The sequence below is a fragment of the Geovibrio sp. ADMFC3 genome (assembly GCF_054687035.1).
Genome location: NZ_BAAFZG010000002.1, coordinates 1036791 through 1267476 on the forward strand (window position 1 = coordinate 1036791; position 230686 = coordinate 1267476).

207 protein-coding genes, 2 pseudogenes and 3 riboswitches (2 of these 212 only partly in view) are annotated in these 230686 nt (G+C 44.7%); of the genes and pseudogenes, 103 read left to right on the forward strand and 106 right to left on the reverse strand.

Annotation, left to right across the window (positions count from 1 at the left end):
• The 3 genes from ACYRYY_RS05225 to ACYRYY_RS05235 form a co-directional block, all read left to right on the forward strand.
• A protein-coding gene (locus tag ACYRYY_RS05225) for an anaerobic C4-dicarboxylate transporter (RefSeq protein ID WP_460214501.1) crosses the window boundary here: on the forward strand, positions 1-1144 show its 3' portion. The gene continues 182 nt to the left of window position 1, outside the view; 1144 of the gene's 1326 nt are visible here — the last part of the coding sequence; its start codon lies beyond the left edge, outside the window; the stop codon is at positions 1142-1144.
• A gap of 108 nt (positions 1145-1252) precedes the next feature.
• The gene (locus ACYRYY_RS05230) at positions 1253-2869 is read left to right on the forward strand and encodes an ATP-binding protein (protein ID WP_460214502.1); all 1617 of its coding nucleotides are present in this window, start codon (positions 1253-1255) and stop codon (positions 2867-2869) included.
• A complete protein-coding gene (locus tag ACYRYY_RS05235; RefSeq protein ID WP_460214503.1) occupies positions 2841-3527 on the forward strand; it encodes a response regulator in 687 nt (228 codons plus the stop codon). Before ACYRYY_RS05230 ends, ACYRYY_RS05235 begins: the two co-directional genes overlap by 29 nt.
• 52 nt (positions 3528-3579) lie before the next feature.
• On the opposite strand, the gene ACYRYY_RS05240 is transcribed toward ACYRYY_RS05235, so the two are convergent.
• The 4 genes from ACYRYY_RS05240 to ACYRYY_RS05255 are packed head-to-tail and all read right to left on the reverse strand — an operon-like array spanning position 3580 to position 9888.
• Positions 3580-4992, reverse strand: coding sequence for an efflux transporter outer membrane subunit (locus ACYRYY_RS05240; protein WP_460214504.1), 1413 nt, complete (start codon positions 4990-4992; stop codon positions 3580-3582).
• Positions 4982-8119 (reverse strand): efflux RND transporter permease subunit, encoded by a 3138-nt coding sequence (locus tag ACYRYY_RS05245; RefSeq protein WP_460214506.1) that lies wholly within the window; start codon positions 8117-8119, stop codon positions 4982-4984. The genes ACYRYY_RS05240 and ACYRYY_RS05245 overlap by 11 nt, the downstream gene beginning before the upstream one ends.
• A gap of 25 nt (positions 8120-8144) precedes the next feature.
• Positions 8145-9293: an efflux RND transporter periplasmic adaptor subunit gene (locus ACYRYY_RS05250; protein WP_460214507.1), complete on the reverse strand. Its 1149-nt coding sequence runs from the start codon at positions 9291-9293 to the stop codon at positions 8145-8147.
• A gap of 13 nt (positions 9294-9306) precedes the next feature.
• The gene (locus ACYRYY_RS05255) at positions 9307-9888 is read right to left on the reverse strand and encodes a TetR/AcrR family transcriptional regulator (protein WP_460214509.1); all 582 of its coding nucleotides are present in this window, start codon (positions 9886-9888) and stop codon (positions 9307-9309) included.
• A gap of 258 nt (positions 9889-10146) precedes the next feature.
• Here ACYRYY_RS05255 and ACYRYY_RS05260 point away from each other — a divergent pair, with 258 nt between their 5' ends.
• A complete protein-coding gene (locus tag ACYRYY_RS05260; protein ID WP_460214510.1) occupies positions 10147-13062 on the forward strand; it encodes a transporter substrate-binding domain-containing diguanylate cyclase in 2916 nt (971 codons plus the stop codon).
• Between the two features lie 335 nt (positions 13063-13397).
• A complete protein-coding gene (locus tag ACYRYY_RS05265; RefSeq protein WP_460214511.1) occupies positions 13398-15623 on the forward strand; it encodes an NADP-dependent isocitrate dehydrogenase in 2226 nt (741 codons plus the stop codon).
• Between the two features lie 69 nt (positions 15624-15692).
• Here ACYRYY_RS05265 and ACYRYY_RS05270 read toward each other — a convergent pair whose 3' ends face one another.
• Positions 15693-16100: a winged helix-turn-helix transcriptional regulator gene (locus ACYRYY_RS05270; RefSeq protein WP_460214512.1), complete on the reverse strand. Its 408-nt coding sequence runs from the start codon at positions 16098-16100 to the stop codon at positions 15693-15695.
• A 161-nt stretch (positions 16101-16261) separates the two neighbouring features.
• On the opposite strand from ACYRYY_RS05270, the gene ACYRYY_RS05275 reads away from it, so the two are divergent.
• The 14 genes from ACYRYY_RS05275 (at position 16262) to ACYRYY_RS05340 (ending at position 28423) form a co-directional block, all read left to right on the forward strand.
• The gene (locus tag ACYRYY_RS05275; RefSeq protein ID WP_460214513.1) at positions 16262-16564 is read left to right on the forward strand and encodes a putative quinol monooxygenase; all 303 of its coding nucleotides are present in this window, start codon (positions 16262-16264) and stop codon (positions 16562-16564) included.
• Positions 16565-16578: 14 nt separating this feature from the next.
• A complete protein-coding gene (locus ACYRYY_RS05280) occupies positions 16579-17193 on the forward strand; it encodes a flavodoxin family protein (protein WP_460214514.1) in 615 nt (204 codons plus the stop codon).
• Positions 17194-17327: 134 nt separating this feature from the next.
• Positions 17328-18980 (forward strand): PAS domain S-box protein, encoded by a 1653-nt coding sequence (locus ACYRYY_RS05285; RefSeq protein ID WP_460214515.1) that lies wholly within the window; start codon positions 17328-17330, stop codon positions 18978-18980.
• A 104-nt stretch (positions 18981-19084) separates the two neighbouring features.
• Entirely contained in the window at positions 19085-19636 is a 552-nt protein-coding gene (locus ACYRYY_RS05290; RefSeq protein ID WP_460214516.1) for a TorD/DmsD family molecular chaperone, read from the forward strand.
• Complete coding sequence (locus ACYRYY_RS05295; RefSeq protein ID WP_460214517.1) at positions 19633-21900, forward strand: molybdopterin-dependent oxidoreductase; 2268 nt, start codon at positions 19633-19635, stop codon at positions 21898-21900. The genes ACYRYY_RS05290 and ACYRYY_RS05295 overlap by 4 nt, the downstream gene beginning before the upstream one ends.
• Before the next feature lie 11 nt (positions 21901-21911).
• Entirely contained in the window at positions 21912-22487 is a 576-nt protein-coding gene (locus tag ACYRYY_RS05300; protein WP_460214518.1) for a 4Fe-4S dicluster domain-containing protein, read from the forward strand.
• A gap of 55 nt (positions 22488-22542) precedes the next feature.
• A complete protein-coding gene (locus ACYRYY_RS05305) occupies positions 22543-22866 on the forward strand; it encodes a hypothetical protein (RefSeq protein WP_460214519.1) in 324 nt (107 codons plus the stop codon).
• Between the two features lie 112 nt (positions 22867-22978).
• Entirely contained in the window at positions 22979-23992 is a 1014-nt protein-coding gene (gene citC, locus ACYRYY_RS05310) for a [citrate (pro-3S)-lyase] ligase (protein WP_460214521.1), read from the forward strand.
• Positions 23993-24004: 12 nt separating this feature from the next.
• Positions 24005-24274 carry a citrate lyase acyl carrier protein gene (gene citD, locus ACYRYY_RS05315; protein WP_460214522.1) on the forward strand — a complete coding sequence of 90 codons (270 nt, stop codon included), beginning with the start codon at positions 24005-24007 and terminating at the stop codon, positions 24272-24274.
• The gene (locus tag ACYRYY_RS05320) at positions 24271-24747 is read left to right on the forward strand and encodes a PPC domain-containing DNA-binding protein (RefSeq protein ID WP_460214523.1); all 477 of its coding nucleotides are present in this window, start codon (positions 24271-24273) and stop codon (positions 24745-24747) included. Before citD ends, ACYRYY_RS05320 begins: the two co-directional genes overlap by 4 nt.
• Positions 24740-25663 (forward strand): HpcH/HpaI aldolase/citrate lyase family protein, encoded by a 924-nt coding sequence (locus ACYRYY_RS05325; RefSeq protein ID WP_460214525.1) that lies wholly within the window; start codon positions 24740-24742, stop codon positions 25661-25663. The genes ACYRYY_RS05320 and ACYRYY_RS05325 overlap by 8 nt, the downstream gene beginning before the upstream one ends.
• Positions 25650-27188 (forward strand): citrate lyase subunit alpha, encoded by a 1539-nt coding sequence (citF, locus tag ACYRYY_RS05330; protein ID WP_460214526.1) that lies wholly within the window; start codon positions 25650-25652, stop codon positions 27186-27188. Before ACYRYY_RS05325 ends, citF begins: the two co-directional genes overlap by 14 nt.
• On the forward strand, positions 27160-27657 hold the full coding sequence (locus ACYRYY_RS05335; protein WP_460214527.1) for a citrate lyase holo-[acyl-carrier protein] synthase: 498 nt from the start codon (positions 27160-27162) through the stop codon (positions 27655-27657). The genes citF and ACYRYY_RS05335 overlap by 29 nt, the downstream gene beginning before the upstream one ends.
• Positions 27599-28423: a triphosphoribosyl-dephospho-CoA synthase gene (locus ACYRYY_RS05340; RefSeq protein WP_460214528.1), complete on the forward strand. Its 825-nt coding sequence runs from the start codon at positions 27599-27601 to the stop codon at positions 28421-28423. Before ACYRYY_RS05335 ends, ACYRYY_RS05340 begins: the two co-directional genes overlap by 59 nt.
• Here ACYRYY_RS05340 and ACYRYY_RS05345 read toward each other — a convergent pair.
• The gene (locus ACYRYY_RS05345; protein ID WP_460214530.1) at positions 28404-28862 is read right to left on the reverse strand and encodes a hypothetical protein; all 459 of its coding nucleotides are present in this window, start codon (positions 28860-28862) and stop codon (positions 28404-28406) included. The two genes, ACYRYY_RS05340 and ACYRYY_RS05345, sit on opposite strands and share 20 nt — an antisense overlap.
• A 174-nt stretch (positions 28863-29036) precedes the next feature.
• Here ACYRYY_RS05345 and ACYRYY_RS05350 point away from each other — a divergent pair, with 174 nt between their 5' ends.
• The 7 genes from ACYRYY_RS05350 (at position 29037) to ACYRYY_RS05380 (ending at position 34935) form a co-directional block, all read left to right on the forward strand.
• A complete protein-coding gene (locus ACYRYY_RS05350) occupies positions 29037-29339 on the forward strand; it encodes a c-type cytochrome (RefSeq protein WP_460214532.1) in 303 nt (100 codons plus the stop codon).
• A gap of 8 nt (positions 29340-29347) precedes the next feature.
• Positions 29348-30172 (forward strand): SCO family protein, encoded by an 825-nt coding sequence (locus tag ACYRYY_RS05355; RefSeq protein ID WP_460214533.1) that lies wholly within the window; start codon positions 29348-29350, stop codon positions 30170-30172.
• A gap of 177 nt (positions 30173-30349) precedes the next feature.
• Positions 30350-31975, forward strand: coding sequence for a cytochrome c oxidase subunit I (ctaD, locus tag ACYRYY_RS05360; RefSeq protein WP_460214535.1), 1626 nt, complete (start codon positions 30350-30352; stop codon positions 31973-31975).
• On the forward strand, positions 31968-32570 hold the full coding sequence (locus ACYRYY_RS05365) for a cytochrome c oxidase subunit 3 family protein (protein WP_460214536.1): 603 nt from the start codon (positions 31968-31970) through the stop codon (positions 32568-32570). The genes ctaD and ACYRYY_RS05365 overlap by 8 nt, the downstream gene beginning before the upstream one ends.
• Before the next feature lie 15 nt (positions 32571-32585).
• Entirely contained in the window at positions 32586-32870 is a 285-nt protein-coding gene (locus tag ACYRYY_RS05370) for a cytochrome C oxidase subunit IV family protein (RefSeq protein WP_460214538.1), read from the forward strand.
• A gap of 11 nt (positions 32871-32881) precedes the next feature.
• Positions 32882-34093 carry a cytochrome c oxidase subunit II gene (gene coxB / locus ACYRYY_RS05375; RefSeq protein ID WP_460214539.1) on the forward strand — a complete coding sequence of 404 codons (1212 nt, stop codon included), beginning with the start codon at positions 32882-32884 and terminating at the stop codon, positions 34091-34093.
• Positions 34093-34935 carry a UbiA family prenyltransferase gene (locus ACYRYY_RS05380; protein ID WP_460214540.1) on the forward strand — a complete coding sequence of 281 codons (843 nt, stop codon included), beginning with the start codon at positions 34093-34095 and terminating at the stop codon, positions 34933-34935. Before coxB ends, ACYRYY_RS05380 begins: the two co-directional genes overlap by 1 nt.
• Here the strand turns inward: ACYRYY_RS05380 and ACYRYY_RS05385 are convergent.
• Genes ACYRYY_RS05385 through ACYRYY_RS05395 form a run of 3 tightly spaced genes read right to left on the reverse strand, consistent with a single transcriptional unit; the run spans position 34928 to position 38284 of the window.
• Positions 34928-36271 carry a sigma-54-dependent transcriptional regulator gene (locus ACYRYY_RS05385; RefSeq protein ID WP_460214541.1) on the reverse strand — a complete coding sequence of 448 codons (1344 nt, stop codon included), beginning with the start codon at positions 36269-36271 and terminating at the stop codon, positions 34928-34930. The two genes, ACYRYY_RS05380 and ACYRYY_RS05385, sit on opposite strands and share 8 nt — an antisense overlap.
• On the reverse strand, positions 36264-36890 hold the full coding sequence (locus tag ACYRYY_RS05390) for a hypothetical protein (RefSeq protein ID WP_460216511.1): 627 nt from the start codon (positions 36888-36890) through the stop codon (positions 36264-36266). The genes ACYRYY_RS05385 and ACYRYY_RS05390 overlap by 8 nt, the downstream gene beginning before the upstream one ends.
• Entirely contained in the window at positions 36827-38284 is a 1458-nt protein-coding gene (locus tag ACYRYY_RS05395; protein WP_460214542.1) for a HAMP domain-containing sensor histidine kinase, read from the reverse strand. Before ACYRYY_RS05395 ends, ACYRYY_RS05390 begins: the two co-directional genes overlap by 64 nt.
• A 289-nt stretch (positions 38285-38573) precedes the next feature.
• On the opposite strand from ACYRYY_RS05395, the gene ACYRYY_RS05400 reads away from it, so the two are divergent.
• Entirely contained in the window at positions 38574-38699 is a 126-nt protein-coding gene (locus tag ACYRYY_RS05400; RefSeq protein ID WP_460214543.1) for a hypothetical protein, read from the forward strand.
• Positions 38700-38948: 249 nt separating this feature from the next.
• On the opposite strand, the gene ACYRYY_RS05405 is transcribed toward ACYRYY_RS05400, so the two are convergent.
• The 8 genes and pseudogenes from ACYRYY_RS05405 to ACYRYY_RS05440 all read right to left on the reverse strand — a co-directional run bounded on the left by ACYRYY_RS05405 (position 38949) and on the right by ACYRYY_RS05440 (position 48137).
• Entirely contained in the window at positions 38949-39629 is a 681-nt protein-coding gene (locus tag ACYRYY_RS05405; RefSeq protein WP_460214545.1) for a TorD/DmsD family molecular chaperone, read from the reverse strand.
• A gap of 81 nt (positions 39630-39710) precedes the next feature.
• A complete protein-coding gene (locus tag ACYRYY_RS05410; RefSeq protein ID WP_460214546.1) occupies positions 39711-40319 on the reverse strand; it encodes a 4Fe-4S dicluster domain-containing protein in 609 nt (202 codons plus the stop codon).
• Positions 40320-40333: 14 nt separating this feature from the next.
• Positions 40334-42964 (reverse strand): DMSO/selenate family reductase complex A subunit, encoded by a 2631-nt coding sequence (locus ACYRYY_RS05415; protein ID WP_460214547.1) that lies wholly within the window; start codon positions 42962-42964, stop codon positions 40334-40336.
• A gap of 155 nt (positions 42965-43119) precedes the next feature.
• The gene (locus ACYRYY_RS05420; protein ID WP_460214549.1) at positions 43120-43653 is read right to left on the reverse strand and encodes a hypothetical protein; all 534 of its coding nucleotides are present in this window, start codon (positions 43651-43653) and stop codon (positions 43120-43122) included.
• Positions 43654-43668: 15 nt separating this feature from the next.
• A complete protein-coding gene (locus ACYRYY_RS05425) occupies positions 43669-46134 on the reverse strand; it encodes a molybdopterin-dependent oxidoreductase (protein ID WP_460214550.1) in 2466 nt (821 codons plus the stop codon).
• Positions 46094-47452 (reverse strand): sensor histidine kinase, encoded by a 1359-nt coding sequence (locus ACYRYY_RS05430; RefSeq protein WP_460214551.1) that lies wholly within the window; start codon positions 47450-47452, stop codon positions 46094-46096. The genes ACYRYY_RS05425 and ACYRYY_RS05430 overlap by 41 nt, the downstream gene beginning before the upstream one ends.
• Positions 47442-47579 (reverse strand): annotated as a pseudogene (locus ACYRYY_RS05435) (helix-turn-helix domain-containing protein); the annotation flags it as partial. The gene ACYRYY_RS05430 and the pseudogene ACYRYY_RS05435, both read right to left, overlap by 11 nt.
• An 18-nt stretch (positions 47580-47597) precedes the next feature.
• A complete protein-coding gene (locus ACYRYY_RS05440) occupies positions 47598-48137 on the reverse strand; it encodes a response regulator transcription factor (protein ID WP_460214552.1) in 540 nt (179 codons plus the stop codon).
• A gap of 326 nt (positions 48138-48463) precedes the next feature.
• Between ACYRYY_RS05440 and ACYRYY_RS05445 the strand changes: the two genes are divergently transcribed.
• The 13 genes from ACYRYY_RS05445 (at position 48464) to ACYRYY_RS05505 (ending at position 64191) form a co-directional block, all read left to right on the forward strand.
• Positions 48464-49312: a class I SAM-dependent methyltransferase gene (locus ACYRYY_RS05445; RefSeq protein WP_460214553.1), complete on the forward strand. Its 849-nt coding sequence runs from the start codon at positions 48464-48466 to the stop codon at positions 49310-49312.
• Between the two features lie 4 nt (positions 49313-49316).
• Positions 49317-49997, forward strand: coding sequence for an RluA family pseudouridine synthase (locus ACYRYY_RS05450; protein ID WP_460214554.1), 681 nt, complete (start codon positions 49317-49319; stop codon positions 49995-49997).
• Between the two features lie 393 nt (positions 49998-50390).
• On the forward strand, positions 50391-51443 hold the full coding sequence (locus ACYRYY_RS05455; protein ID WP_460214556.1) for a cytochrome C: 1053 nt from the start codon (positions 50391-50393) through the stop codon (positions 51441-51443).
• An 18-nt stretch (positions 51444-51461) separates the two neighbouring features.
• Positions 51462-52379 carry a formate dehydrogenase subunit gamma gene (locus ACYRYY_RS05460; protein ID WP_460214557.1) on the forward strand — a complete coding sequence of 306 codons (918 nt, stop codon included), beginning with the start codon at positions 51462-51464 and terminating at the stop codon, positions 52377-52379.
• Positions 52372-53217, forward strand: a complete 846-nt coding sequence (locus ACYRYY_RS05465; RefSeq protein WP_460214558.1) for a cytochrome C — start codon at positions 52372-52374, stop codon at positions 53215-53217. The genes ACYRYY_RS05460 and ACYRYY_RS05465 overlap by 8 nt, the downstream gene beginning before the upstream one ends.
• On the forward strand, positions 53218-54084 hold the full coding sequence (locus tag ACYRYY_RS05470; RefSeq protein WP_460214560.1) for an NHL repeat-containing protein: 867 nt from the start codon (positions 53218-53220) through the stop codon (positions 54082-54084).
• Entirely contained in the window at positions 54081-57191 is a 3111-nt protein-coding gene (locus tag ACYRYY_RS05475) for a cytochrome c3 family protein (protein WP_460214561.1), read from the forward strand. The genes ACYRYY_RS05470 and ACYRYY_RS05475 overlap by 4 nt, the downstream gene beginning before the upstream one ends.
• A 19-nt stretch (positions 57192-57210) precedes the next feature.
• Positions 57211-58128: a tetratricopeptide repeat protein gene (locus ACYRYY_RS05480; RefSeq protein ID WP_460214562.1), complete on the forward strand. Its 918-nt coding sequence runs from the start codon at positions 57211-57213 to the stop codon at positions 58126-58128.
• On the forward strand, positions 58079-59071 hold the full coding sequence (locus ACYRYY_RS05485) for a cytochrome c3 family protein (RefSeq protein WP_460214563.1): 993 nt from the start codon (positions 58079-58081) through the stop codon (positions 59069-59071). Before ACYRYY_RS05480 ends, ACYRYY_RS05485 begins: the two co-directional genes overlap by 50 nt.
• Before the next feature lie 20 nt (positions 59072-59091).
• Positions 59092-61257, forward strand: a complete 2166-nt coding sequence (locus ACYRYY_RS05490) for a hypothetical protein (RefSeq protein WP_460214564.1) — start codon at positions 59092-59094, stop codon at positions 61255-61257.
• A 15-nt stretch (positions 61258-61272) separates the two neighbouring features.
• Positions 61273-62538, forward strand: a complete 1266-nt coding sequence (locus ACYRYY_RS05495; protein WP_460214565.1) for a hypothetical protein — start codon at positions 61273-61275, stop codon at positions 62536-62538.
• Positions 62539-62569: 31 nt separating this feature from the next.
• A complete protein-coding gene (locus ACYRYY_RS05500) occupies positions 62570-63145 on the forward strand; it encodes a cytochrome c3 family protein (protein ID WP_460214566.1) in 576 nt (191 codons plus the stop codon).
• Positions 63142-64191 carry a hypothetical protein gene (locus ACYRYY_RS05505; protein WP_460214568.1) on the forward strand — a complete coding sequence of 350 codons (1050 nt, stop codon included), beginning with the start codon at positions 63142-63144 and terminating at the stop codon, positions 64189-64191. Before ACYRYY_RS05500 ends, ACYRYY_RS05505 begins: the two co-directional genes overlap by 4 nt.
• A gap of 270 nt (positions 64192-64461) precedes the next feature.
• Here the strand turns inward: ACYRYY_RS05505 and ACYRYY_RS05510 are convergent, their stop codons facing one another.
• Together ACYRYY_RS05510 and ACYRYY_RS05515 are read right to left on the reverse strand one after the other, a co-directional pair.
• A complete protein-coding gene (locus ACYRYY_RS05510) occupies positions 64462-65382 on the reverse strand; it encodes a tetratricopeptide repeat protein (protein ID WP_460214569.1) in 921 nt (306 codons plus the stop codon).
• Between the two features lie 9 nt (positions 65383-65391).
• Complete coding sequence (locus ACYRYY_RS05515) at positions 65392-66696, reverse strand: cytochrome c3 family protein (RefSeq protein ID WP_460214570.1); 1305 nt, start codon at positions 66694-66696, stop codon at positions 65392-65394.
• A 340-nt stretch (positions 66697-67036) separates the two neighbouring features.
• On the opposite strand from ACYRYY_RS05515, the gene ACYRYY_RS05520 reads away from it, so the two are divergent.
• The 3 genes from ACYRYY_RS05520 (at position 67037) to rbr (ending at position 70652) form a co-directional block, all read left to right on the forward strand.
• Positions 67037-68317, forward strand: a complete 1281-nt coding sequence (locus ACYRYY_RS05520; RefSeq protein ID WP_460214571.1) for a 4Fe-4S dicluster domain-containing protein — start codon at positions 67037-67039, stop codon at positions 68315-68317.
• Between the two features lie 88 nt (positions 68318-68405).
• A riboswitch (ZMP/ZTP riboswitch) is annotated at positions 68406-68495 on the forward strand.
• Positions 68496-68542: 47 nt separating this feature from the next.
• Positions 68543-69784, forward strand: a complete 1242-nt coding sequence (locus ACYRYY_RS05525) for a serine hydroxymethyltransferase (RefSeq protein ID WP_460214572.1) — start codon at positions 68543-68545, stop codon at positions 69782-69784.
• A gap of 271 nt (positions 69785-70055) precedes the next feature.
• Positions 70056-70652 carry a rubrerythrin gene (rbr, locus tag ACYRYY_RS05530; RefSeq protein ID WP_460214573.1) on the forward strand — a complete coding sequence of 199 codons (597 nt, stop codon included), beginning with the start codon at positions 70056-70058 and terminating at the stop codon, positions 70650-70652.
• Positions 70653-70855: 203 nt separating this feature from the next.
• Here rbr and ACYRYY_RS05535 read toward each other — a convergent pair whose 3' ends face one another.
• The 3 genes from ACYRYY_RS05535 to trhA all read right to left on the reverse strand — a co-directional run bounded on the left by ACYRYY_RS05535 (position 70856) and on the right by trhA (position 73940).
• Complete coding sequence (locus tag ACYRYY_RS05535; RefSeq protein WP_460214574.1) at positions 70856-72748, reverse strand: hypothetical protein; 1893 nt, start codon at positions 72746-72748, stop codon at positions 70856-70858.
• A gap of 150 nt (positions 72749-72898) precedes the next feature.
• On the reverse strand, positions 72899-73099 hold the full coding sequence (locus tag ACYRYY_RS05540; protein WP_128465850.1) for a cold-shock protein: 201 nt from the start codon (positions 73097-73099) through the stop codon (positions 72899-72901).
• Positions 73100-73295: 196 nt separating this feature from the next.
• A complete protein-coding gene (trhA, locus tag ACYRYY_RS05545; protein ID WP_460214576.1) occupies positions 73296-73940 on the reverse strand; it encodes a PAQR family membrane homeostasis protein TrhA in 645 nt (214 codons plus the stop codon).
• Positions 73941-74280: 340 nt separating this feature from the next.
• Here trhA and ACYRYY_RS05550 point away from each other — a divergent pair, with 340 nt between their 5' ends.
• The 6 genes from ACYRYY_RS05550 to ACYRYY_RS05575 all read left to right on the forward strand — a co-directional run bounded on the left by ACYRYY_RS05550 (position 74281) and on the right by ACYRYY_RS05575 (position 80949).
• Positions 74281-75528 (forward strand): EAL and HDOD domain-containing protein, encoded by a 1248-nt coding sequence (locus ACYRYY_RS05550; protein WP_460214577.1) that lies wholly within the window; start codon positions 74281-74283, stop codon positions 75526-75528.
• Positions 75529-75751: 223 nt separating this feature from the next.
• Entirely contained in the window at positions 75752-77674 is a 1923-nt protein-coding gene (locus ACYRYY_RS05555; RefSeq protein WP_460214578.1) for a methyl-accepting chemotaxis protein, read from the forward strand.
• A gap of 3 nt (positions 77675-77677) precedes the next feature.
• On the forward strand, positions 77678-79348 hold the full coding sequence (locus ACYRYY_RS05560) for a response regulator (protein WP_460214579.1): 1671 nt from the start codon (positions 77678-77680) through the stop codon (positions 79346-79348).
• Entirely contained in the window at positions 79339-79635 is a 297-nt protein-coding gene (locus tag ACYRYY_RS05565) for a hypothetical protein (protein WP_460214580.1), read from the forward strand. Before ACYRYY_RS05560 ends, ACYRYY_RS05565 begins: the two co-directional genes overlap by 10 nt.
• A 180-nt stretch (positions 79636-79815) precedes the next feature.
• Complete coding sequence (locus ACYRYY_RS05570; protein WP_460214581.1) at positions 79816-80514, forward strand: glutamine amidotransferase; 699 nt, start codon at positions 79816-79818, stop codon at positions 80512-80514.
• A 3-nt stretch (positions 80515-80517) separates the two neighbouring features.
• Positions 80518-80949 (forward strand): macro domain-containing protein, encoded by a 432-nt coding sequence (locus ACYRYY_RS05575; RefSeq protein WP_460214582.1) that lies wholly within the window; start codon positions 80518-80520, stop codon positions 80947-80949.
• Here ACYRYY_RS05575 and ACYRYY_RS05580 read toward each other — a convergent pair.
• The gene (locus ACYRYY_RS05580) at positions 80946-81554 is read right to left on the reverse strand and encodes a cyclase family protein (protein WP_460214583.1); all 609 of its coding nucleotides are present in this window, start codon (positions 81552-81554) and stop codon (positions 80946-80948) included. The two genes, ACYRYY_RS05575 and ACYRYY_RS05580, sit on opposite strands and share 4 nt — an antisense overlap.
• 101 nt (positions 81555-81655) lie before the next feature.
• On the opposite strand from ACYRYY_RS05580, the gene ACYRYY_RS05585 reads away from it, so the two are divergent.
• Entirely contained in the window at positions 81656-82456 is an 801-nt protein-coding gene (locus ACYRYY_RS05585) for a mechanosensitive ion channel domain-containing protein (RefSeq protein ID WP_460214585.1), read from the forward strand.
• On the opposite strand, the gene corA is transcribed toward ACYRYY_RS05585, so the two are convergent.
• Together corA and ACYRYY_RS05595 are read right to left on the reverse strand one after the other, a co-directional pair.
• Positions 82453-83514, reverse strand: a complete 1062-nt coding sequence (gene corA, locus ACYRYY_RS05590; protein ID WP_460214586.1) for a magnesium/cobalt transporter CorA — start codon at positions 83512-83514, stop codon at positions 82453-82455. The two genes, ACYRYY_RS05585 and corA, sit on opposite strands and share 4 nt — an antisense overlap.
• Before the next feature lie 17 nt (positions 83515-83531).
• On the reverse strand, positions 83532-84896 hold the full coding sequence (locus ACYRYY_RS05595; protein WP_460214587.1) for an MFS transporter: 1365 nt from the start codon (positions 84894-84896) through the stop codon (positions 83532-83534).
• 123 nt (positions 84897-85019) lie between these two features.
• Between ACYRYY_RS05595 and ACYRYY_RS05600 the strand changes: the two genes are divergently transcribed.
• On the forward strand, positions 85020-86375 hold the full coding sequence (locus ACYRYY_RS05600; RefSeq protein WP_460214588.1) for a TIGR04013 family B12-binding domain/radical SAM domain-containing protein: 1356 nt from the start codon (positions 85020-85022) through the stop codon (positions 86373-86375).
• A gap of 4 nt (positions 86376-86379) precedes the next feature.
• Here ACYRYY_RS05600 and ACYRYY_RS05605 read toward each other — a convergent pair whose 3' ends face one another.
• Both ACYRYY_RS05605 and ACYRYY_RS05610 read right to left on the reverse strand, forming a co-directional pair.
• Positions 86380-86937, reverse strand: a complete 558-nt coding sequence (locus tag ACYRYY_RS05605) for an HD domain-containing protein (protein ID WP_460214590.1) — start codon at positions 86935-86937, stop codon at positions 86380-86382.
• Positions 86938-87283: 346 nt separating this feature from the next.
• Positions 87284-87895 (reverse strand): class I SAM-dependent methyltransferase, encoded by a 612-nt coding sequence (locus ACYRYY_RS05610; protein ID WP_460214591.1) that lies wholly within the window; start codon positions 87893-87895, stop codon positions 87284-87286.
• Between the two features lie 188 nt (positions 87896-88083).
• On the opposite strand from ACYRYY_RS05610, the gene ACYRYY_RS05615 reads away from it, so the two are divergent.
• Positions 88084-88446 carry a hypothetical protein gene (locus ACYRYY_RS05615; protein ID WP_460214593.1) on the forward strand — a complete coding sequence of 121 codons (363 nt, stop codon included), beginning with the start codon at positions 88084-88086 and terminating at the stop codon, positions 88444-88446.
• Between the two features lie 81 nt (positions 88447-88527).
• Here ACYRYY_RS05615 and ACYRYY_RS05620 read toward each other — a convergent pair whose 3' ends face one another.
• From ACYRYY_RS05620 to hflX, 5 genes are all read right to left on the reverse strand, one after another.
• Positions 88528-88986 carry a hypothetical protein gene (locus ACYRYY_RS05620; RefSeq protein WP_460214595.1) on the reverse strand — a complete coding sequence of 153 codons (459 nt, stop codon included), beginning with the start codon at positions 88984-88986 and terminating at the stop codon, positions 88528-88530.
• A 73-nt stretch (positions 88987-89059) separates the two neighbouring features.
• Complete coding sequence (locus ACYRYY_RS05625; protein ID WP_460214596.1) at positions 89060-90406, reverse strand: HD-GYP domain-containing protein; 1347 nt, start codon at positions 90404-90406, stop codon at positions 89060-89062.
• Positions 90407-90437: 31 nt separating this feature from the next.
• The gene (locus ACYRYY_RS05630; RefSeq protein WP_460214597.1) at positions 90438-91292 is read right to left on the reverse strand and encodes an NAD(P)-dependent oxidoreductase; all 855 of its coding nucleotides are present in this window, start codon (positions 91290-91292) and stop codon (positions 90438-90440) included.
• Between the two features lie 45 nt (positions 91293-91337).
• Positions 91338-91679, reverse strand: coding sequence for a hypothetical protein (locus tag ACYRYY_RS05635; protein WP_460214598.1), 342 nt, complete (start codon positions 91677-91679; stop codon positions 91338-91340).
• Positions 91654-93306 carry a GTPase HflX gene (hflX, locus tag ACYRYY_RS05640; RefSeq protein WP_460214600.1) on the reverse strand — a complete coding sequence of 551 codons (1653 nt, stop codon included), beginning with the start codon at positions 93304-93306 and terminating at the stop codon, positions 91654-91656. Before hflX ends, ACYRYY_RS05635 begins: the two co-directional genes overlap by 26 nt.
• Before the next feature lie 248 nt (positions 93307-93554).
• Between hflX and ACYRYY_RS05645 the strand changes: the two genes are divergently transcribed.
• Entirely contained in the window at positions 93555-94031 is a 477-nt protein-coding gene (locus ACYRYY_RS05645; RefSeq protein WP_460214601.1) for a MarR family winged helix-turn-helix transcriptional regulator, read from the forward strand.
• Here ACYRYY_RS05645 and ACYRYY_RS05650 read toward each other — a convergent pair.
• Positions 94007-96001: a PAS domain S-box protein gene (locus ACYRYY_RS05650; protein ID WP_460214602.1), complete on the reverse strand. Its 1995-nt coding sequence runs from the start codon at positions 95999-96001 to the stop codon at positions 94007-94009. The two genes, ACYRYY_RS05645 and ACYRYY_RS05650, sit on opposite strands and share 25 nt — an antisense overlap.
• A gap of 203 nt (positions 96002-96204) precedes the next feature.
• Here ACYRYY_RS05650 and ACYRYY_RS05655 point away from each other — a divergent pair, with 203 nt between their 5' ends.
• On the forward strand, positions 96205-97230 hold the full coding sequence (locus ACYRYY_RS05655; RefSeq protein WP_460214603.1) for a threonine aldolase family protein: 1026 nt from the start codon (positions 96205-96207) through the stop codon (positions 97228-97230).
• 72 nt (positions 97231-97302) lie between these two features.
• Here ACYRYY_RS05655 and def read toward each other — a convergent pair whose 3' ends face one another.
• Together def and ACYRYY_RS05665 are read right to left on the reverse strand one after the other, a co-directional pair.
• A complete protein-coding gene (def, locus tag ACYRYY_RS05660) occupies positions 97303-97806 on the reverse strand; it encodes a peptide deformylase (protein ID WP_460214604.1) in 504 nt (167 codons plus the stop codon).
• Positions 97807-97809: 3 nt separating this feature from the next.
• Positions 97810-98352 carry a glycine cleavage system transcriptional repressor gene (locus ACYRYY_RS05665; RefSeq protein ID WP_460214605.1) on the reverse strand — a complete coding sequence of 181 codons (543 nt, stop codon included), beginning with the start codon at positions 98350-98352 and terminating at the stop codon, positions 97810-97812.
• A 164-nt stretch (positions 98353-98516) separates the two neighbouring features.
• On the opposite strand from ACYRYY_RS05665, the gene ACYRYY_RS05670 reads away from it, so the two are divergent.
• The 5 genes from ACYRYY_RS05670 to ACYRYY_RS05690 all read left to right on the forward strand — a co-directional run bounded on the left by ACYRYY_RS05670 (position 98517) and on the right by ACYRYY_RS05690 (position 104925).
• Positions 98517-100925, forward strand: a complete 2409-nt coding sequence (locus tag ACYRYY_RS05670; protein ID WP_460214606.1) for an ATP-dependent Clp protease ATP-binding subunit — start codon at positions 98517-98519, stop codon at positions 100923-100925.
• Entirely contained in the window at positions 100903-102228 is a 1326-nt protein-coding gene (locus ACYRYY_RS05675; RefSeq protein ID WP_460214608.1) for a 2-dehydropantoate 2-reductase, read from the forward strand. The genes ACYRYY_RS05670 and ACYRYY_RS05675 overlap by 23 nt, the downstream gene beginning before the upstream one ends.
• 10 nt (positions 102229-102238) lie before the next feature.
• On the forward strand, positions 102239-102925 hold the full coding sequence (locus tag ACYRYY_RS05680) for a response regulator transcription factor (RefSeq protein ID WP_460214610.1): 687 nt from the start codon (positions 102239-102241) through the stop codon (positions 102923-102925).
• 130 nt (positions 102926-103055) lie between these two features.
• Positions 103056-103637 carry a helix-turn-helix transcriptional regulator gene (locus ACYRYY_RS05685; protein ID WP_460214611.1) on the forward strand — a complete coding sequence of 194 codons (582 nt, stop codon included), beginning with the start codon at positions 103056-103058 and terminating at the stop codon, positions 103635-103637.
• 37 nt (positions 103638-103674) lie between these two features.
• Positions 103675-104925: an HD-GYP domain-containing protein gene (locus ACYRYY_RS05690; protein ID WP_460214613.1), complete on the forward strand. Its 1251-nt coding sequence runs from the start codon at positions 103675-103677 to the stop codon at positions 104923-104925.
• 172 nt (positions 104926-105097) lie between these two features.
• On the opposite strand, the gene ACYRYY_RS05695 is transcribed toward ACYRYY_RS05690, so the two are convergent.
• Both ACYRYY_RS05695 and ACYRYY_RS05700 read right to left on the reverse strand, forming a co-directional pair.
• Positions 105098-105508, reverse strand: coding sequence for a Fur family transcriptional regulator (locus ACYRYY_RS05695; protein WP_460214615.1), 411 nt, complete (start codon positions 105506-105508; stop codon positions 105098-105100).
• Positions 105509-105894: 386 nt separating this feature from the next.
• Entirely contained in the window at positions 105895-106407 is a 513-nt protein-coding gene (locus ACYRYY_RS05700) for a peptidylprolyl isomerase (RefSeq protein ID WP_460216460.1), read from the reverse strand.
• A 206-nt stretch (positions 106408-106613) separates the two neighbouring features.
• Between ACYRYY_RS05700 and ACYRYY_RS05705 the strand changes: the two genes are divergently transcribed.
• Positions 106614-107561, forward strand: coding sequence for a M23 family metallopeptidase (locus ACYRYY_RS05705; protein WP_460214616.1), 948 nt, complete (start codon positions 106614-106616; stop codon positions 107559-107561).
• 42 nt (positions 107562-107603) lie between these two features.
• Positions 107604-108026, forward strand: coding sequence for a bacteriohemerythrin (locus ACYRYY_RS05710; RefSeq protein WP_460214618.1), 423 nt, complete (start codon positions 107604-107606; stop codon positions 108024-108026).
• A 294-nt stretch (positions 108027-108320) separates the two neighbouring features.
• On the opposite strand, the gene ACYRYY_RS05715 is transcribed toward ACYRYY_RS05710, so the two are convergent.
• The 3 genes from ACYRYY_RS05715 to ACYRYY_RS05725 all read right to left on the reverse strand — a co-directional run bounded on the left by ACYRYY_RS05715 (position 108321) and on the right by ACYRYY_RS05725 (position 113489).
• Positions 108321-110417: a hypothetical protein gene (locus ACYRYY_RS05715; protein WP_460214619.1), complete on the reverse strand. Its 2097-nt coding sequence runs from the start codon at positions 110415-110417 to the stop codon at positions 108321-108323.
• A gap of 731 nt (positions 110418-111148) precedes the next feature.
• Entirely contained in the window at positions 111149-112057 is a 909-nt protein-coding gene (locus ACYRYY_RS05720) for a response regulator (protein WP_460214621.1), read from the reverse strand.
• A gap of 64 nt (positions 112058-112121) precedes the next feature.
• A complete protein-coding gene (locus tag ACYRYY_RS05725) occupies positions 112122-113489 on the reverse strand; it encodes an MATE family efflux transporter (RefSeq protein WP_460214622.1) in 1368 nt (455 codons plus the stop codon).
• A 132-nt stretch (positions 113490-113621) separates the two neighbouring features.
• Between ACYRYY_RS05725 and ACYRYY_RS05730 the strand changes: the two genes are divergently transcribed.
• Positions 113622-114725 (forward strand): GGDEF domain-containing protein, encoded by a 1104-nt coding sequence (locus ACYRYY_RS05730; protein WP_460214623.1) that lies wholly within the window; start codon positions 113622-113624, stop codon positions 114723-114725.
• Here ACYRYY_RS05730 and ACYRYY_RS05735 read toward each other — a convergent pair.
• Together ACYRYY_RS05735 and ACYRYY_RS05740 are read right to left on the reverse strand one after the other, a co-directional pair.
• Entirely contained in the window at positions 114722-115441 is a 720-nt protein-coding gene (locus ACYRYY_RS05735) for a M48 family metallopeptidase (protein ID WP_460214625.1), read from the reverse strand. The genes ACYRYY_RS05730 and ACYRYY_RS05735 overlap by 4 nt on opposite strands.
• 36 nt (positions 115442-115477) lie before the next feature.
• A complete protein-coding gene (locus ACYRYY_RS05740) occupies positions 115478-115876 on the reverse strand; it encodes a tautomerase family protein (protein ID WP_460214627.1) in 399 nt (132 codons plus the stop codon).
• Positions 115877-115949: 73 nt separating this feature from the next.
• On the opposite strand from ACYRYY_RS05740, the gene ACYRYY_RS05745 reads away from it, so the two are divergent.
• Entirely contained in the window at positions 115950-116393 is a 444-nt protein-coding gene (locus tag ACYRYY_RS05745) for a GNAT family N-acetyltransferase (RefSeq protein ID WP_460214628.1), read from the forward strand.
• Here ACYRYY_RS05745 and msrA read toward each other — a convergent pair whose 3' ends face one another.
• The 5 genes from msrA to ACYRYY_RS05770 form a co-directional block, all read right to left on the reverse strand.
• A complete protein-coding gene (gene msrA / locus ACYRYY_RS05750; RefSeq protein ID WP_460214630.1) occupies positions 116394-117452 on the reverse strand; it encodes a peptide-methionine (S)-S-oxide reductase MsrA in 1059 nt (352 codons plus the stop codon). It lies immediately after the preceding gene.
• A gap of 138 nt (positions 117453-117590) precedes the next feature.
• The gene (ccsB, locus tag ACYRYY_RS05755; RefSeq protein WP_460214632.1) at positions 117591-118667 is read right to left on the reverse strand and encodes a c-type cytochrome biogenesis protein CcsB; all 1077 of its coding nucleotides are present in this window, start codon (positions 118665-118667) and stop codon (positions 117591-117593) included.
• Positions 118667-120052: a cytochrome c biogenesis protein ResB gene (locus ACYRYY_RS05760; protein ID WP_460214634.1), complete on the reverse strand. Its 1386-nt coding sequence runs from the start codon at positions 120050-120052 to the stop codon at positions 118667-118669. Before ACYRYY_RS05760 ends, ccsB begins: the two co-directional genes overlap by 1 nt.
• 173 nt (positions 120053-120225) lie before the next feature.
• Positions 120226-121884: an ammonia-forming cytochrome c nitrite reductase subunit c552 gene (locus tag ACYRYY_RS05765; RefSeq protein ID WP_460214635.1), complete on the reverse strand. Its 1659-nt coding sequence runs from the start codon at positions 121882-121884 to the stop codon at positions 120226-120228.
• Between the two features lie 127 nt (positions 121885-122011).
• The gene (locus ACYRYY_RS05770; protein WP_460214636.1) at positions 122012-122902 is read right to left on the reverse strand and encodes a DMT family transporter; all 891 of its coding nucleotides are present in this window, start codon (positions 122900-122902) and stop codon (positions 122012-122014) included.
• An 80-nt stretch (positions 122903-122982) separates the two neighbouring features.
• Here ACYRYY_RS05770 and ACYRYY_RS05775 point away from each other — a divergent pair, with 80 nt between their 5' ends.
• On the forward strand, positions 122983-123561 hold the full coding sequence (locus ACYRYY_RS05775; RefSeq protein WP_460214638.1) for a TetR/AcrR family transcriptional regulator: 579 nt from the start codon (positions 122983-122985) through the stop codon (positions 123559-123561).
• Here ACYRYY_RS05775 and ACYRYY_RS05780 read toward each other — a convergent pair.
• The 3 genes from ACYRYY_RS05780 to ACYRYY_RS05790 are packed head-to-tail and all read right to left on the reverse strand — an operon-like array spanning position 123545 to position 126954.
• Positions 123545-124789 carry a BaiN/RdsA family NAD(P)/FAD-dependent oxidoreductase gene (locus ACYRYY_RS05780; RefSeq protein ID WP_460214640.1) on the reverse strand — a complete coding sequence of 415 codons (1245 nt, stop codon included), beginning with the start codon at positions 124787-124789 and terminating at the stop codon, positions 123545-123547. The two genes, ACYRYY_RS05775 and ACYRYY_RS05780, sit on opposite strands and share 17 nt — an antisense overlap.
• Positions 124786-126120 carry a coproporphyrinogen III oxidase family protein gene (locus ACYRYY_RS05785; RefSeq protein ID WP_460214641.1) on the reverse strand — a complete coding sequence of 445 codons (1335 nt, stop codon included), beginning with the start codon at positions 126118-126120 and terminating at the stop codon, positions 124786-124788. Before ACYRYY_RS05785 ends, ACYRYY_RS05780 begins: the two co-directional genes overlap by 4 nt.
• A gap of 60 nt (positions 126121-126180) precedes the next feature.
• Positions 126181-126954 (reverse strand): RMD1 family protein, encoded by a 774-nt coding sequence (locus ACYRYY_RS05790; protein ID WP_460214643.1) that lies wholly within the window; start codon positions 126952-126954, stop codon positions 126181-126183.
• Positions 126955-127079: 125 nt separating this feature from the next.
• On the opposite strand from ACYRYY_RS05790, the gene ACYRYY_RS05795 reads away from it, so the two are divergent.
• The 8 genes from ACYRYY_RS05795 to ACYRYY_RS05830 all read left to right on the forward strand — a co-directional run bounded on the left by ACYRYY_RS05795 (position 127080) and on the right by ACYRYY_RS05830 (position 136387).
• Complete coding sequence (locus tag ACYRYY_RS05795; protein WP_460214645.1) at positions 127080-127934, forward strand: formate/nitrite transporter family protein; 855 nt, start codon at positions 127080-127082, stop codon at positions 127932-127934.
• An 80-nt stretch (positions 127935-128014) separates the two neighbouring features.
• Positions 128015-128362: a DMT family protein gene (locus ACYRYY_RS05800; protein ID WP_460214647.1), complete on the forward strand. Its 348-nt coding sequence runs from the start codon at positions 128015-128017 to the stop codon at positions 128360-128362.
• A gap of 64 nt (positions 128363-128426) precedes the next feature.
• Positions 128427-129152 carry a C39 family peptidase gene (locus ACYRYY_RS05805; protein WP_460214648.1) on the forward strand — a complete coding sequence of 242 codons (726 nt, stop codon included), beginning with the start codon at positions 128427-128429 and terminating at the stop codon, positions 129150-129152.
• Entirely contained in the window at positions 129149-130606 is a 1458-nt protein-coding gene (locus ACYRYY_RS05810; protein WP_460214649.1) for a RimK family protein, read from the forward strand. Before ACYRYY_RS05805 ends, ACYRYY_RS05810 begins: the two co-directional genes overlap by 4 nt.
• A gap of 2 nt (positions 130607-130608) precedes the next feature.
• Entirely contained in the window at positions 130609-131820 is a 1212-nt protein-coding gene (locus ACYRYY_RS05815) for a carboxylate-amine ligase (protein WP_460214651.1), read from the forward strand.
• On the forward strand, positions 131817-132479 hold the full coding sequence (locus ACYRYY_RS05820) for an N-formylglutamate amidohydrolase (RefSeq protein WP_460214652.1): 663 nt from the start codon (positions 131817-131819) through the stop codon (positions 132477-132479). The genes ACYRYY_RS05815 and ACYRYY_RS05820 overlap by 4 nt, the downstream gene beginning before the upstream one ends.
• Positions 132480-132561: 82 nt before the next feature.
• Positions 132562-133080, forward strand: a complete 519-nt coding sequence (locus tag ACYRYY_RS05825; RefSeq protein ID WP_460214654.1) for a hypothetical protein — start codon at positions 132562-132564, stop codon at positions 133078-133080.
• Positions 133067-136387: an HD domain-containing protein gene (locus ACYRYY_RS05830; RefSeq protein WP_460214656.1), complete on the forward strand. Its 3321-nt coding sequence runs from the start codon at positions 133067-133069 to the stop codon at positions 136385-136387. Before ACYRYY_RS05825 ends, ACYRYY_RS05830 begins: the two co-directional genes overlap by 14 nt.
• Positions 136388-136584: 197 nt before the next feature.
• Here ACYRYY_RS05830 and ACYRYY_RS05835 read toward each other — a convergent pair.
• A protein-coding gene (locus ACYRYY_RS05835) for an IS3 family transposase (protein WP_460214066.1) occupies positions 136585-137765 on the reverse strand; the annotation gives its coding sequence in 2 pieces (ribosomal slippage) (positions 136585-137484 and positions 137487-137765; 1179 coding nt in all).
• Between the two features lie 68 nt (positions 137766-137833).
• Between ACYRYY_RS05835 and ACYRYY_RS05840 the strand changes: the two genes are divergently transcribed.
• Positions 137834-138616, forward strand: a complete 783-nt coding sequence (locus ACYRYY_RS05840) for a DMT family transporter (protein ID WP_460214658.1) — start codon at positions 137834-137836, stop codon at positions 138614-138616.
• Here ACYRYY_RS05840 and ACYRYY_RS05845 read toward each other — a convergent pair.
• The 3 genes from ACYRYY_RS05845 to ACYRYY_RS05855 all read right to left on the reverse strand — a co-directional run bounded on the left by ACYRYY_RS05845 (position 138613) and on the right by ACYRYY_RS05855 (position 142311).
• The gene (locus ACYRYY_RS05845; RefSeq protein ID WP_460214660.1) at positions 138613-140046 is read right to left on the reverse strand and encodes a sensor domain-containing diguanylate cyclase; all 1434 of its coding nucleotides are present in this window, start codon (positions 140044-140046) and stop codon (positions 138613-138615) included. The genes ACYRYY_RS05840 and ACYRYY_RS05845 overlap by 4 nt on opposite strands.
• Before the next feature lie 113 nt (positions 140047-140159).
• Complete coding sequence (locus tag ACYRYY_RS05850; RefSeq protein ID WP_460214661.1) at positions 140160-142028, reverse strand: heavy metal translocating P-type ATPase; 1869 nt, start codon at positions 142026-142028, stop codon at positions 140160-140162.
• A 7-nt stretch (positions 142029-142035) separates the two neighbouring features.
• Positions 142036-142311, reverse strand: coding sequence for a metal-sensing transcriptional repressor (locus ACYRYY_RS05855; protein ID WP_460214662.1), 276 nt, complete (start codon positions 142309-142311; stop codon positions 142036-142038).
• A gap of 179 nt (positions 142312-142490) precedes the next feature.
• Here ACYRYY_RS05855 and ACYRYY_RS05860 point away from each other — a divergent pair, with 179 nt between their 5' ends.
• Positions 142491-142898, forward strand: a complete 408-nt coding sequence (locus tag ACYRYY_RS05860) for a MarR family winged helix-turn-helix transcriptional regulator (RefSeq protein WP_460214663.1) — start codon at positions 142491-142493, stop codon at positions 142896-142898.
• On the opposite strand, the gene ACYRYY_RS05865 is transcribed toward ACYRYY_RS05860, so the two are convergent.
• Genes ACYRYY_RS05865 through ACYRYY_RS05875 form a run of 3 tightly spaced genes read right to left on the reverse strand, consistent with a single transcriptional unit; the run spans position 142895 to position 145582 of the window.
• Positions 142895-143359, reverse strand: coding sequence for an EVE domain-containing protein (locus tag ACYRYY_RS05865; RefSeq protein WP_460214665.1), 465 nt, complete (start codon positions 143357-143359; stop codon positions 142895-142897). The genes ACYRYY_RS05860 and ACYRYY_RS05865 overlap by 4 nt on opposite strands.
• Entirely contained in the window at positions 143356-143877 is a 522-nt protein-coding gene (locus tag ACYRYY_RS05870) for a nitroreductase family protein (RefSeq protein WP_460214666.1), read from the reverse strand. Before ACYRYY_RS05870 ends, ACYRYY_RS05865 begins: the two co-directional genes overlap by 4 nt.
• Before the next feature lie 19 nt (positions 143878-143896).
• Entirely contained in the window at positions 143897-145582 is a 1686-nt protein-coding gene (locus tag ACYRYY_RS05875; RefSeq protein ID WP_460214667.1) for a glutamine--tRNA ligase/YqeY domain fusion protein, read from the reverse strand.
• Positions 145583-145751: 169 nt separating this feature from the next.
• Here ACYRYY_RS05875 and ACYRYY_RS05880 point away from each other — a divergent pair, with 169 nt between their 5' ends.
• Positions 145752-147404 (forward strand): acyl-CoA synthetase, encoded by a 1653-nt coding sequence (locus tag ACYRYY_RS05880; protein WP_460214668.1) that lies wholly within the window; start codon positions 145752-145754, stop codon positions 147402-147404.
• Positions 147405-147636: 232 nt separating this feature from the next.
• Here the strand turns inward: ACYRYY_RS05880 and ACYRYY_RS05885 are convergent, their stop codons facing one another.
• The gene (locus ACYRYY_RS05885) at positions 147637-148911 is read right to left on the reverse strand and encodes an O-acetylhomoserine aminocarboxypropyltransferase/cysteine synthase family protein (protein WP_460214669.1); all 1275 of its coding nucleotides are present in this window, start codon (positions 148909-148911) and stop codon (positions 147637-147639) included.
• A gap of 203 nt (positions 148912-149114) precedes the next feature.
• Between ACYRYY_RS05885 and ACYRYY_RS05890 the strand changes: the two genes are divergently transcribed.
• On the forward strand, positions 149115-151850 hold the full coding sequence (locus tag ACYRYY_RS05890) for a cache domain-containing protein (RefSeq protein ID WP_460214670.1): 2736 nt from the start codon (positions 149115-149117) through the stop codon (positions 151848-151850).
• Here ACYRYY_RS05890 and ACYRYY_RS05895 read toward each other — a convergent pair.
• Complete coding sequence (locus tag ACYRYY_RS05895; protein WP_460214671.1) at positions 151847-152569, reverse strand: SDR family oxidoreductase; 723 nt, start codon at positions 152567-152569, stop codon at positions 151847-151849. The two genes, ACYRYY_RS05890 and ACYRYY_RS05895, sit on opposite strands and share 4 nt — an antisense overlap.
• A 136-nt stretch (positions 152570-152705) precedes the next feature.
• On the opposite strand from ACYRYY_RS05895, the gene ACYRYY_RS05900 reads away from it, so the two are divergent.
• The 3 genes from ACYRYY_RS05900 (at position 152706) to ACYRYY_RS05910 (ending at position 156059) form a co-directional block, all read left to right on the forward strand.
• Positions 152706-153569 carry a hypothetical protein gene (locus ACYRYY_RS05900; protein ID WP_460214672.1) on the forward strand — a complete coding sequence of 288 codons (864 nt, stop codon included), beginning with the start codon at positions 152706-152708 and terminating at the stop codon, positions 153567-153569.
• Between the two features lie 8 nt (positions 153570-153577).
• On the forward strand, positions 153578-154261 hold the full coding sequence (locus ACYRYY_RS05905; RefSeq protein ID WP_460214673.1) for a class I SAM-dependent methyltransferase: 684 nt from the start codon (positions 153578-153580) through the stop codon (positions 154259-154261).
• Between the two features lie 130 nt (positions 154262-154391).
• Entirely contained in the window at positions 154392-156059 is a 1668-nt protein-coding gene (locus ACYRYY_RS05910) for a Na/Pi cotransporter family protein (RefSeq protein ID WP_460214675.1), read from the forward strand.
• A gap of 110 nt (positions 156060-156169) precedes the next feature.
• Here ACYRYY_RS05910 and ACYRYY_RS05915 read toward each other — a convergent pair whose 3' ends face one another.
• The 5 genes from ACYRYY_RS05915 to ACYRYY_RS05935 all read right to left on the reverse strand — a co-directional run bounded on the left by ACYRYY_RS05915 (position 156170) and on the right by ACYRYY_RS05935 (position 162242).
• Positions 156170-157876 (reverse strand): sensor histidine kinase, encoded by a 1707-nt coding sequence (locus ACYRYY_RS05915; protein WP_460214676.1) that lies wholly within the window; start codon positions 157874-157876, stop codon positions 156170-156172.
• Positions 157877-157959: 83 nt separating this feature from the next.
• Positions 157960-159711 carry a histidine kinase dimerization/phosphoacceptor domain -containing protein gene (locus tag ACYRYY_RS05920; RefSeq protein ID WP_460214677.1) on the reverse strand — a complete coding sequence of 584 codons (1752 nt, stop codon included), beginning with the start codon at positions 159709-159711 and terminating at the stop codon, positions 157960-157962.
• 146 nt (positions 159712-159857) lie between these two features.
• Entirely contained in the window at positions 159858-160541 is a 684-nt protein-coding gene (locus tag ACYRYY_RS05925) for an ABC transporter ATP-binding protein (protein ID WP_460214678.1), read from the reverse strand.
• A 10-nt stretch (positions 160542-160551) separates the two neighbouring features.
• Entirely contained in the window at positions 160552-161793 is a 1242-nt protein-coding gene (locus tag ACYRYY_RS05930) for an ABC transporter permease (RefSeq protein ID WP_460214679.1), read from the reverse strand.
• An 8-nt stretch (positions 161794-161801) separates the two neighbouring features.
• Positions 161802-162242, reverse strand: coding sequence for a Fe-S-containing protein (locus ACYRYY_RS05935; RefSeq protein WP_460214680.1), 441 nt, complete (start codon positions 162240-162242; stop codon positions 161802-161804).
• 404 nt (positions 162243-162646) lie between these two features.
• Between ACYRYY_RS05935 and ACYRYY_RS05940 the strand changes: the two genes are divergently transcribed.
• Together ACYRYY_RS05940 and ACYRYY_RS05945 are read left to right on the forward strand one after the other, a co-directional pair.
• Positions 162647-163093 (forward strand): hypothetical protein, encoded by a 447-nt coding sequence (locus tag ACYRYY_RS05940; RefSeq protein WP_460214682.1) that lies wholly within the window; start codon positions 162647-162649, stop codon positions 163091-163093.
• 3 nt (positions 163094-163096) lie between these two features.
• Entirely contained in the window at positions 163097-163756 is a 660-nt protein-coding gene (locus ACYRYY_RS05945) for a sulfite exporter TauE/SafE family protein (protein ID WP_460214683.1), read from the forward strand.
• Here the strand turns inward: ACYRYY_RS05945 and ACYRYY_RS05950 are convergent.
• From ACYRYY_RS05950 to ACYRYY_RS06065, 24 genes are all read right to left on the reverse strand, one after another.
• Positions 163753-166194 (reverse strand): heavy metal translocating P-type ATPase, encoded by a 2442-nt coding sequence (locus tag ACYRYY_RS05950; protein ID WP_460214684.1) that lies wholly within the window; start codon positions 166192-166194, stop codon positions 163753-163755. The two genes, ACYRYY_RS05945 and ACYRYY_RS05950, sit on opposite strands and share 4 nt — an antisense overlap.
• Positions 166172-166321 (reverse strand): cbb3-type cytochrome oxidase assembly protein CcoS, encoded by a 150-nt coding sequence (gene ccoS, locus ACYRYY_RS05955; protein ID WP_460214685.1) that lies wholly within the window; start codon positions 166319-166321, stop codon positions 166172-166174. Before ccoS ends, ACYRYY_RS05950 begins: the two co-directional genes overlap by 23 nt.
• Positions 166322-166429: 108 nt before the next feature.
• On the reverse strand, positions 166430-166852 hold the full coding sequence (locus tag ACYRYY_RS05960; protein WP_460214686.1) for a FixH family protein: 423 nt from the start codon (positions 166850-166852) through the stop codon (positions 166430-166432).
• On the reverse strand, positions 166849-168057 hold the full coding sequence (locus ACYRYY_RS05965; protein ID WP_460214687.1) for a 4Fe-4S dicluster domain-containing protein: 1209 nt from the start codon (positions 168055-168057) through the stop codon (positions 166849-166851). The genes ACYRYY_RS05960 and ACYRYY_RS05965 overlap by 4 nt, the downstream gene beginning before the upstream one ends.
• Entirely contained in the window at positions 168054-168224 is a 171-nt protein-coding gene (locus ACYRYY_RS05970; RefSeq protein ID WP_460214688.1) for a CcoQ/FixQ family Cbb3-type cytochrome c oxidase assembly chaperone, read from the reverse strand. Before ACYRYY_RS05970 ends, ACYRYY_RS05965 begins: the two co-directional genes overlap by 4 nt.
• Positions 168225-168306: 82 nt before the next feature.
• Positions 168307-168492, reverse strand: a complete 186-nt coding sequence (locus ACYRYY_RS05975; RefSeq protein WP_460214689.1) for a cbb3-type cytochrome c oxidase N-terminal domain-containing protein — start codon at positions 168490-168492, stop codon at positions 168307-168309.
• An 11-nt stretch (positions 168493-168503) separates the two neighbouring features.
• A complete protein-coding gene (locus ACYRYY_RS05980; RefSeq protein ID WP_460214690.1) occupies positions 168504-169388 on the reverse strand; it encodes a cbb3-type cytochrome c oxidase subunit II in 885 nt (294 codons plus the stop codon).
• A gap of 12 nt (positions 169389-169400) precedes the next feature.
• The gene (locus ACYRYY_RS05985) at positions 169401-170810 is read right to left on the reverse strand and encodes a cbb3-type cytochrome c oxidase subunit I (RefSeq protein ID WP_460214691.1); all 1410 of its coding nucleotides are present in this window, start codon (positions 170808-170810) and stop codon (positions 169401-169403) included.
• 48 nt (positions 170811-170858) lie between these two features.
• Positions 170859-171257: an RrF2 family transcriptional regulator gene (locus ACYRYY_RS05990; RefSeq protein WP_460214692.1), complete on the reverse strand. Its 399-nt coding sequence runs from the start codon at positions 171255-171257 to the stop codon at positions 170859-170861.
• A 105-nt stretch (positions 171258-171362) separates the two neighbouring features.
• Positions 171363-172754 carry a sigma-54-dependent transcriptional regulator gene (locus ACYRYY_RS05995; RefSeq protein ID WP_460214693.1) on the reverse strand — a complete coding sequence of 464 codons (1392 nt, stop codon included), beginning with the start codon at positions 172752-172754 and terminating at the stop codon, positions 171363-171365.
• 14 nt (positions 172755-172768) lie between these two features.
• Positions 172769-174658 (reverse strand): ATP-binding protein, encoded by a 1890-nt coding sequence (locus tag ACYRYY_RS06000; protein ID WP_460214695.1) that lies wholly within the window; start codon positions 174656-174658, stop codon positions 172769-172771.
• 41 nt (positions 174659-174699) lie between these two features.
• Positions 174700-177054, reverse strand: coding sequence for a histidine kinase dimerization/phosphoacceptor domain -containing protein (locus ACYRYY_RS06005; RefSeq protein ID WP_460214696.1), 2355 nt, complete (start codon positions 177052-177054; stop codon positions 174700-174702).
• Positions 177055-177073: 19 nt separating this feature from the next.
• The gene (locus ACYRYY_RS06010) at positions 177074-178141 is read right to left on the reverse strand and encodes a protein-glutamate methylesterase/protein-glutamine glutaminase (RefSeq protein WP_460216461.1); all 1068 of its coding nucleotides are present in this window, start codon (positions 178139-178141) and stop codon (positions 177074-177076) included.
• Between the two features lies 1 nt (position 178142).
• Positions 178143-178637, reverse strand: coding sequence for a chemotaxis protein CheD (locus ACYRYY_RS06015; RefSeq protein WP_460214697.1), 495 nt, complete (start codon positions 178635-178637; stop codon positions 178143-178145).
• 16 nt (positions 178638-178653) lie between these two features.
• Positions 178654-179502, reverse strand: a complete 849-nt coding sequence (locus ACYRYY_RS06020; protein ID WP_460214698.1) for a CheR family methyltransferase — start codon at positions 179500-179502, stop codon at positions 178654-178656.
• A 59-nt stretch (positions 179503-179561) separates the two neighbouring features.
• The gene (locus tag ACYRYY_RS06025; RefSeq protein ID WP_460214699.1) at positions 179562-181637 is read right to left on the reverse strand and encodes a HAMP domain-containing methyl-accepting chemotaxis protein; all 2076 of its coding nucleotides are present in this window, start codon (positions 181635-181637) and stop codon (positions 179562-179564) included.
• A gap of 143 nt (positions 181638-181780) precedes the next feature.
• Positions 181781-182278 (reverse strand): chemotaxis protein CheW, encoded by a 498-nt coding sequence (locus ACYRYY_RS06030; RefSeq protein WP_460214700.1) that lies wholly within the window; start codon positions 182276-182278, stop codon positions 181781-181783.
• 16 nt (positions 182279-182294) lie between these two features.
• Positions 182295-184292: a HAMP domain-containing methyl-accepting chemotaxis protein gene (locus ACYRYY_RS06035; protein WP_460214701.1), complete on the reverse strand. Its 1998-nt coding sequence runs from the start codon at positions 184290-184292 to the stop codon at positions 182295-182297.
• A 46-nt stretch (positions 184293-184338) separates the two neighbouring features.
• Entirely contained in the window at positions 184339-186423 is a 2085-nt protein-coding gene (locus ACYRYY_RS06040; protein ID WP_460214702.1) for a chemotaxis protein CheA, read from the reverse strand.
• A 4-nt stretch (positions 186424-186427) separates the two neighbouring features.
• Positions 186428-186793 (reverse strand): response regulator, encoded by a 366-nt coding sequence (locus tag ACYRYY_RS06045; RefSeq protein WP_460214703.1) that lies wholly within the window; start codon positions 186791-186793, stop codon positions 186428-186430.
• Positions 186793-187143 carry an STAS domain-containing protein gene (locus tag ACYRYY_RS06050; protein WP_460214704.1) on the reverse strand — a complete coding sequence of 117 codons (351 nt, stop codon included), beginning with the start codon at positions 187141-187143 and terminating at the stop codon, positions 186793-186795. Before ACYRYY_RS06050 ends, ACYRYY_RS06045 begins: the two co-directional genes overlap by 1 nt.
• Before the next feature lie 10 nt (positions 187144-187153).
• Complete coding sequence (locus ACYRYY_RS06055; RefSeq protein ID WP_460214705.1) at positions 187154-188392, reverse strand: methyl-accepting chemotaxis protein; 1239 nt, start codon at positions 188390-188392, stop codon at positions 187154-187156.
• The gene (locus ACYRYY_RS06060; RefSeq protein ID WP_460214706.1) at positions 188376-188567 is read right to left on the reverse strand and encodes a hypothetical protein; all 192 of its coding nucleotides are present in this window, start codon (positions 188565-188567) and stop codon (positions 188376-188378) included. Before ACYRYY_RS06060 ends, ACYRYY_RS06055 begins: the two co-directional genes overlap by 17 nt.
• Positions 188564-188965 carry a response regulator gene (locus ACYRYY_RS06065; RefSeq protein ID WP_460214707.1) on the reverse strand — a complete coding sequence of 134 codons (402 nt, stop codon included), beginning with the start codon at positions 188963-188965 and terminating at the stop codon, positions 188564-188566. Before ACYRYY_RS06065 ends, ACYRYY_RS06060 begins: the two co-directional genes overlap by 4 nt.
• A gap of 294 nt (positions 188966-189259) precedes the next feature.
• Positions 189260-189407, forward strand: a riboswitch (FMN riboswitch).
• A gap of 73 nt (positions 189408-189480) precedes the next feature.
• Between ACYRYY_RS06065 and ribB the strand changes: the two genes are divergently transcribed.
• The gene (ribB, locus tag ACYRYY_RS06070) at positions 189481-190146 is read left to right on the forward strand and encodes a 3,4-dihydroxy-2-butanone-4-phosphate synthase (protein WP_460214708.1); all 666 of its coding nucleotides are present in this window, start codon (positions 189481-189483) and stop codon (positions 190144-190146) included.
• A 343-nt stretch (positions 190147-190489) separates the two neighbouring features.
• On the opposite strand, the gene ACYRYY_RS06075 is transcribed toward ribB, so the two are convergent.
• The 5 genes from ACYRYY_RS06075 to typA form a co-directional block, all read right to left on the reverse strand.
• Complete coding sequence (locus ACYRYY_RS06075) at positions 190490-190864, reverse strand: VOC family protein (RefSeq protein WP_460214709.1); 375 nt, start codon at positions 190862-190864, stop codon at positions 190490-190492.
• 102 nt (positions 190865-190966) lie between these two features.
• Complete coding sequence (locus tag ACYRYY_RS06080) at positions 190967-192178, reverse strand: DUF438 domain-containing protein (protein ID WP_460214710.1); 1212 nt, start codon at positions 192176-192178, stop codon at positions 190967-190969.
• A gap of 135 nt (positions 192179-192313) precedes the next feature.
• A complete protein-coding gene (locus ACYRYY_RS06085; protein ID WP_460214712.1) occupies positions 192314-194050 on the reverse strand; it encodes a DEAD/DEAH box helicase in 1737 nt (578 codons plus the stop codon).
• A gap of 216 nt (positions 194051-194266) precedes the next feature.
• Positions 194267-196069: a sensor histidine kinase gene (locus ACYRYY_RS06090; RefSeq protein ID WP_460214713.1), complete on the reverse strand. Its 1803-nt coding sequence runs from the start codon at positions 196067-196069 to the stop codon at positions 194267-194269.
• Positions 196070-196229: 160 nt separating this feature from the next.
• Entirely contained in the window at positions 196230-198062 is a 1833-nt protein-coding gene (gene typA / locus ACYRYY_RS06095; RefSeq protein WP_460214715.1) for a translational GTPase TypA, read from the reverse strand.
• Positions 198063-198376: 314 nt separating this feature from the next.
• Between typA and ACYRYY_RS06100 the strand changes: the two genes are divergently transcribed.
• Both ACYRYY_RS06100 and ACYRYY_RS06105 read left to right on the forward strand, forming a co-directional pair.
• The gene (locus ACYRYY_RS06100) at positions 198377-199582 is read left to right on the forward strand and encodes a TrkH family potassium uptake protein (RefSeq protein ID WP_460214716.1); all 1206 of its coding nucleotides are present in this window, start codon (positions 198377-198379) and stop codon (positions 199580-199582) included.
• 5 nt (positions 199583-199587) lie between these two features.
• Complete coding sequence (locus ACYRYY_RS06105; RefSeq protein WP_460214717.1) at positions 199588-200241, forward strand: potassium channel family protein; 654 nt, start codon at positions 199588-199590, stop codon at positions 200239-200241.
• An 8-nt stretch (positions 200242-200249) separates the two neighbouring features.
• On the opposite strand, the gene ACYRYY_RS06110 is transcribed toward ACYRYY_RS06105, so the two are convergent.
• Both ACYRYY_RS06110 and ACYRYY_RS06115 read right to left on the reverse strand, forming a co-directional pair.
• On the reverse strand, positions 200250-201470 hold the full coding sequence (locus ACYRYY_RS06110) for a class I SAM-dependent rRNA methyltransferase (protein WP_460214718.1): 1221 nt from the start codon (positions 201468-201470) through the stop codon (positions 200250-200252).
• A gap of 68 nt (positions 201471-201538) precedes the next feature.
• A complete protein-coding gene (locus ACYRYY_RS06115; protein WP_460214719.1) occupies positions 201539-202573 on the reverse strand; it encodes a hypothetical protein in 1035 nt (344 codons plus the stop codon).
• Between the two features lie 112 nt (positions 202574-202685).
• Here ACYRYY_RS06115 and ACYRYY_RS06120 point away from each other — a divergent pair, with 112 nt between their 5' ends.
• Positions 202686-202943 (forward strand): type II toxin-antitoxin system HicB family antitoxin, encoded by a 258-nt coding sequence (locus ACYRYY_RS06120; protein WP_460214720.1) that lies wholly within the window; start codon positions 202686-202688, stop codon positions 202941-202943.
• Here the strand turns inward: ACYRYY_RS06120 and pyk are convergent.
• Positions 202931-204343: a pyruvate kinase gene (gene pyk, locus ACYRYY_RS06125; protein WP_460214722.1), complete on the reverse strand. Its 1413-nt coding sequence runs from the start codon at positions 204341-204343 to the stop codon at positions 202931-202933. The genes ACYRYY_RS06120 and pyk overlap by 13 nt on opposite strands.
• A gap of 65 nt (positions 204344-204408) precedes the next feature.
• Complete coding sequence (locus ACYRYY_RS06130; RefSeq protein ID WP_460214723.1) at positions 204409-204870, reverse strand: RrF2 family transcriptional regulator; 462 nt, start codon at positions 204868-204870, stop codon at positions 204409-204411.
• A 168-nt stretch (positions 204871-205038) separates the two neighbouring features.
• On the opposite strand from ACYRYY_RS06130, the gene ACYRYY_RS06135 reads away from it, so the two are divergent.
• From ACYRYY_RS06135 to ACYRYY_RS06180, 10 genes are all read left to right on the forward strand, one after another.
• The gene (locus ACYRYY_RS06135) at positions 205039-206148 is read left to right on the forward strand and encodes a cysteine desulfurase family protein (protein ID WP_460214725.1); all 1110 of its coding nucleotides are present in this window, start codon (positions 205039-205041) and stop codon (positions 206146-206148) included.
• The gene (mnmA, locus tag ACYRYY_RS06140) at positions 206142-207218 is read left to right on the forward strand and encodes a tRNA 2-thiouridine(34) synthase MnmA (protein ID WP_460214726.1); all 1077 of its coding nucleotides are present in this window, start codon (positions 206142-206144) and stop codon (positions 207216-207218) included. Before ACYRYY_RS06135 ends, mnmA begins: the two co-directional genes overlap by 7 nt.
• 301 nt (positions 207219-207519) lie before the next feature.
• Entirely contained in the window at positions 207520-208242 is a 723-nt protein-coding gene (locus ACYRYY_RS06145; RefSeq protein ID WP_460214727.1) for a hypothetical protein, read from the forward strand.
• Positions 208243-208253: 11 nt separating this feature from the next.
• A complete protein-coding gene (locus tag ACYRYY_RS06150) occupies positions 208254-209135 on the forward strand; it encodes a hypothetical protein (RefSeq protein ID WP_460214729.1) in 882 nt (293 codons plus the stop codon).
• A gap of 99 nt (positions 209136-209234) precedes the next feature.
• On the forward strand, positions 209235-210773 hold the full coding sequence (locus ACYRYY_RS06155) for a hypothetical protein (RefSeq protein WP_460214731.1): 1539 nt from the start codon (positions 209235-209237) through the stop codon (positions 210771-210773).
• Positions 210774-210937: 164 nt separating this feature from the next.
• On the forward strand, positions 210938-211879 hold the full coding sequence (gene cysK / locus ACYRYY_RS06160) for a cysteine synthase A (RefSeq protein ID WP_460214732.1): 942 nt from the start codon (positions 210938-210940) through the stop codon (positions 211877-211879).
• A gap of 66 nt (positions 211880-211945) precedes the next feature.
• Complete coding sequence (locus tag ACYRYY_RS06165; protein ID WP_460214734.1) at positions 211946-212155, forward strand: DUF1847 domain-containing protein; 210 nt, start codon at positions 211946-211948, stop codon at positions 212153-212155.
• 32 nt (positions 212156-212187) lie between these two features.
• Positions 212188-213333 (forward strand): trans-sulfuration enzyme family protein, encoded by a 1146-nt coding sequence (locus ACYRYY_RS06170; RefSeq protein ID WP_460214735.1) that lies wholly within the window; start codon positions 212188-212190, stop codon positions 213331-213333.
• A gap of 1 nt (position 213334) precedes the next feature.
• Positions 213335-214486, forward strand: a complete 1152-nt coding sequence (locus ACYRYY_RS06175) for a trans-sulfuration enzyme family protein (protein ID WP_460214736.1) — start codon at positions 213335-213337, stop codon at positions 214484-214486.
• Between the two features lie 264 nt (positions 214487-214750).
• Positions 214751-215113 carry a helix-turn-helix domain-containing protein gene (locus tag ACYRYY_RS06180; protein WP_460214737.1) on the forward strand — a complete coding sequence of 121 codons (363 nt, stop codon included), beginning with the start codon at positions 214751-214753 and terminating at the stop codon, positions 215111-215113.
• Positions 215114-215134: 21 nt separating this feature from the next.
• On the opposite strand, the gene ACYRYY_RS06185 is transcribed toward ACYRYY_RS06180, so the two are convergent.
• Entirely contained in the window at positions 215135-215758 is a 624-nt protein-coding gene (locus ACYRYY_RS06185; RefSeq protein ID WP_460214738.1) for a flagellar hook-basal body complex protein, read from the reverse strand.
• A 69-nt stretch (positions 215759-215827) separates the two neighbouring features.
• On the opposite strand from ACYRYY_RS06185, the gene ACYRYY_RS06190 reads away from it, so the two are divergent.
• Together ACYRYY_RS06190 and cowN are read left to right on the forward strand one after the other, a co-directional pair.
• On the forward strand, positions 215828-216244 hold the full coding sequence (locus tag ACYRYY_RS06190) for a CoA-binding protein (protein WP_460214739.1): 417 nt from the start codon (positions 215828-215830) through the stop codon (positions 216242-216244).
• 182 nt (positions 216245-216426) lie between these two features.
• On the forward strand, positions 216427-216747 hold the full coding sequence (gene cowN / locus ACYRYY_RS06195) for a N(2)-fixation sustaining protein CowN (RefSeq protein WP_460214740.1): 321 nt from the start codon (positions 216427-216429) through the stop codon (positions 216745-216747).
• Here the strand turns inward: cowN and ACYRYY_RS06200 are convergent.
• From ACYRYY_RS06200 to ACYRYY_RS06215, 4 genes are read right to left on the reverse strand one after another with little or no spacing between them, the layout of a single operon-like run.
• Entirely contained in the window at positions 216744-217544 is an 801-nt protein-coding gene (locus ACYRYY_RS06200; RefSeq protein ID WP_460214741.1) for a DNA alkylation repair protein, read from the reverse strand. The genes cowN and ACYRYY_RS06200 overlap by 4 nt on opposite strands.
• Positions 217545-218006, reverse strand: coding sequence for a VOC family protein (locus tag ACYRYY_RS06205; protein ID WP_460214742.1), 462 nt, complete (start codon positions 218004-218006; stop codon positions 217545-217547).
• 34 nt (positions 218007-218040) lie between these two features.
• Positions 218041-218802 carry a helix-turn-helix domain-containing protein gene (locus ACYRYY_RS06210; protein ID WP_460214743.1) on the reverse strand — a complete coding sequence of 254 codons (762 nt, stop codon included), beginning with the start codon at positions 218800-218802 and terminating at the stop codon, positions 218041-218043.
• A gap of 4 nt (positions 218803-218806) precedes the next feature.
• Positions 218807-219550 (reverse strand): GNAT family N-acetyltransferase, encoded by a 744-nt coding sequence (locus tag ACYRYY_RS06215; RefSeq protein WP_460214744.1) that lies wholly within the window; start codon positions 219548-219550, stop codon positions 218807-218809.
• 241 nt (positions 219551-219791) lie between these two features.
• On the opposite strand from ACYRYY_RS06215, the gene ACYRYY_RS06220 reads away from it, so the two are divergent.
• Positions 219792-220232 (forward strand): Lrp/AsnC family transcriptional regulator, encoded by a 441-nt coding sequence (locus ACYRYY_RS06220; protein WP_460214745.1) that lies wholly within the window; start codon positions 219792-219794, stop codon positions 220230-220232.
• On the forward strand, positions 220225-220860 hold the full coding sequence (locus ACYRYY_RS06225; RefSeq protein WP_460214746.1) for a LysE family translocator: 636 nt from the start codon (positions 220225-220227) through the stop codon (positions 220858-220860). The genes ACYRYY_RS06220 and ACYRYY_RS06225 overlap by 8 nt, the downstream gene beginning before the upstream one ends.
• 39 nt (positions 220861-220899) lie before the next feature.
• Here the strand turns inward: ACYRYY_RS06225 and ACYRYY_RS06230 are convergent, their stop codons facing one another.
• From ACYRYY_RS06230 to ACYRYY_RS06240, 3 genes are read right to left on the reverse strand one after another with little or no spacing between them, the layout of a single operon-like run.
• Complete coding sequence (locus ACYRYY_RS06230) at positions 220900-223623, reverse strand: glutamate synthase-related protein (RefSeq protein WP_460214747.1); 2724 nt, start codon at positions 223621-223623, stop codon at positions 220900-220902.
• Positions 223616-224809, reverse strand: coding sequence for a class II glutamine amidotransferase domain-containing protein (locus ACYRYY_RS06235; protein WP_460214748.1), 1194 nt, complete (start codon positions 224807-224809; stop codon positions 223616-223618). The genes ACYRYY_RS06230 and ACYRYY_RS06235 overlap by 8 nt, the downstream gene beginning before the upstream one ends.
• Before the next feature lies 1 nt (position 224810).
• Positions 224811-226517 (reverse strand): FAD-dependent oxidoreductase, encoded by a 1707-nt coding sequence (locus ACYRYY_RS06240; RefSeq protein ID WP_460214749.1) that lies wholly within the window; start codon positions 226515-226517, stop codon positions 224811-224813.
• A gap of 239 nt (positions 226518-226756) precedes the next feature.
• Here ACYRYY_RS06240 and ACYRYY_RS06245 point away from each other — a divergent pair, with 239 nt between their 5' ends.
• Positions 226757-226999 (forward strand): hypothetical protein, encoded by a 243-nt coding sequence (locus ACYRYY_RS06245; protein ID WP_460214750.1) that lies wholly within the window; start codon positions 226757-226759, stop codon positions 226997-226999.
• Between the two features lie 48 nt (positions 227000-227047).
• Here ACYRYY_RS06245 and ACYRYY_RS06250 read toward each other — a convergent pair whose 3' ends face one another.
• Positions 227048-227410, reverse strand: coding sequence for a helix-turn-helix domain-containing protein (locus ACYRYY_RS06250; RefSeq protein ID WP_460214751.1), 363 nt, complete (start codon positions 227408-227410; stop codon positions 227048-227050).
• 193 nt (positions 227411-227603) lie between these two features.
• Positions 227604-227813: riboswitch (cobalamin riboswitch) on the forward strand.
• 113 nt (positions 227814-227926) lie between these two features.
• On the opposite strand from ACYRYY_RS06250, the gene ACYRYY_RS06255 reads away from it, so the two are divergent.
• From ACYRYY_RS06255 to ACYRYY_RS06265, 3 genes and pseudogenes are all read left to right on the forward strand, one after another.
• The gene (locus tag ACYRYY_RS06255; protein ID WP_460214752.1) at positions 227927-229957 is read left to right on the forward strand and encodes a ribonucleoside triphosphate reductase; all 2031 of its coding nucleotides are present in this window, start codon (positions 227927-227929) and stop codon (positions 229955-229957) included.
• Between the two features lie 101 nt (positions 229958-230058).
• Positions 230059-230166: pseudogene (nrdD, locus tag ACYRYY_RS06260) on the forward strand (anaerobic ribonucleoside-triphosphate reductase); the annotation flags it as partial.
• Positions 230163-230686 carry the 5' portion of an anaerobic ribonucleoside-triphosphate reductase activating protein gene (locus tag ACYRYY_RS06265; protein ID WP_460214753.1) on the forward strand. It continues 166 nt past the right edge of the window, so 524 of the gene's 690 nt are visible here — the first part of the coding sequence; the start codon lies at positions 230163-230165; the stop codon falls past the right edge of the window. The pseudogene nrdD and the gene ACYRYY_RS06265, both read left to right, overlap by 4 nt.

The window sequence follows — 230686 nt, forward strand, 5'->3', positions numbered from 1 at the left end:
ATCTATTCTGGAGGCTGCGGGCGGTTTGAAATATATGCTTCAGATAGCGGAGAAGATACTCCGATCCAACCCTAAGAAAATAACTTTTCTTGGGCCCATAGTAACATATACAATGACATTAATGCTCGGCACAGGGCATGCAGTCTATACTATCATGCCTATCATCGGCGATATTGCACTCAAAAACGGCATACGCCCCGAACGCCCGATGGCTGCAGCTTCTGTGGCTTCCCAGCTCGGAATAACCGCAAGCCCGATTTCAGCAGCGGTTGTTTACTATCTCTCCGCTCTTTCAGGCATAGCAGAAGGGCTCACTCTGCTTTCCATAGTCGGCGTAACCATCCCCGCCACCTTCATCGGAACCATAGCAATGTCAGTTTACAGCCTCCGCAGAGGTAAAGAGCTGAAAGATGACCCTGAATATCAGAAACGCATGGAAGACCCGGTATGGCGTGAGAGAATACTCAACACCACCGCAACAACGCTTAATGAAAAACTGCCCGCATCCGCCAGAAACGCAGTCTATATATTCCTTGCATCTCTGGCAGTAATAGTAATATTCGGCATGTTCCCCTCTCTCAGAACCATAGAAGGCATGCCCAAACCTGTTGATATGGCAACACTTATTCAGATGATGATGCTCGCCTTCGGCGGTCTGATACTCATAGTAACCAAGACAAAACCCTCACTCGTTCCTGAAGGTGTTGTGTTTAAGTCGGGTATGGTTGCCTGCATCGCTATATTCGGTATAGCGTGGATGAGTGACACTTATTTCCAATATGCCATGCCTGCTTTTAAAACCTCAATAACCGAAATGGTCAACGCATATCCGTGGACATTTGCACTGGCAATGTTCATAGTATCAGTGGTTATCAACTCTCAGGCGGCAACATGCAAAATGATGCTTCCGGTGGGTCTCGGTCTCGGTCTGCCTCCTGCCCTGCTCATAGGTATAATGCCTTCAAGCTACGGATATTTCTTTATACCGAACTATCCGTCAGATATTGCAACATGCACATTTGACATCACAGGAACAACAAAAATAGGCAAATTTTACTTTAACCACAGCTTTATGGCACCAGGGCTGATCGGGGTTATAACAGCCTGCTGCGTCGGTTATGCCTTAGCACTTTTCATAATCTGACAAAGTAAACATACACTCCTGAAAAGGACACGGGCATATTCCGTGTCCTTTTTTTATTTCACCGGACGACCTATGGTAATATTACTTAAAAAAACGAAACAGGTAGCTATGAAGCGTATTTTTTCCGAACGCCCAGTAAGAACACAGATGCTGATGATGATTTTTGCTGTGCTTATGCTCCAGCTTTTGATAAGCGGGCTAATTTTTGCCGGCATGGTGGCTGATTTCCTTCGCTTTCAGATAGGAGAAAAGGCTCTTAACATAGCCCAGACCATGACAACAATGCCGCTGGTTCAGACATCCCTTGAAGCACGCAGTGATGAAGACGGCAGGCTTCAGGCTTTGGCAGAGGAAGTGCGGCTCAAAACAGGAGCAGCTTATGTTGTGGTTGCAGATAACTTCGGAATACGCCTCACACACCCAAACACTGCGAACATCGGCAAAAAGTTTCAGGGAGATGATACAGACAGGGCAACAATACACGGGGAAGCCTATGTATCTGAAGCCGTGGGAACTCTCGGTCCTTCTGTGAGGGGGATAGCCCCTGTTTATTACAACGAGCGTATAGTGGGCTTTGTCGCTGTCGGCTATCTTAAGGAACGCATCCGGGCCACTATTATTGAGCATCAGAAAAAGCCGCTGATGTTCGTATTAATGATGCTTGCAACGGGACTGGGCGCCGCTGTTCTCATCGCCAACCACCAGAAGAGGATAACTCTTGGGCTTGAGCCGGCAGAGATCGCAGATCTGTTTCTTGAGCGTAATGCAATAATAGATACAATCCGTGCCGGGATAATCGCAGTTAACACAGAAAATGAGATCCGGCTGATCAACAAGAACGCCATGAGGGTTCTCTCCCTTGAAAAAGATTATATAGGGCATCACCTCAGCGAAATTTTTCCCCCGGAATATTCGGCAGAGGTAATCAGAAGCAAAGAAAATATGGAAGACACGTCTATGATAGTCAGGGATGTGGATCTGCTTGTGAACGTTATGGCGGTAATGCACATGGGCAAGGTTCACGGTGCTGTTATAACCTTCAGAAGAAAAAATGAAATAACTCTCTTGGCACAGGAGCTTAACCGTATCAGGAAATACTCTGACATGCTCAGGGTTCAGTCCCACGAATACTCAAACAAGCTGCATACAGTGGCAGGGCTTATTCAGATAGAAGCCTATCAGGAGGCGCTGGAGCTTATTCTCTCTGAAACAAAAATATATCAGGAGATGATAAGCTTTGTTAATGCCAATGTGCCCGACCCCATTGTTTCAGCGCTGATAATAGGGAAACACAGCAGGGCAAGGGAACTTAAAATAGACTTCACCATAGCTGAAAACAGCCGCATGACTGACCTCCCTGATCATGTAGACAGGGAAAAGATTGTGACAATTCTGGGCAACATACTGGACAACGCCTTTGATGCGGTAATAGACTCACCAGTGAAGCAGGTTCTCCTCACAATGAAGGATTCGGGCAAAAGTCTGCTGTTTCAGGTTGAGGATTCAGGGAAAGGACTTGAACCGGAAATTATCGAAAATATCTTTGAAAAAGGGGTAAGCACCAAGGGCGATAACAGAGGCATAGGGCTTTATCTGGCTAACAATGCCCTTATGGAGATGCGTGGTTCCATAAGCATGGCTAAAAGCAGGCTCGGCGGTGTATCATTCAGGGTATCAATCCCCAAGGAAATGTTTCATGAAGAGAATAAGAACGGTAATAGTTGAAGACGACCTTAAGATATCAGAACTTCATAAACGCTTCACCGAAAAAGTAGAAGGCTTTGAGGTGGTGGGCATAGCAAACTCTCTGGCAGACGGTGAGGAGATGGTGGATCTCCTTGAACCTGAGCTTGTGCTTCTTGATCTGTTTTTTCCCGAAGGAAACGGAATGCAGCTTCTTAGGAATATGCGGGCAAAGGGAAAATCTGTTGACGTGATACTTATAACAGCAGCAAAAGAGGTAAGCTCACTTCAGGAAGCCCTCCGTGGAGGAGCGTTTGATTATCTTGTTAAGCCTGTGATTTTTGACAGGTTCAAAGCATCTTTGGAAAAATTCCGCACATACAGCACGGAGCTGACACGCAATGCAGTGCTTGAACAGCAGATGATAGACAAACTTATACATCCGGCCTCTGAAACACAGGATGAAGGCGGACTCCCGAAAGGCATAGACCCCATAACTCTGCGGAAGATATGCGCAGTGTTTGATGAGAGCGGAGCAGACGGATTTTCTGCCGAAGAGGTCGGCAAAAAAATAAATGCAAGCCGCAACACCGCAAGACGTTATCTGGAATACCTGCTGGCATCCGGTTTTCTGTATGCAGATATAGACTACGGGACAGTGGGAAGACCGGAGAGAATTTTCAGGAAAATGAGTATTTAAAAGAAAAAAGCCCCATGCGGCACACAGGTCCGCACGGGGTTTGGTGAGAGATTTATATTTGTCCGCCGCCCAAAACTTTGTACAGCGTTACAAGGTTGTTCAAATACTGCTGTCTTACCGAGATTACCCCCTGTTCTGCTGCAAAAAGCGAACGGTGGGCATCCAGTACATCAAGATAGTTTGATATCCCGTGTTTATAGCGTTCACTCGCCAGTTCATAAACTGTGCGTGTGGACTCCGCAAGTGACTTCTGCGCCGCAAGCTGGTCAGTAAATGTACCTTTAGCCGCAAGCTGATCTGCAACCTCACGGAAAGCAGTCTGAATGGCTTTTTCGTATTCCGCCGCTGCTATCTTCTGGTTAACTTTGGCAACTTCCAGAGTGGCCTTGTTACGCCCGGCGTTGAATATGGGTATATTTATCTGCGGAGCAAAAGACCATGCAAGTCCTGAGCCTGAGCTGAACAGGTCATCAAGTCCGTTGCTGGCAAGCCCTGCCGAACCGGTAAGCGTAATAGACGGGAAGAAAGCCGCCCTTGCTGCACCTATATCAGCATTAGCAGCCTTGAGCGAATGTTCCGCACGTTTTATGTCCGGTCTGTTCAGCAGTGTTTCCGAAGGAACACCAGCAGGCAGAGGCTTGAGCGCTGTTATCTCATCCGGCAGTGAAGCCTGAAGAGCGGCAGCGTCAATATCAGTACCAGCAAGCAGGGTAAGACTGTTAAGATCCTGCGCTGTAAGCCTTGTGTACTGAACTTTGCTTATCTTTGCGTTTTCAACCGCAGTGGCAGCTTGTTCAAGTTCAAGCCTTGTTGCGCTGCCCAGCTCATATTTCTTTTTCACAAGTTCATATGCTTCCTGCTGGTTTTTGAGGGTTTCCTCTGCCAGTTTCAGCATTTCCCTGTCGCCCAGATAAGTGATGTATGCGTTTGCCACCTCTGCTACAAGGGTGATCTGCGCCGCATTTCTTGCCTCTTCCGTAGCGAAATAGCTTTCAAGGGCTTTTTCACTGAGGCTTCTCACTCTGCCGAAAAAATCAAGCTCATAAGCAGCTATTCCGATACCCACACTATAACTGGATGCAGTATAGGAACTGCCTGTGGCACTTGCATTTTCAGGCACACGCTGACGTGTGAATGAGCCTGTCGCATTTACATCCGGCAGAAGGTCGGAGCGTTGAATTCGGTAAGCAGCCCTTGCGGACTCTATATTAAGAGCCGCAACACGGAGATCTCTGTTATTTTCGAGGGCTTTCTCAATGAGAGCCCTGAGTTCCGGAGCAAGGAAGAAGTCTTTCCATGCCATTTCAGCAACATTAACAGACATGTTGTCTGCCTGCCCATATGCCGAACCTTTGGGAAAAGATGCAGCAACGGGGGAGGCAGGTCTTTCATAAGCGGGAATCATAGAGCATCCCGCCATTATCACAGACACGGCAGCCGCCGCAATTATGTTTTTACTTACCATTAGTTGTCTCCTTAACGTCAGCCGGTGTGCGCTTGCCGAACTGTTTCATTATAACAATATAAAACATCGGCACAAAAAGTATGGCAAGGAATGTAGCGGAGGTCATACCGCCGATAACACCTATACCAATGGCGTTCTGGCTGGCTGAACCTGCACCGTTGGATATGGCAAGGGGAGTAACACCGAGAATAAACGCCATTGACGTCATAAGAATCGGTCTTAACCTCTGTTCCGATGCTATCATAGCAGACCGCAGCAATCCGTATCCGCTGTCGTGCAGGTCTTTTGCAAATTCAACGATAAGAATGGCGTTTTTCGACGCAAGACCAATCGTGGTAAGCATACCCACCTGAAAGTAAACGTCATTGGCAAGGCTTGCTGCAAGGGTCGCAGCTACTGTACCCACAATACCAAGAGGAACAATAAGCATTACCGCAAACGGAACAGACCAGCTTTCATAAAGAGCAGCAAGAGACAGGAACACGATAAGCAGAGACAGCCCATAGAGCAGACCTGTCTGCGCTCCTGCTGCACGCTCTTCATATGAAATACCTGTCCACTCAAGGCTTATACCCTGCGGAAGCTGTTTAGCGTACTCTTCCATAATCTGCATTGCCTCACCGGAGCTTACCCCGGGAGCCGGAGCGCCCAGAATTTCCTGAGAAGATGTACCGTTGTAACGCTCAAGTTTTGGTGAGCCGTATTCCCATTCAGCAGTGGAGAAAGCAGAAAATGGAACCATCTCGCCTTTGTCATTCCTAACATACCATTTATAAATATCTTCAGGCAGCATTCTGTACTCTGAATCACCCTGAATATACACTTTTTTGATACGCTGATTATGGAGGAAGTCGTTAACATAACTTGAGCCCCAAGCTGTTTTCAGCGTGTTGTTTATACTTGCGATGGAAACGCCCAGAGCGCTTGCTTTTTCATGATCAACATGGATCCTGAACTGAGGAACATCATCAAAACCGTTGGGACGAACCCCAACAAGCCTTGCATCCTGCGCAGCCATCCCCAGAAGCTGATTTCTGGCATTCATAAGAGTCTCATGCCCGAGACCGGCTCTGTCGAGGAGCTGAAGGTCAAAACCTGTGGCGTTACCAAGGGCAATTATTGGAGGCGGATAGAAAGCAAACACAAATGCGTCTTTAATTGTTGAAAGATTCATCATAGCTCTCTGAGCTATGGCAAAAACTTTCTGGTGCTGCTCTGTTCTTTCTTCCCAGTCTTTGAGACGTACAAACCCCATCGCAGTGTTTGAGCCTCGTCCGGCGAAACTGAAGCCTGTAACTGTAAATATACTGATTACAGACTCTTTTTCCTGTTCCATGAAATACTGTTCAACTTTCTTCACGCTTTCAAGAGTCCTCTCCTGAGTGGCTCCCGGAGGTGTTGATATCTGTACAAGCATAATACCCTGATCCTCATCAGGAAGGAACGATGTGGGTATCTTTGTGAACATAAAGCCGAGTCCGGCAATTATCACTGCATATACTATGAAGAACCTGAAAGCTCTGGCTGCAACGTATCCCACACTTGTTCTGTAGGCGCTTCTGCTGCGGTTAAACATGCGGTTAAACCATCCGAAGAAGCCTTTCATATGCTCCTTATGCCCTTTTTCAACAGGTTTGAGCATTGAAGCGCAAAGTGAAGGAGTAAGAACAAGAGCCACCACAACGGAAAGTACCATCGCAGAAACTATTGTAATTGAGAACTGGCGATAGATAGCACCTGTGGAACCTTTGAAGAAAGCCATAGGAACGAAAACCGCAGAAAGAACAAGGGCGATACCCACAAGGGCGCCTGTAATCTGGTTCATTGATTTTCTTGTAGCTTCCTTCGGAGGCAGACCTTCTTCACTCATAACCCTTTCAACGTTTTCAACAACGACAATGGCATCGTCCACCAGAAGCCCGATTGCGAGAATCATGGCGAACATCGTAAGAACGTTGATAGTAAACCCGAAAGCAGAAAGTATTCCGAATGTACCCAGAAGAACAACAGGGACTGCAATAGTCGGGATAAGTGTCGCCCTGAAGTTCTGCAAAAACAGGTACATAATGAGGAAAACAAGAACAACTGCTTCTAAAAGGGTCTTAACAACCTCTTTTATTGATATTTTAACAAAAGGGGTCGTATCGTAAGGGTAAACAACTTCAAGCCCTTCCGGCATAAACTGTTCAAGCTCTGCAACTTTTGCTTTAACATTGTTAGCAGTTTCAAGAGCGTTTGCCCCTGTGGCAAGACTCACCGCCATACCTGCGGCGGGCTTGCCCATATATCTGGTTACAAAATCATAGTTCTGAACACCGAGTTCAACCCTGGCAACATCCTTCATACGTACCTGAGAACCGTCGGTATTAACTTTGAGAAAAATATTCTCAAAATCTTCAACAGTTTTCAGCCTTGTCTGAGCAGTGATTGTTGCGTTAATCTGCTGACCGTCAACAGCGGGGTTTCCACCAAGCTGACCGGCAGAAATATCTGCGTTCTGTGCGCTTATGGCGCTTATGACATCATCCGAAGTAAGCTTATAGTTATTAAGCTGATCAGGGTTAAGCCATATACGCATGGAGAAAGGCTGACCGAAAACCTGAAGCGAACCGACACCCAGAACCCTGCTGAGAGGATCGGACATGTTGGAGCTTATGTAGTCGCCAATCTCATTCTGAGTCATTGACCCGTCAGCAGAGTAAAGCCCTATAACCATAAGGAAACTGCTGTTCGACTTTTCAACGGTTACACCGAGCTGCTGAACCTCCTGAGGCAATGACGACAAAGCAGACTGAATCTTGTTCTGTGTCTGAACCTGAGCAATATCAGGATTTGCTTCCGGTTCAAATGTAAGAGTAATCTCAACATTACCGGTTCCGTCACTGGTTGATGAGAAATAACGCAGATAGTCAATACCCACAAGTTTCTGTTCGATAACCTGCGTAACACTGTTTTCCAATGTTTCAGCAGATGCTCCGGGGTAGCTGGCACTTATGGAAACGGTGGGCGGTGCGATCTGCGGGTACTGCTCAACAGGCAGTGTCTTTATGGCAAGAACACCTGCGAGCATTATAATAATTGCAATCACCCATGCAAAGATGGGACGATCTATAAAGAAATTTGACATATTATATCATCCTGCTGTTTTACGCCTATTCGGCTTTTGTTTCAACCGGGTTTACCTTTGCGCCGGGACGTATCTTCTGGAGTCCCTCAAGAACAATTCTGTCACCGGGCTGAAGACCGGACATCACTGCCCATTTATTTCCCACAGCATCAGATACGCTAACAGGACGTGGATTCACAGTGTTTTCAGAGTCTACCGCCCAAACAATTACACTGCCGTCAGCATTTCTTACCGCTGTCTGCTGGGGAATAAGTATAGCAGCGTCGTCCCTGGCCTGCGGAATCCTTGCTTTTACAAAAAGACCGGGCAGAAGCTCCCTTTCAGGATTCGGGAAAAGAGCGCGAAGCTGAACCATTCCGGTTGTTTCATCCACCGTAACATCAGAGAACTGCATTACACCTTTATGAGCATAAGGTTTTCCACCGATGAGAAGCTCAACTTCAGCCGAATTTCCAAGGGTTCCGTCATCCGTTATCATGCGGCGAAGCTTCATAACTTCTTCCGCAGACTGGCTTACATCCACATATACACTGTCAAGCTGCTGAACCTTGGCAAGAGCAGATGCCTGATTAGCAGTTACAAGAGCCCCTTCCGTCACGGAGGACTTGCCGATATGCCCGGAAATGGGAGAAAAAACCTTTGTATAATCGAGATTTATTTTTGCTGCTGCCACAGCCGCCTTTCCGGCAGCCACGGCCGCCTTAGCCTGAGCAAGCGCAGTTGCAGTATCTTCATACTCCTGTGTGCTGACACCGCCGACTTTAAGCAGTTCAGCGTATCTTGCCTCTTTCGGCGCAGCAGACTGCAAATCAGCCTCGGCTTTCATAAGTTCAGCTTTGGCACTGTCATATGATGCCTGAAAAGGTGCAGGATCTATCTGGTAAAGCTGCTGACCGGCGCTTACACTGCCCCCTTCCTTAAAGAGCCTTTTCTGAATAATCCCTGAAACCTGAGGACGTATTTCAGCAACTCTCACCGCCGATGTACGCCCCGGCAAATCTTTTGTAAATGTTACTGCTTCTGCTTTAACAGTATAAACAGTAACTTCTGCAGCCGGTCGTTCTCCTCCGCCCTGCGGCTGGGAAGCGGTGGCTGAACCGCCGCTTTTGAAAATAACCAGTCCGATAATAACTGCCGCAGCCAAGCCTGCGAAACCTAATAACTTTGACTTCATACAATATCCCTTCCTATGTGATTATCAGCCTTTTTACCAGCTTCAACATTTCCTCTTTGGCATTTTTAAGTCCGTCATCAGTTATGTTTCTATAACCGTACGAACCAAATGTGCCTATAACCATCCCGGTAAAAGTGTTTGCCAGAATATATGGATCAACATTCACAAATTCTCCCGCCTTGATCCCTGCTTCAAAGATTTCGGACAGAGGCTCAAGCAGTAAATAATGTGTATCCTTTGCATCCTCCTCCACTGTACGGTGTGAATCCAGAAAACGGAAATAGAGGCATACTTCTTCATTAACATCGAAGATATCCTCAAATACCGCCATAAGTTTTTCAGATGGTCTCATACTGCTTTCGCGTATTTCACGGAATCTTTTTTCCAAAGGTTCTACCATCTCAGCATGGACATACTCCATAAGGCTTTCCTTATTATCAAAATAGTTATAAAGAGAACCCTTGGAGACACCCGATTTTTTGGCCGCCTCTTCCATGGTTATGCATCCGTTCTCCCTAATCAGTTCTATAACTGTCTTGACAATTCTTTCCTTAAAAAGGTTGTCCAAAACTTCTTTTCTTTTCTTTAAGTTCATCCGTTTCCCTTTATTGACTTCCCAGTCATAATATGACTAAGCAGTCAAACTACGACCGAGGGGTCATGATGTCAAGATTTTTATGGACATTAATTGTAAATAAACGTTAAGAAAATGTAACTTTATCCGAAAAACGGACATTTTTGAGCCGGGTAATCAAAATTCTTTGCTTTAATAATCTATAAGTATTAAAATAACATAAATCATCTGTCTGTTACGACCGTTTATACACAAAGAATATCCGGAGAAACTGAATTAATGAACCGAACCATAAACAGCTTCGCTGTCCTTATCCTGCTGGTCTTTTTTTATTCTTTAAACGCATCGGCCGAAAGTAATATTTTCACGCCGGAAGAGCAGGCATACATAAAGGATAAAAAAACAATCACAGTCGGGGTTGTTGACAGCAACGAACCCTATACTTATTTCAGAAACGGAAACATAAAAGGCTACTCCATCGACTTCATGAGCATGATTCAGGAAATCAGCGGACTCAGAATTGAATATAAAATGGGGAACTGGACAAATATTTACAACTCTTTCCTCAACGGTGAGCTGGATGCAATAAACGAAATATCATACACACCGGAAAGGGAAAAATACATTTTATTCAGTGTTCCCTACCACATAAGAAGAACTGTCGTGTTTGTCCGCAATGACTCCGGAATAAAACCCGGCGACAATCTAATTGCTCTGATGGGGCTTAAAACCGGTTATATCAAAGATATCTTCTACTCAGAGATACTTAAGAAACAACGCCTGAACCTTCTGGAATATAATAATAATGTGGACATGATAAAGTCTCTCGCTTTTGGCTGGGTTGATGCGGTGTTTGTCAGCGAACTCGGCGGGCGGTTCATAGCAAGGGAAAACACATTTTCTAACATAGTCTCCGTAGGGACTTTAAATTTTGAAGGGCTGAAAGATGAGGATCTCCGTATCGGAGTTCTGAAGACAAATCCTGTTCTTGCGGGAATAATCAACAAATCTATAAAAGCACTGCCGGAAACAAGAAAAGACAAGCTTGAGAGGCTCTGGTCAATATATAACGGACAGGTTTTCAGCGCAGCGGAAAGCATAGAACTCACACCGGAAGAGGAATCATTCATCCGTTCACGCCCATCGGTTTCTGTGGGCATGCTGCCCGACTTTTATCCGTTCAGTTTCGCATCAAATGAACAGATCATGGGCTACACAGATGCTCTTCTGAAAATAATCAGCCGCCGCACAGGAATAGACTTCGCATACAATATAAAACCCTGGTCAGCTATACTGAATGATTTCAGAGACGGCAAAACGGACATGATTGCAGACATATCCATGACAGAAGAGAGGAAAGCGTTCACTCTCTTCACAGATGAATACGCCCGCATCCCCAGTTATGTTTTTATCAGGGACGATTTTGGAAAATACACTGACACTTCATCTCTGGATGGCAAAAAAGTAGGCATAACAAAAGGGATTTTCTTCAAGGATCTTATAAATAAAGATAAACTCAGAGAATTAAAGGAATATATATCAAGGGATGAGATGTTCAAAGATCTCTCCTTCGGTAAAATTGACGCTATTATAACTTCACTTAATTCCGGCAGCAGCATGATAAAGAAATATGCTCTTCTCAATGTAACCATTGGCGGCGAATTCAACTCCGACGAGAGAACGGTTGAAGACCTCCGCTTCGGGGTCAACCCTAAGCTTTCTGAGCTACACAGTATTATAACAAAAGCTCTCGCAAGCATAAGCCAGGAAGATAAAATATTGCTGGAAAATCAGTGGCTTGTGCCGCAGCTAAATGAGATCAAACGTCCGGCTCTGGCATTTACTGATCAGGAAAAGGAATACCTTGAAAGAAAAAAGATAGTACGGATGTGTGTTGACCCTGACTGGATGCCCTTTGAAAAACTTGAAGGCGGCAAGCGTCATACGGGCATAGCAGCAGATTTTATCAAACTTATGCAGAGCAACTCCGGCATACAGATTCACATAGTTCCCACTGAAACATGGGCAGAAACCCTTATAAAAGGGCAGAATAGAGAATGCGATATAATTTCACTGGCAATGCGTACACCGGAAAGGATGAAATATTTCAACTTCACTTCTCCATATCTTGTTATTCCTACAGTGATTGCAACATCCATAAATGACCCTTTCATCGACAAAATAGATGATGTTCTGGATAAAAGCTTCGCCACCGTAAAAGGCTACGCCATTACAGAAATGCTTAAAAAGAAATACCCGCATCTCAAGCTTATTGAAGTGGAAAACGATGCGGAAAGCATAGCTCTCCTGCAAAAAGGGGAGGTTTACGGAGCAATCGGAACCATGGCGGGCATAGGCTATCAGATTAAGCAGCAGAAGATTGTTGATATAAAAATATCCGGAAGGCTTGAACAGGACTGGGAGCTAGGCATAGCTGCCAGAAACGATGAACCTGAGCTTGCAAGAATCTTTCAGAAGCTTGTGGATTCCATAAGCGAAGAGGACAGAAACGCTATTACCGGAAAATGGATGAGTATCCGCTATGACCAAGGATTTGACCACAGACTTTTCTGGCGCATAATGGGCATATTCGCAGTCATAGCCGCCGTTATTGCTTATTGGTCGGGCAAGCTCAGGAAGCTGAACAAAGAACTTCAAGCAGCAAACATAAGGCTTCAGGAACTCAGCGACAAGGACAGCCTCACGGGGCTTTACAACAGGCGTTTCTTTTCAGTAAGCAGCCAGCAGGCTTTTAATATATGCCAGAGAAACGGAATACGCTTTTCTGTGGCTATAATTGATATTGACCACTTTAAAAAGGTTAATGACACCTTCGGGCACCTTTTCGGAGATAGAAGCCTTCAGGAAATGGGCAAAACACTTCTGCGCCATTTCCAGAGGCAGACTGACGCCTGCTCACGCTTCGGAGGAGAAGAATTTGCGGTTTTTATAACCAACACAGGGGAAGACACCCTCGCCAACCGCATAGAAAATATCCGTATTGAAATTGAAAAGAAAATTATAGAAATGGAAAACATGCGCACCACTCTGACAATCAGCGCAGGAATATATTCATCCGTACCAACGCAGGAAGACACTCTGGACGATGCCCTTAAAAAAGCTGATGACGCTCTCTACAAAGCAAAAAATGAAGGCAGAAACCGTGTAATAATATGGAAGGAAGAAAGCGAGTAAACAAAATCATACTCCCTGATGTACCTGCGAACACACCTAAAGCCATAACTGCCCCTTATCTCAAAAAAAGAGCGTACGCTCATTTTTAATACACCTCACTGCGGAAGGTCTCACGCTCTTTCAACGCTTTCTTTCTCCGGCTTGATAACACTGGCATTTTCAAAAATAAATAATGTTATAACATTGCAGAAGCTAATATTGATTGACAATCGGCAAGCTTTATTATAACTGTATACTGTATACAGTTGAAAATAAAAAATACTGTTATAATAATTGAACCGCTTATATAAAAAGCGGTCATTGAGATAGCAAAATATTACCATCAAGGAGAGATTATGTCTAACAAAACGATTATCTGGACCGAGATTGATGAAGCACCCGCACTGGCGACTTATTCGCTGCTCCCCGTAGTTCAGGCTTTCACAAAAGGCACAGGCATTTCTGTTGAAACAAGAGATATTTCACTTTCAGGACGCATCATTGCCAACTTTCCCGACTACCTCACGGAAGAGCAGAAAATCCCCGATTTCCTCTCTCAGCTCGGCGAACTCTCCCTTAAACCCGAAGCAAATATAATAAAACTCCCCAACATCAGCGCATCCATCCCCCAGCTTCAGGAAGCGATAGCAGAGCTTCAGGAGAAAGGCTACAAAGTGCCCGATTTCCCTGAAGAGCCTAAAACTGACGCTGAAAAAGAGATAAAAGCAAGATATGCAAAAGTTCTCGGCAGTGCCGTTAACCCTGTTCTCCGTGAAGGCAACTCCGACAGAAGAGCAGCAGCAGCCGTTAAAGAACATGCAAAAAAACACCCCCACAGAATGATGAAACAGTGGCCGAAACCTTCTAAAACCCGTGTTGCATTCATGTCCGGCGGCGACTTCTACGGCAGCGAAAAATCAGTTACAGTTCCCGCAGCCACAAACGTAAAAATAGAATACGTTGCTAAAGACGGCAGCGCAAAAGTTCTTAAAGAAAAAACAGCTCTCCTTGCAGGCGAAGTTATAGATTCATCCGTAATGAACGTTGCATCTCTCCGTAAGTTCTACGCAGAGCAGATAGAAGCAGCCAAAAAAGAAGGCGTTCTTCTTTCTCTTCACCTTAAAGCAACAATGATGAAAGTTTCCGACCCCGTTATGTTCGGACACGCTGTTCAGGTTTACTACAAAGACGTGTTTGCAAAACACGCAGCAACCTTCAAAGAAATCGGCGTTAACACAAGCAACGGTCTCGGCGATGTTTATGCAAAAATCAACAAGCTTCCCGCTGACAAAAAAGCAGAAATCGAAGCTGACATCATGGCTGTTTATAAAACAAACCCCGAACTTGCTATGGTTGACTCAGACAACGGCATAACAAACCTTCATGTTCCCAATGATGTTATTGTCGATGCGTCCATGCCTGTCGTAGTACGTGACGGCGGTCAGATGTGGGGACCCGACAACAAACTCCACGACACTATAGCTATGGTTCCCGACAGATGCTACGCAACAATGTATCAGGCAATCATCGAGGACTGCCAGAAAAACGGTCAGTTTGACCCCGCAACAATGGGCAGTGTCTCCAACGTTGGTCTTATGGCTCAGAAAGCGGAAGAGTACGGCTCACACGACAAAACCTTCATATCAGAAGGCGAAGGCGTTGTCCGTGTTGTTGATGCAGACGGCAAGGTTCTTATGGAGCAGAAAGTTGAAACTGGTGACATCTTCAGAATGTGCCAGGCAAAAGACGCTCCCATTCAGGACTGGGTTAAACTCGCTGTTACAAGAGCAAAAGCATCAGGCGCTCCCGCTGTTTTCTGGCTTGACCCCGCAAGAGGACACGATGCGCAGATCATCGAAAAAGTTAAAAAATATCTCAATGACCACGACACAACAGGGCTTGATATCCGCATCATGACTCCCGTTGATGCTATAAACTTCTCAGTTGAAAGAATAAGAAAAGGGCTTGATACAATCTCCGTAACCGGTAACGTTCTCAGAGACTACCTCACTGACCTTTTCCCCATACTTGAACTGGGCACATCAGCAAAAATGCTTTCCATCGTTCCCCTTATGAACGGCGGCGGTCTTTTCGAGACAGGAGCAGGCGGTTCAGCACCCAAACACGTTGAACAGTTCCTTAAGGAAGGTCACCTCAGATGGGATTCACTGGGCGAGTTCTGCGCTCTTGTAGCTTCACTGGAGCATATGTCAGCAGTATTCAAAGATGACGTAGCGGCTCTGCTTGCTGAAACTCTTGATCAGGCTGTGGGTAAAGTGCTTGAAAACGGCAAATCACCCTCACGTAAGGTTAAAGAACTTGATAACAGAGGCAGCCACTTCTACCTTGCTCTCTACTGGGCACAGGCGCTTGCCGCTCAGACAAAATGCAAGGAAACAGCAGCTAAGTTTGCTCCCGTTGCAAAAGCACTTGCTGAAAACGAAGCTAAGATTAATGAAGAACTCAACGCTGCTCAGGGCAGACCCTCTGACATAGGCGGATACTACAGACCTGTTTTTGAAAAAGCAGTTAAAGAAATGCGCCCCAGCGCAACATTCAACTCAATTATTGACGCTATGTAGTTAACTCTGCAAGCATAGAAATATCTTAAAAGGCGGCATCTTTAACGGTGCCGCTTTTTTTATAATCTGTTATTCGGCTATGGCTTTCTGTTCAGGCTGTTCATACTCAGAAGAACAGAATAACCCTCTGCCACCGAGATGTTCCTCGTATTCCGCACCCCACTCCTTCATCATCATAAGAATAGGGATCAGTTTGGAACCTATTTCCGTAAGTCTGTATTCTACCTTCGGCGGAATCTGATTATAAACCTCACGGCTTATAAGACCATCCCCTTCGAGTTCCCTTAACTGCTTGCTCAACATTCTCTCAGTTATCTCCGGCATGCTCTTACGAAGCTCTCCGAAGCGGAGAACAGGATCAACCGCAAGCCTGTAGAGGATCAGTGCTTTCCATTTTCCGGACAAAACCTGCACCGTAAGCTCGAAATAACATCTGTATAATTTTCCGTCCAATTCCTTGACTTTACAAAAACCCATAATACACCTGCTATACTAAATGTAAGTACATGAAAAAAAATACCGTACTTGTAAAAACAATATTACTACTATATTTTCTTTCATCAAGACTAAAAATTATCTCCTGCGCACCTGATGCAGAAGATGCAGACATTGAATTATTAAAGGAAGGAGGGTACGAAATGTTTGTACTTCATGTGGAAATGAAACTTAAAGAGGGGAAGGCGGATGAACTATATAAAATCTATTCCGAAATATACCCCCTTGTAAAAGAAGAAAAAGGATGCACTGCCTACAAGCTGACATTTACAGGCGACAAAACACAGGCCGCCATGTTTGAAATATGGGAATCTGAAGAGGATCTTGCCCTCCACGGAGAACAGCCGCACATCAAAAAACTTTTTTCCGTCTTCCCTGATGTACTTGTGGGAAAGCCCGAAGCAACAAAATATGAAATAAGCGGAATAAAAAGAAACGCAATCTAGGAGGAACAAACCGGATGTATGCACTTGCGATATGCGGAAGCCCCCGCAAAAACGGAAACACCAGCATAATACTCAACACTGTTCTGGAGACCCTGAAAGCCAAAGGCTGGGAAACAGAAATGGAGACAGTCGGCGGACAGAACATCAGAGGCTGCACTGCCTGCGGAGCCTGTTTTAAGAAAGCGGACGGCACATGTATAATTGATGACGATCTTAACCCTGTTATCGCTAAAATGTTTAAGGCAGATGCAATAATCATAGGTTCGCCCACTTATTTTGCAGATGTAACAGCAGAAATAAAAGCCCTCATAGATCGTGCTGGTTTTGTGGCGATGGCAAACGGCAACGCACTGAAAGGTAAAATAGGCGCAGGTGTCTCCGCTGTGAGAAGGGGCGGTTCAATTCACACAGTTGACACCATCAACCATCTTTTTATGATCTCAAGGATGATAATTCCCGGTTCAACATACTGGAACATGGTTTACGGACTCCACAAAGGGGATGTTGAAAAGGATAAAGAGGGTCTGGCAAACATGAGGCACATAGGGGAAACCATTGACTGGCTGGGCAGAGCAATAAAGCCTCACATGGAATCATACCCGGATATAACCACAGAAAAAGAAGGATAAAGACAAAACACCGCCCCGCCGATGGGGCGGTCTCTCGTTATACTCCAAGAAGCAGAACGTTACCGTGCTAATTTCCGGTTGATTTATTGTGATTATTAAATCATTCTTAATTAAGATACGGGGGGTCGTTTGATTTGAAAAATCTCCTTGAGCATATAATCGCAGAGACGGAAGCTTTTCTGATAAACTGGACAGAGCGCATGAAGAGCGCCGGTTATCTTGAGCATACAACGGCAAAACGGGAAGACTGCATACTCAGCCTGCACGGTGTCATTTTACCTGTCAGAGAGTATATCAATCAGGGGCTCAAACCGGATTTTCCGGAGCTTTTGAAAAACGGACGAAATGTTGCCGAATTTCTGCTGAAATCAGCACACAGGCACTATGAGCGGGGGATCGGAGAAGAATATTTTTTCGGGTGCTTCAAAACACTCCTCCACGCTGTTGAAGATATAATCCTGAAATATGACGCTGAACCGGCGGAAAAACTACAAAACTACATTGAACTGCGCCGCATAATTGACTCGATGGAAACACTTGCCGTCGGGGAATGGCATTCAAGAAATGCCGCAGAAACCGCAACCATCCTCCAGAATAAAAACAGAGAGCTAACTCTTCTTAAAAATAAATATGAAAACATTCTTGAATCTGCCTCCGATCTGTTCATCACCGTTTCGGAAAACGGGCAGATACTGGAAATGAACGCCTCTGCAAGGAACAGATTCGGTGCCACAGCCATAGGAAGCAATGTAATGGAGAGCCTCAAACCGGAAATGAGCTTTCACAAATTTCTTTCTGTTTTCCTCTCCGGCGAAACCCATGAAATCCGCATGCCGGACGGCAAATCAATATACTCGCTCGTAATCATTCCACTCAAAAAAGTATCTTTAGCATCAGAAGGTTACGTTATTGTTCTCAATGACATAACATACATTGCAGACCAGCGCATGAAGCTTGAGCAGGAAGTAAGTCAGAGAACACAGGAGCTGGCAGAATCAGAGAAACTGTTCCGCTCTCTCTTCACTTCTGCCGGTGAAGGAATAATCCTCACCGACATCAGCCTGAGAATCTTACAGGCAAACAGTAAAGCTGCCGAAATATTCGGTCTGCCAGAAAAAGACATGGAAGGAAAAAGCTGTGTGCGCTTCATCCATCCTGACAGCATAGATGCAATGAGATCCGCTGTGATAATAGCCCAGGACGAAATATGGAACGGCGAATTCAACGGAGTAACGGCAAAAGGCGAAACCTTTCCCGCCAGCATAACTCTGAACAGGTTTCAGATGGGCAGCGGAGACTTTATCCACATCATAGTGCGCAATATCACCCGCCAGAAGGCTATGGAAGAACACCTGAAAGAAGAGAAGGTCAAGGCGGAGGAGATGAACGTAACCCTCCGCAATGTGCTGAAAACCATAGACAGAGAGAAAGAGGAGATGATGCTTACTATCTCCCAGAAGATAGTTACAAATATAATCCCCTCTGTTCAGAAGCTGACGGCAGAGGATAATCCTGAGATCAGAACAATATACTCAGGCATAATTAAAGACCTGCTCGCAGGGCTCACAGAGGAGACAGGAAGCCTGAACTCTGTGAATATGGCGAAGCTTACCAAAGCAGAAATACAGATATGCCAGCTCATTCAGTCCGGTTCTGACAGCAAAGAGATAGCGGAAAGCATGAATATTTCATTTGATACAGTGCAAACTCACAGAAAAAACATCCGCAAGAAGCTGGGTCTAAGCGGCAGAGACATTAGCCTTTTTACCTATCTCAACAACAGATAAACACCTCATCGGGTATAAACGCATACCCGATAAATACCCTTTTCCCCACATTTAATACCCATCAAACAGGCATTATCATACCTTCAAACATACGAGGTATGGCTATGGATTCAATTAAACGGATTGAAGCCTTCCGGAATTTTTTTCATTACGGCACAAAAGAAAAAATGCAGGAAGCATATGCCCGCATAACAGACACAGAATGCGGTCTGACAAAAAACATTGACTGGGAAGCCGAGGAATTTCTGTTCAACAGACTTTTCGTAGGTCCCGCATCCCCCGAAGCCCCTATGACAGCATCAGTTTATCTTGATCCTGAGAGACACACCAACGGCAGAATCACTGAAAAAGTAAGAGAAATATACACAGCTGCAGGTCTGAGTCTGTCAAACAGAGGCTCAATCCCCGAAGACCTTCTCCCTGTGGAACTGGACGCATGCTGCATATTAAAGCGGCTTGCGGAGGTTGATGAAAACTTTATTGAGTTGTACGAACAGCTCACCGCAATGCACATGTACATGTGGATACCTCTGTTTACCGAAAGAGCAGGTTCTCATGCAGATGAATCCTCGGCGGTTATGCATGTTCTGTGCATGCTTGATGAGTGGATCAAAAACGAGGTGACATCGCTGGTGATGTCAAAGGAGAAAATATGAAAAAGGATTTATTGAAAACAGGGGGAGTTTGTCCCCTGAGCAGACGCTCATTCCTTAAAAGTGCGGCAGCAGCAGGCATACTTTCCTCTCTCCCTGCGGGCATTCTTCAGGCGGCAGAATGGGAAAGAACCCATTATGAAGGAGACTACGAAACTTTCCGTAATGCCTGTCCGAGAAACTGCTACGACACATGCAGCATCAAAAGCTACGTAAAGGACGGGGTTCTCCGGTTTGTTGAAGGGGCAAAGGAATCAACATTCACCGGCGGAGCGCTCTGTGTGAAAGGATTCAGCTATCCCAGAAGAGTATACAGCCCGGACAGGATCAAATACCCTATGAAACAGATAGGCAGGGGAACAGGAAACTGGAAACGAATAAGCTGGGACGAGGCTTTGACAGAAATCTCCAACAAAATACTCGAAATAAAAAAGAAAGACGGCTCGCTCCTCGGCATGGCGCTGGATAAATATTCCGGCAACTTCGGCATAACACACTACGGCGTGGAGGGCATGATGAGTTCCCTAGGATACACCACAAGGTTTGTGGGCACACCCTGCTGGCCTGCGGGTATCGATGCACAGAACTTTGACATGGGCAATATGTGGTGCAATGACCCCGAAGACATAGTCAAGGCGAAATATATAATAATCTGGGGGGGCAACCCTGCTTGGAACTCTGTACACTCCATGAAGTTTGTTTATGAAGCTCAGGAAAGAGGAGCAAAGGTTGTTGTTATCGACCCCATAATGACTCAGACAGCGGCAAAAGCCGACCTTTACATAAGAGTCAAAACATCCGAAGACGGCTCACTCGCCCTCGGCATGGCAAGGCATATACTTGATAAAAAGCTTTACAACAAAGAATTTACAAGCAAACACAGCAAAGGTTTTGATGAGTTTGCCGCATACCTGAAAAAGAATGTGACAGTTGAATGGGCGGCGGAAAAATCCGGCGTTCCGGCAAATGTTATCAGACAGATTGCGGAGGAATTCGCATCGGCAAGCCCTGCGACAATCTGGGCGGGCTACGGTCTTCAGCGGCATGCAAACGGCGGTGTTAATGTACGTGCCATTGACGCTGTAGTCGCAATGACAGGCAACATCGGCATCGAAGGCGGCGGAGCCAGATACGGACACCTGCACACATGGGGCTTCAACTACAACGCCATGGTTCAGAAACAGCCTGAAGGTTCTGTGGGTTATCTCGGAAAAGACAAGATCAAGAGCGAATTTCACGGACCGGAGGGCGAAGCACAGGCGGCATACTCCGACAGAACCATAAACATCAACAAGATAGCCGAATCCATACTCACAACAAACGAACCGCCCATAAGGCTTCTCTGGGTTGCGTGTAAAAACCCCTTCGGTCAGGACTTTGACCGCAATAAGCTTAAAAAGGCATTCGACAAGCTTGAGATGGTAGTCACCGTTGACCAGTTCTTCAATGAAACTGTGCAGAACTCCGATATAGTCCTCCCCTGCACCACACTTTTTGAGGAATACACTGTCAACGTATCTTACTGGCACTACTGGATAGGCTTAAACGAAAAGGCTATCCCCGAACAGTATGAAGCAAAATCCGACCTTCAGATAGCCGCTATGCTCTCAAAGAAAATGAATGAACTTGAAGCAGGCTCATGCACATTCCCCCAGATCACAGACACTAAAGTCTGGATGGAAAAAGAGTTTAACGACGGCATACACAAGCTTTTCGGTATTGAGAGCTGGGAGGATCTTAAAAACGGACCACGCAAGGCACAGCTCCCATCCAGCGCATCATGGAATGAAATGAAGTTCGGAACACCTTCCGGCAAATACGAATTCAGCTCCGACCTCGCAGCCGAATACGGACATACCAAACTGCCGGAATACAAAGCTCCGAGAAAAGCTTACGATAAATTTCGTGTTCTCACTCCCCACACTCAGTTTGCCCTGCATTCGCAGTTCAACAATATTGACATAATGCGTGACTTTAACCCAGAGCCCTTTGTTTACATCAATCCCGCTGCGGCGGCGGCAAAGGGCATTAAAGACGGCGAACCGGTTAAGGTTGTCAACAAAACAGGAAGCGTAACCCTCAAGGCAAGGGTAACCGACATAGTGGCTGAAGATGTTCTTGTGCTGTATGAGGCATGGTTCGGCGGAAAAACGGATTTCAATGTTCAGGAACTTGTGGATGATGAGTCCTCAGACATGGGAACATTTAAAACAGGCGCTCCGGGTGTTGCTCTGCATGACCAGTTTGCCGGCATAGAGAAAGCGTGAGGAGATTACAGATGAAAAAACAGCTTGCATTCCTTGTAAATTCTAAAAAGTGTATCGGCTGCTACTCCTGTGCCATGGCTTGTAAAAACCAGTACCATCAGGAAAAAGGAGTTGTGTGGAGAAAGCTGAAACCCCTTGAGGAAAATGACTATCCGCACAGAGACAGAGCTTTTTATTCCCTTGCCTGCAACCACTGCGCAACTCCTATATGTGTTGAGGTGTGCCCCGTCGGTGCCCACGTAAAACGTGAGAAGGACGGTGTAGTGGTTCACTCATCAGATAAATGTATCTACTGCCGTCAGTGCATAGAAGCCTGCCCATACGGCGCACCCGCTGACAACGTTGAATTGCAGCGTGCGGAAAAATGCAGCATGTGCGTTGAACGCATTGATGCGGGTCTTCTTCCCGCCTGTGTTCAGGGATGTCCGGCGAAAGCGATCACTCTGATTGAGCTTACAGAAGAAAAACTGCCCGATTATGTTAAACAGTATCCGGTAGGATTTGATAAATTTGAGGAATTAAACCCCTCCACGAGATTTGTGGAAGCGGTTAAGCCAAAACTTGTTCTGAACAAAAAAGATTTATGATACATCTGACAGCCGGGCATGAGAGCCCGGTGTGTCTTTTTTTCGAGGTTTTTGTATGAAGATGTTCCTTCTTTTTATCCTGCTGCTTCCATTGTCAACAGCCATAGCGGAGGACTATACAGCAAAGTCAGGAACAACGCTGAAAACGGATATAGAAATACCCGAAGCAAAAATCGGCGGCGGAGAGTTTTACACTCTGACAGCGATCCCCGAAGAAGGAGTAAGGCTTATAAACGATAACGGCACACTTTCAATGATATTTCATAATGCCGGTTCATATAACCTTATGATTAAGATAAACCGCATAGTAAAATCAAGCTGCGGAGGGGTAGAAGTAACTGAAATAAAAGCAGAAAACATAAGTACTAAAATATATTAATCCATTATTCTGATACACCGGATAAGAAAAATCTATAATTATTCTATTGACCCGTTGCCCTTAAAACAAAACAGTGCTATATACTTGTCTTGAAAATGCCATAAGGTAGGACATGCACAGCTATATCACAAGCGAAGCACAGATCCGTGAAGCCGTAAGTCTTCTGAAAGATGCGGGACTTGATTACGACCCCGCCCATGAAGTATTTCTGGGCATATACGAAGACGGAAGGCTCATCGCCTCAGGAGCCAGAGACCATAACATTCTCAAGATGGTCGCCGTGGATGAGGAATACCAGAATACAGGGGCATTCTCCGAAATTATCAACGCTCTTATCACTGACGCTTTTCAGGCAGGTCACGACCATCTCTTTGTATTCACAAAACCCATGTACACCTTCCATTTTGAGAGTCTCAACTTCACCCCTTTATGCACCACGGATAAGGTTGCGGTACTGGAATTCGGCAAAAACATCAAAAGCTATCTGGAAAACCTGCGTAATCTTTCACGAAGGGGCAGAAACTCAGGGTTGGTAATGAACTGCAACCCTTTCACAAAGGGGCACAGATTCCTTATTCAGACCGCTGCCAAAGAATCTGACTTTGTTTATGTCTTCGTTGTGCAGGAGGATAAGTCAATCGTCCCTTATCATGACAGGCTTGACCTTGTGCGCAGGGGCACTGCCGAGCTTAAAAATGTTTATGTTATCCCCTCCGGTGAGTATGCAGTAAGCCGCATCACTTTCCCCTCATACTTCCTCAAAAACAAAGAACAGGTCACAAAACAGCAGATAGAAACAGATTTACGCATATTCGGACAGCATATTGCTCCGGCATTTAATATAATAAAAAGATATGTGGGCGAAGAGCCTGTATGCGAATTTACTTCGCTTTATAACGAGGCAATGAAACGCCTTATGCCCGAATACGGCATCAAGCTTGTGGAGATAGAGCGCAAAACAGCGGGCGAAACCCTGATCAGCGCATCAACAGTGCGCAGGCTTCTCTTTGACGGTAAACACGAAGAAATGAAAACCCTTGTTCCCGAAGCTACCTATGAATACCTTTTAAAAAATAAGGATATGCTCAGGGCAAGATTTGATAAATTTTCCAAAAGCTCAAAATAAAGGACGGCAAAAATGAAAATCGCAAGAAGAGCGCAGGCGGGAACCATGCAGTCAAGCGACATTATGGTCTTCGCCGAACCGGGGGATGAACTCATCATCGAGATAGATTCCACCGTGGCAAAACAGTATGAACACCTCATAAGGGCTAAAATCACCGAAGTGATTGAGCGAATGAATGTCACATCCGGGATTTTCCGCATTAAGGACAGAGGAGCGCTTGACTACGCCATATCTGCGAGGGTTGAGGCTGTCATAAGCCGTGCGCAGGAGCAGGAAGCATGAAAGCTGTATGGTATAAGGAAGCAAAGCTTCTCCGCACCTTTATCATCAAGATTCAGCAGGGTGAGGAGCTTGTGGAAAAGCTCACCGATACTATCCGTGAGATAGGTCTGGATCACGCAGTAATAGTATCTGCCGTGGGTTCAGTAACAGATGTCAAATTCCGTGGTATTAAGGCGGGAGCAAAGCTTCCCATCACTGTTCCCAGAATGGCGGTTCACAATGTTGAAGGACCCCTTGAGCTTCTGGGGCTTAACGGAAACTTCTTCCCTGACGCCGAAGGAAATCCCGACTGCCACCTGCATATACAGATGTCCAAATCATCCGGCGAGGTCATAGGCGGACACCTCTTCACAGCAAAGGTTTTCGCATCCTGCGAGATAATGGTATCCGAACTCCGTGCCGAAGGCATAGAACGCCACTACTCAAAAACAGGCGGAACCGCCACAATCTTTATTGAGGAAGAATATGAGTGACGCAGCAGCATTAAGAAGAACACTGCTTTATGTTCCGGGCAACATGCCGTCTATGCTTCAGAACATCCCTATTTTCAACTGCGACTGCGTGTTTATAGACCTTGAAGACGCAGTGCCTCTCAATGAAAAGGATGCGGCGAGGCTTCTTGTCCGCAGTTTTCTTGAAGGCTATAAAGAAAGAAATAAAGAGATTTTCTACCGCATAAACCCTCTGGATACAGAGTGGGGATTTGATGACTTAAGAACAGTTCTCCCCGCCCTGCCGGACGGAGTGCGCCTGCCCAAAGCAGACACTCCGGAGATTGTTGAAAGGCTTGACACCTTCCTCACAGAGTGCGAGGAAAACTTAGGAATAGAGATAGGCAAGTTTAAAATTATTCCGTCTATTGAAAGCGCCCTCGGCGTAATCAACTGCATTAAGATAGCAAGATGTTCCTCAAGGGTAATTGCCCTCGCCTTCGGAGCAGAAGACTACACAGCCAGCATGGGAATAGAAAGAAGCAAGACAGGCGAGGAACTGTTCCACGCCAGAACCCGTGTTGTGTGGGCTGCCAAAGCGGCAGGAATTCAGGCTATAGACACTATCTTCCCCGATGTTAATGATGAGGAAAGCTTCGAGAAAGAGGTGCGCCTCAGCAAGAGACTCGGCTTCACAGGCAAATCGCTCATCAACCCCAGACAGATAGATGTAGTCCATAAGGTTTTTGCTCCAACCAAGGAGGAGATAGACTTTGCACTTGAAGTGATAGACGCTATCCTCAAAGCAAGGGAAATGGGAACAGGCGTTATCTCCCTCAGAGGCAAAATGATTGACGCCCCCATTGTAAAACGTTCATCAAACGTACTCAAAACCGCCGCATCTCTTGGACTTGTGGACTATGAAATATCTGACGAGGTGATCTATGGCACTAAATAGTCTGGGCAGATATGTGCCTGAAACCTTTAACGGAATAAAACGCACTCCCTATAACTCCGAAGCCCTGCTCACCCCGCAGGGAGCAGAATATGCCCGTCCGGTTAAGATTGTGCGCCCCGGCGAGCAAAAGCTCCTTAGCGGACTCCGTGAGGCTATAATAGCTTCAGGTCTTAAGGACGGAATGACAATAGCAACCCACCACCACCTGAGAAACGGGGATTTCCTTCTTAATCAGGTAGTAAAAGAGATAGATGCACTGGGTATAAGAAACATAACCATAGCCTCAAGCTCTGTTCACCCTGTCCATGCGGAGATCATCCCCTACATCAAGAAGGGCGTGATCACAAGCCTTGAATGTGGAGTAAACGGACCTGTCGGCGAAGCCGCCTCCAAAGGCGAGATCGACTGCCCGATTATAGTCCGCAGCCACGGCGGAAGGGCAAGATCCATGATGACAGGCGAAGTGGTTGTGGATGTGGCGTTTGTTGCTGCTCCCTGCTGTGACGAATACGGTAATATGAACGGATACTTTGGTCCGTCCGCATGCGGCAGCCTCGGTTATTCCCACGTTGATGCCCGTTATGCAAAAACAGTTGTTGCCGTTACGGACAACCTCGTTCCCTACCCCGTATGCCCCGTCGTCATACCGCAGACCTGCATTGACTATGTGGTTCAGGTGGAGAGCCTGGGCGATCCGAAAAAGATCGTTTCCACAACAACAAGAGTCACCAAAGACCCTATCGGGCTTATGATAGCAAAATACGCCGCCGAAGTTATCAGGGCTTCCGGTCTGCTTAAAAACGGATTCTCCTTTCAGACCGGAGCAGGCGGAACTTCCCTCGCCGTTGCGGACAATGTCCGCCGTATGATGCTTGAGGAGAAGATAAAAGGCTCCTTCGGCTCCGGTGGTATCACAGGCTATTTTGTTGATATGCTTGAGGAAGGTCTTTTCCAGACCCTCCTTGATGTTCAGTGCTTCGATCTCAGAGCAGTGGAATCCATCAGCAAAAATATGTGCCATCAGGAAATCAGCGCAGATACATACGCCAACCCGTTTAACTGCGGAGCCGTGGTGAACATGCTCGATGCGGTAATCCTCGGAGCAACAGAGGTGGACGTTGATTTCAATGTAAACGTGAATACCGAATCAAACGGATACCTGCTCCACAACACAGGCGGACATACCGACACAGCCGCCGGGGCAAAGCTTGCGATCATAGTCGCACCCTCCATAAGAGGACGCCTGCCGATCATCCTCGATCAGGTAACTACTGTAACCACTCCAGGTGAAAACATTGATGTAATCGTTACGGAAAGAGGTATAGCAGTCAACAGCAAGCACGAAGACCTGAAAAAAGAACTGATAAAAGCTAAAATGCCCGTCAAAGATATACATGACCTCCGTAAAGAGATCACCCAGATAACAGGCGTGCCCAGACCAGTGGAATTTACAGATGATGTAATTGCCCTTGTGGAATACAGGGACGGAAGCATAATTGACTCAGTCAGAAGAGTTAAGGAATAAGCTTCTTCAGGCAAGAGACGCCAGATGGCAGCTCGTAACTGAGCTCGATGGCGGTGACGGATGCCTTGTGATGATCTCCTCCAACATGCCGGGGGAACATAAGCACAGGGCGGACGGCATAGTATCGTGGGCTGAGTCTGAGCTAAAGAAAATGATTCAGATAAAAACACTTAAGGTAATTGAAGATACGGCGGGCAGAGCGGTTTTTATGAAAACTGCCCTGCACCCGGCCGAAACAAAAAAGGCAGGGGTAGGCTTGGAAGAGCTTTACCCTTTCTGCCGCCTGCTGGACATTGATATTTACTGCGGCGGCAAAGCATTCGGGAGGACGGAAGCGGGCATAGGCAGGAGACAATGCCTGATATGCAGGCAAATTGCCGCAGACTGCATCCGGACGGGGAGACACACCTATGAAGAATCAGTCAGAGCTGCTGAAAAACTTATCAGCGGATTTAACTCATATATCTGACTGCCTCACGGCAGGAGCAAAAGCAGAGCTTGATCTCACCCCGAAACCGGGACTTGTGGATGCCTTTGACAGCGGATCACATGATGATCTCTCCTATGCGGGCATGCTTCTCTCAGTGTCCCTTCTTCCCCAATATTATCAAGAACTTGCCCAAGAAGCCATAAACGGTGCAGACGTCGCCGGACTGCGCAGAACAGGACTTGAGGCGGAAAAGCGCATGATTGATATATGCGGAAGCAACGCTCACAAGGGCTATATATTTTTAAGCGGTCTTGTTCTCATTGCCTGCCTGAGCGGCGGAAACCTTGAAGACGAAATAGCTAAAACAGCACGGAAATTTTTCGCTGAAAACCTGCCCGAATCCAACGGAGAAACCGCACGGAAAACCTATAGCACAGGCGGAATAATCACCGAATGCCTTAACGGAATGCCGTCAGTTTTTAAGCATGCTCTCCCGGCAATGGAGGACGAATATAAAAAAAACGGATGCACCAAACGAACCAGATTCGCAGGGCTGGCTGAAATAATGCAGACCGCAGAAGACACCACCGCCCTGCACAGGTGCGGAGCAAAGGGACTTAAAATAATAAAAGAAGACGGAAAAGAGCTTGCCGAACGTCTCATTTCAGATACCCATGTTGAATGGCTTCAGAAAAGAAACAGATTCTACAAGGAAATAAGGCTAACAATGGGCGGCGCAGCCGACCTTCTTGCGATCGGCTGTTCCGTAATGCTTCTTAATGATTCTATCGAAGAGTTTTCGTAAGCTTCTTTAATATCAAAACAGTATCCTTCCCGGTTGCAGCAAGCCAGTAATTACCTTTGCCATCAAGAAAATAATAGTTATCCATCCCCATCCCGGTTACATACGCCACATCAAGCCCGTCTGTTTTCATTCTCATCAGGCTTCTGAAAACCTTGCTTGAGGGCATTTTATCATCCATCTGTTTAAACAGTTCCTCAGCTTCATCCTTTGTTTTGGAAAAAGACGCCCATATCACAGCCTGTTCTCCTCCGCATTTATATTCGGCTACATAAGAGCTTTGAAACTCAATCTCTTTCCCGTGAAGGCGGGCTATGTCCTTCGCCGAGTCCTTTCCTGTTTTGACAGAAACAACCTCGCACCCTTCCAGCGCCGGCACTCCGGCAAATACGTTTACAGCCGCCATTATCATAAACACCGTAAAAATGACTTTTAACTTCATAACAAACCCTCCTGTTTAAGCTTAGTACCGACTCCGGCAGAAAAGTTCACAACTATGGTTATTAGCCTGTTCTCATATCCTATTAAACTTGTAAAATTATGAAAATCCCATTTGATCTAATACCTTTTCAGTGTAAAATTAATTCAGTACTTTCTTTTCAAAAGAGGTGAAAAAATGAAAAAAACACTTTTAGCAACCGCATTTATCGTAACAACTTTCGTCTTCGCATTTGCAGCGTCTGACGGCGCAGCCCTTTACAATAAGTGTAAGGCATGTCACGGAGCAGACGGCACAAAAGTCCCTGCGGGAGCAAAAGAGGCCCTGAAAGGACACAGTGCTGCAGACATTGAAAAAATGCTTACAGGCTATAAGGACGGCTCATTCGGCGGAGAGAAAAAAGCCACCATGCAGAGAATGGTCGCCAACCTCTCACCCGAAGATATAAAGGCTCTTGCTGATTATATCTCCAAGTTCTGACAAACGACATGAAAAAGCTTTTAATTGCTTTTGCTGTTTTTGCGCTCTGTCTCCCTATCTGGGGAGCAGAGCATGATCACGGCAAGGACGGGGATAAGACAGAGGAACACGTACATAAAGAGGCTTCTCCGGAAACTCAGAGTGATGTCGGCGTTACGGAAAAACTGGGTGAAATAATCGCCCTTGATATTCCGTTTACTGATTCAGACGGCAGAACAGTCACAATGAGAGACCTGATCGACAAGCCTACTATTATTGCGCCTGTTTATTTCAACTGCCCGAATGTCTGCAATTTTTTACAGTCCAACCTTTCATCAATTATTCCTCAGATAAAGATGGAGCCTGGCAAAACTTATCAGGTAATATCATTCAGCTTTGACGACATGGACACGCCGGAGATAGCCGCAGATAAAAAAAGAAACTATCTGAAAGCGGCAGACGGCAAAATAAACCCTGAAGGCTGGATATTTCTCACAGGAACACATGATAATATAAAAGCTTTCCTTGATTCGGCAGGCTACAGGTTTAAAAGAGTCGACAGAGACTTCGCCCACCCTGTTGCCGTGTTTGCTGTTTCGCCCACAGGAAAAATAATACGCTATCTGTACGGAACAAAGATTCTCCCCTTCGAGCTTACAATGGCTGTGGTGGAAGCTGAAAACGAAAAACCCGGTCTTTCTGTGAAGAAGATTGTCTCTTTCTGCTTCAGCTACGATCCGGAAGGGAAAAAATATGTCTTTGATATTATGAAGGTTTCAGGCGTGGTTATTCTCGTCACCCTCGCCGCTTTCGCCGCATTTCTCGTTTTCGGCGGCAAAAAGAAAAAGAAGTAAGGAAACTCGGGAGGACCAAAAAATGAATAATAATACAACCGCATTACCGAGTTTTAGCGGTACATGGATGTACCGCCGCCGTGCGAAGCGAAGCCTTGTTCACCAAGGCGTGAGCGAAAAAGACAAGCCGCAGGATGCGGACTTGGCAATTAACTAAAAACTCGGGAGGATCAAGAAATGAATAATAATACAAGCACGTTACCGAGTTTTTTTAAAGACTCGGGCAGTGACCGTAAAGGGATACTGAGCTGGCTTCTGACAACGGATCATAAGCGAATCGGGCTTATGTATCTCTACATGGTGCTGGGAATGTTTATTGTGGGCGTCTGCCTCGGTCTTCTCATAAGGCTTGAGCTTATAGCCCCCGGCAAAGACATAATGGAAGCCCAGACATACAACGCTGTTTTCACCCTGCACGGGGTGATCATGATATTTATAGTGGTGATACCAAGCATTCCCGCCGCAATAGGCAACCTTGTGCTGCCAATTCAGCTCGGTGCGGAGGATGTTGCCTTCCCACGGCTTAACCTGTTTTCATGGTGGCTTTACCTCATCGGAACAGTGCTTGCCCTCTTCTCTCTCTTCACAGGCGGAGGAGCACCGGACACAGGATGGACCTTTTACGTGCCTTTCAGCGAGTTCACAACAACCAATGTAAACGTTGCGGTGCTTGCGGTTTTTATACTCGGCTTCTCATCTATCCTCACCGGTATAAACTTCATCACCACTATCCACCGCCTCCGTGCGCCCGGGATGACGTGGACCAAGATGCCCCTCTTTGCGTGGTCGCTCTACGCAACAGGCTGGATTCAGGTTCTTGCAACTCCTGTTCTGGGGATCACAGTTCTTCTTATATTCGTTGAAAGGGTTCTGGGAGTCGGACTGTTTGACCCGAACAAGGGCGGCGACCCGATTCTCTATCAGCACCTTTTCTGGATATACTCACACCCTGCGGTGTATATAATGATACTTCCCGCCATGGGCGTTGTGAGCGATATTATACCTGTTTTCGCCCGTAAAAGCATTTTCGGCTACAAGGCGATAGCCGTATCAAGCCTTATGATCGCTTTCGCAGGGTCACTGGTTTGGGCGCACCACATGTTTACATCAGGCATGAGTGATACAGCAGTGCTTATCTTCTCACTGCTCACATTCATTGTTGCCATACCCTCCGCCATAAAGGTCTTCAACTGGGTAGCAACACTGTACAAAGGCTCCATAATTATCGAACCTCCCCTTGTCTACGCACTGGGATTCATATTTCTTTTTTCCATAGGCGGTCTTACGGGGCTTATCCTCGGCTCAGCGGGAACAGATGTGCATGTGCATGACACCTATTTCGTTGTAAGCCACTTCCACTATGTGATATTCGGCGGGACAGGCTTCGGGCTTTTTGCCGCTCTGCATTTCTGGCTGCCGAAATTCTATGGAAGAATGTACAATAAAAAAATAGCCAACTGGGCTTTCGGAATACTTTTTGTGGGCTTTAACACCCTTTATCTCCCTCTTTTCGCAATAGGTCTTGAGGGCATGCCCAGAAGATATTATGACTATCTGCCCCAGTATCAGACCGGGCACCTGATCTCGACCATCGGTTCGTGGATCCTTGCCGTCGGGCTTCTGATAATGTTTGTAAACCTCTACAGAGGCATAACACGCGGCAAAAAAATAGGACGCAACCCCTGGGGCGGTGCAACTCTCGAATGGCAGGTTCCCTCGCCTCCCCCACTTCTTAACTTTGACAAGGAGCCTGATACCTCCGGCAAACCATACAGCTACAAGGGGGTAGAGAGAGATGAGTAGCCACGTTCATAAGGATTATCAGGGCGCAAAGCTCGGCATGTGGCTCTTCCTTTTTACGGAAGTGCTGCTCTTCGGCGGGCTCTTTGTTCTGTACTCGGTTTTTCTGTCTAAATATCCGCAGGAATTTCATGACGCCGGAAAAGATCTCAATGTGATAATCGGCACGCTGAACACGGTTGTTCTTCTCGTGTCCAGTTATTTCATCGCCCTTGCCATATCATTTATCCAGAGAGGCGACAAACAGAAGGCGATTCTTTTCACATGGCTCACAATGGCTATGGCGCTGTTTTTCCTCGTTAACAAGTTCTTTGAGTGGAAGGCGAAGTTCGGACACGGCATATACCCCACCTCGCCCCACCTTGCGGAGCTTCCCCACGGGGAGAACATCTTCTTCGGTCTGTACTATGTTATGACGGGTCTCCACGGGATACACGTTATCATCGGCATGACAGTAATGGGCTTCATGATCCATTTCCTTAAAAAGGATGCGATCAGGCAGGACGACTTTGTTAAGTTGGAAAACGCAGGACTCTACTGGCACATAGTGGATCTGGTGTGGATATTCCTTTTCCCGCTGTTTTATCTGGTTCTGTAGAAGGAGGTTTGAGATATGTCAGAACACAACGGTCACGTTCTCAGCGTTAAACTGCTCACATATATTCTTGCCGTCCTTCTTCTGCTCACATTTATCACAGTGGCGGCAACAAGGGTGGATTTCGGCTATTTCAAAGTGGTGGTTGCGCTTGTGCTTGCCACAACGAAATCCCTGTTTGTAATTTTGTTTTTCATGCACCTGAAATACGAAGATAGATTTATTAAGTTTATCGTATTCATGTGTTTTTTAATTCTCGCCATCTTCATAGGAATGACCTTCCTTGATGTGGCGTACAGGTAAGGGGCGGTTTTATGGAAAATAATCTCGTAGATGCTGTAAGCAAAGTTGATCAGGCTTTCCTGTTCATCTTCGGCATATCATTCGCAATACTTTTTCTCATAACGGCCGTCACAATCTGGTTTCTCTTCCGTTACAGTAAAAAGCGGAACCCTGTCCCCTCGGACATTGAAGGAAACGTACTGGCGGAAACACTCTGGACGGTGATCCCTACCCTCCTTGTTTTTGCTATGTTCTGGTTCGGATGGACAGGCTATAAAGCACTGCGTGAAGCTCCCGCAGATTCAATGATTGTTCAGGTTGAAGCACGCATGTGGTCATGGAAGTTTATCTACGAAAACGGACGCACCAGCGACAAGCTTTACGTGCCTGAAAACACGCCGATCAAGCTGGACATGACCTCCGTAGACGTTATCCACAGCTTTTATGTTCCCGCATTCAGAATTAAGATGGACACTGTACCCGGAATGCAGACCTACGCATGGTTCAACAGCGGTGAGGCATCACAGTACGACATTCTCTGTGCTGAATACTGCGGTGTGCGACATGCCTATATGCTATCCAAGGTTGTCGTTGTTCCGCAGGAAGAGTACGACAAGTGGATAGAAACAGGCGAGGCTGATTCCGAAAAACCGGAAGGCATGCTTGTTCTTGAGAAATACGGATGTCTTGACTGTCACTCAATGGACGGAAGCGAGATCGTGGGTCCCAGTTTCAAGGACATATACGGTCATGAAGTTACTGTCATTGAAAACGGTGAAGAGAAAACCCTCACCGCTGATGAAGAATATCTTGAAAGAGCCATTAAAGATCCCTCAGTGGAAATCGTTAAAGGCTACGATGATATGATGCCGCCGTCTGATGAAATGACGGATGAAGAGCTTGAAACAATTGTAGAGTTCTTCAAAGGCGGAATGGTTATGGAGAAGAAAGGGGCGAAGGGAGCCAAAGTCGCTGAAAATGAAGGCTGCCTCGGCTGCCACTCAACAGACGGCAGCGAAATTGTTGGCCCCAGCTTCAAAAACATGATCGATCGTAAACTCACTGCCGTTCACGAAGGCAAAACTGTAGAAGTTGTTGCGGACACACGCTACATCATTGACTCCATCAAGAATCCGGATGATTATATTGTCGAAGGATACGATGGCGGCATGATGCCCTCATACGATCTCAGTGATGAGGACATGAAAGCGCTCATCGAATTTTTCAGCACTCTGAAGGATTAATGAATACAGATTATCTCAAACTTATAAGAATTAAGGTAACAATTTTGGTGGGTCTTTCCGCATTTGCGGGGACCTGCCTTTTTTCTCCTGTAATCAGTGAGAAACACCTCTACGGCGTCCTTGCCGCTGTTCTTCTGTCTGCGGGCTGCTCCGCACTGAACCAGTGGCAGGAACGCAAAGAGGATTTTCTCATGGAGAGAACCAGAGACCGCCCCCTTCCTTCCGGCAGGATGAAACCGGAGGAAGCGTTGATGTTCGCCTGCATAATACTTGCCGTTGCATTTACACTGATAGTCCGTATGAAAAATCCACAGCTTTTCATTCTGGGTGCCGCAGCGGTTATAGTGTATAACCTGCTTTATACCCCGATGAAAAAGCGAACCCCCTTTGCGCTTATGACCGGCTCTGTTTCAGGCGCTTTTCCTCCCCTCATAGGCTTTACCGCCGCCGGAGGAAGCATATTTGATACACGAATAATGGCTGTATCAGTTGTACTTTATATCTGGCAGACGCCTCATTTTGCGCTGTTATCTGAAAAATATGCCTCAGACTACGCCAGAGCGGGCTTCAAAACCTTAAGCGGTACATACGGCAGCCTCAAGGCACAGAAATTTACAGATCTCTGGACATCCGCCTATGTAACGTCATTGTTCTTCATACCCATGTCCGGCGTGTATTCCCACGGAATATCATCATGGATTCACGTTGGGCTTACACTTGCGGCATTTGTTCTTTTCCTGAAGTACAGGCTGCTGCCTTCAAAGGCTTTTCATGCTTTGAACGCATCGATGGGATTCTTCTTTATTCTTCTGATTGCGGATAAGATGCTGACCCTTATCTGAAACTTTCCGGGTCTATTGAATAACGCTTGAGAAGCTCATAAAAATCCGCTCTGTAAACGTCCGCCATGCGTGAAGCCTTGCTGACGTTTCCCTTATTTATCTCCATAAGCTCGGTGGCGTATCTGCGCTCAAACTCTTTTTTTGCTTCCTTGAACGTCTGCGGTGCGGCAGTGTCAGAGGAAAGACGCACGGCATCAGCCCCTATTTCCGCACCTGTTGTGAGAACAACCGCACCCTCTATGGTATTTTCCAGCTCACGGACATTCCCGTGCCAGTCATAGGTCATTATCTTCTCAAATGCCTGTTTTGAAAGGTGTTCAGCCTTGCGTCCGTATTTCTGGGAATACATTTTTATGAAATGCTCCGTAAGCAGCGGAATGTCCTCCCTGCGTTCACGAAGGGGTGGAATACGGAGATGGATGACATGTATGCGGTAGAAAAGGTCTTCCCTGAAAGTGTTTTTTTTGATCTCTTCGGTGAGATCCTTATTGGATGCGGAAATCAGCCGTATATCAAGACTGACTTTCTTCTCGCTCCCCAGCGGGTAAACCTCTCTGTTTTCGAGGACACGGAGCAGTTTTGCCTGCATAGAGAGAGGCATCTCCGACACCTCATCCATAAAAAGCGTTCCTTCCTGCGCCTGCTCAAAGAAGCCTTTCTTTTTCCTGTTTGCTCCTGTGAATGCTCCCTTCTCATAACCGAAAAGTTCACTCTCCATAAGGCTTTCAGGGATGGCTGATGAGTTAATGGCGATAAACGGCTTATCCTTGCGGGCGCTGCTGAGATGGAGCATCTTCGCCACAAGCTCCTTGCCTGTGCCTGATTCGCCCTGAATATAAACACTTGCCTCACTTCCAGCGGCAAGGATAATCTGCTCATTCAAACGGCGCATTTTGTCGCTTCTGCCTATGATATTTCCGGCTATGACAGTTTCACGGAGCATATTCCGCAGACGGAGATTCTCACGGGAGAGATTATTTTTCTCCACCGCCTTTTCCACCTGAATAACAAGCTCCCTGTGATCAAAAGGCTTGGTGAGATAGCCGAAAGCGCCGCTACGCATTGCCTCCACCGCTTCATCTATGGTTCCGTAAGCCGTGAGGAAAATTACCGGAAGCTCCGCATCAAGCTTTTTGATGTTTTCAAATATCTCAAGCCCTGTTTCCTCCTCAAGCTTCATATCAAGCACTGCTGCGTCAAACACTTCGTTTTCCAGAAGTTTCATCGCCGCTTCACCGCAGTCAGCGGTTAGGACATCAAAGCCGGAGCTTTTCAGGCGGAGTCTTATTATTTCAAGCAGGTTGCGGTCATCGTCAACAGCCAGAATCTTATTCACGTCCGTTTCCTTCCTGACTCTGTTTTATACGCAGGTCTATCTCTTTGATTGCCTCAAGGCGGGCATTTATCTCTGTGAGCTGGTTTTTAAGCCTCTTTTCCTGCGCCGCAAGGCGTTCATTCTCCCTGCGGAGTTCCGAATTTTTCATTCTGAACTCATCCGCAGTCTCTTTTAAGAATGCACTCTCCGCCTCTTTTTCCGCAAAACTGCTGTTGATTTCAGTCATTCTTATACCGAGGCGCTCAGCTTCAGCGGCTGATTCAGCGTACTTGCCCATAAGATCAGCAACGACAGAAGCCTGTATAGTGTAAGGACTATCAGGATACAGGTTAGCCAGGGTATCCATGTAAACCCTGACATCCTGTGCATTGAAATAAGGGCTTTTCGGGTCGGAGCTTACAAGCATCCGCATAAAAAGCCTTCTGTCTTCCTCTATATCCTCCGCTCTGTCGAGCATAGTCATCACTCCTTCGTAATCACCTAATTTTAAAAAAAGCATACAGCTTTCACCCACGCTCTGCTTTGCCGCAGGTGAACAGCCGAGAAGTGAAAAAATCAGAAAGAGCGCGGCAGAGTGAAAAGAAATTCGCTTCCTTCCCCTTGTCTGCTTTTTGCCCATATTTCTCCTCCGTGGCGGGAAATTATTTTTCTGGCAATGGCAAGCCCCAGACCGGTTCCTTTGACATCACCCTGCTGATTCCGTCCTCTGCGGTAACGTTCAAAGATGTGAGGCAGGTCTTCCCCGCTTATCCCTCTCCCGTTATCTTTGACAGATACCAACAAAAGGCGTTCATCTGTTTTTTTTGCGCTTATGTTTATCATTCCGTTTTCAGGAGTATACTTGAGTGCATTGCTTATGAGATTTTCCGCTGCACGGCTTATCATTTCAGCAGCCCCAAAAGCTTCGGGCAGTTCTTCTGCTATATCCTGCACAACCTTGATTTTCTTTGCAGCCGCTATGGGTTCAGTCTTTTTTATTATTTCTTTTAATACGCCGCCCAAATCAAATGCCTGCATTTCATACGGTGCATCATTTATATCCAGTCTGGAGATTTCTATGATCCCGTTCACTGAGGTTATCAGGCGTTCAGACTCAGCGTTAATAATATCCAGCAGTCTTCCTGAGTTTTCCGGATCATTATCAAAAACGCCTTCTTTAAGCATCTGTGCCGCCTCTTTTATGGATGAAAGCGGAGTTTTAAGCTCGTGGGAAACATTGCTGACAAACTCCTCTTTTTGCTCCCGGCTTTCCTTAAGTCTTCTTATCATTATGTTAAAATCAGACGCAAGACGCTCTATTTCATAAGGTGCTTTCAGGTAAAAGCTTTCAGGAAAACGCCCCGCCGCAACCTCATTTGTTTTCTCGCCAAGCTTCTGCAAAGGGCGGGCGATGTTGCGGGTGTTAAAAAAAGCAACTGCTGCTGCCCCTATAATACATGCTGTCATAAAAACAACTGATCGGTGCAGTACCTTTTCGACCATCTGGTTTGAACGCTCCAGTTTTTTCTGCCATTCACTGTCCGCAGTGTTTTTAAGTTCGCTAATCTTGTCTGTAAGCAGGGCAGAAATTTTTTCAATCTCTGTATCTGCTTCAGTATTGTTATGTTCTTCCCCTTTGATCTGTGCTGTAGACATTTTAGAGAAAGCACCGTAAAGCTCACTTACGCTGTCGTATATATCAGTCTTCGATTTTCCCGTTACAGTTTCTGACAGGTGCTGACTGACTGATTCCGCCTCAGCCATGAAGCCGTTAAACCGCTCATAAAAATCCTCGTCTCCGGTCACTATATATTTCAGTCGGAATTCATTCATGCGCTCAATTGAGGAGATAAACCTGTCCGAATCGGCAATAACCGGAAGATTTACGGAGGTCACGTCATGGAGGATTCTATGAATCTGCTCAGTTTTATGAAAAACATAGATTATGAAGTACGATATAAGTACAAGAAGAATAAGGTTTGTCAGGGCAAGCCTGCCGAATATGCCTGTGAGCTTCATTGCGTAATTTAGCATAATCATACCGACGCATACAACAGGCAATTTGTTTCTTTTTGTCTCATAATTATTTGCAGGTAAAAGACTTTATTATATCAAAACAGTGTATGTAAATCCATACGCTCCAAAAACCCGCCATAAAAGGAAATGCTGATTCATATGAAGGAAAATCCATACAGCTATAATTTAACGGCAGAAAACTTTCTTACATATAATGTATTTGTTATTAATAAGTTACGCAGGAAACTGCTTTTTGGCACGGTTAATGCTTAATAAACTGTAATTAAGTTATTCGGAGGAATAAAACATGAAAAAACTTATCACTATACTTGTACTCGGCATGATGGTTGTAACAAGCGTAGCTGCTTTCGCTGGCGATAAAGCAGAAGAAACCAAACCTGCTGACAACCAGACTCAGACTGAGAGCAAATAATTTAAAACCACCACAGGGAGAACAAGGATTGTTCTCCCGTTCATCATCATCCCGCAGCCCACACACTCCTGAGTATGTAAGGGGAGTGACCCGAGAAAGGCACGTCTGTTTTCAGGCGTGCCTTTTTTAGTAAGCGTGTGCGTCAGACTGACAGGATGTACAGGATGACGCCATTAATAAGGAAAAGAGGACACGCTGGTCAGACGTGTCCTCTTTCAGAAATATATGTTAATGGTACCAACAGGGGTCTTAGTTCTCTATATTATTCAGCAGTGCGGACGTTTCTTTAATCATACCTTTAAGCATCCATCCGCCGCCTTTGTAAAAATCTGTGCGTGAGTTTTCAATAACCTTATCGGCAAACTCAGAAACCCAGCGTGCCATATGCAGTCCGTAGAACAGGCGCATATCCTCAATAAGAGCGCAGCATGTTTCTCTGTCTTCTTTTTCAAAAGCTTCAAGAGCCTTGAGGGAAAGGAAGTTCATATAAGCGCATTCATATGCAATGTGATCATCCGGTTCTTTATGCAGTTTATTTATCTGCAAACCGTTTTTTCTGTACATTTCCCGTACGTTAAGGGTTGATTTTCCAAAGAGTGTTCTGTCTGTTTCGGTGTAGACAGATTCCCATGGAGGTGCAAGCAGACTTCCGGGACCTATAAACAGTACATTATAGTTATCAGTAAGTTCGCTGAAGCTGCTTTCTGTGTAGGATGCAAGATATTTTTTCACTAATCCGAGACCTGTCACGGATTCAATGCTTTCACACATGGGCCAGTCGCTGTCCATGATATGTGTGGTTTTCAGACTTTCAATAAAGTCTTTTGAGGGAGCCTCAACAAACAGCTTATTCATAAAGCTGTGAGTAATTGTTATATTCAGAAGCTCCTGATAAACTTTTTCGCAAGTTTCTTTGAGCAGCTTATCCATCGACTTCTCCTTTTAATGAAACAAACCTGTTGTGTTTATGAAGGAGAGGGGAAAAATTCCCCCTCTCCGACTTCTGTTTATTTAAACTTCTTCGGGGTTGACCGCAGTTACTCCGCCTGCCGCATCTTTATGGGCAAGATACACAACATTAGGCTTAGTAGTAGCAGGGAACGGGCTGATAGACTGCACGTTGCCGTATTTCGCTTTAAGCTCTTCTATTGTGCCGAAGTCAAGTGCCCTTGACGGGCATGCCTTAACACACGCAGGATTGGGTACACCGTTTTCAAGTTCATCCGTACACATAACGCATTTGGTCATATGACCTTTTTCGTAGTTGTACGAAGGAGCTGTAAACGGGCACACTTCTCTGCACGCAAAGCAGGATATACATGTGGACGGATTGAAAGTAACAACACCGTCGCTTGCTCTTTTGCTGTAAACCTTACCGGGGCAGATTTCAAGGCATGCAGGATCATCACACTGGTTGCATGCCATTGAAGCATAAAATGCGAACACATCGGGCTTAACTGCATTTGTGTCTGCATTCTGCCAGCTTCCGCCGGCAAATTCGTAAACCTTTCTGAATTTTGTACCTTCAGGAAGGTTCTGTCTGTCTTTACAGGCGTTCATACATGCCTTGCAGCCTGTGCAGTGCTTTGTATCAATATAAAATCCGTATTGTTTAGACATCTCAAGCCTCCCTCTTAACCGACTTTCCTGACATTAGCGAGAACGCTGTGCTGACAGTTACCTTTTGAGAATGCTTCAGGACGCAGACTTGTGAGGACGTTGTTATTTCCTCCGAAGTCAATCACATTCTTGTCACCGACTTCGTCTGAGGACATAAAGCCGTCCTGTATAAACTTACTGTCATACCTTTTACCACCGGGGTTGTACCACGCACCCTGAGGCAGAGCAATAACTCCGGGCATCATTCTGGGGGTAACTTTCGCCTTAATCCTCACCTTACCTCTGTCGTTCCATATTTCAACGAGATCTCCGTGGCGGATTCCGAGGTTTGCAGCGTCACTGGAGTTAATCCATGCGCTCTGAGGGCTGGCTTCATTATTCCATGTTGTGCTGCCGTAGGTAGAGTGAGTTCTCTGTTTAAAGTGGTGACCAACAACCTGAAAGGGGAAGTCATCTCTTTTATCGCTGGTGTAACCGTCCTGAGTCGTATGGAATTCAGGTATCGCACATATTCTGTCAAGATTATCTGCGGGAAGAATCCACTGATGGCTGAGGTTGTAAAGTCTTTTTGAGAAGATCTCAAACTTGCCTGAAGGAGTGGATACAGAGTTTGTTACGGGGTCTGCAACAAATGCCTTGTAAGCAACAGTAGGAGTAGCAGATGTATCAACTTTTCTCACCAAACCGGCTGCTTTTGCTTTAGCATATGTATCAAGTCCTTTTTCAGCAGTGAAAACGCCTTGATCGCCGTTTACTCTGAGAGTTTCGTTGAAAAGGAACTCAAGCCATTCGTCCTGAGTTTTGCCTTCTGTGTACTGATCAGCAATACCGATTTTAGCAGCGATGAGAGACATCATTTCATAAACTGTTTTACACTCGAAGAGAGGCTCAACAGCCTTAGTGTCGAATACCAGAATCGCAGAGTTTCCGCCTGCGTTTGATGTCACGTCATTCTGCTCCCAGTTTGTACAGTCAGGAAGGATATAGTCTGAAACAAGAGCCGAAGCAGTGAAATGGTTTTCAATAGTAACTATGCACTCACACTTAGTCTCATCCTTATACATCTTCATTGTTTCGTTGATATCGCCATGCTGGTTTACCATGCAGTTGCCCGCATAGTTCCATATGAACTTAATTGGCAAAGGAAGAGGAGTGTCCTGAGTAGCAAGACCTCTTACTCCCCATGTTCTTCCTGTCATAGAGGTATGGTCAAGTATTGCCTGATACCATGTGTAGTGTGAGATAGTGTAAGGAATAGGGTTGGACGGGAAAGTTGTTGCCCATCCTCTGAAGCGGATGCTTACAGAAGAACCGCTTTCACGTGAGCCTGTTCCGCCGCCCTGAATACCGATATTCTGTGTAAGGATAGCAATAAGGCTGATCGCACGGCAGTTGTTTCCACCGAGGTAATGCCTCTGAGGTCCCCACCCCTGAATGATCATTGCAGGTTTTTCATTAACAAGTGTTTCTGCAAAAGATTTAATTGTAGAAACAGGAATACCTGTGATTTCTGATGCCCATTCAGGTGTTTTAGGAGTTGAGTCAACACCAAGACCAAGGATATAGGATTTGTATGAACTGTTGGGAGCAACAGGAGGTTCTCCACCTTCGGGAGCGCCCTGAGCTGTGCCGCTAGCTTCGACAATACCTGTCATAGAAGCTTCGTCCCAGCCTACACAGCGTTCGTTAATCCATGCTTCGTTAAGCAGATTCTCGTCGAGAAGATGGTAAACCATACCAGCAACAAGAGCAGTGTCTGTACCGGGTCTGATGCTTATCCAGTCCGCTTCAAGAGCTATAGCAGTATCCGTAAGATGCGGATCCACAGAGATAAACTTAAGGTTGGGGTTTTTCTCTTTTGCTTTCTGGAGATGGTAAGTGTAATGCCCGCCTGAACCCATACGTGTGTTTGCAGGGTTGTTGCCCCAAAGAACTACAACATTACTGTTAACAGCATCTGTAATTGTGTTCTGGCTGGAACCGCCAAGCAACATAGGCAAATAGGGAGCAATCTGAGGTGTTGAATAAGTGCCATAATGATTAAGCCATCCGCCCCAAAGGTTATGAAGCCTTGCTATCGGGCTGTTATGAGGCTGCCATGATTTTGAGAAAGCCGCATCTATAGTTCCGGTTGCATACTGGATATAGAATGAACCAGGACCATAGTTTGATTTAACATCAAGCATTTTGGCAGATATTTCGTTGATTGCCTGTTCCCATGAAATTCTTTCGTACTTGCCTTCTCCTCTTACGGTTCCGGCAACTCTTTTCATAGGGTATTTTACTCTGTCAGGATGATAGAGCCTCTGGCGTATAGAACGCCCGCGTACACATGAACGGAACTGAAACCCTGCGCCGTAGTCTCCATACTCATCAGGGTTTTCGTTATCTGTGCTTACACGAACAACTACTCCATCTTTGATGTGAAGTTTCAGGGGACAGTGGCTTCCACAGTTAACATTGCAGCCATTCCATACTTCTTTGTCGAATGAAGGCGCACTGGGGGTATCGCCGTCATCATCGCTGCTGCTTGAGCTTCCGCAACCAAGTGTAGCAGCTGTACCCAGAACTGCACTCCATTTAAGGAATGAGCGTCTGGAAACGTTAATTAAGTTTTTGAGTTTTTCCTTCTCGAAAACTGACATAATCTTCCTCCTCGTATACCGGTTGAACAACCGTTGCCGTAACAGATCATGTTCTAAATGAATTGATAGTTTTTTAACATGCTAAGGGTAAATACTAGGTAAAGAGAACGTCGGTTTAATTTGATAAAACGAGAAAAAGAAGGAAAAAAATAAAATTATTCAGTAATAACCAGTTTTATATATCTGTATAATCCTGCGGCGTCACTGTCGGATATCTTCGCATGGGTTTTCATGGAACTCATAATGCCCGCCCACTGCTCAACACTGAACCTTCTGTGGTTAATGGCAGAATGGCAGGAACTGCATATTTCGTAGTACATGTCTTCATAGCTGCTAAGGGCTGCTTCAAGTGTCTGAGAGATATAATCGCTTTTTATAAATCCCTTGATCAGCACTTCCTTCATTCCCTGTTTAGCACTTCCGGTTTCAACAGCCGATGATAAATCGTAAAGAATGCCATAGGTAATCCGCCCGTTTTCAGAATAAAGGGTCTTATCGCCCTTCCTCATCCAAGCAGTGAGCTTTCCGTCACTTATCGGAGAGCCGAACTGAAGCAGTGCAGTTTTTTTCCCGCTGACATCTGTGAGTTCTATATCTTTATTAAGCCATCCGTAACCAGATGCAAATGCAGTAAAAATACTAAAAACAAATATTAGAGCGATATAACAAATAATGATGCTTCTTTTCATCTTTATTACTTAATATTATTCTTCCGTTATTACAACCGGATTTTTGTACGCCTCGTTATTTTTTATTTTTCCCTGAATTTTTTTCAAAGATACAAGGCAGCTATGTGCAGCACACGCCTGAGCAAGTTTTGATGTGGGTCTGGAAGGTGTGAGAACGTTCACATTTCCCCCAAGACATCGGGCTCCAACACCGCAAGCATCCTCAGGAGAATACCATGCACCCTCATCCACACGTACTACGTTTCTGCGCATCGTGCTGCTTATCTGTGCCCCGCAGATTATTGAACCCCTCTCATTATAGACCTCAACAAGATCCCCGTCTTTTATACCCAGCTCCCAGGCATCTTCGGGGTTAATAACCACGGGTTCACGCCCTTTTATCTTGTACTGTTCTTTCAGAGATATGTTGTCCATCTGAGAATGCATCCTGTGTTTAGGATGAATCGAGAGTAGGTGATATTTATGTGTCTGCGCAAGATCTGCCCCCAGCCACTCTTTGGGTTCTATCCATGTGGGATGCCCCGGACAGTCATCATATCCGAAACTTGCCACTTTCTCTGAAAAAATCTCTATCCTGCCGGATGGAGTAAACAGCGGAGAGGTATTCGGATTTTTGCGGTAGTCTTCCAGCCTCACAAATCTTTTATTTTTTGAAGGCACTTTAAATTCAATAAACCCCTGACGCCAGAACTGCTCGAAAGGCATGTTGGTTTCGACGTTTGCGTAGCTCCAGCGTATCCAGTCCATCTGGCTTCTGCCTTCTGTAAATTCTTTTTCAAATCCAAGCCTTTTAGCAAGCTCAGTCAGCACCCAGTAGTCGTCTTTTGCTTCGTAAAGAGGCGGAATAACCTGCTTCATAGCCCATATATGGGTATGTGAATACGGGTCGCCGTATGTAATGTCATTTCGTTCAAAAGTTGACGTAACAGGAAGAACAATATCAGAATATTTCGCCGTTGCGTTCCAGACTATCTCATGGGTGATTATATTTTCTACCCCGCGCATCCCTTCCAGCAGCTCATTGGTATTGGGGTGCTGGGTAATGATATTTGAACCCATATTATGAAGCATGGATATTTTAGGGTAGGTGATTTTATTTCCGTTAAAATCGATTGTTCTGCCGGGGTTAAGAAGCATCTCCCCTATTCTTGAAGCAGGAATCACTGTTCTTGCAGGGTTTCGTCCCTGAGACATCCTGCGGGGCATAACTTTTCCGGAATATGAAAGCCCCCCGTTGCCGAAATGATAGCCGCCGCCGGGTGTTCCGATCTGCCCAAGCATACAGGCAAGAGTGATGAGCGACCAATGAAACTGCTCTCCGTTGTCTGCACGCTGGCATCCGTAATGACTTGTAAGCAGAGTTCCTGTTTTACGAAACTCAAAAGCAAGTCTTCTTATTGTACCGGCACTGACTCCGCATATTTTTTCGGCCCATTCAGGGCTTTTTCTCACACCATCATGCTTTCCGGTAATGTAGTTTTTGAAAATATCAAAGCCTACGGTGTATTTATTTATAAAAGAGCTGTCGTATTCGTTAGTAGTAAAAAGCTCAAAACAGATCGCCATTATCATGGCAACATCTGTGTTAGGCTTTATGGGGATCCATTCCGCATCCATAAACTTGGCAGTTTCAGTATAAACAGGGTCAATGCTTATAAACTTCATCCCTGCATTTTTCATATTCACAAACCACTCAATACGGGTATGATCCGGCACAGAATAGCTTATCCTGAATGTTTTAAAAGGGTCAGAGCCCCAAAGAACCATGGTTTTGGTGTGCTTGGCTATCATCTCGTATGTAGTTTGATAGCTGTATATTTCAAGCCCGCCCATTACATGAGGCAGAATGTGTGTTGCCGCTCCGGCGGAGTAATCACCTATTGTGTCGGTAAAACCGCCGAAAAGCCCCATAAATCTGCCCTGTAGAATGTCAGGACGACCTATTACGCCGGGGTGCGACCAGCCTGCAAATGACGGGCGGTATATTGATTCGTTTCCGTAATTTTCCTTAACATCCCTGAGTATCTTCGCTACGAGATCCAGAGCGGTTTTCCAGTCAACCCTGACAAATTCTTCACAACCCCTCAGAGAAGTGTCTCTCTTTCCGGCGAGGAAGCTTTTTCTTACGCAAGGATATTTTATTCTGTTCTGGCTATGGACATATTCAGGCAAACTGTACAGCATGGACGTGGGCGCATAATCATTTTTATGAGGCTCCACTCCCATAACTCTACTGCCGGACACTACAGCCATTACAGCCCCGAAATGGGTCGCATGTGGAATTTTCACTCCGGATGCGGAGTTTGTCATTGCGAAAAGCTCATTGTAAGCGCCGCTCATCATTAAGGCGGAAGAAAAAAGACCCATCTTAAGCAGGTCCCTTCTGCTTATTCCGTCATAACCGTTCATAACAATAATAACCTCGTAAAATAATAAGATGTCACTGCATATTCCCGTCTGCGGCGGCTTTTTTTGTCTCACATCCGCAGTCTTCCTTGAGATTGTAGCAAAGTGTCACTGTTGTGCCTTTATCCGGTTCGGATTCAATAAGGAAGCTCCAGCCAAGGCTGGAACACAGACGCCTGACAATGGCAACGCCGAAACCGAAACCTTCTGCATGGTACTTCCCTGAATTTTTCCGGAGAAGATTAAGCTGCGTACTGCTTATGCCCATGCCCGTGTCTTTAACAGAAAGACATTTCTCCCGCAGGATGACCGTCACCTTACCTGATTGAGTATAAGTAAAGGCGTTGCGCAGGAGATTTGATATAAGTATATTCATTACCTGCGGAGCAACGGGAAGCATCTGAGGATAAAGCTCCCTCACCTCTATCTTAACAGGCTTATCTTTTATAAGATACAGATGTTCCTGTATGGTATCGGTGACTACAGAAAGCGTATCTGTTTCCTCAAAGTCAAACTCTCCTATGGTTTCATATCTTGAAAGCCAGAGGAATGATTTTATAAGATGCTCCATCTTGGATGTGGCACGGTGTATCCTTCCGACAATACGTGCCATTTTTTCGTCTTCAACCGCCTTTGAGTTTTCAAGAAGCTCAAGAGCGCCCTTGATAGTGGTCACAGGGGTGCGCAGTTCGTGAGATGCATCACGTGCAAAAGCAGCCTCTCTGGCAACAGATGTATGCAGCTCGTCCAGAGTATTCTTAAGGGTCGCCGCCAGAAATCCTATTTCGTCATCTCTGTAACCCTGTACAAAATCATCGGGTAAAGGCGAGCCCGTACCTCTTTCTTTGATATAATCAGCTAGCGTCACCACAGGGTTAATAACTTTATGGGCGGTAATAAGTCCCATAACAAAGCCGAAAACCATGATAGGCATCAGAACGCCAAGTATCGTAACCCGGAGAGAACTCAGAGACTCCCTGCTTGCATCCAGCCTTGTCACATTATACAGCATGTAGAACTTCACACCATCAGGCAGCATCCTGATTATGATGTGGTACTTCTGCTGGTTGCTTGTTCTAGAGTATTCTCCGGGCTGAAGCTTTGGAAGTTCAGCCTTCGCCCACTCAGGAAGCAGATCTTCACCGTAGTAAACGTTTATGAACGGCGAAGACGGTTTAGGCATAAAAAAGGAGTTTGATGTCGGCGCAGCAAAAGTGGACATATGGCTGCGGAGGTAATAATCCGCCTCCATGCGTATTGTCCTCTGTTTTGATCTGGTTTCGCTTATCTGTGTTGAAACAATAACACCAAGCACAAGAAGTGAACCCAGAAGGAGGCTTATACCTGTAAAAACAAGAATTATCCTGCTTCGCAGACCGGTTTTAAACCGCATCTGTCTCCTCTGGGGGCTCTTCGGCTATTTTATATCCTCTTCCCCTTACAGTATGGAGAAGTTCTGTATCAAATGGTTTATCAACAAGCTGGCGCAGAGTGTAGAAATGAGCCTTAAGCGCATTTGTCTGCGGAGGCTGATCTTTTCAGATGGCATACTCAAGCTCTTCCTTGGAAACTATCCCGGGGTGCGCCTCCATCAGCTTACGCAGAATCGTGAAACAGACTCCGGGGAGATCTATTATTCTTCCTTTTCTCATCACACAGCCGTTTTCAGGATCAAGGCTGAGTCCGCCGACTTCAAAAACGCTTGCCACACTGTGTTTTGTTCTTCTCACAGCCGCTTCAAGGCGCACCTTAAGCTCCGCAAGTTCAAAGGGTTTAGGAAGATAATCGTCCGTACCGGATTCAAATCCGTCAAGCTTGTCGTCCAGCATAGTCCTTGCGGTCAGCATCACAACCGGAATGTTCAGTCTCAGTTTGCGTCTAAGGATCCTGCATACTTCAAATCCGTTTATACCGGGAAGGTTAATGTCCAGCACAAGGGCGTCATAGTGATTCTCCTGTGCAAACTGCAGCCCCGCTTCGCCTGTGATGGCATAGTCCACACTCCAGCCCTGCATTTCAAAATAGTCGATTACATTTTCCGCAAGATCCGAATCGTCTTCAATCAATAACAATCTCATTTTTTGTGACCTCTTCATTTCAGATAAATTCAATACGAAATATAGGCAACAGTAAAATTAATGCACGACAAAAAATAACCCTATACAAATTTTACACCGGTTCACATTGCCGCATACTTCCCCAAAAAGGTATAAATACCCCATACTAACATAGATTAACAGGCTTGGAGTAAAGTACAAGTAAAGACCAGGTAAAATATTAAACTTGTCTCATAGAATATTATACCATTAGCAGATAAATAAAGTTTTTATTTCTTTTATATGTTGCCTTCCCTGCCGTTTCTGATAGATTCAGCGGATCACCGGATTTTAAGGAGATGATAATTATGAATCCCTCAGGTTCTTATTCTGTTCTGGACAGCGGAAATGGAAGAAAGCTGGAAAAAGTTGGCGGCTTTATACTGGACAGACCATGCGCACAGGCAGTCTGGGGCAAAATGCTCCCCGAAAGCGAATGGAAAAATGTTCATGCCATATTCTCAAGAGAAGGCGGCAGCAGCTGGTCGTACAGAAAAACTCTGCCTAAGGAATGGGTGATTGAAGTAGACGGTCTGAAGTTCTACATAAGCCCCACAGATTTCGGTCATCTCGGTGTTTTCCCTGAACACAGATACTCATGGAGCTTCATGACAGATCTGATCAATAATTACGACAAAAAGCTTAAGGTCCTGAATCTTTTTTCATATTCCGGAGCAGCAACACTCGCCGCATGCAAAGCCGGTGCAGATGTAACCCACGTTGACGCCTCGCAGAAGATAAACGACCTCGCCAAACGCAACATATCCCTAAACGGTCTTGATCCGTCAAAGGTGAAATGGATCACCGATGACGTTATCAAATATCTCAAAAGAGAAGAGAAAAGGGGTTCAAAATATGACGGCATCATACTTGACCCGCCAAGCTTCGGCAGAGGAAGCAAAGGCGAAGTTTTTAAAATAGACACCCACCTGCCGGAGATAATAAAGCTCTGCCGCAGCGTGCTTAGTGAAAACCCGTCCTTCATTATTCTCACCTGCCATACACCGGGATATACACCGCTCACCCTGAAAAATATTCTTATTCAGGCGATGGAAGGCAAGAACGGCATAATAGAAACAAGCGAACTGACACTGGACAGAGGGGAAAGCCCGCTGCCTGTTCCGGCAGGTTACTTCGCCGCTTGGAAACGGAGATAACCGGATGAAGCTTGATATATTATACAGCGACAACCACATCCTTGCAGTTAACAAACCGGCGGGATTAAGCACTCAGGTATCCAACGAACATAAGGAAAGCCTTGAGGAATATGCCCGAGAATGGGTCCGCCGTGAGTTCAATAAGCCGGGCAATGTCTTTCTGCATACCGTTCACAGGCTGGACAGACCAGTAAGCGGAGCAGTGCTTTTCGCCAGAACAGACAAAGCACTGTCACGCCTGAACGCATTTCTGAGAGATAAGAAAGCAGAAAAAATATACTTCGCTGTTATTCAGGGAAACCCGCCGGCGGAAACAGGTACTCTTGTCCACCATCACTCCCACGGAAATTTTAAGGCAAAAATAACCCAGAACCCACACAAAAACTCGAAAATAGCAGTGCTTGAGTATGAGAGGATCGCAAAAGTCAGCGGTCTGTCACTGCTTAAAATAAATCTTGAAACTGGCAGATACCATCAGATACGTGCCCAGCTTTCCTTTGCAGGATTCCCAATAGCCGGAGACACGAAATACGGCAGCAGAATAAAAACAGATAACGAAGCAGTAGCCCTACACCACAGAAAGCTCACTTTCAAACACCCCACCCAGCAGGAGGAAATTACAGTCACAGCAGACCTCCCCTCCTTTTACCCATGGAATCTTTTTCGTGAGGCAGTCTCCCGCTGAGACTGCCCGCTTTTCAATAAGACTTTTCAGCAGAACATAATACCTAGTAAACAAATATTATTATTCTTTTTTATTACAAACAATATAGCCATATCCATCGAAATGTACCCAAAACCCATGGTAAAGACAAAGTAAAACCATGTTTTCTATAACAGCGTTCTTGCCCTTTACCTATAAATGACAAATGCTGATAACCCCGTAATAACATATGTTTGCTAACCATTGAAACACTTATGAATATACAGATTTTTGTATTTTTAATAATTTCGGCATAACGCTTCCAAAACACAGTATCGTTATTGACAATGAAGATTAGATCTTTTAGTCTAGATGGAAACTAGGAAATATAACCTTCTGTTTTAATTTCTTTTATTTAAAAATTTGGAGTGGATGATGAGAATATTTTTCTTATTTACCATCATGGCTGCCGGCATTCTGTTCGGTACGCTTTCCGCACATGCTTCGTCCATAGTTCCGGACGATGAAAACTGCATGATGTGTCACAAGTATCCGGGTCTCAGCAGGGTTAGCGACGAAGGATATTTAAGGCAGTTCTATGTGGATTCCGACAGGTATGCCCACTCCGTACACACCAAGGTCAAGTGTACGGGATGTCATGTTGACATTAAGGAAATACCCCACAAGGAAGCCAAAATAGTTGACTGCTCCACCGAATGCCATATAACAATGGGCGATTCGGCAAAACCTTTCTCCCACAGCAAAATTGTTGAAGAGCTAAAAGGCAGTATCCACAATGTTGACAACGAACATGTGAACGCCCGCATAGCCGAAGACTTTCCCACCTGTACAGACTGTCACAGCAACCCCACTTACCGTTTCATAACAGACGATGTAAGAGATGTTCATGACGCCAGAACACAGGATAAAATCTTCCAGAAATGCAGTGTCTGCCACGATCAGGACGTTTCCTACAAATACTATTTCAACCACGTCACCCACAGGATCAAGAACTTATCCGCAAGTGAAGATGTTGTTAAAACATGCAGCAAATGTCACTCAAGGGACGACATGGCGGAAAAACACAAACTCAAAAACGCCGCCAGTACCTATCTCGACACTTTCCACGGAAAAGCTGTTGAGTTCGGAATGGAAAACGCTCCCACTTGTATAGACTGCCACGTCAGGGACGGACAGTCCGTTCATAAGATTCTCAGCCACAAAAGCCCGGACAGCGCCACTTATGTTGAGAACAGATACAAATCCTGCGAGGGTGAAGGCTGCCACGTCAACACCACCAGAGAATTCGGTCTGATCAGAATGCACGTTGTGATAGACAAAGACCTCTACCCCGTTGAGTTCTGGGTAGCCTTAGCCTTCACAGTGCTGACGCTGGGAGTATTCTTCCTGCTTCAGGGTCTTATGGTGCTTGAGCTCATCAGGATTATGTTCCCGAACCTGAGCTTCAGGCGTAAGAGAAACGGTTAAGAGCGGGGGGCAACGAAAATGAAAGGATTACCTTTAGTTAAAATAAAAAACGGTGAAAAACATTACCTGAAACTCACTCAAAACCAGAGAGTTCAGCACATGTTTATCATGATCACATTCATACTCCTTGTGGCTACAGGCTTCCCCCTGAAATTCCACTTCTATCCCTGGGCAAAACCAATGATAGAGATGTTCGGCGGTCTGCATGTCACAAGATTCATACACAGAGTATGCGGCGTTATCATGGTCGGTCAGTTCTTCTACCACTGGTACTACCTGTTTAAGAACATGGCTATCAACTACATAATACCCGCTAAGAAAACAGGAACATTCTCATGGGGCGAGTTCGGACGCTTTGTGTACTACTCACCCATGTGTCCCCGTAAGAAAGATGCGCAGGATATAGCGTCATTCATCAAATATGCACTCTTCATCAGCGATGACATGCCTAAGCATGAGAGATTCCACTGGAGAGAGAAGTTTGACTACTGGGCAGTTTTCTGGGGTATTCCCGTTCTCGGAATCACCGGTCTTTTCCTGTGGTTTCCGGTGTGGGCGACATCATTTCTCCCCGGCTGGGCAGTAAACATAAGCTACATAGCCCACTCTGACGAGGCTATGCTTGCTGTCAGTGTTATCTTCATCTGGCACATGTACAACGCTCACGTCAACTATGACAAATTCCCCATGTCTCCCCTCTTCCTGACGGGTTATCTGCCCGAACATCTCATGAAGCATGAGTATTACATGGAATGGGCGAGAATAAACCGCATAGTGGAAAAAGACCCCTCACGTCTCCTTGATCTTGATAAGGAGAAGGAAGCGGAAATGCTTACTAATCAGGAAAAAGTGGAACTTATCAGAGAACAGATAGAGTTTATGAAAGAAAGCACTACCGGCGGCAAATACAACAAAGGAGGTTCTCACCATGAGTAAGCAGAGACCCGTTTTTGTAAGATATTTATACTGCCTCGCAGGGATAGCGTTCCTTCTGTACTCCACCTACATAGTGTTCATACTTGTTATGCACATATGGCATCACACTCCCCACGGGGAAGCCCATGCAGACAGCCTCAGCAAAGAGGACAGACTGTATCAGGAGATGCTGAAAGGTGTGGACACCCAGAACGCCGGACTCGCCTATAAAGACATAAGCGAGATCCACAAGCTTTATGACTTCCACAAAAATGAAGCAGAAGCAGTTACGGACAGCAAAAACCTCTGCGTTTCCTGCCACGGGGATGTACCCCATGACAAGAAAAAAGAGATCAGAGCGTTTCTTAACATGCACGCTTACTTTATGGCATGCGAAACCTGCCACATAAAAAGCGAAACTCCCGGTGACCATAGATACGTATGGTACAACAAAGTTACCGGAGATGAGAAATCAAGCATAGACACGGGCTTCTTCCTTGAAGACACCCCCTACAAACTCATGCCCCTTAACAGAGGCGGAGAAGAGCCGAGGGTGTTTGATACCGGTGCTATGGTCAAATATGTTGGTGAATTCAAAAGCAAAGTCGGCGAAATGGTTCCAGCCGCAAAAAGTGCTTCTCTGAAAGTCATCCACAGACCCATGAGCACTATTGAGAACTCCGTTAAGTGCAACGAATGCCACAACTCCAACATAAACGAGGCTTATCTCCCTCTTAAAGAGATAGGCTACAACGAGAGAAGAATGGCGCAGATCGTAGGAAATGAAGTTGCGGGCATGATCGACAGGTATAAGGAATTTTATATACCCAGCTTTCTGAAACCCAGCGAGGAAAACTAAGTGAAACTCTTACTTGCGGCAGTAATATTTTTTTCGGCAATAACACAGGGGCATGCGCTGAACTTCAGCGCATCCCTCCTTTATAAGGTAACTTTCGAGAAACAGTCCACCCCTGCTGATGTTGTAATCGAATCAGCAGATACCGCAGGAATCTATGACGCTTTCAACGGAAACTACACTGTCTATAAAAACGGCAGTGCGGTTTCCTCGGTTAAGAAGGAATTCCTCAAAGGCGGCAACTGTTTTGTCAAGAACGGGAACTACTACCTTTACTGCAACAGCAAAGCTAACTCTCTGGACATGGTCTCTTCAAAGTTCGAGATCTACTCCTCCGCCAAAGTAGCGGTATTTGACCCCACTGACGTTGCTGTCAGCGGAGGTTACGCCTACGTGGCTGATAACGACAACCACAGAATTGTTAAAATTGACCTCGCCGAAGCAAAAGAAGTCGCAAGCGCAGGCAAATACGGCAAGGAACGCCTTCAGTTCTGGTATCCTTACGCCGTTGCGTTTGATCAGGCAGGTCAGCTTCTTGTATCCGAAGTTCTCAACACCAGAATCCAGAAAATAACTAAAGAACTGAAATTTTACGAATTTATCGGCAGCTGGGGAATAAATCAGGGACAGTTCTACCGCCCCACGGGCATAGCTCTCTCTGGCTCTACCATCTTCGTTGCTGACGGATATACCGGTCTTATACAATATTTCGATAAAGACGGGAAATTTGCAGGTGTCCTCACAGATACATACGGCAATAAGCTCAAGTTCGGTTCTCTGACCCACATCAGGATCAGCGGAAACACCCTTGCCGTGGTGGATGCCTTCGAAAAGACAGTATTCATTTTTCAGTTGAAGGAGAAAAATTGAGAAGTCTGTTTTTTTTACTCACAGCCCTGATTTTTTGCTTTTTCAGCGCAGAGGCTCAAACGGAAAAACTAAACCCTGATTCCTCAAAGGAATGCTCCATCTGTCACTATGAATGGATGCCTGAATTTCTCTTTGACCTCAAAGGAACACCGCTGGTCGAATTTCAGAAGGATAAAGTGGTCGCCACTGAAAAAATGTGCTTCTCCTGTCATAACGGCACAGTGGGCGACAGCCGTATCAAAATCTGGACGGGTGACGTACATAAGCTTGATAAAATCCCCGCCCATATGAATATACCTCAGTCTCTTCCCCTCACAGACGGCAAAATAGACTGCCGTACATGTCACTCCGCCCACTCCACAGGCGCACCGAGGGATGAAGGGGTCGAAAAAAGCGTATTCCTGCGTATGGATAATGCAAACTCCGAACTGTGCAGAGCATGTCACACAGATATAGGAAGCGCTAAAATGGGCATGACCCACCCCATGACAGAGGTTAAGGAACACAGGGACGAAACAGCGTCAAGGCTCCACAAGTCAGACGGTAAACTCGGCGCAAAAGGCGAAGTTATCTGCCAGAGCTGCCACACGCCCCACTCACCCAAAGAGGAAAAACTCCTCATTAACTACAGAAACCATTCGGAACTCTGTGCCACATGCCATCTGGACAAGGTTAGCGACAAGGATCACAACTACCTGAAAGGCATGCTGAACCACCCGATAAACATAAAGCACGACAACGCAACCGAAATAAATAAGATCAAGGCAGAAGGCGGTTCCTACGGGCTTGAGAATGAAGTGATATGCCTCACATGCCACTCTGTGCATAAGGCTAAAACAGAGACTCTCCTCCTCCGTAAAAACTCCGACAACTCACTCTGCTTTGTATGCCACGAAACACAGAAAACAGTGCTCGAAACCAAGCATGACATGAAAACCATCAAAGGTTTCGTAGCCAAAGACGGTAAAACAGCACAGCAGAAAGGCACATGCGAAAGCTGTCACGACCCCCACGGCTGGTCACTTAAACTGCCGAACACTAACGACGACATGATCACCAAAGGATGTATGAGCTGTCATCAGGAAAAAGGGTTTGCCAAGGAAAAAGTGCTTGAGTCAAACCTTTTTAATCACCCTGTGGGCAAGGACATCAAAACAGATATGAAAGCCTATGAAAAACTGCCTCTCTTCGGTGAAGTAAAGCAGTTCTTCACTGAAATAGGCGGCGATAAGTCCAAACAGAGAATGGTCACATGCGCCACTTGCCATGATGTACACTCCAAGGACAAAAACTTCCTCAGGGTCGAAGCTACAAACGGCGCTCTCTGCATTGTCTGCCATGATGAAAAGAAAATGATAGAGAACACCCTCCACGGCAAAGAGAAGCTTAAAAACGGCTGCCTTGACTGCCATAAGGTTCACAACAGCACCAACAAACGCCTCCTTGTTAAAAAAGAGGATGACGGATGTATGGACTGCCACAAACCCGGCGGCAGCGCAGAAAAGAAGATCACAGGCGAGCACTCCCACCCTGTAAACATCAAGACAAAAGGGAAAGTGGATGAAAGGTTCAAGCTCACTGACGAAAACTTCACCTGCACAAGCTGCCACGACCCCCACAAACCGTCTAAAAACGGAAAGATCGACAAAGACTTCCTCAGAGGAAACTTTGCGGACTTTGACAGTTTCTGCTCCGCCTGCCACGAAGGAAAGAACGAAATAGCCGGCTCTGACCACGATGTGAGAGATAAAGATACGGCAAATGCTCCCGTATGCGCCCAGTGCCACAGTGTTCACAATGCCAAAACAGATGAAAACATAATGACTCTGGAATACGCATACAAAACTAAAGACGACTACTGCTACGTCTGCCACAGTGAAAAAGGCTCTGCATCAAAGAAAACAGTGCATGACGGACATAAGTTAGGCAAAATAGAAGCCCACGAGAAATACGGTCAGTTCCTCACTGAAAAAGACGGAGAATACTACCTGTACTGCTCCGGCTGCCACACTGTTCATAACAACGGGCCGAAAAAAGGCGAAGAAGGTACTTTCAGCAACAGCTTCCTTAACAAGAAACTCATGGAAAAAGGTAACTTCTGCCAGAGCTGCCACAGCGACAAGAAAGACTTCGCCTCATCAAAGCATAATGTTGCCAACTTTGAGAAGCACATGGCAGAATTTGCAAAAGCCAAGGAAGAAGGAAACTCATGCGGTGCATGCCACACTGTGCATAACAGCGGATATTTCCTCTTTGAAAAATCACTGGGAACAGATTTTGAAACAATCTGCAAAAGCTGCCACAGTGAAGGAAAAGTCGCCGAAAAAACAAAAATAATAACAAGTCACCCGACAAATGTTAAACCGAAGAAGGAAATTGATATTTACCTTCTGGATGGAAAAATAGTATGCTCAACCTGCCACGATGTTCACGGTTCAGTGAAAGGCATGGTGAGAAATACCGGTGAAAGCAACATGTGCCTCGCCTGCCATGCCGATCAGAAGAGCGTAGTGTACTCTGAGCATAACTTAAGCAAGCTGGACTATATGACCGAAAAAGTCAGACAGACAGCGGAAGCAAACCCCTGCTATGTCTGCCATATGCCTCATAACTTCCACAAAGACAACAGACTCATGTGGGCGTTTGAGCAGGGCAGAAAGTCTGTGTTTGCATTTGAAATGTGCGGAGACTGTCACAAGAAAGACGGTTACGGCTACAAAAAAATACCCGAAATCACCGCCCATGACAAAATGTTCAAAATATTCCCGTACAGAGAGCAGTATAAAGACTTTCTGTACGATGACGGCGGCAAGGTATCTGCGGAAGGTTCAATAACCTGCCAGACATGCCACGACCCGCACGTTTGGAAAAAGGGAAGTACGGAGGCAGCCTACAATGTTGACGGAACTGATAAAGACAGTTTCCTGAAACTGGAAGTGAAAGATAAATTCTGCGCGGTATGCCACGGTAACACTACGGAAGAGCTTTTCTCCAAATACCATGACAAGGCATACAGAGAAGGCAGAAACAAACAGATTGGCGAATCCGAAGTTCTCAGGAACCTGTTTATAATACAGCAGAACCTGCAAAAACTTCAGGGTAAATAATATGCGTTCATTTTTAAGTATGCGAAATACACTTTGCGCATTTGCATTTTCAGCGGCGGTTTTTTCCGCCGCAAATGCGGGCGCAGCGGACAGTTCAGATGCTATAAAAGCTGCTGATGCCGCCGAACCTGTTTTCTCCGCCGTTTCAGGAATAAAAGATCCGCACGGTGGAAAAGCAGTGCTGTTCTTTGATCACACCAAGAGATTCGACCTTAATATTCTGGCGGAATTTCTTAAAGACTGCAGTAATTATGAAGGAGTGAAATGCTTCTGTGCCGATATTTCCGGCGCCGATAAAAAAGAGCTTTCATCATTCTTCTCAGGCTCCGAAACAAAAGACTGTATCTACAAGGCATCCTCAACAGAAAATGCACCGTACGCATTATTTGTTAAAGAAGGCAAACCCGCCGGACTGATCAGCAAAGACGGAAGCTTTGCTTCTCTCACCCCGGTGTACCTCTCCTATCTCGCAGGCAAAACAGACGAAAATAAACTGTCTGAAATGCTTGATGCAGCAGAAAAAGGCGAAAATTACAAAAAAATAGTACCCCGCATGAACTTTGTGCTGATGCTTGCCAAAAAAGGTGAGACAGAAGCCGCCATCAATGAAATGGATAAAGTTAATGCGGCGGAGCTGGACGATAAAGGGAAACTTCTTCTGGGGCAGACATATCTGCGTCTTAAAGCGGCAGAAAGAGCTTATAGTGTTTTTTCTGCCTGTCAAAACAGCATTGAATGTGTTCTATACAGCGGCGTAGCTGCCTACCTAAAAGGAGACAGTGACAAAGCGCTGGAGATCCTTAACGGCATCAAAGACCGTTACGAGGATCAGGATAAACTGAATTACTATCTGAAAAAAATATATGAATCACAAGGGGACAATGCACATGCTGAAGAGATTCGGTTGCCGGAAAATTATAATACTGGTTCTGAGTAGTCTTTTCCTGCTTACTCCGCAGGCATTTGCTCAGCTTGAAATAATTTTCCCGATCACTGATAAAGTTAAGTCAGTGAGTGACATACATATAATAGGAAGATCGTCTGTAAACGATCCTGTCACCATAGAGATCAACGGTGAGAAAAACGTTAAAAAACTCATTGAATCCAAAGGAGCGGACGGCAAAAAGTTTTATATGCTTATGACTATCCTGAAGCTCAATGAAGGTGACAATACAATACTCGTAACACAGGGTAAAACCGTTATGACTGTTCAGGTGAACAAGGTTGACTCACCAACCACAATTACAGACTGGACAGAAAGCTACCAGAACTTTCACAGCAGCGACAGAAAAGAGATATGTCTGAATTGCCACAGGTTTCAGGATCTTAATGACTGTGTCAACTGCCACAGGGATAAGTTTATGGGAACATGGGTTCATGCACCTGTAAAACAGGCTAAATGCTTTGTGTGTCACGAGAAGGACAATAACCTTATCCCTCAGGAGCCTTTTTCTGTAACCTGTCTCAAATGTCATGAAAATTTCAACAACCAAATGCAGAAAGCCCAGTATATCCATGGTCCGGTTGCCGCAGGTTTCTGCACAATATGTCATTCGCCCCATAAGTCCACAGATAAGACTCATCTGCGAAAACCCGTCAACGAACTGTGCGACAGCTGCCACGCATCCAATGAGCTTGGTTTCAACTACCACCAGAAAAGTTATATCAAGTTCCATCCGGTAGACAAAGTTTTTGTAGAAAAGCTGAACAAAACTCTGGACTGTGGCGACTGCCACACGCCCCACTACTCAAGCGACCCGCTGCTTTTAAGCACGGATAAAATCAGCAGAGAAGAACTCTGCGCCAAGTGCCATGAAGAACAAAGCACAGCAGAACTCCTCAAGGTTCTCACTGACAAGCATAACGCAGCAGGTAACTGAAGCTTTAAAGAGGATATTATATGAAATTTACCAGACTTTTATTGATTTTACTCAGCGTCATTTATATAGCAGGATGCGGCGGAAGCGACAGTATAAAACCTTCTGTCAATGATGACACACGGACTATTACCTCCGTCAAAATCTCATCTGACGGAACACTCAGCTACACTGGCACAGGTGCCTTTGAAGGGTTCTCTATTACAGGAACCATACCTGCTCTTTCAGGCAGCACTGTTTACATAGAAAAGACTGACTCTGTTTATGTTAAAGACAGCTACACAGCTCTTTCGCCCCTGTTTTCCGTGAGGTTCACCGATAAGGCGTCCTCAACTCCCCCGGCTGTAATTTATAATGCTGTTGTCACTCTGCCCTACTCCCTTTCAGGATCAGCGACAGACGCCAACACAGTTTTCCTTGCATTGATAAACGATCACCCAGTCATTCAGACCTCAACCAAACCGGCAGCAAATATCATCCGCGCGGCGACAAGCATTCCCTTAACTTTTTTTGCCGGATATTTGAATGAAGCCGAAGAACCGCAGACAAAGAAAATTATCAAACTCCTCTCCAAAAGCTTCAGAGAAGCAATGGATGACAATGAATATTTTGAGCGTCTGGGAATGCCTCTTCCCGATATAATAAGAGGAACTGCGAATGTTCAGCCCGGTGAAAGAGTTGCCCTCGGTATAGATGAAAATACTTTCGGAGAGTCGGTTCTTAATGTTCAATGGAGTGTAAGAAAATCAAATGGAGCTGCATTCCACTCTGACACAGGAACAGAAACAGTTTTTATCCCTGATTCAATAGGTAAGTACACCGTAACAGCATCCGTAACTGGAAGCACAAAAAATATCACTGAAAACCTTACAATAAACGCTTTCAGCTATTCATACGACAAAGACAACAACAGACCGTACTGCCTTCTTTTCTGCCACAGTGGATCAATCAACTCACCTGAATACACTGACATGTACGGAAGAGAGATCCTCAGGGGCGAAATTATCTCCGCATGGACTGCAAGCAGCCATGCAATATCCTACAACCCAACAGTAGCAGCAATAAACAGCACATCCTGTGCAACATGCCACGCAACAGGAATGTTCTTCCCTGACAGAGACGACAATGGAATTGATGACCATCCCGAAGCTTACGGCTTCGATGATACAATGACAGTTAACACCGATGCCTCGACTGCTTCTTCTCACCTTAAAGGTGTAACCTGTGAAGCTTGCCACGGTCCTTCGGCTGAAATATCCGGCGGGCTTAACGGAATAATATCTATCTCCGGTCACCCGACATCTGCATCTATCTCTTCCGGAGTATGCCTTACATGCCATAATGGCGGATTTCACTTCGCAGAATTTTACAATGCTGGCAGCAGCACCCATGAAAACGCTAATACCGCCAGCCCTTCCGTCACCAACAGCGCCTGCTTTAAATGCCACACAGGTGAAGGCGCACTGGGCATGATATTCGGAAAAGAGATCAAACTCGAAGATACAGACAGGGTCAGCGGGATCACATGCAACGTATGCCATGACCCTCACGGTGAAGGAGGGCACAACGCCCAGCTCAGAATTTCCGGCACTGCGGAACTTGTTCTTCATGACGGCACAGTGAGTGTAAACGCCGGCGACGGCAAGATATGCTACACATGCCATAATACAAACGGAGCAGGAATAGGTTCCGTTCCCCACAATTCTCAGGCTGAAATGTTTGAAGGCAAAGGCGGACACACCTACGGAGAAACAATTGCACTCACCTCTGCCCATAAAGCAGCGCTTGACTGCGTGGACTGCCATATGAACCGTGGTGCGGGCACAACCCACATTATGACCATGAGCGTCAACAGCAGCGACAGGCTCACATACTGCAACAGCTCATGCCATTCAGGCGTAGCGGTTGACACAGACGGCAGGTACGACTATCTGGGCAGAACAGAATCTGTAAGAACACTTATGGAGACTCTTCAGGCAAGGATCAATACCCTTGCAGGCAGAGCTTCAGACAGCGAAATTTCTGCTTCTTACAACACTGTAACAGGCAGCAGCGCTCTTATAACTGCTCTGAACCGTGCCGCCTATAACTACAACTTTATAAAATCGGACAAAAGCTACGGTCTGCATAACTACAGTTACGCTTCAAGACTGCTTGAGCTGTCCATAGATGACCTTACTTCATTTTAATTTCAGGAGAACAGAGTGAAACTATTAAGGGGATTTTTAATTTTTGTTCTTTTAGCGGGCTCAATGCAGAATGCTTATTCATTCGGCATAGACGGCTCTTTCTCTACTTCTTATGAACACTCTGAGGAGAAGGGAGGGGATTCCGAAGGGACATGGGAAAACACGCTGATACTCGACAATGTCAGGCTGCTTAATCCTTATCTCGGATTCAATTTTCACGGAACATACTCAGCAGAGGATGGGGAAAGCTTCACAGATATATATTCCGCCTACCTTGAATTCAGCAGCTTTGAAAGAGCCCTTGAAATCAAACTCGGCAGATTTTCATATCTCGGAAACAGATTCCTCACCCTTGACGGAGCAGAAGCCACTGTGAGAACAGACTACTATTTCGGCGCCACAGTTTTCGGCGGCGTACCGGAGTATTTCGATTCTGATGACAGACACATAAACGAATCTTTCCGTGACACAGGCGACAGGCTCTACGGCGGTCGCATCTTCCTCAATGGTGTTAAAAACTACACAGGGTATGTTTCATACTCCAAGGAAGAGGACGGAGACAGAACAATTCAGGAACTCCTTGGTGTGGGCTTGGGAAGAAGGTTTGTTTCCCTTACCGATAAAACAGTTTTCCTCTCCCTTGACGGTAAAATAGACTACGATATGGAAGATGATGACATCTACAGAGGCATGGCAAGGGTCTATGCCCGCTATAAAAAGCTCGGTCTTATTGCTGATGTCACAAGAATCAGGGTTGAAGACGGTTCCGACAGGCTGGGAGAGCTTATAATAACCAACTTTTCTTCCGGCAAGGAAGACAGATACTCCTACACTGTGGAATATGCAATAAACGACCACTACACAGTTTATCAGGGCACCGTTCACACTGTTCTGCTGAATAACTTCGGCGAATGGATAACGGGGGATATCTACAAATTCGGCGCTAATGTTAATCATTTCAAAAGTCATGGTCTCACATCGAACTTTGAGATTTACATCTATGACGGCAGCGATTCCGAGGCAAACGGCTTAAGCTTTGCCCTCGACTGGAGCATAACAAGAGAATTTCGGTTCAGTTTCGAGGCAGAGTATGTCGGACGTTCTGAAATAATAAACGGTACGGCGGGCATGGATAAAGAAGACTCCATATACTCCATATACGGCGAGATTGAATATGACGTAATAAAAGATCTCACCGTGGGCGTTTATGCGGAAAACAACAGGGAAACACGTTATCTGCCCGAAAACAGATACGGTGTGAAAGCTACTTACAGCTTCTGACAAGTAATAAAAATTATACTGAGGAAAATAGATGAATAAGCGATTCATATGGTTTTTACTGGTTCTGCCGGTTCTTCTGTTCGGCTGTACGAAGTTTTACTACCAGTCTCCGTACGTTAAGTTCAACCACGAACAACACGTAAACATTCTGTTTGAGCAGAAGAAGGACTGCTTCTACTGCCACAAACTGCCGGATATAGAAACCTTTATAAACAAAGGGAGCGATTTTAAGATCGGTGCAGAACTTAAGATCGACAACACATGCCACACATGCCACAAGGAAGAGATAACCAAAGTTGTTTCAGCTCCCCAAAACTGCTATGTGTGCCATGACAACCTGAAAACCATGAAACCGGAAGACCATCTCACGCAGTGGACAAAGCTCCATGCTGTTCCCGCTGCACTGGACAAAAAAAGCTGCGAAAGCTGTCACTCTGACTGGTACTGTGAAAGCTGCCACAGCCAGCAGTATGCAAAAGACGGATACAGACATCCCAGAGCCTTCAAGCTCACCCACTCGGTTGAGGCAATGATGGATCCTGCATCCTGCGATAGCTGCCACAAGGCATCCTTCTGCATAGACTGCCATAAGGATACCAAACGATGAACAATTACAGAGTAATAAAACGGGGTGAATCCGTGAGAGTTTTTATTTACTGCATAGTATCATTAATGGTTCTGGCATCTGCCGTAGCCTGCGGAAGCAACAGCTCAGGCAATTCTTCCGCACAGAAAAATATTATAGGCATTCCGCAGCTTACAGATTCAAAAAGTCACAGCGGATGGGAAAGGAAGGACTGTTCTCTCTGCCACCCTTCCGCACAGCTTGATAAAATACACGACTATAACCCTGCTCTGGCTTCAAGCTTCAGAAAAGTTGACGCCAGCGACACAGGCGCATGCCTCTACTGCCACGGCACAAACGGCATAAAAGGAATAACAGCGGAAAGCTATCAGTGTACCCTTTGCCATGCAAACCCCACAATAGTGGCATCGGCAAGTCTCTTCGGAGGTCACACCACAATGCATGACCTTGACGGAGACGGTAAAATAGGCAACTCGGACTGTGTGGTATGCCACCAGTACACAGATATGAACGGCTCCATAAGCCTCACAAGAGACTTCAGACAGAGTTCAGCCGCCTACGGTGACATAAGCGCATTCTGCCTTAACTGCCATGACGGAAACGGTGCATTCGGTGTTAACCCTCCTTCATTGACGTTTGACGGTGATTACAACAATATTTACGATACCTTCAAAGGTCTGTTCGGCAACACGTTCACCGCTGATATACACGGAGCAAAAGACGGTATGGGGCAATCATTCGGACAGTTCAGACCCGGCTCAGGCTACACAGGCGGAATGGAAGTAAGCTGTATTCACTGCCATGATGTGCATACATCAGACAATACGTACCTTATAACTCAATCCGGCGACAGTGCAGCCCTTGCGGACGGTACAGCCCTGAATGCTCCTGTGAGTGTCGTGGGCAATAACTTCACCGAACTCTGCGCTCTCTGCCATATGAGTCCGGACGGAGCAATTACAGGAAACGGATTGCAGGAAGTAACACACCCAAGCGGCTATGACTCAAACTGCACAAACTGCCACTACCACGGTGCAGGCTACGGGGATAATACGAATCTTTTTTAATGACTATAACTTAAACGACAGGAGCCCTCTTTACAGAGGGCTTTTTTGATCGGCAAAATTATATCTTTCATTACTCGTCTTTTACGGGAAAAAGATTTCCAAACCCCTCAAAGAACAGGTTCCATTAAAAGTATATATTCCGGCAGTCTGGAGAGCTTAATGTTCTCCTCAATTTAGTTTTTCTGGATTATATTTGGCTTCTTTGGAAGGAGTTTGAGGACACCTTTCTTTTTCATTAAAGAAAGGTGTCCTCTTATATTATTCGATAATTTAGAAATCTATAACGATTTCACAACACTGGTTAAAGTAGTCCGCCGCTTCCTTATACATATCTTTTTCATAATAGATTTTGGCGAGGGCGTAATAGATGCGCTCTTTGCGAGGGTAGATGTCCTTAACTGATTCAAGTTGGCTGAGAGCGGCATCAAACTGTCCGGTCTGCATATATGCGTATCCGAGAAGGAACTTCACTTCCGGCACTGTATTGCCTATGCCTTTAAGCACTTCAAGCGCGGCGGGATATTCCTTAAGCATGAAATACGCCTCAGCGATCCTTGTTTTTTCGGTGTCGTTCAGAGAGGCAGTATCTATGCCTTCGAGGCGTTTGCGGGCATCGTCAGCCTGCCCGCTTCTTATCATATTTTTAGCGAAGTTGATCTCAGGCAGCCTGCTGACAGTCTTATCAACCCCCTGAACATTCGTAATATTATTGTATTCCGCTTCGCTTATCCTGCCCTGCTTAAGCTCTATAAACTTTTCCAGCTTCGCCCTGTACTGCCCTTCAAAGCCTATTCCGTGGATAATTTTATTATCTCCGTCCAGTACAAGGGTCACAGGCAGAGTAAAAATCCCCCATGAATCGGTCATTTTGGCATTATCGGAAGCATAAATAACATTCTCTGCCGGCTCAAGCTGTTCACTGACCCCAAGTTCAACAGAAACGCAGACAACATCACTTTTAGCGCAGAACTGTTTAAACTCCTCAAAAGTGTTTTTACTCAGCCTTTTATCACCTTTCCAAAGGAGAAGAACTTTTAGCGGTGCCTTGTCCTCTTTGTCAGTGTATGCACCGGAAGCGTACGTGAAGTTTTTCATCTCCACTTTGTCACCTTCTTTCAACTCTTTGAGAGGAAAAGCAAAAACCCCGAAGGTCATAAATAAAGCAATAAATGTAAGTGCAGTCTTCTTCATAAAACCTCCTTAAGGGTTCTGGAATACGTTTTCCCTGTCATAGGTTTTTGGTTTATGGCAGCCGACAACGCATGTTCCGCCATTCTCCGTACGTGTAAACTTAATTGGCAGTTCCCACCCGCCGGAGCCGAAAGGCACACTGTTTCTGATATGAAGCGGTTGATTAGAGGCATGAACCTCGTGGCATGCCTTGCAGCTTCTTCCCTTACCTGGAATCATCACATGCAGATAATGCAAATTCTGTTCGCCGTTGCGGAAGCCTGTACCGTCAGTGGTGGCGGATTCGAGATTGCCCGTATCGTGGCACTCATAGCAGAGCTTGTACATTCCATCTGTGTACTGGTTGTAGAATGTTTTGGGGAAGTGTTCATACAGTATGAACGGATTACCTGAACCATGTACATTATGGCAGGCGTTGCAGCCGTCAAACTCTACCGGAGCATGGATATACTGCGAATGCTCTATCCTGTTGCCGAGATCCTGATGGCACTCAAAACATATCTGTTTTGTATCTGAGCGGAGAAGCTGACCGAAGTCAGACGCATGAGGATTGTGACATTCTCCGCAGCTTCCGTCCTCAACCGGCTGATGTTTATATTTAGCGTTAAGAATATTTTCTTTGAAATCGGGATCCATATCACCGTGGCATGTGAGACACAGTGATTTTTCGTCCTCTGCCTTAAGATGAAATTTAGTATCCGAGTTATGGGGATCGTGGCAGAGAGTACAGTCGTCCGCAACGGGAGCATGGACACTTACCTTTGATAGATCCTCTTTTTTGTCAGAGTGGCATATGAAGCAGAGTTCATCCTTAGCAGCTTTAAGCTGGTACTGATGGTCTGAAGAGTGCGGATCGTGGCATGAGGCACATTCTCCTGCTCCCACAGGACCATGGAGGAATTTTTTGCTCATTTTATCATTTTCATGGCACTGAAAGCATGTTTCAGATTCTGTTGCGGTAATAAGCATATACTGATTCGTTCCACCGTGCGGGTTGTGGCATGCGGTGCAGTCTCCGCCTTCAACCGGAGCATGTACAAACTCTTTCCCGCCCTTTTCATCATGGCATACAAGGCAGACAGGACCGTCATCCGCCGGTGATGTAAACTCATGAAACTCTGATGGTTTGGCTATATGCTGTTCATAATCATCCATCAAATGACATGTGGTGCATTCGTCCGCTTCGACCGGGGCGTGAAGCACCTCATACTGTTTTATGTCTGCATGGCACTCAGCCGTGACACACGTCTCGGCATTTGCCTGAAACAGGGAAATACAGACAACTCCCGTAAGCAATAACAATTTTTTAATCACTGTTAACCTCCTGCTCATCCCTCATGAACATATATTTCTTCTTTATTTCCCAGAACATCATAATGTGATCAGTATATAAAATCAATGTTCTAATTAAACTGTTCCCCATATTTACTGTCTGCTCTATATTATTTGTATTATGAATATTTGTCAGAAATAATATTCTCTTTGCACAGCATTAATCCATTTAATGTTAAAGAGTTTCGGTTAATCCAAAAAGCAGAACCGTTCGGGTTTGCATTTTCATAATGGCGTATGAATATGAACCCCATTACGAATATCTCTTTCAACTTATTTTCGTTTATGCTTTTTCTGTTATAATAAATATGGGAGGCATAATATGGCACATCTCACAGCAAGAAACGGTTTCAGGGAGCTTGCAGACAGGCTGAACCGCTTTCCGCAGGGCGCTCCTTTAAGCGAAAATCTTTTCAAAATACTCTCTGTCCTCATGAGCGAGGAGGAAGCCGGTTATCTTGCCCAGATTCCCATAAAACCTTTTACAGCCAAACAGGCGGCTGAAATATGGAAAATGTCCGAAAAAGAAGCAAAAAAACGGCTGGATTCCTTTGCAGATAAAGTCCTTATACTTGATATGGAAGTCGGCAAAGAAACACAGTATGTTCTTCCTCCGCCAATGGCAGGATTCTTTGAATTTTCCATGATGCGCACACGGGGCGACATCGACCAGAAATACTTAAGCGATCTTTTTTATCAGTACATAACAGTCGAGGAAGATTTCATAAAATCTCTTTTTGTTCGGGGTGAAACCCAGCTTGGGCGTGTTTTTGTTAATGAAAGTGCCCTCGGCGAAGAAAACAGCATGCATATTCTGGACTATGAAAAAGCAAGTGAAGTCATAAAAACCTCCGAACATATGGGCGTCAGCATGTGCTACTGCCGTCACAAGATGGCGCATATGGGCATGGCGTGTGATGCTCCTATGGACATCTGCATGACCTTCGGCACAGTTGCGGACTCCCTCATCCGCCACGGCTACGCACGCAGAGTGGATGAAAAAGAGGGAATCGACCTTCTTCAGCAGGCATATGACAGCAACCTTGTTCAGTTCGGCGAAAATGTAAAGAAAGAGGTCAGCTTCATATGCAACTGCTGCGGATGCTGCTGCGAGGCAATGATAGCAGCACGCAGATTCGGCATCATGAACCCTGTGCATACATCAAACTATATACCGGAAATTGACGATCATGCCTGCACCGGCTGCGGAAAATGCGCAGAAGTCTGTCCAGTTGAGGCATTGGGTATGGTATCCGCCAATGATCCGCATAAACCGAAGAAGAAAAAGGTCAGGCTTAATGATGAAACCTGCCTCGGCTGCGGTGTCTGCGTCAGAGTCTGCCCCACAAAGGCTATTACAATGAAATACAGGGGAAAAAGGATTATTACTCCGGAAAACTCCGTTCACAAGGCTGTAATGATGGCTATCGAACGAGGAGGTCTTGAACACCTCATATTCGATAACCGTGCCCTCTTTTCCCACAGAGCTATGGCTGCGGTTTTAGGGGCAATTCTGAAGCTTCCGCCCATTAAACAGGCTATGGCAAGCGAGCAGATTAAATCCAGATATTTCGGCAAACTACTGGAAAACAGCAAGAAATAATTCTGAGGGGAGCAGCCCCCCTTCTTCCCATATGTTTGAATTATTTCAAATTAGGGTTTGACATTCGCTCTTAAATAGCCTATTTAATACTCGTCCGTACGACTGACGCAGATTAAGGGGGATCACCCCCGGGAAGTACGGTAATATATGCTTAAAGTCGTGCGTCTGGGCTGTTCTTAGAACTGTTCGGGCGTTTTTTGTGCCCGGGCGTACGGGAGGATTTTAATGCAGAATCTCAAAAATTTTGACCCCGCCGTTTATGATCTAATCATCAAAGAAGAACAGAGGCAGATAGACAAGATACGTCTTATCGCTTCGGAAAACTATGTTACCCGTGCCGTTCTTGAGGCATCCGGGACTGTTCTCACCAACAAATACTCTGAAGGCTACCCCGGCAAACGTTACTATGAAGGTCAGCAGTTTATTGACCCCATTGAAGAAATCGCAATCGAAAGAGCGAAAGAACTTTTCGGTGCTGATCACGCCAATGTTCAGCCCTACTCCGGTTCCCCTGCGAACCTTGCCGTTTATCTTGCTTTCGTAAAACCCGGCGATACAGTTATGGGCATGGCTCTGCCCCACGGCGGACACCTCACACACGGTTCCCCTGTGAGCATCACCGGAAAATATTTCAAAATAGTTTCCTACGAGCTTGACGAGGAAACGGGACTCCTCAACTACGATACAATCAGAAAACTTGCAATAGAAAACAAACCCAAAATGATCATAGCCGGTCACTCAGCATACCCCCGTCAGCTTGATTTCAAAAAATTCCGTGAAATTGCTGACGAAGTTGGCGCAATCCTTTTCGTGGATATGGCGCACTTCGCAGGTCTTGTTGCAGCCGGAGCGCACCCCAGCCCAGTTCCTTATGCTGATGTTGTGACTACGACAACTCACAAAACCCTTAGAGGACCCAGAGGCGGTATGATCCTCTGCAAAGAGCAGCACAAGGCAGCTATTGATAAGGCTGTTTTCCCCGGAATACAGGGCGGACCCCACAACCACACAACTGCCGCTATCGCTGTGGCGCTTAAAGAGGCTATGGCGCCTGAATTTAAAGAATACGGTCATCAGATAGTCAAAAACGCAAAAGTAATGGCTGAGACTCTCCTTTCAAAAGGATTTCAGCTTGTTACAGGCGGAACAGACAATCACTTGCTCCTCATTGACCTCACTAATAAGAACATCACAGGCAAACAGGCTGCAAAAGCACTTGATGATGCAGGCATTGTTCTCAACTGTAACTCTGTTCCCTATGACAAAAGGAAGCCCTTTGACCCCAGCGGAATCAGGCTTGGACTTGCCGCTGTGACTTCCAGAGGCTTCAAAGAAGAGGAAACAAGAAAAACCGCTGAGTTTATCAGCGCAGTTATAGATAACTGGCAGAACGAAGAATTCCTGGCCAAAACGGCTAAGGATGTCAAGGAGCTGTGCAGCAAGTTCCCCCCACCGGGACTTGACTGAAAATAATTTACAACCTTCTTGCTTTATACCGCTGCCCTCCCGGAAGTCACCTCTCCGGGAGGGTTAATTTCAGTCTTTTCGTTGACTTTTCTTTTAATCTCATACAAATAAAACATATAAACAATTTTGTTTAAATACCTGTACTTAATACTTGACATAATAAATTTTATTAATTAATATTTTTTATTGATAATATTTACGATTATGCTTTTTAAAGAGCCATAATTGAAGTAATATGACTTAAACACATATCTAAAAGGAGGCAGACGAAATGTCAAAATCACTTAAAGGGACAGAAACCCTTGAAAACCTTATGAAAGCTTTTGCCGGAGAATCTCAGGCGAGAGGCAGATACACTATGTACGCTTCACAGGCAAGAAAAGACGGCTTCCGTCAGATAGAAAATATCTTCCTTGAAACAGCTGATAATGAAAGAGTTCACGCAAAAAGATTCTTCGACTACGCTCTTGAAGGTCTCGGCGATGCTGCTCCCATGATGGTAAACGTTAATGCGGACTACCCTGTCTGTTACAAAAGCACCAAAGACAACCTTCTTTACGCTGCTGACGGTGAACATGAAGAGTGGGAAATACTCTACCCCAAATTTGCTCAGATAGCAAAAGAGGAAGGATTCCCTCAGGTATCAGCTCTTTTCACACGCATAGCAGCAATCGAAGCTCACCATGAAAACAGATACCGTAAACTTGCAGACAGCCTCGCAAACGGCATGGTGTTCAAGAAAGACGTAGTTGTTAAATGGAAATGTCTGGTATGCGGACACATACACGAAGGCTTTGAAGCACCCGGCGTATGCCCCACCTGCGCTCACAAACAGGAACACTTTGAACTTCTGATCGAAAACTTCTAATTAATAATCGTAATTTCCATCCATGGAAATTACTTAAAACGCTCGCGCCGTGCAATGCACGTCTTCGCTACGCACGGCGCATTTCCATCCATGGAGATGTTTGGGGACACATTCAAAATATAATCACAATGATAAGCCCGCCATGTGTGCGGGCCTATCATCTTTTTGGTATCCTGATTTTAGAATATACCTAATCTGCTAGATCATTGATTCAGATAAGTCGTTATGAGAACATTACTCTGCCTGTTAGAAGCGGGAATAATATCATATTCAAGATATGTATTATGGATCATCTGCATTCCGTGATAAACAGGCATTGTCGAGTTTATAGAGTTTTTGATTCTGTATGTTCCTGCGGGAAGATCACTGAAAATATATCTGTTGATAAACCAATACTGCTTCCAAAGATTTGAATCAGTCGGTTCATGACCAGTGAGCGGAAGTTCAGGGCTATACTGATAAGTTGTGTCCGGCACATACTCAGCAGATGTATCCTGATGAACAAGCACCATCGGAGCATCTTTAATCCAGTTATCAGGAACTAAAATCATAGGCAGGGCAAGTCTTACAGTAAGTGCAGGTTCAATCACAAGATAATTTGCAACAAGATTATCCGCCTCTGCAAGAACTGCTGATTCTCTCGTTGAAGAATTAAGAAGAGTGTGAGAGGCGCTTATAGAAACAAACCAATCAGTGTCTCTGTACGGATGCGAGTTGTTATAAAGTCTTGTATTTTGGGAAACAGCCATCATTGCCTCAACTCTGCTCATAAAAATCTCTGACTGTTTTTTCATTCCTTCAAGATACAGATCAACATAGTATGAAGCAGGCATTCCTGTTTTAGATTTATGACGCTTTTCCAGAATAAGCTGGAGAGTGATGAGCTGAAGATTAGCATACATTTCAAACTGATTAAAAAGTGCCTGATGATTCTGTTTTGAGAAGGCGTACTTAATATTAATATTACCCCACAGATTGATCGCACTGCTGGTATCAGTTGAACCACTCATAACACGCTGGAATTGTCTCAAAATCTCTTCAAGCTCAATAATATTCAGTTGTTTCTCAAAATCACTTACAAGCAGCTTCCAGTCTTCATCATCGTAACCAGCCGCATGTGATGTAATAAACAAAAGAGTATCATGAAGACGCTGAATTTTAACTATACTGGAAGAGAGAGAGGTAACAAGAGTGGTGTACTCATTACGTTCTGTCTGTGTCAGAATAAGCTGAAGTGATTGGCTGATCTGAACTTGAAATTTTTCCAGCTCCGCCCTTATTTCTTTTATTTCATTGCTGACATCTGTAATAGCATCAAGAATTTCACCGGTAGGGACAGAGGGTTCGTTTGATTCTCCGAAAATTTCATCAAGTACCCAGCCTGTAGCACGGTCTCCTATCTGCTGACCGGCACCTTCCACTAGCCCTTTTGCAAAAGCAGCAGCTAATGCTCCCTTGGGCATAGGTTCTCCGGAAAAGCTGTGTTTGCGCCCTAATTCAAGTTCATTAAGCAGAAAGGTATTAAAATCATCAAGGCTCGAATACCCTGATGCAGCAGAAGAAAACTCTGATTCTGAAAAGTCGGTATAATAGAAGTTTATATCAGTAAGCAGTCCCTGAGAAACAGGTATCGTCAGAAACTCTGCCACAACAGCTTCAGCAGCACCAAAATCTGTTTCACCGTAACGTGATATAAACTCTGAAACAAGAGTTGAAGCATAGCCAGCATGTATCATACGGCGTTCTTTTGCCAGGGAAGCACTAACATTGGCTTTAAGGACGTCATTAAAAATGGTTCCGGAGGATCCAAGCCGCCCACCGGTAATTTCAAGGTAATAACCATATTGTACTGCATCATAGTCTACTGATACAAGAAATGTCCCATTTTCTTTGGTTTCAGCAGTAAAAGTTCTCACTAAACTGCCATCTTCATCAAAAACAGAAACATCTGCACCTGAAACAGGTTCACCGGCTGTTGCAATACCCATTATAAGATACGTTGAAGGTTCGTTGTCTGAGTTATCTGATCCTGAGCCGCAGCCTAATAAAAATAGAATAAGAAAAACATTTAAACAATTTCTGAGCTTTCTGTGCATCTCACACTCCACCAAAAATACATAATTATTTTTAACAGCAAATTTAGAAAATAAAATACCAATATGAAAAATGTGTTGTGGGGGGGGATAAAAAAAAGCCCGATCAGAATACTGACCGGGCTTTGTGTTTTGCTATTTTGTCCTAAAAGCTTACGCAGTTACAACGTTAACAGCGGCAAGACCTTTGGGAGTTTTTTCAACGTCGAATTTAACTCTTTCGCCTTCTTCAAGTGTCTTGAAGCCAGCTTTAGCGATTGCGCTTACGTGTACGAAAATGTCATCACCGTCATCTTTGGCTATGAAGCCGTAACCCTTAGTCTCATTGAACCATTTTACAGTTCCTTCTTGCATGAATAGTCTCCTGTTAAAAGTAGTAAAAGAACTACAGTTTTGAAACTTCCAGTTCAACTTGCCTTAGATAATCGGTGATTATGCTCGACTCGTACTCGTCTGGTAACTAAACTGTACTCTTTGCTCTAATTTTATAATACCCTAAATTGCAAAAAAAAGAATCATTTTTTTGCAATTTTAAAAAATAATTTTAAAGCTAAATGTTAAGCACATATAAAAGCATAACCATGAAATGACAAAAACTCCCTGCAAGAACAAAGATATGCCAGATTTCATGGAAACCGAAAACACCCGGCCAAGGGTTAGGTTTTTTAAGGGCGTATATCACTGCCCCTATGCTATACAGCACTCCGCCGGAAGCAAGCCAGACTACGCCGCCTGCCGGAATATTCTTAACTATGGGATAAATAGCCACAATGCTTATCCACCCCATTGCCAGATATATACTTGTTGAAAGGAACCTTGGCGCATTAATATAAAAAAGTTTGAAAAATACGCCCACTACTGCAAAACCCCAGACGATGCCGAATATTGTCCATCCCCAGCCTCCGCGGAGAGGAACAAGGCAGAACGGGGTGTAGGTCCCGGCTATCATCATAAATATCATAACGTGGTCAAGCTTTTTGAGAATACGGGTGCCTTTTTCATTCAAAGGAATGAGGTGATACGCAGCGCTGGCAGCGTAAAGCAGTATCATTGCAGAACCATAAACAGAAAAAGATACTATATGCCATGCAGTTGCGTTCATAGCGGAAAGAACCACAAGAACAGTCAATGCAGCAACAGACATCAATGCCCCTGCCAGATGCGAAAAACCGCTTACCGGATCTTTTATCCTCATAACAAATCTCCTTTCATATAATGAATAAGGTATGATGCGGCAAACTGCAATACTTAAGTTTGTCAACTTCTTGTTAAAACTTCTATTATTTGATAATTAAATAAACATTTGTCTGAAAACCAAACAAAACAACATAAAATACGTCTGAATTATATCGTTGATAAAAGACAACTTTATTGCTACTATAACGACTGATCAAAAAGGCAGAAGTTCACAAGCGGCTTTGTTTTAAGGGATGTGACAGAAATTTTATTAAAAAAATAAAATTGACCTTTCGTTATCAACTGCACGAGCTTATATTTTAATGCAGGAAACAAAACACAAGCTAAGGATTTTTTTGATGAATTATGAAGAACTGATATTGGGTAGACAGCCTATTCTCAACAAAGAAGGCTTCACCTGCGGTTATGAATTGCTTTTCCGCAATCCCGGAGAATCATCTGCCGTTATAAGCGATAATACATCTGCAACCGCAAGGGTCCTCGTAAATATCATACAAAACTTCGGTCTTGAAAAGCTTCTGGGCGGGAAAGACGGATTTATCAATATAAATGAAAACATTATCATGCAGGACATACTTGACGTTCTGCCTCCGGAAACCCTTGTTTTTGAAATAATTGAAAACACTGTCGTTTCCAAACAATTGATAGAAAGGATTAAATACTACAAAGAAAAAGGCTATCGCTTCGCCCTTGATGATTTGTTTTTTTCAGATGAATATATGCTGATGTTTGCTCCCCTCCTTCCTCTTGCGGACTACATAAAGGTTGACTTCTCCCTCACCAGCGACAATGACATCAGGTACAGAACCCGTGAACTGAAAAAATTCCCCGCAAAGCTGCTTGCAGAAAAGGTTGAAACGCAGGAAGAGTATCAAAAAGCTCTGGAAGCAGGATTCGAGCTTTTTCAGGGCTATTATTTCGCACGCCCTAATATAATTTCCAAATCCGCCATTGAACCGTCCAAAATATCAATTTTAAAACTCCTCAACCTTCTCGGCAGCGACAGCTCTCTTGACAAGATAGAGACCGAATTCAAGCTCCAGCCGGAATTCAGCCTTAAGCTTTTAAAACTTCTCAACTCCTCATCTTTTTTTATTCGCTCAGAAGTCCGCTCCATAAGACACGCTATAAGCCTCCTCGGAAGACAGCAGCTCCAAAAATGGCTGATAATTATGCTGTATGCCTCAAAAAACAAGGATAACAGACGCAGTCCGCTTCTGGAAACTGTTCTTCTGCGTGCCAGAGCAATGGAGCTTCTCGCCGCACGGGTTTACGGAGAAAGCTCAGGAATCTCAGGGGACGCCTATTTTACAGGATTAATATCTATGCTGGATGTAATATTCGGTATTTCTCCTTCAGAACTTATAAACTCACTGAATATTGAAGGCTCAATCAAGGATGCCATAGAAAGAAGAGAAGGCAAGCTGGGAGATCTGCTCCGCCTTATTGAAACATCTGATGACTGTTCAGCGTCTATAAATGCAAAATTGTTAGAGAATCTCAGGCTCACTGTTAATGATATAAGCGCAATAAAATATTCCAGTTTTGAATGGGTGGCAGAACAGCAGATTATCCACGGCTGTTAATATAGCATTAAAACATTCCCCTAGAAATGAACATCCTTGTTCATAACAACGCTTTGAACAAGCTTTCTATTTTCGCTTTAGATAATTTTTATTATAATAATTCAATATAGTTACGCTCTTGACACAGATCGCTCATAAAGTTATTCTAAGAACTGTTAAATTTTCATCTGAACCGTTTGAGGTTTTTTAATAACATATCGTTTGAGTGTGCGGGGGTTTTATTATGCCAAAAGTCAGAAAGCTGTCACTCTTTATGAAATTCCTAATCCCGCTTGCAGGAATAGTTGCAATGGCGGCTATAGTTTACTCTGTTTATTCCATTATCGGTCTGAACAAAGTTAAAGAAGACGTTATGAAGACAAAAGTCACCGAGATAGAGCGTTTTCTCCAACACACTGCTGATTCTGCAGCAGAAACAGTTCTCACAAATGCTGTAATTCTCTCAAATAATTCTGAGATAATGAATTCTCTCAGTATGCATGATACTGAATATGCAGGAGAATACATCGGCAGAATACACTATCGCCTTGAAAAGAACAAAAATTTTGAAGGTATCAAAATTCTTGTCACATCGAAAGGGCTGACACCGTTTGCTTATGCAGGTTTCACCGGCATAACACCCGAAGCGGGGTACACTCTGAAGCAGACAGAGCAGACCAAAGCTCCTGCCAGCGGATTTGAGGTTACACCGGAAGGGCTCTGTATGAAAGGAGCAGCACCCATCACTGATAATGCGGGAACCTACTTAGGTGCGCTCCAGATAGCTGTCAATGCTGATATTATAGCAGAAGAGATGAAAAAGGACATGGATGTTTCAACCATTGTTCTTGTCAATGGTTCTTCGGTAAAAGGCGAAAAGTTTGGAAGTTACACTGTGGCATTCAACGGTGACTCATCTCTGCTTTCAGAGCTTCAGAAAACAGGGCTTCCCACAGGCAGTGCTTATACGGTTACAGATAACTACTTCACAGTCACCAAGGAAATTAAAAATAACAGCGAAAATTCCATAGGCTATTTTGTGGCGGCTGTTCCTTTACAAGAAATAAATGAAGCGGTTTCCGGTGCGAAAAAAGTTACTTCACAGCAGTTTTTTTATACAATAGTCTGGTTTTTGTTTATAGCCTCAGTAGTTATCGTTATCCTTTTTGTGACAATACTTAAACCTCTCAGAGGTCTTATAACCACCACAGAAGACCTCGCCGTGGGCGACGGAGACCTGACAAGAAGAATAAACTACAAAAGCGGTGATGAGTTTGAACTTGTCTCCGACAATATAGACGCATTCATAGAAAAGGTTCAAAATACCGTCATCACATCGCTGGACAACGCCAACGAGACAGCCAGCGCCAGTGAGGAACTTTCCTCCACATCTGAATCTCTCTACAGCAACATACAGGAGATGACGAGTCTGGCAGAAGAAAACAGTCATATCGTAAACAACATAGCTTCTAACCTTGACAAAACGGAAGAGCTTGCGATCAGCACCACAGAAGTTCTGGAAGACAGCCGGAACATGCTCACCAAATTTGTTACCAACCTTAATAATGTTGTCAGTACAATAATCTGCGAAAGCGAGCGTCAGGCTTCTCTTGCAAAAGATATGGAAAACCTTACAGAACAGGCTGCACAGATCCGTCAGGTTCTTTCAATAATCAGCGACATAGCAGACCAGACCAATCTCCTTGCTCTTAACGCATCAATCGAAGCGGCGAGAGCAGGCGAACACGGACGGGGTTTTGCAGTTGTTGCTGATGAGGTTCGCAAGCTTGCCGAACGCACCCAGACATCACTGGTGGAAATAAATAAAATTATCGGCATGATCACTACGGGCGTTGAAAAATCAAACACCCAGATAAGCGATATATCCGACAAAATAGTAACAGTGGCAGACAACTCCAAGGAACTCATAAGCGAAGCAAATGCCACAGGAAGCAAGCTGGGCGATACTGTCAACGTATCCTCCGAAGTGGTGAAGATGAACACAATCATAGCCACTAAAACGAAGGAAATGATCGAAATAGTACAGAGACTTACCGCCCTCTCCACTGAAAATAAATACTCAGGCGAGAATGTTGAGGAAGTTGCGAGAATGCTTTCGGAAAAATCCGGCGGTCTGCTTGCGGTACTCAAAAGATTCAAGGTCTGATAAATGACTCTGAGCGGTCTGCTCGATAACCTTAATGTCCTGATTGTGGAGGATAACTCCGTAAACAGAAGGACAATGGAGCTTGTGCTTGAGCAAATGGTAGGTCGGGTTTTCACTGCCGTTGACGGAAATGAAGGGCTGGAAATATTTCGCCGCCGTGAAATAGATGTTGTTTTCACAGACCATGACATGCCGCGGATGACAGGGCTTGAACTTGCAAGAGAGATCCTTGAGGAAAAGCCGGAGACCCCCATTGTTCTGGTAACAGGGCACAATGAAAGTGATGTGGTGATCAGCGCACTTAACAGCGGGATAACACACTTCCTGCCGAAGCCCATTACCAGAAGAAGCATAAGCCGTGCGCTGGAAGAATCCTACCAGAAAGTCCTTGTCAAAAAACTTGAACATGAAAGCCGCAGAAAGGACCTTGAGCTTCTGCGTTTTAAAGAGCGCTACCACTCACTTCAGGAGAAAAACGCCTTTGAAAAACAGCTTAACCTGATCAGAAATGACTTTCAGGGGGTTATGCTGGAAACAGAAGACAGACCTTATTTTATAAATACATTCTACAAACCTCTGGATACCTTAAGCGGTGACGGCTACTCCATAAGAAGACTTTCGGACGGCAGCATATTTGTTTTTCTCATAGACTCAATGGGAAAAGGGCTCTCAGCGTCTGTGACCACTTTCATGAGCATAGCTTTTATCAACCACATCATAGATCGCTTCAACGAGCGCAACGGTTCCGGACTCCTGACACTTATCAGCAGGTATCTTGAATATATCAAAAAAGTTCTCCTTGAAGAAGAGATAGTAAGCTGCGCTTTTCTGCGGATTGACGGTTCTTTCACAGAGATCGAGTACTCCCTTTTCTCCGTGCCGTCTCTCTCTGTTTCCATGCCTGACGGTTTACGGAAAATAAAAAGCAACAACCCTCCCCTCATGTCATCCACAGAGGGTTTTACGATAGGCAAAGAAGATATAACAGGAATGTTGTCACTGGCTGTTTTTACTGACGGACTTCTGGAAAACACCTTCATAAACACAGCAGAACATAAGGAAATGCTGTATGATCTTATAAAAGACAACCCGCCCTTTATGCACATGCGCACTTTTCTTTCCAGTACAGTTACCAGTTATGATGACGATATTACATTTATCTTCATAAATTCATCAATTGGCGGAGAAGCCGATGTCACTTCCGTGACCCCTGTTTTTCATGATGTTATGACTTATATAAACGGTGTTGAGGCAATGCTGAAAAAAGACGGTCTGTCTGATGATGACGCAGCCTCAATGACAGGGGTTCTCACCGAACTTGTTATGAATGCGTTTGAACACGGGTGCCTCGAAATTGAACTTGAAGAGAAAACAAAGCTCATAACAGAAGGAAAGTACGATGAGCGCCTTAAACAAACAGACTCCCTGACTGACAAATTCATCAAAATAAGAACACGGGTGGAAAACAGAGGCGGCTCACTTGTTTTCTGCGCCGAGGTCAGTGATAATGGACGGGGGTTTGATCCCCGCAGAAAGCGTAAAGGGAAAAAACCCTTTTTCGGAGGCAACGGAATAAGAATGGTTACTTCCGCTGTGGATGATATATACTTTAACGAGAAAGGAAACAAAGTAAGAATCTATAAAACGATCCGCGGAGAATGCGTATGGAAATAAATGTTCACGACAGACAGGTCGAAATCAAAGGCAACATAAAGACACTGGAAAACTATATGACAATTAAAGAGGTCGTACAGTCCATGGTTGACAGAGGTGCAGACAGCATCACCTTCATAATTGAAGACTCCCTCTCTATGACCTCTTCCGTTATCGGCTATCTTATGAAGCTTGTTAATGTGGACCGAATCCACATCCACATGTACATAGGGGACGACAGGCTGATAGACCTTATGGAAGAACTCAGTCTCGTACAGGTTTTCGGTGTAAAAAAGCTCAGGGGCTGATTTCCGCCGACAATCACCCCTGCTCCTGCTACCCGTCAGAAAGCCGCAAATCAAAAGCTGTTAATGCATTTAACTCTCAAACCCTGATATTTTATCCGCCCATATTGTTCTGTTTACCCTTGAACACTTGCTTATGAGGGTATATTCTTAGCCTATGAACTTAATAATTAAGAGGTAAATATGTTCCTTGTACTGAAAATGGGCAGCACTCTGAAAGAGCTTGAAGATAACTACGGCGGCTTTTCAGACTGGATAATCCGCTTTATGGGCGCTTTCAGGAAACAGGTAAAAGTTATAGACGTTCAGAACGGTGATAAGCTTCCTGAACCTTCGGAGTATGAAGGAATTATTATTTCCGGCGCACATGAGATGGTCACAGATCACCATGACTGGAGCGAAAAAACAGCGGAATGGATTAAATCCGCAATTGAAAAAGAGATACCTCTTTTGGGTATCTGCTACGGTCATCAGCTTCTTGCCTATGCCCTCGGCGGCAGAGTAGACAACCACCCTTTCGGTGCGGAGATAGGCACAGTGGAGGTTGAACTCACAGATGCGGGCAAAAAAGACCCTCTTTTTAAAACTCTGCCTAAAAAATTCACAGCCCACGCCACACACACCCAGTCAGTCCTTAAACTGCCGGAAGGCTGTGTTGTGCTTGCGGGAAACGGTTATGAACCCATACACGGCTTCAGGTACGGAAAAAACGCATGGGGAGTTCAGTTTCACCCTGAATTTGACTCCTTCATAATGGAGCAGTATGCAGAACATCAGAAACACAAAATCAAAGAGCCTGACAGAATAATGGAGCTTATAGATGAAACACCGGAAGCAAACGCACTGCTTGCGGCGTTTATGGAAATGTTTTCAAAGAGCTGACAGATGCTTTTCATCAGTCAGGAACTCACAGAGCTTGCCGGAACTGAGTACATAGCTGTGACCACTAACGGCACTGTAAAACAGGACGGAAAAGCAAACATGGGCAGGGGCAATGCAAAAGAAGTTGCAGCAAAACTGCCCCGGATAGCATGTGAGCTTGGCAGGTTGATAACAGAGAAAGGCAACAGGGTTCATTATCTGGGCGATAAGGTGTTCAGTTTCCCTGTGGAGGAATCGTGGCTTTCCTATGCGGAACTCCGGCTTGTGGAGCGTTCCGCAAGGGAGCTTCTGGAAGAAGTGAATAAAAGGAAGCTGGAACGCATAACGCTCCCCCTGCCCGGCTGCGGGAAAGGGGGATTAAAAAGAGAAGATGTAATCTCTGTTCTGGAAAAAATATTTGACGACAGATTCGCTATTACTGAAAAGCCTGCCTAAAAAGAAGCAAATGCACGAACACTGCATCCGTCCGCATCGGCATACTTCAGCGGCAGTGCGGTAAAGTTCACCTCAGAAGGCAGCTGTTCCAGCCCGGCGAGGTTTTCGATAATCAGCATACCGCTGCCTAAGAGAACTCTATGTACCGGCAGGGTGTTATTCCCCACCTCATCAACCGAAATGGAGTCAAGCCCTATTCCTTTCAGCCCCAAACCTGCGGCATATTCCGCTGCACTAAGTGAAAGAACCGGAAATCCGTCAAAGTATTCATCTGTTCCCCACTTGGCGCCCCAGCCTGTGCGGAGAATAATAAACTCAAAACCTTCTGCGGCTTTCAGCATATCGGGTTCAATCACCTTTACTCCGCAGGGTACATCGATCACCACAGCTCTTCCTGTGAACTCACCTATGGAGTAGTCATCAAGCTTTCTGCCATCCCTGAAGACATGGTACGGCGCATCCATGTGTGTTCCTGTGTGGGAAAACATATGGAAAAGTGTCTCCCTGTATCCGTCTATCTCAAGCCTCTCAAGCACAGGCTTTTCTGTACCGGGGTAAACAGGCATGTTTTCTGTAATCGTATATGTGAGATCTATGTATTTCATTGACTTGACTCCTTATTTCCAATAGCATATATCTTGCGGGAGCATTTCCCCCTATTCACAAAATACCCTATATTCAAAAGACTTTAAAGAGGTATCTCCTGATGCAGCAGGAATTGATGTGGCGCATTATTACCACAGCGCTTGTATTCATTACAGCCATAATTTCACGCATAATTTTTCTAAGATACGTCCAGAAGCATACTTTCCCGAATGCTGATGCAAAAAGACGTGTACTTGTCACCACAAGGAATGCTTTTTTCCTTACGGTAATCCTCATAGTAAGCATAATCTGGCTTTCTCATATCCGTAATATAGCCATCTCCCTTGCTGCTATTGCTGTCGCCGTTGTTATAGCCACCAAGGAGCTTCTGCTTTGCTTCCTCGCCGGAATAATAAGGGGCATCAGCCAGCCTTTCAGAATTTCAGACAGAATAGAGATCAACGGACTGCGGGGCGATGTTATAGACGTAAATCTCATTAACACCACTCTCCTTGAAATCAGCTCCACTCACCAGTACACAGGGCGAACCATCACCGTTCCCAACAGCCTGTTTATGAGCAGTCCGGTGGTAAACGAAACCTATCTTGATGAATTTATGCTTCATATTTTCAGCATTCCTCTGAAAACAAATGAGGATATAGAAAAGATTGAGAAAGTTCTTCTTGATGCAGCAAACGAGGTATGCACCGAATATCTTGAAAGTGCAGTGAAATACATGACCGAGGTCAGTACCAGAGCCGGTCTTGAGGTTCCTTCCGTTGAGCCCCGCATATCAGTTGAATTTCATGACAGCGAAACCATCAACATGCTCGTCCGTGTTCCTGTGCCTTCCCGCAGAAAAGGCCGAATAGAGCAGGCTATAATACGTCTTTATTTAGCAAAACTTAAGGCAGGTGCTTAAAACCATTTCTTACGCCTGAAGTAAACAAGCATAGCCCCCGCAACGGCAGTCATAAGCCCTAAAACCGCCGGATAGCCCCATGGCTTTGCAAGTTCCGGCATGTTCTGAAAATTCATGCCGTAAAGACCTGCGATAAATGTCAGCGGAATAAATATAGCGGAAAAAATAGTAAGAACCTTCATCACCTCGTTCATCTGCTGTCCGTTGAGCGAAACATAGAGATTAAACATGTCCGTTGCTGTGGCATGAACCGACTCCACAATGTCACGCATGTGTTTGTAGTGGTCTTCCAAGTCCTTGTAATAAGGAAGAACATCATCGGGTATATCCATATAGTCGCTTACCTTTATGCTGTTTATTATCTCCATGTAACGCCAGAGAGAGCGCTTGGCGTGCCCCATCAGCTGTTTGATGCGGTATATTTCAGCCACGTCAAAATCCTGAAAGTTTTCCTGAACAGTCCCTTCGAGGTCTTCCATAATATCAATAATCCGGTTGAGGGTTTCATAGCTGCCGTCACTCAGTGCATCCAGAAGAGCAAAAAGAAGATAAGGTACACCGAGCTTGCGGAGCTTGGTATTTTTCTGAGAAAGTCTTTTGAACAGCTTAAGATACATAGGCACAGGTTCAGCGCTGAAGGTTATAACGTAATTCTCACCCACGAGAATCTTCGTGTCCGCAATGATGAAGTCCTCTCTGATATGGCTGTACATCAATGACTTAACGACTATAAAAACGAAATTGTCATATTCCTCAAACTTAAGAGGCTGGGAAGCGTTCTGGATGTCCTCCAGAACGAGGTCATGCACATTCAGTTTGCGCCCTATCTCACGGAGAACACCGTGAATAGCATCGCCTGTCACATTAAGCCAGTTTATTGTGCCTTCCCGTCCAATCGCATCGATGCAGGCTTCCACAGTATCGCAGGAGCTATGCTCGAAAACATCTTCGTTGTAGCTTGTACAGGCGGCTAAAAAGCCAAAATCAGCCGATTCCTCATGGAGTGTACCCGGAGCGGATCCGAGTCTTTTTTCCGGAGTTTTAAAAACTCTCAGCATAAAACCACCTCCAGAACTTATTTAAGGGTATTTCTGCCTGCAAGTGACATAACCGCTCCGGCGGCGCAGATAAGTGAAAACAATATGAAAGCCATGCGTAAAGCGGTTATTAATCCTTCTTCGCTCATTGTTTCTATTTTAGCAGACCCTGCAAACATATTCAGTATTATAACGGATACTGCGATGCTGAATGTCTGTCCCATAAGCCTCATGGTCGAAAGGGTGGAAGAGGCAAAGCCGTAGTCCTTCTTCTCCACTGAATTCATGATCACAGTATTATTCGGAGTCGAAAACAGACCCAGACCCAGCCCAAGAATAAACAGCATGATCGAAACCTGATAAAGCTCCGCCCTGCCGGTCATAAATGCCATTGAAACAAGAACAAGGGCTATTATAAGCATTCCGCCAAAGGCAAGGTTCTTCGGGTTTGATTTATCAGCCATCCTCCCGGCAAACGGCGTAACCGCAGCCATGGCAAGGGGTTGAGCCAGCATGACAAATCCCGCCTTTTCGGATGTTAATCCGTAATTAAGCTGCAACTCCATACTCACAAGAAACAAAACACCTGATGTGGCACAGTAATTCAGCATAGATGCGCTGTTTGCAAAACCAAAGGTCCGGTTGCCGAAAAACAGACGCACATTTATCAGAGGATCTTTCTGATTGTATTCGTAAACAGTCATAACCACCATGACTATAAGCCCCAAAACAAAAGCGGAATATCCCCGTACATCAGGGACTGACAGTCCGCCGAATATCAGCAGAACCATAAGCATGAACAACAGCATACCTCTGTAGTCGCTCACTTTTCCTTCACGCCCCTTTACTGGCTGAAGTGTTGCAAACGAATACACCGCAACAAGCGCCGCAAGAACCCATGTTACATGAAGGATGCTCCGCCAGCCGTAAAGCTCATTAAGAAAACCGCCGATAACAGGTCCCACCGATAATCCTGTATATACTGTAAATGTTACCCAGCCTATAGCACGCCCACGCTCTTCCGGCGGATACACGCAGGAGATAAGCGCCATTCCGCTGCAGTAAATAAGAGCTGACGCAGAGCCCTGCAAAAATCTGAAAACTATCAGAAACTCGCCGGAAGGTGCAAACCCGCACGCAAGAGTAGCAGCGGCAAAAGATGCCATGCCTGCTTTAAACACAGCAGGGTAACCAAGATAATCAGCAAATCTGCCCGCAGGCATCAGAAGAATGGCACTCGCCAGAACAAAGCCGGAAATTACCCAGCCCGTCATTGTGACGCTCATCTGTAAATTAAGCGCAATAACCGGCACAGCGACAACCATTGCGCTTCCCATAAACCCTGTGAGGAAATAACCCGCCATGACGGCAAAAAGTGTATATTTTCTGTCTTTAATACTCAATTCATTCACCTTAAAAGATTTTTAATTATAACTCATAGCACCTAAAATATCACCCCTGCATTTTTCTTTTGCCAAAAAACAGTAAAAGAGCTATTTTTTTCTGCGGAAAAACTGGAGATCTCTTTGAGAAAAGTTCAGATATTTGTCCTCTCACACAAGTTTAATAAAAACAGCATAGCCGCCCTGACCGGAGCATTGCAGATTTTTCCTGAAACAGTGGAGATTGAGCCTCTTGTTATGTGGGACAGAGATGCTGTGGCATCTGCTGCTGCAAAAGCGGCGGAGGATGGCTTTGTCCCTGTCATATGTTTTTCCTTCACCACGCTCCATTTCCTTGACACGGTAAAAGATCTTCTTTTCCTCAAAAAAACTCTTAACAACCTGCCGCTGCGTCCTCTGTATGTTGCAGGCGGGGCTCACCCAAGCGGTTCAGCCGAGGAAACTCTGAAATGCGGATTTGACTACATTGTAAAAGGAGAAGGGGAATATTCCTTCCCTGCCATGATAACAGCAGTAATGCGGGAGGAGGATCCGGCTTCCATAAAAGGGGTTTGCACACTGGCAGACGGCAAGCTTGTTTCAAAGGGGCGCAGCGATGCTGTAAACCTCGATGATTACCCTCCATTCCCTATGCGCCTTACCAAGTTCAGCTATATAGAAATCACCAGAGGATGCCCCGTTGCATGCAAATACTGTCAGACAAGCTATATTCAGGGCGCACACTACAGGCACAGATCTCCTGAAAAGGTTCTGGAATATGCAGAAAGGCTTGTATCTCTCGGCGTGAAAGACATACGCTTCATCACCCCCGACTGCCTCTCCTACGGCAGTAAAACCGTTGGTAAACCGAATATAATGTTCATAGAAAAATTCCTGAACGACCTGAAAAAATGCGCAGGGGAAAGCAGCATACACTTCGGCTCATTCCCTTCGGAAGTTTTTCCATCTTCGGTAACAGAAGAGGCAATGGAGCTTCTGGCAGCTTATGTATCAAACAACAACATAGTTATAGGTGCGCAGACAGGCAGTGACAGGCTGTTAAAGCACATAGGGCGCTCCCACACTGTTGATGATGTAAGAAAGGCTGTGGGACTTATTTTAAAAAAAGGATTCGGTGCTAACGTTGACTTCATGTTCGGGCTGCCGGGAGAAACCGAAGAGGACGAAGAGGAGAACATCCGCTTCATGACAGAGCTTTGGACAATGGGCGCAAAGGTTCACAGCCACACATTTATGCCGCTGGCGGGAACACCCTTCGGCAGCCTCCCCCCTGTGGTTGTGCCTCCCAAAACGGCTAAACTTCTTGAAAAGCTGGCAGGATACGGAATTCAGTATGGTTCATGGAAGGCGCAGATGGAGAAGTCCAACCGACTGGCTGTTTTCAGAAAAGTTTTTGCGGAAACAAATGATACGGAAAGGGCGGTTACAGAGTCCGATAACTACTCTGCACCGCCCCTCCAGAGGTGTAGCCTTTTATAATTCATTAAAGCCCCAGGTCGTCTGAGATTTCGGAAAGTGCGTTTATGACAAAGCCGATATGCTCGTCAGCATCTATTCCAAGCTCTTCAATGCCCTTGGCGATGTCTTCTCTGTTTACTGCCCTTGCGAAGCTTTTATCTTTAAGCTTCTTTTTAACACTTTTTACTTCAACATTTGCGATCTTCCTGTCGGGGCGGACATAAGCACAGGCAAGAAGAAAGCCGCAAAGCTCATCCACTGCAAAAAGAGTTTTCTCCATCGGGGTTTCACGCTTTACGCCAGTGTGTTCCCCGTGGCTCATCACCGCACGGATAATATCATCCGCCCAGCCTCTTTCCTTTAGTATCTCACACCCTCTGAACGGATGATCCTCAAGGGTCGGGTAGAGTTCATAGTCAAAGTCGTGAACCAGCCCCGTTATTCCCCATTTTTCCTCATCACCGCCAAGCTTGCGGGCATATGCCCTCATTGCCTGTTCAACGGACAGAGCGTGCTTCAGCAAAGAGTCCGACTTGGTGTACTCCGTCAGAAGCGCATAGGCATTTTCTCTGTTCTGCTCCATTTTCTGCCTCACTATATCAGATAAAGCAAATTTTAAACCCATATGGAGCTTTCGGCAACTGTGTTATCGTTTTCAAACATGCAACGTTTTTGTTATTATCAAGAAAACCAAACATACCTATAAGAAATCTTGATAACTAAACAATGGATACCATTGTATTTTCAGCGGATCAACATTTATTTTCAGCTTATTAACAAATGTGATTTTTCAAAACACTTTGTCAGAAAATTCAAAAATAAAAAAAGCCCGCTTTGACGGGATCTTGTGTGAATACTATATGAACATAAAAAATTAACTTTTTTCTTAGTATATTAATCAAATAATACTGTTGCCGGGTGCGTAATGCTTATTTTTCAGCGCAGAGAAGAAAAACAGCGTAGTTGTTGACCTCTCCGTCACGCTCCTTAGCCGTATGGGCTGCAGTTTCAACAGAAATATTTCTGAAACCGCATTCTTCAGCCGCTTTTTTTATCTCCGCCTTATCAAATCCTGAATGATGTACTCCTGCGCCGTGGTCGTGGAAGCTCCCGTCCTCAGACTCAAGATCAGCCGCACAGAGGTGACCGCCTTTTTTGAGAGCCGCATATGCTTTTCGGAAAAATACACCTATGTCCTCAAGGTGATGAAGCATCATTCCGGTGGTAATCAGGTCATAATTTTCTGAAGGCAGTTCATCAGATACAACATCAAATTTCAGGGTTTCAACATTTATTCCTGTCTGCACCGCCTTTTCTTTAAGAGTTTCCAGCATCCCCTGAGAGCTGTCCGCACCGGTCAGCTTTCCTGCCCTGCCATGAAACTTCAGCAGAATCAAGCCTGTGCCCGTGCCGACATCAAGAACGGACATATATTTGTTAACATTAACTTTCTTCATAATGGCAGATGTTATATCCTCTGCCAGTTTCACTCTGCGTTCCTTTGCATCCCATGTGGGTGCGGCTTTGTCAAATTTATTCATAATTCACCCGTGTTTAATATTAAGTTTAATATGTTTTAGCATACAAACACCAAAAATGCACATTCCATGTCTTAAAGGATATATTTCACAGCATATTACTTAACAACTGCTTGACAGGCGTTCATTTCAGATGTATCCTTGACTTAAATTCATAACATCATTCTATTAATATTTCAGGTTTTACAGCAATGACTTTTAAAAAAATGACCACTAAACTGCATGATAAGCTTCTTGACGGTATTCATTTCCACACTACGGAACATGAACCGGAGACCCCGTTTTTCGATGCGGATAATATAAGAAAACTTCTTGATAAGGCAAGAACTTACGGCATTGATATTTTAGGAATAGAATGCTGGACAAGCAACCGGATGGACTATTTCACCACAGTCTGCCGTGATATTTATGTGGCTACCCACAAAGTACCGGAAAACCTCTGGGCGGACAAAGCCCTCACCGAAATCATGGACGAATACGGCGAAAAAGTGCTGGAAAAATTCCCCGATGACAAACCCCTATTCTCAGTTGAGTTCACCGGAACAGGGGAGTGATAACAAAAATGAGTTACGTGTTCTCAATCCTTAAACGCACAATAATAAAAATAGATTAACTTCTTGGACCCAAAGTTAATATCATTTAATATACTTATTAATTATATCCACAATAGATGCTGTTTTAAAAGTAATTACTCCTAAAAAAGAAAAATTTGGATCATTTGGATCAAGTTCTTTTGCTATCTCAAGAAGCTCCCTGTGATAAGCCATAAAGCTTATATGCAACCTTGTCCTTTTGACTTTGCTTATATGGTTCACTTTTTGATAAAAACTCATTAATTCTGTTATTTGACGAAAGAGCGTTAATTTAATCTGATCCTCGTCAATTTCCGTAATGCTTTTTGGTATATCTGCAATCTTTTCTTTAAGTTCTATTAGTAACCTATTATTTTCATCCTGTTTCTTAGCTTTTATTCTAAGTCGTTCAATCAAATAATTGCCAATTACTGTTATTCCACTGCCAACAAGAACGCCGACAAGAGTACCATTGAGCGTTGAGTCTTGAATCAATTTTACAGTGTACATCTGCTCTTCCATTTTTAACCTCCTTGATAATATAGGTTATTTATGAAATTGTACTAAAAATTAAAGTTATTATAAAATTAATTCCTCACTCCTCAAGGTAAAGCTCGATCCCCTTGTTCTGCATACTGTCCAGAAAGTTATTGAATGATTCCGCAGCGGCGCTCTGTGCTTTGTCCCGTTCGGTGTTTATCAGTTGGTAATTATCCTTCAGAACCCCCACAACACGGGCATCTATCTTGTTTTTCCGCACAAGCTCGTCAAGAACGCTGATAACCCCTTCTTTATCCATGCCTGCTCTGTACGGTCTGTCTTCAGTGAGTGCGGTAAAAATGTCCGACACCGCCATGATCCGGCAGCCAAGGTCAAGCCTGTCCCCTTTTACATGAAAAGGATAGCCGTTGCCGTCAAGGGTTTCATGATGAAATGATGCCCACTCCTTGATATTGTCAAAGATCTCGAAGCAGTTAAGGGCGTAATAGGTGTAATAGGTGTGCTTTTTGATCATCCTCTGCTCGCTCACATTCAGCGACCCGTTTTTATAAAGAACATCCGGCAGAACGGCAAGCTTACCCAAGTCATGCAGGTATCCGGCTATCTCCATATTACGGACAGACTCGGCGTCCATTCCGCACATTTCCGCAAGGATAGAGGCAGATTTTGCCACACCCGCTGAATGGGTGGATGTAAAGCTGCATCTGAAGTCAATAATCCGGCTGATCAGCTTTGAGATTTCAAGGATTTCCTCTGAACCAAGAACCAGAGTGTTAAAACGGTAGTCACGCTTGATAAGCCTGTATTTATCCGGTTCTTCAAGATTAAACCAGAAGGACTCCTTCTCTGCTATGTGCATAAAAGCGTCAACATGAGACGGCTTAAACCACCTGCCCTTCATGGACGCTATCTTTTCCATCACCACAGCTTTCTGCTCAAGTGCGCTTTTGTTTCTGTCGGTCATAATATCCACTCTGTCGGCAAGGTGGATTATCAGTGCGCCTTCCGGCAGCTTTGATCCCAAGTCGTACGAGGCTTTGCCATGGTTCCACTTTTCATGATGATAGCGGATCATCTGTGATATGTTGCCGAAGCAGTTCTGGTTTTTAAAAAGCAGGTGCCCCACATAGCCGTGACCGTACTCATGCCCGGCAAATTCGGGATTGGCAAGCTCCTTAAACTCTTTTTCCGCAACGACACCTATGTCGTGTAAAGCGGCAGCGGCAACTACGTCATTAACATCCGTTTCCGGCAGCCCGCATTCCCTTGCTATCACGCCTGCGATAAATGCAACCCTTTGGTGATGGCTGTTTATGAAAGGATTCACCAGATCCACAACTCTTGAGAGCCCCATAACCAAATCAAGGCGTGAAATCACATAGGAAGTTATGTATTCTCCGTAGTTTTTGCTTTTCATCATCTGACCTTCTTTAAGCGACATAGCAACACCGTTATTCAGAATTTAATAAAAATCAGCCGCCGCTGAAAATTTTATATATTGCGGAAAAGTCCTCATCTGCAATTCCTTTGCGGAACATTTCACCGTAAAGCTCTTTAACAATTGAACCGGTATAAAGAGGCGTATGGAGTTCGTGGGCAAGGGACTGCAAATATCCCATATCTTTAAAAATGCAGGCACCGGAGAACTGAGCGGAAAACTCGCTGTTTTTAATTTTGTCTTTTTTTGCATCCATTACAAGTGATTTACCCGCACCCTCTGCAAGAATATCAAGGAGTTCTCCCTTGTCTATTCCGGCTTTTTCACCCAAAGCAGCAGCTTCGGCTATGGAAGCGCAGAAAACCCCAAGAAGCATATTATTAATCACCTTTACTTTGGACGCTGCTCCCTCTTTTTCAAGATAGCATGTTTTTCTGCCTATGGCATCAAGCACCGGACGTGCCTTTTCATAAGCCGCCGCAGAGCCGGAAGCAAGCACCACAAGCTGCCCCTTTGAGGCCGGCACTGTGCTGCCGAGAACAGGAGCTTCAAGGTACATTCCGCCCATTGACTCCACCTCATCATAAAGCTGGAACACATCACCGAAATGATTGGTGCTGGTGTCTATTATCAGCTTGCCTTCCATATCCGCAGAGAGAATCCCGTTCTCCATCCAAAGCACATCAAGGACAGCGGAAGTATCAAAAAGATTCAGAACGGTTATATCAGCCGCTGATACCACTGCAGCAGGACTAAGCACAATTTCAGCTCCCAGCCCTTCGCATTTCTCAAGGGTTCTGTTCCAGATAACAAGCTCAAAGCCCTGCTCGATCAGCCTTTTTGCCATTGCTGTACCAAGATTGCCCAGTCCTATAAACCCGATCTTCATATACTCCTCCGAACCCCGCTGTGAGGGGGTGTTATAACTAAGATGCTACTTTATGCTTACCTCACGCTCTTCACGGAGGATACGCCATCTGCCGTCCTCAAAAACAAGTCTGCTTTTGCTGAAAAAGCTTAAAATTTTGCCGTCTTTTGAAAAATATTCTATAAAAGACACCTCGGCAAATTTGCCTTTCTGCTTTTCTTTAACAATATTCAGTCCGGCATGTGTGCTTTCGGCTGTCATTTCCGCAAAGCGTCCGCAGAATGACTCAATGTCAGGGAAAAAACGTTTAAGCTCGCTGTTTTCGGAGTAAAGGTCATATATTCCGCCGCCATTCCCTTCGGCGTATAGTCTGGCTCTGTGCTCAATAATCTGTTTCGGCGTCATCATTAAAATAAGTCTCCACAGGTATGTCACGCCCTTTACCCTTTGTAAAAAGAGAGAAGCGTATGCGTTCAAGAAGCACACGGAACGTTTTTCTGTCAAGAGCGGAAATATACACTGCATCAGGTCTGGAATTCTTTATTTCCATAAGGCTGTGCAGCCTCGCATCCGCGAACATTGTGTCGGGCAGTACATCATTAAGCACAAACTCCCTCTCCTCCTGCGGCAGAAGATCCGTTTTGTTCAGAACAGTAATCATCTTTTTGTCTGTGAGTTCCAGTTCAGCCAGAACAGCTTCGACAGAGCGGATGTGGTTCATAAAGCCGTGGTTTGATATATCCACCACATGCACCAGCAGATCAGCTTCGTTAAGCTCTTCAAGAGTAGATTTAAAAGCTCCCTTAAGATTATCCGGCAAGTCACGGATAAAACCTACCGTATCAGTTATGATAACATCCCGCTCTTCGGGAAATCGTATCCTCTTTGAGCTTGTATCGAGGGTTGCAAACATCAAATCATCCGAATAGACCTCACTCTGAGTCAGGTTATTCAGAAGAGTCGATTTGCCGGCGTTTGTATAACCCACTATAGAGACAATAGGCAGACCGCCTCTGTTTCTGCGGCTTCTCTGCACTGTTCTGTTCTGCTCAATCTTTTCAAGCTTTTTTGAAAGAAAGGCTATACGGTCATTAATACGCCGTTTATCTATTTCAAGTTTGGTTTCACCGGGTCCTCGTCCGCCTATCCCCCCTGTCAGCCTTGAAAGTGCATCATCTCTGCCGGAAAGCCTCGGCAGAATATATTTAAGCTGGGCAAGCTCCACCCTGATTTTTCCTTCATTTGATTTGGCACGGCGGGCAAATATATCCAGAATAAGCTGTGTACGGTCAATCACTTTAAGCTCCGTAAACTCCGAAACCGCTCTGGACTGAGCCGGAGAAAGCGGGTTATCAAACACGATGAAATCGGCTCCGGTCTGCAAGGTACGGATCACCACCTCTTTGAGCCTGCCCGGACCCATTACATATTTTGGATGAATCTGCGGCTTTATCTGTGTGTATATCTCAAGCACGTCCATCCCTGCGCTTTCCGTAAGCTCTTTAAGCTCTGCCATATGCTCTTCCGCCTCATGCTTCCTGCGGTATGAACCCACAAGTATGGCGGAATGAGCGTTCTTAACCCTGAAAAGAGTTTTGGTTTTATCCTCAATCTCTTTTTCCAGAGCCGTTATAAATTCATAATAATCTGTATTCTGTCTATGCGGATCAGTATCACCCAGAAACCCGAACATATCCTGACTGTCCGGCGGAAGAAGATAAGCAGTCTGCATACTCATGGGTATGCCTCTGCTGTCTCCGTGAAGCACTGTTATGGAGTCAAGACGCAGCAGAGCAAGGTCCGTGAGGTCGTCATCGGTAAGATCCTCCCCGCCCGTATGAGTATGAACAAGCCGCAGTCCACGAAGCCCGCCGGGGGTTATTCGGTATCTGCTCAGTACAGGAATAACAATTTCCGATGAACCGCCTATAATAACGTACTGCACTGTATTTGTTCTGTCGAAAAGAACCGCAGTCTGTCTGCCTGTCTCAGCGGAAAGCTCGCAGAGAGCCCTTGCGAATTCGGGTGAAACCACGGAGAATGATGATGACTTTCTGTTGTAAAGTTTTTCCAGACGTTTAATCTGCTGCGGGCGGAGCCCTTCAAGGTGACCGAATACTTCTATTGGATGCCTCCGTTTTTTTTAAGTCTGCTATTTTATACTTCTGCAAGAAGTTTTGCAATATTTGCCGTGATAACTAAACTGGCAATCCGATTGTCATTTTTTATTGTTATTTTAAAAATTACGTTTATTATATTTCCTTAACCAATTCGGAGGCATGAATGATTTCAGGCAATATGACAAACGACAAGAAAACCGAAATTATCCTTGATTTTGTAGTTGAAGCAGCACGGGCATTCGGAATAATTCAGGAAGCGGGGAAAAAAATAGGGGCTGTGAGCGAAACAGGCAAAAGGATCTGGGCTTTGCTGAGAATTCTTAAGCTGTATGGTCCGCAGACTGTTCCGCAGATAGCTAAAATGCGCTCCGTTTCCAGACAGTATATACAGAGACTCGCCAATGATATAGTGGATGAAGGATACGCAGAATACAGCAAAAACCCGGGACACAAGCGTTCCCAGTTTCTCAAAATCACCCCCAAGGGTGAGGAACTTTACAGCGAGGTTTATGACGCAATGAGAGAAAACGTTGATCCCGTTGCGCCGAGATTCAACGAAGAGGATCTCGCATCAGCTGACAGAGTCCTGAAATCTCTGATATATGAGCTTGAACATTATTTAGGAAAGTCGAAAAAATAAGCGAAGCCGTTTTTTCCGCCGTGTTTCACATCATACATGGCGGAATCAGCTTTGCTGACCAGTTCATCAATGTTGCTTCCGTCATCGGGAATAATGCTTATCCCTATGCTGGCTCCGATCACCTGAGCGTCACCGCATCCCTTGTAGGGACGTGAAATCATTTCTATTATTCTTCTGGCAACAGCTCCGGCTTTTTCTCTGTTCTCTATTTTGCTTAATATAACAAGGAATTCATCCCCGCCTATCCGGCATGCAGTATCCGCTGTGCGTATACTTGTGAGTATGCGTCTTGATGTTTCCTTCAGCACCTCATCCCCGACCTTATGCCCGAAACTGTCATTCACATGCTTAAACCCATCAAGATCAATGAAAAGCAGCGCCGCCATCTCCCCGTATCTATGGGTTCTTTCCAGAACGCTTTCGAGCCTGTCTCTCATAAGAAACCTGTTCGGCAGACCGGTGAGGATATCGTGCATTGCCATGTGACGTATCTTTTCCTCACGGAGTTTTTTATCAGTGATGTTCTCTTTCACCGCCACATAAAAAAGCAGGTTCCCTTTATTGCACTTCACAGGGGTTATTGTGGAAAGCTCCCAGAATATATCACCGTATTTTCCTCTGCTGCAAAGCTCGCCGCTCCATGTTTCACCGGAGAGTATAGTCTCCCAGAGGTTTTTATAATATTCCTGCGGATGTATTTCTGATTTAAGAATATTTACATTCTTCCCCGTGACCTCTTTTGAGCTGTATCCTGTTATTTCGCAAAAAGCAGGGTTCACATATTCGATGTGCCCTGATGAATCTGTAATAACAACAGAGACCGGGCTCTGCTCCACAACAAGAGAAAGCTTCATTATCTCTTCAGAGCGTTTTTTCTCTTCCGTAATATTTCTGAAAACACTCTGTACAGCCATCCCGCCGCCGCTTTCATAAGACTGGCTGGACATTTTTACTGTTATCTGTTTGCCTTTGTTGTTTATCAGTGTCCTTTCAAAACCCACAACAGGTCTGCCTTTGCTGATCATTTCTCTGGTGAAAGTGTTAACATTTTCTCTTTCATTCTCTGGAACAAAAGATAACATATTGACACCTAAAGCTTCTTCCGGTTTTTCATAACCTAAGATCTCTGCCCCGGCAGGGTTTATATAAGTAATATTCATATTTTCATGGACAACTATACCCATAGGGGAAAGCTCAGTAAGACGCCGGTATTTGTTTTCGCTTTTTTCAAGAAGTCTGCGTGTTTTGGTTATCTCAGTGCAGTCCTCAAGAGTACAGACTATACCGGTGACCTTACCTGTGGCATCCCTGCTGAGTGATGCGCTGACATTCACATAACCAACCCCGTCATCTTTCCAGGAGCAAAAAAGCTCACCGTAAAATGCGTTACCGTTTTTAAGAAGCAAGTCAAACGGACAAACATAATCATAGAGAACACAGTTGTCCCCAACGAGCTTACCGGCGAAAAAATCTTTGATACACCTGTTAAACCAGTTTTTGCGGTTATCAAGAACCAGCATTTCACTTGCGGAGGAGTTAGCAAACTTTATTCTAAGTTCCGTGTCTAAAATAACAACACCGGAAGGGAGATGCTCTGTAACTGTTTCAAGAATATCCGGAAGATCCGCAGAACCGTATTCGGTGTTGATGCTTTCTGTTATATCAGTACCAACACACAAAAACTTCCCTTCGCCTTTGTTCATGGGTATTCTTGTAAAACGGTATGTACGGGTATTGTTCTCTGAATCGGAAAGAGTTATGCTTCTGGTGGAAACATAGGAAGGTGAGAGGGAGTCGGAAATATCTGAAGAGAATCTGCCGCAAAACTCACTTCCGTAGACAGATAAAAATTTCTCTGCTTCCTTGTTGACATAAAGGAAACATCTGTTTTTATCAGTTACAATCACGATGCTGTCGGAATCAGTAAGAATACCGAAATCAGTCAATCCTGAACTGAAATTTGTTTTCATCTGCCACCCTGGCTATGCATTGTGTCTATCAATAATGGTTATAGTTCCATAGGGATATAGTGATCCAATTTAACTATTTATGCAAGGAAATATTGTAAAGACAGATCGAAAATACCAATAAAGTAGGATAACAGATAAAAAATACAGGTTGACATGTTATTTTCTAAAACAATAAAATATCATCTCTAATAAGGAGTTATATAATGTATTCAGGTTTTTTCAGTGATAACTGCGCAGGAGTGCTTCCGGAGATAATGAACTCGTTAATATCTGAAAACAATGGGTTTTCACGACCTTATGGTCATGATCAGACAACAGAAGAGGCAAAAAAAATTCTCAAAAAACACCTTGGGGATGCAGAAGTTAACTTCATGCTAACAGGAACAGGGGCAAATGTTGCGCTTATTGCTTCTGTTCTCAGACCTTTTCAAGGAGTGATATGCACTGACACAGGTCACATCAATGTTGACGAATGTGGGGCTCCGGAGAGATTCACCTCATGCAAACTTCTCACTGTTCCGTCTTATAACGGGAAACTGACTCCTGATGACATAACCAGATACGCCCACTGTATGGGTTTTGAGCATAATGTCCAGCCGGCTATGGTTTCTATATCGCAGGCAACAGAAGCAGGCAGCCTGTATACGGTTGATGAAGTAAAAGAAATAGCACGTATAACCCATGAGAACAGTATGTATCTGCACATGGACGGCGCAAGAATAATCAATGCTGCATGCGCCATGAACAAAACTATAGGTCAGATCACCGGTGAGCTGGGTGTTGATATTCTCAGCCTCGGAGGAACAAAGGCAGGGATGATGTTCGGCGAGGCAGCCGTCTTCTTTAATAAGCAGTTAGCCAAAGATTTCAAATATATACGCAAGCAGTCCATGCAGCTTCTTTCCAAGTTCCGCTTTGTGGCGGCACAGTTTAAAAGAATGTTTGAGGATGATCTCTGGTTTCGTGCGGCAAGCCACGCCAACAGCATGGCGGCGTATCTGGGCAGGGAGCTTGAGAGCATCGAAGGAGTAAAACTCAGCAGCACACCGGAGGTCAACGCAGTTTTCGTACAGATTCCACGCAAGGCGATTGATAAAATCATAAACGAGTTCGGCTTTTACATCTGGAATGAGAAAATAAACGAAATACGCCTCATGACCAACTTTGCCACCGACAAAAAAGATATAGACGCATTTATCAGCAGACTGAAGGAAATAATGAAAAAGTAGTGCGGAATGCCCCGGGCAACCCCGGGGCGGTTTTTTTATGTACATGCTCACGGCAGAGTGAACCTGCCGTTCTTATTTGTATTTTTTTCGTCTGAACAGGTCTGTTCTTCGTGAGATCACACGGTCTATAAAAAGAACACCGTCAAGATGGTCGGACTCATGCTGAATGAGGATCGCCTCGAAACCTTCGGTCTCAATCACTTTCTCCTCCAGATTTTCATCATGATACTGCACAAGAATTTTCCTTGCCCTGTTAACGTTGCCTGTGTAATCCGGCACGCTCATACACCCTTCCCTGAAAGGGGTTATTCCTTCCCACTTCAGGATCACCGGATTGATAAGCACCTGTTTGCCGTGGTTCTGCTCACACTTGGGGTTCTTACCCGGATCTATTGCTATTATCCTGTAAAGTTCGCCTATCTGCGGCGCCGCTATCCCCACTGAATGCGAGGACGAATCCATTGTATCTTTCAGGTCTTCTATAACCTGTTTAATCTTATCGTTCAGCTCCGTCACATCCTCTGAAATCTCTTTCAGAACCGGATCAGGGTAAACCAGAACTTCTCTGACTGCCATATATTACAACTCGTATGTTTCAATCTGTCTGACGTGAATGTCTGTTCCAAGCTCTTTGGAAATTTCCTTCAGTCTGTCGGTCCATGTTTTGTCGGGGAAATATTCCGGCAGAACAACTTCCAGAACCATTATATAAATCGGGTTTTTTTCCTTTCCCGCAACTTTGGTCTGGAGGTCAATGATATTTATACCTGTTTCAGAAAGGTACGAAGCCACTTTATGAACTATTCCCGGCTTGTCGGAGCCGTAAACAGAAATAATGTAATGATCTCCGGCAGGCGCCTGCTCTGTTTCTGTCATGCTCTGAACCTTCACGGAAACGCCTTTTTTCTCCAGAAGCCCTTCAAAAAGCTCTTTAACTTCACATTCGCCCATGGGTTCCTCGTGGCTCACTATAAAAATAGCAGCAAAAAAACCCTGAAGCAGTGTGGAGCTTGAATCTTCGATATTAAAATTATTCTCAAGGAGAACTTTTGTTACATCAGCCACGATACCGGGTCTGTCTCCCGCAACGAGCATGAGTGAAAAAAGGTTTGCCTTTCCCATAGATGCACCCCGTTATTACTAATGACTTATTATGCTTTCACCTGAATATTTGTCAACGGACTTTTTTGCTCCCAAATAACATCCGAACCATATTAGTATTGAAAAGAAGTGTTTAAAGACCATATAATTATAAACATACATTTAAACAAAGGGGGCAGAAACACATGTTTGATCTCTTCACTGACAGAGCAAGGCGGGTGATACTCTACTCCAGAGAAGCTGCCGAAAAGCTCCTCCAGATATCGATAGATACTGAACATATCCTTATGGGACTCCTCAGGGAGAAAACCGGAGTCGCCGCTGATATCTTCAATAAGCGGGGGCTGGATACGAATGTCCTGATAAATGACATTAAAAAAATGAGCGTTCAGGGCAGAAACCTGATGATAAAAGGCAGCCTGCCGTTCAGCCCTATGGGTAAAACTGTGCTTGAAGCTGCTGTTGAGGAAGCACGTCTGCTTGAAAGCAAATATATCAACACCGAACACATACTTCTGGGTCTGCTCCGTGAGCGCAGAGGCAAGGCCTACATGCTCCTTAGCAAGCTGGGCTTCGAGCTTGCCCCGGTACGAGAGGAAATACGTGCCCTCTCCTCCACAAAAACCCAAGGAACATCAGTTGCAACCCCCACTCTGGACGAATTCGGGCGGGATCTCACTGAGCTTGCCAAGGAAGGAAAGCTTGACCCCGTGATAGGAAGAAGCGGAGAAATAGAAAGACTGATCCAGATCCTATGCAGAAGAATAAAGAACAATGCCGTAATCATAGGTGAGCCCGGTGTGGGTAAAACTGCCATTGTTGAAGGACTTGCCAGAGAAATGGTCTCCTCCGGAATACCGGAATTTCTTAAGAATAAGCGCCTGATATCTCTGGAACTGGGCAGCCTTGTCGCAGGCACAAAGTACAGAGGTCAGTTTGAAGAAAGAATGAAAAACCTGATCAAAGAGATAGAACAGGCTACAAATATCATCGTCTTCATTGATGAGATACATACCATAGTCGGCGCAGGTGCGGCGGAAGGCTCAATCGATGCCTCAAATATGCTTAAACCGGCTCTCGCAAGAGGTTCTTTCCAGTGTATCGGTGCTACAACCCTCACTGAATACCGCAAACATTTTGAAAAAGACGGCGCTCTGAACAGACGCTTTCAGACCATATCCGTAAATCCGCCCAACTCAGATGAGACCATTGAGATCCTCGGCGGAATAAGGAAATATTATGAAGACTTCCACAAGGTCTATATACCCGATGATGTACTCAAGGAAACAGTTTACCTGACAGACAGATACGTCACAGATAAATTTCAGCCGGACAAAAGTATAGACGTAATAGATGAAGCATGCTCAAAGCTGAAACTCAGCGTTAATATCCTCCCTGATAACCTCAAGGAAGTAAAAAACAAGCTTGACGCTGCCATGGATAAGCGCAACAGACTCATAGCCGACAATGACTTTGACTCTGTGGAGAAAGTTACCAAAGATATTGACCGTCTCGGCGGTAAACTCCGCAATCTCATGGGTGAATGGACTCAGGAGCTTGACCTCAACTGGCCCTCACTGGACAAAGACAAAGTGTCCGAAGTTGTTGCGATGATGACCGGAATCCCTGTCCAGAAGCTTAGGGAAGACCAGATGGAACGCATCGCAAACGTCGGAAAAGACATAAAGAAATTTGTTATAGGTCAGGATGAGGCAGTTGATGCCCTCGCACGCTCCATAAAGCGCAGTTTCGCAGGGCTCAATAATCCCGACCGTCCTCTCGGTTCTTTTATATTTCTGGGTCCCACAGGCGTGGGCAAAACAGAAGTTGCAAAACGTCTGGCAGAGATAGTTTTCGGTTCGGCAGGCTCACTCATACGGATTGATATGAGCGAATTTATGGAAAAGTTCAACGTCTCCCGTCTTGTGGGCGCTCCTCCCGGATATGTGGGATACGAAGAGGGGGGCAAGCTCACCGAACAGGTACGCAGAAAACCTTACTCCGTGGTGCTTTTTGATGAAATAGAAAAGGCACACCCGGAGGTAATGAATATCCTTCTTCAGATTCTGGATGAAGGGCATATACATGACAGCTTCGGGCACATGGTGAATTTTAAGAATACCGTAATCATCATGACATCCAACCTCGGCACAAAGCTTACGCTGGATTCACGCTCAATGGGCTTCAGCACATCTGAAGATAAAGTGAGCTTTGAGATAGATTACGGCAAATTTAAATCAAACGCTTTCCGTGAGCTGAGAGATCGCTTCTCACCGGAATTTCTCAACAGGGTGGACAATCACATTGTGTTCAAACCACTTGGGAAAGAAGAGCTTTTCAAAATCATCGATCTTCAGGTTGAGGAAATCAACCAGAGGCTTGAAAAACATGAGAAAACTGTCGCCCTCAATGAGGAAGTTAAGGAGTTTCTCCTTGAACAGGACTATAACTTCAACTACGGCGCAAGACCCATCAAGCGTCTGCTCCAGACACATGTTGAAGATAATCTGTCCGACATACTCATATCGGGCAGATACAAAAAACGCAAAAATCTCAAGGCGGTTTTAAAGGATGGACAAATCACTTTCAAATAAACGCATTGCCATAGTGGGAGCCGGTGCTATCGGCTGCTATTATGGTGCATTTTTTATAAAAGCAGGCATAAATACAGAACTTATCGCAAGGGGAACGCACCTGAAAGCTATGCAGGAAACAGGTGTCCTCAGCTTTAAGAGCAGAATTCACGGAGATTTTACTGTTCCGGTGAAGGCTGCGGGAGAACTTACCGGCGAATATGATATAATAATATTCGCTGTTAAATCACAGGACACGGAAACAGTCTGCGCCGGCGCTGTTAAGCACCTGAAAAAAGACGGATACGCCATTTCCTTTCAAAACGGTGTGGAAAACCCGGCAGTTCTTGAAAAATATTTCGGTAAGGATCGTGTGCTTGCAGCCAGTCTTTACATCGGAGTATGGATAGAGTCACCGGGAGTGCTTAAACATTCAGCATTCGGAACAATAACTTTCGGTGCATTCAGCAAAGAAAGCAAATCAAAAGAAGCTGATTTTGAGGCTATCCTTGCTGAATCGGGGCTTAAATATAACGCTGCAGAAAACATCAAATATATTCTCTGGAAAAAACTTGTCTGGAACATAGCCTACAACCCTCTTTCAGCCCTTCTGGAAAGCAGATGCGGGAAGATGGCAAAAGACCCCGAAGTTTTTGACATGATGGTGAAGATGGTTAAGGAAACTCTGGCAGCAGCAGAGACAGAGGGAGTCATAATCCCTGAATCCGAATGGATGCCTCTGATCGCCCATAATGATAACCTTGACGACTACAAAACAAGTATGCTGATAGATATACAGAAAAACAGGACGCCGGAGATTGACGGCATACTTATGCCTGTTATAAGCCGTCTGGAAGCTGCAGGTAAAAGCGCCCCGTACTGCGAAACAGTTTACAAGTCACTCAAGTTTAAATACGGCAAAACTTTTGTATATACTCCCCGTGTTGCTGCGGATGTCATAGTGAGAAACGGAAACTCCGTACTTCTTGTCGAAAGAAAGTACGAACCGAAAGGGTGGGCAATTCCCGGCGGCTTTGTGGAGTACGGAGAAAAAATTGAAGACGCCGCCTTGCGAGAGCTTCAGGAAGAGACAGGAATAAAAGCCTCTGATATAAGCCTCCTCGGCATATACTCCGACCCATCAAGGGATAAACGGGGGCATGTGGCTTCCGCTGTTTATTACACCGAATCAGACAGTGAACCGGTTGCAGGAGACGATGCCAAAACTGCACAGTTTTATTCTCTTGACTCCCTGCCCGCGGATCTGGCGTTTGATCATGCGGAAATACTGGCAGACTACGTAAGGATTAAGCCTAAAAAGTGATAGCTGTAATATGAATGAGCTTGATAATAAACTCAAAAAACATTCTGTTCTTTACGCAGAGGATGATGAAGGGATACGCAAAAGCTATGAGATGATACTCAGAAAGCTTTGCGGTCCCCTCCGCTGTGCGGCTGACGGCAACGAGGCATTCAGCCTCTATTCAGAAAAAAAGCCGGACATCCTCATAGCCGATATAAAAATGCCGTATATTGACGGATTGCAGCTTATTAAGAAAATACGCAATGTAGACAAAGATATACGTATCCTTATGACAACAGCATACACAGATGAACAGTACACCTTACAGGCAATTGAGCTTGATATAAGCCGTTATCTGGTTAAGCCTGTAATGCTTGAGAATCTGAAGAGAGCGCTTTACAAATGTGTCCGTGAAATAGAGGACAGAAACCCCGAGCAGATTTGCTTTGAAAACGGACTTGTCTATAACATCCCTCTGAAAAACATTACATCAGTTAACGGGGAAATTGCCCTCACCAATATAGAGTCACGGATACTCGAAATCCTTATAGAAAACAGAGGGAGAATAGTCCGCTACGAAAAGTTTGAAACAGAAATCTGGCGCAACGAATACATGTCAAAAGAAACACTCCGCAGCCATATTAAATTCCTTCGCAAGAAAGTAGGAAATGACAGCATTAAAAGCGCTAAAGGTCTGGGTTACTTCATTAATTTCTAAATACTAGCCATTCTAATCTTTTATCCGTAATCAGTCTGATTTTCCTTCACGATATTTTCACGCCCACATGATAAACCATATTTATAGTGATTTTTTAAGACACTCTAAGCATTACCGGACTGAGGTTAGGATGAAAAACTATCTTGTTATCAGCAACAACACCATTCATCTCGAATGGATAAACGAAATACTGACTATTCAGGGGAATAAATGCCTCACGCTGCGTTACGATGAAAAGGAAAAACTGGCAAATACCGAAAACACATTTAAGCCTGATTTTGTTATTTTTGATATCTTTTCAAGCAACTTTGATGAGGACTGTATACGCCCTTTTCTGGATGAGGAAAATTCTGTAACTGTTATGCTCCTCACCTCTAAAAGCAATCCATTCCAGAAATACTATTTCAAAAAATACGGTATAATCAATTTTCTCTACATTGAAAATGACGTACACTCATTCACCGAAGCACTGAAAGGTGTTAAACCCAGAAAGCGCATGAAACCATGGCCGAAGACTGTTCTTCTGCTTACAGTGCGGGAATACGAAATTCTTCGTCACATTGCAGGCGGAAAAACAAGCAAAGAGATTGCAAAGCAGCTTCAAATAAGTAAAAATACTGTGGATACGCACAGAAACAAAATGCTGCAAAAGCTTAAGCTCTCCAACTCCACCGCTTTGGTGAACTACGCCATCAAGTCAGGTTTAATCTGAAGCAGGAGAAAACAGAGGCTCTCATACGGGTGACTAAGTGAAAAAAATTCCTTTATCCGAAATTCAGAAAGGAATGATAATCTCCAGACTGGACAAACAGGGTGTACACTTTCCCCACTACGGGCAAGTGATCACAAATTTAGATTTCATTGATAATCTGAGAGAACAGGGTGTCGTTCATGTTTATCTTGCAGATGAAGAAACGAAACAGACCCTGTTTCCATTTGAAAACTTCGGATTGGCGAAAAAAGATTCTCTGCGCCCACCATGCAGAAAACCTGAAGACGAAACGACTGATGATGAGAATATGCGTCCGGGAGTTTTTTCTCCGGGAAATAACCTCATGTTCGCACGGAAGATCCGCCAACGTGCCCGCAATAATGTTAAATCCATCTTTGACAGAATCATAGCCGGTGATAAACCGGATCTTGATACAGCAAAATCAGTTGCGGACGAATTTGTCAGCACATGCCTGTATAAAAATGAAGTATTTATGAATATGCTTCTGGTAAAAGAAACACTCGAATGCGAAGTAAACCATGCAATCAATGTAAGTATTCTTTCAATAGCTTTAGGCAGAAGACTCGGTTTGCCCACATATGAGCTTGAGAACCTTGGTCTCGCCGGTCTCCTGCATGATGTCGGCATGCTTACCATGCCTGAATATGTTTACAGGGAGTCCTCATCCCTTTCCGATTCCGAATTCAAAACCCTGATGAGCCATTCTGAAAAGGGCTTTGAAATGCTAAAACAATGCGGCGGACTTAACGAAACAGTCCTTCAGGCGGTATTGCAGCACCATGAAAAAGCCAACGGTACAGGATACCCCGAAGGTCTTCTTGAAAGACAAATAACAAAGAATGCCAAAATTATTTCTATAGCAGATACTTACGATACAATCACTTCAGACCGTCCCTACAGCAAAGGACGTTCGCCCGTTCAGGCAATCAAAATGATATTCGGATGGTCAGGCAAGCACTTCAATGAAACTCTGGTTAAATTTTTTGTAAGCCTGCTTGGCGTATATCCGGTCGGCACAATCCTCCGGCTTGAGACAAACGAAGTCGGCATAGTCTATGAGGTTTCAAGAGGAAGCTCAACGAAGCCAAAAATACTTGTGATTATTGATGAAAACGGTCAGGAGGTTGAACCCTTCCCCGTTGATCTGAACAACAGAAATATTCTTACAGGACAGCCTCTTAAGGCTATAAAAGAAACTCTTACCCCTGATCAGATAACCACTGACATATTCAGCGTATTGGAAAAATATCTTTTCAACGGGAACTGAAAGAACTGCGGCGGTGCAAAAATGCTCCGCAGAGACCAATACAGAGAAAGTAATTATAATTACAATAACGGAAATTTTATGAACTATTCTTCGGGCAGGTTTTCATATCAATACGAGAAGCAGAAAACAACCTCCCGAAAAGACAGGGAACCGAAAGGTTCCCTTCTTTATTTTAAGAGTTCATTCCGGAGCAGTTTCTGCATGTGCCTTTGATCATAACACCGACAGAGTCCACATATTTTCCGTATTTTTCATAGAAAAACTTTTTAAGTTCATAAGGATCAGTTTCAAGATCTTCCACGTAACCGCATTTTGAGCATACATAATGAACGTGGTCGCCAATATTGATTTCATAAACAGGCTTCGCACCTTCAATAGGTATCTCTTTAAGGAGACCTTCCTCAACAAGAAGATTAACATTTTTATATATAGTTGCCAGAGAAACGGAAGGGGAAACAGCCTTCACAAGCTTATGGAGCTCGTCAATGCATACATGCCCTTTACCTCTGATCTCACTGAGCAGAAGCATCCTCTGAGGTGTAACCTTGAGGTTTTTCGACCTGAGTGATTCTTCAAAATTCATATTACTGCTCCTCTACCTTTCAGTCAGCTGTAACTGGCTTTTATATTCAAACTAATTATGTCTTCAATTACAAATATATTTCAACTAAAAATAATAATTCTTTAGTTCTTCACAATACTTTTTTAAAAGCCTGCAACAGCCTGTTCTTGTAAAATACTGAGAACAAATAACTTTTAGCTTAATTTCGATATTTCTAAAAGAAAAAAAATACTACCTGATAAGCTGTTCAATATTATTTTTTATATTATGATCCGCTATTTGTCCATAGAAATATCTAGAGAATGCTCATCACATGATAAAAATTACAACTTAATAAGGGCTTAAAATATTAACAAATTTAAATAAAAATGCTCTTCTCCGTCAAAAACGGAAAAGAGCATGTGCCGTTACTTTTTTATAATTTTTACTGATTTTATAACAATTGGCTTCTGCGGGACATCGCTACCGAAATATCCGCTGCTTCCGGTGGGTATTTTAGCCATTTCGTCCACGACTTCCATACCTTTTGTCACCTTGCCGAATACTGCATAACCCCAGCCCTGAGGAGTTTCAGATACATAGTCAAGGAAATAGTTGTCAACATAGTTTATAAAAAACTGTGACGTGGCCGAATGAGGATTATTTGTTCTTGCCATTGCGATTGTTCCACGCTCATTTTTTAAACCATTTGATGCCTCATTTCTGATAGGTTCGCCTCCGTCCTTATCCTCAAGGTCTTCGGTATATCCTCCGCCCTGAGCCATGAATCCGGGAATAACTCTGTGGAAAACAGTACCTTCGTAAAACCCTGATTCAACATAGGAAAGAAAGTTTTTTACCGTTTCAGGCGCTTCCTTGTCAAAAAGCTCAACCTCAAAATCTCCAAGATTTGTACTGAATACTACTTTTGTGTTTTTCATATTAACCTCTTCTGTTTTGTCAGCCTCTTTCCGGGTGCTGCAACCGAATATGAGTACAGCAGCCAGCAGAAAAATGAGTTTATGCCGCATAAAAACCCCGTTTTTTTTATTTAAGTATAAATAATAGCTTGTATCTTTCAGGAATTCTAATATTTTCTGCAAATGTGACGATTATTTAATAAGTGATTACACCGGAAGGTGATTTTGTGGGAAATAAGAAAACCGTTATTATTTTGAGCCCTGACAGCAATGAACCGGTAAAGAGTTTTTCATTTACCGGACGTATGTTAAAAGTCTGTATTATTGGAGCAGTTATTTTTGTTGCAGCTTCGGCAGCCGTTTTTACAGTTTTATTTGACTTCACCGTGGACAGGTCACACTTTCTCCAGTGGAAAAAAGAAAACGACCGACTGACGAAACAGATAAAAAAGTATGAACCAGTGATTGCTGAACTTCAGCAAAAATCATCAGCTCTTGACTCCACGCAGGGAAGACTACTTGGCACTGCTTCTCTCGCTGGGCTGCAGGTTTCTGACCCTCAGCCAGAGGGGGGGATCGAAAGCTCTCAGCCATATGAAATTGCGGATGATATTTATCAGAATAATGCACTGAATCATATGACAGACTTTCTGCGAAAAGAGCTTGATACTCGTATATCAAGCATAAACGGGCTGGCTAACCTGATAGAAGAACAGGAGTTTCTTTTACAGTCAACACCGTCGGGCTCACCTACTGAAGGCTGGATCTCAAGCAAATTTGATTACCGTTTTTCTCCGTTTACAGGAAGGCTTGTATTTCACGAAGGAATAGATATTGCATCTCCATTCGGCTCTCCTGTGCGTGCAACCGCAAAAGGGATTGTGATTTTCTCCGGTTATAAATACGGCTACGGCTACCTTGTTACCATCGACCACGGTTACGGATTTGTCACAAGATATGGACATAACAGCAGACTGACTGTTGATGAAGGTCAGGTTGTGCAGCGTGGAGAAAGAATTGCACTTGTAGGTTCAACCGGACACAGCACCGGTCCGCATGTACATTATGAGGTTCTGATTAACGGTATTCCTGTCAACCCGATTAATTTCATGTTTAATACCTCATCAGACAAAAAAAAGAAAAATATCAGATACGTCAAGAATGAATATAATTGATTTTAACCTCTTATAACCATATGTTATCTTAGAGGTTATGACATGCGTATTGAATGGACAAGCTACATACAGACTAACAATGAACTCCTTGATTCCCAGCATAAAGAACTGTTCAGCAGAATGAACAGATACTTTGAATGCACTGAATGTAATTCGACTCATCAGGAATTAATTGATACGCTCAACTATCTTGTTGAATACGTCAAAACTCATTTCAAAACCGAAGACGATATAATGACTGAAATTGAGTACACACGGCAAAAGGAACACAGAAGATCACACCGTGAGCTTACCGAAAGACTTGTGGAAATATATAAAGAACTTATAGACAACGGCGCATCGGATGAACTGCATGATAAATTGGCAAGATTGTGTCAGGTGTGGTACGTGGCGCATATAAATGATTTTGACAAGCGGCTTGCTTCTTACATCAAGGCTTATAACAGAGCGCACAACAACGTCTAGCCTGTCTAATCTGCCCGCAACCAGTCTCTTTCCCAGCTAATCTCTTTCTGCATACTAAACGAATGGTATTCGCCTTCGCTGCACACGGTGTTGTCCCATCCATGGGACAAAAAAAGCGGAGCCGAAGCTCTCACTTGATAACATCAAACTGTACATCCAGTCAGTTTGATGTACACGCTCACGCCGAATAATATTCGCCTTCGCTGCACACGGTGTTGTCCCATCCACGGGACAAAAAAAGCGGAGCCGAAGCTCCGCTTTAATTTAATTTGGTTTTGTACTTATGATGCAGTCTTAGTTAGGGCGAGTGAGGCCTGTGAGGTCTCCGCCAAGATCATCAATTGCATCATACATAAGCTGTCTGGCAAACTTACTGTTGTGAGCCCAAGCTGCGGGTTCTTCATACATAAAGTTTTTCCATACCGAGCCTGCTTTAGCAAGCTGGTTTGTGCCTATTTCAGAGTCTGCTGCACGAGCTGTAAGGATAAACTTAAGCCTGTTTTCAGGTGTATCTGCATCAAGATCTGCAGGATCGACTGCTGCAAGTATTGCTGCATGGTTAGTTTGAACTTCCGTAAGTATTGTGTCAAACAGTCTATCACCATAAGTCTGAACTCTTGCTTCAAGTACATCAGTATCATAGAGTCCGCCTGAACCGTGGCAGCTTACGCAAGTTGTTCCTGTTTTCGTTATGATAGCTTCAGCAGTGTGAACTTCGTGGCAGCTTGTACAATCAAGTTTACCGCCGAAATCTGCACTTATTGTAAGGTGTTCGAACTGTTCAGCATATGTATTAGTACCATAGGTTACATGCATTTCAGACTTTCCGCCGAAGAGTGTAGCAAATACAGGTGCATAGTGGATATAGTTAATATCATAAACCCTAGTAGCCGTATCAGCACCAACCTTAACGCCATCTCTGCCTTTATGGCACTCGAAGCATACCTGAGCATTGCCGAGTTCAGCAGCAGTTACAGTAGCACCGCTCTGGAATTCAAACACATGGTCTGCAGGGAATGTTCTTCTGGCAGTAATGTCAAAACCTTCAGTAGTGTTCACAGGATCGTGGCATGTTACGCAGCCAAGAGCATGGAAAGGTTTAGTAGTATCAGGCTCACTGCCTACAGTCATACTAACTATACCAGAACCGCCGTGGCAGGGTTCACAACCATTAATAGGATCTCTGTAGTTAAACGGCTGAGCAAGGTAGTTACCGTGAGTTTTGCCGAAACCAGTAGCAAATTCTATTGCTTCGGCTTCTTCAGCACCTACAACTTTATTTGCAGAGTGAACATCGTGGCAGTCAGAGCAAGCTGTAGCAGAACCAGGGTTCACGCTGTAGCCCTCAACAGCAACGCCATTGAATGAACCGGCAAAGTGTGTGTCTGCGATAGTTCTTGTTGAACGTGAAGCATGATAGTCAAGATCGTCTTCATTTGCTGTAACGTCGTCATAACCTGCTGCAAGTTCGTATTCGATCATATAATCATCGTATCCGTGAGCATTGGGGTATGCAACGCCAGTGTATTCAAGTGAAACCATGTGGCATGCAGTACAAAGGTTGAACTGCTGAGAGAATACAACTTTTTCAACATCAGTACCACCGTTGTCAAATGTCTCTACAGTATCTGTAGCACGAAGTTCAAATGTGTGATCATCGTGGCATGTTGAGCATGTTTTCTGAGAGAATTCGTCAAGAGCGGGAGCTACGAACGTATCAGCAAGATCGCCTTTATTTTTAGCAATAGCTCTTACACCTGTGTTACGGGCAACAAAACCTTCATTGCTGTGACAAGCCGAGCAGCTGCCGCTTCTTGCAGAGCCAGAGTGCCCACCGCTTTCAAACCTTTCGGTTATCATATCTGCATAAGGATGGTGGGGAATATGGCTGTCAGGAAGTGTAGCGTGGCATGTTCCACACTGTTCAGTACCGGGTTTTGAAAATTCAGGTTTGTATTTTCCGGGAGCGGAAATATGGTTGCTTGCTTTGCCGTGACAAGCTTCACAGCTTACTGCAGCAAGTCCGCCAGCAGGAATATCTGCTGAATCAAGATAGCCTTCAAACCAGATACCCTCATTAAGTGGATCATGGCATGCTGTACAACCATCACCAACATCAGCACTGCTCACATGGGTACTGTGCGTAACATGTTTGCTTGCGATATGCTCTTCTAATGTTTTACCATTGTGGCATGTAATACAGGCATTAGCACCTGCGTAGTCATTTGATGCAGATGTGTCATTGTCAATAGTGTCAATGACATCATCGACAATACCGCCAACATCTGGGTTTGCTCCATCTTTTCCGTCGGAGCCGTCTGAACCGCAGCCGACAGCAACGAACATGCTAAGTAATGTTACCATTACAAGCAATAAAAGCCTTTTTGACATAAACTTTCCTCCTTTAATTTTATGCCCCTTATTCAAAGCCCTTTTCTCCTTCAAGAAGGATTAAGGACTATAACGCCATAGTCAAACGATGTTTCAATTTTTTAGACTCTGTTAATAAACTAAATATCTATACGATATTACTCACGTTATCGAAGTATAGCAAAAAAAAATGATTTGTCAAAATGAACTTAACTCTTGATCCTAATAAAATTTACATTAGCTTTACCGCCTTCATTTTTCTATATTTTGAATACTAACGAATCTTGTTAGTTATTACTAATACGGCATAAATATTTATCATATCACTTGTATATGAATTTCTTAATATTTGCATAATCTCCCACAAGAACAGTAGGAGTTTAATAATACTTAACCATATTATTAATGACGAAACATAGAAACAAAGAAATATTGGTAATGCCAAGGTAAAGATTATTAATAAAATAAATTAACATCGGTTTATTTTAGCTTGATAAAAATTTTCCATTTACTATTGATAAATAAGACATATTAAGTCACTAGGATATGCTGATAAATTAAGTTTCTATTGAAAAAAGACATCGTTTTCAACTCTGTTATAAAATTTTACCGATATATTACCAAAGATATTCAAAAGATTATTTTATGAAAAAAAGTGGAATGATACGAAAATAAAGATCACTGTTTATGAAATAATCCTCTGTCCTTCTTCAGAAAAAGGAGAGGACGCTGCTCAAAATAAAAAACTCATTCTACCTGCACTTGCCAAGTGTGAATGCGGAACCACCCTTTTCTTTTGATTTATAGACACAAGCATCTGCCTCTTCCAGAAGAATTTTGTAATCTTCAGCATGGTCAGGGTAAAGGCTGATACCGATGCTTATGCCCACTTCAAGCACAAGATCATTGCTTGTATATATAGGGGCTGTCACTGCTTTGATAATTTTTTTTGACATGGCATCTGTTTCATCAACACTTTTTACGTTCTCAGCCAGTATAACAAACTCGTCACCACCAAGGCGCGCCACAGTATCAGTTGCCCGCACTGTATTAAGAAGCCTGGATGCAACCTCCTTCAGGACAAGATCGCCAATATGATGCCCGTAAGTATCATTAATCGGCTTAAATTTATCAAGATCCATATAAAACAGGGCAAAACGTTTGCGGTATCTGTTCCAGTTGTCTATGTAATCTCTGGCTTTTTCCTGAAGGAGAAACCTGTTGGCAAGTCCGGTCAGGCTATCATGAGTTGCTTTGTAGTAATTTTCTTCGGATGCGTTTCTGAGTTCTTTTAAAGAGTTGAATTTTTCTATTCCCTGCTCCACAATTTTTTTCAAAACTGTTCTGTCACAAGGTTTCTGGAGAAATTTAAAGACTGAACCTTCATTTACAGCTCTGACGGCTATTTCCAGATCAGCATTTCCGGTAAGCATAATACGGACACTGTCAGGGTTGATTTCCGAAGCTCGTCTTATGAATTCCACACCATCCATTTTTGGCATTTTATAATCGGAAATAACCACATCAAACGCCTCCTCACGCATCATTTCCAGTGCTTTGACAGGTGAGTCGCACAGAGTGATATCCATATCCCGGAAGGTACGCCGGAAGGTGTCAAGAATAAACTTATCATCGTCAACAAAAAGAATCCTGTTTTTCATTGGCATTCCCGCTGTGTATCCATAACTATATATACATTATTTACACAGTGTGCCAAAGGAAAATTCAGGTTGCAGGCTGAATATCCTTCCATCTCCCGCTCTTGTAGCGTGCATAAAGCAAAACAGGAAACAGAAGAAAAAGCAGAACAACCGATGTCCAGCCGGCTTTTGCGGAGAAATGCAGTGTGTTCATAATAATATATGTTGCCGCTGTGATAGACCAGTTTGTCCCCACTGAAATAATCATAGCCCAGAAGGTGTCTCCTGCTCCTCTGAGAGCGCCCATAAAAACAACCATCTGCGCAGTAACGAGAACATAAACAGAAGCAAGGCGGAGCATGTATGCCGTCAGTGGCACTGCGGACTCAAATGCGGGATCAACGGCATCGGGTCTGAAAAATTCCGTAAGCTGGTATGGGAAGAACACAAAGAAAAACGCCACTACCACAGAATAAACAGTACCAAGCTTCAGACCGGAGATAACAGTCTTATGCACTATGTCGTGCCTGCCAGCTCCGATGTAGCGCCCCACAAGGCTTGTCACCCCTATTTCGACTCCAAGTAAAGGAACAAAAGCAACATGATCCCAGTTAAACATAATTGTCGCCGCTGTAGCTGTCGCAAGTCCCTGAGCGTGAAAAATCAGCACTATGAACGTAAAAGCTGTAAAACCGAGAAGAAACTCAATTCCTGCCGGCGTGCCGAACTTCATGAGTTTCATAGTCAGCGCCTTATCAAAGCGGAAAGAGCCTTTTATGCCGTATGCTTCAACATTTGATTTTCTCATATAAGCAAGAATCAGGATGGATATACCGAAAGCCGTTCCGACAATTGTTCCTACGGCAGCACCCCGCATCCCCATTTCCGGCATGCCGAAGTGTCCGAAAATAAGCACCCAGCTTGCGCCAACATTCATTATCATTGCGCCTATGGAGGAGAACATAACCACACCGGTTTTGCCTATTCCGGAAAAAAAGCAGCTGAGAGAATGTCTTATGAGAAAGAGAACAGAACCGAATATCAGGATATCAAAATACTGACGCTGATAGAAAAGCTGTGCCTCATCTATCCCTGTTTTGGAAAACATATAGTGTATCAGCGGGCGGGAGAGAAGAATAAGCGGATATGCCAAAACGGCTATTATTATGCCCTGAAATGCGGATACACCGCACATCTGCTTTTTACCCGCACCGTAAAACTGGGCGATCATCGCTGTGGAATAGCCTATAAGCCCTATGAAAAATACGGAAAGCATGAAGCTGCTCATGCCGCCGCTCATGGCAGCGCTCATCTGTACCGAACCCAGACGGGAGAGGAAAACCCTGTCGGTAAAGACCATCACCGTTTCGCATGCATTTGAAATAAGCATGGGAAACGCTATGTAAATCATCTCTCTGACGCCGCCTTCGGCGAACCTGACGTTACTGCTCACAAATCACCTGAATTATAAAGAACAAAAATTATAACTCTGAAAATAGTTTTCAGCAAGAAAAATTCAGTCGCATATATAACTAAGCTTATCTGTATAATTTACGATTATATAAAAAAATATTAGGTATAAATTATGACAAAGGAACAAAAGGCCGTATCTGACCGCATAAAGCTTGCGGACGGATTTAAAAACAAGCGCCTCGAAGCGCTTTTCCGCAGAGAGAAAATGAAAGCAACTGCAATGAAGACACGTCTGTTTTTTGCAGTTTATGCCATCATGTACTCATACTTTGCGGCTTTTTCCCAATTCAGCGAAGTCAGAGCAGCAGGAGCGGCAATGGCTGTTTTGTCCGTTGTTTTTGTCATCAGGGTTCCCCGCAGAATATCCCATTTAAATTACCTGACCGGAACTGCGGTATTACTGCTTTTTGTTTTCTCCGCCCTATCCGCATTAAGCTCAGGCAAAATGCCGCTGACACTTTATGCAGGAATAATTCTGCCGTTTCTTCTGCTTGAGATGCCGCTGAAAGCACTTATTTATCTGACTGTTCTTCCTTTTACCGCTCTGATTTTTATCACAAACACAGGAAGCGCACTTTTAGCTGTTTTCCTTGAACTGTCAGGAATTTGTATCTACACAATATATGGTTATATGAGAAGAAGCTACTTCCTGCACATGAGGCGTGAAAAAGCAGGACAGCGCAGCTCCCAGACAATAAAAAGCGCAGGAAACGGCAAAGGAAAAGACACACTCACAGGGCTGATAACGCTTGGCGTATTCCTTGAACTGGCAGAAAAAATAATGGAAACCCCGTCAAAAAATGACAGCTTCATGATAGTGCTGGACATTGACGGATTTGAAAAGATAAACAGAGCCTTCGGGCAGGAAAGCGGAGACATGATCCTTAAGGAAACTGCCCAAAGACTTAAAAGTCTCATAAGCCCAGCGGATCTGCTAGCCAGAACAGGAGGCGGGGAATTTGCCTTACTCCTTGCAGACGAAACAGAAAAATATGCCAAAGGGCTCACAGAGCGGATAAGGGTGAACATGGAAAACAGCAGATGGAAGACCCAGAAGTCAGAAGCAGTGATCACTATAAGCGCAGGAATCGCCCTTGTCTGCCCCGAAGGAATGGAAAGCGCCGCAGACGTTTTCCACAAAGCAAGAGAAGCGATGTTCACAGCAAAATCCCACGGCAGAAACCGCATAGCAATGTACGGAGATGCTGACTGTTAGCCTATTATGCAGTTCTTCATAAAATGGCGTATCCTTTTGAAATCAGGGATATATTCAGCAACATAAGCCCAGAATTCAGCACTGTGATTGGGGTGTCTCAGATGTGCCAACTCATGCACGCATACATAATCGGCACACTCCGGAGGAAGCTTGGCAAGCTCATAATTAAGGGATATGCTCCCGCCTGTGGTACAGCTCCCCCAACGGCTGCCTGTCTTGCGGAAAGTTACTTTACGGTATATAAGCCCCATTTCGGAAGAGCGTTTCTCAAGCAGAGGCGTAATAATCTCCTCCGCTTTTCTTTTCCAGAAAAGCTCAAGTGCCCTGAAAAAATACTCCTCTTTAAAAAGGTAAGGATTTATTTCCGCCTTTATGCGCCCCTCCGCCAGCCAGAGTTCAGCCCTGCCTAAGCCTGCAAGCGTACTGCGGATTATCTCCAGCGGATATTTTTCACCGAATAAAGGAACGGGGAATCCATCCTTAAAACAAACAGTGTCAAACCTTTCCCGCTTGACCGACATCCGGCGGAAAATCCATTCCGCCTTTTTATTAAGCACGGAGATAATAGTTTCTTCCGGCACAGCAGGTGCTTTGACCGTAACCACACCTTCAGCATCTACTGATATGTATATATTTTTAAGCCCTGCCTTCACTGTGTGACGGTACGAAACCTCACGTCCGCAGGGAAGCAGAGCAGTTTTTACTCCATCTTTCATGAAGCGGATAATAACCCGCAAAACATCGGATTACAATCATTCATTAAGCGGATCTTCCCCTTCATGCCAAGAAGCGAGATAGCGTTCATACAAATGAAAATCCTCACCCTTATGCTCCGTAAATGTCACATACATATTATCAAAGGGGATAAAAAACAGGCTGTTAAGAATATCCATAAAACCAAGGGCAAGTTTACGCCTCTGGTTCACTGTGCGTCCTTCTCTTATATCCGCATTGACAAGCGCCACACCCTCCTTATTATTTTTCACCCTGCCAATGAAAAGGTTGTAGGTGTCATACTCCCGGATGCTTATGCCGATGTGGTCAGTGCCTGTGTCCATAACAAGTGAAAAAAGCTCTTTGACCCTCTCGGCGAGAGCTTTTTTCTCGTCGTCGCTTATTTTCCTGTTAATTTCGAACTGTAAGTGTGGCATATGCGCCTCCTTTATAGTATTAATTATATAATCAAATAATGTATTCGCCAGTTGAAATGAGGCAGGAAAAGTTATGGAAATTGTCAGAGCAGAAACATCCGATATACCTGAACTATGTGGTCTTTTGTCTTACCTTTTTGAGCAGGAAGAAGAATTTACTCCTGATACTCAGGCTCAGGAGAGAGGGCTGAAAATGATAATAGAATCGCCCGAAACCGGCGACGTATTAATAATGAGAGACAACGGACAGACCATAGGAATGGTCAACCTGCTTTATACCGTAAGCACGGCACTAGGCGGCAAAGTCGCAGTGCTTGAGGACTTGGTGGTTACGCCAGAGAACAGGAACGGCGGAACAGGAAGCTGGCTGCTGAAAGCGGCAGTGCAGCACGCAAAAAAGCAGGGCTGCATGCGGATAACGCTGCTCACTGATGCAGTGAATGAAAAGGCGCAGAGGTTTTACGCACGGCACGGCTTTTCACCCTCGCCGATGGTTCCCATGCGCCTTATGCTCTGATTACTTCTCAAAAAGTTTCAGGTACTCCCCGTAGCCTTCCTTAACAAGATCTTCCTTGGGGATAAAGCGTAAAGCAGCAGAGTTCATGCAGTACCTCATGCCCGTGGGAGCAGGACCGTCTTCAAATACATGCCCAAGGTGAGAATCACCGTATTTGCTGCGAACTTCTGTTCTTGCCTGAAACAGGCTCTTGTCAACACGGGTGACTATATTATCCTGCTCAATGGGCTTGGTGAAGCTGGGCCATCCTGTGCCGGAATCATACTTATCTTTTGACGAAAAAAGGGGCTCACCGGATACAACATCAACATAAATGCCTTCCCGTTTGTTATCCCATGTTTCTCCGGTGAAGGCTCTTTCGGTTCCCTCATGCTGTGTAACTTTATACTGCATGGGGCTTAGACTGCTCTTAAGCTTATCATCTGAAGGCTTTTTAAAGTTTTTCCAATCCTTTTTTGGTGAAGCCTGCTCTTTTCCCCATGTTTTTTCGATATAACCTGCCCTGCCGGAGCCAACTTTATATCTGTTATAGTGGGCAGCGTTCTTTTTATAATAATCCTGATGATACTCCTCGGCTTTGTAAAACTTTACGGCGGGAAGAATCAGCGTTGCAATGGGCTCCTTGAATTTGCCGGAATTTGCAAGGGCGAGCTTTGAGATCTCCGCTTCATCTTTCTGCATGTTTGAATGGTAGAAGATTGCTGTTTTATACTGCGTGCCTTTGTCTGCAAACTGACCGCTTCTGTCTATGGGGTCAATATTTCTCCAGAAAACTTCAAGCAGTTCCCTGTATGATATTACAGAAGGATCAAAAGTTATCTGTACTGCTTCGTAATGTCCTGTGTAGCCTGCGCTCACATCCTCATAGCTGGGATTTTCAACCCTTCCGCCTGTATATCCGGCTATTACATCTTTCACGCCGTCAAGCTTTTCAAAGGGAGGCTCCATGCACCAGAAGCATCCGCCCGCAAATGTTGCCGTCTCGTATTTTTCAGCACTCATAGATTCACCTGTCAGTATAAGAATAAGTAATGCCGGAATGAGAAAAAGCTTTTTCATACAACCTCCGTTAAAGGGGTATAAATAAATATATGGTTAGTTATGATGTAATGAAAGGGGATTGATGAATAAGTTCGGCACACTGTGCAGAGAGCGGTTAAGCCGGACCACTGAGCGTGAGTCCGGCGGTATATGAGATTAAAATGTCCCGTAACTGTGCAGTCCGGAAAGGAGCAGGTTTACGCCGACATAAGTAAAAATAGTGCTTAAGAAGCCGATTACAGCAATAACAGTTACTCTGCGCCCCTGCCACCCTTTAACGTATCTTCCGTGGAGGTAAAAGGCATAGATAAGCCATGTGATGAGCGACCATGTTTCTTTCGGATCCCAGGACCAGTAATGTCCCCAAGCCTTATCCGCCCATATTGCACCGAATATCAGCCCGCCTACAGTAAACACAGGGAACCCAACGGAAACGGCCTTATATGTAAGTTCCTCAAGAAGCTCAGAGGTCAGCCCCAGTTTTTCAGCCAGAGATGATAAAATATTTCCGAAATACCAGAAAAAAAGCCACACAGTGAGAAAACCCACAATGATTATAGCCACATCCGAACTGTCTGCCCTTCTGAACAGATCAGAAAACGGTTTGGACATCCCTTCCCTGTTGCCGGAGGAAATTTTAAGGAGCATGTCTGCCATCATTCCCCCCATTGTAAAAATGAAAAGGGATAATGTACCTGTCCAGAAAATATAAACACCGGAACTTTTGCGTCTGTCGCTCATGGCAAGATGCAGGATCGCTGCTATGAACGAAACAGCAAATGCAGCATAAGCTATAAAGCTCAGTGAAGCATGAGCAAGCAGCCAGTTACTTTTCAGTGCCGGCAGAATGGGCTGAATATCTTTTGACATTCCTGTTGTGTCGATAAACGCCACCGCCATTCCTGCAAGCATAGCCGCAAGCGCCCCGAATGCCTTTGTTTTATAGTAATACTCAACAAGAATATTGCCCAGTATAAGACACCATGCAAAGAAAACCAGAGATTCATAGAGATTTGTTATCGGGATGGACTGAAAAAAGCCCAGATTATATAACTGAGAAAAAGCGAACCAACGGATTACAAACGCTCCGGTGTGGCACGCAAAACTTATTACGGCAACAGAAGACGCAACCTTGCCCACTATATCTTTTCCGGTAACAAAATAAGCTATATAAATAACCATTGCGAGCAGATAGCCGAGACCTGCCGCCGCAAAAAGCGGTGATGAACTCATTATTTCCCCCCCTTTCGTTCTTCAATAGATGCCGAAAGGTTCTTAAACATTTTTTCGGCTTCCCTGCGTGCAGTCACCCTGCCTTTATCTTTATTATAGAAAAAGCGAACGGAAACAGTGCCGTTTGTTTCTTTTACAACTACCCAGACTCTTCTGTGAGAAGTGTAGAAAGCCACGATGACGCCTATGGAAATGATTATAAAGCCTATGTATATAACCGGCAGTCCCGGATCGATCCTGGCGGAGAGAACGGAATACTCCGCTCCCCAGACATCGTTAAAAGTAATATGGAGATTGCTGAAATCGCCGGATGCCGGATCTTTCATAAATATCCACTCACTCACGGAATCGCCTTCTTCGTTTATAAAAACAATATTCAGCGCAGGGTTAAGAAGCTGGGTGCTGAAGTTGATAAGATTCCCGTCATTGTCCTGACCGAGCGCAGGGGCAAAGTCATTCAGCTTCGCTTTAAGCTTCAGTTCCGGAATATCGAACTCCTGTCCGAGAATCATGGAATATTCTGAGCTGATACCTGAAATCAGAGAATCGACAGTAAATTTAAAAATGACATCCTTATTAGGAAAAACTCCGTAGCTTGACTGATAAAATGTTATGCCCTCAAACTTTACGGGGCTGTTTACTGAAACATAAGCATCTGTTGTTACATTATCTTTTATAAAGTGTATTTTGGAGCGGAAAGAACTCTGTTTGGGAGAATTTTCGTAAAATTCAGTTTCAAAATTTTCAAGATAAATGTTGAAAGGGAGGGTAATATCTTTTCCTTTACCTATGGTGACAACATTCTCCATCTTCCCTTCCAGAATAGCGATATTGCCGTTATAACCGAATATGCCGCCTATAAATCCTCCCGCAATAAGGATAACAAGACCGAGATGAGTTATAAAAGCGCCGGATTTGCCGTATCTGCCTTTTTCAGCAGCTAAAACATCGCCCTCTTTTGTCTTATTCCAACGGGAGAAAACCTTGTCAAAAGTTTTCAGAACATCTTCGGAAGAGACTTTAAACTCTTTTTCCTCAAAGAAATATGTCTTAAAAACATCCTTATCGGTGCTTATTTTTCCGGTGAGCTTCTTCCACGTGGAAGGAAGCTTCTCAACGGAGCAGAAAATGAGGTTCAACGCCAAAAGCAGAAGGATGAAGTTAAACCAGTATGTATGATAAAGGTCCGTAAAACCTGTTTTATCCAGAAATGACCAGACAGCGGGTGCAGCGTCTCCGAAAATCTCTGCAAGCCTCTGCGTGGTTTCCTCTTCAGGTGCATGCTGTCTGATGAATGTACCTATTGAAGATACGAAAATGATGACTGCGAAAATAACGAGTGCGAACCTGAGTGAACCCATGGCTCTTAAGATTTTTTTTATCATAATTAAAATTCCCGTTTATAAAATAAATTACTGATTCTTTGTCTGAGCGATTTTGTTTTAAAAGAATCCGGTAATATATATAAACCCTTTAGACCGATTGAAACAGTTTTTTTTTGTAAAAAAGAATCGGGGGCACTATGCCCCCGATTAAATGTTTTGTCAGTTTTCTTTAATTATTTCGCTGAAGCCTGAGCTTTTTTCATTTCAGCTATGGCATCGTTAATCATTTTGATTCCGAGCTGAGATTCATCAACTGACTTGGTGAGAGATTCTCTCGCCATTTCAGGGTTGTGGAAACCGTCAGAGTTTTCAGCTACCCAGTATTCCCAAAGGATATGGGCTTTAAGCTGCTGCTGCTGAGCCTGTTTAATGATATCTTCGCTGATGCCTTTGTCTTTGCCTTCAACTATTTTGTCGATAAGCTGAGACAGCCAGAATTCAGCTTTTCTCATTTTGCCTTTAGTGTAAGCCTTTACAGAGTCAATAGAGTAGATTGCATCTTTCTCTGTCCAGTTAGGGTGGCATCCGCTGGAAAGGCATGATTCTTTGATATGCTCTCTGGGTGTCACTGCGAAGTGAGAAGTAAAGGTTTTGCCTGTCTTCTTATCTTTAATCTTCGGAGTGTGGCATCCGTCGCAGCTTACGCCTGCTTTAGCGTGTTTAGAGTTGTAGTGTGTTTCAGCTTCGGGGTGCTGTGCTTTCCAAAGAGGTGCGCCGCTGAAAGCGTTTTTAAAGTCTATGAAGCCTATTTCGTTTACATAGTGGTCATAGAGCTGAAGCACGTCTTTGAAGGGGAAATGGTTAGTTCTGTTGTCGTCAAAAGTAACTTTTCCGCCGGTTTTAAGATCAGTACCGGGGTTGCAGTTATATTCAACGTGGCACTGACCGCACTGAAGCGTAGCATCATATTTTTCAAGCAGAGCGATCTTTCTTGTGTAGCCCCTCATACCCATATCGATAACTTCGATTTTGGTTCTGTTGGGATCTTTATGCCACAGAGTGTCCGCTTCGGGTCTTGTAAGAGCCTGAATAAGAGCATCTCTCACGATTCTGGGTTTAGCAGCGTGAGGATCATGGCATGTGTAGCAGTTAAGGCTATGCTGAAGTTTTTTGCTCTGGATCATAGCTGTGGGGTTGCTTTTTCTTGAGAAAGGTGCGCCGACATTAGGATCACCAAGGTAAGCCCAGTCAAGGATATGGTCCTGAGTTTTACACTGGAAGCATACGGGGTTTACCGCAGCGGCAGTCTGTCTCATGAAAGGTTTGTGATCGCTTGATTCGGGGTGAGTATCAACGATGCTGTCCCAAAGTTTGCCGGGTTTTTCGTTAACATACATCCATCCGTTTTTAGGCTGGAATCTTCCGCCCGCTGCACGGTCAACTATAACCTGATCAAGCAGCATGTAGCCGTGGCTTCTTGTAAGAGCATGCTCTTTTGTGAAGCCGTGGGGAGCCATAAGCTTGTCCCAGAAGGGGTTGGGCGCTCTGTTAGTGAGCTGAGACTTTTCATCTCTTGCGGGTCTGTGTTTGTTGACCTCAAGGAAACTTCCGTGCTGTTCTTTGTGGCATGCTCCGCAGGCATCCCATGAAGTGAAAACCTCGGGACGTTTTGAGGAATCAGCAAGGTGAGCATCAAGCCCGCCGTGACAGCTGATACAGTTAACGTCTTTGTGCTTTCCGGACTGGTGAAGCCCCTGAACCACATCATGACATTCATAACAGGTTTTAGGGTCGACTTTTTTGACTTTCTGAGCAGCCTCAGCGGACTGAGCTGATACGAGAAGCATAAGTCCTGCGAGAGCGCCGAGAATAAAAGCGCACTTTTTAAACATGTAAACCTCCTGAAGAATTAACAAATGTTTATGCGTTGTCTAACTATACCTGTAAATTCGTAAATGAGGCGTTAAGGTTCTTAAAAAGCCTGTAAAGATTGTAAACACGAAGACAAGAAAATCCCCTTTATACCCCTGATTCAGCAGGCGTTTTTAAGGACTTCGGAGAGGGTGAACCGTCGTAAGAAAAAGACTGGAAGATAAGAGCAGCAAGTATAATTACTCCTCCGGTAAACGTAGATAACCCCGGCATTTCAGCATATATAAGCCATATCATCAATGGTGCAAGGAATGTTCTTGACAGGGAAAACAGGCTTATTTCCATTGCGGTTATGTATCTTGCTGCGGTGGACATGAACACTCGCCCAACGGGAGCTGATAAAAGCCCCATCGCAGCCATAACAAGCCAAGTACGCATGTTAAGCTCTGACGGTTCAGCAGCATAAAAACTGATTCCCGCAATTGAAAACCCTCCGAGAGCTATAACCATTGTTCTGCTGATATGCGGATACTTGCGCCAGATAACATAGTTCAGGGCTGAAAACGATGCGCACACTATTGCCATCACATTACCGAACATTCCGCCTGTTCCCAATGAGTCTGCTGTTATCACAAAGATACCGCCCATAGCCGCCGCCATGGAAATAAGTATTCTGGGAGAGGCTTTTTCTTTAAGAAGTATACGGCTGTAAATTGCAGCAAAAACAGGTGAAACGCTCATAATAAGCACTGCATTTGCAACAAGAGTATGTTTAACAGCAAGAACAAGGGTTGTTCCGCTTCCTCCCATAACCAGTCCTGAAATAATTATTGGCAAACCGCCGCTGAAAACAGCGCCTTTTATTCCTCCTTTCTCTTTAGCCTGTGTGAGAACAGACATGGAAAAGAATGTAAACAACCCGAACAGAAATGCTGTATCCCAGCCGGACGCTCCGGACATCCTTATAAAAACCGGATCAAGACTCATAAGCAAAATACCGGTCAATACAAAAAATAGTCCTTTTTTCTTATCTGACATCAATCACCTTCTTAAATCATACTCTATAGTATGATTATATAATACTTGACAGTATGATTTGCAAGGAATAAAAATAAGCAATGAGCAGATCAGTTGAAAAATACATGGAAAAACAGCACCTGATACTGGATTGCGCCCGTAACCTTTTTCTTGATAAAGGGTACAGAACCACCAGTATGGACAGTGTGGCGGAAGCTGCCGGAGTCACGAAACAGACTGTCTACAGGTACTATCCGTCCAAGAAGGATCTTTTTGCCGCCGTTCTGGAGGCTATGGGAAAAAACAAAAGGGTTTATGAATTCGGAGGCGGCGATCTGCGTGACGAGCTGGAGAAATATGCCGTTTTCTTCCTGACACAGCACTTGACACCGGAACGTATCGGGCTTTACCGCCTTGTGGTTGCAGAATCAGTTCATGAGAAGGAGCTTGGGAGCATATTCTTCACCAACGCCCAGTCGGTAAGGCAGAATAATCTGGCGGAATATCTTGAAAATAAGCTTTCCAGCGGGGATAGTGAAAAACTTGCGGGAATCTTCGGTTCGATGCTTCTCCACATGCGTTCAGGCGTTCTTCTCGGCACAACAGCCATACCTTCACAGCAGGAAATTGAGGATTTCTGCCGTTTTAGTGTCAACGTGTTTCTCAACGGCTGTCTGTAGCGGCAGCTTTGCCGGCAAGCGCACCTGTACTCCAGCACATCTGAAGATTATATCCGCCCGTGGGAGCATCCAGATTCAGGATTTCCCCTGCGAAATAGAGGTTATCTATTATTTTTGATCTCATGGTTTTAGGATCAATCTCTTTCAGATTCACCCCGCCTGCTGTCACTGTGGCTTTATTGAAATCGTGAAAAGAATCTATAACAGTTTCAAGCTCTTTCAGCATACCCACAAGCACCTTTCTGTGCGCTTTTGAAACCTTCGCTCCGTGTATTTCACCATCCAGAGCGGAAAGCTTCATCACAACTGTCAGCATCTTAGGGGGCAGAACAGAACCCAGAACGGTCTTCATCATCTTTTTATCATTGGCAGCAAAAAGCTCCCCAAGGCGCTTGTCAAGCTCCTCACGGGATTCATCAGGAAACATATCCAGCAGAAGGCGCATTCCATGTTCCTGCCCTGAAATGCTCCTGCTTATGTTGTAAACGGCGGGTCCGGTCATACCGTCCTTTGTGAAAAGAAGATCACCTCTCTCTTCGGCCGTTTTTTTCCCTGAATATGCGCTGATGGAAACATCACGCAGACTTAAGCCTTCAAGATCAGCTATCCAGCGTTCTTTTAACTTCACAGGGGTAAGCACCGGACGCAGGGGAACCAGAGAGTGTCCGCATTTTTCCGCCCACTTATACCCGTCACCTTTTGAGCCTGTTGCGGGGTAGCTCAGACCGCCTGTTGCAACTATCACTCTTTTTGCACGTATTATATTGTTTTCAAGGACTATCCCGGTTATGAGTCTGTCCTTAATCTCAAGGCGTCTGACCTCGGTATCTGTCCATATTTTAACGCCGTTAAAGCGGACAAAGGCAGTGAGTGCTGCAAGTACCGTTTTTGCGTCATCAGTATCCGGAAAGACTCTGCCCGCATCCTCTGTGACGCACTTTACACCCAGATCACCAAAAAACTTCAGTGTATCCGCAGGGGAAAAAGAGCTGAAAGCACTGTAGAGAAAGCGTCCTTCACGCCCGAATACTTCTGCAAGCCGTTTTATATCAGGTTCATTATTGGTAATATTACAGCGTCCGCCTCCGGTTATCAGAAGCTTTCGCCCCAGAGAAGCACCTCTTTCAAGAAGCACTGTTTTAGCGCCTTTTTCAGCGGCAAAACCAGCCGCAATAAGCCCTGCGGCTCCGCCGCCTATGACGGCTATGTCAAAAATTCTTTCAGTCATTCATCTTCCGTACAGCCAAGGCAGATCCTTTCATCCGAAGCTTCCAGATCTGCTCTCATGGATTCCCTTATATAATCCATACCGTTATAGAACCCTTTCATCATTACGGAAAGAAGAAAACGTCCCTTAGGTGTAATAACTGCGTGACCGTTTTTGCTCCCGATAACGCCTACAGCTTTTAGAGCATTGTATTCAAAAAACGGTTTGTAGGACGGCTCTCCCCGCAGACCGAACATTTCCACCATCATCCTGTACTGCTTGACGGAGTAAGACCCGAACCTTGTGCTTTTAACCACGGATGCCATACCAGCCGCTACACGGTCCGCATACTCCTTTAATGAAAATGAGTTGGCGTAAAGAGTACCGTTCAGAAAACTGAATGCACCGGAACCAAGCCCCACGTATTCACTGTGGTCAACCACATATTCATCTATAAATTCCTTCTGTTTCAATGCAAAAGCCCAAGATGTGCGCTGGATGTAAGGTTCGTTCATGTTTTTCATGATAAGCGAAAAAAGCTTCGCCTCATTCTCATTGGTGGACTTTCCGATCTGCTCTTTCAGTTTTTTTCCCACAAAAGGTGCATACATAAGCGGATAAAAAGTTGCCTGCTGCGGTTTCAGCTCACGAACCTTTTTTATGTCATCAAGGAGTTCACCCTCTGTCTGTCCGGGGAAGTTATACATCAGATCCACGTTGACGATAGGGAAGTGCTGCAGGATCGCCTTAACCTTTTCAAACTGTTCTGCACCTGTGCCGAACTTCTTTCTTCTGCCTATATTTTCCAGATATTTATCATTGAAAGTCTGTATACCAACAGAAAGACGGTCTATGCGCCCTTCTGTGTATCTCAGACTTTCCGGATCTATATGGTTAGGATCGCTCTCGCATGAGACTTCTGTTATGCCGAAAAGCTCCCTCGCCAGATCTATGGTTTTCGCAAGTTCATCAGGAAGAATAGAGGTTGTGCCTCCGCCGAAATAGACAGAATTAAAGCTGTAGCCGAGCCTTGCTGTCATCCTCATTTCATCACGCAGAAGGCTGAAATAACGCCTTGCTGTCTCCTCATGAAACTTGAATCTGTGAAATGAACAGTAGGGGCAAAGAGTAAGACAAAAAGGCACATGCAGATAAAGAAGATAGTTTTTATTTCTGTCCGCAGGCGGAAGAACTGTTGCGCTTTCGTCAGAAAAACGGAGATAATATCTAACAGCCGCTTTCATTATAAGCCTTGCGGCTTTTGAGGAAAAGTCCCATCTGATCCCGTTCCGCCCTTCTGTTCCGTTTTCGGACGAGCGAGAGAATGAGCTTTCCCTAGGGAATCCCGACAAAATACACCCCCACAAATAAATAGTGCCGTCCGACCAAGACGGCGTCAGTACCATTAACAGTTATACATGTTTAAAGAACATTTCGTAAAGAGTAAGCATTATCTCCACTAAGATTAATATAACAATATACCACTCGACCCTGAGAGAATGAGCATTGTGCTGAAGTCCGAGCTGTTTCTCCGTGGTGTCTGTCACCAGCTTAAGTTTCCTTTCCAGAGCCTTGCTGCGCTCTATTATCTCGTACTCGTCCTCAAGTTTGAGATAAAGCCTTTCCAGTTCGGGATGCTCCCAGAGGATTTCGGGCTTCTCATTCACCTCAACACCGCCTACCATTGTGTGCTGAATAAGCAGCGCAGAACCGATAGTGCTGACAAGCTCCCTGTAGGTGCGTGTTTTGCCCATACCGGACTTAAGGCGCATGGCAAGCGGCTCTATCTGTTGGAAAACCTCGGACATCGCAGCCTCATATCTGCCAAGCATAACGCTTTTTGCCAGTATATCCGCCATGGTAAGCACATGCTGGCGGGTAAGCTCGGTCACACGTACGTAGTCACCCTCAAACTTATCCTCATTTGAATCAGTCTGGATGAACAGGCTTTCAGATTCCACCGAAGGATTGGGTTCATCAATAAACGGCTCAAGTTCCGAGAGAATATCGTTTTTTTCTTTGTCACTCAACCCCACAGTGACAACAACGCCGAAACGGAATATAACCACCCACTGATCCTCTCCCAGACGGAAGCTCAACGGAAGATGAGAGGTCCGTTCGCCGATTTCGATTCCTTTTGTGCGTATTTTTTCGCTGACGGACATTGCCGTCATTATGAGTTGCATTTTTTCACCTGCCGATATAAAAACTACTTATATTATAGAATTATAGAACTTTCCCATAAACTAATCATCAGAATTTAACCGTTTTTACAAAAATAAAACAAATACAGACATATAACAGGTGGCGAATGCGGAAATTCCTTACTCCTCCCGAAATTACCCAGACCATGCTCGAAGCATCCGCATCAAAATGCGCCATGCCCGCTGCAAAAGTGTTTGTACTTGCCCTTCTGGCGGGAGCATACATCGGCTTTGCCGCTCATCTGGCAACTATGGTAACAACCGGCAGTTCGGAGTGGATAGGCGTCCAGCGTTTTCTTACGGGAGCTGTTTTCTCATTTGGTCTCATGCTTGCCGTTATACCCGGTTCGGAACTCTGGACAGGCAACACAATGATGATAGCCGGAGTCATGGACAGGCGTATCACCTTCGGCGCCATGATGCGGAACTGGGTTATTGTGTACATAGGCAATCTGATCGGCGCTGCCCTTCTTGCTGCGCTGATTGTCAAAGGAACGGGGCTCACTGACGGACAGTTCGGAGCAACGGCAATCAAAATAGCCTACGCCAAAACCAACGAATCTGTTTACGGAATTCAGCATCAGTATGCTTACTTCTTCCGTGGGCTTCTATGCAACTGGCTGGTTTGCCTCGCTATACTCATAGCCATGAGCGCACAGGATATAGCAGGAAAAATACTGGGAATCTTCTTTCCCATAATGGCATTCGTTGCCAGCGGATTTGAACACTCAGTGGCGAATATGTACTTTATCCCTGCGGGCATATTTGCTTCCGCATTCCCCGCAGCAGTATCTGCCGGCGGGTTTGAACCCGCATCGCTGGCAGCTCTCAACTGGGGCACTATGTTCACCGGAAACATCATAGCCGTAACCCTAGGAAACCTTGTGGGCGGCGGAATTTTCACTGCGTGCGCCATGCTTTTCATATACGGCGGGAAAAAGCAGGAAAACGGCATCAAATAAATATTGATTTGCTTATAAATAGGATTATAGTTTTATTTCGTCTGCCCGTGATATTTTCTGATACGGGAATGAGGTAGGCTTTGTTCCGCACGATTTTTCTTCTCATATTGTCCAATGTTTTCATGACCTACGCATGGTATGGTCATCTTAAGTCTCTCAGAGACAAACCTCTGATAATAGCAATACTTGTCTCATGGGGCGTGGCTTTCTTTGAATACTGTCTTCAGGTTCCGGCAAACAGGCACGGCTTCGGCATATTATCCCTGCCCCAGCTTAAGGTTATTCAGGAAATCATTACAATGGGTGTATTTGCTGTTTTTGCCGTGTGGTACATGAATGTTCCTGTGACACGTAATTTTTTCTACGCCTCCATGTGTCTGGTGGGTGCTGCGTTTTTCATATTCAGAGATGCAGCGGCAATTCCGTGAAACCCTAACTTCCGCTTGATAATTTTCCGACATGGGTAAAACATATAATTATGGATGAAAGCATATGAGCGCAAGCATGAACATAAGCATTCTTCCGCAGCCGGATGATACCTCCTGCGGCCCGACCTGTCTTCACGCTGTTTACAGCTATTACGGTGAAGAAGTGGAGCTTTCAAAGCTCCGTGAAGAGATAGCCGAACTTGAGACCGGAGGAACCCTCGCCGTTGTTCTCGGTCTGCATGCCCTGAAAAAGGGATATAAAGTCACGATCTATTCATATAACCTTGTTGTTTTCGATCCCACATGGTTCAGACTTCCCCCTGAAGGCATAATAAAAAAGCTGAAACAGCAGATGGAAGTGAAAACTGACCGTAAACTGCGCTATACTTCTAAAAAATATATAGAGTTTCTCACTCTCGGCGGTGAGCTTAAATTCGCAGACCTCTCCCCTGCACTGCTCCGCAGGTATCTGGACAGGCAGACTCCGGTGATAACGGCACTCAGCGCCACTTATCTTTACCGCAGCCCAAGGGAAATACCGGAAAACACCGACTATGACGACCTGAAGGGCGAACCCTCCGGACACTTTGTTGTCATTACCGGATATGACAAACCTGCAAAGAAAGTGAGTGTGGCAGACCCCATGCTGCCCAATCCGTTTATGAAAACAAACCGCTACAGCGTGAGGATGACTCATCTCATCAACTCCATTCTGCTGGGCGTACTGACATACGATGCCAAGCTTCTGGTTATCGAAAAAAATGAAAAAAATGGTGATGTGCAGAAATGACAAACCTTATAGTAGTTAACACACCTTCAGAATGGAAGTTTGATACCCCTGATGCGAGGGTGGTTTCCGCATGGAACTACCTTACCGACCCTGAATTCAACACAATGAAAAAAGCCAAAGTCTTCAACCTTTGCCGCTCCTACCAGTACCAGAGCTACGGGTACTATGTTTCGCTTCTGGCAGCGGCAAGGGGGCATATGCCTTACCCCAACGTAATGACGATTCAGGACTTCAAATCAAAAGCCTTCGCAAAGCTTATTTCAGATGAAATAGACGAGCTGATTCAGAAGAGCCTGCACCATCTCACATCAGAGAACTTCACCCTGAGCATATACTTCGGGCGTAACCTCGCCAAAAGATACGACAAGCTCAGTTCACGGCTTTTCGGCATGTTTGTGGCACCTATGGTGCGTGCTGATTTCATCAAGGTGAAGGAAAAGTGGATGATACACTCCATAGCGCCCATATCCATGAAACAGGTTCCCGAAGAGCATTTCGGTTTTGTGGAGCAGGCAGCCTGTGATTTCTTTGTCCGCACCCCCAGAGCCACACATAAAAAAAATTACCGTTTCGACCTCGCCATACTCACCAATGCTTCTGAAAAAACCCCGCCGTCTGACGATGTGGCTATTCAGCGTTTTATAAAAGCCGCAGAGAAGGAAGGAGTAAGCACAGAAATAATCAGCAAGGATGATTATAACAGGATACCTGAGTTTGACGCTCTCTTCATAAGAGAAACCACAAGCGTAAACCACCATACCTACCGTTTTTCCCGCAAGGCAGAGACCGAAGGGCTGGTGGTTATAGATGACCCAACCTCGATCCTGAGATGCACAAACAAAGTTTATCTCTCTGAGCTGATGCAGAAAAATAAAATACCTACACCCAAAACCACAATTCTGCACAGACATAACATGAACCACGCTAAAAAAGTGCTTCCTTTTCCCATAATTCTCAAACAGCCTGACAGTTCATTCTCCCAAGGAGTTGTTAAGGTAAATGATGAAAAGGAATACAAGGAGGCTATGGAAAAACTCCTTGATAAATCAGCCCTTGTTGTTGCACAGGAGTTTATGCCCACAAGCTTTGACTGGCGGGTGGGTGTAATAGGCGGAAAAGCGCTTTATGTCTGCCGCTACTTTATGCACGGAGACCACTGGCAGATTGTGGAATGTGACGAAAATGGACAGCTTCTCAACGGAACCTTTGACACAATGCCTGTTGAGGATGCTCCTGCCGGTGCCGTTGAGCTTGCGCTCAAGGCTACGAAATGTATAGGCAACTCACTTTACGGAGTAGACATAAAGCAGGTCGGAAACAAGTTTTACGTAATTGAAGTAAACGACAACCCAAGTATTGAATCGGACGTTGAAGACAATGTACTCGGCAAAAAGCTCTATGAAATAATCATAGGCGAATTTGTGAACAGGCTTGTTGCGAGGAAGGTAAAATAAATATGTACGATCTATTTTCCGTCTGCGGAATTGAACTGGAATACATGATTGTATCAAAAAACGGACTGAACGTACTGCCCGTATGCGATAAGATTCTCGAAGCGGCTGCGGGTGAAATAACCCAGAGCCTTGAGAGGGGGGCGGTCGGCTGGTCCAATGAGCTTGTACTTCATGTTATAGAGCTTAAAACAAACGGTCCGGCAAAAGATATCGCCGGACTGGACAGCCTTTTCGCAGACAGCATAAGAGAGATCAACCGCATTTTAGAGCCCATGGGCGGAATGCTCATGCCTTCTGCCATGCACCCGTTTATGAATCCGGATACGGATATGCACCTCTGGAACCACGGCGACAGAGAAATATACGAAACCTACAACAGGATATTCAACTGCAAGGGGCACGGCTGGTCTAACCTCCAAAGCACACACATCAATCTCCCTTTCTCATCAGACGGGGAATTCGGCAGGCTGCACGCCGCCATCAGGGTTCTTCTGCCTCTGATTCCCGCCCTTGCAGCAAGCTCACCCTTCAGAGAGGGAAGCCACACAGGCTGGCTTGACACAAGGATAGATACTTACAAAAACAACCAGAAAAAAATTCCTTCCATAACCGGACAAGTTATACCTGAACAGTGTTTCTCATGGGAAGCGTATGAAAAGGGCATTCTTGAGCCCATGTACCGTGACATAGCTCCATATGACCCTGAATGTATATTGCAGGAGGAATGGCTTAACTCCAGAGGGGCAATAGCCAGATTTGACCGTAAAGCCATAGAGATACGCCTCATGGACATACAGGAATGCCCCAGAGCGGATCTTGGTGCTGTTTCGCTGATCACAGAAACCCTGAAAACCCTCGTTAAAGAAGACTGGAGTTCATATGAAGCCCAGAAGGACATGGATCAGTCCTACCTTGTTGACCTGCTCCGCAAATGCGCCAAAGACGCCCGCAATGTTGATATTGAACATGAAGGGTATCTGAGCCTTTTCGGCATAGAAGAAAAAACCACCGCAGCAGAACTCCTCCAGAAACTTGCAGAAAGAATGCCCGAAACATCTAACTATAAGCAGGAGGCGCTTAAGCTCTGCTCCATAGATTCACTGGCAGAAAGAATCATGTCCCGCACTGGCAGCAGACCGTCACCTGACGCTTTGAAAGAGGTTTACGGTGAACTTGCTGTATGTCTTGCGGAAAACAGGTTCTTTGAACCGTGAACATAGTAATAACCTGCGAACATGCAAGCTTCGCCGTTCCTTATGAATACGTGAACCTGTTTCAGGGTGAGGAGGAAATACTTCTCACACACAAAGGATGGGACGAAGGGGCAAAACACTCAGCAGAGGCTTTGGGCAGACTCATGGATGTTACTCCGATTAACGGCGAGGTGAACCGTCTGCTTGTTGATCTCAACAGGTCAGAAGGGTTCAGCGAGCTGTTCTCCGGGTATATCAAAACTGCTGAGACAAAGCAGGCGATCCTTAATGAATATTATAAACCGTTCAGAAATAAAGTTCTCATTGCCGTAAGCGCCGGAGTGCCAGTGCTTCATATCTCCGTCCACTCGTTCACCCCTGTTCTGGATGGGGAAGTGCGTGAGGCGGATATAGGCATCCTCTACGACCCTGACCGTGAGTCCGAAAAAACCTGCGCCGGCATAATAATCGAATCTCTGAAAAATTTACCCTATAAGGTGATGGAAAACAGCCCATATGAAGGCAGAACAGACGGAACTGCCGCATGGCTCCGCAAACTTATGCCTGACGGCAAATATACAGGCTTTGAAATCGAGCTGAATCAGAAACTTCTGACTGACGGCAGGTTTCCCCGGGAAATAACAGACGCTCTCGCAAAAGCCTTTTCATCTATTCCATAAAATTTCAAAAAACATTATGTACTCAAGATCAAAATTGTTTTTCTATTTCAGATAGTGTACATTTGCATTATTTGGTGGTTCAATGAGAAGCAAACATGAACATTTTGAAAAAGACATTTCAACCCTTTACTCGCTTGTAACACATTCCAATACTGATAAAATTAGTACTAATACTGATACAATTAATTTAATTACTAAAGGTTTATCATTATTTTTAATTTACACAAACAGCCATTATTTATATAATGAAACGTATTTAAAAGAACAAACAATTAAATTTATTTCTTTTCTTGAAAATTTTAAATATAAATATGGGCTGATTGAAAATATAGTTGAAAAATTAAACTCCCAACCTAAGCTGTACACTAAAAATATAAGATTTGAAATAGATTCTTTATGGGAAATTTCATTTAAAGATGGCAGATTCTCTGTCAGTGTACTTACCGATGGTAATATATCAATGATTAACAATGACGAAATACTCATTATATATAAAAGAGATGAAGTACCTTTGAAATATATGTTATTAAATAAAGATGATAGTAATGCATTAGAAAACTTTTTATCTTTCATTAAGGAATTTTTTGATGACAAAAGATGAACTAAAGCACTGCTCTCTCTATAAAAGAATTATCGATAAAAAGAACATCTTTCAGAGTATATATGCAGTTGACTCATTTATTTTTGAAAAAGATTTACTTTCAAATGAAGATTTTAAAGATTTGCTGAAATTAAAAGATGTATTTGATGAGATATTTATAAACGATTATATAAATCAAGTCCAAAAACTAATCCATAACGTTCTAATTGAGGATTCACTCTTTGAGTGTTCAGTTTTCTTTAGACCAAAAAAAATTCAGAGGCGTTCTTCAGAAAACGATGAATTACCTAGCGATTATATTACTCCAGAGGAAATAGAAAGTCGCCCTATTCACAGTGCAAGTCTATGCACACAAATTGCTATTGCATCAATATTAAATTCACTCCTTCATGATGTTGACGAAAACAATGAGAGTCAGACCTTAAATGAATTAGGAACAATTTTTCCTGCAAATTTTTATGGAAATATACCTTCAGACAAAGCAAGATTTCTTTTTGTTCCGTGGCAACAAAAATACAAAGAATATTCAAATGTTATTCATGATTCATATGAAAGATACTTAGAAACAAAGGAATATTCCCATGAAGTAATGTTGGATCTTGTAAATTTTTTCCCGTCTATTCAACCAATTATCGTTTATAATTTCATTATTAAAAAACTATGTTCAAAATATTCTGATAATGATTTTGAATTCTTAAAAATTACTTTGATTAAGTTACTTTATCTCAAAGTTGTAAATATTAAAGGTTTTGAGAGTAAATACTATCACGGTTGTGAATATTCATTAGAAACCAATTATACACAAGGAATACCTCAAGGTCTTCCACAAGCATACTTCTTTAGTAACATCTGTATGATTAAAGTTTCAGAACTCTTTAATTCAGTATTTAAAGGAGAATCATTCTACTATGTTGATGATTCAGTAATATACACAAATATATTTCAAGATATAAACGAAAATGAAGTCAGTAAACATTTTTCAGATAAATTAAAATATCTGAATCAAGAATTAGAAAAAATTAACATTTCAGATTCGTCAGTAAATTTACCTTTGAACTCAAATCCTGATATTTTAGCCTTAAACAACAAATTGGAATATAAAATTAAAATCCATGAAAACGAAAAAAGTGAAATATCTACAATTGATAGTCAAAAACTCGGAAGCGTTCATTTATCGGTATTGAGCAAAATTGCCTCTTTAAGCTCTTTTGAATTATTAACTATATTTACCGACGAAGAAGAAATCACTCTAAGGAAAAAATTTGCTGTATTTCAGGAAAGTATCGAAGCAGAGATTGAACGTATAGAGAAATTGCACGAGTCAGTCAGTATTAAGTTTTATAAAAAATATTTAATACGATATAAAAAATTTATGAAATTTAGAGAAAGACTTTTAGAACAACGAGAACGTGAAGATATCGATAATAATTTCATCAACGATAGTTTAAAAAAGTTCGATATTTTTAAAGCTGATGACAAAATAGAAGCAAGCCTTTGTAATGAGTTTTTCAAAGAATATACTGAAGATATTTTAGTGACAGAGCTGTCATTTATTATACATAATGTTTATGACCAAGAACAATATAATAGAATATGCGAAACAATAACTAAGTTTGAATCATCGATCTTTGGAGAACAGAACAAGCAATATTTTGGGCAAGTAATATCAACGAGAAATCCGGATAATAACATTGAAACAACCTATAATAATAAATATAGATTTTTGCAAAGAAGATTAAATAATTTGTTACCGTATTACACAGGAAAGCACACTGCAATAAAAGAAAAGAAAATCAATGATTATTCAAGTCAAACTGAACATTTTTTTGAACAATTCAGTGATGGGTTTAAGAATCTATTTTCGTACATAACTAAGTCTGATCACGAATTATATAGAATGTGCTTGAATGCTTATTTTTCAAAAATATTTGATATAGAGCTTAATGATTCTTTAAAAATCCATCATCTCTCAAAGAAGAATATATCGTATGATGAATTTAGAATTTTATGCTTTATCAGAAATAAACACTTTAAGCTACAAGATTTTAATCTATTTCTAAACAGTGCAAAACTTAAATATAAAAATAACCCTTTTGACTTCGCCATCACAGAAGTTATTGATTATTTTCAAACTTTTATCAAAAACCCTATTCTCATTGACCATATTATCCAGATACATAAATATACTAGTGATTTATGGAAAAATGGCTCCAAATTCTTACATTTTTATACTCTTCATAATCAAGAACATGCAATTGAATTAATTAAAGGATTAATAACTTTTTTAAAAAATGTTGATTATTTTCAAATAAGCAAATTTGATTATTATATATTGTTTATTAGTTGCTATTTACATGATATTTCTATGGCATTGCATCCAGATTTACATAACTCTTTTATCAACAGAAAAAACGCAGACAGTAATTTAATTGCAATGAAATATAAGGAAGAAATATCTAACCTCAAAAATAATGAAACTATAGATTTATCAAATATAAATAAATTATTATTGACTGCTTTTAAAAAAGTTGATGTTTTTTTTGAAAACGCAGTAAGAAATATGCATGCAAATAAAAGTGCAGAATTTATCAGAAAGTCACATGACTTAGATCTTATTGAGCGTTCAATAAGAGAAGTTGTTGCAGAAGTCTCTGAATCTCATTCATTTGATACTTCAGACATATACTCAAAAAAATCAAATGCAAAAAATACACTTGTCAGCAAAAAATATATGAGTGTGCTACTAAGAGTTGCAGATTTACTGGATGTTGGAGAAGGACGGGTCACAACAGCAATCATGAATAACCATGAGTCATATATGAATGAGACTACCAGATTCCATTGGCGGTCACACTTAGCTATAGAAGGGTTTAAAATTAATACTACTTATACGAACACTAAGCTTGAAAATAACAAAGATGAGAAAGAAGTTAGTTTTCTTTCAAATGGTTCTATAAATGAAAATATTGAAATTGTTTTTTTTCTTAATATTAAAAATAAATTAAGCTTTGATGGTAAAAAATGCACAAAGTGTATAAAAGTAAATAATATAAACGAAGCAGATCTTTTATTAAAAATTGATATACCGAGTGAAAATATAGATGAGGACTGCAGTCTCCTGTGTAAATGGATGGTTACTAAAAATGAATATCTTATAAAAGAGTTAACTGCTCTACAAAAATACCTAGGGAGGACCAACAACTTTTTCAATACTCAATTTTCAATTAGATTTGTATCTCAAAGTGATGCAAAATTTCTCAAAAACAAAGACTACACTGAACTTAATACGTATTTATTAAAAAAATAATACGATGCATTCAAAAAAGCAGCAGAAGCTATTTAGCTGTTGCTTTTTATTTTTTTAGTGATAATGTCCGCCGATGAAGTTCAATTACCGTAATCCTCACTTGCTTATGCTCATTTACACTGTCCTCGTATCCGGCTCATTCCATATAGGTCATGTTCTTGTAAACTAAGAGGTGGTACCCATCTTTAGTACAGTTTTTAGACTGAAATAAGGTGGAAACTCTCAGTCATTTTATCATCTTTTTTCCAAATTTGAATCTCTAATCCGTTATAAGCTTCATATGGCGTTCTGTCGCCCAGAGAAGAATGCGGTCTTCCTGTATTGTAGAAATTTATCCAGTCCGCCAGTCCTCGTTTCAGCTCGTGTCCGTTATCAAACGCATGGAGATAGACAAAGCTATATTTCAATGTCCGCCAGATGCGCTCAATCATGACATTATCCATCCAACGCCCCTTGCCGTCCATAGAGACCTTAATACCTGCATCTTTAAGGGTTTGCGTAAAGTCATAGCTGGTAAACTGACTCCCCTGGTCAGTATTAAATATTTCAGGTGTTCCATACTTTTCAAGGGCTTCTTCAAGTGCAGCCACGCAGAAATCAGAATCAAGGCTGTTTGAAAGTCTCCAGCTGAGAACTTTTCTGCTGTACCAATCCATAATAGCCACCAGATAGAGGAATCCTCTTCTCATTGGTATGTAGGTGATATCAGAGCACCAAACCTGATTAGGTCGGTTTATATCAATATCTCTAAGCAGATACGGGTATGTCTTATGCTCCGGATGTGGAACACTGGTTTTGGGCTTCTGATAAACGGCAGCTATGCCCATCTTCTTCATAAGTCTACTTACACGCTTGCGGCTGACATTGTATCCATACCTTCTGATAAGCTTTGCCATCTGTCTGGAACCGAAGTCAGGCGTCGCCATAAACTGCTTATCTATTATGTGCATAAGTTCAAGATTCAAAGCCGATTCGCCGGACTCCTGATAATAATAGCAGGAGCGGCTGATGCCCAAAAGACTGCACTGACTGCTGATGGACAGGCTGCTTCTTGCGTTATCGATCATAAGCTTCCTCCGGGATATGCTTACCGTTTCCCGAAGGCTCGCTGCAAAAAATCCCGCTCCACTGTCAGCTGACCTATTTTTGCATGAAGATCCTTTATCTCAGCTTCTGTGCGCTCTTCCGACTTGCAGGGCTTGTTGGCAAAGATTGATGCCATGCCTTCTATAGCTTCTTTCTTCCACTTGGAAATCTGGTTCGGGTGAACATTATACTTGGCTGATAATTCTGATAAAGTCAGCTCCTCTCGAAGAGCTTCAAGGGCTACTTTCGATTTAAACTCCGCTGAGTAACGGGTACGTTTGGCATTTGACATCGCATGGTCCTCCAATATGCTTTTTACACCTTAGCATACTGTACAGATTTTGGGGACCACCTCTCTATATGGATTCCACTGCCCTTACCTTTGTGCGGTTTCTTATGGGCTCTATTCTCTTCGGAATATATGTTTTCCCCAGATATGAAGTTAAGTTCCCTTCAATGGGCGCTCTTGCAAGGTACTTTGCCATAAGCGCCAGCATGATATTTTACTTCTGGGCAATGTTTGAGGCACTGCGCTACACCACACCTCTGAATACAGGGATAACTTACACTGTCGTGCCTCTTTTTTCCGCTGTTTACGGTATTTTTCTGTTGAAGGAAAGAGTTTCCGCACGGAACTTTGCCGTTCTTCTCGCCGCCATGTTCGGTGCTGTCTGGGTAATAATAGACGGTTCACCTGCAAAGCTTATAGAGCTTGATTTTAATAAAGGAGATCTGATCTTCCTCGCAGGGTGTCTCTGCATAGGTCTTTATTCGCCGCTGTCAAAGCTGCTCCACAAAGGCGAGCCCATGCCTGTTCTCACTCTATGGACCATGATAACCGGTACGGTGTGGCTGCTTCTTATAGCCAACGTGAAAATACTTGAAATAAATTACAACGCTCTTGATGCGGTTTTCTTTTCCGGCATGGCGTATATAACTGTTTTCGCCACCATAGCCACATTTTTCATAGTACAGTATTCAAGCAAAAAACTTCCGGTGAGCAAGGTAATGAGCTATGTGTATCTGACGCCTGTGTTTATTATACTCATTCAGACACTTCTGGGAAAAGGTCTGCCCGATGCGGCAGTTATCCCCGGAATAGTAGCATCACTTGTCGCCACATTCTACTTTCTGCGCTCCTAAAGGGCGCTCACTCTGTTGCGCCCGCCTTTTTTAGCTTCATAAAGCGCTCTGTCCGCACGTTTTATGATACTGTCCATACTCTCGCCCGGAATGTACTTAGCCACCCCGCAGCTTACGGTAACTTTGGGCGCTCCGCCGCAGCTTATCAGGTCTATTCCGGCCCTTATCCTTTCAGCTATGGCGAGGGCTATTTCCTCACCGCCGTAGGCGAGAATAATAAATTCATCACCTCCCCAGCGGGCATATACATCAACCTGACGTATTTTTTCAGCAGCGGAAAGCACTACTTTTTTAAGTATCTCATCTCCGGTACTGTGACCGCAGGTGTCATTTATTGCCTTGAATCCGTCCAGATCGAACAGAATGATTGAAAAAGCGCTTCCGTTCCGTTCGGCAAACGCTTCCGCACGGCGGAACTCACCCTCAAAGGCTCTTCTGTTCAGGAGCCCGGTAAGCTCATCGGTTGTCGCCATCTTCTCAAGCCTGCTCTGGAATATGTTTACAGTGAAAATATTAATAAGGATTACGATAATACTCACAAACAGTCCCAGAAACATATTCTGCCAAAGGTTTTTGCGTAAGCCTTCAAGGGACTTGCTCTGGTTGTTTTCAACAAAGAGAAACCAGTCCAGCTCCTCCACATAGCGAACAGTGAGAAAAATATTGTCCCCGCCTCTTTTGAACTCATAGAAGCCGGAAAGCTCGCTTACTGTCAGCGCACTCTGTGCAAGATCCTTCAGCCCCTCTTCCTCGTATATGTTGTCAGCCAGAGTCTTGCCTCCGGGGTGCATCTGGATGAAACCGTCTCTGTCCACCAGATATATATCACGGTCATATTTAACCTGATAAGCGCTAAGAAGATTTGTTATGCGCTGAAGCTCAAGCCCCACACCCGTGACGCCAAGAAGGTTGTTGTCATAGTCGTTCAGTCTGTGGTTGATAAAAACCGTGAGCGTGTCTTCCGAAGCCTGATTTTCATCAATGATTATATCGTAATCCTGATGCAGATTCTTGAAGTCGTAATACCACACATCGTGGGGATCGCCTTGGTGGATAGTTTTAAGAATCCCGTCATAGTAATAGTATTTTCCTGTTGTTTCAGAAACAAAAAAAGCAGTGAAAAAGCCGTATTTGCTTCTTATTTCCTGAAGATATTTTTCAACTGTTGCGGTGTTCTGTTCACCGTGAAGAACCCAGTCCTTCAGAAAAGTATCATGCGCCATAAGGGACGATACAAACACAGGACGCATAAGATCCCGCTGAATTTCTGTGTATATATTATCCCTCGTAAGGGGCAGAGAGCCGTATATTTCATTCTCTCTCATGGTCTTCTTTACGGAGAAGTAATTGATCAGGTTAACACACAGGAAACCTGTAAAGAGAACGAGACACAATATGGTTATAAGCTTAGGTTTTACGGAAACAGCCATCGGATACCTCTTGTATGTATCCAAAATATAATATTAAAGGATAATAGTGAAGAAATATTGTGCAGGATTACAAAAATTTATACAGGGGGTACAGCCTTGCACCCCCTGTTTTATCATACGCTTTTGTAATTGAGAAGAAGGGCAGAGTTAATTATAACCGCTACAGAACCGAGGTTATGCACCAGTGCCCCCATAACAGGGTTAAGAAGACCGCCCATAGCCAGAAAAATTGCAACAAAATTAAGTATAAGTGAAAGAGTGATGTTTATATTTATAGTGGACATGGTTTTTCTCGCCAGCTTAAGAAGGTGGGGCACCGACTTGATTTCGTCACCCACAAGGGCGATGTCCGCCGCCTCAACGGCTATATCACTGCCGATGCCGCCCATCGCTATCCCCACATAGGCACATTTGAGCGCAGGAGCGTCATTTATTCCGTCCCCTACCATGCAGACCATCTTTTTCTGCTTCTGGTATTTGTCTATGTAGTACATCTTGTCTTCCGGCAGGCAGTCAAAATGCACTTTTGCGATTCCGGCGTTTTTGGCTATATGTCCGGCCGCTTCCTGATGATCTCCGGTGAGAAGTACACTTTCGACTTTTAATCCGCCGAGTTTTCTGATCATTTCGGCAGATTCATTCCTTATGGCGTCAGCGAGGGCTATTATTCCCGCTTCTTTGCCGTTTACAGCAACATATATGACAGTGCATCCTTCCTTTCTGTGTGCAGAGGCTGCACTTTTAAGTTTATCAGACAGTTCAACAGAGTTTTCCGACAGCATATCCAAATTTCCGGCAAGAACTGTTTTCCCGTCAACAACCGCCCTAACACCCCTGCCTGCTGTCATCACAAAATCATTGGGTTCTTTCAGAGATGTATTATGTTTTGCTTTAAAACCAGCCACAACAGCTTTTCCCAGCGGATGTTCCGAGCGTGCCTCGGCAGATGCGGCAAGTTCAAGAAGATCCGCCGCCGTGATTTCAACGCTGAAGCTTTCCACAGCGACCACTTCCGGTTTGCCGTAGGTGAGCGTGCCTGTTTTATCAAAGGCTATTTTTGTAACCTTAGCCAGCCGCTCAAGGGCATCCCCCTCACGGACGAGTATGCCGAACTTAGTTGCGTTGCCTATTCCCGCCATGATAGCGGTGGGTGTGGCAAGCACCAGAGCGCAGGGGCAGAAGACAACCAGTATCGTCACTGCACGTATTATCTCACCTGTGACAAGCCATGTACCTGCGGCGGAGACAAGGGCTATAACAACTATCCATGTCGCCCACTTGTCAGCAAGCCCGACAATTTTAGCCTTGCCGGCATCCGCTGACTCCACAAGGCGGATCATTCTCTGGAGAGATGAATCCTCGCCGACTTTCACCGCCTTCATGTCAAAAGCGCCGAACTGGTTCACAGTTCCGCTGGACACCTCATCCCCGACTCCCTTATCAACAGGGAGGGATTCGCCTGTCATAACCGCCTGATCTATTGATGTCTGACCTGCAACTATAACTCCGTCAACAGCCACAGTTTCCCCCGGAAGGACACGGAGCAGATCCCCGACCTGCACATCCTCCGCAGGGACTATTGTTTCACTGCCGTCAGGAGCAACGATTCTTGCAGTGCGGGGCGAAAGCTGCACAAGCTTCTCTATGCCCGCCCTTGCCTTTGCTACTGTACGCTCCTCAAGCATGGCACCCAGAGCCATAATGAAAGCAACCTCGCCTGCGGCGAAGGTTTCACCTATGATTACCGCTGCTGTCAGGGCAAGTGCCACAAGCACATCCGCCTTGATGTCAAACTTTGTCACAAGCCCGATTACAGCACCTTTTATAATCGGCACTCCGCAGAGGATTATAGCAACCCACGCAGGGTCAAAGGGAAAGCGTCCCCATTCAAAAAAACTTAACCCCAGTGACAGGCATGACAACACCAGAAACAGAACCGTGCGTTTGTCCTCGTCTGTAAAATATTCTTTTATTTTATCCATTCACTACCTAGCCTATTCTCGAAAAATGCTCCACGGCTTTAGCGAATTCGGCTATGGTTTTATCAGCATTTCCGTGTTCAATACCGTCACGGACACAATGCTGGAGATGTCCCTCCAGAACAAGCTGCCCCACTTTGTGCAGCGCACTTTTAGCAGCGTTTATCTGGATGAGTATATCCTCGCAGGGAACATCCGTATCAACCATATCTGAAATAGCCCTGAGCTGACCTTCGATTTTTCTTATTCGTGTGCGCACCTTCGGTACGTCTATGCACTGACGCATTTTTTACCTCCTACAGCTATGCCGGCTATACCCATAGGGGTATGGGTATAGTTACTCCTGTTCTTTGATACAGTCAACAAATTTATTTTGAACATCAAACTTTATTTTTCAAAGTCATATTGAAAAAATTCCCTTAACTGATAAACTTTCAATTCTAAATATACCTATGGAAAACAGAAATGGAAAAACTCTCTAACGTAGTTGTGGAATTTTATGAAAAACTCTCCTCATGGGAGCATTCTGTGGTAAAGGACACCGGGCTGACTCTGCCCCAGATGCACACCATAGAGGTGCTGGGCAGCAGCGAACCGATGCGTATGAAGGAGCTTGCGGAGAAAATGGGTATAACCACCGGAACACTCACGGTGAATATTGATAAGCTTGTAAAGCTTGGTTACGTAGTGAGAAAACCGAACGAGACAGATAAACGCTCCTACTATGTGGCGCTCTCTGATGAAGGAGAAGAGATATACAGCCGTCATCACGCACTGCACCTTGAACTGACAGAGGAAATCTTAAGCGAACTCACACCGGAGGAGGGGCAGCTTCTGGAAAAACTGCTCACCAAGGCAATGCGGGCGTTTTAAGCTTCGCCCGCCATTTCAAGAATTATATTGTATTCATCCGCAGTTACCGGCTGAACGGAAAGGCGCATCCCCTTCTGAACAAGCTTCATCCCTTCAAGCCCCGGCATGTTCTTTATATCCTTCAGGGTGACAGGCTGCGTAAACTTTTTCACAAAGCTCACCTCTGTCATAAACCAGCGTGGCTTCTCCTGCGGTGATTTCGCATCGTAATACCTACTGGTTTTATCCCACGAGGTGAAGTCCGGAACGGCATTTTCGGCACATATTTCCGCCAGCCCCACCACAGATGGCTCAGTGGTGTTTGAGTGATAGAAAAGAACCTTGTCCCCTTTTTTCATCTCATTCATCATAAAGTTGCGTGCCTGATAGTTCCGCACGCCTTCCCAGAAGGTTTTGTCTTCCTTCGCCAGCCTGTCTATGGAGTAGGATTCCGGCTCGGACTTCATAAGCCAGTATTTCATTTTCCGTCCCAGCGGTTTTTATGCACCTTTGCGGCATCGTACCTGTCAACACTGTGCCCTTTGGCATCAGAATAGCCGATGGCAACAAGCGCAAATGCATGTATATTTTCAGGAATTTTCAGCAGTTCCTTAATCTGTTTTTCCGCATTTTCATTGGGATAAAGCCCGCACCAGACAGCCTCAAGCCCTAAGTCCTGCGTGGCGAGGAGAATATTCTGCACAGCGGCGGCGCAGTCCTGCGGCCAGTAGCCTTTGTGTTTTTCCCTTGAAGGATCAGCGCAAACGGCGATACCAAGGGGCGCCTGTGAAAACATAGCTCCGTAAGGGTGGATGGAGGGGACTTCCCGCAGGGTGGATTCATCGTCTATAACCACAAAAGCCCACGGCTGGGAATTTCCCGCTGAAGGGGCACTCATCGCCGCTTTCAGAAGCAGTTCAATCTTGTTTTTTTCAACTTTTTTAAATACGGAAAAACGCCTTATGCTTCTTCTGTTTAAAATTGCCTCAAGAATCTGCATGTCTCCTCCTTTATAACAATCAGCTTTTCTGCTGTTCCTTCGCCCATGAGTCTTTAAGCGAAACTGTCCTGTTGAACACAGGTTTTTCTTTGGTTGTATCCGGATCCGCCACAAAATATCCCTGCCTCATAAACTGAAACGAGGTGAATTCCACAGCTTCCGCCAAGGCAGGTTCGCCCCAGCATTCGGTTATTTTAAGAGAGTTTGGATTTATATTCGCAGTAAAATCCTTACCTTCTTCAACATCATCAGGGTTTTCCCTGGTAAAAAGGTTGTCATACATACGCACTTCGCACTTAACGGCGTGCTTCGCACTCACCCAGTGGGAAGTTCCCTTAACCTTGCGCCCGTCCTCTGTCCAGCCGCCACGGCTTGCGGGATCGTAGGTGCAGTGAACCTCTGTCACATTGCCGTCAGCATCTTTTATGACGTCAACACATTTAACATAATATGCGTGCTTCAGCCTTATTTCACCGCCGGGTGAAAGCCTGAAATATTTTTTAGGCGGGTTCTCCATGAAGTCTTCCCGCTCTATGTAAAGTTCTCTGGAGAAAGGGATCATCCTCTTGCCGTCAGCTTCGTTTTCGGGGTTGTTTTCCGCTTCAAGCAGTTCTTCCTGTCCTTCCGGATAGTTCACAATCACCATCTTAAGGGGATCAAGAACCGCCATGCGCCTGTGCGCCCTCTTGTTAAGATCATCACGCAGGCAGTTTTCAAGAAGGGAGTATTCAATAATGCTGTTGCTCTTGGAAACGCCTATTATGTCCGTGAACATGCGTATAGATTCCGGCGTAAACCCTCTCCTTCTCAGCCCTGCTATAGTGGGCATTCTGGGGTCGTCCCACCCGTTGACATACTTATCCTGAACCAGCTTAAGCAGCTTGCGTTTACTCATTACGGTATTGGTAAGGTTGAGTCTGGCAAACTCAATCTGCTGAGGATGATACACGCCGAGTTTTTCCAGAAACCAGTCATAAAGCGGTCTGTGATCCTCAAACTCCAGCGTGCAGAGCGAGTGTGTTATCCCTTCGATGGAGTCCTCAAGCCCGTGGGCGAAGTCATACATGGGATAAATACACCACTCACCGCCGGTATTATGGTGTTCTGCGTGGGCTATGCGGTAGATAACCGGATCACGCATGTTAATATTCGGAGAACTCATATCTATTTTCGCACGGAGAACCTTTTCCCCGTCCTTAAATTCGCCTTTTCTCATGCGTTCGAGCAGGCCGAGATTTTCCTCCGCACTGCGGTTTCTAAAGGGGCTTTCCTTTCCCGCTTCTGTAAGGGAGCCTCTGTACTGCCTTATCTCCTCCGCAGTGAGGTCGTCAACATACGCATAGCCGTCTTTCACAAGCTGAATTGCATATTCATAAAATTTCCCGAAATAGTCGGAGGCAAAATACTCCCTGTCCTCCCAGTCAAAGCCGAGCCATTTGACATCACGCCTGATGGACTCCACATACTCCGTGTCCTCTTTGAGCGGGTTGGTATCGTCAAAACGCAGATTGCACTTACCGCCGAACTCTTCTGCCATTCCGAAGTTAAGGCAGATAGATTTTGCGTGACCTATATGAAGATAACCGTTCGGTTCCGGCGGAAAACGGGTATGCACACGCCCTTCGTTTTTGCCTTCCTCAAGGTCTTTTATGATAATGTTCCTTATAAAGTTTGAACCTTTGTAAGTTTCTTTAGAATCGCTCATGAGTTTCACCGCTTATTTTTTGTTAAACTTCAATATTAAAGTAAATATACTCCGAATGCAACACCGTACAGGAACACACCTATTATTACACACATCTGTTAATTCCCGCTTTACTTTCTTCAGTAACACTATTATATTCTGTAACCATATTTTATATTCGGAGATTTTTATGCCCGACAGTTTATTTAAAACAGACCCGTCAACAGGCGATTTCAGAATAGAAATTCCGGAGTTTTACAACTTCGGTTTTGATGTGATAGATAAAAGAGCGGAACTGACGCCGGACAAGACAGCCCTTATTTTTGTGGATACTGACGGTGAAACAGACGCCCGATTTACATACAGAGATTTAAGTGAAATGAGCGCAAGGTTTGCCGGCGTTCTCAAAAAACACGGCTTCACTAAGGGCGACAAACTATATGTGATGATTCCCCGTGTACCGGAGTGGTATGCGGTTATGCTGGGCTGCTTCAAAATGGGTGTTGTTCCCATGCCCGCGCCGAAGATACTTCAGCCCAATGATATAAACTACCGTATAGCGGCATCCGGCGCTAAAGGTGCTGCGGTTTATCATGACTGTCTGGAAAAAATGCAGAAGTGCAACCTCAATAACCTCGACGGAAAAATAGCCGTAGGTGCGGAATGCGAAGGCTGGATATCTTATGAAAATGAGATGCAGACAATCTCCCCTGCCTTCACCAGAGAAGATGCAGAGCCCACTCTTTCGACTGATCCCCTCATTATGTACTTCACAAGCGGCACGACCAAGTTTCCCCGCATGGTTCTCCACGACCAGACATACGCTCTCGGGCATTACATAACAGCCCGCTTCTGGCAGGATTTAACAGAGAACGACATCCACTGGACACTCAGCGACACAGGCTGGGGCAAGGCAGTGTGGGGCAAAATGTTCGGTCAGTGGATCATAGGGACAACAGTGCTGATGCACAACGCCGCAGACCATTTTGAGCCGGAGAAACATCTCTACATAATGGAAAAATACGGTGTAACCACCTTCTGCGCACCCCCCACGGCTTACAGGATGATAATCCTGCAGGACCTCGCCAAATACGATTTTACAAAGCTCCGTCACTCCGTAAGTGCAGGTGAGCCTCTTAACCCGGAAGTCATACGCATCTGGAAGGAAAATACAGGCACAACCATATACGACGGCTACGGACAGACAGAAACAGTGAACACAATTGCCAACTGCCCGGCTTTTGAAATACGCTTCGGCAGCATGGGCAAGCCAACTCCGGGATTTAATATTGATGTTGTTGATGATGACGGTCTGCCCTTGCCCGCAGGAGAGACAGGACACATAGCCATAGAATGTGCATCAAGCCACCCTGTCGGGCTGTTCCATGGATATTACAATGATGAGAAAAGCACAAAGGAAGCATTCCGAAACGGCTGGTATTTCACAGGAGATAAGGCTTACAAAGATGTCGATGGCTATTTCTGGTTTGTGGGAAGATCTGATGATGTAATAAAAGCAAGCGGATACAGAGTCGGTCCGTTTGAAGTTGAAAGCGCTCTCCAGAGCCACGGCGCAGTTGCAGAGAACGCAGTTGTCGGCTCTCCGGATCCGATCAGGGGAACAATAGTCAAGGCGTTTGTAGTGCTGAAAAAAGGCTATGAACCGTCGGCTGAACTTATTAAATCACTTCAGGAGCATGTTAAAAAAGAGACAGCTCCGTATAAATACCCCAGAGAAATCGAGTTTGTGGACTCACTGCCTAAAACCGTCAGCGGAAAAATCCGCCGTGTTGATCTCAGGCAGAGAGAGGAAGCAAAACACGCTGATATTATTAAGGAATAGATATAGATGTACACGCTCACGGCGGGCTGAACCCGCCTTCGCTTCGCACGGCGCACTCCCGTCCTGGGGAGTGTTGGGAGTGTTGGTTCTATATCTTTTCTAAAGCCTGCTCTGTCATTACAACAGCAATACGCACATCCTGTCGTATTGCTGTACACGCTCACGGCGGGCTGAACCCGCCTTCGCTTCGCACGGCGCACTCCCGTCCTGGGGAGTGTTGGGAGTGTTGGTTCTATATCTTTTCTAAAGCCTGCTCAAAGTCTTCTTTGATATCTTCGATGTGTTCAATGCCCACAGAGACACGGATAAGCTCGTCCGGTGAGCCAGCGGCTCTTCTGCCTTCGCTTGTGAGCTGCCTGTGGCTTGTGCTTGCCGGATGAGTAACCAGAGTGCGTACATCTGCAAAGTTCGCCACATGGTTAGCTATGGTGAGTGACTCTATAACCTTCACCGCAGCATCCAGACCGCCCTTAACACCAAAACTCAACACGCCGGAGCCATAACCTTTAAGATACTTATCTGCCCTTTCTTTATTTGGGCTGTCATTCAGGGAAGGATAATTAACCCACTCCACCTTTCCGTGACTGTTGAGGAATTCCGCAAGTGCTAGAGCGTTTTCCGAATGAGCCTTTATTCTTAAATGGAGGGTTTCAAGTCCCTGAAGTATATAAAACGAATTTTGCGGTGAGAGACACCCGCCTGCATCACGGAGCGCCTCAACACGCACCTTTACACCGAAAGCAGCCGCACCGAATGTTTCTGCAAACTTCAGCCCGTGATAGCTTGGGTTGGGTTCTGTAAATGACGGAAACCTGCCAGAACCCGCCCAGTCAAATGTTCCGAGATCAATAACAGCACCCCCCATTGAATTGGCGTGTCCGCCTATATATTTAGTAAGTGAATGTATGACGATATCAGCTCCGAAATCCTTGGGACGGCATAGAATGGGTGTTGCCTGCGTGTTGTCCACAATCAGCGGCAGTTTATGCTTCTTAGCTATCCTGCTCCATGCCTCAAAATCGGCAACATCGCATGAGGGATTGCTGACAGTTTCTATAAACAAAGCCTTTGTTCTTTCATTAATAGCTTTTTCCACGGCATCAAGGTCATACTGGTCAACAATATGCACTTTCACACCGAGGTTTCCGAGAAAATATGTAAAAAGGTTCACCGAACCGCCGTATAGTCTGGATGATGAAACTATTTCATCGCCTGTTCCTGCTATGGTGCTTATTGCGGCGAACTCCGCAAAGTGCCCGGATGAGGTCACTACAGCGTGAGTTCCACCCTCAAGCAGGCAGAGCCTTTCCTCCAGAACAGCAGTGGTGGGGTTGGTTATGCGGGAGTATATATGCCCGAACTCTTTGAGGTCAAAAAGGTTTCTTGCATGCTCAATATCCCTGAACTGATAAGCGTTTGTCTGGTAAATGGGTACTGTGACCGAACCGTTGTGCTCTTCGGGCTTGTAGCCCCCTCTTACGGCTAATGTTTCCTGTCTGTGCGACATAGCTTCCTCCTGAGATGGGGGATTTTCTGAAAAAACGGCTCTCAAAACCGTGCTGTATAATGTTATTTCGGAACAGGATAAACTATACACTCATAATGTCAAGATAAAACCTATAGATTTACTATGCTTTGCTTTTTTAAATTCATTGAAAAGCACGAGAATAAGGCTATAATACTTTATAAGTTATAGACAAAGGTAAAAATATGATAAACGGCAAACCAAGAATTTCTGTAACAACCCTCAACATACTTAATGTGCTGTTTATATCCCTTTCTTTCGTTTTTGTTACTTTTTACTTCATATTTTATCAAGCAGATAAAGAATTTGAAGCGCAAATTACAAATGTGCGGGAACGTTTTGTCGAAAACCAGAAAGTAAATATAAAAACAGAAATCAGCCGTGCTGAAAGTAAAATAGCCAGCCTGCGCTTTATGCGCAATGAAGCTCTAAAGTCAGAGCTGAAAAACAGAACTGAAAACGCTGAAGCAATAATAAAAGAGCTTTACGGGGCAAATGCCGAAGCAAAAGTGATTAACAACACTTTAAACGCAATTAAATGGGACAACGGCACAGGGTATTACTTCGTATTTAATGAGGCAGGCAAATTCACCTTCCACGGAAGCAATAAAACGCTTACCGGCACGGATATAAGTGAGATAACGCTGAACAATGCAGAGCTTGGGAATTTCCTTTCTGTCCTCCGCAAAGAAGGAGAGTCTTTCGGGACTTACAACTGGACAAAGCCTGACAGCAGCCCAACTGATCTTTACCCGAAAATTGCCTACGCAAAACACATACCGGAAATGGGACTGTACGTTGTTGCTGCATCATATACTGAGTATCAGGAAAAATCCCTTCAGGAATACATTCTCAAACTGTTCAGCGAGGAGCGGTTCGGCTACAACAACTACGGATATTTCTTCATAATGGACAAAGATTTCAATATGCTTATGCATCCCGTGGACAAAACACTTGAGGGCATGAGCGTGTTTGAAATAAAGGATGCGGAAGGGGTAAATCTGGGAGAACTCTTCTCAAATGCAGTGAGGCAAAACAGCGCCAGCTACGTAACATATCTGTGGAACACTCCCTCAAGCACAGAACCGGAAGAAAAAACCGCTTTTCTTAAAACGATCCCTGACTGGCAGTGGACAATTGTCACAGGGTTTTACTCAAGCGACTTTGATACATACATTGATCACCAGCGTGAAACTCTTAGGATACAGTTTCTTGATGATCTTTTTAAAATTATAGCCATTCTGCTGATCATCCTTCTGATAACCACACTTATAAGCATTTATATCAACGTATATATCAGGAGAATAGAAAAAAGCCGTCTCCGTGAGATGAATATGCTTGAGCAGTACAAGCTTGTTCTTGATGCTTCTTCCATTGTGTCAAAGACCGATCCGCAGGGGCGCATAAACTATGTTAATGATAAGTTCTGTACAACTACCATGTATTCAAAAGACGATGTAATAGGCAGATCTCACAATATAGAGCGCCACCCTGCCACGCCGAGAGAGACATTCCGCAAGCTGTGGGAAACGATAAGCAGCGGCAGAGTGTGGCACGGAGTGCTTAAAAACAGAAAAGCCGACGGCACAAGCTATTACAAGAGCGCAACCATAATCCCACTCAAGGATGAAAACGGAAATATCATAGAATATATCTCCTCCGGTCATGATATCACTGAGTTAATAGAAAACAGAGACAGGCTTGAAAACATCTTCAACACGGATATTCTCACAGGGCTGGGCAGCAGGATGAAGCTTCTTGCTGATCTTGAAAAAAGCACATCACCGGCAGTTGCCCTGCTTGATATAGACAGCTTCAGCAGTATAAACGACCACTACGGCAATGAAAAAGGGGACGACGTACTACGTGAGGTCGGCTCCGGTATTTTCCGCAGACTGAGCAGAAAGCCTTACTCTTTCTACAGAGTCAATGCTGACACTTTTGCCGTAGCTGCTGACGGAGCAGACCTTGAAGCCTTCAAAAACGACATCAGGCAAACGCAGAGAAACATAGCATCCCACGGTGTAAAAATCGGCTCGGAAGAAATACCAGTGACCTTAAGATGCGGTTTTGCATCAGGCAGCAGGGATGTTCTGGCATATGCCGACATGGCTCTTAACAACAGCAAGATAAGAAACCTTGAATTCTATGCCTATGATCCGGCGGACAGTCAGATGTCCGAAAATTACAGCAGAAATATTGCAACTCTTAAAAGCATCTATTCCGCAATCAGGGACGACAAAATATTCCCTGTTTTCCAACCGATATACAATATCGCAAGCGGCAGGATAGAAAAGTATGAATGCCTCATGAGGGCGGAAGCTGAAAACGGTGAAATACTTATGCCGGGCGATTTTATTGAAATAAGCAAAAAGACACGCATATACCCCCGTTTAACACTGATAATTATAGAAAAATCTGTGCAGAAATTCAAAAATCTGCCCTATGAATTTTCCATAAACCTCACCATAGAAGACCTCATGAACGATGAGACGATGGAATACCTTGTCACATACGCAAAAAGTCATGATGTGCTTAACAGGCTTGTGGTTGAGATTGTGGAAACTGAGGAACTGAAAGGTTTTGAAGAGGTTCTCACTCTGTTGAAGGAGCTGAAAAATCAGGGAGTTAAAATAGCCATTGACGATTTCGGCTCCGGTTATTCTAACTTCGAGTACCTTATTCAGATGAATGCAGACTATGTGAAGATAGACGCCGGCATAATGAAGCATGTGCTTAAGGACGAGCGTGCAACGGAAATTGTACGCTCTATAGTCACTTTTGCAAGGCAGACAGGGGTAAAAACCATTGCGGAGTTCATAAGCAGTCAGGAGCTTCTGGATGCTGCCGCCTCCCTTGGTGTGGACTACGCACAGGGCTACCACATAGGTAAGCCGGAAAAAGAGCTTATTGACAGTTAATCTTCGTATATCATCTTAACAGTCATTCCGCCGTCTGCTGTAAAGTTTTGTCCGGTAATAAACCCTGCCTCTTTTGATGCGAGATAATAAGCCAGCGACGCTATATCCTCTCCTTTACCGACTCTGCCAGCAGGATGCTGCGCATGATCCGCTTCCGTAGTATCCCAGCCCGAAACATTTATCCATCCGGGGCTTATGCTGTTAACTCTGATTTCAGGTCCCAGACTTACCGCAGCAGCATGGGTAAAAGCAAGAAGACCGCCTTTGGAAGCTGCATAGCTTTCGGAATTTTTTTCTGACTGCAAAGCTCTTGTGGATGCCATATTAATTACGCTTCCGCAGTTTTTACGCAAAAATGGCACACAGTGTTTTGTCATAAGAAATGCTCCGGTCAGGTTAACGCTTATTATCCTGTTCCAATGTTCAAGGCTAAGTTTATCCAGGGGGGCTGCGTAGGGGCTGGCGATTCCCGCATTATTAATCAGTGCATCTATCCTTCCGAATCGCCCGGAACATTTCTCCACTGCGGAGCGCACGCTGTCTTCATCTGCAACATCAGTAACGGCAAAGGAGCTGCCCCTTACTCTGTCTGATGCGCTAATGCAGGCGTTTTCATTGATATCTGCTATAAAAACCGACCAGCCTTTTTCAGCAAAATACAAAGCGCAGGCAAGCCCTATCCCCTGCGCTCCTCCGGTTATTAACACACATTCCTGCATAAAAGCCTCCCGAAAATGAATTATTGTGTCCTGACGTTGTCCTGTTTTTGTAAAATTATGCCGCCGGAGCAAAAAAAAACAGCAATTGTCCTCAAAAATAATATAATATACCCAACATAATATCAGGAGAGCTTTTATGAAAAAATACGCAGTATTATTAGTATTTCTGCTGACACTCCCCGCACTTGGAGCGGAAATAGGCTTTAGCGGTGGCTTTACCAGCCCCGATGATCTGGGCGCTTCATATTACGGAGCGGATGTTTCGGAAACAATTGACATCCCGGATAATCACAAACTGAAGCTCACAGCGGGTTACAGGATAATCGATTTCAGCGATGCTGAAGGCTTCATGCCTGATACCCTTACTCAGAGCAGCCTTGGGCTGAATATAACCGGACCGGAATATCTGGTTTTTGCTAAGGCCGGTGTTGCAAGTGACGAACCTTTTGAAGAATCGGACGGTTATTTCGCCAGTGTTGCTGTTGCAAAAAATGTCTATGAGAACGGTCCTCACAGATTTTATCTGGGGCTTGCAGCATCGAATAAAGAAATTTTAAGCGACTTTTATGTTATACCCACAGTAGGATACTCTTACACATCTCCGAATCTGTATTTTCTTGCCGGAACATTAAATATGATCAAATGGAAACCTGCCGAAAAAGTCAGCTTTGAAGCATCAATAAATATTCTCGGGCAGGGGAAGGTTAAAGCCACATACCACTGGACTGACAGTTTCAGGACATCACTTGTTTATGCAAACAATAAAGACACCTACTACCTCGGCGAAGACTATCCGGAGGATTCTGAACTCAAAATAAGAATAGCCTCTGTCAGCCTTGAAGCAGAAAAAGACATATACAATTATGCTAAACTTGTACTCTCAGCAGGAATGATCACAAGCGCAAGATACCAGATTCTTGATGACGATGATGAAGTTCTGAACGATAAAAAAATAAATTCCGGTGCGACAGGCAGCGCAGAATTGCGTATAATGTTTTAGGAGGCGCCATGGAATTCTACCGCATACTCGCAAAGGCTTATGATGAGGTTTTCCCGTTTTCAGATACCACCTTCGGCTTTCTTAAACAATATGCCGGAGATGAAGTCCTCGACATAGGCTGTGCCACAGGAGCCTACGTGAGAAAATTTCACGAAGAAGACTTCACAGCAGAAGGCATTGAGTATGTGCCGGAACTTATCAGCTACTCAGAAAATGTGTCCGTGGGCGATATGCGCAGTCTGCCTGCTGGTTTTGACGGCAGATTTTCCCTTGTATACTGCATAGGGAACACACTTGCCCACTGCGCAGATCCCAAAGATGCGGAAGAGATACTGAAAGGCTTCGCCCGTACACTGAAAAAGGGCGGCAAGGCAGTAATACAGATACTGAACTACACCCGGATACTGAAAAACCGCCCGGCGGGACTCCCTTCCATAGAAACAGGTTCCGTCAGCTTCCGCAGAGATTACGTATACAACGAAAAAAACATAGAATTCATAGGAACATTAACCGCAGGCGGAGAGACATTCTCTTCGTCTGTCCTTCTTTATCCCCTTACTCACAAAGAACTTACAGAGGCGGCTGCGAAGGCCGGCTTTGCTTCATGCGTCCTTTACGGTGATTTCAGCGGAACAGCATTTCAAGAGAATGAAAGCTTTATGCTTGTCAGCGTTCTTTCAAAAAAGGATTAAGTTTTATTACCATCAGTTCGTTAGGAAGACTTTTCAAAAAAGTTTTATTCCTGTCTCATGTTAAGGTTGTCAAAAATGTCATATTACGGTTATATTCCTGTCAGATTCTTGTCGGCGGGAGGAATATCCAGTGGCATCATCAGATTGGTTTAACCTGATTTCGGGACTGTTCGGAGGTCTCGGTCTTTTTATATTCGGCATGAAACTCATGTCCGAGGCTCTTCAGAAATCCGCAGGGCAGGGACTCAAAAAAGCCCTCGAAAAGCTCACAAGCAACAGATTTGTAGGCACATTTGTAGGGCTCGTAGTCACTGCGATTATCCAAAGTTCATCTGCCACAACCGTAATGGTAGTGGGGTTTGTAAACGCCGGCTTAATGAATCTTTCTCAGGCAATCAGCGTTGTACTCGGCGCAAACCTCGGCACAACAGTCACTGCCCAGCTCATTGCATTTGACATACACGCACTCGCCCTCCCCGCCATTGCCGTAGGTATGATACTTAAAATGTTCTCTAAGGATGTTACCAAACAGTATTGGGGCGAAATTCTGCTCGGATTCGGTATGCTTTTCATTGGCATGGAAATAATGAAGGACGGCTTCGTTCCCTTACGCAAAACAGACGGCTTCAGGGACATGTTTGTCTATTTCTCAAGCAACCCTGTTCTTGCTGTAGCTGCGGGAGCATTCCTCACAGTTATTGTTCAGAGTTCATCTGCTACCATAGGCATAACAATAGCCCTTGCGACAACAGGTTTGATAGATTTTTACGGTGCCTGTGCCCTTGTTCTGGGCGAAAATATAGGAACAACAATAACCGCCAACCTCGCTGCCATAGGCACAAACAGAACAGCAAAGCAGGCTGCTTTTGCGCATTTCCTCATAAATTTTCTCGGCGTTGTATATATGCTGTTCATTTTGAAATATCTGGTGGAGTTTGTAAATTTCCTCACTCCCAACGATGCAGACTTCGTGGCGGCGGATGGTTCCAAACCTTATATCGCACGCCACATAGCGAACCTCCACACCATGTTTAATATGATAAATCTTGTTATTTTCCTACCGTTTATACAATATCTTGCCAAAATCTGTGAAGTAATGGTCAAACCGGATAAGCCGGATGAAAACCGGATGGTTCGTCTGAGTGATAACATTATGAGTACCCCTGCCATAGCCGTTGAGCAGGCAAAAAGAGAGGTTCTCCGCATGTCCGGTTATGCGGGAAATATGGTCGAGGCAACCAGAAAATACCTTGTAAGCGGAGATGAGTCGGAACTGGGAAATGTTAAAACCTGTGAAGGCTATCTGGATACCTTTGACAAGGAGATCTCCGCCTTTCTTGTTAAGCTATCCATGAAAAACATCAGCCAGAACTCCGCCTCACAGATCAACAGAATGCACCATATAGTCCATAATCTCGAAAAAATCGGTGATTACTCCGAAAGTATCTTCAATTCTATCAAGAAAATTAAGAAGAAACAGATTGTCTTCTCCCCTGAAGCAAATGAAGAGCTGAGAAACATCTATGAAGTTGTTGAAAGATTCTACAAACAGACAATGGAATGTTTCGTCAGCGGCAGCAACAATATTGACACTGAAGATGAAGATATAATAGACAGCATGAGAAAACGCTTTAAAAAGAACCATGTGAAAAGACTCAACGCTAATGAATGCACCATTGACGCAGGGCTTATCTATGTTGATATACTGAACTGTCTTGAAAAAATTGGCGACCACACATTCAACATAGCGCAGGTTCTGATGACAAGCGAGAGCGCACCCATCAGCAAACCGCACTGACTTCATGAGACAAAAAGCACATCCTGTCTTTTTGTCTCACACGCTCACGCCGCATTCAATGCGGCTTCGCTTCGCACGGCGCAGTCCCATCCATGGGACTGTATGAAATCTTAGTCCGGCTGGATGATACGTACTCTGAAACTATTACCACCTCTGGTGTTGGGCTCAAGGGTGATGCTGCCTCTGTAAAGTCTGCAAATGTGCTTAACTATTGAAAGCCCCAGTCCCGTGCTGGAGATATTCTTATTGCGGGATTTTGATACTGTGTAAAAACGTTCAAATATCCGCTCACGCTCCTCCGCAGGAATCACAGGTCCTCCGTCGTCCACATCAAGGTTGAATTCACCATCGCTGCTCGTCATTCTGACTTCAATAAAATCCTTTCCGGAATAGGCTATGGCGTTCTCCACGAGATTATTGACAAGACTGCTTAAATGCGCCCTGTTTATCCTCACAGGGGCGCCTTCAGCGCTGATACGAATTCCGGGAGCAAATTTATCAGAATAGTAATCCTTCAACTCCTCCGCATATTCCGCCAGATCCGTTTCCTCACCCGCCTCCATATCATCTGCAGAGGATGATTCATACCTGTGAAGCTCAATTACATCATTAATAATCTGATTAAGCTGAGTTGTGCCTTTATAAACTTTGCCCAGAAACTTTTCCCTGTCCTCAGGTTTCATACCGGGGTGTTCGATTAACGTCTCGGCATAACCCATTACAAGGGCAAGCGGGGTTTTAAGCTCATGGGATATATTTGTTATAAGCTCGCTTTTATAGGTGCTGTAGCGTTCGCTGCCTGTTATATCAGTCAGAACTATTATCCGTGACCCTTCCATAAAGCGGACGTATATTTCATAAACCGTATTCTGAAGCTCGTAGACCTTTGTGCTGTCAGCCTCATAGGAAAGAATTTCCTTGGAAAGCACAATGGAGTCCTTGTCCGTGACTCTTTCAAGAATATCATCACCCACATGAATTGAGCAGCCCAGAATCTTTTCAGCCCTTCTGTTGGCAAGTTCAACCCTGCCGTTTTTATCAAGCTTAATAATCCCTTCTTCAAGGAGATCCACCAGCCCGTTAAGCTGTTTTTTCTCTGCCTCAAGAATATGTTTCTGCTTTTCAAGCGCATTGTAAGTGCGGTATATCAGTCCCGCCACCTTATCCATCAGCCTGCTCTTAAACACAGGAAATACAGGAGGGCGACCGCTTTCTATGTCCTCGACTATGCGGCTTATCTTAACCACAGGGCGGCTTACACGAAGGCTGATAAACCATAAAACGGCAAACAGCACAGCAAAAAGCCCGAAAAAAGTGGCGTAAGCCTGTTCCTTCATCTGTTTTTTGAGGCTTTCAACATAAAGCATCGGATAAGCAATACGCAGAACATTTCCACCCTCTTTCAGCTCTCTTGCGTAGTACATCATACGCTGTCCGGTTGTTGCGCTGAATCTGACTTCCATGCCTTCACCGTTTTGAAAAGCGGACTGAATTTCAGGGCGGGACCTGTGATTCTCAATTTCCGGCACAGAGTCAGCAGAGATGTAGGAATCGTCAATCACCACCCCGTCAGGGCTTATGACTGTTATGCGGAGAGGGGCGGAACGGCTTATTGCTTCGATCTTCCCTCTGGCTTCATGTGGAGGAAGATTCAAAACACCGGCAGCATTTATAATCTCCCATTTATTTTTAAGTTCATGAACAAGCTCATTCTCAGCATTCTCCAGAAGTTGTTTCTGATATGTAAAAAACATAAGAAGAGTCACACACATTACAGGTATGATTATAAATGAAAAAAGACGTATATATATTTTCACAGCCGGCTCCTTGGCATGTTCAAATGCCCGCAGTTTAATTTAGTATTACCATGAAGAAAAAAGAAAATAAACTCAAGGAGATGTTAAGCCTTAAAAGTAACCTCAAAATATGCTCCGCCGTCGTTGCCAAGAGAATATTGACCATTAAGCTGCTTAACAAGGTTAACAACTATGGGAAGCCCCAGAGTTTCAAGAGAGTCTATTTCAAAATCCGGCGGATAGCCTTTTCCGTTGTCTCTGACTGTCATAGAATAGTTCCCGTCATCATTGCTGAAAACAAAACATATCTCAGGATTGCTGTCAGCACTGCTGAAGGCATATTTTATACTGTTCATCACCAGTTCATTCACAATTAATCCGCAGCACATTATCGTATCTATAGAAATGGATACAGGAACCACATCCTCTTTAATCTTAATGGGAATCTGCTTCATATTCATTCTTATATGCTCAAAAAGACTGTGAAAATATGTATCAAGACGCACCACAGACATATTCTCCGAACGGTAAAGGGACTGGTGAAGCAAAGCCATAGCCATGACCCTGCTTTCCGCCTCATTCAGTGCGTCCTCAGTTTCCTTTGAGCTGCTGGCTTCTTTCTGCAGATTCAGAAAACTGCTTATAATCTGGAGATTATTTTTGACCCGGTGGTGTATCTCTTTAAGCAGTATCTCTTTTTCTTCCAGAGATCGTTTGATGGTTTCCCTGTTTTTTATCTGTTCACTTATATCGTAATAAGAAATAACAGCGCCCTGAACCCTGCCTGCTTTTTTTATAGGTGCTGCAAGCACCTCCACATCAATCAAAGAACCGTCTTTCCGTATAAAAATCTGTTCATCCCTTCTTCTCATGCCGTCTTCAATTGTTTTGCGGACAAGACACTCAGACTCATCAAGGCAGCTTCCCGCTTTATCTTTCCTGTGGAGTACAACATGGTGAGATTTGCCTAAAAGCTCTTCTCTGGCATATCCGGTTATCTGCTCAACCACCGGGTTAACAAAGATGATGTCTCCGTCCTTGTCAACCCCGAGGATAGCCTCACCGGTGGATGAAAGAATCGCCGCTTTCTGATCATTAAGCTCCACCAGCTTATCCTTACTTTCGGCAAGCTCAAACATCATTCCGTATATCATTCTGTATCCCACAATGATAACAACCAGACCTATAAGCCATATGAAGGCATATGTCACAGTAGATAGAATAATTTTATTATATTCGATTGCAGATAAACTCTTAAGAGGTACACTCACGCTGATTCCGCCTCTTATTTCGCCAACTTTATAACCCTGAAAAGCATGACACTTAAGACAGCCTTCGCTGGTGATAAACGGACGCATAAAACGCAGGTAAGGCTCACCGTTTATATTATTAACGGATATATATTCCCTTGCACCGCCATAAATTTTTGCCAACGCCTGCTTTTCCCATTCATCGGGTTTATTGGCGGGATTCATCAGAACATCGCTTGTCAGATGAGTTTGAAGAACATCCGTATTTCTGGACATTTCATAGACCTGCCTGCTCATGTATGCAGGATTGACAAGGGTGAGCTTTTTGCCTGAATCAGTAACCACATCTCTGTCCGGAACATGGCTCAGATAAGGATTAGGCTTTGTTTCATCAGTCACAGGAACATAAACACCGCCGTGAAAGGTACTCCATCTCCTGTAAAGTTCGTCTTTAGTAAAAGCGGATTCAGCCATCATGGCAGCTATTCGTTCTGTGGTGTGTTTTGTTTCTATATACTGCAAAAACCATAGAACAGACATCAGACCTGTCCAGATAATTAACAGCAAAACAGAATAAAGCTTTATCCTTCTGACTTCCTCACTCATCCAATACCTCAAAACGGCCTTGTGTCTTAATTCTATTTTATATCTTAAAAGCATGGTTTCAAAGCGATATGAAATTTTTTTACATAAAAAAAGTGAAAATGAACAATAATTCAAAAAAAAGGCTGCCGAAAGAGGCAGCCTGTGGTTTATGCTGATTTAACTTTTATGCTGTCCACATTTCCGTCGGAAAGCTCAACAACCTTGTGAGCGTACTCCGCATAATCTCTCTGATGGGTAACCATAACCACAGTCAGCCCTTCCTTATTCAGATCGCTCAGTATTTTCATCACGGCGTCCCCGTTTGCTTTATCCAGACTGCCTGTGGGCTCATCCGCAAAAAGTATTGCGGGTTTGCCGACTATGGCACGGGCAATCGCCACCCTCTGCTGTTCACCGCCGGAAAGCTGTGAAGGAAGACGTTTCTCCTTACCTGCCAGACCCACTTTGGCAAGTGCTTCATAAGCGCTTGTTTTCTGCTCCTTTCCCGCAGGTCTTAAACCGGAAAGAAACGGAAGCATAACATTCTCAAACGCTGTCATATAGGGCATAAGGTGATGAAACTGGAATATCATTGCCGCCTCTTCCCTGCGGAAACGGTCGGTTTCACAGCGTTTCATTCCCCTGAAAGTCTGGTCCATGTATATAATATCCCCTTTGTCAGCATCAAGGAGTGAGGACATTATATTGAGCAGGGTGCTTTTCCCTGAACCGGAACGCCCCAGAAGGCAGACAAACTCACCTCTGTTCACTTCAAGAGACACCCCGTTGAGTACCTGAGTAACAACGCCGCTGCCTACGTAACTTTTATATATATTATCAACTTTAAGCATAATTAACCCCTCACAGCCTTATGATTGCGCTTGCAGGCTCAGTTCTCGCAGCCTTGAGAGCAGGAATTACAGAAGCCGCAATCGAAACAACGCAGACTATGCCGACACTGAGGAGAAGATGAGCAGGCTCAAAATGCACAGCCGCTCCGTCTGTCAGCTCCATTTTTTCAAGTATCTTCACCGCAGTGAAATAGCCAGCGGCAAATCCTGCCAGACCTGAAGATGCGCCTATCACAAGAGACTCAAAACTGAACAGGCAGAATATCTTTGCCCTTGAATAGCCCATAGAGCGGAGTATGCCGATTTCGCTTTTGCGCTCGGCAACAGACGCCATCATAAAAACAGCAAGCATAAAGCACGCGATAACAAGAATTACACCGCTTATGACAAGCACGAGGTTTTTAACAAAATTGACTGTAAACATCCTCTGTTTAACCACGCTCTGCATTGCTGTTACATCAATATCAGGAAGAGACAGCTTTATCTGCGCCACTATATCGTCAATCGGGCAGCCGGAACAAAGTGCTGAAACTTCAACAAATGTGACCTCGCCGGGCTTATTTTTAAGCTCCTGAAGCGCAGTAATGTCCATAAACACCAGCCTGTCCTCATCTGTCCCCATGGGGGCAAGAACACCTGCCACATTAAAGGTTTTACCCTCTATCTCCGTTTCCCGTCCTTTCTCCAGCCCAAGGAGCTTCGCCGCCGTATTTCCGGCTATTATGTCATACTTTCCGAACTCGCTTCCATGTTCCAGCCCGTCTACAACCATATCCGCTGTTTCCGGAAGCGATTCAGGTTCCTGACCGTGAGGCTCATGATCAGCCGTGTCTATGTACCAGTAGCTTTTGATTTTAAGCTCTTCTATCCAGTTGATACCCACAACAGCAAACTCTTTCCCGTTTACGGATGAGCTTTCCAGAAGCTTCGGGGCTATTGCGCTTATGCGGTCTTTATATCCGATGCTCATCACGCCGTCATGCACAGTATCCATATCAAGCTTATGGACATTGTAAGACATATTGCCCATGGAAAAACCGCCGTAGCTTACGTCGAGATTTTCTGAGTGAGGACGTATAAGAATATTGGCACCGTAAGCTGTAAGCTTCTGCTCAAGACTCTCCCCTACGGTGGCTGAAACATAGTATAACCCGACCACAGAGATGATCCCTGCTGAGAAAACCAGCGTCAGCATTGCCGTGCGCAGCAGTTTGCGCCGGAGATTTTTTAACGGTATAGTAAAAAGATTCATGGCTATTCCTAGAAATACATTGCGCCGGTGGCTATGTCAGTTGTTTTTATATAAACAAAATCTTTGTCAAAAGTTCTGACGAGAGGAGAAGGATTACACCCGCCTTTCACCTCATTGATCTTCCTTGAGTGGAATTTCATTCCGCAGTTGTTGCAAACCATGAAATCGCCCTGCTGGGAGTATCCTTTCTTTTCACGGTAACATACGTCACATGCGTCAAATGCCGCCCTGATTACACCATCACTGCTTTTGAGAAGAAAAAACTTAACATCCTTGCCGTTCATTTTTGTATGGTAGTAGTGTGCCTTTCCATCGTTAACATCCTTAACGGCTATCCTGACAACACCATCCTTAGCTTTGACCTCTTTGGTTTTGCTTCCGCCCCAGCTCCATGCCGCTACAGACATTACAAGCACGCCGAGTAAAACTGCTTTAAACAATATTTTCATAAATCCTCCGTTTGTATTTAAATTATGAACCGTTCAGAAAAGAAAATTCCGCGCATGCGGCACTGCCCCTGCGGAGTGGGCAGTGCCGTCTGCGGAAGACTCCTCCCCCGAGAAGTCCTGAAAGCTTTATTCATATTTACTTGATAGGAAATATAGACGACTGTTTTTCATGTGGCAACAGCATACTTGAAAAAAAACTATCTTCTCATAAGCAGCTGATATACAGCCATAATTTTATACATAAAAATTCACTTACATGCCCCAGGCAACTTTACAGCCTTTTTTTATCTCTTATCCTGTGCAGTTTTTGCACAGATCACGATTGTTTAATATATGCTTACATTGCCTTGCCCATGACTAATAAAAAGAGTATAATCGTACGAATAACACGGAGGTATCTTCTGATGAAAAAATTGATTCTACTCTTCACTGCGTTTATGCTTGTCTGCACTATGTCAGTGACCTTTGCTGCGGAGCGCTTCGTTATCCCTCTTGATGCGGAAAATGATCTCTACACCTCAGACAAAACTTTCAAAGTCGACGGCATAGAAATTGCCGCAACAATGTCTCGCCCCACGGCAGCATTTCAGCCTATTAACTTTGCATTTACTTTCAGCCAAAACGGAAACCCCGTTGAAATTGAGAATGGCAAAATCAGGTTCAATATGAAAATGGATATGGGTGAATATGCCTATGATCTCACAAAAGACGGTGTTCCGTACATCGCAACCGCCGTTCTGCCCAAGTGCATGATGGGCGGCGAGCTTTGGTTCGGTAAGCTTACCTTCTCACTCAAAGGAGCTGAACATTCCAAAGTTTTCTTCTTTAAAATTCCGAATAAAAAGGAGTAACCCTTGCAGAACCTTGATCTTTTAGGGTTTCTGTCGTTAGGATTTTTCGGAGGGTTCGGGCACTGCATCGGCATGTGCCACCCCTTCGTCCTTTACATTTCAGGCAGATTCGTAGGCGGCAACAAGGGCTACGCCAGCATGTATGTTCCCCATCTCAAATACAACCTCGGGCGGACAGTAACATACTCTGTAATGGGCGCTGCGGCAGGAGCATTGGGCAACATGGCAACTCTTGCAGGAAACATGGCGGGAATACAGAAAACATCTGCGGTATTTGCAGGGATCTTTCTTATACTCTATGGTCTTTTATCTTTCTTCGGCTATAACCTGATGAATAAATTGGAAAACCGTTTTGCAGCAGAAAAAATCATGAATCTGATAAAAAAAGTTCAGCCGAAAACAGCCTTCGGCAGCGGTATTGTTTTAGGGCTTATACCCTGCGGGCTGGTTTACGGAGCGCTTATAGCCGCTTCTGCCTCTGCTGATGTGCTGAAAGGCACTCTGTCCATGTTCCTCTTCGGTATCGGAACAATAACCGCCATGATGCTTGCCGCAGTATTCGGCAATTTCATAATGGGCAGAAGAGGGATATTCAACTTTCTCAGCCTGATTCTGCTTATCTGTATGGGCGCATGGTTTATCTGGCAAGGGGTAAGGTTTTAGCCCTTAGAGTTGATCCGCATTGAGTTAAACACAACAATCAGCGAACTGACTGCCATGAATGCGGCAGAAAAAATCGGGTGTATCTTGCCTGTTACGGCGAGCGGCACTGCAATAAAATTATATGAAAAAGCCCAGAAAAGGTTTTCTTTTATCACGGCGAAGGTTTTCTTCGCCGTTTTGTTCAGCTTAAGAATAACAGACAAATCGCTTCGCATCAGCACTGCATCAGCACTTTCTATGGCAATATCAGTCCCTTTGCCCATAGCTATGCCGGCATCGGCCTCCGTAAGAGCAGGGGCGTCATTTATCCCGTCTCCGACCATAGCAACTCTGTAGCCTTCGCTCTTGAGCTTTCTGATCATTTCTGCCTTTTCAAACGGTGTAACCTCCGCCATACACTCAATACCTTTAACACCAAGGGTATCAATGAGTTTGTCAGCGGCTTTTCTGCTGTCTCCGGTGAGGATAAGAATTTTGCATCCATTGCTAATCAGCCCTTTGAGGGTATGCGCCGCTTCATCACGCACGGAATCGGAAAGAAGAATGAATCCCAGCGGTTCATTATCTTCTGAAACAGCAGCAACAGTATGCCCTTTTGCGGAAAAATAGTCATGAAGTTCACGCATTTCTGTTGTTACATCAGCATGTTCAGCTATAAATTTAAGTTTACCCGCTCTTATTCTTTTTCCGTTGATATCAGCCTCAACTCCGTTTCCGGGAATTTCACGAAAATTATCAGCAGCGAGAAATTCCCCTTCATAGTAGTCTGTTACGGCTTTTGATATGAGGTGGGAGGAGTAACGTTCAACAGACGCCGCAAGGGTGAGGGTGCGGTTTGAGCCAAAATCATGAACATCCGCCACTTTCATCTCGCCCTTTGTTATTGTGCCTGTTTTATCAAAGCACCAGCAGTTTATGCGGCTCAGGGTTTCCATTACTTCACCGCTGCGGACAAGTGCGCCTATTGATGCAGTCTTTGTGGTTGCAATCATAACGGCAAGGGGGGTGGCAAGCCCAAGAGCACACGGGCATGCAATAACAAGCACAGATACAGCGTTCATGAGTCCTTCAAGTCCGCTTCCTGTACGGAAATACCACCACCCGAAGGTTGCTGCGGCGATTGTGATTATAGTCGGAACAAACCAGCCGACGATGCTGTCAGCAAGATTCTGGATGGGAGCTTTCTCCGCCTGCGCTTCCTCGACCGCCTTAACTATGCGGGAGAGAACTGTACCGCTGCCTGCCTGAACACATTTTATTACAAGGCTTCCATTAAGGTTTGCTGTTCCTGCAAAAACATCCGCCCCTTCGGTTTTAAACACAGGGGAGGATTCGCCGGTAAGCATCGATTCATCAATTTCGCTCTCACCATATACAACAGTTCCGTCAGCAGGCACTGATGAACCGGGGAGAACTTCGAGGAAATCGTCTGTTTTCACTGATTTCACTGGAACAAGGACAGCCTCAAGTCTGCCTTCGGCATATGCTGCTGCGTCAAAATCATGTATAACCCGCACTGTCTGCGGCTGGTAAGACAACAGGCGGGTAACTGCGCCGCTGTGGCGCAGCTTGGCTCCGGTTTCTATAAATCTGCCCAGAAGGATCAGGGTTATTATCATGCAGGTAGTATCAAAATAAACTTCCCTATCGGAGAAGACTGCACTTATGCTGTAAAGATATGAACTGAAAGAGCCGAGAAACACCAGCACATCCATGTTCAGCACACGGTTGCGGACAGACTTAAAGCTGTTTATTATAAAGGGATAACCCGAATAGAACATAACAGGCGTGGCAAGCACCCACGAGAGAATTTTAAAGAAACGCTTCATCCCCTCGTCCATGCCCTGAAAATATCCGGCATACATGGCAAAGGTATAAAGCATTACGTTCATTGCAAAGAATGAGCCAATGGAAAAACGGTAGAAGTATTCCTTCCGTTCCTCTTCCAGTACGCTGTTTCTGCCGCCTTTATTAACAGGCATGGGCGGATAACCCAGCGAACGGAATTTTTCAAGTACGGAACCGAGTGTCATAGCACCCTTTTTCCAGCGCACCCTTGCTTTATGAGTGGCGTAGTTTACCCGCACATAACTGACATTTTCATCCTTTCGGAAAAAGTTTTCCACCAGCCAGATGCAGGATGAACAGCGAACACCTGAAAGCACCACATCAATGGAGCATTCTCCGTCCGCTTCTGTCAAATCTTCCTCAAAAAGCTCATCGGAAACACGGGCGGAGTCCACCCCGCCCTCTTTCCAGTCGCTGCGGCGGATATAGAAGGAATCAAGCCCTGATTCATGAATCAGTCCGTAAACACTCATACACCCGTGACAGCAGAAGTATAAGGTCTCTCCGTCCTGCTCAATTTTAATGGCAGAGTTTTCCTTAACATCCAAAAGGCAGTGGGCACACTTTTTACTTGTCGTCTTCGTCGTCATCAAGCATCCGGTATTTAGGTCCTTCAATATCGTCAAACTGTCCTTTTCTGCCTGCATAAAGAAAAAGCCCCAAAGCTATAGCTCCGAGGATGAGGCTGACCGGAATCAGCAGGTAAAGAGCTTCCATTTATCCGGCGTATTTAAGTGCAAACAGAAGAGGTATACCTATCATAGTAATAAGACTGATGATCATCAGAATCGTTCCTTTTCTCATAAAAACCTCCTGAAATGAAAACTAGTAAATATAAAAATTTTTCTTAAGTCTTATCTCTTTACCATCCACGGCAAAGCTAACCTTAAGAATATGGTAACCTTTTTCAAGCTGAGGCATTGAGGCTGTGTATCCGTCACCGTCTTCAGCGGCTTTGATTTCAAACGGAACCCCGCCCACCGGTCTTTCCACTTCGGTTTTGATTTCCGCAGGCTTAAATGTTCCGCCGAGGCTGAAATCAAGTCTGACACTCTGGTCGTACTGCTCTATTTTTTTCACCGTGAGTTTCAGTCCTTTTTCCATCACAGTGTCTTTCATCTCGTCATAAACAAGCCCTTTTTCATAAGAGTCAGCTTCAACTCTTCCGTCAAAAAGCTTTTTCCCGACTATGGCTGAAGGAGCAACGGTTATGAACCCCAGCAGAAATATGATAATTGTTATCCTCATTTTTTCCTCCCGATAGGTTTGCGGAAACCCGCCTCCGCAAAAACAGATGCAGGGTGTTCTCCTTGAGTTTCTGCTTTCAGACTGAATGTTCTGACAGGATATTTCCCGAAAGCTTCCTCCGGCAGAACAATATAAATCTCCTTGCGCACAGACTCACCGGAGGCGAGTTCAAAGGTGCGTTCCGGCTGGATATCCCAGCCTTCCGCCTCTTCAACACTGAGACTCACAGTAACATCACTGCCTGTGCGGTTGGTCAGCCTTACTTCAAATCCGTTTATTATACGCCCATCCTGTTCTCTGGGCATTGATTTTGAAGCAGGGTACACCTCAAAAGCGAATGGATCGCTAAACAGAAGCCGCAGTGTAAACAGAACAGTAAATATCAAAAATAGCCCTGCGGTTATCAGGACATTTGCCCTGAAAAACTTCGGTTTGTCCTCAAGCCCGTAGACATAGCCGATGAGAGAGGTCTTCCCTTTTTTAGCCATGACTTTGCCGCATGCCTGAGCGCATTCGGCACAGTTTATACACCCCTGCGAAAACCCTTTGCGTATGTCTATTCCCGTTGGGCATGTTTTAACACAAGCCAGACAGTTGATGCACTCATCCCTTCTGTCCGGATACATGGTAATAGCCATTGTATGAGCATCAAACATTATTCCCTGAAGCTTTGCATAAGGACAGACCGTAGTGCAGAAGCCGTGGCGGAAAAATGCAAAGTTGATATACGTTATAACCGAAAGCACAATCCAGAAGCCGGCAGCAGTTCTGCTGAGTTCAAGATGAGCCAGATCTTTTATAAACTCATATGGCGAAATGAAATACCATATCATACAGGCTGAAATCAGCACGCTGAAAACAGCGGTGAAAGTATGTCCTTCCATCCGTGAAAGAATGGTTTGTTTTTTTCTGTCCATTTTCCTGGTGAAGTCCACTATTAATGTCTGGGGACAGAGCCACCCGCACCATACCCGCCCGAAAACCTGCGTTACGGATATGAACAGAAATGTAAGGGCGAATATAAACAGAAGAATCAGGAAAAAATCCTCTATCCATATTGCTTTCCCGAAAAAGAAAAATCTGAGGCTTGCAATATCAAACCGCAGTAAGCTTTCCCCATTGAGGCGCATAAACGGTACACCGAAAAAAAGCAGCACAGCGCCCCATCGCACCGCTTTTCTGTAAGACTGTAAGTTAGAGGTCATTTTTTCTCTTCTTTGTTTTCCTGTTCGTCGTCATCTTCAAGCATTCTGTACTTTGCCTTTTCCACCTTGTCTTTGCGTTTGGATGAAAAAAAGTAAATAATCAGCCCTGCAAATACTGCGGAAAGAAGGATTCCGTACAAAAGAAATGACAGTACATCAATTTCCATAAAACTATCCGTCCTTTATAATAATACAGCCCTCCGCTCCGTGGTGTAGTAAACGGAGCGGAGGAACTTTTCCCCTGTTAGGTTACTTTTCTATACTTTCCTGATAAGCTTTTTCCTGTGTCCATCCGCTGATTGCGGGGGTATATGCTACAAAGTAGTAAGCACCCCAGAGAATCAGCCCGATGAAAAGCACAACCCAGCCCACCGGAAGCTTATGTTCCGTATCTTTGCGGTTAAAGCTTTCAATGTTGTCGAATTCTTCGTTCATGGTATTTCTCCTTAGTTATCGAGGGATTCGATGTACTCAACCAGAGCCCAGATCCTTTCTCTGCTGAAAGATGAGGCAAAGCCGGGCATTACACCTTCATAGCCGTTGGCTATTACAATGTATGTGTCTCTGGAAGCGGGTTCAGCTTCTGCGTAATCCACAAGTGAAGCGCCGATGTTTCCTTCAGCATTGACACCGTGGCAGCCTGCGCATTCTGCGGAGTAGAGAGCTTTGCCCTCTTCAAGCGCAGCGGCGTTTCCGGCAAGGGGGTTTTCATCTTCAACGGAATCTTCCTCGATAACCATTGCCCCTTCCTTCTCTACAGCCGTACCTATAATCTGGAGATAAGCAACCATAGCGTCAAGCTCTGTTGATTCGGCAGCCTCCTCAACATCCTCATCCGTATAAGGAAAGCCGAGGGCATCCATTCTTGCCTTCATTTCATTTACGTTAAGTGCTTTCTCCTTAAGCCAGGGATACTTAGGCATGTTTGACTTAGGGAAGAACGCCTGCGGATTTTCCATATGCTGAATATGCCACTCGTCAGGATATTTACCGCCTATTCTGGCAAGATCCGGACCTGTACGCTTTGAGCCCCAGAGGAAGGGACGGTCATAGGCAAATTCACCCGCTTTGGAGTAATCGCCGTAGCGGAGAACATCCGCCTTAAGGGGTCTGACTGTCTGAGTGTGACAGTTCACACAGCCCTCTTTCTGATAAATATCACGCCCAGCAAGCTCAAGCATTGTATAGGGCTGAAGATTTTCGAGTTTCGGGTGCATACCCTTGGTAAACATAGGAGCTATAGTGGTAACTACAGTACCGATGAGGATAGTTACAGCAACCATCAGTGCAAAGGGTATGGCTCTGGAGTATATATCTTTTTTATGACTCATCACCGCACCTCCCTACGCTGCCTTCACATCAGCAAGGGCAGCCTTAGCCTGTCCCTTTCTGATAGTCATGAATACGTTATACACAAAGAACAGCATGCCCACGACAAAAATTACGCCGGCTACGGTTCTCATCTGCCAGTAAGGGTAGTTGCCCACAAGGGTTTCCATGAATGTGTATTTCAGACTGCCGTCGGCATTAGTCATTTTCCACATTGCACCCTGCTGAATACCTGTTACCCACATTGTGATGGAGAACATAAGCTGTCCCACAAGCACAAGCCAGAAGTGGATGTTAGCCACTTTTTCGCTGAAGATTTCAGTTTTATAGATGTGAGGAATAATCACATAAACTGACGCACAGATTATCATTGTAACCCAACCCATTGTACCCATATGCACGTGTCCGGGAACCCAGTCAGTGTAGTGGATAAGTGAGCTTATTACTCTGATCCCCTGTGAGGGGCCCTGAATGGTCTGAAGACCGTAGAAGGTGATCCCCAGTACAAAAAACTTAGTGAGATAGTTTGTTCTCATCTTGCCCCAGTCAGCATCCACAGTGAAATAACCGTTGATAACCGAACCCCATGACGGAGCTATGAGGAAGATAGTGAACACTATGCCAAGAGTCTGAATCCAGTCGGGCAGCGGAGTGTAAACAAGGTGGTGAGCCCCTGTCCAGAGATAGGCGAATATAAGCGACCAGAAAGAAATAATTGAAAGTCTGTGGCTGTAAAGGGGGAGTCCTGTCGCTTTAGGAAGAAAATAATAGAACATCGCTAATATGGGTGTGGTGAAAAGGAAACCCACTGCATTGTGTCCGTACCACCACTCCACGTTTGCACTGTTTGTACCTGCGAAAAGGTGGTAAGACTTGGTAAGAGTTGCGGGTATATGCAGGTTGTTCACTATGTACAGAATAGCAACTGCTATAAGCGTTGCGATAATGTACCAGAGAGAAACATACATATGTTCTTCTTTTCTTTTAAAAATATTGGCTAAAATAACGATGGTGAATATCACCCAGAGAATAACGATGGCAATGTCTATGGGCCATTCAAACTCTGCATACTCAAGGGACTGGTTCATGCCTATGAAAAGCGTGAAAGTCGCCAGAACCATGCCTACGTTAAACAGCCAGAGGTGAAATCTGGCGAGTTTGCCCAGCACAAGGTTCCTTTTCGTGAGCCTGATTGTGAGATAGTAAAAAATACCGAACTCCGCACCTATTCCCAGCCCGTAAGCCAGTACGTTAGTGTGGATAGTTCTCAGCCTTCCGAAGGAGAAGTACTCACCGAAGTTGAAATTCGCGTCCCACATCTGCACAGAGATGAGCAGACCGATAACAAGCCCGATGACTCCCCAGAAGATCGCAGAGAGTATAAACCCCTGCACCGTTCTGTAGTCATATGAGTATTCGTTCATCTAGAACCTCCTGCCGCCGTTATGACCCGGCAGCGACATGTATATGAATTAAAAAATGAAATCCCTAACTTTCGAGGCTTTAAGCTGCCCTGTCATAGCCGACTGGATATCCGCTAGTCTGTGAGTTACGTTACAGAAAGGCTGTCTGGAGCATGCGGAAGGATGGGAAAGACAAACATTAAGATCAAGTGTGGCTCCCATACATTTAAGTATATCATAAAGGCTTGCATCCATAGCGGACGGAGAGGCTTCTATACCGCCGTGTTTGCCTGTGCGTGTTGTGATAAACCCGCACTTCTTAAGTCTGTTGATAACTTTTGCAGTTGTAGGTTTAGGAACACCCACTGCAGCGCTTATTTCTTCCACTTTTTTCATCCCGCCGCTTTCGGCTAAATAAACAACAATCCGTATGGCATAATCGCCTTCTCTTGCTATGAATGAGTCCAATTGTTTACCTCATAGGTCAACAATATCCCCGTTTTTTTATCATGTCAACAGATTTAAAAAGACAAAAATAATCCTATATGCATGATAGGAAATGGGAATAAAGCTCTATCCCTTGACTCTCTTGTTCATCGCCTGCCTTGATATTCCGAGAAGAGCGGCTGCTTTGCTCTGGTTTCCGCCGCTGATTTTCAGCGCCTCACTGATAAGGATATTTTCCATATCTTTGAGAGAAGGAAACCTGCCGGAATAGGTAAACTGAGTCCCCGCAGGTACAGCGGAGCTTACAGCACCTCTGCTTCTGCCTGTGGATTCAAGATAAGCAATCACATCACCCGCTGTAAGCATGTTCGGGCTCCGTGCCGCAAGGTCATAGGCGATAGCCCTTAATTCTCTGATGTTTCCGGGAAATGTGTATGAAGAGAGAATACCTGCTGCTGCTTTTTCAAAGTTTTTTTCAGGAGTGCCGAGTTCCACCCCCGCCATCTTATAAAAATGGGAAAAAAGCAGGGGAATATCTCCTTTTCTGTCCCGCAGAGGAGGAATACAGAGTTTATGTATTGCAATACGGTAATAAAGATCCTTACGGAACCTGCCCTCTGTCACCTTTTTATCAAGGTCTGCATTAGTCGCCAGAACTATGCGGACATCGGCTTTTTCTTCCGTGTCACTGCCCATTGCCCTGAAAGTGCCTTCCTGCAAAAAACGCAGAAGTTTAAGCTGAGAGTTTTCAGAGATATCTCCCACCTCATCCAGAAACAGAGTTCCGCCGGACGCTTCCAGAAGAAGACCCCGCCGGGCTTTGTCCGCTCCGGTGAAGGCACCTTTTTTATGACCGAAAAGGGTATCGGAAAAGACTGTATCATCCACATCCGCAACATTCACAGGGACAAACGCCCCTTTCCGCCTGCTTGCCTTATGGACGGCTTCTGCCATAAGCTCCTTTCCTGTTCCTGTTTCCCCGCATATCAAAACGGGCTGCATTCCGCCTGCCACAGCCTCAATGTATTTAAATATTGCAAACATGGAGCTTTCTTTTGTGACAATAGAAGAAAAATCGGAGGAGCATTTTAGGTGCGATGCCTCAGTTGCTTCGGTAAAGCTTTCCACCTGACGTTTAAGTTCTTCTTTTTCAAGGATATTTTTGATGGTAGTAATGAAACGGAGGCTGTCCACAGGTTTGAGGATGTAGTCATCTGCGCCTTTTTTCAGGCAGTTTACAGCGGTCTGGGAATCATCCGCCGCCGTGATAATAATCACCGGAGTTTCAGGATACTTTGCCATTACGAAGTCGAGAATATCGTTTCCGTCAATCTCCGGCATATAAAGATCCAGAACAATAAGAGCAAACGCTCTCTGCTCAAGGATATCAAGTGCCTTTTGCCCGCCGGACGCAGTGGTGATGTTTTTATAGCCTGCACTCTTCAGGGCAAAACTGTAGGAGAAAAGGATATCCTCCTCATCATCCACAAGAAGTATAGGAATATCGTATTTCAGCATAGTATTCCTTCTGGTTATCCCTGTGCGGGGAAAGTCACCGTAACGGTCGTACCCTTCTCCGGTTCGGAGGCAAAATCCAGCTCGCCCTTATGCTCTTTAACATAAGTATACACTATAGAAAGCCCCAGCCCGGTTCCTCCGTCCTTAAGCTTGGTGGTGAAAAAAGGTTCGGTTATTCTTCTAATTATATCACCCGGAATGCCTACCCCTGTGTCTGAAACGCAGATTTTCAGATTTCCGTTTTCATCTGAAGTGCAGAGAAGTCTGACAGAGCCGTTTTTATCAGGGAGAGCCTCAAGTGCATTAAGAATCAGATTGATGAGTACCTGCTCCATTTTCTGCCTGTTTCCTTTGACATTTGGAACAGGCTTTATGATGTCCGTGGAAAAATCAGAAGTATATTTCAGAATATGCTGATTAAGTATTTTCACTGCAGAGGTGACAACATCTTCAACATTAATAATGTCTTCCATGTTTTCCGTGTCCCCTTTGGAAAAACTTTTAAGCTCATGGACAATTTTTTTAATCCTCTCCGAGCCGCCGGCGATTCCTTCCAGAAGCTTCGGAATATCCTCACGCAGGACAGAATAAGGCAGATTTTCCACCTCAAAATCACCTTCTGTTTCGTAAACTCTGTCAAGCACTTCGCTGAACCCTTTCCAGAGATCCAGCATCATTTTACTGTTAAACATTATGAAATTGTTGGGGTTATTAATCTCATGGGCTATGCCTGACACCAGTGTGCCAAGCGCTGTCATTTTATTGGTCTGAATGAGCTTTTCCTGAAGCTGACGCTCTCTTTTCTCAAGCTTTTTAGCCTCAGTAATATCTTTGAAAGAAAGATAAAGGTAATCTGTTCCGCCGATACTGAGCCGCTGGGAGTTGGCAAGAAACGTGAAAGTCTCGCCTGTTAGGCGGGTCATGGTACATACAGCCTCGTCCTGACCGGAGTCACCGAGAATACAGCCGCTTACCGCCAGAACACGTATAAGCTCCGAGGGGACCTTACCGAGCATTTTATCTTTTCTGAACCCGAACATCCTTTCTGCAGCGGGGTTCAGGTCAGATACAGTATGTTCGGGCATTTTAAGCAGCACGAGTGCATCACGGTTCTTTTCAAAAATTTCATCAAAATTTCTCGCTGTTGTATCCAGCTCATCCTTCATTCTTTCCAGTTCACTCAGATCCGAAAAGATAAAAAGATATCTGGTCTGTTCGCCGCCCAGACTAAAAGTGGAAATATTCATCAGAACTGTTTTGCGTCTGTTGCCGGAAAGGGAAATATCAAACCTTTTCGCCTGACTGTCTCTGCCCTCAAGAACGTCCTCAACGAAACCTTTCAGGGAAGGCTGCAGGGATGCTATGACATCTCCAACATTTTCACCGTAAATATCGCCCCTTTCTATGCCGAATATCTCCATAAAGATATGGTTAAAGTATTTGATTTTAAAAGCTTCATCAGCAACCACAATACCTTCTGCGGAGTTTTCCAGAACAGTTTCAAAAAGCCCGTTCTGCTCCACAAGGTTGCGCTCCACGGCGGCTCTTCTGATAGCCATTGACACAACAGAATAAAGGGACTGGGTTTCAGCCGGTTTAACTATATATCCGTAGGGTGCGGCTTCACTTGCCCTGTCCATTGTGCTGATATCTGAATAGCTGGTGAGAAAAACTATGGGAATGCGGTAGGCGGTATTGATGATACCTGCGAGGTCTATGCCGTCCAGATCAGATTTGAGGTTTATGTCCATAAGAACAAGTACGGGAATTTCCTTTTCGATCTCCTTCATCGCATCTTCAGGTCTGACAGCGTACACAACGTCAGAATAGCCGAAACTCAACAGTTTCGACCTTATATCCATAGCAATCAAGGCTTCATCTTCAACAATTAGTATTTTTCCCATAACAATTCCTTTTGACTACAACAATCTTAACAAACAAAGTGTTAAAATTTCAAAACAAAAACAGTTCCGCTGTTATTTTCAATACGCAAATCTCCCCCCAACTGGGAAGAAAGCGATGTAATTATCTGTGAACCGAGGGTATCGGAAGTTCTGAAACCTTCTGTGTCGGCTATTCCTGCTCCGTTATCCGCAATGCTTACCTCTTTTTTTCCATCATCCGTAAAACTTACGCAGATATTAATGCGTGCATCCACTGAATCTCTGTCGAAGGCATGCTTGTAGCAGTTTGTGATTATTTCCGTTATCAGCAGGCTTATGGCTATTGATTCGTCAAGATTAAGCCGCATCTCACAGCAGTTTACATCAACATAAACCGGACAGACAGAAGTGTACGTCATAGATATCTCACCCACAAGGCGTGTAAGATATGCCTTGAAGTCCAGCCCCTGCGCACTGTCGCCCCTGTAAAGCATTTCATGGATTATCGCCATGGATTTAATCCGCTGTATGCTGTTTTTAAAGTAAGCAACTGCCTTTTCATCATTCAGATACTCACTCTGAATACTGAGAAGACTGCTGACAATCTGAAGATTATTTTTTACTCTGTGATGTATCTCTCTTATAAGAAAGTTTTTTTCCTCTATCCCGGCTATCAGTCCGTTTTTGATTCTCCTTTCTTCTGTTATATCTCTGAAAACCAGAACACCACCGCTCTCATAGGAGTCGTATTCGAGTTTGTTTATACTGTATGCAACAGGAATAACATCTCCGCTGCTGTTTCTGAAAAACACTTCGCCTTTGTGTATGCCTCTGTTTTTATTCACCGCTTCAAGGATCGGAGATTCCGGGCTTCCGTCCTCGGCGCAAAGTATGCTGTCTATGTTGTCCGGCTGGGATAAAGGGCTGTACTTCAGGATGCGGGCAGCGGAATTGTTCATGAATTTAATATTCATAACTCCGTCAAATACGATTACTCCTTCATCCATTGCGTTCAGAAGTGCCTTGTGTATATTCTCAAGGCTGAAAAGCCTGTTTGTAAGGTACTTTTCATTACTTTTATCAACAACTATTGCATAGATATATTCCTTGTTCCTGAAACGCACCTTAGCACAAAGCAGAAGAAAATCCTTAACAGTGTCCTTCTCATTTTTAAGACTGCACTGCATTTTACCCTGTCCTTCTGTTTCAATCTTCCTGAGAAAATCCGCAGAAAAAGGGTTTTCCTTGAAAATAGAATCGGAAAGGGCACGGTTTTTCATCTTTTCTACACCTGTGCCGAAGAAAATCTCTGCGGCACGGTTGGCATCCTCTATCATGAGAGTGTTGATATTAATAAACAGCATGGGAACGCCGGAAAGGCGGAACATTCCCTCATACCATTCCATCCTGTTCAGGCTCTCTCTGAATTTCATATATTTATCTGAAGCATCGAATACAAAACCGGTCAGCGAGAATAAATCACCATCGGACGAATACTCCGCCATGCTGTAAAACTCAAGCCATCTGAGCCTGCCTTCGGAGTCAGTGAAAGGAAGAGATTCCATCTCTTCTGAGTTCTCTGTTCCCTTCCGGTTTTTCTCATAGTCTGCGATGCGGTATATTATTTCAGCGTTTTTTTCTTCATCTCCGGTAAAACCAAGAAGGCTTGAGGCACTCCGGCTAAGTACTTCAACAGACGGTTCGGGGCGAAAGCTGAAACTATAATATGCCGAACTGCCCGTACTGCTCATTTTATCCAGAATAATAGAAAGATGCCTCTCCAGCTTTTTCATTTTTTCAAAATGCATTATTATTATTCCGGCAGACACGGTGAAGGTTAAAAAAACTGCAAGCTGAAAACCCGCTGAAAAATACTGGATATTAACTGCACCTTCTCTTGTGCCTTCAATTAATACGGGATAGTTCATTTTATGAATTCCCCAGAGGATAAGTGACACGCCTGTCACCTTCTTTCCAAAGCCGTAAAATGATTTTGAAACAAGAATAATAAAGCCTGTGTAGATAAATGCTGCAGCAGAGAAAACAAAGACTACTGCATCTATTACAAAATACCCGGCTCCGTAAAAAACAGCCGCAGCAAGCAGGATTTCAGCCGCAAGAGCCCCCTGAAGGACAAAGCGGGGCTTCTTTTTATCAATAAGCATATGAGCGCCCATGACAAGCAGCACAGCCCCCATCAGTACAAAGCTGAGTTTCAGAAAAAACAGGAAATCGTTTTCCCCGTTTCTGAAAATAATCATCTCAACAGAGTACCTTATTATGTTGAAAAGCCAGCTGTATCCCCAAATTTTGAGATAATCGTTCCTTTCATTTATGTATAAATACATAAACATAAACATAACCGCCATTGAGGCGGTCAGTATGCCGATTATTTCATTAAGAAAATCTGCCTGCATTTTAAAATCAACTCCTGCATCAGTTCCTGCAATACGCCACAACAAACTGAGATATATTTCCCAACGGAAGAATTTTTTGCGCTGCGCCGAGTTCTATTGCCACCTTCGGCATACCGAAAACCACGCTTGTGGACTCATCCTGCGCTATGGTGTACGCACCGGCTTCTTTAAGTTCCAGAAGACCTTTTGCCCCGTCATCGCCCATACCAGTCATTATTACCGCAACTGCGTTGGAACCCACATATCTGGCTCCTGAGCGGAAAAGAACATCAACCGACGGTCTGTGCCTGCTGACTAGAGGACCTTCCTTTATTTCAGTGTAGTATCTGGCACCGCTTCGTTTGATCAGAGTATGTTTATTTCCCGGTGCTATCAATGCTCTGCCGGGAAGCACGGTATCACCGTTTTCCGCCTCTTTGACACTTATTTTAGACAGTGAATCCAGCCTTTGGGCGAACGAGGCTGTAAAGTTCTCCGGCATGTGCTGAACTATAACTATTCCAGGCGAATCCGGCGGCATGGCAGTCAGAAACACTGTAAGCGCTTCTGTTCCCCCTGTGGATGCCCCAACGAGAATAACCTTTTCTGTGGTTTCCATCATAGCCTTGCTGGTGCTTTTCGGCATGATCACATCCGCCGTCAGCTTAGGCTGAACAGTGTGGGAAACGGCGGATATTTTTTTGACAGACGCTTTTGCCGCAGCCTTTACCGCATCACAGATAAGAATCTTGGATTCCTCAAGGAACGCCTTTGTGCCCGACCTCGGCTTCTGGATAACGTCCACAGCACCGTATTCTATGGCTTTCATAAGTGTCTGTGAGTTATCGACAGTAAGGCTCGAACACATCACCACAGGGATAGGGTGCTGAGACATAAGCTTTTTAAGAAATGTGATGCCGTCCATTCGTGGCATTTCAACATCCAGAGTGATAACATCCGGAATAAAATGCTTCATTCTCTCCGCTGCGTAGAACGGATCCTGACAGGATGCCACCTCGCTTATTTCCGGATCGGATGAAAGGATTTCTGTGAGGGTTTGCCTCACCACTGCGGAATCATCAACAACAAGAACTTTCAGACCCATAATATCAACCTGCGTCCATCGTATTCCTCAGGCTTTTCATAAAGACACGTCCTTCCGAGGAGTAGAAATACAGTTTTCTTCCCATATCTCCGCCCACATCCTGTGCAGTGACTCTATAGCCCAAAGCTGACAAAGCGGCAAAAGCCGCCTGTATATTTTTTGTGCCTACAGTTTCTCTCTTTAGCTTAACTGATTCTGTGCGGAACATGTCTGCTCCGCCGAAGACTTTGACCTCTATTTCGGAAGGAACAGCCCCCCATGCATTGAAGCGGCTGTGCATATATGTTATTGAACTGTCAACGAATTTATTGATATGGGAAGGGTTATTTCCTACCACTGAAAAATTGGCGAGCGGGAGCATGGCGTGGCACATCCCGCCGATTTTAGCAGCTGACCAGAACATTATCACTGAAACGCATGATCCGAGAACCGTACTAACCACAGCAGGTTCTTTTTCAAGATACATTTCACATGGTTTCAAATAAATGCTTTTGATCAACTGCCTTATTCCTGAATCATACTTTTCTGTAAACTGTCGGTGCGACTGTCTCCACATCAAGGTCCATCCCATGTATGGTTTCCGAATGTCCTAAAAAAAGAAACCTACCCCGTTTAAGATGGCTCACAAGCCTTTTCAGAATCCTCTCCTGCGTGTCTCTGTCAAAGTATATTATAACATTACGGCAGAATATTATGTCATAATCCTTATCATGAGAAAACTTTTCATCCATAAGATTAAGGCGGGAGAACCTGACTGACTTTCTTATAAACGGCTTCAGACGCACCTTGCAGTCATTTTTATCTTTTGATCTTAAAAAGAATTTTTTTTTCAGTTCAAAGGGAAGCTGGGCTATTTTTTCTTCATTATAAATAGCTGTGCATGCTTTTTGCAGCACATCGGTGGATATATCCGTGGCAAGAATTTCATAATTCCAGCCTCGTATATTTTCAAAAAAACCGTGAAGCTCCATTGCAAGAGTATACGGTTCCTCACCGCTAGAGCAGCCTGCGCTCCAGACTTTGACCTTGGCATTGTCATTATCTTTCAGAAGATAAGGCAGAACTCTGTCCCTCATATATTCAAAGTGACCGGGCTCACGGTAGAAATCGGTTTTGTTTGTTGTTATAACATCTATGAGACTGACTATTTCCTCCTCACCCTCACCTGAGTTAAACACAAAATCCAGATATTCCTCATAGGTGGTAAAGCCGTGTTTCCTCAGCCTCTTTCTTAATCTTCCCTCTACCATCTGTTTCTTTGTCGGGGGGAGCTTGATTCCGCAGTGATTTTCTATGAATGATTTAATGCGCTCAAACTCCATGGATGAAAGATTCTGACGAAAAACATCAAAATTAGAAGACATACACCACCTTTCCAACCCCCGTCCTGCGGTGTAACTCCGCAGAACGGGATATTTTATTTTCAGTAACTTACAAACTCTTCATCCAGCTTGTCATTGTCATCGTGCATATTAAGACTTATGCCCTTTGAAGAGTCTGTCTTCTTTGTTGTTTTAGCAGAAAGTGCAGGTGTTTTAGCAGGTTTGAAGCCTCCACCTGTATTACTGCGGGTTCTGACAACAGCTGAGGAACTGCCGCTCATTCTGAAAAATGCCACTGCATGCTGAAGCGACTCTGCCTGACTTGCAAGTTCTTCTGCTGTAGATGCCATTTCCTCGGATGCTCCGGCGTTTCTCTGTATAACCTGATCAAGCTGCTGAATAGCACTGTTGATCTGTTCTGCTCCGGTTCTCTGTTCTGTGCTGGATGCGGTTATCTCCTGCACAAGCTCCGCTGTTTTCTGAATATCCGGCAGTATCTGTTCGAGAAGCGAACCTGCTCTTTCCGCAACTTCAACGCTGCTTACAGAAAGCGTACTTATCTCGCCTGCGGCTTCCTGTGAACGTTCGGCAAGCTTGCGTACCTCACTGGCTACCACAGCAAAACCCTTTCCGTGTTCTCCTGCTCTTGCTGCTTCGATAGCAGCATTGAGGGCAAGGAGATTCGTCTGGCGGGCGATTTCCTCTATAATAGAAATCTTGCCTGCTATGTCTTTCATAGCTTTCACAGTCTGAGCAACCGCAGAGCCGCCTTCCTTAGCATCATCAGCCGCTTTTCTGGCAATTTTCTCTGTCTGGAGGGCATTATCAGCGTTCTGGTTTATGTTTGAGGTCATCTCTTCCATTGAGCTTGACGCCTCTTCTGCCGCCGCCGCCTGCTCAGTTGCACCCTGTGACATTTCCTGCGCAGCGCTGCTAAGCTGTTCACTTCCGGCTGAAACATTCTCGGATGAGCTTTTCACGTCGGAAACTATATCTCTCAGTTTTGTTATCATGTCTCTCAAAGCAGAAGCGAGTTCGCCTATTTCGTCCTTGCTGGTGAGATCTATATGAGCATCAAGATTACCGTCTGCGACCTGTTTTGCGAATTCAACTCCCATAAAAAGAGGCTTTGTTATCATCTTTGTCATAACAACCGCAAGGATTACTCCTATTATAATTGCTATGATTATTCCGGTAACCATTGTAACAGATGAGGCGTTCAGCACTGATACAGCCTGCTGTGCTATCTCAGTGGTCTGCGTCATCCCCGCTACAGCTATGCCTTCGGCTTTTGACAAGAGAATACCTGCCGTTACATTTCTCTGATCACCAATCTTGTCAGAATCAGCCCATGTCAGGGCGAGTGTTTCCATGGAGCGCTTATACCCGTCCAGAGCGAGCTTTATATTTGCAAGCTGGTTCAGGTTAACCTGCCTGCGGGTTACAGACTCTATCTCATTGAGGGTCGCCTCTATAGATGCAAATTTCGGGAAGACATCGGTCAGCTCCGTAAGATCCCTTGTTGCCTGCGCCTTCCAGGCTTCGATCCGGATATGGTTGCCATCAATAATGACATTACTCATGGCAGTAATCTTCCGGCTGCGTTCAGCAAGCTTATCAGCACCGATTCCGCTGCGTATTTCAGTAAGCAGGGCTTCTTCCTGACTGTGAAGATAATCTTCGGCATTTTTCATGAACGATGCCGCATAGCTGTTCATATTATTCTTTGCATCATCAAGTTTTTTGTTGTTTTCAGCAGTCTGTTTCGCCAACCCCTCGTACTCATTTGCAGCCGCAAGCACATCTCCTGCTGCTGCGTTAAGTGCTTTAAGATTTTGAGATTTTTCTCCCAAAACCTGAATATCGGCTATATACTTTTTCAGGTTTTCAAAGCTTTTCAAAGCCTTGTTATAGTCTTCCAGACTTCCTGTGTACTGAAAGGTACGCATGCTGAGCATGATTGAGGAGTTCGTTCTTTCGATTTCACCGGCGAGTTTGACTTCCGGAACGTACTCTTCCGAGAGTTTAAGTGACTCCGTTTTGACCCTTGACATGTTCAGCATAGCAACAGCGCCAAGTACTGCTATAATGAGGATTAGCAGTCCGAACGCCATGCCGAGTTTTGTTCCAAGTTTCATATTTTTAAGCATTTTAATCCCTCGCTCTGTAATAGCCATAAATTAAGCTGCTCACACGCAGAGATCAGATGTAACGGTCTGCAGGGGAGGGAGGCATGCTCCCTCCCCTTTTACCGTTCACAACGGCGTCAGATATAAATGACGGCTCATCCGTCGTCAGAAAAATACGGAAAAATTCCGGTTTATGAAGCGTTCTCCTGAAAGCCGGAGTACATACTCAGCTCATCAGCAGAAAAAACTTTATTAATATTAAGAATGATTACAAACCCTTCGCCTTTTTTTGCCATCCCCTGAATAAATTCAGTGTTAAGCTGTGTGCCTATTCTTGGTGCAGGTTCGATGAACTCTTTTTCAAAATCCACCACCTCCTGCACAGAATCCGCCAATGCGCCGAGTATTGCGCTTTCGCCGTCAAGAAACACTTCAACTATGATTATGCAGGTGTTCACCGTACGCTCCGTTGCGGACATTCCGAACTTGAGCTTAAGGTCAATCACGGGGACAACATTTCCCCGCAGGTTTATTACACCTCTCATAAAATCAGGCGTCTGCGGCACTTTGGTCACATTGGTGTAGTCAAGCACTTCCCGGACGGACATGATGTTCACCCCGAACACCTCTTCTCCCATCTTAAAGGTCAGTACTTGGCAGTTCCCGGTGTCGTTTATGTTTTCCGACATAACTACCTCCGATTTGTCAGTAACTTATAAATTCTTCGTCCAATTTGTCGTGGTCATTCCCTGAAAGGTTCAGTTCCACTCCTTCTTTCTGCTGTTTAGGTTTAGCCGGTTTAGGAGCCGGTGTTGTTTTTGAGTTTATGTGTGCAGTCTTTATAGCCTTTTTGTTCTTAGCTGATGAAATACCGGAATTGTCCTTCATCTTGAAAAACTGCATTGTCTGCTCAAGTGAATCCGCCTGTCCGGCAAGCTCTTCCGCAGTGGAAGCCATTTCCTCGGATGCTCCGGCGTTCTGCTGAATAACCTGATCAAGCTGCTGTATTGCGCTGTTGATCTGCTCCGCTCCGGTTCTTTGTTCACTGCTTGAGGCGGTTATTTCCTGCACAAGTTCTGCTGTTTTCTGTATATCCGGCAGAATCTGCTGAAGCAGGCTGCCCGCTTTTTCTGCAATTTCAACACTTGTGGTGGAGAGGTCGCTTATCTCCTTAGCTGCTTCCTGAGAACGTTCAGCAAGCTTGCGAACCTCGCTTGCAACAACTGCAAAGCCTTTTCCGTGTTCTCCTGCTCTTGCTGCCTCTATCGCAGCATTCAGTGCAAGAAGGTTTGTCTGGCGGGCTATCTCTTCAATTATCGAGATTTTGCCGGCTATATCCTTCATAGCCTTAACTGTCTGATCCACTGCGTGTCCGCCTTCTTTGGCATCGTCAGCCGCTTTTCTGGCAATCTTCTCCGTCTGGAGGGCGTTATCCGCATTCTGGTTTATGTTAGAGGTCATCTCTTCCATTGAGCTTGATGCCTCTTCTGCCGCCGCTGCCTGCTCTGTGGCACCCTGTGACATTTCCTGAGCGGCGCTGCTTAACTGACCGCTGCCGGATGAAACATTAAGAGAAGCCGCCTTAACCTCAAGCACTATGATGCGGAGCTTATTGATCATATCCTTCATGGCTGCAGCCAGCATACCGACCTCATCTTTCTGTTCGAGGTCCATATCGGCGTCCAGATTACCGTTTGCCACTTCACGGGCGAAAGCTACTCCCATGTTTATGGGTATTGTTATTCCTCTTGCTATCACCACACCTGCTGCTATGCCGAAAATGAGTGCAGCAGCGGACATAACAAGTATCATCACAAGTGCGCTTCTGAAATCCGCAAGCATCATATTGCTGCTTTCAGCGTTAGCGCTGTTAGTAAACTCCTGAGTTTCTCTGGCGTTTGTTACCAGTTCCTGCTCAAGCCTCACCTGCTCTGCAGTGCGTTCTATGTAAAGAGAAATATTGTCATCATAATTATTGATAGCCTCTATGAGAGACTGTGCGCTGTCTATGTTTACCTTGTTAACAAAACTTGCCTTGAGAACTTCTGCGGTTTCTCTGGCACTTCTCACTAACTTTCTCAGTTCTTCGGTGTATTTCTGATCTCCGCTGCTCTTAAACTGCCAAACCATTGTTCTTGCTTTTGCGAGGTTCAGCATGATGTTGTAGGAGCGTGCGATCTTAGTTACTTTATCCTCAAGGGCGTGAGCATCCTTTGTTGATGATGCCACAAGGGTCTGAAACTGTTCCAGCTGCTCTTTCACGGTATTTTCAGCTTCTTTGAAAACATTTGTTAAGGCAACGCCCATTCTGTTTTCATCTTCGGTTTTTTCATTTTCGACCAGTACATACTTATCGAAAACTGCACCGTATTCCCCTGCATTGTCGACAATACTGTTAATTGCTTCCGTGATCTTCGGATCATTCATCCTTTTGGATGATTCTTCTGCGCGGGTTTTTAATCCCTGAATCGCATTACTCATTTCGTCTATAGACGCCTGATCCTTTCTGAGCATGTAGTTTTTTTCCTGCTGGCGTGCATTGAGCATAAACTCGCCCACAGTCCACATATCTTCGGAATACTCAACGCTTCCGAGAACTTTGTTCATTCCGGTGTACCCCGCAAGCCCCACCATAAGGGTAAGCAGAAGGACAATACCGAAGCCTATCAGCAGCTTCATGCCGATCTTCAGATTCTTCAACATATCAACCTCCAAGGTTTTCAGATAAAAAAAAATTAAAAAAATATATTTACTCTATGCCGTGATATATCTTCACAGCGTCTATGATCAGTGCAACTGAACCATCGCCGAGTATCGTTGCTCCGGATACTCCGTGAACCTCCTTAAATATTTTGCCCAGTGACTTTATAACTGTTTGATGATCACCAATTACTGCGTCTGTAACGAAGCCGACTCTCCTTCCGTCTATTTCGGTAACAACTATCTGCTGAATTTCAGGCACATTGCCTTTGATGCCGAAAAGCTCACGAAGCTTGATGTAAGGCACAATATCGCCCCTGACCTGAATGATGCTGCGCCCGTGGGAATTTGCCACATCCTTCGGCGTGAGTTCAATACACTCCTCCACCACTGCAAGGGGTATAATGAAAAACTGGTCCGCAACCCTGATGAGGAGCCCGTCTATGATTGCCAGAGTGAGGGGAAGTTTCAGGCTTATCACTGTTCCTTTGCCTTTTTCGGAGGATATATCCAGCGTGCCTTTGAGAGACTCAATATTCTTTTTGACCACATCCATACCCACGCCTCGCCCGGATATGTTTGAAACGGCTTCGGCAGTGGAAAAGCCCGGAGCAAGAATCAGGTCACACGCCTCTTTTGCGGTGAGTTCTACGCCTTCTGCTATCAAGCCCTTTTCAATGGCTTTTTTACGAACCTTTTCGGGGTCTATGCCTCTTCCGTTGTCGGTTATCTGTATGAGAACGCTGTCGCCCGAATGTCTGGCGCTGAGTGTGATTGTTCCTGTTTCTTTTTTGCCCGATGCTTTTCTCTCTTCAGGCATTTCAAGACCGTGGTCAATACTGTTTCTTATGAGATGTACAAGGGGATCATTAAGCTTTTCGATAACGGTTTTATCCAGCTCTGTTTCAGCTCCTTCGGTGACAAGCTCTATCTTTTTGCCCAGAGAATGGGAGAGATCACGCACAAGCCTGTTGAACTTGCTGAATGTCGAACCTATGGGGAGCATTCTTATGCTCATGGTATTGTCCCGAAGGTCCCACACGAGCCTTTCAACATCCTCGGCTATCTTAAGAAGTTCCGGCTCATTTTTCCTTGCCGCAGTCTGGCTGAGGCGTGCCTGAACAGTTACAAGCTCACCTACAAGATCCACAAGGAAGTCCAGCTTATCGGACTGCACCCTTATGGATGTCATGCTTTCCGCCTCGGCTTTTTTCGCCTTGGTTTCCTTCATGTCTTTTATATGACGCTGTTCTTCCAGAGCCGCTGTCACAGCAGATGGAGCAACAGCACCTTTTTCTATGAGCATCTCACCGAGACGTTTCTTTTCAACAAGCACTTTTTCAAGCTCTACCCTTGAGATATCACCTTTTTCAACCAGAATATCACCAATTCTTTCATGGTTTTCCACTTCTGATCCGTCATAAAAAGCAACAGGAGTGATTGTAATATCGCAGTCGTCTTCAACAAAAATGAAGACATCCCTTATGGCGTTTTCACCTTTATCCGTGGAGAGAATGATATCCCAATTTACGTAACATTTCTCACTTTCAAGCTCTTCAAGATAGGGAATTCGTTCAGGATGTGCCACAATTCGGCATTCTCCCAGCTCCATTAGTTCATTTAAAAGAAGCTGGACATTGACACCCCTTGAAAAAATATCTTCGTACGGCTTGAACTGTATCCGATATGTTGTAAGCGGTTTCCCGGCGGAGGTCTTTTCAGTGTCGACAGAAACGGATGCAGGAGCATCCTGCGGGGTTCCTCCGTGAAGTGAAGCAAAAAAACTTTTAAGCTCCAATGGTTCACCACATGAAGAATCAAGACTTTCGTCCGCAACCATTTCCTTTATAACATCACAGGACTTCAGAGAGTTTTCTATCATCTCCTGTGTTACGGCAAGCTTGCCTTCACGCACAAGATCATAAGCGGTCTCGATGCCGTGAACAAAAGCAGCAAGGTTGTCAAAACCGAACATTGAGCCCGAACCCTTGATAGTATGCATAGCCCTGAAAACTTTTGCCACCAGATCAGAATCATCCGGTGTGTTTTCAAGCTCCATAAGAGACTGCTCAAGGTCTTCAAGCAGTTCTCCTGCCTCGGTCACAAATGCCTGTTTATGAATATCTGCGGACATAACCCTATCCTAAAACTTTTTTTACTACTCCCAGAAGCTGTTCGGGTTTGAAAGGTTTGACAATCCAACCCGTAGCGCCTGCTGATTTACCTTCCTGTTTTTTAGAATCCTGAGACTCGGTAGTGAGCATGATTATCGGAATAAACTTAAAAGCTGCCTGCTTTCTAAGTTCTTTTATCAGGGTGATGCCGTCCATATTGGGCATGTTAAGGTCTGTCACCACCATATCAATTTTCTTACCGGATATTTTAGAGAGGGCATCTGCTCCGTCAGAGGCTTCAATCACCTCATAGCCCTCTTTTGTGAGTGTAAATTTTACCATCTGCCTTATGCTGGCGGAATCGTCCACACTAAGAATAACCTTTCCCATTAAACACTCTCCTTTGCTGCCCAAAGGCAGTTTCCGCATTTATCCTGACTGCACCCTGTGCGCCTTGAAAACCCCAGACTGTATTTCTTGAGTTCAAGGGGGCACCCTTCTTTCTTGTCAAAGGAAATATTCTTTCCCACAGAAGAAAAAGTGCGGTGCGCAGAACACATAAGCTGAAAAAAAGTGAAATCTATACTGGACTCACCTGAAATATTAACCTTCACTCTGTCCTCTGTGGAATAGAGTTCCATAAGCTTTTCACGCACCTGACCAATGTTGCAAACTGTAAGGTCGCCGGATAAGGAAAGGATGCAGTCCGAACCGTTCTTTTCCTCTTTGATGTCTAACATGTTCATACTCCTAAAATAACTCTACATTGTCCGGTTCTGCCGCCGGCTTCTTTTGTTTACCGGTGCTGCTTTTGCCTACGCTTCCGCCGAACCCCTTGATGTGTTTTTCAAATATCTCTCTTTCGCTTTCCATTGTGTACATGGTTTTAAGATGCGAACTGAGATCGCTCAGGCGGAGTGTGCAGAGATTTACACCCACATCATTCATTGCAGCGGAAAGACCAATAAGATCTTTTCCGACTATATCAAGCGGTTCGATCACATGCTCTATCCTTTGCCTGTTTATATCCTGATACTGAAGCGATATCACAATCCCTCTTATTCGTTCTGCGGTTTTCGCTGTTTCTTCCTGAAGGCGTTTTATAGTTTCTTTTGCTGAATTTATGCCGCCGTCAAGGAGACCCAGCGCTTCATTCACATCCTGCTCTGAAGACACGGCAAGCTCGTTCATTTTCTCCGCATTATCAGAGGATTCATGGTAAATATCTTCTATATCGTTTGTTATAGTCTTAACAGAATTTCTGATATCCATAGCAAAACGGTTTGACTGCTCGGAAAGCTTTCTTATTTCATCAGCCACCACTGCAAAACCCCTGCCGTGTTCCCCTGCCCTCGCCGCCTCGATGGCTGCGTTCAACGCCAGAAGATTTGTCTGATCTGCAATATATTCCACCTGAGAGACAGTGGAGTTAACCTTTTCGGCCCCCTCCATAATCATATTAAGACGAGAGCTGACCAAATCAGAAAAGGCTCCTGTTTCCTTAAGAGTTTTGATAACTTCAAGCAAAACCGTTCTGTTCTTTTCCATCATCGAGTTTCCGCTTTTGTCATTATCCATAAGGTTCGATATTGCAGAACCCGCAAGATCACCCTGCGCCTCTACCTGCTCCACTATGCTCATAAAGTTGCCGCTAATCTCGTTAGCTGATTCTTCAGAATCCCTGATCACATTTTGAAGCTGTCCTGAGAACATCGGCATTAGATCTGCCCTGTCATCCAGAAGTTTTTTTGTGCATGTAATAAACTCGTGCAGCTTGTTCATTTCCGCCTGTTTTTCTTCCTCTGCCCGTGCGCTGCATTTTTCAGCAGTTCTGACAGCAGAGATGTAGGCGGCTGAAACAGCCGCCGCACTTAAAACAATAGTCACGGCAAATGCAGTTAAGCCGCCGGTGAAATACACTGCAACAGATGCAGCCGCACCTGCACAAAGCGCTATATAGATGCCTGTTTTGTCACTCAGTTCCCGCATAATATTTCCTTTTTGCTTTTATTGATGCGGCAGCCATCCCTGTAAATGACAAGAACAGAAAAACCATCATCTGTGCCGCTGATAAAACGCTTATGTTGAAATATTCAAACAAAGCCATAAAAATCCCTGAAATAGCTATCATCGTAATGCCTGTTCTGAAAATCATTGAATTCATGTTTTTTTGCTCCTCTGCAAAATTGTGTGTGTACTCTCAATGAGTTCAGATGGACTGAATGGTTTATGAAGAAGCCCTACGACCATTTCCTTAACGTATGAATCCTCCGGTTTTACATCCAGATAGCCGGTTATAAGCAACACAGGGATTTTAAGCCCGTTTCTGTGAAGAAAATCAAGAACTTCAAGCCCTGTCATTTCCGGCATCATCACATCAAGAAGAATAAGGTCAAAGCCTTTTCCAGTCATTTCTTTGTTTCTAATTTTCTCTATACACGACAAACCGTTAGCGGCTTCAGTAACCTTGTATCCGAATTTTCTGAAGTAAAGACATACGCCTCTTCTCAGCTCTTCTTCATCTTCAGCAAAAAGTATTTCAAGCTGTTTAGTGTTATCCATGTATGTTTATAAAGCAACACCTGTGCCAAAAGTAAACACTTTAAAGAACAGCATGTTACAAAAAGTTACATCGAAACACCGAGTCAACATTAGTTGACACAATTTGCAAAGGAAGCCAAAAAGCCTTATTTCCAAGCAGTTACAAAGATGTCAACTTTTACTGACAAAACAACACGATCCGATGAATTCCCCTCTGAATGAGGGTATGCAAAGAGTGTCAACCCTTATTGACTCAACATGGAAACATGAATAAGACAGAACATTGACACCTGATAATAAAAGATTATAATAAAAATATATTCTCAGGGCGGGGTGAAACTCCCCACCGGCGGTGATCCCACACAGGGTAAGCCCGCGAGCGTTCCGTTTCTGATAAACGGAAGTCAGCAGATTCGGTGAGATTCCGAAGCCGACGGTACAGTCCGGACGAAAGAGGATCTGACGCATGCCGTAATTTTCATGCCTTTACTTCCCCTTTAATTCTGCCCTGATTTACGAAAATGAAGAGGTTTACCGTGAATCAGAAATGTATTTTACCCAAAACATCATTCGAGAGGGTTGAAGATGCCCTCAGTTCGCTGAAAAACGGCGGAGGAATTCTTGTTCTTGATGATGAGGACAGAGAAAACGAAGGAGATCTGATCTTCCCCGCAGAGACAATTACACCCGAACAGATGGCTGTTCTCATTCGGGAATGCAGCGGCATTGTGTGCCTTTGCCTTACAGATGAGAAAACACAGGAACTTGAGCTTCCCATGATGGTGGATAAAAACACCAGCAGTTACGGGACAGGCTTCACAGTCACAATCGAAGCCGCAGAAGGGGTCACAACAGGTGTTTCCGCTGCGGACAGAGTAACCACCATACGGGCTGCTGTGAAAGACGGAGCAAAGCCCTCCGACCTGAACAGGCCGGGACACGTATTTCCCTTGAGGGCAAGAAAGGGAGGAGTTCTGGAGCGTCAAGGGCACACTGAAGCTACTGTAGACTTCATGCGTCTTGCAGGTTTTAAACCCTGTGGAGTTTTATGTGAACTGACAAACCCTGACGGAACAATGGCAAGAACTCCGCAAGTTGCCGCATTTGGAAAGGCACACGGATATCCGGTCGTTACTATTGAAGATCTTATAAGTTATATAAAAGCAAAGGATACAGCTCTGACCGGAGCTGCTAAGGCTTAGTGACTCAAAACCCGCCGGAATAAAAACGGCGGGTTTTAATGACTAATTTACTGACCTTTAAAATTTACTATCCCCAGTTCCATCCATGGAACTGTATATAAATGTTTCAGGCTTTTGAGTTTGGCAGAATCTCTGTCTTAATAATATCAATACGCCGTCATGCCGTATTGATACACACGCTCGCGCCTTGTAGAACAAGGCTTCGCTTCGCACGGCGCAGGTTCTTCTCCTAATAATCCAAAATTTTCCATCCATGGAAATTTTGGATACACGCTCGCACCTTGTAAAACAAGGCTTCGCTTCGCACGGCGCAGTTCCATCCATGGAACTGTATATAAATGTTTCAGGCTTTTGAGTTTGGCAGAATCTCTACCCAGTAGCCGTCAGGGTCTTCGATGAAGTAGATGCCCATTGCCTCGTTTTCAAAGCAGATGCAGCCCATTTCCTTATGAAGTTTATAAGCGCCATCAAAATCATCCACGCCAAAGGCTATATGTATCTCATTCTCGCCGAGGTCATAGGGCTCTTCCCTGTCTCTCAGCCATGTAAGCTCAAGCTGGTGCGGCGTAACCCCATCCCCAAGATAAACAAGGATAAAGTCTCCGTCCTCCTGATTATATCTGCGGACCTCTTCAAGACCTAAAGCCTTTTTGTAAAACTCAAGACTCCTGCCGAGATCAAAAACGTTAATATTATTGTGCAAAAACCTAAACTTCATCAACATACCCCTGTTCAGCGTCTTTTTATTTGTCAGACAAAGACTTTAATCTGCAACAACAGTTCCATATTTTCAAGGTCTTTTTCATAAATATTTGTTAAATCAGCCTTCCCAGTCAAGCAGCCTCTTCTCGCCTTTCAGTTCTCTTATTTCTGTTATATCCTGCGTTACTTCCACAGTGCCGATATAAGTTCCTTTATTGTCCCTTACGGCGTAATAGCATATCAGAAGCATCTTCCCCCGCAGATTTATCCAGAATTTTGCCTCGGATTTGTCTCCGTTTCTGAATGATTCAACTATGCGGTTCACCGTATCTATGCTGTCCGGTGGGTGGCAGTTCTGCACCTTACGTCCTATTACCGCCGGACTGCGGGTGAAAAATCTGTCCTTCGGCTCTGAAAAGTATTTCACCTCATCATTTTCATCAACAAAAGTTATATCAATCGGCAGACTGTTCATCATTCTGACAAGCTGATTTACAGAGAGAAACCCGGTACCGCCCATGCGGATAAACCCTTCCTGACAGGCTTTCGGTTCTTCTGCCGAATCAGTTTCCGCAGGAGGCTCAACAAATGCGAAGCCGATTTCAGCAAACATTCGCAGCATATCCGCATCATCCTTTCCGTTCAGACATTCTGCAGCAGCGGGAAAAACAACAAGATTTTCCTTGTATGTCATACGCATCATCAGCATGAACAGCCGTCCTATAACAGTATGCTCCTCAATACCTAAACTGTCAGCGGCATCGAGGGCATAATTTATCTCTTTGATAACTTTACGTATATCATCATCCAGAGACCATATAACCTTCAAGGGCTGTTCAAAATAACTGTGTTTTTCGAGAAACGGAAAAAGAATATTTTCTGTTTTAAGATAGTGCGGCTCAAAATCGATTAGTCTGCGGAAGTCCTTCTTCAAGGCGGAATAAACTGACGAATACTCCACAGATGATTCTTCAAGAGAACTTAATTCCCTTATCTTGACTTTCATTTCATCCATATGAGCAGCAAGCGCCCTGTTCTCTTCCATCAGCCAGTAAACAGCGCCTCCGTGAGGTTCTTCCCATTCATATTCCTTCAGAGCCGGAATGATAACATTAAAAACTTTTTCAACTTGCTTTTTAATACTATCAATAGAATAGCCGGATTTAAGGAGGCGGTCGCCCATCACAAGAACCTCCATTGGAGTTATCCCGTCCAGAAGAGGCTTATAGGTGTCAAAAAGCTCTTTACCGTCCCTGCCGTCAATGAATCCTGAAAAAAGAAGAAACAAAGCGTCTGCCCTTTCTTCTGAAAATCCGCTTTTTATGGTCATTCTCCGCATACCTCCGCTTTTTAACAGTTTAACACAACTAAACGGTTAGCGGCTCCTTAGACTGAGTTGTTCCAAATAGGTTTTGGGGGATTAAAAGAAAAAAGCCTCCCGGAATAGGAGGCTTCAGTATTATAATTATTTTTCTGTATTGCGTCTTTTCCAGAAGGAGTCGCCGCTTTTTTCCCTTTCGGGGCGTGTTTCCCTGTTCCATCCGCTCTGACGTGACTGTCCGTCTGAGGAGTTTTTATCCCTGAAACGGTCGCCGCTCTCGAAACGGTCTTTCTTATCACGGAATCTGTCTCCTGCGGGGCGTTCGCTTCTGTCACGGAACCTTTCGCCTGAGGGACGTTCGCTTTTATCACGGAATCTGTCTCCTGACGGGCGTTCACTTCTGTCACGGCTGAATCTGTCACCAGCGGAACGGTCGTTTCTGTCTTTGCGGTCACGGCTGAAACGATCTCTTGAGCCGCCTGCGGAACGTCTGCTGCCGCCTCTGCCTTTTGACTTGTCCATACGCTCACGCTTTTCATCTTCAAAGACTCTCTGAACCCTTTTGGGGCTGAGACCTATATGATCGGGTCCTGCGTAGCTTTCTCTATCAAGAAGCATGGATACAAGCTTAAGAGCTATATTGACTTCACTGTGTTCAGCAGTGAGCATCTCAAGCACTTCAGCAGCTTTTTTATCTATTTCGCACTCAGCAACCTTATCCACCAGTTTTGCAATGTTCTCATCCCTGACTTCCTGAAGTGTAGGGATGAATTTCTGTGTCATAACATCGCCGATGCTGCGCTGAATACGGTTAAGGCCTCTGAGTTCCTGCGGTGTAACCAGTGTAATGGCTATACCTTTGCTTCCTGCCCTGCCGGTTCTGCCTATTCTGTGTATGTAGCTTTCAGAGTCAAAAGGCATGTGATAGTTAAAAACGTGGGTTACATCCTTAACATCAAGACCTCTCGCCGCAACATCTGTCGCCACGAGAGTATAAATACGTCCGTCACGGAAGGAGTTCATCACTTCTTCCCTCTGGTGCTGTTCCATGTCTCCATGAAGCCCTTTTGCAGAATAGCCTCGCCCTATAAGAGTGGTGCATATGCGTTCCACTTCTTTTTTGGTACGGCAGAAAATAATTGAGCGTGTAGGCTCAAAGCTGTCTATAAGACGGATGATTGCATCATCCCTTTCCTGCTCTTCTATAACGTAGTATCTCTGGTCAATATCTCTTACGGTTTTTTCCTTGTTCATCACACTTATGTGAACCGGGTCCTTAAGGATAGTCGCAGCCAGTTTCCTGATCGAGTCAGGCATGGTTGCGGAGAAGAGAAGAGTCTGTCTGTCTTCGGGAAGGAAGGTAAATATTTTCTGTATATCCTCAAGAAATCCCATATCAAGCATTTCATCTGCTTCATCCAGAACAACTATTGAAGGAGTAAAGTTTTTTACCTTACCGGAGGAGAGTATATCAAGAAGTCTGCCTGGTGTGGCAACAACTATGGGAGTTCCCCTTCTTAAGCGCTCATACTGGCGTGAATACGACTGACCGCCGTAAACTGTTGTAGTGTTGATGTCAGCAAATTTGCCGTATCTGTAGAGTTCGTCACTCACCTGCATGGCGAGTTCCCTTGTGGGAGTTATTACAAGCATCTCCACTTCGCCTGTCTTTTTAAGACGGCTTATTGAAGGCAGCCCGAAAGCCGCTGTTTTCCCTGTCCCCGTATGTGCCTGCCCTATCATGTCTTTTCCTTCAAGAAGGTGAGGGATAGCCTGCTGCTGGATTGGGCTGGGTGATTTGAAGCCGCATTCCATAATACCGTGCATAACTTCTGCGCTGAGCCCGAAATGCTCGAAGCCTGTTGTTTCTTTTTCGTCCATTATTATCTCACTATATTTTTTCAGGCACGCTTGAAGCAGCCGACCGGCTTATGCTTATCTGACTCTGAATACAAATCACTGCGGGGGGTGCTTGCTTTAGGATAAGGAAATCATCTGGGGGATATTCTTATACTATCGTCCTGTAGAATACACAATAAACAGATTTTGAGATTTTGCAACGTAATTTTAGAACAAATCAGTCAATTTATTTAGAAATCATTCATTTTCTTCTGCCGGATCAGGGTATTTTCTGTTAAGACGCACAGTAAACCTTGCGCCGTCTTTAATATTACGCACCATGAGAAATCCGTTCATATGTTCTTCGATAATAGTTTTTGACATAAAAAGACCTATCCCCAATCCCACAGACTCACCTTTTGTTGTAAAATAGGGTTCAAATACTCTATCCAGATGCTCCGCCCTGATACCGCCTCCGTTATCTGTGAAGTCTATATCTATATATCCGGCATGGGGCGTTATATTAACAGCAACAGTTCCCTGTCTGTTATCTGTTGCCATATAAAGCAGAAGAGCATCACGGGCATTCTGAAGAATATTCAGAAACACCTGTTTCATTTCGCCTTCATAACCTTCAACAATGTATAGCTCCGCATCCTCATCCGTAACATCTTTCTCGCAGTGAAGCTCATATTTCCGCCCCGGAGTCTCACAGAGAAGAGTCACCTTGATATTTACCGCAGAAAACTGCGTGTTTATTATGTTATAGACAGCAACCACAGTGCGCCTGATGTCGAGTTCCACTCTGTCTTTGTCGGGACGGAAAAAATTGCGGAAATCATCAATTGTTTCAGACATGTGCATGACTATATCCATGAGAAACCGCACCTGTTCATCCACATATTCATCCGTATGGTGTTTTTCCTTGGCGATTTCCCCCATCTCCTGAATGCCGAACCCTATGGCAGTGAGCGGCTGGCGCCACTGATGAGCTATGGCGTTGATCATCTCGCCCATTGAAGTAAACTTCGCCTGCTGAAGGAGCATTTTTTCCTGCTCCTTCCTTTTTTCAACCTCTTCCGAAACCTTCATCGCCAATTCAGTATTCATCAGGGAGAGCTTCATCATTCTTAATATTATGCTTATATAAAATGCAAAAGCACAGAACATCATAATCATGATAAACAGCATTTTTTTATAAAAACCCGATAGGTCGGCGTATGCTTCGTCTTCCGGGATAACCACAGCAAGAGACCAGAAGTTGTCAAGCACATGAACAGGAGTGTATGCCGCCAGTTTTTTTATCGGTCCAACCGACTTATCACGCACCATATCATACGTATATTCACCGAAACCGGATTCGCCATTCAGCATCTTTCCGACAAGTGCAGCCGAATCAGGGTATTTTTCTGCTTCAAATTTCACATTGATAAGATCTTCACCGTGAACAGGGCTGAAAAGAAGATTAGCATCTTTGTCCACCATCCATGCATAGCCGGACTCCCCTATGCTTATGCTCTGTATGTATTTTTTTGATATATACTCAAAATCCACGAGGGCGCTTAAAACCCCCTTAAACTCATCACCTTTAAAAACAGGTACATTCAGCGACACAGTTTTAAAACCCTGTACGGCTGAGAAAACATCGCTAAGATTCGGCTGATGGTTGTGCAGAATAAGCTTAACATGAGCCTGGTCTGCGATATTTGTCCCCACCAGATCTGGTCTCTCCGGGTATGTATAAATAATCACACCGTTTTCATCATATCTGGTGACTGCTTTAAACGGTTTTTTATTAAATTCATAAAGGGTTTTGATGAGGCGTTTACCGTCATGTGTAAAGCTGATCATTTCAGGAGCAAGGGAATACTGCATGAACATATTGGTGTAGCTGCCGAAAAATTCTTCAAGCCCGGTAGCCGCCTGTTTAGCGAGAAGCATCTGTCTTTCCGAGAGTTTTTCCAGACTTTTTTTACGAACTTCCGTGTAGGAAACATAAAGAGCGGCAAAAGCCGCAGTGAATAAAACTATAAGGACACCGAAACGCAAAAACGCCTTCATATATACATATCCTCTGAATCATAGAATATTTTGTCAGATACAAAAGCATAACCCCTTGAGCCGGGGTTCGCAATCTCAATAACAATGTCTAACTGTTTTATATGAGGGGAAGCTAAGAGCCCGCCGCCTTTTAAAGGCGGCAGGTTTATGCGGAAGTCTCTTATTTAGAAAGTTTTTTGGCTCTGTCTGTGTGCCTTTCCTGCTGTGAGAGGACTCTTTTTCTCAGACGAATGGAAAGAGGCGTAACCTCAACAAGTTCATCTTCGGCTATGAAGTTAATTGCTTTTTCAAGAGTCATAGGCATAACAGGAGTAAGCGTAACTGCCTCATCCTTGCCGGAAGCACGCATGTTTGTGAGTTTTTTCTCCTTGCAGGGGTTCGCATTCAAATCGTTATCCTTGTTGTACTCGCCAATGATCATACCCTCGTACACAGGATCACCGGGGCGTGTGAAAAGAACTCCTCTGGGTTCAAGATGGAAAAGAGCATAAGCCACGGCTTTTCCGGCACGGTCTGCAACTATTGAGCCTGTGAAGCGTGAAATGATTTCGCCTCTGTGGGGCTCGTAGCCGTCAAACAGTGAGTTCATGATACCTGTACCCTTTGTATCTGAAAGAAATTCATCACGGTAGCCGATAAGCCCCCTGCTGGGTATGGAGAACTCAAGCCTTGCTCTGCCTGTTCCGTTATTCACAAGGTTTGTGAGTCTCCCTTTTCTAAGGGAAAGTTTTTCTGTAACAACGCCGATAAATGCCTCGTCACAGTCTATAAAAAGCTGCTCAATGGGTTCGCAGAACTGACCGTCTACTGTTCTTGTGATAACTTCGGGACGTCCGATGCAAAGCTCAAAGCCTTCGCGGCGCATTGTCTCAACAATAATCGCCATCTGAAACTCGCCTCTTCCCTTAACGATGAAGCTGTCAGGAGATTCGGTATCTTCGACTTTAATCGCAACGTTTTTCATTGCTTCTTTGTAGAGGCGCTCACGTATTCTGGAAGACTGAACAAATTTGCCTTCTCTTCCCACAAGCGGGCTTGTGTTGATGGAGAACTTCATAGAAACAGTGGGCTCGTCTATTTTGATTCTTTTAAGAGCCTTGGGAGCTTCCTTGGTGCAGACAGTATCGCCGATTTTTATATTTTCTATTCCTGAAAGAATGATAATGTCACCGGGTTCAGCCTTTTCAACATCTTTCATTCCCGTTCCTTCATATGTCTGAACCTTGCTTACACGAAGAGGTATCTGTTCGTTCTTTTCGTTTATGCACACAAGGGTTTCATTTGTATGGGCTGAACCGTTGATAACTTTTCCAACCGCAAGTCTGCCGAGATAATCGGAGTAGCTCAGGTCGCTGACAAGCATCTGAAAAGGTTCAACATCATCATAGGTCGGAGGGGTGATGTGATTTATTATGGCATCGAAAAGAGGGCGCATATCAGTTCCTCTTTCCTCAAGTGTTGTCTGGCATATTCCTTCTCTGCCTATGGCGTAGTAAAGAGGGAATTCTATCTGGTCATCGTCTGCGCCGAGGTCTATGAAAAGGTCGTAAACTTCGTTAAGCACCTCATCGGGTCTGGCGTCCTGACGGTCAATCTTGTTTATCACAACTATAACCTTGTGTCCTGCCTCGAAAGCTTTGCCCAGAACAAAACGTGTCTGAGGAAGAGGACCTTCTGAAGAATCCACAAGAAGAATTACCCCGTCAACCATTGAAAGTGCCCTTTCAACCTCGCCGCCGAAATCTGCGTGCCCTGGTGTATCGAGTATGTTGATTTTTACTCCGTTGTATGAGACGGAACAGTTTTTCGCAGCGATGGTTATCCCGCGCTCACGTTCAAGGTCCATACTGTCCATCAGGCGGTCATCCATTGCCTGATTTTCTCTGAAAACACCTGCCTGTTTAAACAGTGCATCCACAAGAGTTGTTTTACCGTGGTCAACGTGCGCTATGATCGCAATATTTCTGAGTTTCTGGTTAAAAGCTTTTGCCATGAGGAGTTTTTCCTGAATTTATTTCATTTGTAATGATTTCATATCAGCCCCGACGGGCACAGTCCGCAAAATCAGCCGAAATTGAAGGCTATATCTTCTACTGAAATTATTTTGAAATGTAAATAGCAGTGTTTTGTTTTAAAAATTTTCCTTAAGCCTCATTACTTATAAAAGACTGAAAACATAAAGAAAAATTGAGTGCAAAAAATATGCGGAAAATGCTATAAATTTTTATGAAGAAATACCGTCCATCCCTACAGGGCTATCTTATCCTCACCTTCCTCATACTGATAGGTGGGGGTGCAGGCTTATTTATGCTGCCTTTTATCACTAAAAACGGCGGGTTAAGCTTTGTGGATGCTCTTTTTATGTCCACGTCCGCTGTGTGCGTCACCGGACTTTCGGTAATGAACACGTCCGATTTCACCCTTTCCGGACAAATGATCCTGCTCACCCTAATTCAGCTTGGTGCTTTGGGGATAATGACGTTAAGCTCATCTCTGCTTCTCTTCATAACAGGAGATCTGGATTTCGGCAAGCGGCTTATGGCTTCCCGTCTGGCAGAAAGCTACAGCCTTCGTGAAATAGAGAATGTTCTTTTTTATATTGTTATCTACACTTTCGCAAGCGAGTTCATCGGGGCTGCTCTTCTGTGGATAGGTTTCCTCATTGACGGCTACACAGGCGCACATGCCGTTTATCTGGCGGTGTTTCATTCTGTTTCGGCTTTCTGCAACGCTGGTTTCAGCACATTCGATTCCAGCCTCACCGGTTCCGGCGGCATGGTCAAGACAGTTATCATGCTGCTCATAACCGCAGGAGGGCTTGGTTTTTACGTTGTTTTTGATCTTGTCCGCAAATGCAGAGAGAAAACAAGGCTACGCATTCATACCAAAATCGTTCTGGGCATGTCGGCATTCCTGAGCTTCGGAGGGGCGGCAATGCTTTACCTCACCGAACACGGGCGCATGGGGCTTCTGGACTCTCTCTTTCAGTCCGTTACAACACGTACAGCAGGATTTAATACCTTTGATTTATCCGGTCTCCATAGCGTGAGTATTATGTTTATGATCATCCTGATGTTTATCGGAGCTTCGCCGGGTTCAACAGGAGGCGGAATAAAAACCACTACAGCATTTCTTGCTGCAATTTCCGTCCGCAGAGCAGTTGAAGGGGAAACTGGCGTCAGAGTATTCGGAAGAACAATACCGCCATCAAATATATTGAAGGCGTTTACAATAATATTCCTTTATTCCATAGTGATCTGCACTGCATCTGCTCTTATCCTCATTTTCAGAGAAACACACTTTCTGGGGGTTCTCTTTGAAGTTGTCAGTGCAACAGGCACTGTAGGACTGTCAATGGGCATAAGCGCTGAAGCTGGCACTGCAGAAAAGCTTATTCTGACTGCGTGCATGTTTATAGGCAGGGTAGGCCCCAGCGCTATACTTATTGCAATGACAGGCAGGAAGAAGGAATCAAAACTAGCTTATCCTGAAGAAAAACTCATTCTGGGGTGATGAAAATGAAAAAAGACATAGCAGTTCTGGGACTGGGAATTTTCGGCTTCCGCATAGCGACCGAACTTACCCGAAAAGGGCACAATGTTCTGGCTGTGGATAAAGACAAAGTAATTGTCGAACAGATAAAGGATAACGTAACCGAAGCGATTATAGCTGACGTCACAGACCACGGAACGCTTTCCGAACTTGGAATAGACAAATTCGATATAGTCATAATAGGCATCGGAAGCAGTTTTGAGCAGGCTCTTCTGACTCTGGCGGATCTCAAGAAGATGGGCTGCGCCCATGTTATCGCCAAGGCAAACAGAAAAGTCCATGAAGAACTTCTACTTAAAATCGGCGCTGATGAAGTGATTCTCCCTGAACGTGAGGTGGCAAAACGCCTCGCAGACAGAATAAGCAGACCGGACATGATGGAGATTCTCACTGTTGACGGAGAAGTAAGCCTGATCAGTGTTGCGATTCCCGCCCGCATGGAAGGGAAAACCCTTCTTGAGCTTGATTTGAGGAAGGAATATCAGATCAACGCAGTGATGATAAAGAAAAACGGAAGCAAGACAAGCATCATCACCAACCCGAACATGAAGCTCCACGAGGGGGATGAACTGATTGTCGCCGGACAGGAAGAGGACATAGTAAAGGCGTTTGCAAAGTAGCTTGAAAGCTACTTCACAAACGAAAACATACACTTAAGGTATTCCCCTTCGGGAAAGCCGACAGGATGATCTGCCGCATACCCTGTCTTCTGCATTACCTGTAGCGGGCGTCCAGCTTTTCCGGCGGCTTTGAGCACTGCATCAAAAAACATATCTGACGGAACCCTCGCCGAGCATGATGCGGAAACAAGTATCCCTGCGTCATCCAGAACACCCAGAGCAAGGCGTGTGAGTTTCTGATAGGCTGATACCGCACTCTGCACATCTGACTGCTTGCGTGCGAATGATGGCGGGTCAACAATAACCATCCCGAACCGTTTCTTCTGTCTGGCAAGTTCTCCCAGAGCTTCAAAAGCATCCATACAAATTGTGCTGTGGCGGCATTCGGCTATGAGAATATCGTCTTTATTCAGCTCAAAGTTGCGCTTTGCCGCCTTGAGAGCAGGTTCGCTCAGATCAAGACTGATAACCGAGGAGGCACCGCCCCTTGCCGCATAAATTGAAAAGCCGCCTGTATATGAAAAAACATTGAGAACATCACGATTTTTCGCATATTTTTCAACCTTGGATCGGTTGTCACGCTGATCAAGGAAAAAGCCTGTCTTCTGCCCGTGAACGGGTTCGGCTTCAAAGAGGATTCCGTTCTCCCTGAAAATAACCGCTCCCTTGGGGGCAGAGCCTTTTAATACAGCTCCATCGCCGATGTTGGGGGATATTTTTTTAACATCTATGCTTCTGCTCAAACGGAGAATTATACATTCAGGTTTGAGGAGTTCATCAAATATTCCCTTAAGCAGATCGAGATAAGGAAGCCATATTGCAGAATCAAACTTCATTACGAGAGTTTTATCATAATAATCGGCAATTATACCGGGCAGACCGTCATTCTCGCCGTTTACAAGGCGGAAGCCTGTGGTTCTTTCATCGGCAAAAATCTTTCTGCGGGCAGAGATGGAGGTACTTAGCTTCTCTTTAAGCCAGTCGGAGTCGATTGTAACAGGTTTTCCCCTGTGAAGCATGCGGATTCGTATGGGTGAATCGGGATCATAAAGCCCCAGCCCAACAAATTTACGCTCCTTGTCGTATATAACGGCAAAAGCGCCCGCCTGAGCTTCCTTATTCTGTTTCACTATCCCTTTATCAAAAACCCACGGATGCCCTTTCTTAACTTCCTTTTCCGCTGCGGGTGTAAGCTGGAAAGAGACCCTCTCTATTGCTATATCAGCCATCTGTTGCTCCGTTATCTGTATCTGCGGCGATATTAAACAAAATAGGGAACTAAAGCAAGCAAAGGGTACTAAGGCATTAAAGAAGGCTGTATTGGAGCAATCCTTAAAGCTTCCGGTTCCTTATAATTATAAATAACGGCTTTAACTTTAGTCTTTGGAATACGAATGATAGGGGAGTTTTTATCTCCGTCAATTTTCCTGACAATATATTCTGAACCGATGGAAGAAAGAATATGTACTTTATAAAGACCAATTTCTGAGAATGAATATCTGAAATCAGCTACATCTATAGCATTTGGTTTTGAATTATTATCGAAAAGCAATGCGGCATCATTACTGCCTAGTTTCAAAATTTTAAATGGGAGTCCAAGAATTACATTGAACTGATTATTTTCTTTATTAAATGCAAGAAAAAATGTGCCCACAACAAAAAGGATAACAAAAATTAGAACATGGCTTGCAATTTTTTCTTTTAAAAAAAACAATAAAATAATAATAGCGACCAGCTCAAAAATCACTGATAATAAAGCAACGGAAGTCAAAGCCACTATACATAACTTTACATCCTTAATAAATACAAGCACCGCACATGTATAAAGTAATAATGGTGCTGCTATTGACGAACCAAATGCTAAAAATAAATCAATCTTTTTATAATTTTTTAGAAAGGTCAACTTATTTTTTTTATATAAGAATTCCACTGTTAGTATTAATAATATTGAAATACTATAGAGATATGTAATTAACCAATCGAACTTTAATGCAACTGCACCAAAGCTTGAAATAAAAAAAACTATTATTTGTGATAAAAATAAATATCCAATTAATTTATCTTCGTCTAAATCATTAAATGTCTCAAAAATACTCGCCCATGCAAATGAATAAGCAGCAATAAACGGAAAAAAGACAACTCCGCCTATCATGGCAATAACAAACAAATAACCTATAAAAAAAGATTGATCTAAGTGTGGAGCAATACCCAGTATGAAATAGTACGTAATAGTCCACAAACTTCCAAAAATCAAAATACCTGAAACAAATAATCCTAAAAAGTTACTTTTTTGATTTGTTGCACCAATAAATGTTCTCATATCTTTGTCCATATCATTCCCATTGCTAGTTTATATTATTAAACCACTATTTATAAAAAATATCATTTATAAAGAACGCAAAAATCAATAATAAAATGTATAATCTGTATAAGGAGTGATAACCATGAAGCTCGCCTATCCGTGCAGGTTCAGACTAAAAGACGAACTGTACAGAATAAATTTCAGGGATTTCAGGGAGATACACTGCGAAAGCCGTTCCTATGAAGATGCTCTGGAAACGGCGGAGGAATGCCTCAATAATCTGCTGGAAGCAATGCTTGAGGAGGAGCAGAGAATCCCATCCCCCTCACAGCCCAGAGCGGACGAGGTGCTTATCCCCGTCCGTACGGATATTGCTGAGAAAATTTCCTATATTTCGTAAACTTTTACCATGTTTGTTGAGCCTTTCACACCCAAAGGGACACCGGCGGTGATGATTATGTTATCCCCTTGTTTGGCGATTCCCTTCGCAACGGCTATCTCCGCCGCAGTTGAGAACATTTCCTCTATGTCATGAAAGCCTTCCGTAAGCCCCGGAACAACACCCCAAAACATGTTCAGCTTGGTAAAAGTGCGTTTATTCGGCGTGAGTGCAAGTATTGGTGCTGCCGGTCTGAACCTTGCAACGCTTGCCGCTGTGAAGCCTGATTCGGTGTACGCAACAACGGCGCCCGCTTCCAAATCCTTCGCCAGCCAGCATGCAGAACGCCCCACAGCCCATGCTATATTCTTTTTGTCAGTAACATGCTCATCGCTCTTCAGGCTGAATTCGCTGATGACATGCTGCTCAGTCGCTCTGGCGAGGCCGTCCATAACCCTCACAGCTTCAACCGGATATTTACCGGAGGCTGTCTCCTCTGAAAGCATTACGGCGCATGTGCCGTCAAACAATGCGTTTGCAACGTCAGTACACTCTGCCCTTGTGGGGAGGTTGCTGTCCACCATGCTTTTCAGCATCTGTGTGGCGGTTATGGTCACCTTGCCTTCTCTGCGTGCTTTGCGGATAATCACTTTCTGAATAACAGGTACATCGAAGAGAGGCATCTCAACGCCCAGATCGCCCCTTGCCACCATAACTCCGTCAACCATGGGGAGAATTTCATCTATATTCTTAACAGCCTGGGGTTTTTCTATCTTAGCTATGAGAAGCGGCGGATTTTTATCTTTGGAGATAATAGAGCGTATTTTCACAAGATCCGCAGCACTGCGGACAAAGGAAAGGGCAACCACATCCACCCCCTTTTCCAGTCCGAAAAGTAGGTCTTTGCGGTCTTTTTCGGTGAATGCAACCACGCTGAGATCGGCAGAGGGCAGGTTAACTCCTTTTCGTGAAAACACGATTCCGCCCCGCACAATGCGGCAAACAACCCGTTTGCCATGTATAGACTCAACAGTAAGCTCCATTGTTCCGTCAGCAAGCACCACACGGTCGCCTTTTTTAAGGTCTGCCTCAAGGTTTTCATACTGAACAGGCAAAGCATCCGTCTCTGCAGAATCTTCAGACATAAGAATGCACAACTCGCCTTTTCTCAGTTCAACACCTTCATCAGGGAGTATTCCCAGACGGATCTTAGGTCCGCACAAGTCCTGAAGAATTGTCACACAGGTTTTCTTCTCCGCAGCTATGGAGCGGATGAGGTCAATCATTTTTCCGTGGCTTTCGTGATCCCCGTGGGAAAAGTTCAGACGGGCTACATTAAGCCCTGCGTCAATAAGATCGGAGATTGTCTGCGGATCTGATGAAGAAGGACCCAGCGTTGCCACTATTTTTGTGCGTCTCATGAGTTTCCCCCGGAAAATAAGATTATATAAAGAAAGAATACACTAAAACAGGATGCGAATGAAGGTTATATGACGTAATTATTGATATTTCTTTTGCTCTGGATTGCCCTGTCCACATCCTCAAGCATATCAGCAAGAGTGGACTGGGACATGACATCTATAAGCTTGCGGGTGATGCGTGTCATGGAAAGGCGGACACCGCAGATTGAGTAGTCTTCGCAGTAGTCACATTTGGTGCTGTTTTCATCCTCAACACACGGCACAAGGGCAATAGGTCCCTCAAGGGCACGGATTATGCGCTCCATAGTTATCTCAGAAGGGGCTACAGCAAGCTGATAGCCGCCGCCTTTGCCTATTTTACTGACAAGAAGACCGTCATTCTTGAGAGTAAGCAGTATGGTTTCAAGAAACTTTTTGGGTATTCCTTCCTTTTCTGCTATTTCAGATATAAGCACATGCCTGCCTGCCCCGTGTATCGCCAGATATTGAAGAGCCTTCAGACCGTAAACGGTTTTCATTGAGAACATAAACAATCCCTTTTAAACTTAAAGAAATGTACATAATCCGCAGTTTGTTGTCAACAGATAGAGGCTTAAGTGATTTAAGGCGCAATTAACCTTGACACAGAACTACAGATTAATTATTTTCATCCAGTAAATATATATATTTTATAGCGAATATTGCAAGGATAATTGATGATATATCTTGATTACAACGCCTCAACCCCTGTGGACAGCGAAGTTAAAGAAGAACTTATCTCCGCTCTTGATACATACGGCAATCCATCAAGCCTCCACGAACAGGGGCAGAAGGCAAGAAGCATGATGGATGAAGCGAGGGCAAAAGTTGCTGATTTCATAGGTGCTTTCCCTGATGAGATAGTATTCACTTCCGGCGGAACTGAGGCAAATAATCTCGCTGTTTCGGGCTTTGCAGGCGGCTCTTTGGCTGTTTCTTCAATTGAACACAGTTCCGTCCTGAAGCCCTGTAACCAACTCACGGTAAAGGGGTTAGATGTTCATTATCTTCCGACTGATGAAACAGGCATTGTGAAACCTCACAGCATGCCGAAAGGGGTCTCTCTGGTCTCTGTTATGCTCGCCAACAACGACACAGGGGTAATCCAGCCTGTGAGTGAACTGGCAGAAAAGGCGCACACTTCCGGCGCAATCTTTCATGCTGATGCTGTTCAGGCTGCCGGAAAAATAAAAATTGATGTGCGTGAACTTGGGGTGGATCTTCTCACCCTTTCCGCCCACAAAATGTACGCCCCGAAAGGAATAGGAGCGCTGTTTGTACGGCGTGGGCTCAAAGTCTCGCCCTTGATGTACGGAGGCAGTCAGGAAAAAACTGTACGCCCCGGCACAGAAAGTACAGCACTTGCAGCAGCATTTGCAAAAGCCTGTGAGGTTGCTGCAAAGCGTATGGAAGAGGATGAAAAGCGAATCCGCCGTCTGCGTGATATGTTCGAAGCGGCTGTCACTGCAAAGGTTAGAGAATGCAAGATAAACGGAGCCGGCTCACCCAGAGTCTCAAATACATCAAATATAACCTTCAGCGGGCTGAAAGGAGACACGCTTATAATAAACCTTGATCTCGCAGGGCTTTGTGTGTCCGGCGGTTCAGCGTGCAGTTCGGCAGATTTCAAGCCCTCCCACGTTCTGCTTGCAATGGGCAGTTCAGAAGATGAGGCACGTTCATCCGTGCGCTTCTCTCTGGGCAGAGATACATCGGAGAGTGAAATAATTCAGGCATCGGAAATAGTGGCGGATACAGTAAACTCAATGAGAGCAAAAATATGGTAAAAAAGCGTGTTGTAGCCGCCATGAGCGGCGGGGTGGATTCATCAGTAGTGGCGGCAATGCTTATTGAACAGGGCTATGAGGTAATAGGTGTCACACTGAAGCTCCACGACTGCGCAGAAGCTTCAGACAGCCCCTCCTGCTGCGGCATAGACGGCATGACAAAGGCACGCTCCACGGCAAATGCTCTGGGAATACGGCACTATGTGTATGACTGTGTAAAGGATTTCGAGAAGACTGTTTTGGAAAGCTCATGGAAGGAATACGACAGCGGCAGAACACCGAACCCATGCCTTTTGTGCAATGAGTTCGTCAAGTTCGGTATTTTGCAGGACTTCGCACGCAGTTTGAAAGCTGATTTCATAGCCACAGGGCATTATGCTGTAATAGACACATCGGGCGGTCTGCCCGTTCTTAAAAGAGGCAAAGACAAAAACAAGGACCAGTCATACTTCCTCGCCGGACTCACGGGTGAACAGCTACGGCATTCTCTTTTCCCCCTCGGCGGAATAGACAAGCCGCAGGTGCGGGAATATGCCCGCAGGCTGAACCTACCCACCGCAGAAAGCACAGAAAGTCAGGATGCATGCCTCGTGGGCGGGTTTGACAGCTTTGCGGAAATGCTCCGCTGCCGCTTCGGTTCACCTGCAAAACATGGGGAGATCATAACCACAAAAGGGGAAATAATGGGCAGCCATAAGGGTCTGCACAATTTCACAGTGGGGCAGAGGCGCAACCTTGGGCTCACCACATATAAACGCTTCTGGGTGAAAGAGATAGACCACTCAAACAGCAGAGTGATCATAACAGATAATCAGACAGAGCTTCTGAGTAAATCCATAACGGCAGACGGCTGGACATGGCGTGAGGGATTCACCCCTTCGGACGGTTTTTCCTGCCTCGCCCAGATACGCTACAGACACGAGGCGGTTCACGCAAAAATATATACCGAAGCGGACAGCGTATTCAGAATAGTTTTTGAAACACCCGAAAAGTCCGCCACACCCGGTCAGGCTGTTGTCCTTTATGAAGATGAAACAGTTCTCGGAAGAGGCTGGATTCTGGATAAATAAAAACAGTTTAAGCCGTCTTCCAATCCATTATTAAATCTAACAGCCCACACTCTTGCAGCTAAAAGATACGGAAAAAGTACCATATTTGTAAACAGATATGGCACTTTTACTATTAATTCAACAACTATCCCCATGCAATAAATTTCACAATTTGTTTCATGCGTGAAAAGTATTACACCCCAAGTACTTATATTCATCACCTATTCTTAAAAAATTATATATTGATCATCATTATCACGCTTCTTGTATTTATTTAAACGTTATGTTAATTTACTGAAATCAAACTTTCTGGAGGACAGTTATGAATAAACTTTTTTTAACCATGCTAGCAGTATTTACCTTTGCAGTGGGCGCTTTGGCTGCACCCTACTCAGGTTATACGGCAAATGATCTTGTCGGCTCAAACCTGTCGAGCAGGACCTTTTCTAGCATAATAGGTGCCAGACCGGTAGATGCATCCCAGTGCAGGCAAATTCCAAACACTACGTACAGATTTCAGGAAGGGCTGCTTTTTATAACTTCCGGCAAGCTGCGTGACGCAATCCAGAATTACAAATCAGCTCCATACAATAAGTATGATTTCGTCACTATCAACAAGACATCTTCAGCAACGATGACTTTTAATGCGAATGACACTTACATAGGATGGCTGAGAACCACACTCACTCCGGAAGATGTGCTATTTATAACTATGCACTCGCATAAGCCGGTGGAAATCAGCATTAGAAATGTTTCTGTTTATTCAAATACAAGGCATAACGAGGTGGACAATATCACATCAGAAGATCTTGGCTGCTACGAAATAATAGGCACCAATTCTACAAACCTGCTTTCACGTTATATGTGGCTTATGTCTCATAAAGGCGCAATGGCAAAAGATGCATATTTCAGAATGGAAACTAAACATGCGGTGAATAGCAGTTTTACTAACTTCACTACTTATGTGAAGGAGTTCATTATCAAGGGTGAGCCATGGGTTGCTGATTGGAATATGATTAAAGCCGAATACAACATAAATTTTTAAGGAAGTGTAAAATGAAAAAAATATTAATATTTATAATAGTTTCAGTAATTACCTTTTCGGCTTATGCAGAAACAGGCGGTATAGGAACCATGAATATTCAGGAAGGGACACCGCCAGATCCTTTTGTATTTGCTGACAGCCATTATACAATCCTTCGTTCCGATAAGCATAACGCATACAGAATAGATGATGGTTTCTGCCTCAATATGCCGCTCACAAGAGAGGTCGGCGTCCCCGATAACGATGAGGAAGAGCCCACAGGAAACCTTATGGTTACTTCTGACGTTTATTTACAGGAAGCCGGATTCTATTCATATACTGAAAATGGGCTGATTACCCATGATCTTTCAGAGGATAGCCGCTACAACTATTCTCAGCCGTGGACTGAACCGGAAGCAATGAGAGGCAACCCAAGCATAACAGGTCATAAATATTACATAGGAATTAATCATAATTTCAGAGATACTCCGGTTGCCTTATACGAACATGACATGGGAGCCTTTGATCTAATCAGGCAGGACTTCACCTCATCAACAGGATATGAGAGACAGAATATTGAGGTGATCGTTTATACCAGAAATAAACCTCACTGGAATTCGATCCCGACTATCGGTACTCACGTCATTTTCAAAGATGAAAACGGAGCTACCCCCCCTTCAGATCCCAATAATCCTTCTGCGATTCCGACCATAAGAAATTTTCTAGGTTGCTACAGTGTTGAAGACGCTGCTGATCCAAGTGTGCGTAGAAATCTGTGGCTTGCGTCTTTCAACTTCACGTCCAAGTATCCCGGATTTTACTTAGGTGATGGTTTTGAACACAAAATAAGAACTAAAATATATAATCCGCAGACACTTACATACTTCCTCATGTATAATTTCAAACTGCAGTAAGCTTTTGCCCCCTTCTATTGGCTGGAAGGGGGTATTTTTCTGGTACACATATTGCTTATTTGCAACATATAGAAAATATTGCCAAAAAAGGTACTGGCTATGCAGATTACAAACTCCTCCTACAGCTACTATAAATCTATGCTTACATCTCAGGCACTGCCGGAGCATTCCAAGGCAAATCATGCCGGAACAAAAATAAACGGAAAAAATGATCAGGTAACAATCTCCGAAGAGGCACAGATGCAGGCGAAAATCGGGCAGTTTCTTGCTGAGAAACCCATGACAAAGCTTTACTACTCGGAATTATCGGAGAAAGACGGAGAAAAGGCCGAAGCTTTTATCAGCGATATGATAAACAGTTACGAAGGCAGTGAATTTGAGAAGTTTGACTCTTTTTGTATTACCAGCGGAATAAGCAATACTGATGAACTAAAATCGCAGCTTGACAATACCCTTGCGATGAAAAAGGCCTTCTCAATAGCTCTTGCTTTGAACAGAAGCAGTGAATTTGACGAGGCAGCACAGTACGATTACGAAGAATACGGCTATATGACCGGCAGCAGTCTAACAGGTTCTGTTTTCAGCATTCAGGGAAAAACCGGTGAATGGGAATACATGCTCAACAGACTGGGCAGTGATTGGAGTTCATTTTACAGCGGCTTGAAAGAAGCAGAAAACAATAACGAACTTATAAGCTACACAGAGAGCTTTATAAACAGCTTGTCCGATGAACAGGAACAGACTCTCAAAGACAATAATTTTCTGGCACACCCGACATACGCAGGAATGGGCATAGAGGGAATAGGAAAATTCACTAAGGCATATGAAGAAATCCCCGGTTATGCAAAGGTTGATGACCCGTTGAAGTTTTCCGAACAGCAAACGGCTTCAAATGTACTTTCCAAGCTGGAAAGATTGTCTGGAAGCATTAAATCGGTACTGTATTCCGCAGAATGTACAATACCCGTTATGTTTGATGAAGGGCTGTATCTGAGAGATGACAAGAACAACATAGTCCTGCAGCAGGGAAAGTTTTATCATCCCGACAACAGGCTCACCGATGAAGAGATACAGGAATCGCTCAAAAACTGGCTAGGTGAGGATGTTTATGATCATGTTACAGAAAGTGTGGCAAACGAACTTCACAGTGAGTACCAACCCATAAAAGATCTGCTCAATGAATCCGGTCTGATTTCATTCTTTGATGGAACCGACCCTTCCGCTCTCTACGAAAAATTTCCCCCTGCTAACCCGACTTATTCAACAGCAATACCCGAAGGCGAAACCACTGTGATAGCTGATGAAAACACTGTGCTTGTTTTCCCGCCGGAGATCTTTGTGCTGCCTGAAGCTTCGGAGGAAGAGGCTGCGGAGCCAATACATTCTGGAATAACTGCCGACAAAACTGCCGGAACTGATATTGCACACGGCAAAGATTTTCAGGATACGAAGAGCATAGACACGCCTAACACAAATGAATTAAGCCTGGGTGAATCGTTCCTTAAGTATATAAGGCAGAAGGCAGGCGAAACCTCGCTGTCTGAAAAACCTCAGGAGACCGTAAGAAACGAACTGCTCTCCGAAGCGAAGAAGTTTTGGTTTGATATAATGAAAAATCCGGAAGAAAAAGAAGTATAAACCCGAGGTGCATCTCCTGCCCCAGCCTTCCCCTATTCATGTCTCAAGGGCGAACGAAGGCTTGCTTTATGCTAAAATATACTATTGACATCATGCCGCATCTGATCTATTTTCCTTAAAACTACATAAAATCCATAGAAATTATATATAAAAGGAGAAATCAAATGGGAAGAATAGCAGAAACACTCACAGACCTCATCGGCAACACTCCCCTTCTGGCTATCGGACGTGCTGCACATGGTGCTAAGGCAAGAATCGTGGCAAAGCTCGAATCGTTCAACCCCGGCGGAAGCGTAAAGGACAGAATAGGCTTCGCAATGATCAAAGCGGCGGAAGATGCAGGACTCATCAACAAAAACACAGTTATCATAGAGCCCACAAGCGGCAACACAGGCATAGCCCTCGCCCTCGTGAGCGCAGCAAGAGGATACAGGCTTATTCTCACTATGCCCGAAACGATGAGTATTGAACGCCGCTCGCTCCTTAAGGCTTACGGTGCGGAGATTGTTCTCACTCCCGGAGCGCAGGGGATGAAAGGAGCAGTAGCGAAGGCTGAAGAGCTGGCCGCAGAAACGCCGAACTCATTCATTCCTCAGCAGTTCAATAACCCTGCAAACCCTGCAGTCCACAGAACAACAACGGCAGAAGAAATCTGGCGTGATACTGACGGCAAGGTGGACATCATCATAGGTGGTGTGGGTACAGGCGGAACAATCACCGGAACAGGTCAGGTTCTTAAAGAGAAAAAAGCCTCTGTTCAGGTAATCGCTGTCGAGCCGGATGAATCACCAGTACTTTCCGGCGGAAGCCCGGCTCCCCATAAGATTCAGGGAATCGGTGCAGGCTTTGTTCCGCAGGTATTTGATAAAAACGCCGTGGACGAAGTTTTCAGGGTAAAGAGCACTGAAGCCTTTGCAGCCTCACGCCTTCTGGCAAAAGAGGACGGGCTTCTGGTAGGCATTTCATCCGGTGCGGCATTCCATGCGGCAAAGGAGATAGCTTCCAGACCGGAAAACGCAGGCAAGCTTATTGTGGTTGTTTTTCCCGATACAGGCGAGCGCTACCTGTCAACCACTCTGTATGCCGACCCTGAAGTTACTGCTTAATAACAAAAGAAAAAACGGGCTGTGTGCAAAAAAAGCCGCAGCCCTGTATTTTTACTGGAGGATATTATGGAAAAAGCTGCATCCATTAAAGCGGCGGAAGCTGAAAGAAAATTTTACGGAAAAATTGCCCGTATAGAAGAGATTGCCGAATTCGCCTCACGAATGCGTTATAAAATTATCGGCATTGCCTCCTGTATGGGCTTATCCAAAGAGGCGGGCAACTTCGCCGAATTTATGTGTATCCGTGGTTTTAAGATGCATGAATTTGTTGAATAACTTCGCAAAAAATCAGTTAATAAGGTGTTTTTATGAATATAGATACGATACTCGCACAGGCGGGCAGCAGAAGAGATCCGCATACAGGAGCAGTCAGCACACCAATACATCAGTGCGCCACTTTCCGTCACCCTGCACTGGGGCAAAGCACGGGATATGACTACAGCAGAACGGCAAACCCCACACGACAGGCTCTGGAAAACGCAATGGCAGAGCTTGAAAACGGTGCAAGAGGACTCGCCTTTTCCTCCGGCATGGCTGCAGTTGACAATGTAATCCGTCTCCTTTCACCGAATGATAAAGTAGTAATAACAGAAGACCTTTACGGCGGAACATACCGTATCTTCCAGAAGGTCTACGCCCAGTACGGCATAGAGGCAGTATATGTTGATACTTCAGACATAAGGGCAGTTGAGGCGGCACTCAATGACCGGGCTGTCAAAATGCTTTTTGTTGAAGTGCCCACCAACCCGATGCTGAAAGTGGCAGATATAAAAGCACTTGGAGAGCTTGCTAAAAAACGTGGGATAATTTTCGTGGTGGACAACACCTTTCTTTCCCCTTATTCACTGCGCCCACTTGATCTGGATGCAGATATTGTTCTCCACAGCGCCACCAAATACCTTAACGGGCATAATGATGTTGTGGCGGGCGTGCTTGTCACAAAAACACAGGAGCTTGGAGACAGGCTGTTTTTCTTCCAGAACTCTGTGGGTTCCATACTTTCTCCCAATGATTCATGGCTTGTCCTGAGAGGATTGAAGACACTTCACCTGCGCATAGAAAAACAGTCGGCAAATGCTCTGGCTGTTGCAGAGTTTCTGGAAAAACACCCGAAGGTAAAAAAGGTTTTTTATCCGGGGTTAAAGAGCCACCAAGGTCATGCAGTTCAGGCAAAGCAGGCAAAATGTTTCGGCGGCATGGTATCATTTGAGGTTGACGAACCGGCTCTAGTGCCGCAAATACTGAAGAGTGTGAAGGTATTCCACTTTGCTGAAAGCTTAGGCGGAACAGAATCGCTGATAACCTTCCCCGCCGTTCAGACCCATGCGGATATTGAACCGGAGATAAGAGAACGCCTCGGAGTAACCGACAGGCTTCTGCGCCTCTCAATCGGAGTTGAGCATGGAGATGATCTGATAAACGACCTCAAAAACGCCATAGAAAACGGAGAATAAAATGAGCAGTGACAAAGCCGGAAAAAATACACGTCTGGTTCATACAGGCTACGATATAGACCCGCACACAGGGGCACTCAGCGTGCCCCTTATCCACGCTTCCACCTTCAGACAGAAATCTGTCACAGAGTTCGGAGAATACGACTACTCCCGATCCGGCAACCCCACAAGGGAAACTCTGGAGAAGATAATCGCAGACCTTGAAGAGGGTTCACACGGCTACGCTTTCGCCTCCGGCATGGCGGCTATCTCCGCCGCACTGATGATCTTCTCTCCGGGAGATCATATAGTTGTATGTGAGGATGTTTACGGCGGGACATGGCGTGTGCTGACGGGACTCCTTGCCCGTTTCGGCATAGAGTCAACCTTCGCTGACGCCACAGATGTACACGCTTTTGAAAAAGCAGTAATCCCCGGCAAAACGAAGGCGCTTTACCTCGAAACTCCTTCAAACCCGCTTATGAAAATAACAGATCTCCGTGCCATGAGCGAGCTTGCCAAAAAGCATGACCTCATAACACTTGTGGACAACACATTCATGAGCCCTTACCTTCAGCGTCCTCTTGAGCTGGGGTGCGATATAGTGCTGCACAGCGGGACAAAGTTTCTCAACGGACACAGCGATGTTCTCTGCGGTTTCGCAGTTGTGAAGGACAAAGCTCTGGGCAAAAGGATAAAATACGTTCAGAACTCAGTCGGCGGCGTTCTCCCGCCCAACGACTGCTGGCTTGTTATCAGAGGGCTCAAAACACTGGGCGTACGGATGGAAGCGGGACAAAAATCCGCACAGGTCATAGCCGAAGCACTGGAAAAACATCCGAATGTCAAGAAGGTTTACTACCCCGGTCTTAAGAGTCATAAAGGTTATGAAATCAATAAATCCCAGAGTGAAGGGGCAGGCGCTGTCCTCTCCTTTGAACTGAACAGTACGGAGCTGACCCACAGGCTGTTGAATGAAATGCAGTATGCGGCTTTTGCAGTGAGCCTTGGCGGCGTGGAAAGCATAATATCATACCCGCCGATGATGTCCCATGCAGCAATGCCCCCTGCGGAAAGAGAAGCCAGAGGCATAAGCGACTCTCTGGTTCGTCTGTCATTAGGTGTTGAGGACACGGAAGACGTGCTGAGGGATATATTAAGAACAATTGACTAAATGTATATTTCAGCGGTTGTGCGGAAAAGCCGCAGAAGCTTCTCCGCATAACCAGCTGTCAGATTCTATTCTCTTAATGTCAGATATAAAATTCTTTTATTCCTCTTATATCATAGACTTATAAACATTAATTCAGTTTTCATGATACAGACTTTGAATATCAGTCACAGCCAAGAAACAATATAGGCTAAACACGTTTAATATGTCAAGAAATCAAGGCATATAACCTATGGCGAATAACAGTTATTAAGCTTATAAATAAGCATGAAAAAACAAAAAACAGAACAATCACCGATACTTGTTTCCATCGGAGACACTATAAGAAAAAAAAGAAAAGAGCTTGGATTCTCTCAGGAAAAACTAGCTGAACTGGCAGAGCTTCATACAACAACTATATCTGAAATCGAGTGCGGTAAGAGTAACTTAACGATCAGCACAATCGAGAAAATTTCCATTTCGTTAAACACCCCTCTTATATCACTTATGCCTACGGTTTATGACTCTGCCGATAAAGAGATATTAGAAATCATTTTCAAGATAATCAACAATCACAGAAGATTAAATACGGATGAAAAAATACGGCATGCTGAACTTTTGAAAAGCATTTCATCTGTCTACAGCAAATGAGCTTAATAAGAGAAAACAGGGCTACGCCATCATGTCGATGATAGTGCCGAGCATCTGATCCGCAGTCTGGGTGGTGACGATATTTGACTTGTATGAATTAAGGTAAACCATACTGCCCACAATTTCTTTGGCAATACCAGTGTCTGATGCCTCAAGGGCTCCCTGTTCAACACTGAACGAGCCTTCCGGCATGGGATTGCCGTTTGAGTCAACAACTTCTATCCGTCCCCTGTATGCGCCGTCGGAATAGATTTCTCCGTTGTCAGTGATTTCAAGTCTTCCGCCGTCGGAAACATTCTCAGCGACTATACCTCCGTCCTTCGTGACGAGGTTGCCGGCCGCATCAACTGAGAAGTCACCTCTTCTGGTGTAGCTTTCAGTTCCGTCTGCATTCTGAACCCTGAAGTACCCGTTGCCGTTTATAGAGAAATCCAGCTGATTCCCCGTGGGAATGGCATAACCTGTGCCTTCATTGGTGCGGATAGTATTAAGCTTAACTCCGCCCTGATTGGCAAGCTCTGAAAATGTGGAAGAAAGGGACTGAAAAGCGGGCGTATTTACATTGGCAATGTTATGCGCCGTGGCATCCTGCGCCTTGGAATAAGCCAACAATGCTGATGATGAGCTGTAGAGGCTCTGTATCATTTCATATCCTTCCTTGACACCTAACTGGTTTATGTAGATCATAATATATATAAAATAATGGAGGAAGCCATGACTAATTTAACCGATGACCAGCTGAAATCACTCCTTACGAATGCAAAGACCGTGGTTATAGTAGGTGCGTCAAACAAGCCCGAAAGAGCCAGCAACGGCATAATGAAATTTCTTATGAAAAATGGATATACAGTCTACCCGGTAAACCCTGTGGAAAAAGAGGTTCTTGGTGTCCCCACATATGACAGCGTGGCGGAAGTGCCCGTTAAACCTGATATTGTTGATGTTTTCCGCAGAAGCGATGCAGCGGCGGAAGTGGTGAGAGAGGCAATAGGAAGAGAAGCGGGGCTCATCTGGCTTCAGGAAGAAGTGATTACAGAGGAAGGAAAACGCATGGCGGAATACGCCAACATTCCATTTGTTATGGATAAATGCATATTCAAAGAATATCTCCGTCTTGGGATAAACAGATAAATTTATACATAACCCGGCGTCCGGGGTGAAGACCCCGGGCGTTTACTTATTTACCCTCTTAGGGATCATGCGTTCAGTTCATTGTTGTTAAAGACAAAAAAACGAAATCATTATTTTGATAAAAGTAGAAAAATACTCAAAGTCATGTATATTTACACAATGATTTAAGGGAGGAAGTACAAATGTGTGATTGCAGAAAAAATATCAAAGTGAATGAAAGCTATACAAGCTTTAAGAACATAAACTGCTTTGAAAACGCATGCCTCGTGGTAGACAACCTGCTGCGGGTTCTCAAGGAAACCGATACCAGCAACGCATTCTGGGACAAGTTCATCAGTCTTATTCCGCAGGCATACTATGAAAGAGACCCGAAGCTTGATTCCAGAGAGACACTGCTCTATATAGTGTGCAAGAATGCCCCTTTCCTTATGGATTTCTTTGAGGAGAAAGATGATGAGGAAGCCATACATGCCATGACAAAGTGCGAACAGGAATGCTGCTAGGAAATACTCCTCAGCGCACGTTTGCAGATTCTCTCCGTTTCTTTTGACGGATTCTCGGCAAGCCATCTGTCAGTAAGCTCCCGAACCCATTCAGGGCGGGTTTTGGATGCATCATTAAGCCAGTTTGCCACAGAGTCCTGTACATATTTTTCTTTATCAGCCCTTAGGGGTTCCAGAAGCGGCAAACCGAGTTCAGGATTTTCCTTGAGCCTGCTGATGTGCCTGCACCAGACGCCTCTGGGGCGTGTTACCTCGCTTGCGAACCTGCGGATTAAATGACTTTTTTCCGCTGTCCAGTAAGTAAGAAGAGATACGGCTCTTTCCACATCCTTTTCTATATCATCCCTCATGCAGATCCACGCCATTTCACGTACGCCCATGTGAGAATCATCGGCAAAGGGTTTTATACGCTCAAGTTTATCCGCAGTGTCGGCATCATCCGCACCGACTGAAAAAGCACACCAGTTCCGCACAGTATCGGAAACATGGGTGCAGAGATTCCGGTAATGCTGCTCTGTAATTCGTCCTGATCTCACGCCTGTGAGTATCTCTTCCCCCAGCCGCCTTGTTACTGCCATAATCTTCTGCCCGGCAAGCTCTTTCCGCAACGCAGGCAAATCAGCCTCAAAGCCTGTTTCCCGGCTCACATTCTCAAAAAGGAGAAGGCTGTTAACCATAAGGTTTTCATTCAGGTTAACAGTCTCAATCAGCCCTTGATTCAGAAGTTCAATCACTTCCGCCGGAACAAGGGACGTTTTTACCGCCCCTTTCCGTTTTTTTATCTGTTCAATATCCATTTATCCCGCCATATGCTTCACAATATCCAAAGGAATCGTGGTTTTATCAGATATTTCCTGCGGGCTCATACCCGCTGCCGTAAACCGTTTAACTGTCATCTCCAGAGGCTCTGCGACTTCAACTATGTGCCTGTCCGGATCATAAACACGAAAAACCTTCTGCCCCCAGGGCTGTTCCTGAACAGGACTGATCACTTCCACACCGCCGGATACGGCACGGACAAAGTCGGCATCAAGACCTTCACTCTCAAAGCAAAGTTCAAACCTGTTGCCTGTTTCTGCCGGAGTCTTTGCCAAACCGATCGTAGCCAGCGCAGCATCCTCCTGCCACAGTGAAAATCCGTTTGTGTAGGACAGGTGTACTCCGCTGTCCATGTGTTCCTCAAGTCCGAGAGTGCCGGAATAAAATTCTCTCGATTTTTCCATATTCTTAACAAAAACGGCAGTTAAAGCAAGTTTCATAATTCACCTCACAAACAATAAAATACTCCGGCATTCAAATGCTGTATTGTATAAATCCGACATTTTTCAGAGATGCATACTCTGTTGGGGTAATGCCTGAAAAGCGCCGGAAATTCCTGATAAAATGCGACTGGTCATAAAATTCGAGAGAGTGAGCGCATGACACTGATGCTGCACCGATTTCCAGCATACGGCAGCTTCGTTCAAACGCTGTGAGCAGACTGTATTCTTTAACCGCCAGCCCGGTGTGCTTCAGAAAATAACGCTCAAGCTGCTTTTCAGAGATCCCTGCGTGAAAAGCGGTTTCTCTGACTGTTGGAGGAGCAGTACCGTTAAGCATGGCTTCTGATATTTTGCGGAACACGCCCCTCTCTGCTCTCAGATTCTCAAACAGGGGCAGCAAAACAGACTCAACAGTTTCTGACATTTCATGTTGTGATCGGCATTTACGAAGCCTATCGCATATGCGGTGGACAATATTTTTTGTAAAAACGGCAGGTGTACTCCCGTTAACGAAGCTTTCTGCGGAAGTTCTCAGCAGGCAGGGGATAAGAAACGGCTTTATCTGAACGCCAAATAAACAGGAATGGGGATTTATGATATTCTTCAGAGAGCAGTTCATTGTTCCGGCTATGAATGAATTTTCAGGGTGGTTGATGTCAAATATAAGGCTGAAATAACTGTCCGGAAATATGCCTATCTCCACCGGTTCGGGTGCCTCTGAATGTAAATACCAGTAATCAGCAACATACTCCGCCGCCCTTGCCGACGAAGCAAACCTGTTTACGGACAGCATATTTTCACCTGTGTTTATCAAGCAGTTTTTTAAACTGTTCAGCCGTATAAGGTTTATGTGTAAGGAATTTGCCGTTCAGGAAAGCATAAAATGTTCCATGGGCACATGCAGATTTCTGCGCTTCATCCGCTGTTTCATGTTTTATCAGAGACACGCTCAATCCTGCTTCTTCCGCAGTTTGTTTCATCTCCACGGCATTTGATTCAAAATAAGGACATTGATTAGAATAATATATAACCAGATTCTCCGCTCTGTCAGTTAGGAGAGTCTTGCTTTTTTCCGTAAATACAGGCATTGGAGCATCTTTTTTTAACCGCAGGGCAAGAAGCTCGAAATAAGGAGGGGCTGTATCGCATAGCTCAAACCCTTGTTTAAGAAAGAAAGCCTTGTCAGTGAGAAACGATTTGGAGGAAGTGACAACGGCAACGCCGTTCATCCCTTCTGCATCTTTGATACATTCATTCAGAAGCGCTTTTGCATTTCCGCACCCTTTATATCTGCCGGAAACCCAAAGGCAGTGAATAAACATGTACCCGCCTGCGATAACCGGGCGCCATGCTTTTTCTGCGGGAACATACTCAATAAAAACTTTTCCGTGAACAGGGAGTTTTTTGAATACCAATCCATCAGAAAAATGCTGTTTCAGCCACTTTTTTCTGTGAGCAATTTCAGCCGAATGATTTTTTGAAAGGGTACAGCAGATATGCTCTTTATCAATATTATCCTTATTGAGGAATGTAAAATCCATCCGCCGTTCTCCGATAGGTTTTTATACATCAAAAATAAAAGCATTCAATGCAATAGTAAACAGCAAGATCGGTATTATTCATCAGGCTTTAAAATTTGCAAGCCGCTTTGCTTCCAAACTCATGCTTAATTTAAAAAATAAATAAAAAAAGCTGAATAACTTTATAATTTATCGTAATACAGCCATATTATTTACATTATTCCATATATATCCTATTATTATATTAAAATAAGGAGATAAAATGGATTCCATAGATTGTGCCATTATAAGCGAGCTTAAGCAAAACGGCAGAGCTTCAACATCGGAAATCAGCAAAAAAGTGCATCTTTCTGTTCCCGCAGTTGCAGGCAGAATAAGAAAGATGGAGCAGACAGGAATAATCAGCGAATATACAGTGAGGATAAACAGGGAAAAGACAGGTAATAAACTGCTGGTTTTCATATTTGTCAATATAGACCACACAGCTAACATTGAAAGTTTCCGAAAAAGTATTACCGCTTTTGACTGTGTTCTGGAATGCCATCATGTTGTGGGGGAGTATGACTATCTGCTGAAAGTTTCGGTTGAAGATACAAAAGATCTGGAAGACTTTTTATCTGAAAAACTAAAAAAAATAAAGGGTGTCGCATCATCAAACACCGTGGTGACGCTGACATCCATAAAAGAAAAAATAAATGTATAAAAACGACGCCTCTGCCCTCCTCAAAGGCTTAAAATTCGGCATGGTACTCCAGCTCACAGTCGGACCCGTGTGCCTGCTGGTGTTCAATATATCGGTATCATACGGTTTTTTCAGCAGCCTTCATGCTGTTTCAGCTATAACAGTTGTCGATGCGCTGTACATCGCTTTGTCCGGCGCAGGGGCAGCGGCGCTTCTGGGACGTCCGTCAGTTAGAAATACTGTCAGATTCGCCGGTTCTGCCGTGCTTATTCTATTCGGGGCAAACACAGTATCAGGGGCATTTGACTTGTCGCTATTGCCTCAAACAGCTCTGTTTTCAGATATTTCAGGGACAAATATTTTCATGCAGGGGTTTCTGCTAACCGCATCTAATCCCCTGACTATAATCTTCTGGAGCGGCATGTTTTCTGTACAGATCACAGAAAACAGATGGAATAAAAGAGAGCTTTTTATGTTCGCCGCAGGCTGTGTGACAGCAACAATATTATTTCTCACATTTACAGCAGCGGCGGGAAGCATAATGGGCGTTTTTCTGCCGGAAATCATGCTGGATATTCTTAATCTGGGCGTGGGTATTATTCTGATAATATTCGGCTTTAAACTGATTTATAAAAAAGAAAGAATATAAAAAGCCGCCCCCATGTAGTTCAGGGGCGGCATTGGGTTTTTATTCGTTGTTCTGTGCGGCTGTTGCCTTGGGGATTATTTTGCAGAAGCCTGAAAAAATCAATTCAGGATCTTTTTCATATGTCTCTGCAAACTTCTTAAGCTGTGCATTGTAGTTTGCATCTATATCCACATTTCTGAACTGGGTTATGAATTCCTCGATCTGCTTTTTGAGGAAGCTTCTGTCCTCAGGAGTGAGATAGTCAAGCTTGCGCACACCCGCTCCGAGCTGTTCGGGGAGTATTTCGCCCCTGATGTATGCCGCTCCGGCTGTCATGCCGCTGCATACGTAATAGCCGATGGGGTTGGGAATATCCGCCACATTAAGCACAACACCGACTCCGCCCTGAGCGTATTCCATGAAATAGTCGCCCATGCGTCTCTCGCCGCCCAGACCGTAAACCACAACAGGAGGTTTGCGTTTTTTGAGCTTGGCTTCGGCGAGCTTCACAAAATCAGCCCACTTCATCCTGCTTCTGACCGCTTTTCTGCGCTGATACCTCATGATCAGCTCACGGAGGATTTCGTCCTTGGGAGCGTTCTCGAACCTTTCGGTATCGATATTTTTCCACTCCTCCGGCACTCCGGCTTTCATAAGCAGAAGGTTGCGGACACCGCCGCTCTTTGCCACTCTGTATGTTCCGCTGACGGAATAAGCGGCAAAAAGGTCGCTCACATCTCCGGCTATGTTTATTTCGCCGGGGTTTGCGGTGTTGGCAACACCCACCTGAGCATTTGCGGGAACAGTAGTCACAGTGGAGTGATTAGGGATTACATTTATCTTTGTTCCATGCACAAAAGCGAATGAGTGGTTGCCCACAAGTCCCCTCACGGTGATCTCGTCACACTTGATCCCCGTTCCGATGACCCTCTGCCCCATGACATTATCAAGGAAGAACTTTTTAACGCCTCTGCGGACGGCTTCCTTCATCATGAAGTTAAGCTCAAGGCTTTCTATCTGGTCAAAGCCGATATCTATGGTGAGGCTGTCACCCTTGATGTTTGCCAGAACTTCTTCAAACCTGTCTTTGAGTTCTTCAGCTACCTCTTTCTCCGGCTTGAAGACCTTGCTTCTGCTCTCTTTCATCTTGATTGTATGCACCTGCTTAGGAAAGTCCTTCTCACCGAAGGTTTCAAACAGCAGGGGATCACTTCCGTGGTAGCGGAAACGGCGTGAACCCACCACATCAGAATGGGTACTCATGCCCAGTCCGGCGGAGAGCCCTTCCATATCCTCATGGAAGCTGTGTATCAGCTTTGCTATGTTATCACTTGCGGTTTCAGGATCTATCCTGTGTCCGTACGGACGTGATGTAATTCCCCATGCACACTGACCAGTGTGGCATCTCTGGCAGAGAGTACAGCCCAGAACATGAAGCTGACGCATACCCATACCCACAAAGTCCGCTCCGGCAAGCATAACGAGGAAAGCGTGGAAGCTGTCCATAACGCCGCCTTCGGCTATGACGGATATTTCCTCCCTCAAGCCTTCCCTGCGGAGTGCAAGATCAGCCATGTGAGTGAGGTAAACTATATTCAGACCACGGTTTTTCAGGTCAACAGAGTGAGCCGCCCCCGTGGAGCCGTCACCCGCTTTTATGGTGATGTAGTCAAAGCCTGCTTTAGCTATTGCCACTGCTATTTCAGGGAAGTTCCATGCAGTGCCGTAAACATCCGCACCGATCAGCTTGTCATCACCGAGAAGCATACGGAGAGATTCCACCCTCATGGGCAGCTCTTCGATTGAATACTGAAGGTGCTGGGGGTTTGGCGCAGTGAGATGGCGCAGTGCCTCAACACAGCGGAGCAGGGCTATTTCATAGTCGTTTTTCTTATCCTGAAGCCTGCCGCCCTTACCTTTCTTCGCATCCTGACCGTATTTCATTGAGATTCCGGCGAATTTATCAAGCTCAAGCCACGGACCATAGCCCCCTGAACCGAACTGGAGAATGCAGTGCTTGGCAGCGGGCATCATGTCAGGGTGGATATATCCTTCCCCTGTGAAGAACGGTCTGCCCAGCTTGATGCTTGCCGCAAGCCTTGCGAGTATCGCTTCGTGGCTGCTTGAGCCGTAGCTCTGGTGAACATCGAAAATAGGCGTATCGCACACAAAGCGGGCATTACGCTTGCCGAGGGTCATTTTACGCATCTGCCCGGCAAACTCATGCAGGTGGTCACGCTGGGGAGAGAGGATCTCCGCAGCATCTATCATCCAGTCCTGATCAAGCTTTGAAGGATATTTGCCCAAATGTGCGCTTGAGACAGTGGATTTACCCGCGGCACGGCTGATTATATTATTAATAACCTCTGAACCGGAGAGAGTAACGCCGACCTCTTTGTAATCGGGGTTAGGGAAAACCTTGATCGCCCTCTGGGGACACATTTTCACGCATCTCTTGCAGTTACAGCATTCATCAGGGTTTATCCAGAGTATCTTCTCCAGAAAAGCCGCCTTATCTTTATCCTCAGGCTCCACACGATTGCCGTCCGGATCAAGATAGCGGGTTTCCATGCTGAAAACACCTGTACCTGATTCCGGCTTGGTTAAGTTGTGGGTGCATGATTCAACGCATGTTGCACAGTGAACACACCCTCTGCCCGGTTCCTCGGCATCGTCAGTTACCTTAACCCAGTATTTTGCACCCTGAGCGTAGATACCTGTGTCTGCGGGTTCCGTGTATCTTATGGATCTTTTTATTACTATCTCTTTTTTATATTCAAGCATTGTTCTTCCACCCGTAGTCAAGGCGTTTCACCTTCTTGTCCTTAACCTCGAAACCAACTATCCTGCCCGCTTCGGGGTCGCTCATTGTGAGTTCCTCGTTCATGAAGTAAGCGGCGCTGATAACAGCCCTCTGTTCACTCCCCATGAGTGCCACTTTGTCGTTTATCCCTATGCTGAATGAGCGCAGGTGATCTCTGTCAGTGAGACCGACCATGACGTCATCCACAAGGACAATACCCGTGGCGGGACCGGAAATCTTCATCCTCTCAAGGAGGGGATTGCTCATTATCTCCCTGTAGCGTGCAAGATCCTCTTTGCTCATGTTTGCAAGCTCCTGCGGGAACTTACGGCAGATAATCCACTCTATTTCCTTGAGGGAATAACCTTTTTTCAGCAGATATTCTGTCTGAAGAAACAGAGCTTCGGAGTCTGTTCCCACATGGAGGTGAATATCAAGCTGTTCAAGGGCTCTTGCGTTTGAAACGTCACTGGAGAGGTGTCCGTTGTGCGCTCCGGCAACTTCACCCAGTGATATGGGCTGCGGTCCCCACCAGAGCCCCTGCCCTTTACTTGTTGGCCAGCGGAGGTGTATGAGGCACGCCTCGTAATAGCTTTCCTCAAACTGGTGGAGGTTGTAAATATCTATGGTATCCTGAAGCTCGAAGGCTGTAAGAAATGTTCCGTTGTATTTTGAGCTTGAGAATATGCGGGCATCGTCCTTAAACGCCGTATTGAAGCGCCCGACCATCTGTACCATGTACAAGGCTTCGTCGCTCATTTTCTCACGGTACATCATCTCATCCACAGAGGGCGGAACAACCGCATAGTGCATGATGATCGGCAGGTCGTAGTCATAGTAGTATTTCTTCTGAACCATGTTAAACTTGTCCAGAATACGCACGCCCCAGCTTCCGATAACCTCTTCCAGTTCCTTGATTTTGTCCTTGCTGCGGAACATTATGTGAAAGTTATAGAAGTTGGTATCCTTATACAGCCCCTTGAGAGTAACGCCGGCTCCGGCACGCCCCCTGTACTGCAAACACCTTGCCGCCTTGAGAACAGCGCCGAGGCTGAAATCGCCCACTACGCCGAGAAGACCGCAGGCACCGCTTGCCAGTCCCTCTTCGCCGCCTGAAAACTCAAATACGCTCAGATTCCCCGAACGGGAAAGTCCGTCTGTCATCATATCAGTTTCCCCCTTCGAGTTCATCTTTGGTTATGTACTGTTTTTCACGCAGGTTTTCTGCGGCCGAACCGGCGGATGATATACTAAGAGCCGCTCTGGGACACGCCTCGACACTTTTGAAGGTGGCATCACAAACTTTTTCTGTGAGAAACTCATAGTAGAAGGCGTCTTTTTCAGGAGTCCATTCTCTTTCCAGCTTGATCAGGCTGCCGTCTGAGTAATGCCAGCACCAGTCACACTGAATACAGATTCCGCAGTTAAAGCATCTTCCCGCCATAAGCTGTGCGAGGTCGGCATCAACTGTTTTCACTATTTCATCAAAGTTGCCTGTTCTTTTTTCAAAAGGGAGAGTCTCTTCAATGAGTCTGCCGCTCTTTTCAAAATATTTGGTGTTAAGTGTATTGTAGAAAGCGGTTTTTCTGTCTTTATCAGTTTCAATTGTTTCACCGAGGTACTCACGCACGCTCTTCACAGTGTCCTGCGCCAGTCCCACAACACGCACAACCATGCCTGTGTTGTCTGTGGCGCCCATGGCGGCGTCACCGGTGATGAATATTTTACTCTGAACATCTTCCGGCAAATCACGGCAGATCATTCTGGGAAAATCCACAGTGAATTTTTCGCCGACGAAGAAAAGGTCGGGTTTATCGCCAATGGCAAGAACTATGCGGTCAAAGGCGTATTCCTCTGTCTCACCGTAAACAGCCACAGGCTTGGAGCGTCCGCTCTCGTCAACGGGGCCGAGCTTCATCTTCTGCACTGTGAGCTTGAGCCCTTTGCCGTCTTTTTCTATCTTAAGGGGGCTTTTAAGGAACTTAAAGCTCACACCCTCACGTTTTGTTTCTTCAACCTCGCCCTGATGAGCTGTCATTTCAGCGGATGTACGCCTGTAAACCATAGTGGGTTCAGCACCCAGACGAACAGCGCAGCGCACCACATCCATTGCGGTATAACCGCCGCCGATAACGCCTATCTTCTCGCCTTTTTTTATTCCGAGGGCGTCAAGCTGTCCGAGATTTACTTTTTTCAGGAATGCTATACCGTTTTCAACACCGTCAAGCTGTTCACCTTCTATGCCCAGTTCTCCGGGTTTGTGCGCTCCGGTGGCGACTATCACTGCGTCATAGTTTCCGGCAAGGTCTTTAAAGCTTTCTTTATTTATATTGGAGTTAGTGTGTATCACCACACCTGTCTCTTTTATAAAGGCAAGCTCTTTCTCGAAAACCTCACGGGGGTAACGGTAGGCCGGTATGCCTTCACTGAGAAGACCGCCTGCTACCTCGTGTTTTTCAAACACTTCCACACTGTAACCGCAGCGTGCAAGGAAATAAGCAGCAGAAAGCCCAGCGGGACCGGAGCCTACGATGGCGATTTTCCTGTCCTTCTTTTCTCCTGTCATTGCAGGTTTTAAGCCTTTTTCATAGCCCGCATCGGAGATGAAGCGTTCGAGCGCTTTTATATCCACAGGCTGATCATATTTCGTACGGTTGCATGCTGTTTCACAGGGGTGATCACAGAATCTGCCGCAGCCCGAACTGAATGGATTTGTTTCCTTGAGAACATAAAAAGCCTCATCAAACCTGCCTAAAGCCGTGAGGTGAAGGAATCTTGGTATATCGTTTCTGGCATAACAGCCATGATTGCCGAGATGATCACGGCTGTAACAGGGACTGAGCCTGTTAATGTAAAGCGGAAGCAGTTTCTTCAATGCTTACCTCCATAGAAAATGATGTTATGACCGTTATTAAAATAATAATCTAATGATACTTGTCAATATTACCTAACAAAAACACTATAATATAGAAAATTAAAACGATAAAGTTTTTTTTGCATATTTTGATCTCTATCAAGTTAATTATAGCGCAGAGAGCGTATTGTTTCAAAACAAAGAAAAGTCAGGATTAATATTACGGCAAAGCCGGAAAAATATATAATGAGAGGTTCAGAATGCATCAGGGATGTTCAGGAAGTTTCGACAACGGCAAACAGGTGGTAGATAAATTAAGACATATGGGTTACGGCTCAATGCCCATGCCTGCACCTATGGTTATCCGTTGCTCAAACTGCGAAGAAAGCTTCAACATGGAGACATTCGAGGCAAAATGCCCCAACTGCGACATGACATACGGAGTAACCCCCTGCCACAGCCATGATCCGGAAAGTGTTCAGGCGGCCGGGATAGACTATTAACTGAAAATCAGAAGCGGGTTTCCGCCCGGTGCGGACATCCGCCTTTCTTTATTTAATCACTTCAAGAAGCAGGTTCAGCATCCTGTAGATCTTGTCCTGCTCTTGTTCATCCATTGCAAGAATTTCCTTCATCAGTCCGTCCCACTCAGCGGGAAGCTGCCTGCCCCCTGCGGTCAGGATATAATCGCCTGCTTTATCCGTATCACCCAGAAGACAGCTCACAGGGACATCAAGCACCTCAGCCAGCCTGCAGAGTATGCCTATCCCTATTTCTCCCCCTGTGTTGTTGTTCAGAAAACGGGTAAGATGCTGATAGGAAATACCCGCCTTTTCGGTCACTTTCAATCGTGACTGTCCCGATTCGGCTATGGCTTTCAGTATGTTACCCCTGATTAAGTCGATCCTGTTCATCTTTACAGAATACAGTAATACACTGATTCAATATATTACCTTATAGGCTATATTATTTACATTTTGACTTAAAATTTTATCTTATAAGAGCTAAAAATAATTATATTTTTATCTGACAAATGCCCGCCTCCGCCAAACTCCATACAGGAAGCGGGCTTGCGATGTGCCGTCTTTTAATCAGGAGCTTTTTTATCTCTTTTCCTCAAATCTGGGTTGACTTATCGATCTCTTCATAGCAAAATAGCTCATCGGGAATCAGGGAAGTGCGGTTAAAATCCGCCGCTGCCCCCGCAACTGTGAGCCGGACGAAAGCTCCTTTTCTTTGCCACTGTCTGATGTACGGGAAGGCCGAGCAAGTAGAACGAAGGCGAGTCAGGATACCTGCCCCGGGGAATAACTGCCCATCGGAGGGATGGATGAGATTATTACACGCCAACGATACTTCTGTGCATATAATCTTCACTTATTAAGCATCCTCTCCATCGAATTACGCTTATTTTACGGAGGCTTGATTATATGCTTGAAAAAGTTATGAAACGTGACGGGCGCTTTGTGCCGTTTGATCAGGAGCGCATTGCAAACGCCATTTTCAAGGCTGCAAAATCTGTCGGCGGAACAGACAGAAATAACGCTGCAGCCCTTTCCCTTATTGTTACAAGAAAACTTACAGATGCTTACGAGCGCTACGGTTCATGCTCCGTAGAAGAGATACAGGACTACGTAGAGAAAGTTCTCATAGAGCAGGGACACGCCAAAACAGCCAAAGCTTTTATCATATACAGAAAACAGCGTGCAGACATCCGCTCCATAACTGACAGCATGGAGGGTTTTGAATCCATAGTTGAGACTTATCTCGGCGGAAGCGACTGGCGTGTGAACGAGAACAGCAACACAACCTATGCTCTTCAGGGGCTTAACAACTATATTTCATCCACTGTGACAGCAAAATACTGGCTGAATAAAATCTATCCGCCCGAAGTGCAGAAAGCACACACAGAAGGGGATTTCCATATTCACGATCTCGGTCTTCTCGCTGTGTACTGCTGCGGATGGGATCTTAAAGATCTCCTGGTGAAAGGCTTCAGAGGGGTCGCCGGCAAGGTTGAAAGCAAACCCGCCAAACACCTCCGCACAGCACTGGGACAAATAGCAAACTTCTTCTACACACTTCAGGGTGAAGCAGCGGGAGCGCAGGCTTTCGCCAACTTTGACACTTATCTTGCACCATTTGTAGCCTATGACAAACTTTCCTATAAGGAAGTTAAGCAAGCTATGCAGGAATTTGTCTTCAACCTCAACGTACCCACCAGAGTGGGTTTTCAGACGCCTTTCACCAACCTCACCATGGACTTATACGTACCATCAACCCATAAGGACGAGGCGGTTATAATCGGCGGCGAAATGATGGACAGAACCTACGGAGAGTTTCAGGAGGAGATGTTCTTGGTAAACCGTGCCTTCATGGAAGTTATGATGGAAGGCGATGCAAAAGGACGTATATTCACTTTCCCCATACCGACTTACAACGTTTCAAAAGATTTTGACTGGGAACACCCCATAGTTCAGGAGCTGATGAAGATAACTGCCAAATACGGCATTCCCTACTTTGCAAACTTCGTAAACAGCGATATGAGTCCCGAAGATGCACGCAGCATGTGCTGCCGCCTGCGTCTGGACAACAGAGAGCTTCGCAAAAGAGGCGGAGGTCTCTTCGGCGCAAACCCTCTCACTGGTTCAATCGGCGTTGTTACTATAAACCTGCCGAGAATAGGCTACACAGCAGGAAGCGAACAGGAATTTTTCAACAGGCTTTCCTCTCTTATGGAGCTTGCCAGAGACAGCCTGAGAATCAAACGCAAATCTCTGGAGAAACTGACGGAAAACGGTCTCTACCCTTATGCCCGCTTCTACCTTGAAGATATAAAAGCGAGATTCGGTCAGTTCTGGAAAAACCACTTCAACACCATCGGAATAATAGGAATGAACGAAGCAGCGCTGAACTTCATCGGCGTGGATATTATGAATAAAGAAGGGCTGGAGTTTGCAGAAAAGATCCTTAACTTCATGAGAGGCAAACTGGCGCAGTTTCAGGAAGATGACGACATGCTCTACAACCTTGAGGCAACGCCCGCCGAAGGCACTTCATACCGCCTCGCCAAGCGTGATATCAAGGATTACCCTGAAATTATTACTTCCGGTTCCCTTGAGCGTCCCTACTACACCAACTCCACACAAATTCCTGTGGAAAAGGCGAGGGATCTCTTCGCTGTTCTGGATCATCAGGACAAGCTGCAGCCTCTTTACACAGGCGGTACAGTTTTCCACGTTTTCCTCGGTGAATCAGTGGATGAACCGTCCGCAGTGGGCAAACTCTTAAAAGAGATAACATGCTGCTATAAAATACCTTATATAACAATAACACCTACATTTTCCGTATGCCCTGTACATGGCTACCTTAAAGGTAAACACCCCGAATGTCCGCTTTGTGCGGAGGAGAAAAAGGCGGCAATTTTTCAGGAACTTGAGAAACTCAAAGCCGAAGTTTAACGGCTTTTGGGCAATATAAAAACGCAAGGAGGCAGATAATGGAAAAAGCTGAGAGAATCAGAGAGCTGGAAAAGGAAATGGCAGAAGTAAAAGGCACAACTTGCGACGTTTACAGCAGAGTTGTGGGCTATCACAGCCCCACAAACCACTGGAACGAAGGTAAAAAAGAGGAATTTATAAACAGGGGGACTTTCAGAGTTTCCAAATGAGTCACACAGACTTCTTCATTGCCGGCTTTACGCCCGTCAGTCTTATAGATTATCCGGGAGAAGTGGCGGCCACTGTCTTCACCCACGGTTGCAACCTGAGGTGCAGATACTGCCACAATCCTCTTCTGGTAACAGGCCGAAAAGGGGAAAATAAGTCATCTGAGTTTTTTTCTTATATGGCTGTAAGAAATATAGGGGCCGTCGCTGTTACAGGCGGCGAGCCTCTTTTTTCAGATCACATTGCTGATTTTGTATCTTTTCTTAAGAATGACGGTGTGAAAATCAAGCTGGATACAAACGGATTTGCTCCGGCAAGGCTTCTGCCTCTTCTGGAGCAGAGGTTTGTGGACTATGCGGCGGTGGATATCAAAGGTTTCTGCGCCGAAGATATAGAGTACATGACCCGCACAGCACGCTCCACAGAGCCTTTTGTAAAAACCATTCATGCACTGAAAAACAGCGGAATACCTTTTGAACTGCGCTATACCGCATGGAAAAAGCCCGATGAGGAGTCGCTCTT

Excerpts from the sequence above, each read along its gene's own strand:
- ACYRYY_RS05230 (WP_460214502.1), top strand. The coding sequence starts at position 1,253 with ATGAAGCGTATTTTTTCCGAACGCCCAGTAAGAACACAGATGCTGATG.
- ACYRYY_RS05235 (WP_460214503.1), top strand. The coding sequence starts at position 2,841 with ATGAAGAGAATAAGAACGGTAATAGTTGAAGACGACCTTAAGATATCA.
- ACYRYY_RS05240 (WP_460214504.1), bottom strand. The coding sequence starts at position 4,992 with ATGGTAAGTAAAAACATAATTGCGGCGGCTGCCGTGTCTGTGATAATG.
- ACYRYY_RS05245 (WP_460214506.1), bottom strand. The coding sequence starts at position 8,119 with ATGTCAAATTTCTTTATAGATCGTCCCATCTTTGCATGGGTGATTGCA.
- ACYRYY_RS05250 (WP_460214507.1), bottom strand. The coding sequence starts at position 9,293 with ATGAAGTCAAAGTTATTAGGTTTCGCAGGCTTGGCTGCGGCAGTTATT.
- ACYRYY_RS05255 (WP_460214509.1), bottom strand. The coding sequence starts at position 9,888 with ATGAACTTAAAGAAAAGAAAAGAAGTTTTGGACAACCTTTTTAAGGAA.
- ACYRYY_RS05260 (WP_460214510.1), top strand. The coding sequence starts at position 10,147 with ATGAACCGAACCATAAACAGCTTCGCTGTCCTTATCCTGCTGGTCTTT.
- ACYRYY_RS05265 (WP_460214511.1), top strand. The coding sequence starts at position 13,398 with ATGTCTAACAAAACGATTATCTGGACCGAGATTGATGAAGCACCCGCA.
- ACYRYY_RS05270 (WP_460214512.1), bottom strand. The coding sequence starts at position 16,100 with ATGGGTTTTTGTAAAGTCAAGGAATTGGACGGAAAATTATACAGATGT.
- ACYRYY_RS05275 (WP_460214513.1), top strand. The coding sequence starts at position 16,262 with ATGTTTGTACTTCATGTGGAAATGAAACTTAAAGAGGGGAAGGCGGAT.
- ACYRYY_RS05280 (WP_460214514.1), top strand. The coding sequence starts at position 16,579 with ATGTATGCACTTGCGATATGCGGAAGCCCCCGCAAAAACGGAAACACC.
- ACYRYY_RS05290 (WP_460214516.1), top strand. The coding sequence starts at position 19,085 with ATGGATTCAATTAAACGGATTGAAGCCTTCCGGAATTTTTTTCATTAC.
- ACYRYY_RS05295 (WP_460214517.1), top strand. The coding sequence starts at position 19,633 with ATGAAAAAGGATTTATTGAAAACAGGGGGAGTTTGTCCCCTGAGCAGA.
- ACYRYY_RS05300 (WP_460214518.1), top strand. The coding sequence starts at position 21,912 with ATGAAAAAACAGCTTGCATTCCTTGTAAATTCTAAAAAGTGTATCGGC.
- ACYRYY_RS05305 (WP_460214519.1), top strand. The coding sequence starts at position 22,543 with ATGAAGATGTTCCTTCTTTTTATCCTGCTGCTTCCATTGTCAACAGCC.
- citC (WP_460214521.1), top strand. The coding sequence starts at position 22,979 with ATGCACAGCTATATCACAAGCGAAGCACAGATCCGTGAAGCCGTAAGT.
- citD (WP_460214522.1), top strand. The coding sequence starts at position 24,005 with ATGAAAATCGCAAGAAGAGCGCAGGCGGGAACCATGCAGTCAAGCGAC.
- ACYRYY_RS05320 (WP_460214523.1), top strand. The coding sequence starts at position 24,271 with ATGAAAGCTGTATGGTATAAGGAAGCAAAGCTTCTCCGCACCTTTATC.
- ACYRYY_RS05325 (WP_460214525.1), top strand. The coding sequence starts at position 24,740 with ATGAGTGACGCAGCAGCATTAAGAAGAACACTGCTTTATGTTCCGGGC.
- citF (WP_460214526.1), top strand. The coding sequence starts at position 25,650 with ATGGCACTAAATAGTCTGGGCAGATATGTGCCTGAAACCTTTAACGGA.
- ACYRYY_RS05340 (WP_460214528.1), top strand. The coding sequence starts at position 27,599 with ATGAAGAATCAGTCAGAGCTGCTGAAAAACTTATCAGCGGATTTAACT.
- ACYRYY_RS05345 (WP_460214530.1), bottom strand. The coding sequence starts at position 28,862 with ATGAAGTTAAAAGTCATTTTTACGGTGTTTATGATAATGGCGGCTGTA.
- ACYRYY_RS05350 (WP_460214532.1), top strand. The coding sequence starts at position 29,037 with ATGAAAAAAACACTTTTAGCAACCGCATTTATCGTAACAACTTTCGTC.
- ACYRYY_RS05355 (WP_460214533.1), top strand. The coding sequence starts at position 29,348 with ATGAAAAAGCTTTTAATTGCTTTTGCTGTTTTTGCGCTCTGTCTCCCT.
- ctaD (WP_460214535.1), top strand. The coding sequence starts at position 30,350 with ATGAATAATAATACAAGCACGTTACCGAGTTTTTTTAAAGACTCGGGC.
- ACYRYY_RS05365 (WP_460214536.1), top strand. The coding sequence starts at position 31,968 with ATGAGTAGCCACGTTCATAAGGATTATCAGGGCGCAAAGCTCGGCATG.
- ACYRYY_RS05370 (WP_460214538.1), top strand. The coding sequence starts at position 32,586 with ATGTCAGAACACAACGGTCACGTTCTCAGCGTTAAACTGCTCACATAT.
- coxB (WP_460214539.1), top strand. The coding sequence starts at position 32,882 with ATGGAAAATAATCTCGTAGATGCTGTAAGCAAAGTTGATCAGGCTTTC.
- ACYRYY_RS05380 (WP_460214540.1), top strand. The coding sequence starts at position 34,093 with ATGAATACAGATTATCTCAAACTTATAAGAATTAAGGTAACAATTTTG.
- ACYRYY_RS05390 (WP_460216511.1), bottom strand. The coding sequence starts at position 36,890 with ATGGGCAAAAAGCAGACAAGGGGAAGGAAGCGAATTTCTTTTCACTCT.
- ACYRYY_RS05395 (WP_460214542.1), bottom strand. The coding sequence starts at position 38,284 with ATGCTAAATTACGCAATGAAGCTCACAGGCATATTCGGCAGGCTTGCC.
- ACYRYY_RS05400 (WP_460214543.1), top strand. The coding sequence starts at position 38,574 with ATGAAAAAACTTATCACTATACTTGTACTCGGCATGATGGTTGTAACA.
- ACYRYY_RS05405 (WP_460214545.1), bottom strand. The coding sequence starts at position 39,629 with ATGGATAAGCTGCTCAAAGAAACTTGCGAAAAAGTTTATCAGGAGCTT.
- ACYRYY_RS05410 (WP_460214546.1), bottom strand. The coding sequence starts at position 40,319 with ATGTCTAAACAATACGGATTTTATATTGATACAAAGCACTGCACAGGC.
- ACYRYY_RS05415 (WP_460214547.1), bottom strand. The coding sequence starts at position 42,964 with ATGTCAGTTTTCGAGAAGGAAAAACTCAAAAACTTAATTAACGTTTCC.
- ACYRYY_RS05420 (WP_460214549.1), bottom strand. The coding sequence starts at position 43,653 with ATGAAAAGAAGCATCATTATTTGTTATATCGCTCTAATATTTGTTTTT.
- ACYRYY_RS05430 (WP_460214551.1), bottom strand. The coding sequence starts at position 47,452 with ATGCGGTTTAAAACCGGTCTGCGAAGCAGGATAATTCTTGTTTTTACA.
- ACYRYY_RS05440 (WP_460214552.1), bottom strand. The coding sequence starts at position 48,137 with ATGAGATTGTTATTGATTGAAGACGATTCGGATCTTGCGGAAAATGTA.
- ACYRYY_RS05445 (WP_460214553.1), top strand. The coding sequence starts at position 48,464 with ATGAATCCCTCAGGTTCTTATTCTGTTCTGGACAGCGGAAATGGAAGA.
- ACYRYY_RS05450 (WP_460214554.1), top strand. The coding sequence starts at position 49,317 with ATGAAGCTTGATATATTATACAGCGACAACCACATCCTTGCAGTTAAC.
- ACYRYY_RS05455 (WP_460214556.1), top strand. The coding sequence starts at position 50,391 with ATGAGAATATTTTTCTTATTTACCATCATGGCTGCCGGCATTCTGTTC.
- ACYRYY_RS05460 (WP_460214557.1), top strand. The coding sequence starts at position 51,462 with ATGAAAGGATTACCTTTAGTTAAAATAAAAAACGGTGAAAAACATTAC.
- ACYRYY_RS05465 (WP_460214558.1), top strand. The coding sequence starts at position 52,372 with ATGAGTAAGCAGAGACCCGTTTTTGTAAGATATTTATACTGCCTCGCA.
- ACYRYY_RS05480 (WP_460214562.1), top strand. The coding sequence starts at position 57,211 with ATGCGAAATACACTTTGCGCATTTGCATTTTCAGCGGCGGTTTTTTCC.
- ACYRYY_RS05485 (WP_460214563.1), top strand. The coding sequence starts at position 58,079 with ATGCTGAAGAGATTCGGTTGCCGGAAAATTATAATACTGGTTCTGAGT.
- ACYRYY_RS05490 (WP_460214564.1), top strand. The coding sequence starts at position 59,092 with ATGAAATTTACCAGACTTTTATTGATTTTACTCAGCGTCATTTATATA.
- ACYRYY_RS05500 (WP_460214566.1), top strand. The coding sequence starts at position 62,570 with ATGAATAAGCGATTCATATGGTTTTTACTGGTTCTGCCGGTTCTTCTG.
- ACYRYY_RS05505 (WP_460214568.1), top strand. The coding sequence starts at position 63,142 with ATGAACAATTACAGAGTAATAAAACGGGGTGAATCCGTGAGAGTTTTT.
- ACYRYY_RS05510 (WP_460214569.1), bottom strand. The coding sequence starts at position 65,382 with ATGAAGAAGACTGCACTTACATTTATTGCTTTATTTATGACCTTCGGG.
- ACYRYY_RS05520 (WP_460214571.1), top strand. The coding sequence starts at position 67,037 with ATGGCACATCTCACAGCAAGAAACGGTTTCAGGGAGCTTGCAGACAGG.
- ACYRYY_RS05525 (WP_460214572.1), top strand. The coding sequence starts at position 68,543 with ATGCAGAATCTCAAAAATTTTGACCCCGCCGTTTATGATCTAATCATC.
- rbr (WP_460214573.1), top strand. The coding sequence starts at position 70,056 with ATGTCAAAATCACTTAAAGGGACAGAAACCCTTGAAAACCTTATGAAA.
- ACYRYY_RS05535 (WP_460214574.1), bottom strand. The coding sequence starts at position 72,748 with ATGCACAGAAAGCTCAGAAATTGTTTAAATGTTTTTCTTATTCTATTT.
- ACYRYY_RS05540 (WP_128465850.1), bottom strand. The coding sequence starts at position 73,099 with ATGCAAGAAGGAACTGTAAAATGGTTCAATGAGACTAAGGGTTACGGC.
- trhA (WP_460214576.1), bottom strand. The coding sequence starts at position 73,940 with ATGAGGATAAAAGATCCGGTAAGCGGTTTTTCGCATCTGGCAGGGGCA.
- ACYRYY_RS05550 (WP_460214577.1), top strand. The coding sequence starts at position 74,281 with ATGAATTATGAAGAACTGATATTGGGTAGACAGCCTATTCTCAACAAA.
- ACYRYY_RS05555 (WP_460214578.1), top strand. The coding sequence starts at position 75,752 with ATGCCAAAAGTCAGAAAGCTGTCACTCTTTATGAAATTCCTAATCCCG.
- ACYRYY_RS05560 (WP_460214579.1), top strand. The coding sequence starts at position 77,678 with ATGACTCTGAGCGGTCTGCTCGATAACCTTAATGTCCTGATTGTGGAG.
- ACYRYY_RS05565 (WP_460214580.1), top strand. The coding sequence starts at position 79,339 with ATGGAAATAAATGTTCACGACAGACAGGTCGAAATCAAAGGCAACATA.
- ACYRYY_RS05570 (WP_460214581.1), top strand. The coding sequence starts at position 79,816 with ATGTTCCTTGTACTGAAAATGGGCAGCACTCTGAAAGAGCTTGAAGAT.
- ACYRYY_RS05575 (WP_460214582.1), top strand. The coding sequence starts at position 80,518 with ATGCTTTTCATCAGTCAGGAACTCACAGAGCTTGCCGGAACTGAGTAC.
- ACYRYY_RS05580 (WP_460214583.1), bottom strand. The coding sequence starts at position 81,554 with ATGAAATACATAGATCTCACATATACGATTACAGAAAACATGCCTGTT.
- ACYRYY_RS05585 (WP_460214585.1), top strand. The coding sequence starts at position 81,656 with ATGCAGCAGGAATTGATGTGGCGCATTATTACCACAGCGCTTGTATTC.
- corA (WP_460214586.1), bottom strand. The coding sequence starts at position 83,514 with ATGCTGAGAGTTTTTAAAACTCCGGAAAAAAGACTCGGATCCGCTCCG.
- ACYRYY_RS05605 (WP_460214590.1), bottom strand. The coding sequence starts at position 86,937 with ATGGAGCAGAACAGAGAAAATGCCTATGCGCTTCTGACGGAGTACACC.
- ACYRYY_RS05610 (WP_460214591.1), bottom strand. The coding sequence starts at position 87,895 with ATGAATAAATTTGACAAAGCCGCACCCACATGGGATGCAAAGGAACGC.
- ACYRYY_RS05615 (WP_460214593.1), top strand. The coding sequence starts at position 88,084 with ATGACTTTTAAAAAAATGACCACTAAACTGCATGATAAGCTTCTTGAC.
- ACYRYY_RS05620 (WP_460214595.1), bottom strand. The coding sequence starts at position 88,986 with ATGGAAGAGCAGATGTACACTGTAAAATTGATTCAAGACTCAACGCTC.
- ACYRYY_RS05625 (WP_460214596.1), bottom strand. The coding sequence starts at position 90,406 with ATGTCGCTTAAAGAAGGTCAGATGATGAAAAGCAAAAACTACGGAGAA.
- ACYRYY_RS05630 (WP_460214597.1), bottom strand. The coding sequence starts at position 91,292 with ATGAAGATCGGGTTTATAGGACTGGGCAATCTTGGTACAGCAATGGCA.
- ACYRYY_RS05635 (WP_460214598.1), bottom strand. The coding sequence starts at position 91,679 with ATGATGACGCCGAAACAGATTATTGAGCACAGAGCCAGACTATACGCC.
- ACYRYY_RS05645 (WP_460214601.1), top strand. The coding sequence starts at position 93,555 with ATGATTTCAGGCAATATGACAAACGACAAGAAAACCGAAATTATCCTT.
- ACYRYY_RS05650 (WP_460214602.1), bottom strand. The coding sequence starts at position 96,001 with ATGAAAACAAATTTCAGTTCAGGATTGACTGATTTCGGTATTCTTACT.
- ACYRYY_RS05655 (WP_460214603.1), top strand. The coding sequence starts at position 96,205 with ATGTATTCAGGTTTTTTCAGTGATAACTGCGCAGGAGTGCTTCCGGAG.
- def (WP_460214604.1), bottom strand. The coding sequence starts at position 97,806 with ATGGCAGTCAGAGAAGTTCTGGTTTACCCTGATCCGGTTCTGAAAGAG.
- ACYRYY_RS05665 (WP_460214605.1), bottom strand. The coding sequence starts at position 98,352 with ATGGGAAAGGCAAACCTTTTTTCACTCATGCTCGTTGCGGGAGACAGA.
- ACYRYY_RS05670 (WP_460214606.1), top strand. The coding sequence starts at position 98,517 with ATGTTTGATCTCTTCACTGACAGAGCAAGGCGGGTGATACTCTACTCC.
- ACYRYY_RS05675 (WP_460214608.1), top strand. The coding sequence starts at position 100,903 with ATGGACAAATCACTTTCAAATAAACGCATTGCCATAGTGGGAGCCGGT.
- ACYRYY_RS05680 (WP_460214610.1), top strand. The coding sequence starts at position 102,239 with ATGAATGAGCTTGATAATAAACTCAAAAAACATTCTGTTCTTTACGCA.
- ACYRYY_RS05685 (WP_460214611.1), top strand. The coding sequence starts at position 103,056 with ATGAAAAACTATCTTGTTATCAGCAACAACACCATTCATCTCGAATGG.
- ACYRYY_RS05695 (WP_460214615.1), bottom strand. The coding sequence starts at position 105,508 with ATGAATTTTGAAGAATCACTCAGGTCGAAAAACCTCAAGGTTACACCT.
- ACYRYY_RS05700 (WP_460216460.1), bottom strand. The coding sequence starts at position 106,407 with ATGAAAAACACAAAAGTAGTATTCAGTACAAATCTTGGAGATTTTGAG.
- ACYRYY_RS05710 (WP_460214618.1), top strand. The coding sequence starts at position 107,604 with ATGCGTATTGAATGGACAAGCTACATACAGACTAACAATGAACTCCTT.
- ACYRYY_RS05715 (WP_460214619.1), bottom strand. The coding sequence starts at position 110,417 with ATGTCAAAAAGGCTTTTATTGCTTGTAATGGTAACATTACTTAGCATG.
- ACYRYY_RS05720 (WP_460214621.1), bottom strand. The coding sequence starts at position 112,057 with ATGAAAAACAGGATTCTTTTTGTTGACGATGATAAGTTTATTCTTGAC.
- ACYRYY_RS05730 (WP_460214623.1), top strand. The coding sequence starts at position 113,622 with ATGACAAAGGAACAAAAGGCCGTATCTGACCGCATAAAGCTTGCGGAC.
- ACYRYY_RS05735 (WP_460214625.1), bottom strand. The coding sequence starts at position 115,441 with ATGAAAGATGGAGTAAAAACTGCTCTGCTTCCCTGCGGACGTGAGGTT.
- ACYRYY_RS05740 (WP_460214627.1), bottom strand. The coding sequence starts at position 115,876 with ATGCCACACTTACAGTTCGAAATTAACAGGAAAATAAGCGACGACGAG.
- ACYRYY_RS05745 (WP_460214628.1), top strand. The coding sequence starts at position 115,950 with ATGGAAATTGTCAGAGCAGAAACATCCGATATACCTGAACTATGTGGT.
- msrA (WP_460214630.1), bottom strand. The coding sequence starts at position 117,452 with ATGAAAAAGCTTTTTCTCATTCCGGCATTACTTATTCTTATACTGACA.
- ccsB (WP_460214632.1), bottom strand. The coding sequence starts at position 118,667 with ATGAGTTCATCACCGCTTTTTGCGGCGGCAGGTCTCGGCTATCTGCTC.
- ACYRYY_RS05760 (WP_460214634.1), bottom strand. The coding sequence starts at position 120,052 with ATGATAAAAAAAATCTTAAGAGCCATGGGTTCACTCAGGTTCGCACTC.
- ACYRYY_RS05765 (WP_460214635.1), bottom strand. The coding sequence starts at position 121,884 with ATGTTTAAAAAGTGCGCTTTTATTCTCGGCGCTCTCGCAGGACTTATG.
- ACYRYY_RS05770 (WP_460214636.1), bottom strand. The coding sequence starts at position 122,902 with ATGTCAGATAAGAAAAAAGGACTATTTTTTGTATTGACCGGTATTTTG.
- ACYRYY_RS05775 (WP_460214638.1), top strand. The coding sequence starts at position 122,983 with ATGAGCAGATCAGTTGAAAAATACATGGAAAAACAGCACCTGATACTG.
- ACYRYY_RS05780 (WP_460214640.1), bottom strand. The coding sequence starts at position 124,789 with ATGACTGAAAGAATTTTTGACATAGCCGTCATAGGCGGCGGAGCCGCA.
- ACYRYY_RS05790 (WP_460214643.1), bottom strand. The coding sequence starts at position 126,954 with ATGCAACTCATAATGACGGCAATGTCCGTCAGCGAAAAAATACGCACA.
- ACYRYY_RS05795 (WP_460214645.1), top strand. The coding sequence starts at position 127,080 with ATGCGGAAATTCCTTACTCCTCCCGAAATTACCCAGACCATGCTCGAA.
- ACYRYY_RS05805 (WP_460214648.1), top strand. The coding sequence starts at position 128,427 with ATGAGCGCAAGCATGAACATAAGCATTCTTCCGCAGCCGGATGATACC.
- ACYRYY_RS05810 (WP_460214649.1), top strand. The coding sequence starts at position 129,149 with ATGACAAACCTTATAGTAGTTAACACACCTTCAGAATGGAAGTTTGAT.
- ACYRYY_RS05815 (WP_460214651.1), top strand. The coding sequence starts at position 130,609 with ATGTACGATCTATTTTCCGTCTGCGGAATTGAACTGGAATACATGATT.
- ACYRYY_RS05825 (WP_460214654.1), top strand. The coding sequence starts at position 132,562 with ATGAGAAGCAAACATGAACATTTTGAAAAAGACATTTCAACCCTTTAC.
- ACYRYY_RS05830 (WP_460214656.1), top strand. The coding sequence starts at position 133,067 with ATGACAAAAGATGAACTAAAGCACTGCTCTCTCTATAAAAGAATTATC.
- ACYRYY_RS05840 (WP_460214658.1), top strand. The coding sequence starts at position 137,834 with ATGGATTCCACTGCCCTTACCTTTGTGCGGTTTCTTATGGGCTCTATT.
- ACYRYY_RS05845 (WP_460214660.1), bottom strand. The coding sequence starts at position 140,046 with ATGGCTGTTTCCGTAAAACCTAAGCTTATAACCATATTGTGTCTCGTT.
- ACYRYY_RS05850 (WP_460214661.1), bottom strand. The coding sequence starts at position 142,028 with ATGGATAAAATAAAAGAATATTTTACAGACGAGGACAAACGCACGGTT.
- ACYRYY_RS05855 (WP_460214662.1), bottom strand. The coding sequence starts at position 142,311 with ATGCGTCAGTGCATAGACGTACCGAAGGTGCGCACACGAATAAGAAAA.
- ACYRYY_RS05860 (WP_460214663.1), top strand. The coding sequence starts at position 142,491 with ATGGAAAAACTCTCTAACGTAGTTGTGGAATTTTATGAAAAACTCTCC.
- ACYRYY_RS05865 (WP_460214665.1), bottom strand. The coding sequence starts at position 143,359 with ATGAAATACTGGCTTATGAAGTCCGAGCCGGAATCCTACTCCATAGAC.
- ACYRYY_RS05870 (WP_460214666.1), bottom strand. The coding sequence starts at position 143,877 with ATGCAGATTCTTGAGGCAATTTTAAACAGAAGAAGCATAAGGCGTTTT.
- ACYRYY_RS05875 (WP_460214667.1), bottom strand. The coding sequence starts at position 145,582 with ATGAGCGATTCTAAAGAAACTTACAAAGGTTCAAACTTTATAAGGAAC.
- ACYRYY_RS05880 (WP_460214668.1), top strand. The coding sequence starts at position 145,752 with ATGCCCGACAGTTTATTTAAAACAGACCCGTCAACAGGCGATTTCAGA.
- ACYRYY_RS05885 (WP_460214669.1), bottom strand. The coding sequence starts at position 148,911 with ATGTCGCACAGACAGGAAACATTAGCCGTAAGAGGGGGCTACAAGCCC.
- ACYRYY_RS05890 (WP_460214670.1), top strand. The coding sequence starts at position 149,115 with ATGATAAACGGCAAACCAAGAATTTCTGTAACAACCCTCAACATACTT.
- ACYRYY_RS05895 (WP_460214671.1), bottom strand. The coding sequence starts at position 152,569 with ATGCAGGAATGTGTGTTAATAACCGGAGGAGCGCAGGGGATAGGGCTT.
- ACYRYY_RS05900 (WP_460214672.1), top strand. The coding sequence starts at position 152,706 with ATGAAAAAATACGCAGTATTATTAGTATTTCTGCTGACACTCCCCGCA.
- ACYRYY_RS05905 (WP_460214673.1), top strand. The coding sequence starts at position 153,578 with ATGGAATTCTACCGCATACTCGCAAAGGCTTATGATGAGGTTTTCCCG.
- ACYRYY_RS05920 (WP_460214677.1), bottom strand. The coding sequence starts at position 159,711 with ATGAGTGAGGAAGTCAGAAGGATAAAGCTTTATTCTGTTTTGCTGTTA.
- ACYRYY_RS05925 (WP_460214678.1), bottom strand. The coding sequence starts at position 160,541 with ATGCTTAAAGTTGATAATATATATAAAAGTTACGTAGGCAGCGGCGTT.
- ACYRYY_RS05930 (WP_460214679.1), bottom strand. The coding sequence starts at position 161,793 with ATGAATCTTTTTACTATACCGTTAAAAAATCTCCGGCGCAAACTGCTG.
- ACYRYY_RS05935 (WP_460214680.1), bottom strand. The coding sequence starts at position 162,242 with ATGAAAATATTGTTTAAAGCAGTTTTACTCGGCGTGCTTGTAATGTCT.
- ACYRYY_RS05940 (WP_460214682.1), top strand. The coding sequence starts at position 162,647 with ATGAAAAAATTGATTCTACTCTTCACTGCGTTTATGCTTGTCTGCACT.
- ACYRYY_RS05950 (WP_460214684.1), bottom strand. The coding sequence starts at position 166,194 with ATGACGACGAAGACGACAAGTAAAAAGTGTGCCCACTGCCTTTTGGAT.
- ccoS (WP_460214685.1), bottom strand. The coding sequence starts at position 166,321 with ATGGAAGCTCTTTACCTGCTGATTCCGGTCAGCCTCATCCTCGGAGCT.
- ACYRYY_RS05960 (WP_460214686.1), bottom strand. The coding sequence starts at position 166,852 with ATGAGGATAACAATTATCATATTTCTGCTGGGGTTCATAACCGTTGCT.
- ACYRYY_RS05965 (WP_460214687.1), bottom strand. The coding sequence starts at position 168,057 with ATGACCTCTAACTTACAGTCTTACAGAAAAGCGGTGCGATGGGGCGCT.
- ACYRYY_RS05970 (WP_460214688.1), bottom strand. The coding sequence starts at position 168,224 with ATGGAAATTGATGTACTGTCATTTCTTTTGTACGGAATCCTTCTTTCC.
- ACYRYY_RS05975 (WP_460214689.1), bottom strand. The coding sequence starts at position 168,492 with ATGAACGAAGAATTCGACAACATTGAAAGCTTTAACCGCAAAGATACG.
- ACYRYY_RS05980 (WP_460214690.1), bottom strand. The coding sequence starts at position 169,388 with ATGAGTCATAAAAAAGATATATACTCCAGAGCCATACCCTTTGCACTG.
- ACYRYY_RS05985 (WP_460214691.1), bottom strand. The coding sequence starts at position 170,810 with ATGAACGAATACTCATATGACTACAGAACGGTGCAGGGGTTTATACTC.
- ACYRYY_RS05995 (WP_460214693.1), bottom strand. The coding sequence starts at position 172,754 with ATGCTGAAATACGATATTCCTATACTTCTTGTGGATGATGAGGAGGAT.
- ACYRYY_RS06000 (WP_460214695.1), bottom strand. The coding sequence starts at position 174,658 with ATGGGAAAAATACTAATTGTTGAAGATGAAGCCTTGATTGCTATGGAT.
- ACYRYY_RS06005 (WP_460214696.1), bottom strand. The coding sequence starts at position 177,054 with ATGCAGGCAGATTTTCTTAATGAAATAATCGGCATACTGACCGCCTCA.
- ACYRYY_RS06020 (WP_460214698.1), bottom strand. The coding sequence starts at position 179,502 with ATGTCTTCTAATTTTGATGTTTTTCGTCAGAATCTTTCATCCATGGAG.
- ACYRYY_RS06025 (WP_460214699.1), bottom strand. The coding sequence starts at position 181,637 with ATGGCTATTACAGAGCGAGGGATTAAAATGCTTAAAAATATGAAACTT.
- ACYRYY_RS06030 (WP_460214700.1), bottom strand. The coding sequence starts at position 182,278 with ATGTCGGAAAACATAAACGACACCGGGAACTGCCAAGTACTGACCTTT.
- ACYRYY_RS06035 (WP_460214701.1), bottom strand. The coding sequence starts at position 184,292 with ATGTTGAAGAATCTGAAGATCGGCATGAAGCTGCTGATAGGCTTCGGT.
- ACYRYY_RS06040 (WP_460214702.1), bottom strand. The coding sequence starts at position 186,423 with ATGTCCGCAGATATTCATAAACAGGCATTTGTGACCGAGGCAGGAGAA.
- ACYRYY_RS06045 (WP_460214703.1), bottom strand. The coding sequence starts at position 186,793 with ATGGGAAAGGTTATTCTTAGTGTGGACGATTCCGCCAGCATAAGGCAG.
- ACYRYY_RS06050 (WP_460214704.1), bottom strand. The coding sequence starts at position 187,143 with ATGTTAGACATCAAAGAGGAAAAGAACGGTTCGGACTGCATCCTTTCC.
- ACYRYY_RS06055 (WP_460214705.1), bottom strand. The coding sequence starts at position 188,392 with ATGCGGGAACTGAGTGACAAAACAGGCATCTATATAGCGCTTTGTGCA.
- ACYRYY_RS06060 (WP_460214706.1), bottom strand. The coding sequence starts at position 188,567 with ATGAATTCAATGATTTTCAGAACAGGCATTACGATGATAGCTATTTCA.
- ACYRYY_RS06065 (WP_460214707.1), bottom strand. The coding sequence starts at position 188,965 with ATGGATAACACTAAACAGCTTGAAATACTTTTTGCTGAAGATGAAGAA.
- ACYRYY_RS06075 (WP_460214709.1), bottom strand. The coding sequence starts at position 190,864 with ATGAAGTTTAGGTTTTTGCACAATAATATTAACGTTTTTGATCTCGGC.
- ACYRYY_RS06080 (WP_460214710.1), bottom strand. The coding sequence starts at position 192,178 with ATGACCATAAAAAGCGGATTTTCAGAAGAAAGGGCAGACGCTTTGTTT.
- ACYRYY_RS06085 (WP_460214712.1), bottom strand. The coding sequence starts at position 194,050 with ATGGACGAAAAAGAAACAACAGGCTTCGAGCATTTCGGGCTCAGCGCA.
- ACYRYY_RS06090 (WP_460214713.1), bottom strand. The coding sequence starts at position 196,069 with ATGAAGGCGTTTTTGCGTTTCGGTGTCCTTATAGTTTTATTCACTGCG.
- typA (WP_460214715.1), bottom strand. The coding sequence starts at position 198,062 with ATGGCAAAAGCTTTTAACCAGAAACTCAGAAATATTGCGATCATAGCG.
- ACYRYY_RS06100 (WP_460214716.1), top strand. The coding sequence starts at position 198,377 with ATGCTGCCTTTTATCACTAAAAACGGCGGGTTAAGCTTTGTGGATGCT.
- ACYRYY_RS06105 (WP_460214717.1), top strand. The coding sequence starts at position 199,588 with ATGAAAAAAGACATAGCAGTTCTGGGACTGGGAATTTTCGGCTTCCGC.
- ACYRYY_RS06110 (WP_460214718.1), bottom strand. The coding sequence starts at position 201,470 with ATGGCTGATATAGCAATAGAGAGGGTCTCTTTCCAGCTTACACCCGCA.
- ACYRYY_RS06115 (WP_460214719.1), bottom strand. The coding sequence starts at position 202,573 with ATGGACAAAGATATGAGAACATTTATTGGTGCAACAAATCAAAAAAGT.
- ACYRYY_RS06120 (WP_460214720.1), top strand. The coding sequence starts at position 202,686 with ATGAAGCTCGCCTATCCGTGCAGGTTCAGACTAAAAGACGAACTGTAC.
- pyk (WP_460214722.1), bottom strand. The coding sequence starts at position 204,343 with ATGAGACGCACAAAAATAGTGGCAACGCTGGGTCCTTCTTCATCAGAT.
- ACYRYY_RS06130 (WP_460214723.1), bottom strand. The coding sequence starts at position 204,870 with ATGTTCTCAATGAAAACCGTTTACGGTCTGAAGGCTCTTCAATATCTG.
- ACYRYY_RS06135 (WP_460214725.1), top strand. The coding sequence starts at position 205,039 with ATGATATATCTTGATTACAACGCCTCAACCCCTGTGGACAGCGAAGTT.
- mnmA (WP_460214726.1), top strand. The coding sequence starts at position 206,142 with ATGGTAAAAAAGCGTGTTGTAGCCGCCATGAGCGGCGGGGTGGATTCA.
- ACYRYY_RS06145 (WP_460214727.1), top strand. The coding sequence starts at position 207,520 with ATGAATAAACTTTTTTTAACCATGCTAGCAGTATTTACCTTTGCAGTG.
- ACYRYY_RS06150 (WP_460214729.1), top strand. The coding sequence starts at position 208,254 with ATGAAAAAAATATTAATATTTATAATAGTTTCAGTAATTACCTTTTCG.
- ACYRYY_RS06155 (WP_460214731.1), top strand. The coding sequence starts at position 209,235 with ATGCAGATTACAAACTCCTCCTACAGCTACTATAAATCTATGCTTACA.
- cysK (WP_460214732.1), top strand. The coding sequence starts at position 210,938 with ATGGGAAGAATAGCAGAAACACTCACAGACCTCATCGGCAACACTCCC.
- ACYRYY_RS06165 (WP_460214734.1), top strand. The coding sequence starts at position 211,946 with ATGGAAAAAGCTGCATCCATTAAAGCGGCGGAAGCTGAAAGAAAATTT.
- ACYRYY_RS06170 (WP_460214735.1), top strand. The coding sequence starts at position 212,188 with ATGAATATAGATACGATACTCGCACAGGCGGGCAGCAGAAGAGATCCG.
- ACYRYY_RS06175 (WP_460214736.1), top strand. The coding sequence starts at position 213,335 with ATGAGCAGTGACAAAGCCGGAAAAAATACACGTCTGGTTCATACAGGC.
- ACYRYY_RS06180 (WP_460214737.1), top strand. The coding sequence starts at position 214,751 with ATGAAAAAACAAAAAACAGAACAATCACCGATACTTGTTTCCATCGGA.
- ACYRYY_RS06185 (WP_460214738.1), bottom strand. The coding sequence starts at position 215,758 with ATGATACAGAGCCTCTACAGCTCATCATCAGCATTGTTGGCTTATTCC.
- ACYRYY_RS06190 (WP_460214739.1), top strand. The coding sequence starts at position 215,828 with ATGACTAATTTAACCGATGACCAGCTGAAATCACTCCTTACGAATGCA.
- cowN (WP_460214740.1), top strand. The coding sequence starts at position 216,427 with ATGTGTGATTGCAGAAAAAATATCAAAGTGAATGAAAGCTATACAAGC.
- ACYRYY_RS06200 (WP_460214741.1), bottom strand. The coding sequence starts at position 217,544 with ATGGATATTGAACAGATAAAAAAACGGAAAGGGGCGGTAAAAACGTCC.
- ACYRYY_RS06205 (WP_460214742.1), bottom strand. The coding sequence starts at position 218,006 with ATGAAACTTGCTTTAACTGCCGTTTTTGTTAAGAATATGGAAAAATCG.
- ACYRYY_RS06210 (WP_460214743.1), bottom strand. The coding sequence starts at position 218,802 with ATGCTGTCCGTAAACAGGTTTGCTTCGTCGGCAAGGGCGGCGGAGTAT.
- ACYRYY_RS06215 (WP_460214744.1), bottom strand. The coding sequence starts at position 219,550 with ATGGATTTTACATTCCTCAATAAGGATAATATTGATAAAGAGCATATC.
- ACYRYY_RS06220 (WP_460214745.1), top strand. The coding sequence starts at position 219,792 with ATGGATTCCATAGATTGTGCCATTATAAGCGAGCTTAAGCAAAACGGC.
- ACYRYY_RS06225 (WP_460214746.1), top strand. The coding sequence starts at position 220,225 with ATGTATAAAAACGACGCCTCTGCCCTCCTCAAAGGCTTAAAATTCGGC.
- ACYRYY_RS06230 (WP_460214747.1), bottom strand. The coding sequence starts at position 223,623 with ATGCTTGAATATAAAAAAGAGATAGTAATAAAAAGATCCATAAGATAC.
- ACYRYY_RS06235 (WP_460214748.1), bottom strand. The coding sequence starts at position 224,809 with ATGATGACAGACGGACTTTCCCGTTCGGGGAATCTGAGCGTATTTGAG.
- ACYRYY_RS06245 (WP_460214750.1), top strand. The coding sequence starts at position 226,757 with ATGCATCAGGGATGTTCAGGAAGTTTCGACAACGGCAAACAGGTGGTA.
- ACYRYY_RS06250 (WP_460214751.1), bottom strand. The coding sequence starts at position 227,410 with ATGAACAGGATCGACTTAATCAGGGGTAACATACTGAAAGCCATAGCC.
- ACYRYY_RS06255 (WP_460214752.1), top strand. The coding sequence starts at position 227,927 with ATGCTTGAAAAAGTTATGAAACGTGACGGGCGCTTTGTGCCGTTTGAT.